At 64.6% G+C, this 230686-nt stretch carries 202 protein-coding genes, 2 tRNA genes and 1 pseudogene (1 of these 205 cut by a window edge); 91 read left to right on the top strand and 114 right to left on the bottom strand.

Translation table 11 applies throughout. From position 1 onward, the window contains the following. A protein-coding gene (locus J6500_RS01025) for a hypothetical protein (protein ID WP_225710806.1) crosses the window boundary here: on the top strand, nucleotides 1-821 show its 3' portion. Its footprint begins 76 nt before the window's first position; only the last 821 of its 897 coding nucleotides appear in the window; its start codon lies off the left edge, out of view; the stop codon is at nucleotides 819-821. Nucleotides 822-887: 66 nt separating this feature from the next. Further along, a complete protein-coding gene (surE, locus tag J6500_RS01020) occupies nucleotides 888-1655 on the top strand; it encodes a 5'/3'-nucleotidase SurE (protein WP_225710805.1) in 768 nt (255 codons plus the stop codon). A 110-nt stretch (nucleotides 1656-1765) separates the two neighbouring features. Here the strand turns inward: surE and J6500_RS01015 are convergent, their stop codons facing one another. Continuing rightward, nucleotides 1766-2143 (bottom strand): response regulator, encoded by a 378-nt coding sequence (locus J6500_RS01015; RefSeq protein WP_026192734.1) that lies wholly within the window; start codon nucleotides 2141-2143, stop codon nucleotides 1766-1768. A gap of 380 nt (nucleotides 2144-2523) precedes the next feature. On the opposite strand from J6500_RS01015, the gene J6500_RS01010 reads away from it, so the two are divergent. Together J6500_RS01010 and J6500_RS01005 are read left to right on the top strand one after the other, a co-directional pair. Then, nucleotides 2524-3180: a protein-L-isoaspartate(D-aspartate) O-methyltransferase gene (locus tag J6500_RS01010; protein ID WP_225710804.1), complete on the top strand. Its 657-nt coding sequence runs from the start codon at nucleotides 2524-2526 to the stop codon at nucleotides 3178-3180. A gap of 111 nt (nucleotides 3181-3291) precedes the next feature. After that, nucleotides 3292-4671 (top strand): peptidoglycan DD-metalloendopeptidase family protein, encoded by a 1380-nt coding sequence (locus J6500_RS01005; protein WP_225710803.1) that lies wholly within the window; start codon nucleotides 3292-3294, stop codon nucleotides 4669-4671. Between the two features lie 303 nt (nucleotides 4672-4974). Here the strand turns inward: J6500_RS01005 and J6500_RS01000 are convergent, their stop codons facing one another. Further along, complete coding sequence (locus tag J6500_RS01000; protein ID WP_225710802.1) at nucleotides 4975-5952, bottom strand: ATP-binding protein; 978 nt, start codon at nucleotides 5950-5952, stop codon at nucleotides 4975-4977. Between the two features lie 191 nt (nucleotides 5953-6143). Here J6500_RS01000 and yajC point away from each other — a divergent pair, with 191 nt between their 5' ends. From yajC to J6500_RS00975, 5 genes are read left to right on the top strand one after another with little or no spacing between them, the layout of a single operon-like run. Next, nucleotides 6144-6503: a preprotein translocase subunit YajC gene (gene yajC / locus J6500_RS00995; RefSeq protein ID WP_225710801.1), complete on the top strand. Its 360-nt coding sequence runs from the start codon at nucleotides 6144-6146 to the stop codon at nucleotides 6501-6503. A gap of 35 nt (nucleotides 6504-6538) precedes the next feature. Further along, a complete protein-coding gene (gene secD / locus J6500_RS00990) occupies nucleotides 6539-8140 on the top strand; it encodes a protein translocase subunit SecD (RefSeq protein WP_225710800.1) in 1602 nt (533 codons plus the stop codon). 10 nt (nucleotides 8141-8150) lie between these two features. Then, nucleotides 8151-9179: a protein translocase subunit SecF gene (gene secF, locus J6500_RS00985; protein ID WP_225710799.1), complete on the top strand. Its 1029-nt coding sequence runs from the start codon at nucleotides 8151-8153 to the stop codon at nucleotides 9177-9179. Nucleotides 9180-9185: 6 nt separating this feature from the next. Beyond that, nucleotides 9186-9569: an Mth938-like domain-containing protein gene (locus J6500_RS00980; RefSeq protein ID WP_225710798.1), complete on the top strand. Its 384-nt coding sequence runs from the start codon at nucleotides 9186-9188 to the stop codon at nucleotides 9567-9569. After that, nucleotides 9566-10429 (top strand): phytoene/squalene synthase family protein, encoded by an 864-nt coding sequence (locus J6500_RS00975; RefSeq protein WP_225710797.1) that lies wholly within the window; start codon nucleotides 9566-9568, stop codon nucleotides 10427-10429. The genes J6500_RS00980 and J6500_RS00975 overlap by 4 nt, the downstream gene beginning before the upstream one ends. Here J6500_RS00975 and J6500_RS00970 read toward each other — a convergent pair. The 6 genes and pseudogenes from J6500_RS00970 to J6500_RS00945 form a co-directional block, all read right to left on the bottom strand. Next, on the bottom strand, nucleotides 10426-10710 hold the full coding sequence (locus J6500_RS00970; protein WP_225710796.1) for a DUF1488 family protein: 285 nt from the start codon (nucleotides 10708-10710) through the stop codon (nucleotides 10426-10428). The genes J6500_RS00975 and J6500_RS00970 overlap by 4 nt on opposite strands. An 81-nt stretch (nucleotides 10711-10791) precedes the next feature. Beyond that, nucleotides 10792-11895 (bottom strand): serine/threonine protein kinase, encoded by a 1104-nt coding sequence (locus J6500_RS00965; RefSeq protein ID WP_225710795.1) that lies wholly within the window; start codon nucleotides 11893-11895, stop codon nucleotides 10792-10794. Between the two features lie 5 nt (nucleotides 11896-11900). Continuing rightward, nucleotides 11901-13334, bottom strand: coding sequence for a methylenetetrahydrofolate--tRNA-(uracil(54)-C(5))-methyltransferase (FADH(2)-oxidizing) TrmFO (gene trmFO, locus J6500_RS00960; protein ID WP_225710794.1), 1434 nt, complete (start codon nucleotides 13332-13334; stop codon nucleotides 11901-11903). Nucleotides 13335-13515: 181 nt separating this feature from the next. Further along, nucleotides 13516-13668, bottom strand: a complete 153-nt coding sequence (locus J6500_RS00955) for a DUF1127 domain-containing protein (RefSeq protein ID WP_016846063.1) — start codon at nucleotides 13666-13668, stop codon at nucleotides 13516-13518. Between the two features lie 902 nt (nucleotides 13669-14570). Then, nucleotides 14571-15383: pseudogene (locus J6500_RS00950) on the bottom strand (lytic murein transglycosylase); the annotation flags it as partial. Between the two features lie 238 nt (nucleotides 15384-15621). Beyond that, entirely contained in the window at nucleotides 15622-16533 is a 912-nt protein-coding gene (locus tag J6500_RS00945; RefSeq protein WP_225710793.1) for a DUF2189 domain-containing protein, read from the bottom strand. Between the two features lie 292 nt (nucleotides 16534-16825). Here J6500_RS00945 and J6500_RS00940 point away from each other — a divergent pair, with 292 nt between their 5' ends. Together J6500_RS00940 and J6500_RS00935 are read left to right on the top strand one after the other, a co-directional pair. Beyond that, nucleotides 16826-17236: a DUF3597 domain-containing protein gene (locus J6500_RS00940; RefSeq protein WP_225710792.1), complete on the top strand. Its 411-nt coding sequence runs from the start codon at nucleotides 16826-16828 to the stop codon at nucleotides 17234-17236. 106 nt (nucleotides 17237-17342) lie between these two features. Then, nucleotides 17343-18134, top strand: coding sequence for a fumarylacetoacetate hydrolase family protein (locus J6500_RS00935; protein ID WP_225710791.1), 792 nt, complete (start codon nucleotides 17343-17345; stop codon nucleotides 18132-18134). Between the two features lie 11 nt (nucleotides 18135-18145). Here the strand turns inward: J6500_RS00935 and J6500_RS00930 are convergent, their stop codons facing one another. Beyond that, on the bottom strand, nucleotides 18146-18418 hold the full coding sequence (locus tag J6500_RS00930; RefSeq protein WP_225710790.1) for a GNAT family N-acetyltransferase: 273 nt from the start codon (nucleotides 18416-18418) through the stop codon (nucleotides 18146-18148). Between the two features lie 100 nt (nucleotides 18419-18518). Here J6500_RS00930 and J6500_RS00925 point away from each other — a divergent pair, with 100 nt between their 5' ends. From J6500_RS00925 to J6500_RS00910, 4 genes are all read left to right on the top strand, one after another. After that, nucleotides 18519-19463: a tetratricopeptide repeat protein gene (locus tag J6500_RS00925; protein ID WP_225710789.1), complete on the top strand. Its 945-nt coding sequence runs from the start codon at nucleotides 18519-18521 to the stop codon at nucleotides 19461-19463. A gap of 170 nt (nucleotides 19464-19633) precedes the next feature. Continuing rightward, nucleotides 19634-20035: an SPW repeat protein gene (locus tag J6500_RS00920; RefSeq protein WP_225710788.1), complete on the top strand. Its 402-nt coding sequence runs from the start codon at nucleotides 19634-19636 to the stop codon at nucleotides 20033-20035. Between the two features lie 186 nt (nucleotides 20036-20221). Next, nucleotides 20222-21865 carry an acyl-CoA synthetase gene (locus J6500_RS00915; RefSeq protein WP_225710787.1) on the top strand — a complete coding sequence of 548 codons (1644 nt, stop codon included), beginning with the start codon at nucleotides 20222-20224 and terminating at the stop codon, nucleotides 21863-21865. A 4-nt stretch (nucleotides 21866-21869) separates the two neighbouring features. Further along, the gene (locus J6500_RS00910; RefSeq protein ID WP_225710786.1) at nucleotides 21870-22745 is read left to right on the top strand and encodes a PCC domain-containing protein; all 876 of its coding nucleotides are present in this window, start codon (nucleotides 21870-21872) and stop codon (nucleotides 22743-22745) included. A 612-nt stretch (nucleotides 22746-23357) separates the two neighbouring features. Here J6500_RS00910 and J6500_RS00905 read toward each other — a convergent pair. After that, nucleotides 23358-23678 carry a hypothetical protein gene (locus J6500_RS00905; RefSeq protein ID WP_225710785.1) on the bottom strand — a complete coding sequence of 107 codons (321 nt, stop codon included), beginning with the start codon at nucleotides 23676-23678 and terminating at the stop codon, nucleotides 23358-23360. Between the two features lie 154 nt (nucleotides 23679-23832). Here J6500_RS00905 and J6500_RS00900 point away from each other — a divergent pair, with 154 nt between their 5' ends. From J6500_RS00900 to J6500_RS00885, 4 genes are all read left to right on the top strand, one after another. Beyond that, nucleotides 23833-24597 carry an AAA family ATPase gene (locus J6500_RS00900; protein WP_225710784.1) on the top strand — a complete coding sequence of 255 codons (765 nt, stop codon included), beginning with the start codon at nucleotides 23833-23835 and terminating at the stop codon, nucleotides 24595-24597. A gap of 154 nt (nucleotides 24598-24751) precedes the next feature. After that, complete coding sequence (locus J6500_RS00895; RefSeq protein ID WP_225710783.1) at nucleotides 24752-25291, top strand: SRPBCC family protein; 540 nt, start codon at nucleotides 24752-24754, stop codon at nucleotides 25289-25291. 2 nt (nucleotides 25292-25293) lie between these two features. Further along, nucleotides 25294-26232, top strand: a complete 939-nt coding sequence (locus J6500_RS00890; protein ID WP_225710782.1) for a YVTN family beta-propeller repeat protein — start codon at nucleotides 25294-25296, stop codon at nucleotides 26230-26232. 180 nt (nucleotides 26233-26412) lie between these two features. Beyond that, nucleotides 26413-26745 carry a PRC-barrel domain-containing protein gene (locus J6500_RS00885; RefSeq protein ID WP_225710781.1) on the top strand — a complete coding sequence of 111 codons (333 nt, stop codon included), beginning with the start codon at nucleotides 26413-26415 and terminating at the stop codon, nucleotides 26743-26745. Nucleotides 26746-26867: 122 nt separating this feature from the next. On the opposite strand, the gene uvrA is transcribed toward J6500_RS00885, so the two are convergent. From uvrA to J6500_RS00850, 7 genes are all read right to left on the bottom strand, one after another. After that, nucleotides 26868-29861, bottom strand: a complete 2994-nt coding sequence (gene uvrA, locus J6500_RS00880) for an excinuclease ABC subunit UvrA (protein ID WP_225710780.1) — start codon at nucleotides 29859-29861, stop codon at nucleotides 26868-26870. A 258-nt stretch (nucleotides 29862-30119) separates the two neighbouring features. Further along, a complete protein-coding gene (locus J6500_RS00875) occupies nucleotides 30120-30782 on the bottom strand; it encodes an outer membrane protein (protein WP_225710779.1) in 663 nt (220 codons plus the stop codon). Nucleotides 30783-31025: 243 nt separating this feature from the next. Continuing rightward, the gene (locus tag J6500_RS00870; RefSeq protein WP_225710778.1) at nucleotides 31026-31787 is read right to left on the bottom strand and encodes an outer membrane protein; all 762 of its coding nucleotides are present in this window, start codon (nucleotides 31785-31787) and stop codon (nucleotides 31026-31028) included. Between the two features lie 262 nt (nucleotides 31788-32049). Beyond that, nucleotides 32050-33450: a hypothetical protein gene (locus tag J6500_RS00865; protein WP_225710777.1), complete on the bottom strand. Its 1401-nt coding sequence runs from the start codon at nucleotides 33448-33450 to the stop codon at nucleotides 32050-32052. A gap of 131 nt (nucleotides 33451-33581) precedes the next feature. Next, on the bottom strand, nucleotides 33582-34184 hold the full coding sequence (locus tag J6500_RS00860) for a cytochrome P460 family protein (protein WP_225710776.1): 603 nt from the start codon (nucleotides 34182-34184) through the stop codon (nucleotides 33582-33584). 322 nt (nucleotides 34185-34506) lie between these two features. After that, nucleotides 34507-35259, bottom strand: coding sequence for an outer membrane protein (locus tag J6500_RS00855; RefSeq protein ID WP_225710775.1), 753 nt, complete (start codon nucleotides 35257-35259; stop codon nucleotides 34507-34509). A 254-nt stretch (nucleotides 35260-35513) separates the two neighbouring features. After that, nucleotides 35514-36260: an outer membrane protein gene (locus tag J6500_RS00850; protein WP_225710774.1), complete on the bottom strand. Its 747-nt coding sequence runs from the start codon at nucleotides 36258-36260 to the stop codon at nucleotides 35514-35516. Between the two features lie 430 nt (nucleotides 36261-36690). Here J6500_RS00850 and J6500_RS00845 point away from each other — a divergent pair, with 430 nt between their 5' ends. From J6500_RS00845 to gyrA, 3 genes are all read left to right on the top strand, one after another. After that, nucleotides 36691-37179 carry a single-stranded DNA-binding protein gene (locus tag J6500_RS00845; protein WP_225710773.1) on the top strand — a complete coding sequence of 163 codons (489 nt, stop codon included), beginning with the start codon at nucleotides 36691-36693 and terminating at the stop codon, nucleotides 37177-37179. 261 nt (nucleotides 37180-37440) lie between these two features. Then, nucleotides 37441-37839 (top strand): DUF2306 domain-containing protein, encoded by a 399-nt coding sequence (locus J6500_RS00840; protein WP_225710772.1) that lies wholly within the window; start codon nucleotides 37441-37443, stop codon nucleotides 37837-37839. A 215-nt stretch (nucleotides 37840-38054) separates the two neighbouring features. Next, the gene (gene gyrA, locus J6500_RS00835) at nucleotides 38055-40781 is read left to right on the top strand and encodes a DNA gyrase subunit A (protein ID WP_225710771.1); all 2727 of its coding nucleotides are present in this window, start codon (nucleotides 38055-38057) and stop codon (nucleotides 40779-40781) included. A gap of 127 nt (nucleotides 40782-40908) precedes the next feature. On the opposite strand, the gene J6500_RS00830 is transcribed toward gyrA, so the two are convergent. Together J6500_RS00830 and J6500_RS00825 are read right to left on the bottom strand one after the other, a co-directional pair. Continuing rightward, nucleotides 40909-42825 (bottom strand): potassium transporter Kup, encoded by a 1917-nt coding sequence (locus J6500_RS00830; RefSeq protein ID WP_225710770.1) that lies wholly within the window; start codon nucleotides 42823-42825, stop codon nucleotides 40909-40911. Between the two features lie 140 nt (nucleotides 42826-42965). Continuing rightward, on the bottom strand, nucleotides 42966-43223 hold the full coding sequence (locus tag J6500_RS00825; RefSeq protein WP_225710769.1) for a hypothetical protein: 258 nt from the start codon (nucleotides 43221-43223) through the stop codon (nucleotides 42966-42968). Nucleotides 43224-43484: 261 nt separating this feature from the next. On the opposite strand from J6500_RS00825, the gene coaD reads away from it, so the two are divergent. The 5 genes from coaD to queA all read left to right on the top strand — a co-directional run bounded on the left by coaD (nucleotide 43485) and on the right by queA (nucleotide 46678). Next, nucleotides 43485-43982 (top strand): pantetheine-phosphate adenylyltransferase, encoded by a 498-nt coding sequence (gene coaD / locus J6500_RS00820; RefSeq protein ID WP_225710768.1) that lies wholly within the window; start codon nucleotides 43485-43487, stop codon nucleotides 43980-43982. Between the two features lie 46 nt (nucleotides 43983-44028). After that, a complete protein-coding gene (locus tag J6500_RS00815; RefSeq protein WP_225710767.1) occupies nucleotides 44029-44592 on the top strand; it encodes a peptidylprolyl isomerase in 564 nt (187 codons plus the stop codon). Nucleotides 44593-44595: 3 nt separating this feature from the next. Next, nucleotides 44596-45036, top strand: a complete 441-nt coding sequence (locus tag J6500_RS00810; RefSeq protein WP_225710766.1) for a UCP034077 family protein — start codon at nucleotides 44596-44598, stop codon at nucleotides 45034-45036. Continuing rightward, on the top strand, nucleotides 45012-45476 hold the full coding sequence (locus tag J6500_RS00805) for a peptidylprolyl isomerase (protein WP_225710765.1): 465 nt from the start codon (nucleotides 45012-45014) through the stop codon (nucleotides 45474-45476). Before J6500_RS00810 ends, J6500_RS00805 begins: the two co-directional genes overlap by 25 nt. Before the next feature lie 110 nt (nucleotides 45477-45586). Next, entirely contained in the window at nucleotides 45587-46678 is a 1092-nt protein-coding gene (queA, locus tag J6500_RS00800; RefSeq protein ID WP_225710764.1) for a tRNA preQ1(34) S-adenosylmethionine ribosyltransferase-isomerase QueA, read from the top strand. Nucleotides 46679-46962: 284 nt separating this feature from the next. Here the strand turns inward: queA and J6500_RS00795 are convergent, their stop codons facing one another. From J6500_RS00795 to J6500_RS00780, 4 genes are all read right to left on the bottom strand, one after another. Next, nucleotides 46963-48000: an aspartate-semialdehyde dehydrogenase gene (locus J6500_RS00795; RefSeq protein WP_225710763.1), complete on the bottom strand. Its 1038-nt coding sequence runs from the start codon at nucleotides 47998-48000 to the stop codon at nucleotides 46963-46965. Between the two features lie 272 nt (nucleotides 48001-48272). Continuing rightward, on the bottom strand, nucleotides 48273-48827 hold the full coding sequence (locus J6500_RS00790) for a PepSY domain-containing protein (protein WP_312018186.1): 555 nt from the start codon (nucleotides 48825-48827) through the stop codon (nucleotides 48273-48275). A gap of 386 nt (nucleotides 48828-49213) precedes the next feature. Further along, nucleotides 49214-49951, bottom strand: coding sequence for a TetR/AcrR family transcriptional regulator (locus J6500_RS00785; RefSeq protein ID WP_225710762.1), 738 nt, complete (start codon nucleotides 49949-49951; stop codon nucleotides 49214-49216). A 96-nt stretch (nucleotides 49952-50047) separates the two neighbouring features. After that, nucleotides 50048-51184, bottom strand: coding sequence for a patatin-like phospholipase family protein (locus tag J6500_RS00780; RefSeq protein WP_225710761.1), 1137 nt, complete (start codon nucleotides 51182-51184; stop codon nucleotides 50048-50050). A gap of 254 nt (nucleotides 51185-51438) precedes the next feature. Here J6500_RS00780 and tgt point away from each other — a divergent pair, with 254 nt between their 5' ends. After that, nucleotides 51439-52572 carry a tRNA guanosine(34) transglycosylase Tgt gene (gene tgt / locus J6500_RS00775; RefSeq protein WP_225710760.1) on the top strand — a complete coding sequence of 378 codons (1134 nt, stop codon included), beginning with the start codon at nucleotides 51439-51441 and terminating at the stop codon, nucleotides 52570-52572. An 11-nt stretch (nucleotides 52573-52583) separates the two neighbouring features. On the opposite strand, the gene J6500_RS00770 is transcribed toward tgt, so the two are convergent. Continuing rightward, nucleotides 52584-52799, bottom strand: coding sequence for a hypothetical protein (locus J6500_RS00770; protein ID WP_211986764.1), 216 nt, complete (start codon nucleotides 52797-52799; stop codon nucleotides 52584-52586). A gap of 228 nt (nucleotides 52800-53027) precedes the next feature. Between J6500_RS00770 and cysK the strand changes: the two genes are divergently transcribed. Continuing rightward, nucleotides 53028-54002, top strand: a complete 975-nt coding sequence (cysK, locus tag J6500_RS00765) for a cysteine synthase A (protein ID WP_283842873.1) — start codon at nucleotides 53028-53030, stop codon at nucleotides 54000-54002. Between the two features lie 3 nt (nucleotides 54003-54005). Further along, on the top strand, nucleotides 54006-54245 hold the full coding sequence (locus J6500_RS00760; protein WP_225710758.1) for a BrnA antitoxin family protein: 240 nt from the start codon (nucleotides 54006-54008) through the stop codon (nucleotides 54243-54245). Between the two features lie 18 nt (nucleotides 54246-54263). Here the strand turns inward: J6500_RS00760 and J6500_RS00755 are convergent, their stop codons facing one another. After that, complete coding sequence (locus J6500_RS00755; RefSeq protein ID WP_225711049.1) at nucleotides 54264-55142, bottom strand: DMT family transporter; 879 nt, start codon at nucleotides 55140-55142, stop codon at nucleotides 54264-54266. Nucleotides 55143-55326: 184 nt separating this feature from the next. Between J6500_RS00755 and J6500_RS00750 the strand changes: the two genes are divergently transcribed. After that, nucleotides 55327-55725 (top strand): RidA family protein, encoded by a 399-nt coding sequence (locus tag J6500_RS00750; protein ID WP_225710757.1) that lies wholly within the window; start codon nucleotides 55327-55329, stop codon nucleotides 55723-55725. Between the two features lie 76 nt (nucleotides 55726-55801). On the opposite strand, the gene J6500_RS00745 is transcribed toward J6500_RS00750, so the two are convergent. The 7 genes from J6500_RS00745 to J6500_RS31920 all read right to left on the bottom strand — a co-directional run bounded on the left by J6500_RS00745 (nucleotide 55802) and on the right by J6500_RS31920 (nucleotide 59918). Continuing rightward, the gene (locus tag J6500_RS00745) at nucleotides 55802-56179 is read right to left on the bottom strand and encodes a hypothetical protein (RefSeq protein WP_376707744.1); all 378 of its coding nucleotides are present in this window, start codon (nucleotides 56177-56179) and stop codon (nucleotides 55802-55804) included. A gap of 112 nt (nucleotides 56180-56291) precedes the next feature. Further along, nucleotides 56292-56648: a hypothetical protein gene (locus J6500_RS00740; protein WP_225710755.1), complete on the bottom strand. Its 357-nt coding sequence runs from the start codon at nucleotides 56646-56648 to the stop codon at nucleotides 56292-56294. 196 nt (nucleotides 56649-56844) lie between these two features. Then, entirely contained in the window at nucleotides 56845-57444 is a 600-nt protein-coding gene (locus tag J6500_RS00735) for a formyltransferase family protein (RefSeq protein ID WP_225710754.1), read from the bottom strand. A gap of 118 nt (nucleotides 57445-57562) precedes the next feature. Continuing rightward, nucleotides 57563-58852, bottom strand: coding sequence for a hemolysin family protein (locus tag J6500_RS00730; protein ID WP_225710753.1), 1290 nt, complete (start codon nucleotides 58850-58852; stop codon nucleotides 57563-57565). 164 nt (nucleotides 58853-59016) lie between these two features. After that, entirely contained in the window at nucleotides 59017-59265 is a 249-nt protein-coding gene (locus J6500_RS00725; protein WP_225710752.1) for a hypothetical protein, read from the bottom strand. A gap of 148 nt (nucleotides 59266-59413) precedes the next feature. After that, on the bottom strand, nucleotides 59414-59701 hold the full coding sequence (locus J6500_RS00720) for a hypothetical protein (protein ID WP_225710751.1): 288 nt from the start codon (nucleotides 59699-59701) through the stop codon (nucleotides 59414-59416). An 85-nt stretch (nucleotides 59702-59786) separates the two neighbouring features. Then, the gene (locus J6500_RS31920; protein WP_283842872.1) at nucleotides 59787-59918 is read right to left on the bottom strand and encodes a hypothetical protein; all 132 of its coding nucleotides are present in this window, start codon (nucleotides 59916-59918) and stop codon (nucleotides 59787-59789) included. Between the two features lie 671 nt (nucleotides 59919-60589). On the opposite strand from J6500_RS31920, the gene J6500_RS00715 reads away from it, so the two are divergent. The 7 genes from J6500_RS00715 (at nucleotide 60590) to J6500_RS31915 (ending at nucleotide 64746) form a co-directional block, all read left to right on the top strand. Beyond that, nucleotides 60590-60781, top strand: coding sequence for a hypothetical protein (locus tag J6500_RS00715; RefSeq protein ID WP_225710750.1), 192 nt, complete (start codon nucleotides 60590-60592; stop codon nucleotides 60779-60781). Nucleotides 60782-60907: 126 nt separating this feature from the next. After that, nucleotides 60908-61759 carry a 3-hydroxybutyryl-CoA dehydrogenase gene (locus J6500_RS00710; RefSeq protein ID WP_225710749.1) on the top strand — a complete coding sequence of 284 codons (852 nt, stop codon included), beginning with the start codon at nucleotides 60908-60910 and terminating at the stop codon, nucleotides 61757-61759. 452 nt (nucleotides 61760-62211) lie between these two features. Continuing rightward, the gene (locus J6500_RS00705; protein WP_225710748.1) at nucleotides 62212-62376 is read left to right on the top strand and encodes a hypothetical protein; all 165 of its coding nucleotides are present in this window, start codon (nucleotides 62212-62214) and stop codon (nucleotides 62374-62376) included. A gap of 81 nt (nucleotides 62377-62457) precedes the next feature. Further along, nucleotides 62458-62907: a hypothetical protein gene (locus tag J6500_RS00700; protein WP_225710747.1), complete on the top strand. Its 450-nt coding sequence runs from the start codon at nucleotides 62458-62460 to the stop codon at nucleotides 62905-62907. A 498-nt stretch (nucleotides 62908-63405) separates the two neighbouring features. Further along, nucleotides 63406-63615 (top strand): hypothetical protein, encoded by a 210-nt coding sequence (locus J6500_RS00695; RefSeq protein ID WP_211986785.1) that lies wholly within the window; start codon nucleotides 63406-63408, stop codon nucleotides 63613-63615. Nucleotides 63616-63717: 102 nt separating this feature from the next. Further along, complete coding sequence (locus J6500_RS00690; RefSeq protein WP_225710746.1) at nucleotides 63718-64059, top strand: hypothetical protein; 342 nt, start codon at nucleotides 63718-63720, stop codon at nucleotides 64057-64059. 564 nt (nucleotides 64060-64623) lie between these two features. After that, entirely contained in the window at nucleotides 64624-64746 is a 123-nt protein-coding gene (locus tag J6500_RS31915) for a hypothetical protein (protein ID WP_283842871.1), read from the top strand. Between the two features lie 439 nt (nucleotides 64747-65185). Here the strand turns inward: J6500_RS31915 and J6500_RS00685 are convergent. From J6500_RS00685 to J6500_RS00675, 3 genes are all read right to left on the bottom strand, one after another. Further along, a tRNA-Lys gene (locus J6500_RS00685) sits at nucleotides 65186-65261 on the bottom strand. Nucleotides 65262-65477: 216 nt separating this feature from the next. After that, the gene (locus J6500_RS00680) at nucleotides 65478-68369 is read right to left on the bottom strand and encodes a glycosyltransferase (RefSeq protein WP_225710745.1); all 2892 of its coding nucleotides are present in this window, start codon (nucleotides 68367-68369) and stop codon (nucleotides 65478-65480) included. Nucleotides 68370-68555: 186 nt separating this feature from the next. After that, a complete protein-coding gene (locus tag J6500_RS00675) occupies nucleotides 68556-69176 on the bottom strand; it encodes a beta-1-3, beta-1-6-glucan biosynthesis protein (RefSeq protein WP_225710744.1) in 621 nt (206 codons plus the stop codon). Nucleotides 69177-69424: 248 nt separating this feature from the next. On the opposite strand from J6500_RS00675, the gene J6500_RS00670 reads away from it, so the two are divergent. Further along, entirely contained in the window at nucleotides 69425-71050 is a 1626-nt protein-coding gene (locus J6500_RS00670; RefSeq protein ID WP_225710743.1) for a glycoside hydrolase family 17 protein, read from the top strand. Here the strand turns inward: J6500_RS00670 and J6500_RS00665 are convergent. Together J6500_RS00665 and J6500_RS00660 are read right to left on the bottom strand one after the other, a co-directional pair. Further along, complete coding sequence (locus J6500_RS00665) at nucleotides 71010-71390, bottom strand: hypothetical protein (protein ID WP_225710742.1); 381 nt, start codon at nucleotides 71388-71390, stop codon at nucleotides 71010-71012. The two genes, J6500_RS00670 and J6500_RS00665, sit on opposite strands and share 41 nt — an antisense overlap. Nucleotides 71391-71486: 96 nt before the next feature. Continuing rightward, nucleotides 71487-72743, bottom strand: a complete 1257-nt coding sequence (locus J6500_RS00660) for a hypothetical protein (RefSeq protein WP_225710741.1) — start codon at nucleotides 72741-72743, stop codon at nucleotides 71487-71489. A gap of 170 nt (nucleotides 72744-72913) precedes the next feature. Here J6500_RS00660 and glmU point away from each other — a divergent pair, with 170 nt between their 5' ends. Beyond that, nucleotides 72914-74272, top strand: a complete 1359-nt coding sequence (glmU, locus tag J6500_RS00655; protein ID WP_225710740.1) for a bifunctional UDP-N-acetylglucosamine diphosphorylase/glucosamine-1-phosphate N-acetyltransferase GlmU — start codon at nucleotides 72914-72916, stop codon at nucleotides 74270-74272. Nucleotides 74273-74498: 226 nt separating this feature from the next. Here glmU and J6500_RS00650 read toward each other — a convergent pair whose 3' ends face one another. The 6 genes from J6500_RS00650 to J6500_RS00625 are packed head-to-tail and all read right to left on the bottom strand — an operon-like array spanning nucleotide 74499 to nucleotide 76050. Further along, on the bottom strand, nucleotides 74499-74729 hold the full coding sequence (locus J6500_RS00650) for a hypothetical protein (RefSeq protein ID WP_225710739.1): 231 nt from the start codon (nucleotides 74727-74729) through the stop codon (nucleotides 74499-74501). A gap of 34 nt (nucleotides 74730-74763) precedes the next feature. Beyond that, a complete protein-coding gene (locus J6500_RS00645) occupies nucleotides 74764-75027 on the bottom strand; it encodes a hypothetical protein (protein WP_225710738.1) in 264 nt (87 codons plus the stop codon). 17 nt (nucleotides 75028-75044) lie between these two features. Further along, nucleotides 75045-75272 carry a hypothetical protein gene (locus J6500_RS00640; protein ID WP_225710737.1) on the bottom strand — a complete coding sequence of 76 codons (228 nt, stop codon included), beginning with the start codon at nucleotides 75270-75272 and terminating at the stop codon, nucleotides 75045-75047. A gap of 4 nt (nucleotides 75273-75276) precedes the next feature. Then, a complete protein-coding gene (locus tag J6500_RS00635; protein ID WP_225710736.1) occupies nucleotides 75277-75471 on the bottom strand; it encodes a hypothetical protein in 195 nt (64 codons plus the stop codon). A gap of 9 nt (nucleotides 75472-75480) precedes the next feature. Continuing rightward, nucleotides 75481-75663, bottom strand: coding sequence for a hypothetical protein (locus J6500_RS00630; protein WP_225710735.1), 183 nt, complete (start codon nucleotides 75661-75663; stop codon nucleotides 75481-75483). 45 nt (nucleotides 75664-75708) lie between these two features. Next, on the bottom strand, nucleotides 75709-76050 hold the full coding sequence (locus J6500_RS00625) for a DUF2267 domain-containing protein (protein ID WP_312018185.1): 342 nt from the start codon (nucleotides 76048-76050) through the stop codon (nucleotides 75709-75711). 253 nt (nucleotides 76051-76303) lie between these two features. Between J6500_RS00625 and J6500_RS00620 the strand changes: the two genes are divergently transcribed. Next, nucleotides 76304-76570: a hypothetical protein gene (locus J6500_RS00620; protein WP_225710734.1), complete on the top strand. Its 267-nt coding sequence runs from the start codon at nucleotides 76304-76306 to the stop codon at nucleotides 76568-76570. A gap of 92 nt (nucleotides 76571-76662) precedes the next feature. Here the strand turns inward: J6500_RS00620 and J6500_RS00615 are convergent, their stop codons facing one another. Beyond that, nucleotides 76663-77409 (bottom strand): hypothetical protein, encoded by a 747-nt coding sequence (locus tag J6500_RS00615; protein WP_225710733.1) that lies wholly within the window; start codon nucleotides 77407-77409, stop codon nucleotides 76663-76665. Between the two features lie 105 nt (nucleotides 77410-77514). Between J6500_RS00615 and J6500_RS00600 the strand changes: the two genes are divergently transcribed. The 3 genes from J6500_RS00600 to J6500_RS00590 all read left to right on the top strand — a co-directional run bounded on the left by J6500_RS00600 (nucleotide 77515) and on the right by J6500_RS00590 (nucleotide 85289). Beyond that, a complete protein-coding gene (locus tag J6500_RS00600) occupies nucleotides 77515-82332 on the top strand; it encodes an autotransporter-associated beta strand repeat-containing protein (protein ID WP_283842870.1) in 4818 nt (1605 codons plus the stop codon). 175 nt (nucleotides 82333-82507) lie between these two features. After that, nucleotides 82508-84334 (top strand): glutamine--fructose-6-phosphate transaminase (isomerizing), encoded by a 1827-nt coding sequence (gene glmS / locus J6500_RS00595; protein WP_225710732.1) that lies wholly within the window; start codon nucleotides 82508-82510, stop codon nucleotides 84332-84334. 178 nt (nucleotides 84335-84512) lie between these two features. Further along, a complete protein-coding gene (locus tag J6500_RS00590; RefSeq protein ID WP_225710731.1) occupies nucleotides 84513-85289 on the top strand; it encodes a DUF502 domain-containing protein in 777 nt (258 codons plus the stop codon). Between the two features lie 117 nt (nucleotides 85290-85406). Here J6500_RS00590 and recG read toward each other — a convergent pair whose 3' ends face one another. Then, nucleotides 85407-87515: an ATP-dependent DNA helicase RecG gene (gene recG / locus J6500_RS00585; RefSeq protein ID WP_225710730.1), complete on the bottom strand. Its 2109-nt coding sequence runs from the start codon at nucleotides 87513-87515 to the stop codon at nucleotides 85407-85409. Nucleotides 87516-87757: 242 nt separating this feature from the next. Here recG and J6500_RS00580 point away from each other — a divergent pair, with 242 nt between their 5' ends. Together J6500_RS00580 and mfd are read left to right on the top strand one after the other, a co-directional pair. Next, on the top strand, nucleotides 87758-88048 hold the full coding sequence (locus tag J6500_RS00580; protein WP_225710729.1) for an FAD assembly factor SdhE: 291 nt from the start codon (nucleotides 87758-87760) through the stop codon (nucleotides 88046-88048). Beyond that, a complete protein-coding gene (gene mfd / locus J6500_RS00575; protein ID WP_225710728.1) occupies nucleotides 88045-91563 on the top strand; it encodes a transcription-repair coupling factor in 3519 nt (1172 codons plus the stop codon). Before J6500_RS00580 ends, mfd begins: the two co-directional genes overlap by 4 nt. A 213-nt stretch (nucleotides 91564-91776) precedes the next feature. Here mfd and J6500_RS00570 read toward each other — a convergent pair whose 3' ends face one another. The 3 genes from J6500_RS00570 to J6500_RS00560 all read right to left on the bottom strand — a co-directional run bounded on the left by J6500_RS00570 (nucleotide 91777) and on the right by J6500_RS00560 (nucleotide 96409). Next, nucleotides 91777-93003, bottom strand: coding sequence for a GGDEF domain-containing protein (locus J6500_RS00570; RefSeq protein ID WP_225710727.1), 1227 nt, complete (start codon nucleotides 93001-93003; stop codon nucleotides 91777-91779). Between the two features lie 103 nt (nucleotides 93004-93106). Next, nucleotides 93107-94618, bottom strand: a complete 1512-nt coding sequence (locus J6500_RS00565) for an AMP-binding protein (protein ID WP_225710726.1) — start codon at nucleotides 94616-94618, stop codon at nucleotides 93107-93109. 54 nt (nucleotides 94619-94672) lie between these two features. Further along, entirely contained in the window at nucleotides 94673-96409 is a 1737-nt protein-coding gene (locus J6500_RS00560; RefSeq protein WP_225711047.1) for an extracellular solute-binding protein, read from the bottom strand. A 376-nt stretch (nucleotides 96410-96785) separates the two neighbouring features. Between J6500_RS00560 and J6500_RS00555 the strand changes: the two genes are divergently transcribed. Together J6500_RS00555 and J6500_RS00550 are read left to right on the top strand one after the other, a co-directional pair. Continuing rightward, the gene (locus J6500_RS00555; RefSeq protein WP_225710725.1) at nucleotides 96786-97616 is read left to right on the top strand and encodes an invasion associated locus B family protein; all 831 of its coding nucleotides are present in this window, start codon (nucleotides 96786-96788) and stop codon (nucleotides 97614-97616) included. A 372-nt stretch (nucleotides 97617-97988) separates the two neighbouring features. Continuing rightward, a complete protein-coding gene (locus tag J6500_RS00550; RefSeq protein ID WP_225710724.1) occupies nucleotides 97989-99263 on the top strand; it encodes an MFS transporter in 1275 nt (424 codons plus the stop codon). 29 nt (nucleotides 99264-99292) lie between these two features. Here J6500_RS00550 and hspQ read toward each other — a convergent pair whose 3' ends face one another. After that, the gene (gene hspQ / locus J6500_RS00545) at nucleotides 99293-99625 is read right to left on the bottom strand and encodes a heat shock protein HspQ (RefSeq protein WP_225710723.1); all 333 of its coding nucleotides are present in this window, start codon (nucleotides 99623-99625) and stop codon (nucleotides 99293-99295) included. Nucleotides 99626-99745: 120 nt separating this feature from the next. Here hspQ and J6500_RS00540 point away from each other — a divergent pair, with 120 nt between their 5' ends. Beyond that, nucleotides 99746-100699: an AEC family transporter gene (locus tag J6500_RS00540; protein ID WP_225710722.1), complete on the top strand. Its 954-nt coding sequence runs from the start codon at nucleotides 99746-99748 to the stop codon at nucleotides 100697-100699. A 65-nt stretch (nucleotides 100700-100764) separates the two neighbouring features. Here J6500_RS00540 and J6500_RS00535 read toward each other — a convergent pair whose 3' ends face one another. Then, nucleotides 100765-101949, bottom strand: a complete 1185-nt coding sequence (locus tag J6500_RS00535; protein WP_225710721.1) for a UbiH/UbiF family hydroxylase — start codon at nucleotides 101947-101949, stop codon at nucleotides 100765-100767. Nucleotides 101950-102082: 133 nt separating this feature from the next. On the opposite strand from J6500_RS00535, the gene pcsA reads away from it, so the two are divergent. The 3 genes from pcsA (at nucleotide 102083) to J6500_RS00520 (ending at nucleotide 104583) form a co-directional block, all read left to right on the top strand. Beyond that, on the top strand, nucleotides 102083-102811 hold the full coding sequence (pcsA, locus tag J6500_RS00530; RefSeq protein ID WP_225710720.1) for a phosphatidylcholine synthase: 729 nt from the start codon (nucleotides 102083-102085) through the stop codon (nucleotides 102809-102811). Beyond that, complete coding sequence (locus tag J6500_RS00525; protein ID WP_225710719.1) at nucleotides 102808-103530, top strand: TerC family protein; 723 nt, start codon at nucleotides 102808-102810, stop codon at nucleotides 103528-103530. The genes pcsA and J6500_RS00525 overlap by 4 nt, the downstream gene beginning before the upstream one ends. 78 nt (nucleotides 103531-103608) lie before the next feature. Continuing rightward, nucleotides 103609-104583 carry a quinone oxidoreductase family protein gene (locus J6500_RS00520; protein ID WP_225710718.1) on the top strand — a complete coding sequence of 325 codons (975 nt, stop codon included), beginning with the start codon at nucleotides 103609-103611 and terminating at the stop codon, nucleotides 104581-104583. Between the two features lie 78 nt (nucleotides 104584-104661). Here J6500_RS00520 and J6500_RS00515 read toward each other — a convergent pair whose 3' ends face one another. After that, the gene (locus J6500_RS00515; protein ID WP_225710717.1) at nucleotides 104662-105858 is read right to left on the bottom strand and encodes an acetylornithine transaminase; all 1197 of its coding nucleotides are present in this window, start codon (nucleotides 105856-105858) and stop codon (nucleotides 104662-104664) included. Between the two features lie 121 nt (nucleotides 105859-105979). Between J6500_RS00515 and J6500_RS00510 the strand changes: the two genes are divergently transcribed. Then, nucleotides 105980-107131: a hypothetical protein gene (locus tag J6500_RS00510; protein ID WP_225710716.1), complete on the top strand. Its 1152-nt coding sequence runs from the start codon at nucleotides 105980-105982 to the stop codon at nucleotides 107129-107131. A 26-nt stretch (nucleotides 107132-107157) separates the two neighbouring features. Here J6500_RS00510 and rimO read toward each other — a convergent pair whose 3' ends face one another. Both rimO and J6500_RS00500 read right to left on the bottom strand, forming a co-directional pair. Continuing rightward, nucleotides 107158-108477 carry a 30S ribosomal protein S12 methylthiotransferase RimO gene (gene rimO / locus J6500_RS00505; protein WP_225710715.1) on the bottom strand — a complete coding sequence of 440 codons (1320 nt, stop codon included), beginning with the start codon at nucleotides 108475-108477 and terminating at the stop codon, nucleotides 107158-107160. Between the two features lie 67 nt (nucleotides 108478-108544). Further along, nucleotides 108545-108790 (bottom strand): hypothetical protein, encoded by a 246-nt coding sequence (locus J6500_RS00500; RefSeq protein ID WP_225710714.1) that lies wholly within the window; start codon nucleotides 108788-108790, stop codon nucleotides 108545-108547. A 272-nt stretch (nucleotides 108791-109062) separates the two neighbouring features. Here J6500_RS00500 and J6500_RS00495 point away from each other — a divergent pair, with 272 nt between their 5' ends. From J6500_RS00495 to J6500_RS00485, 3 genes are all read left to right on the top strand, one after another. Beyond that, nucleotides 109063-109653, top strand: a complete 591-nt coding sequence (locus tag J6500_RS00495; RefSeq protein WP_225710713.1) for an ANTAR domain-containing response regulator — start codon at nucleotides 109063-109065, stop codon at nucleotides 109651-109653. Then, nucleotides 109650-110810: a CmpA/NrtA family ABC transporter substrate-binding protein gene (locus J6500_RS00490; RefSeq protein WP_225710712.1), complete on the top strand. Its 1161-nt coding sequence runs from the start codon at nucleotides 109650-109652 to the stop codon at nucleotides 110808-110810. Before J6500_RS00495 ends, J6500_RS00490 begins: the two co-directional genes overlap by 4 nt. Nucleotides 110811-110994: 184 nt before the next feature. Next, entirely contained in the window at nucleotides 110995-111147 is a 153-nt protein-coding gene (locus J6500_RS00485; RefSeq protein WP_225710711.1) for a hypothetical protein, read from the top strand. A 122-nt stretch (nucleotides 111148-111269) separates the two neighbouring features. On the opposite strand, the gene J6500_RS00480 is transcribed toward J6500_RS00485, so the two are convergent. The 4 genes from J6500_RS00480 to pxpB form a co-directional block, all read right to left on the bottom strand. Continuing rightward, the gene (locus tag J6500_RS00480) at nucleotides 111270-111695 is read right to left on the bottom strand and encodes a hypothetical protein (RefSeq protein ID WP_225710710.1); all 426 of its coding nucleotides are present in this window, start codon (nucleotides 111693-111695) and stop codon (nucleotides 111270-111272) included. 146 nt (nucleotides 111696-111841) lie between these two features. Beyond that, complete coding sequence (locus J6500_RS00475) at nucleotides 111842-112615, bottom strand: LamB/YcsF family protein (RefSeq protein ID WP_225710709.1); 774 nt, start codon at nucleotides 112613-112615, stop codon at nucleotides 111842-111844. 84 nt (nucleotides 112616-112699) lie between these two features. After that, nucleotides 112700-113734: a 5-oxoprolinase subunit C family protein gene (locus J6500_RS00470; RefSeq protein WP_225710708.1), complete on the bottom strand. Its 1035-nt coding sequence runs from the start codon at nucleotides 113732-113734 to the stop codon at nucleotides 112700-112702. After that, nucleotides 113731-114462: a 5-oxoprolinase subunit PxpB gene (pxpB, locus tag J6500_RS00465; RefSeq protein WP_225710707.1), complete on the bottom strand. Its 732-nt coding sequence runs from the start codon at nucleotides 114460-114462 to the stop codon at nucleotides 113731-113733. Before pxpB ends, J6500_RS00470 begins: the two co-directional genes overlap by 4 nt. Before the next feature lie 212 nt (nucleotides 114463-114674). Between pxpB and J6500_RS00460 the strand changes: the two genes are divergently transcribed. After that, complete coding sequence (locus tag J6500_RS00460; RefSeq protein WP_225710706.1) at nucleotides 114675-115373, top strand: ribonuclease activity regulator RraA; 699 nt, start codon at nucleotides 114675-114677, stop codon at nucleotides 115371-115373. A gap of 23 nt (nucleotides 115374-115396) precedes the next feature. Then, complete coding sequence (locus J6500_RS00455; RefSeq protein ID WP_225710705.1) at nucleotides 115397-115801, top strand: (R)-mandelonitrile lyase; 405 nt, start codon at nucleotides 115397-115399, stop codon at nucleotides 115799-115801. A gap of 268 nt (nucleotides 115802-116069) precedes the next feature. On the opposite strand, the gene J6500_RS00450 is transcribed toward J6500_RS00455, so the two are convergent. The 8 genes from J6500_RS00450 to J6500_RS00415 form a co-directional block, all read right to left on the bottom strand. Further along, nucleotides 116070-116843 (bottom strand): transporter substrate-binding domain-containing protein, encoded by a 774-nt coding sequence (locus J6500_RS00450; RefSeq protein ID WP_225710704.1) that lies wholly within the window; start codon nucleotides 116841-116843, stop codon nucleotides 116070-116072. A gap of 245 nt (nucleotides 116844-117088) precedes the next feature. After that, a complete protein-coding gene (locus J6500_RS00445) occupies nucleotides 117089-117652 on the bottom strand; it encodes a hypothetical protein (protein ID WP_225710703.1) in 564 nt (187 codons plus the stop codon). Between the two features lie 82 nt (nucleotides 117653-117734). Then, nucleotides 117735-119159, bottom strand: a complete 1425-nt coding sequence (locus J6500_RS00440; protein ID WP_225710702.1) for an amidase — start codon at nucleotides 119157-119159, stop codon at nucleotides 117735-117737. Nucleotides 119160-119229: 70 nt separating this feature from the next. Beyond that, nucleotides 119230-120219, bottom strand: a complete 990-nt coding sequence (locus J6500_RS00435; protein ID WP_225710701.1) for a hydroxyacid dehydrogenase — start codon at nucleotides 120217-120219, stop codon at nucleotides 119230-119232. Nucleotides 120220-120248: 29 nt separating this feature from the next. After that, nucleotides 120249-121349, bottom strand: a complete 1101-nt coding sequence (locus tag J6500_RS00430) for an ABC transporter ATP-binding protein (protein WP_225710700.1) — start codon at nucleotides 121347-121349, stop codon at nucleotides 120249-120251. Nucleotides 121350-121366: 17 nt separating this feature from the next. After that, nucleotides 121367-122278 (bottom strand): carbohydrate ABC transporter permease, encoded by a 912-nt coding sequence (locus J6500_RS00425; protein ID WP_225710699.1) that lies wholly within the window; start codon nucleotides 122276-122278, stop codon nucleotides 121367-121369. Then, complete coding sequence (locus tag J6500_RS00420) at nucleotides 122278-123216, bottom strand: carbohydrate ABC transporter permease (protein WP_225710698.1); 939 nt, start codon at nucleotides 123214-123216, stop codon at nucleotides 122278-122280. The genes J6500_RS00425 and J6500_RS00420 overlap by 1 nt, the downstream gene beginning before the upstream one ends. A 117-nt stretch (nucleotides 123217-123333) precedes the next feature. Then, complete coding sequence (locus tag J6500_RS00415; RefSeq protein WP_225710697.1) at nucleotides 123334-124674, bottom strand: ABC transporter substrate-binding protein; 1341 nt, start codon at nucleotides 124672-124674, stop codon at nucleotides 123334-123336. 440 nt (nucleotides 124675-125114) lie between these two features. On the opposite strand from J6500_RS00415, the gene J6500_RS00410 reads away from it, so the two are divergent. Then, nucleotides 125115-125864 carry a Spy/CpxP family protein refolding chaperone gene (locus J6500_RS00410; RefSeq protein WP_225711046.1) on the top strand — a complete coding sequence of 250 codons (750 nt, stop codon included), beginning with the start codon at nucleotides 125115-125117 and terminating at the stop codon, nucleotides 125862-125864. A gap of 242 nt (nucleotides 125865-126106) precedes the next feature. Here J6500_RS00410 and J6500_RS00405 read toward each other — a convergent pair whose 3' ends face one another. Genes J6500_RS00405 through J6500_RS00395 form a run of 3 tightly spaced genes read right to left on the bottom strand, consistent with a single transcriptional unit; the run spans nucleotide 126107 to nucleotide 129138 of the window. Next, nucleotides 126107-126508, bottom strand: a complete 402-nt coding sequence (locus tag J6500_RS00405) for a VOC family protein (RefSeq protein ID WP_225710696.1) — start codon at nucleotides 126506-126508, stop codon at nucleotides 126107-126109. Nucleotides 126509-126532: 24 nt separating this feature from the next. Next, entirely contained in the window at nucleotides 126533-127720 is a 1188-nt protein-coding gene (locus tag J6500_RS00400) for an acyl-CoA dehydrogenase family protein (protein WP_225710695.1), read from the bottom strand. An 11-nt stretch (nucleotides 127721-127731) separates the two neighbouring features. Further along, on the bottom strand, nucleotides 127732-129138 hold the full coding sequence (locus J6500_RS00395; protein ID WP_225710694.1) for an MFS transporter: 1407 nt from the start codon (nucleotides 129136-129138) through the stop codon (nucleotides 127732-127734). A gap of 229 nt (nucleotides 129139-129367) precedes the next feature. On the opposite strand from J6500_RS00395, the gene J6500_RS00390 reads away from it, so the two are divergent. Continuing rightward, on the top strand, nucleotides 129368-129649 hold the full coding sequence (locus J6500_RS00390) for a PilZ domain-containing protein (RefSeq protein WP_225710693.1): 282 nt from the start codon (nucleotides 129368-129370) through the stop codon (nucleotides 129647-129649). A 159-nt stretch (nucleotides 129650-129808) separates the two neighbouring features. Here the strand turns inward: J6500_RS00390 and J6500_RS00385 are convergent, their stop codons facing one another. After that, entirely contained in the window at nucleotides 129809-131878 is a 2070-nt protein-coding gene (locus J6500_RS00385; RefSeq protein ID WP_225710692.1) for an ATP-dependent helicase, read from the bottom strand. 111 nt (nucleotides 131879-131989) lie between these two features. On the opposite strand from J6500_RS00385, the gene J6500_RS00380 reads away from it, so the two are divergent. Further along, nucleotides 131990-132247 carry a hypothetical protein gene (locus J6500_RS00380; protein WP_225710691.1) on the top strand — a complete coding sequence of 86 codons (258 nt, stop codon included), beginning with the start codon at nucleotides 131990-131992 and terminating at the stop codon, nucleotides 132245-132247. Between the two features lie 180 nt (nucleotides 132248-132427). On the opposite strand, the gene J6500_RS00375 is transcribed toward J6500_RS00380, so the two are convergent. Together J6500_RS00375 and J6500_RS00370 are read right to left on the bottom strand one after the other, a co-directional pair. After that, complete coding sequence (locus tag J6500_RS00375) at nucleotides 132428-132682, bottom strand: hypothetical protein (protein ID WP_225710690.1); 255 nt, start codon at nucleotides 132680-132682, stop codon at nucleotides 132428-132430. 107 nt (nucleotides 132683-132789) lie between these two features. Further along, entirely contained in the window at nucleotides 132790-132984 is a 195-nt protein-coding gene (locus tag J6500_RS00370) for a DUF3072 domain-containing protein (RefSeq protein ID WP_225710689.1), read from the bottom strand. A gap of 67 nt (nucleotides 132985-133051) precedes the next feature. On the opposite strand from J6500_RS00370, the gene J6500_RS00365 reads away from it, so the two are divergent. Together J6500_RS00365 and J6500_RS00360 are read left to right on the top strand one after the other, a co-directional pair. After that, entirely contained in the window at nucleotides 133052-133387 is a 336-nt protein-coding gene (locus tag J6500_RS00365; protein WP_225711060.1) for a hypothetical protein, read from the top strand. A 170-nt stretch (nucleotides 133388-133557) separates the two neighbouring features. Continuing rightward, nucleotides 133558-133740 (top strand): hypothetical protein, encoded by a 183-nt coding sequence (locus J6500_RS00360; RefSeq protein ID WP_225710688.1) that lies wholly within the window; start codon nucleotides 133558-133560, stop codon nucleotides 133738-133740. A 94-nt stretch (nucleotides 133741-133834) separates the two neighbouring features. Here J6500_RS00360 and J6500_RS00355 read toward each other — a convergent pair whose 3' ends face one another. Continuing rightward, complete coding sequence (locus J6500_RS00355; RefSeq protein ID WP_225710687.1) at nucleotides 133835-135793, bottom strand: hybrid sensor histidine kinase/response regulator; 1959 nt, start codon at nucleotides 135791-135793, stop codon at nucleotides 133835-133837. 278 nt (nucleotides 135794-136071) lie between these two features. Between J6500_RS00355 and J6500_RS00350 the strand changes: the two genes are divergently transcribed. The 5 genes from J6500_RS00350 to J6500_RS00330 all read left to right on the top strand — a co-directional run bounded on the left by J6500_RS00350 (nucleotide 136072) and on the right by J6500_RS00330 (nucleotide 148167). Next, complete coding sequence (locus tag J6500_RS00350) at nucleotides 136072-142362, top strand: HAMP domain-containing protein (RefSeq protein WP_376707739.1); 6291 nt, start codon at nucleotides 136072-136074, stop codon at nucleotides 142360-142362. 16 nt (nucleotides 142363-142378) lie between these two features. After that, on the top strand, nucleotides 142379-143872 hold the full coding sequence (locus tag J6500_RS00345) for a sensor histidine kinase (RefSeq protein WP_225711044.1): 1494 nt from the start codon (nucleotides 142379-142381) through the stop codon (nucleotides 143870-143872). Nucleotides 143873-143954: 82 nt separating this feature from the next. Beyond that, the gene (locus J6500_RS00340; RefSeq protein WP_225710686.1) at nucleotides 143955-145112 is read left to right on the top strand and encodes an HlyD family secretion protein; all 1158 of its coding nucleotides are present in this window, start codon (nucleotides 143955-143957) and stop codon (nucleotides 145110-145112) included. Continuing rightward, on the top strand, nucleotides 145109-146722 hold the full coding sequence (locus tag J6500_RS00335; RefSeq protein WP_225710685.1) for a DHA2 family efflux MFS transporter permease subunit: 1614 nt from the start codon (nucleotides 145109-145111) through the stop codon (nucleotides 146720-146722). Before J6500_RS00340 ends, J6500_RS00335 begins: the two co-directional genes overlap by 4 nt. 131 nt (nucleotides 146723-146853) lie before the next feature. Continuing rightward, nucleotides 146854-148167 (top strand): PQQ-dependent sugar dehydrogenase, encoded by a 1314-nt coding sequence (locus tag J6500_RS00330; protein WP_376707742.1) that lies wholly within the window; start codon nucleotides 146854-146856, stop codon nucleotides 148165-148167. 69 nt (nucleotides 148168-148236) lie between these two features. Here J6500_RS00330 and J6500_RS00325 read toward each other — a convergent pair whose 3' ends face one another. Next, nucleotides 148237-148494, bottom strand: coding sequence for a hypothetical protein (locus J6500_RS00325; RefSeq protein ID WP_225710683.1), 258 nt, complete (start codon nucleotides 148492-148494; stop codon nucleotides 148237-148239). 178 nt (nucleotides 148495-148672) lie between these two features. Between J6500_RS00325 and J6500_RS00320 the strand changes: the two genes are divergently transcribed. Then, nucleotides 148673-149494, top strand: coding sequence for an aminoglycoside phosphotransferase family protein (locus J6500_RS00320; RefSeq protein WP_225710682.1), 822 nt, complete (start codon nucleotides 148673-148675; stop codon nucleotides 149492-149494). 12 nt (nucleotides 149495-149506) lie between these two features. Here J6500_RS00320 and J6500_RS00315 read toward each other — a convergent pair whose 3' ends face one another. Both J6500_RS00315 and J6500_RS00310 read right to left on the bottom strand, forming a co-directional pair. Next, nucleotides 149507-149674, bottom strand: a complete 168-nt coding sequence (locus J6500_RS00315) for a hypothetical protein (protein WP_225710681.1) — start codon at nucleotides 149672-149674, stop codon at nucleotides 149507-149509. A gap of 97 nt (nucleotides 149675-149771) precedes the next feature. Next, nucleotides 149772-150410, bottom strand: coding sequence for a class I SAM-dependent methyltransferase (locus J6500_RS00310; RefSeq protein ID WP_225710680.1), 639 nt, complete (start codon nucleotides 150408-150410; stop codon nucleotides 149772-149774). Nucleotides 150411-150554: 144 nt separating this feature from the next. On the opposite strand from J6500_RS00310, the gene J6500_RS00305 reads away from it, so the two are divergent. The 3 genes from J6500_RS00305 (at nucleotide 150555) to J6500_RS00295 (ending at nucleotide 152738) form a co-directional block, all read left to right on the top strand. Next, nucleotides 150555-150644, top strand: a tRNA-Ser gene (locus J6500_RS00305). 161 nt (nucleotides 150645-150805) lie between these two features. Beyond that, complete coding sequence (locus J6500_RS00300) at nucleotides 150806-151963, top strand: three-Cys-motif partner protein TcmP (RefSeq protein ID WP_225710679.1); 1158 nt, start codon at nucleotides 150806-150808, stop codon at nucleotides 151961-151963. 10 nt (nucleotides 151964-151973) lie between these two features. Continuing rightward, on the top strand, nucleotides 151974-152738 hold the full coding sequence (locus J6500_RS00295; protein WP_225710678.1) for a DUF5131 family protein: 765 nt from the start codon (nucleotides 151974-151976) through the stop codon (nucleotides 152736-152738). A 137-nt stretch (nucleotides 152739-152875) separates the two neighbouring features. Here the strand turns inward: J6500_RS00295 and J6500_RS00290 are convergent, their stop codons facing one another. The 11 genes from J6500_RS00290 to J6500_RS32045 all read right to left on the bottom strand — a co-directional run bounded on the left by J6500_RS00290 (nucleotide 152876) and on the right by J6500_RS32045 (nucleotide 162933). Then, the gene (locus tag J6500_RS00290; protein WP_225710677.1) at nucleotides 152876-153862 is read right to left on the bottom strand and encodes a hypothetical protein; all 987 of its coding nucleotides are present in this window, start codon (nucleotides 153860-153862) and stop codon (nucleotides 152876-152878) included. Between the two features lie 51 nt (nucleotides 153863-153913). Beyond that, entirely contained in the window at nucleotides 153914-154660 is a 747-nt protein-coding gene (locus J6500_RS00285; protein WP_225710676.1) for a hypothetical protein, read from the bottom strand. After that, a complete protein-coding gene (locus tag J6500_RS00280) occupies nucleotides 154651-155010 on the bottom strand; it encodes a hypothetical protein (RefSeq protein ID WP_225710675.1) in 360 nt (119 codons plus the stop codon). Before J6500_RS00280 ends, J6500_RS00285 begins: the two co-directional genes overlap by 10 nt. Nucleotides 155011-155532: 522 nt before the next feature. Then, nucleotides 155533-155697, bottom strand: a complete 165-nt coding sequence (locus J6500_RS00275; protein ID WP_225710674.1) for a hypothetical protein — start codon at nucleotides 155695-155697, stop codon at nucleotides 155533-155535. Nucleotides 155698-155754: 57 nt separating this feature from the next. Further along, complete coding sequence (locus tag J6500_RS00270; RefSeq protein WP_225710673.1) at nucleotides 155755-156213, bottom strand: hypothetical protein; 459 nt, start codon at nucleotides 156211-156213, stop codon at nucleotides 155755-155757. Further along, nucleotides 156204-156551, bottom strand: a complete 348-nt coding sequence (locus J6500_RS00265) for a hypothetical protein (protein ID WP_225710672.1) — start codon at nucleotides 156549-156551, stop codon at nucleotides 156204-156206. The genes J6500_RS00270 and J6500_RS00265 overlap by 10 nt, the downstream gene beginning before the upstream one ends. After that, nucleotides 156538-156972, bottom strand: a complete 435-nt coding sequence (locus J6500_RS00260) for a hypothetical protein (RefSeq protein WP_225710671.1) — start codon at nucleotides 156970-156972, stop codon at nucleotides 156538-156540. Before J6500_RS00260 ends, J6500_RS00265 begins: the two co-directional genes overlap by 14 nt. A gap of 239 nt (nucleotides 156973-157211) precedes the next feature. Next, nucleotides 157212-158126, bottom strand: coding sequence for a hypothetical protein (locus tag J6500_RS00255; protein WP_225710670.1), 915 nt, complete (start codon nucleotides 158124-158126; stop codon nucleotides 157212-157214). A 376-nt stretch (nucleotides 158127-158502) separates the two neighbouring features. Continuing rightward, nucleotides 158503-161031 carry a phage NrS-1 polymerase family protein gene (locus J6500_RS00250; protein ID WP_225710669.1) on the bottom strand — a complete coding sequence of 843 codons (2529 nt, stop codon included), beginning with the start codon at nucleotides 161029-161031 and terminating at the stop codon, nucleotides 158503-158505. A 140-nt stretch (nucleotides 161032-161171) separates the two neighbouring features. Next, nucleotides 161172-161384, bottom strand: a complete 213-nt coding sequence (locus J6500_RS00245) for a helix-turn-helix transcriptional regulator (protein ID WP_225710668.1) — start codon at nucleotides 161382-161384, stop codon at nucleotides 161172-161174. A gap of 205 nt (nucleotides 161385-161589) precedes the next feature. Then, a complete protein-coding gene (locus tag J6500_RS32045) occupies nucleotides 161590-162933 on the bottom strand; it encodes a tyrosine-type recombinase/integrase (protein WP_225710667.1) in 1344 nt (447 codons plus the stop codon). Between the two features lie 1056 nt (nucleotides 162934-163989). Between J6500_RS32045 and J6500_RS00235 the strand changes: the two genes are divergently transcribed. Further along, nucleotides 163990-164922 carry a septal ring lytic transglycosylase RlpA family protein gene (locus J6500_RS00235; protein WP_225710666.1) on the top strand — a complete coding sequence of 311 codons (933 nt, stop codon included), beginning with the start codon at nucleotides 163990-163992 and terminating at the stop codon, nucleotides 164920-164922. 18 nt (nucleotides 164923-164940) lie between these two features. On the opposite strand, the gene J6500_RS00230 is transcribed toward J6500_RS00235, so the two are convergent. Continuing rightward, entirely contained in the window at nucleotides 164941-165876 is a 936-nt protein-coding gene (locus J6500_RS00230; protein WP_225710665.1) for an alpha/beta fold hydrolase, read from the bottom strand. A 162-nt stretch (nucleotides 165877-166038) separates the two neighbouring features. On the opposite strand from J6500_RS00230, the gene J6500_RS00225 reads away from it, so the two are divergent. From J6500_RS00225 to J6500_RS00200, 6 genes are read left to right on the top strand one after another with little or no spacing between them, the layout of a single operon-like run. Continuing rightward, the gene (locus J6500_RS00225) at nucleotides 166039-167298 is read left to right on the top strand and encodes a D-alanyl-D-alanine carboxypeptidase family protein (protein WP_225710664.1); all 1260 of its coding nucleotides are present in this window, start codon (nucleotides 166039-166041) and stop codon (nucleotides 167296-167298) included. A gap of 1 nt (nucleotide 167299) precedes the next feature. After that, nucleotides 167300-167986 (top strand): dTMP kinase, encoded by a 687-nt coding sequence (tmk, locus tag J6500_RS00220; protein ID WP_225710663.1) that lies wholly within the window; start codon nucleotides 167300-167302, stop codon nucleotides 167984-167986. Continuing rightward, entirely contained in the window at nucleotides 167983-169023 is a 1041-nt protein-coding gene (locus tag J6500_RS00215; protein WP_225710662.1) for a DNA polymerase III subunit delta', read from the top strand. Before tmk ends, J6500_RS00215 begins: the two co-directional genes overlap by 4 nt. A 57-nt stretch (nucleotides 169024-169080) precedes the next feature. Continuing rightward, entirely contained in the window at nucleotides 169081-171012 is a 1932-nt protein-coding gene (metG, locus tag J6500_RS00210) for a methionine--tRNA ligase (RefSeq protein ID WP_225710661.1), read from the top strand. A 14-nt stretch (nucleotides 171013-171026) separates the two neighbouring features. Next, entirely contained in the window at nucleotides 171027-171818 is a 792-nt protein-coding gene (locus J6500_RS00205; protein ID WP_225711043.1) for a TatD family hydrolase, read from the top strand. Next, on the top strand, nucleotides 171815-172612 hold the full coding sequence (locus tag J6500_RS00200; RefSeq protein ID WP_225710660.1) for an MBL fold metallo-hydrolase: 798 nt from the start codon (nucleotides 171815-171817) through the stop codon (nucleotides 172610-172612). The genes J6500_RS00205 and J6500_RS00200 overlap by 4 nt, the downstream gene beginning before the upstream one ends. Before the next feature lie 56 nt (nucleotides 172613-172668). Here the strand turns inward: J6500_RS00200 and J6500_RS00195 are convergent, their stop codons facing one another. Genes J6500_RS00195 through J6500_RS00185 form a run of 3 tightly spaced genes read right to left on the bottom strand, consistent with a single transcriptional unit; the run spans nucleotide 172669 to nucleotide 177281 of the window. Further along, on the bottom strand, nucleotides 172669-174318 hold the full coding sequence (locus tag J6500_RS00195) for an acyl-CoA synthetase (RefSeq protein WP_225710659.1): 1650 nt from the start codon (nucleotides 174316-174318) through the stop codon (nucleotides 172669-172671). A 22-nt stretch (nucleotides 174319-174340) separates the two neighbouring features. Beyond that, a complete protein-coding gene (locus tag J6500_RS00190) occupies nucleotides 174341-176227 on the bottom strand; it encodes a TRAP transporter large permease (RefSeq protein ID WP_225710658.1) in 1887 nt (628 codons plus the stop codon). Between the two features lie 34 nt (nucleotides 176228-176261). Beyond that, a complete protein-coding gene (locus tag J6500_RS00185) occupies nucleotides 176262-177281 on the bottom strand; it encodes a TRAP transporter substrate-binding protein (RefSeq protein WP_225710657.1) in 1020 nt (339 codons plus the stop codon). Nucleotides 177282-177827: 546 nt separating this feature from the next. Here J6500_RS00185 and J6500_RS00180 point away from each other — a divergent pair. Continuing rightward, nucleotides 177828-179630, top strand: a complete 1803-nt coding sequence (locus tag J6500_RS00180; protein WP_225710656.1) for a helix-turn-helix transcriptional regulator — start codon at nucleotides 177828-177830, stop codon at nucleotides 179628-179630. A gap of 56 nt (nucleotides 179631-179686) precedes the next feature. On the opposite strand, the gene J6500_RS00175 is transcribed toward J6500_RS00180, so the two are convergent. The 4 genes from J6500_RS00175 to J6500_RS00160 all read right to left on the bottom strand — a co-directional run bounded on the left by J6500_RS00175 (nucleotide 179687) and on the right by J6500_RS00160 (nucleotide 183201). Further along, nucleotides 179687-180892 carry a radical SAM protein gene (locus tag J6500_RS00175; RefSeq protein WP_225710655.1) on the bottom strand — a complete coding sequence of 402 codons (1206 nt, stop codon included), beginning with the start codon at nucleotides 180890-180892 and terminating at the stop codon, nucleotides 179687-179689. A 90-nt stretch (nucleotides 180893-180982) separates the two neighbouring features. Further along, nucleotides 180983-181546 (bottom strand): hypothetical protein, encoded by a 564-nt coding sequence (locus tag J6500_RS00170; protein ID WP_225710654.1) that lies wholly within the window; start codon nucleotides 181544-181546, stop codon nucleotides 180983-180985. A 746-nt stretch (nucleotides 181547-182292) separates the two neighbouring features. Continuing rightward, nucleotides 182293-182901, bottom strand: coding sequence for a cysteine hydrolase family protein (locus J6500_RS00165; protein ID WP_225710653.1), 609 nt, complete (start codon nucleotides 182899-182901; stop codon nucleotides 182293-182295). Nucleotides 182902-182997: 96 nt separating this feature from the next. Next, entirely contained in the window at nucleotides 182998-183201 is a 204-nt protein-coding gene (locus tag J6500_RS00160; protein WP_016845939.1) for a CsbD family protein, read from the bottom strand. Nucleotides 183202-183458: 257 nt separating this feature from the next. On the opposite strand from J6500_RS00160, the gene J6500_RS00155 reads away from it, so the two are divergent. From J6500_RS00155 to J6500_RS00135, 5 genes are all read left to right on the top strand, one after another. Continuing rightward, nucleotides 183459-183947 (top strand): YciE/YciF ferroxidase family protein, encoded by a 489-nt coding sequence (locus J6500_RS00155; RefSeq protein WP_225710652.1) that lies wholly within the window; start codon nucleotides 183459-183461, stop codon nucleotides 183945-183947. Between the two features lie 11 nt (nucleotides 183948-183958). Beyond that, on the top strand, nucleotides 183959-184495 hold the full coding sequence (locus J6500_RS00150) for a DUF4142 domain-containing protein (RefSeq protein WP_225710651.1): 537 nt from the start codon (nucleotides 183959-183961) through the stop codon (nucleotides 184493-184495). An 84-nt stretch (nucleotides 184496-184579) separates the two neighbouring features. Beyond that, nucleotides 184580-185839 (top strand): DUF763 domain-containing protein, encoded by a 1260-nt coding sequence (locus tag J6500_RS00145; protein ID WP_225710650.1) that lies wholly within the window; start codon nucleotides 184580-184582, stop codon nucleotides 185837-185839. Nucleotides 185840-185860: 21 nt separating this feature from the next. Next, on the top strand, nucleotides 185861-186613 hold the full coding sequence (locus J6500_RS00140; protein ID WP_225710649.1) for a DUF72 domain-containing protein: 753 nt from the start codon (nucleotides 185861-185863) through the stop codon (nucleotides 186611-186613). 63 nt (nucleotides 186614-186676) lie between these two features. Continuing rightward, entirely contained in the window at nucleotides 186677-187108 is a 432-nt protein-coding gene (locus tag J6500_RS00135; protein ID WP_225710648.1) for a CBS domain-containing protein, read from the top strand. Between the two features lie 146 nt (nucleotides 187109-187254). Here the strand turns inward: J6500_RS00135 and J6500_RS00130 are convergent, their stop codons facing one another. The 14 genes from J6500_RS00130 to J6500_RS00065 form a co-directional block, all read right to left on the bottom strand. Beyond that, a complete protein-coding gene (locus J6500_RS00130; protein WP_225710647.1) occupies nucleotides 187255-187482 on the bottom strand; it encodes a hypothetical protein in 228 nt (75 codons plus the stop codon). Between the two features lie 36 nt (nucleotides 187483-187518). Further along, nucleotides 187519-187674, bottom strand: coding sequence for a hypothetical protein (locus J6500_RS00125; protein ID WP_225710646.1), 156 nt, complete (start codon nucleotides 187672-187674; stop codon nucleotides 187519-187521). A gap of 303 nt (nucleotides 187675-187977) precedes the next feature. After that, nucleotides 187978-188148 (bottom strand): hypothetical protein, encoded by a 171-nt coding sequence (locus tag J6500_RS00120; protein WP_225710645.1) that lies wholly within the window; start codon nucleotides 188146-188148, stop codon nucleotides 187978-187980. A gap of 408 nt (nucleotides 188149-188556) precedes the next feature. Beyond that, a complete protein-coding gene (locus J6500_RS00115) occupies nucleotides 188557-188886 on the bottom strand; it encodes a four-helix bundle copper-binding protein (protein ID WP_225710644.1) in 330 nt (109 codons plus the stop codon). Between the two features lie 207 nt (nucleotides 188887-189093). Further along, nucleotides 189094-190041 (bottom strand): UDP-glucuronic acid decarboxylase family protein, encoded by a 948-nt coding sequence (locus J6500_RS00110; protein ID WP_225710643.1) that lies wholly within the window; start codon nucleotides 190039-190041, stop codon nucleotides 189094-189096. Between the two features lies 1 nt (nucleotide 190042). Further along, nucleotides 190043-190498, bottom strand: a complete 456-nt coding sequence (locus tag J6500_RS00105) for a hypothetical protein (RefSeq protein ID WP_225710642.1) — start codon at nucleotides 190496-190498, stop codon at nucleotides 190043-190045. 113 nt (nucleotides 190499-190611) lie between these two features. Further along, the gene (gene gspM, locus J6500_RS00100; protein ID WP_225710641.1) at nucleotides 190612-191184 is read right to left on the bottom strand and encodes a type II secretion system protein GspM; all 573 of its coding nucleotides are present in this window, start codon (nucleotides 191182-191184) and stop codon (nucleotides 190612-190614) included. Beyond that, nucleotides 191185-192231, bottom strand: coding sequence for a PilN domain-containing protein (locus tag J6500_RS00095; RefSeq protein WP_225710640.1), 1047 nt, complete (start codon nucleotides 192229-192231; stop codon nucleotides 191185-191187). Continuing rightward, entirely contained in the window at nucleotides 192231-193139 is a 909-nt protein-coding gene (locus J6500_RS00090) for a type II secretion system minor pseudopilin (RefSeq protein ID WP_225710639.1), read from the bottom strand. The genes J6500_RS00095 and J6500_RS00090 overlap by 1 nt, the downstream gene beginning before the upstream one ends. Then, nucleotides 193136-193885: a PulJ/GspJ family protein gene (locus tag J6500_RS00085; RefSeq protein WP_225710638.1), complete on the bottom strand. Its 750-nt coding sequence runs from the start codon at nucleotides 193883-193885 to the stop codon at nucleotides 193136-193138. Before J6500_RS00085 ends, J6500_RS00090 begins: the two co-directional genes overlap by 4 nt. Beyond that, complete coding sequence (locus J6500_RS00080; RefSeq protein ID WP_225710637.1) at nucleotides 193882-194331, bottom strand: prepilin-type N-terminal cleavage/methylation domain-containing protein; 450 nt, start codon at nucleotides 194329-194331, stop codon at nucleotides 193882-193884. Before J6500_RS00080 ends, J6500_RS00085 begins: the two co-directional genes overlap by 4 nt. Further along, nucleotides 194321-194770, bottom strand: coding sequence for a prepilin-type N-terminal cleavage/methylation domain-containing protein (locus J6500_RS00075; protein ID WP_225710636.1), 450 nt, complete (start codon nucleotides 194768-194770; stop codon nucleotides 194321-194323). Before J6500_RS00075 ends, J6500_RS00080 begins: the two co-directional genes overlap by 11 nt. Nucleotides 194771-194776: 6 nt before the next feature. Beyond that, nucleotides 194777-195982 (bottom strand): type II secretion system F family protein, encoded by a 1206-nt coding sequence (locus J6500_RS00070; protein ID WP_225710635.1) that lies wholly within the window; start codon nucleotides 195980-195982, stop codon nucleotides 194777-194779. Between the two features lie 7 nt (nucleotides 195983-195989). Further along, nucleotides 195990-197708: a GspE/PulE family protein gene (locus J6500_RS00065; RefSeq protein WP_225710634.1), complete on the bottom strand. Its 1719-nt coding sequence runs from the start codon at nucleotides 197706-197708 to the stop codon at nucleotides 195990-195992. 65 nt (nucleotides 197709-197773) lie between these two features. On the opposite strand from J6500_RS00065, the gene J6500_RS00060 reads away from it, so the two are divergent. Then, entirely contained in the window at nucleotides 197774-198379 is a 606-nt protein-coding gene (locus J6500_RS00060) for a prepilin peptidase (RefSeq protein WP_225710633.1), read from the top strand. 102 nt (nucleotides 198380-198481) lie between these two features. On the opposite strand, the gene J6500_RS00055 is transcribed toward J6500_RS00060, so the two are convergent. The 3 genes from J6500_RS00055 to J6500_RS00045 form a co-directional block, all read right to left on the bottom strand. Next, on the bottom strand, nucleotides 198482-199114 hold the full coding sequence (locus J6500_RS00055) for an RNA polymerase sigma factor (RefSeq protein ID WP_225710632.1): 633 nt from the start codon (nucleotides 199112-199114) through the stop codon (nucleotides 198482-198484). A 275-nt stretch (nucleotides 199115-199389) separates the two neighbouring features. After that, nucleotides 199390-201843, bottom strand: a complete 2454-nt coding sequence (locus J6500_RS00050) for a tetratricopeptide repeat protein (protein ID WP_225710631.1) — start codon at nucleotides 201841-201843, stop codon at nucleotides 199390-199392. Between the two features lie 78 nt (nucleotides 201844-201921). Continuing rightward, a complete protein-coding gene (locus tag J6500_RS00045) occupies nucleotides 201922-204135 on the bottom strand; it encodes an O-linked N-acetylglucosamine transferase, SPINDLY family protein (protein WP_225710630.1) in 2214 nt (737 codons plus the stop codon). Nucleotides 204136-204469: 334 nt separating this feature from the next. Here J6500_RS00045 and J6500_RS00040 point away from each other — a divergent pair, with 334 nt between their 5' ends. From J6500_RS00040 to J6500_RS00030, 3 genes are all read left to right on the top strand, one after another. Further along, nucleotides 204470-206407: a substrate-binding domain-containing protein gene (locus J6500_RS00040; RefSeq protein WP_225710629.1), complete on the top strand. Its 1938-nt coding sequence runs from the start codon at nucleotides 204470-204472 to the stop codon at nucleotides 206405-206407. Between the two features lie 253 nt (nucleotides 206408-206660). Beyond that, nucleotides 206661-208547 (top strand): substrate-binding domain-containing protein, encoded by a 1887-nt coding sequence (locus J6500_RS00035; protein WP_225710628.1) that lies wholly within the window; start codon nucleotides 206661-206663, stop codon nucleotides 208545-208547. Between the two features lie 503 nt (nucleotides 208548-209050). Further along, nucleotides 209051-211036, top strand: a complete 1986-nt coding sequence (locus J6500_RS00030) for a substrate-binding domain-containing protein (protein WP_225710627.1) — start codon at nucleotides 209051-209053, stop codon at nucleotides 211034-211036. A gap of 303 nt (nucleotides 211037-211339) precedes the next feature. On the opposite strand, the gene J6500_RS00025 is transcribed toward J6500_RS00030, so the two are convergent. The 3 genes from J6500_RS00025 to J6500_RS00015 form a co-directional block, all read right to left on the bottom strand. Next, nucleotides 211340-212272 (bottom strand): FkbM family methyltransferase, encoded by a 933-nt coding sequence (locus J6500_RS00025; RefSeq protein ID WP_225710626.1) that lies wholly within the window; start codon nucleotides 212270-212272, stop codon nucleotides 211340-211342. A 9-nt stretch (nucleotides 212273-212281) separates the two neighbouring features. Then, nucleotides 212282-225451, bottom strand: coding sequence for a filamentous hemagglutinin family protein (locus tag J6500_RS00020; protein ID WP_225710625.1), 13170 nt, complete (start codon nucleotides 225449-225451; stop codon nucleotides 212282-212284). A gap of 368 nt (nucleotides 225452-225819) precedes the next feature. Continuing rightward, nucleotides 225820-226332: a hypothetical protein gene (locus J6500_RS00015; RefSeq protein WP_225710624.1), complete on the bottom strand. Its 513-nt coding sequence runs from the start codon at nucleotides 226330-226332 to the stop codon at nucleotides 225820-225822. Nucleotides 226333-226719: 387 nt separating this feature from the next. Between J6500_RS00015 and J6500_RS00010 the strand changes: the two genes are divergently transcribed. Both J6500_RS00010 and J6500_RS00005 read left to right on the top strand, forming a co-directional pair. Continuing rightward, on the top strand, nucleotides 226720-228828 hold the full coding sequence (locus J6500_RS00010; RefSeq protein ID WP_225710623.1) for a hypothetical protein: 2109 nt from the start codon (nucleotides 226720-226722) through the stop codon (nucleotides 228826-228828). Nucleotides 228829-228877: 49 nt separating this feature from the next. Further along, on the top strand, nucleotides 228878-230686 hold a 1809-nt coding region (locus J6500_RS00005; protein WP_225710622.1), incomplete at its 3' end, for a secretin N-terminal domain-containing protein.

Here is a 230686-nt window from a genome sequence, read left to right as displayed (position 1 = left end):
AGAAGCAGATGGGCTATTACGACATCGAGGTCGCGCGGCTCTGGGAGCCGGGCGTCATCGAGGCGATGCAATCCAAGGCGTGGATCAACCGGCCAGACTTCGACAAGGCCGTCGAGATCGCACGCGCCAGATTCGCCGGTCCGGGGCAGGTAGGTGCGCCGCCGCTCGCCGCGGCCGCAACGCTGTCACAGCCGCCTGACGTGCAGCCCCCCGCGCAGCCGTCTCCGGTCCGGCCGCCATCGGGACCGTCGCTCGAGGAGCTGCTGGCCAAGCTGAAGTCGAGGTCCACTGGCCCTGCGGCAGCGCCGGCGGCACCCGCCGGCGAGCCGCCCTTGGCTGCAGCGGCGAAGCCTGCGCCTCTCAAGCCTGAGGCCCCCAAATCCGAGCTTGCCAAATCGGAGCTTCCCAAATTCGAACCTCCGAAAGCCGAGCTTCCCAGGCTCAAACCTGTCAATTCCGAACCGCTCCAGCCTGATGCTTCGAAGTCCGAACTGCCCAGGCTCAAGGCGGTCAAATCCGAGTCTCTCCAGTCCCCACCTCCGCGGCCTGAATCTCTCGCGCCCGAATCCCCGAAGCCGGAACCTGCCAAACCCGAACCGCGCGCTGCCGTATTGGCAGAACCGGTAGCAATTCAGCCCGTCGCGCCGACGCCCGTGGTGCAGAGGATTCGGTCGGCGCGTCAGGCGGCAGTGGGAGGGCCGAAGCCGGAATGGCCGGTGTTCGAGCGCAAGATCGCCGGCAGCGCCAGATTCGTCCGGCCCTGGCGCGCCAGGCTGACGAGCTGGAAAGGGACCCTGCCGGGTTTGCCTCCGCCGCCCTAGCCGGTTAAGACGGCCTGCAAGTTCAAGAAATTCCGCGTCGAATCGGAACGAGAGGCAGTGAGACGGATGCGAATTCTCTGCACCAATGACGACGGCATCCACGCGCCGGGCCTGCAGGTGGTCGAGCAGATCGCGCGGGCGTTGTCCGATGACGTCTGGATCGTCGCCCCCGAACTCGACCAGTCCGGCGTCTCGCATTCGCTGTCGCTGAACGATCCGCTGCGCCTGCGCGAGGTCAGCCCGCGGCACTTTGCGGTGCGCGGCACGCCGACCGATTGCGTCATCATGGGCGCGCGCCACATCCTCGGCGAGAAGCTGCCAGATCTCGTGCTGAGCGGCGTCAACAAGGGCCGCAACGTCGCCGAGGACGTGGTCTATTCCGGCACCATCGCCGGCGCGCTCGAGGGCACCATTCTGGGCTTTCCGTCCTTTGCGCTGTCGCAGGAATTCTCCATCGAGACGCGCAACGCGCCGCTGTGGGACACGGCCCTGAAATTCGGACCCGACATCATCCGCAAGGTCATCAGCGCCGGCGTGCCCAGGAATACCGTGGTCAACGTCAACTTCCCGTCCTGCATGCCCGACGACGTGAAGGGCATCAAGATCACACGGCAGGGCAAGCGCAACCAGGGCTTTCTGAAGATCGACTGCCGTCACGACGGGCGCGGCAATCCCTATTTCTGGATCGGTTTCGAGCGCGCGGCGATGATGGACACGCCGGCTGAAGGCACCGATCTCGCGGCGCTTGCCGCACGCTACGTCTCGGTGACGCCGCTGCGCCTCGACCGCACCGATGAGGTATTCTCGGAAGCGCTGGTCGAGACGTTGAAGTGATTTTGTAGCCCGGATGGAGCGCAGCGCAATCCGGGGTTCTCTTCGCGGTTAAAGTAAAGCCGATCCCGGATTTCGCTTCGCTGCATCCGGGCTACGCAGCATTGTTCTGGTTAGACCGGAGCGCCCTTCATGGCGCTGCTGATCACCTGCGCCAGCGTTTCCAGCTGGAAGGGCTTTTGCAGCGCCGGGCGGTCGCGGTACTCTGGAGGCAGGCCGGACGAGCCGTAGCCGGTGGCGAAAATGAAGGGGCGGTTACGGGCGTTGATCAGCTCGGCGACCGGAGTGATCACCTTGCCGTTGACGTTGACGTCGAGGATCGCGAGGTCGAACTCGGTCGATTGCGCGAGTTTGACGGCTTCGCCGATTTCGCCGGCCTCGGCTGCAACGCTATGGCCGAGTTCCTCCAGCATATCGGCGACCATCATCCGGATCATGACCTCGTCTTCCACGAGGAAAACTGAACAGCCCGCCGGCCGTATCGCTGTCATGAATGGAATCCTTGCCCTTCCAAACCAAGCTCGCAAATAACCTCAGGAGGTGCAACGCAAACGTTTGGAATTTGCCGGATTTTGCAACGCGCAACCGTGAATGGGCCTGTCGCCCGCGCCCCCCTTCCTCTGCCTCTGCCGCCGCCGCTCCGGTGCGGCTCGTTCGGCGGTTGAATGTCGGGGCAGATTCACTCCTGGGCCTTTCACCGCGCCTCGTGGCCAATCATATGGAGGCGGTGGCCGCCGATGCCAAGCTGAAACCGGAGCCCGGTTCCGTTCCGGGAACGGAAAATGAAGGGAATTTTTCCTTAACGCGGCATTTTGATTCGAGTGGCATCAAGGGGTGTAAACCGACGCATCTTGCCGCCCAGAGACCGCTGATGAGCATGGCCGTGAACCCGAAGCCGCCCGAGAAAATGATGTTTCAGCTCACCCTGCGGCGGCGCGGAATCAGCGACCAGGCCGTGCTGCGGACCATGGAGGAGGTGCCGCGGGAGGTCTTTGTCGAGCCCCGCGACCGTGACGAGGCCTATCGCGACAGCGCGCTGGCGATCCCTTGCGGGCAGACCATCAGCCAGCCCTTCGTGGTGGCCTACATGACCGAGCGCCTGCAGTTGCAGAAGGACCACCGCGTGCTCGAGATCGGCACCGGATCGGGCTACCAGGCCGCGATCCTGTCCCGGCTCTGCAAGCATGTGCTGACCATCGAGCGCTACCGGACGCTGGCCGACAGCGCCCGCAAGCGCCTCGAAGAGCTCGGCTACTACAACGTCGAGGTACTGCTCGGCGACGGTTTTGACGTGCCGGCCGGCGCCGGTGATTTCGACCGCATCATCGTCACCGCGGCGATGGAGCAGATCCCGGACAAGCTCCTGGAGCGGCTCGAGCCCGGCGGCATTCTGATCGCCCCGGTCGGGCCGCATCAGGGCACCCAGACGCTGGTCCGCGTGGTGCGGACTGAAACCGGATTCGACCGCAAGGAACTGGTCGATGTGCGCTTCGTGCCGGCGCTGCCGGGCGTTGCGCGGGAGCTGTAAAAATTGCGGATTTGCGGCTTGCCGCCAACGCCTTATTCGCAGGGTTAAGCGGTTATTTACTCGGTACGTGTTTACTCAAAACAGTCTTTTGTTGCGTACGAGTGAGTAACCATGTCCGGGGTTGTTGAGTTGCTTCGCTCGCGTCGCGTGCCGCAGGTCGCGGTGCTGGCGCTGATGTCCATGGCTTTTGCCGGTTGCAGCGCCGACATGTCGTCGCGCTTCTCGCAAAACTCCTATTCGCAAAATCCCTTCGCCTTCGATCCGCAGCCGACCGGCGCGGTGCCGCAGCAGCAACCGCCGCGCGAGCTGCCGCAATATTCGAGGCCGCAGTCGCAGCCGCAATATTCGCAGTATCAGTCGCAGCCGCTGCCGCCGCCGGTCGCGACCGCGCCGCAGTCCTATCCGGTGTCGGGTGGCGGTGGTGGCATTGCCGGAGGAGGGCGCGGGCTTGCGTCCTACACGCCGCCCCCGGCACGTCCGCAGATCGAATCCACCGGCACCGTGCCGCGTTCGGTCGCCGCGGCACATTCCGGTCACGGCACCACGATCATCGTCGGCACCAGCGATACGCTGGATATCATCTCGAAGCGCTACAACGTCTCGAAGGCGGATATCCTGCGCGCCAACGGTTACAAGGGACCGCGCGCGCTGTCGCCCGGGCAGCAGTTGATCATCCCGCGTCCGACTGCGACGGCTGCGGCGCCCGCGATCGCTGCGCCGGCGGCCAAGCCGGCTGCAGTGGCCGCCGCTCCGGCCGGTCTCCACTACGTCAATCGCGGCGACACGCTGCACAGCATCGCCCGCCAGCACCACATTCCGGTGGCCGAGCTGGCGCGGGCCAATCATCTCGACCTGACGGCGCGGCTGAGCCCGGGCATGAAGCTCACGGTGCCCGGTGCCAAGACCGCGGCGGTCGCGCCGGCGGCTCCGGCCGCAGCGCCCGCGCCGGTCGCAGCGGCACCGATGCCTGCTGCGGCGGCTCCGAAGGTCGTTGCCACAGCGCTGCCGCAGCAGAGCGCCCGTTTGGCGCAGCCGACGGCCAATGTCGAACAGCCGGCCGCAGCGGCGGAGGCTCCCGTCGTCACCAAGTCGAGCGAAGCCACCGGCGCGCTGCCGACCTTCCGCTGGCCGGTGCGCGGCAAGGTCATCACGGCCTACGGCTCCAAGACCAACGGCAAGGTCAATGACGGCATCAACGTCGCAGTGCCCGAGGGCACGCCGGTGAAGGCCGCCGAAGATGGTGTCGTCGCCTATTCGGGCAACGAGCTGAAAGGCTACGGCAACCTCGTGCTGGTCCGCCACTCCAACGGTTACGTCACCGCCTACGCTCATGCGAGCGAGGTGCTGGTGAAGCGCGGCGACACCATCAAGCGCGGCCAGGTGATCGCGAAGTCCGGACAGTCCGGCGAGGTCGGCTCGCCCCAGCTGCACTTCGAGATCCGCAAGGGCTCATCGCCGGTCGATCCACTCCAGTTCCTCAACGGCGCGTAAGTCACGCGTCGCACTTCCAAATGCTCACAACAAAGACAACGGGGGAGGCGCGAGCCTCCCCCGTTTTGTTTTCGCATCATGCTTACTGTCGTCGCCCGCTTGACCGGGCGATCCGGTATTCCAGAGACGGTGGTGATTGATCGAGAGGCCGCGGCGTACTGGATCCCCCACTTTCGCGGAGGATGACAGCAGCGCACGCGGGGGCAGCTCGTACCCCGGATGGAGCGAAGCGCAATCCGTGGCCGCTTTGTCCGCGGATAATGTTGTCCCGGATTGCGCTGTGCTCCATGCGGGCGTGTGCCGCTACTTGCCGCTCAGCCGCACGCCCAAGCGGCCGGCCAGCTCCTGCACGAACTGCCAGGCGACACGGCCGGAGCGTGAGCCACGGGTGGTCGACCATTCCAGGGCCTCGCGTTCGAGCTCGTCGCCGGCGAGCTTGATGCCGTAATGGTCGCAATAGCCGTTCACCATCGCGAGGTACTCGTCCTGGCTGCAGCGGTGGAAGCCGAGCCAGAGCCCGAAGCGATCCGACAGCGACACCTTCTCCTCGACCGCTTCGCCCGGATTGATCGCGGTCGAGCGCTCGTTCTCGATCATCTCGCGCGCCAGCAGATGCCGCCGGTTCGAGGTCGCGTAGAGGATCACGTTGTCCGGGCGTCCCTCGATGCCGCCTTCCAGCACCGCCTTCAGCGACTTGTAGGAGGCATCGTTGCCGTCGAACGAGAGATCGTCGCAGAACACGATGAAGCGGAAGGATGAGCTGCGCAGCAGCTCCATCAGGCCGGGCAGGCTCTCGATGTCCTCGCGGTGGATCTCGATCAGCTTCAGCCGGTCGGCCGGCTTGCGGTTGACATTGATGCTGGCGTGAACGGCCTTCACCAGCGAGGACTTGCCCATGCCGCGCGCGCCCCACAGCAGCGCATTGTTGGCGGGGTAGCCGTTGGCGAAGCGCTCGGTGTTCTCCATCAGGATGTCGCGCATCCGGTCGACGCCCTTGAGCAGGCTGATCTCGACCCGGCTGACGCGCGGCACCGGGGTGAGGCGGCCATCGGGATGCCAGACGAAGGCGTCCGCGGCGGCGAACGACTCGGCCGCCTCCGGCTCTATGTCCGTGGCGGCCTCCGCGAGCAGGATGGCGATGCTCTCGAGAGCCGTGGCGATGCGCTCGGCGGTCATGCCATCGAAGGCTGCTTCCGGGCGTTTTGTCGCGGCTTTTGCGGCCGTCTTGGCGGCGGCTCTGGACGCGGGCTTGCTGGCTGTTTTGTTGGTTTTTTTCGGCATTTTTCCAGTTCCTGACGGCGCAGCCTTATCGGGCTGGCGCTCCGCCCGCAAGCGCCCTAAATGGACGGCCGTTAACGTTGCAATTGGGACCGCGGCCGCTATAGTCCGCGCGAATTTGTCCGGACCGCCATACCGCCCATGGGACAGGGCGCGCTGCCGGTTCTTTCCCGTCTTACCCGAGGATCGTCCGAATGCTGATTACTCCTGCGTTTGCCCAGGCTGCTGGAGCGGGCGGCGACGCCAACAGCATGTTGATGTCGCTGCTGCCGTTCGCGCTGATCTTCGTTATCATGTACTTCCTGATTCTGCGTCCGCAGCAGAAGAAGGTGCGCGATCACGCCGAACTCGTGAAGAACATCCGCCGCGGCGACACCATCGTGACCTCGGGCGGCCTGGTCGGCAAGGTGACCAAGGTGGTCGACGACGACCAGATCGAGTTCGAGATTTCGGACGGCGTCCGGGTCCGGCAGATGCGGCAGATGATCTCCGGCGTGCGCGCCAAGGGCGAGCCGGCGAAGGGCGACACCAAGGACGAGGCGCCCGCGAAGTGATCGCCGCGGCTTCTGGAATCTGACAGGTCAACTCCATGTTGTATTTCACGCGGTGGAAGGCGCTGGCGATCATTCTCACAGCGCTGGTGGTCTGCCTGTGCGCCGTGCCGAACTTCTTCCCCGAGCAGCAGGTCAAGTCCTGGCCGGCCTGGGCGCAGCGGCGCCTCGTCCTCGGCCTCGACCTGCAGGGCGGCTCCTATCTGCTGCTCGAGGTCGACGCCAACTACGTGAAGAAGGAGCGGCTGGACGCCGTTCGCGACGATGTGCGGCGCGTGCTGCGCGATGCCAAGATTGCCTATACCGGCCTTGCCGTCCGCAATGACGCCGTCGAGGTTCGCGTCACGCGCGACACCGAAGCCGCGACCGCGCTGTCCAAGCTGCGCGACCTCGCGCAGCCGATCGGCGGCCTGATGGGATCGGGCGGCCAGCGCGATCTCGAGGTAGCCGATGCCGGCGGCGGCGTGATCCGCCTGACGATCCCGCAGGCCGCGATGCTCGACCGCATGCGCAAGACCATCGAGCAGTCGATCCAGATCGTCGAGCGGCGCGTCAATGAGCTCGGCACCGTCGAGCCCGTGATCCAGCGCCAGGGTTCGGACCGCATCCTGGTGCAGGTGCCCGGTCTGCAGGACCCGACGCGGCTCAAGGAGCTGCTCGGCAAGACCGCCAAGATGGAATTCCGCATGGTCGACACCTCGGTGTCGCCCGACCAGGCCACGCAGGGCCGGGTGCCGCCCGACTCCGAACTGTTGATGAGCGCCTCGCCGCCACCGGTGCCGTACGTCGTCAAGAAGCAGGTGCTGGTCTCCGGCGGCGATCTGACCGACGCGCAGCCCGGCTTCGACCAGCGCACCGGCGAGCCGATCGTCAGCTTCAAGTTCAACACCTCGGGCGCCCGCAAATTCGCGCAGGCGACCTCGGAGAATGTCGGCCTGCCGTTTGCGATCGTGCTCGACAACAAGGTGATCTCGGCGCCGGTGATCCGCGAGCCGATCACCGGCGGGCAGGGCCAGATCTCGGGCAGCTTCACGGTGCAATCTGCCAACGATCTCGCCATCCTGCTGCGCGCCGGCGCGCTGCCGGCACCGCTCGCCGTGGTCGAGGAGCGCACCGTTGGTCCCGGCCTCGGCCAGGACTCGATCGAGAAGGGCGAGCTTGCGGCCTATGTCGGCTCGATCCTCGTCATCGTGTTCATGCTGGTGACCTACCGGCTGTTCGGCGTGTTCGCTAATATCGCCGTCGTCATCAACGTCGCGATGATCTTCGGCCTGTTGTCGCTGCTCAACGCCACGCTGACGCTGCCCGGCATCGCGGGCATCGTGCTCACCGTCGGCATCGCGGTCGACTCCAACGTGCTGATCTACGAGCGCATCCGCGAGGAACTGCGCGGCGGGCGCAACGCGATCTCGGCGATCGACGCCGGCTTCAAGCGGGCGCTCGCCACCATCCTCGACTCCAACATCACCACTTTCATTGCCGCTGCGGTGCTGTTCTATATCGGCACCGGACCGGTGCGCGGTTTTGCCGTGACGCTCGGCATCGGCATCATCACCACGGTGTTCACCGCCTTCACGATGACGCGCCTGATCGTCGCCGCGTGGGTGCGCTGGAAGCGGCCGCAAACCGTGCCGATCTGAGAGGCCTGTTGTGACTCATTACGTTCTCATCGGCCTTGGTATCCTGATCGCCGTCCTGACCGTGGTCGCGGCGCTCGGCCTCATGCCGTCGTTGCGCATCGTGCCCGACGATACGCATTTCGATTTCACCCGCTTCCGCCGCATCAGCTTCCCGGTGTCGGCGCTGCTCTCGATCCTCGCGATCACGCTGTTCTTCACCCACGGCCTGAACTTCGGCATCGACTTCAAGGGCGGCACGCTGCTGGAGGTGCGGGCGAAGTCCGGCACCGCCGACATCGCCGGCATGCGCACGACATTGAGCAGTCTCGGTCTCGGCGAAGTCCAGTTGCAGCAGTTCGGCGGCCCGGCCGAAGTCCTGATCCGCGTCGCCGAGCAGCCCGGCGGCGACAAGGCGCAGCAGGACGCGGTAACCAAGGTGCGCGGCGCGCTCGGCGATTCCGTCGATTACCGCCGCGTCGAGGTGGTGGGGCCGCGCGTCTCCGGCGAGCTGCTCGCTTACGGCATGCTCGGCCTAATGTTCGCGATCGTCGGCATCCTGATGTATCTCTGGTTCCGCTTCGAGTGGCAGTTCGCGCTCGGCGCCATGATCGCCAACGTCCACGATATCGTGCTGACCATCGGCTTCATGTCGATCACCCAGGTCGATTTCGACCTGACCAGCATCGCGGCGCTGCTGACCATTCTGGGCTATTCGCTGAACGACACCGTCGTCATCTACGACCGTATCCGCGAGATGCTGCGGCGCTACAAGAAGATGCCGATGCCGCAGCTGCTTAACGAATCGATCAATTCGACCCTGTCGCGCTCGATCATCACCCACGTCACGGTGACCCTGGCGCTGCTCGCATTGCTGCTGTTCGGCGGCACGGCGATCCACAGCTTCACCGCGGTGATGATGTTCGGCGTGGTGCTGGTCGGCACCTATACCTCGATCTTCATTGCGGCGCCGATCCTGATCTATCTCGGCGTTCACACCACGCGGGGCGAGTCGGCGGCGGAGGCGGCCGAGCAGAAGCCGGGCGCGGCAGCCAAGAAGTAGCTGGTCATGAGCAATCCCTCGGACGCTCCCCATCTTCCGAGGTCGGCGCCGATCGAAGCCTACGGCAAAGGTGGCTTCGCATTCGCCGATATGTCGCATCGTGGCTCGCTGCTGTGCCTGCCTGACTCGATGTGGGCGTGGCCGGTGACTGGGCCGCGGGAGATCGACGAATATTCGCTGCAAAAGGTATTTGCGGCAGCGAACGCGATCGACACGTTGATCGTCGGCACCGGCAATGAGGTCTGGGTCCCGCCAAAGCGCCTGCGCGAGGCCCTGCGTGCGGTGCATGTGGTGCTCGACGCCATGCAGACGGGTCCCGCGATCCGCACCTACAACGTCATGCTGGGCGAGCGGCGGCGCGTCGCGGCGGCGCTGATCGCGGTGCCATGACGGCGACCGACGCACCGAAGGACGGCGCGGCCATCTGCGCCGATCTGGTGCGGACCCATGATTTCGTGCGCTACGCATCGACCTTGTTCGTGCCTGCCCCCGAGCGCCGGGCGCTGCTGTCGATCTGGGCCTTCAACGTCGAGGTCACGCGGGTGCACGAGCTGGTCAGCCAGCCACTGCCAGGCGAGATGCGGCTGCAATGGTGGAGCGACATGCTGGCCGGCACGGAGCACGGCAGCATCGAGGGCAATCCGGTCGCGGCCGAGCTGCTGCAGACCATCCGCAAGCACCGCCTGCCGGTATCGGCGCTGTCGCGCCTGGTCGAGGAGCACCAGTTCGACCTCTACAACGATCCGATGCCGTCGCTGGCCGCGCTCGAGGGTTATCTCGAGGCCACTGCCTCGGCGCTGTTCTTGCTCGTCGCGCGCGTGATGGCGCGGCCGTCGGAGGCAATTGATCATCTGGCGCGCCATGCCGGCCTCGCGCAGGGCATGGCGCAGGTGATCGCGACGCTGGCGCGCGATGCGTCGCGGCAGCAGCTATTCCTGCCGCTGGAGATATTGCAGCAGCACGGCAGCAGCACGGCGGAGGTCTTTGCCGGCAAGCCGACGCCGGCAATCCGCGCATCCGTCGCTCAGCTCGCGGGCGAGGCGCAGCGTCATCTCGCGACCGCGCTCGACTTGCTCGCCGATGTGCCCTCCGAAGTCAGGCGCGTCTTCCTGCCGCTGGCGCAAGTCCGGCGCGAGCTCACGCTGATGGCGCGGGCCGACTACGATCCGTTCCTGCCCAAGCCGGCGTCGCGGCTGCGCGTGCTCTGGACCTTGTGGCGCGCCGCCCGCGGGCGGCAGTTCGGCGCTTAGCTTCGACCTTTTTCGATGTGCTTGGTGAACAGCCGGATCGTCGCGCCCTTGATTACCGGGCCGCTGTCATAGAGGTCGGATGCGATCTGCTCGATAGCATCGCGCAGGGCGATGAACTGGGCCTGGCGCGCCATGCTCGGCGTTCCCTTGGTGCCCGCCAGCTCGTCCATCGCAGCATCGCTGATCTGGCATTCGATTTCCTGATCGCCGTTCATCATGGTGAAACCGAACGCCAGGCGTTCGGAATCGTAGCCCCCGATACGGCCACGGGTCAGTGGCATGAAGTTTGTCCCTTGAGCGCGCTAGCCGCCTGCAAGAGTGCGGTTTCGCCACGCATTTGTCGAGGGCCGCAGCGCGCCTGTTCAGCGCGACGCGCGATCCATCTCGGCGACTTCGAAATTGAAGCGATCGCGCAGATTTTTCCGCTGCTCGAGAATGTCCTTGAGGAATTCGCGGTCGGCGTCGCTGCGCATCATCGGTTCGATGAGGTCGATCTGATTCATGGCGACGAGTTGCAGGATCTCGGTGCGCGGCTTGCCGGCGGCATCGCGCGGCAGCGCGTGCACGATCTGGATATGCTCGGGCGGCTTGACGCCTCTCGCCGCCGCAAGCTCGTTGCGCAGCGTCTTCTCCAGCGCGGACTGATCGGCTTCGACGAAGGCGTAGAGTCCGACGCCGACGCGCCGGTCGGCGAAGGCGACGATCGCGGTGTCGCGCACGTCAGGGTTCTTGCGAATCAGGTCGGCCAGTACGGGCGCATCGTTGACCAGCCGCCGGCCGCCGCCTTCGCGGTCGGTGAAGTTGAAGATGCCGCGCGTGATCGCTTGGTAGACTTTCTTGCCGGTCTTGAGCCAGATGCTGGCGAACGGGGATTTCCGTGCCAGCACCTTGCGTTCCTTCGGCGTCAGCGCCTCGGGCGCGTAGCTGCGCTTGTGCTTCAGGAGATGACGCAGATCCTCATAGGCCGCGATGCGGAACAGCCGGCTGCGGCTCTTGAAGCAGGCGGCGAGCTGGAAGTCGGTAACGTAGGCGCGGCCGTCGTGGCCGACCAGCCAGTTCTGCTCCTTGGCGAGATCGTTGTGGCAGATGCCGGCACGGTGCAGCCTGCGCAGCGCGGCCTTCGCCGAACGGAAATAGGCGACGTCGCCGCGCGGCTTGGCCAAGTGCAGCGCCACGCCGTCGATGAAGCCGCGCACCAGCGCGCGCCGCCCGGCCCACAGCAGTCGTGGTCCGACGTCGAGATCGCGCGCCAAGGTCAGCGCGCGGCGCTCGCGCCAGAACAGATGGAGCGCAAGTCCGAACGACCAGAACGGCACCTGGTCGAGCCGGCGCAGCACGCCCTCGACCTCCCCATCTTCAGCGCGGAAGCGGCCGCGCTCGACGGTGGAAAACACATCGCGCTTGAGCAGCACGCCCTGGCTCCATCGCGCCGACAGGGTGGCCGCGTCGTCTTTCGGCAGGCTCATGATGCTCAGGCCGCCACCGCGACGCGCAGGTGCTCTGCGATCCAGTGATCGAGATCGGCAAGCGCGCGAGCGCTCATCGCCTGCTTCTTGGCGACGGTCTTCTCGTTGCCGCGCAGCCGCGAGCCGTCCGGTTTCCTGGTCGGCGGATTGGCGAGCGGCGGGAACAGGCCGAAATTGATGTTCATCGGCTGGAACGAGCGCGGGCCGCTCTCGATCGTCTCGATATGGCCGCCGGTGATGTGGCCGAGCAGAGCGCCGAGCGCGGTCGTCGCAGGCGGCGGGGTCAGCGCGAGGCCCCGCGCGTCCGACGCGGCGCAAAGCCCTGCGACCAGCCCGACGCTGGCCGATTCCACGTAGCCCTCGCAGCCCGTCATCTGTCCTGCAAAGCGCAGCCGCGGCTGCGCGCGCAGGCGCAATTGCGCATCGAGCAGCTTTGGCGAGTTGAGGAAGGTGTTGCGATGCAGCCCGCCGAGGCGCGCGAACTCGGCCTTTTCGAGCCCCGGAATGGTCCGGAACACGCGCTGTTGCGCACCGTGCTTCAGCTTAGTCTGAAAACCGACGATGTTGTAGAGCGTGCCGAGCTTGTTGTCCTGCCGGAGCTGCACGATCGCATACGGCTTCACGGTCGGATTGTGCGGATTGGTGAGTCCCACCGGCTTCATCGGCCCGTGGCGCAGCGTTTCGTGGCCGCGCTCGGCCATCACCTCGACCGGCAGGCAGCCGTCGAAATAAGGCGTGTTGGTCTCCCACTCCTTGAAGTCGACCTTCTCACCTTCGAGCAACGCTGCAACAAAGGCGTCGTACTGCTCTCTGGTCATCGGGCAGTTGATGTAGTCGGCGCCGGTGCCGCCGGGCCCGACCTTGTCGTAGCGCGACTGGAACCAGGCCACCGACATGTCGATGGACTCCCGGTGCACGATCGGTGCGATCGCGTCGAAGAACGCCAGCGCATTCTCGTCCGTCAACTGCCCGATGGCATCGGCGAGCGGTGCCGAGGTGAGGGGGCCGGTTGCGACGATAACGTTGCTCCAGTCGGCCGGCGGCAGGCCCGCGACTTCCTCGCGGCTGATCTCGATCAGCGGGTGCTCGTGCAGCGCCCGCGTGACGGCGGCGGAGAAGCCGTCGCGATCGACCGCCAGTGCGCCGCCGGCGGGCACCTGGTTGGCGTCCGCCGACCGCATGATCAGCGAGCCCAGCCGCCGCATCTCGGCATGCAGCAGCCCGACGGCGTTGTTGGCGGCGTCGTCCGAGCGGAAGGAATTCGAGCAGACGAGTTCGGCGCAGCCGTCGGTGCGGTGTGCCTCGGTCATCCGCTGCGGGCGCATCTCGTGCAGGACGACGCGGACGCCCGAATTGGCGACCTGCCAGGCGGCTTCCGAGCCGGCGAGCCCCGCGCCGACGATGTGCACGGGTTGGAGAGAAGAGTGATGCGGTGTCATCGCGCAGCGTTAGCGCGTTTTGATCCCGTGCGCATCTGAAACCGAGCCATGGTCCTTCCAGCGACGTGGATACCGCCGCTCCCGTGTCCAATCGGAACGGAAGGCCCTGGAAACGACAACGCCCGCTGCAGGAGCGGGCGTTATCCGTCATTCAGATGGCTTGCAGATGGCTTGCCGGTGATTAGCCGTTGTAGGTACCGGCCGCAACGCGCGGAATGTCCGAGCGATCGAGGCCGATATCGGCCAGCTCGCGATCGCTGAGCTGGGACAGTTCGCTGACATTGCGCTGATAATCCCGGAAAGCCTGGATCATGCGGATGAGCGAGAGCAACATGGTAGTCTCCTAGTAGTTCGGATTCAGCCTTTCAGAGCCTCATCGTTGAAGTGAATATAGATGATATGGTGCAGCGCGGTAGTTCCGATGTTGCGATGCAGCTAGGCTAAAAACGCATGCCGATGGTAAGATTTGATTAAAACTTTCGGTCGCTTCTGATCCGTCCCCGAAAGGCGGTCTCAAGGGCCTTGGCGCTCCTGAAACAACTTGCATCGGATCAATGCGTTACGCAGGTTTTCGGTGTTGTCCCGAACGTTGAAGAGATGGTACTTCAGGACCGCTGGAGCAAGCGTTGGTTGTCTCAGCCGCTAGTTTGGTTTGGGCAGGTTCCATGCGCGATCCGCATGCACTAACCGGCATAATAGTGATTTTATATTCATTACATGGCGTCGAAACCTACACGAGATGGCCGGGCGTCAATCGGTCGCATTGACCTAAGAGGTATTTTCCTCAGGCCGGGCAGCAAAAGATCTCGGTCCAGAGCGGATGATCGCTCAGGGTGTATTGCCGAGTATCACAGCTGCGAACGATCGGATCGTTCGAACGAGATCGCGCCGCAGCAGATCTGATTGGGCCGCACTTCCTTACCGACATGTAATCAAAGCGCTATGCAACGCATGCGCGCTACGCGTGCAGCGCTCATCACATTTGCATCGCGCGGATTTCATTCTGAACGCTGGCGGGAACAGGCGAATAATCATTTCGCAGATTCCGCAATCACGCTGGTTTCTGCCTAAGAAAAAAGATGGATGATGCCCATGATCAGAACGTTGATCGGCGCAGCCGCAGTGGCTGCCGTTGCTTGCGCTGTCGTTCCCGCTCACGCCGCCAAGAGGGGTGGCGGCGTCGGATGCAGCGGTGACAATCTGACCAAGACCGAATCCGCGGTGGAAGCGATGGCCGGGCGCGCGGGCGAGCTGGGTGGCGAAGTATGCGATGGTCTTGGCGTAAACTTCGCTCTTATTCCACTGCTGGATCACCGCGAAGTTTTCACTGCCGGGCTCCCAATCCTTGCCCTTCTTCCAGCCGTAGCTTTTCAGGAAGTTTGCCGTTGAGGCGAGCACGTCGGGCACGTTGCGCAACAGGTCGCGCTTGCCGTTGTTGTCGAAGTCGACCGCGAACTTGATGTAGGACGACGGCATGAACTGGGTCTGGCCGAGCTCGCCGGCCCAGGCGCCGCGCATCTCCTGCGGCGTCAGATCGCCGCGATCGATGATGCGCAGCGCATCGAGCATCTCGGCCTTGAACATGTCGGAGCGGCGGCAATCATAGGCCAGCGTCGCCAGCGAGCGAATGGTGGAGAATTTGCCGATATTGACGCCGAAGTCGGTTTCCAGCCCCCAGATCGCGACGAGGATCTCCGGCGGCACGCCGTAAGCCTCCTCGATCCGCGACAGCACCGAGCCGTATTGCTTCAGCATGTTCGAGCCGCGGGTGAGGCGCGGCGGCACCATGCGGGCGGAGAACTGCTCGAAGGTCTGGTTGAACACCTGCTGGGAATGGTCGCGTGCCAGGATCGCCTTGTCCTGGGTGACGCCGGCGAGGCCGGCCTGGATCGCGTTTTGCGATATGCCTTTGGCCGCCGCCTCCTTCTTGAAGTCGTCGAGCCAGGCCTCGAATGTCCCGGTGCCGCAGGGAGCGGCCAGGGCCGGCGCGACCGATGTCACGAGCCAGGCGCCAAGGGCGATCGTGGAAAGGGAAAGACGGGAGGTCATAGGGCCGTTCACTCCGAAAGGCTGCGCAGTCATCGACATTGGTCGCGGAACCTGGCGCGCATGTTCGCAGCAACCGCGGCCAAAAAAAGGCCCGCATTCGATCCATGATCTCAGATAGCGCAGCAAGCTTCACATCCCGTTGACGGCTGCCCCAAGCCTTGTGCGACGAAAAACCGCCGGCCGAGAGTCGGCCGGCGGTGGATGTCGAACCCGGACCGCTCACGATCGGAGCAGATCGCTAGCCGCGATCGCTCCGGCGCCACGGGAACAGGTTGGCCGGGAAATCAGCCGCCGGCTTCCGCGCGCGTGCTTTCGGAATGACCGGCCGCGCATTCGGATCCTTGACAATGACCGCACGATACAGATGCCAGGTGGCGTGGCCCAGCAATGGGACCACGACGGCGAGGCCGAGGAAGAACGGGATCGTCCCCAGCACCAGCAGCACGGCGACGATCAGGCCCCAGGCCAGCATCGGCACCGGGTTCTGCGCGACGACACGCATCGACATCGTCATTGCTTCGCCGGCGCTTGCCTGGCGGTCGAGCATGATCGGGAACGCCACCACGCTGATGCAGAGCGCCACCAGCGCGAACAGGAAGCCGACGCCGCAGCCGACCACGATCAGCCACCAGCCTTGCTGGGTGGTCAGGACGCGCGCGGCAAAATCAGGAATGTTGGCCGCGGTCTCGTAGCCGAACACCGCCGTATAGATCGCCTGCGCAGTGGCGATCCAGGTCACGAACAGCGCGAACAGCAGCGTGCCGACCCCGAGCATCGCGCCGAACGAGGGCGAGCGGAACACCTCCATGGCATCCCAGGCGGAGGCTTCCTCGCCGTTCTCGCGGCGGCGGCTCATCTCGTAGAGGCCGATTGCGGCAAACGGACCGAGCAAGGCAAAGCCCGCGGCCAGCGGAAACAGCAGGGGCAGCACGGAATAGCCGTGCACCGTGCGCGCCAGCACGAGGCCGAGCACGGGATAGATCAGGCACAGGATGATGGCGTGTGTCGGGATCGCCTTGAAGTCTTCCCAGCCGAGCCGCAGCGCCTGATGCAGATCGGACAGGCCGATGGTACGGATCACTGGCGCAGAGGCGATGCTTTGCTCGCCCTGCGTCATCAATGGGACATTGCCTTGATATGACGTGGCCATGGTCGTTGTCTCCCTGGCGGCCGCATCTTGCGCCCGCACGCGGGCACAAGCGCGCCGCTCTCGAAGCGATCACGAGCAGAGCCAGACGCGAAAGACAAAGCAGGAACTGGCCATGTCGCGAACTGTGCAACGAAGGGTACACCCAAACCGGGCTGGGCCAAAGGGATTCACGCGCAAGTGAATGTCGCATTGGCAAGCTATGGATGGAGCGATACAGTTTAGCTGCGACCGCGGTCGGACGTCCCAGCGCCGTCCGACCTTCACACCATCTCAAGTCCAGTGGGAGCGAACGATGAGCATTTTCGGAAAAATCATGGGCGCGATCTTCGGAAGCAGCGCGAGCGCAGCGCCCGCCGGTGGAACGGCTGCGGGCGCAGCTCCCGCCGGTGGCCCCGCCGGCAGCGCATCGTCTCCCGCAGCAGCGCCGGCCGCGGCGCCCGGTCAGACCGTCGACGTGGCTCCCATCCTCGACAAGGCGGTTGCCGCGAAAGGGGAGAAGCTGGAATGGCGCACCTCGATCGTCGACCTGATGAAGGCGCTGGACATCGACTCCAGCCTGTCCGCCCGCAAGGAGCTCGCCAAGGAGCTCGGTTACACCGGCGACACCAACGATTCCGCCAGCATGAACATCTGGCTGCACAAGCAGGTGATGACCAAGCTCGCAGCCAATGGCGGCAAGCTGCCGGCAGACATCAAGCACTGACGGGATCATCATCGCGCACGTGAACCAGGGCCCGCCGCAGCGCGGGCCCTTTTTTGTCGAACGCCGAGCCTCTATAGATCGGCCAACAACAACAAGGAGAACGCCCATGACTGATCTCGACCGCCGCGCCGTGCTGACGACCGGCGCGCTGGCGCTGGCCGGCGCCGCCGTGCAATCCGCACCGGTACAGGCGCAGGCCGGACCGAAGGCGATGTTTCCGGTCCCGGCGGTGACGATCCCGATCGTCGGCGAGGCCGAGGTGTTCCAGGTCCGCCGCATCTATTGCATCGGCCGCAACTATGCGGCGCATGCGATCGAGCGCGGCTCCGATCCGACCCGCGAGCCGCCGTTCTTCTTTCAGAAGCCGACGGACGCGATCCAGAACGTTGCGGTCGGCATCGTCGCCGATCATCCCTATCCGTCGCTGACCAAGAACTATCACCACGAGGTCGAGCTGGTCGCCGCGCTGAAATCCGGCGGCACCAATATCCCGGCCGACAAGGCGCTCGATCACGTCTACGGCTACGCGCTCGGCCTCGACATGACGCGCCGCGATTTGCAGAATGGCATGGCCGCCGAGAAGAAGCCGTGGGAGATCGGCAAAAGCTTTGACCACGCCGCGGTGCTCGGACCGATCCACCCCGCGAGCAAGACCGGTCACTTCACGCAGGGCGCGATCTCGCTCGCGGTCAACGGCACGGTGCGGCAGAGCTCCGACCTGAAGAACATGATCTGGAGCGTCGCCGAGCAGATCGCAAAACTCTCGGAGGCCTTCGAGCTGAAGGCCGGCGACATCATCTATTCCGGCACGCCGGAAAATGTCGGCCCGGTCGTCAAGGGCGACGTGCTGCTGTGCAAGCTCGAGGGCCTGCCCGACATGTCGATCAAGATCGTCTGACGGGCAGGGCGCTAGCCCGCGATGTCTGCGTATTCCGGATGCTTGCGCAAGTAGTCCACCACGAAGCCGCAGCCGGCGATCACCTTGTGGCCATCGGCGCGGATCAACTCCAGCGTCCCTTTGACCAGCTCCGATGCGATGCCGCGGCCGCGCAGCGCCCGCGGCGTCTCGGTGTGGGTGATGATGACGGCCGACGGCGTCCGCCGGTAATTCGCAAAAGCGAGGCCGCCTTCGGTGTCGAGCTCGAAGCGGTTTTCGGCCCTGTTGTCTCGGACGGCAGCCATCGCAAAATGCCGGTTGATTCACTCTGCCTGATCTAAGCGTGTGAACCCGAACCTGGGAAGCTGCGACCAACCCGCAAATTGGCATTTGTGGATTGTCGATATGCGCATTCTGGCTGGCCTGACCATCGTTTTGCTCGGGACCCTCGTGATCATCTCGAGCGCATCTCAAGCATCCGCGGGCGACGATCCGAGCTGGCAGGCCTGTGTCGGTGCGGCGACGCCGCTGGGCGACCGCGTGGCGGCCTGCAACGCAGTGATCGAGGGTCGGACCGAGACCGGCAGGCGGCTGGCGGCAGCCTACTGCAACCGTGGCCACGGTCTGACCGAGAAGCGCGAGCTCGATGCGGCGCTCGCCGACCTCAACGAGGCGATCAAGCTCGATCCGGCCTATGCCTGCGCCTATACCAATCGCGGCCGCGTCTATGCCTTCAAGAAGGACCTCGATCACGCCATCGCCGACTATGACGAGGCGATCCGCATCGATCCCAGCTTCGCGCTGGCCTATAACAATCGCGGCGATGCCTGGTTCAATAAGGGCGATCTCGATCGCGCGCTGGCCGACTTCGACCTCGCGATCAAGTACAACCCGAAGCTGGCTACCGCTTACGGCAATCGCGGCTTTCTCTACTACCGCAAGCGCGATGCCGCGCACGCGATCGCCGACTTCAGCACCGAGATCAAGCTCGAGCCCAACGTGCTCGCCTACATCAATCGCGGCAACGTCTATCGCGATACCGAGCAGCTCGACCGCGCCGCCGCCGACTATGGCGAGGCGGCGAAGATCGCGCCGACCGATGCGCGCGGCTGGCGCAACCGCGGCATGATCCGCCTGTTCCAGGGCGACAACAAGGGTGGGATCGCGGACTACGACAAGGCGCTGCAATACGATCCGGACGACGCCTACTCCTGGAATAACCGCGGGCAGGCCAAGCTGCGGCTGGGCAACAAGCAGGGCGCAGCGGCCGATTTGCGCAAGGCGCTGGAGTTGCGCCCGGACTTGAAGACCGCGCAGGAGGCGCTGGCACGCCTCCGCGCGACACGATGACGCTCGGCCGCCGTTGCCGCATCGCACACTGCGCCTCAGGCCTTGCGAGCCAATAGGTTTCCATTACGTTTGATGCCAGACATACGCCCCCGCTGCGGCCGGATGGTCGTCTGATACGGAGTGGGTTTTGCCGGCCGCCGACGTATGCCCCTTTTCGGAGGAGGTTCGTCATGTCGGACATGCGTTTCTTCAGAATACACCGTCCCTGGGAAGACTGGGCTGGCATGCTGCTCGGCGTGCTGATCATGGTCTCGCCCTGGTTTCCGCTTCAAGCGCGCGACATCGTCGATGTCGAACGCAGCCACCTGATCCTCAACTGCTTCGTGGTCGGCATGCTGGTGCTGGGCCTTGCCCAGCTCGAATATGTCGCGCTGCAACGCTGGGAGGAGGTGGCGAGCATCGTGATCGGGCTCTGGCTGATGGCGTCGCCCTTCGTGCTCGGCTATGCCGGCGACCAGGCGCTGCAGCTCTGGCACATCGTGCTCGGCGCGCTGGTCGTGGTGCTCGGCGCCTTGCAGCTCTGGCAGGACTGGAACCTGAGCGATCAGGAGCTGGCCAAGCATCCGCAATAGGCAGACGGGCTTTCGGTCGGGACGGCGGGCGTCGCGCGGGCCTTGCGGGAGGCTGCGGCTTGGCGATAAACCGGGTCGCATGATCCCCCTTGCGGCGCTTGAAGACGCCCGGTCCCGACCGAGGAAACAGCTGATGACCGTCCTGACCTTGCCCATTGTGTTGCACGTATCGGCGGGCCGGCGGCGATGAGCGGAGCAGCCTCGACCGCGCCGCGCGGCGGCATCGCGCGGGTGTCGCGGCGGGTGATGAACCTCGCCTACATCCTGACCCAGAACGCCCGCCGCCACGTCGACCGGCCCGGCTTCATCTGGAACGAGAAGGCCTGGTCGTGGCGCCATATCGACCAGAATGTCTCGGCGCTGGCGGCGGCGCTCGCCGCGCGCGGCATCGTCAAGGGCGACCGCATTCTGGTCCATTCCAAGAACTGCGACGAGATGTTCTGGTCGATGTTCGCGGCCTTCAGGCTCGGCGCGGTCTGGGTGCCGACCAATTTCCGCCTGATGCCTGATGAGGTCGCCTATCTCGCCGCGGCTTCCGGCGCCAAGGCGTTCCTGTGCCATGCCGACTTTCCTGAGCACGCCGGGGCGGCGGCCAATCCTGCGCTCGAATTCACCTGGCGGATCGGCGAGGAGGGCAGCAGCTTCGGTGAAGCGACGGTCGGCGACGTCATCGCCAGACACGCCGGCGCCGAGGTCGAGAACACCCCGGTCGAGTACGACGATCCTTGCTGGTTCTTCTTCACCTCCGGCACCACCGGCCGTTCCAAGGCCGCGGTGCTGACCCATGGCCAGATGGCCTTCGTCATCACCAATCATCTCGCCGACCTGATGCCCGGCACCACCGAGCGGGACGCCTCGCTGGTGGTGGCGCCGCTGTCGCACGGCGCCGGCGTGCATCAGCTGGTGCAGAGTGCGCGCGGCGTGCCGACCATCCTGCTGCCGTCGGAGAAATTCGACATCGCGGAGGCGTACCGGCTGATCGCAAAACACCGCGTCAGCAACATGTTCACGGTGCCGACCATCCTGAAGATGATGGTCGAGCATCCCGCGGCCGACCAGCACGACCATTCCTCGCTGCGCTACATCATCTATGCCGGCGCGCCGATGTATCGCGAGGACCAGAAAGCGGCGCTGGCAAAGCTCGGCGGCGTGCTGGTGCAGTACTTTGGGCTCGGCGAGGTCACCGGCAACATCACCGTGCTGCCGCCCGCGTTGCACGATCCGGAGGATGGTCCGCATGCACGGATCGGCACCTGCGGCTTCGAGCGCACCGGGATGCAGGTCTCTATCCAAGGCGATGACGGGCGCGAGTTGAAGCCGTTCGAGACCGGAGAGATTTGTGTGATCGGGCCCGGCGTGTTCGCCGGCTATTACGACAACCCCGAGGCCAATGCGAAGGCGTTTCGCGACGGCTGGTTCCGCACCGGCGATCTCGGCCACATCGACGCGGAAGGTTTCGTCTACATCACCGGCCGTGCCTCCGACATGTACATTTCTGGCGGCTCCAACATCTATCCGCGCGAGATCGAGGAGAAGATCCTGACCCATCCCGCGGTCGGCGAGGTCGCCGTGCTCGGCGTGCCCGACCCGTTCTGGGGCGAGGTCGGCGTCGCCGTCTGCGTCGCACGGGAGGGCGCCGAGGCCGTCAGCGAGGCGGAGCTAGCGGCGTATCTCGCGCCAAAGGTGCCGCGCTACAAGATGCCGAAGCGCTTCTTCTTCTGGGAGGCGCTGCCGAAGTCCGGCTACGGCAAGGTGCCGAAGCGGCTGATCCGTGACGAGCTCGAGTCGCGCGGGCTGCTCGAGGTGATCGCCAAATCGACGGGCGCCTGAGCCGATGCGCAGCATCGCCCAGCCCGGCGCACCGCTCGCCGAGCGCATCCAGTGGGTCGCGGCGCGCGGCCGGGCCTTTTCGTTCACGCTCGAGGCCGGCATTCCCTTGCTCGAGGCTGTCAGGCGCGGCTTCGCCGCGGAGGGCTTTTGCAGCGGCGTGCTCAGCGCGAAGGGCGGGGCGCTCGGACCATTCGCCTATGTGATGCCGGCGCTGTCGAAGGACGGCGCCAACGCCGCTTTCTACAGCGAGACCTTTCGTCCCGCCGGCGTCACGCGGCTGAAGCTCGCGGCGCTGACGTTCGGTATCCGCGACGGTGCGCCGTTCTTTCACTGCCATGGGCTGTGGACCGAAGCCGACGGCCGATTCAACGGCGGGCACATGCTGCCTGAGGAGACGGTGGTCGCCGAGCCGTTCGAGGTCAGCGCCTTCGGCATCGACGGCGCGATGTTCCTGGCCGAGCCCGACAGCGAGACCAATTTCAAGCTGTTCGGTCCCGTTGCGGCTGCGCCGACCGGCGCGAAGACGAATAGCCGCGCCTTCGCACTGCGGCTGCGGCCGAACCAGGATGTCGCCTGCGCGCTGCAGGGCTTTTGCCGCGAGCACGGCATCCTGCGCGCGCGGCTGCATGGCGGCGTCGGCTCGACGATCGGCGCCGTCTTCAGCGACGGCAGCAGCGTGGTGCCGTTCGCGACCGAGCTCGCGGTGATCGCGGGTGCGATCGCGCCCGACGCCAACCGCCGCCTGCGCGCCAGCCTCGACGTCGCGCTGGTCGACTATCTCGGCGGCATCGCCGAGGGCCGCCTGGTGCGCGGCGACAATCCGGTGCTGATGACGATGGAGCTCGTGCTCGAAGTGCTGGAGGAGGCGGAGCGCCCGTAGAGGGGCGGCCTCGTCGCGCAGCAATTGATACTTGGGGTAATGGGGCCTGGCTTTCGCCAGGACGACACTGAACATGTTGCACGGCCGCTGAGTCATACATTCGCGTTCTCGCGACATTTTTTGTCCGAGCTTTGCTTGTCGCTTCGCCGCCCTGAGAGCAGAGGGCGCAGGGAAAGCCGGGTGCCGATCGCACCCATGGGCCCCGAGCAATGGGTAGAAAGCTCGGGGGTAGGACCACAGGTGTAACCGGAAACAACCCGGCTTCCCCTGCGCGATGGGTTACGGCTTATACGTGCTTACCCCGGCGAGACTGGGCTTGTTTGTCACCGCTTCCGCAAAGACGCTTGCGCGTCTTGCGATAGGACACCTGCCGCTAGGGCGTCCGGCCTGCACGATTTCACCGTCCGCCTCGCGTGCTGTCGTCACTGACACGCGCGGCGTCCACCGCATCTCACCGCAACACCGTGACGATGCGCAGCGCCCCTCGATCGCGTGAGACGGCGCGCATTAAATCCGCGAGTTGGGGTGTTTGTCAAGAGCTAATTCGGAAAATACGAACGATGGTGCGGCAAAACAGAAATGAGGGCCGCCGGCAAATCCGCGATCGCGACACTACCGCCGCTTCCGCACATGAATGTTGATGTCGAGGTCGATCTCGCTGACGCAGGTCTGCTCGCTGCGATGCGAGCCGCCCTCGTGCCAGCGGCCCTTGCGCAGGCTGATGTCGCTGACATTGGCGAGCCGCAGGCAGCGCCATTGCGGCAGCCTGCCGGAACTAGCGCCGGCGAACTGCCAGGCCAGAACGACCTCTTCGCCGCTTCTGTTGTGGCCGATGATGTGCGGGCAGAGCTCGCGCGGGCGGCCGTCATAGTTGCAGACGACTTGCTGCTCGGTGAGGATCGCCTTGCGGAAGAGGGCGTAGGCGCTGGGCATGGTCGGCTCGTCTCCGATCGTCGATGTCTCCAGCATTGAACGGCGGAAAACCCGGCGCGATCCCCTGCGGTACAATGTTCCTGTTATGTTCTTGACGTGGGCAACCCGATCTGCGATTGTGCAGCAGCAATTGCGTAACTATCAGGGTGGGCGAGTGGCGCGGCGAAATCGCACGATCAATATGCCGGCGCCGTACTTGAAGCGCGTCTGGCTCGATCCCGCGCGGATCACTAATCGCAAGGTCTATCCGTTCGTGCTGCCGCTGCTGCGCGGCGATTTCGAGCTCGCCTTCGACAAGGCGATCACCATCATCGTCGGCGAGAACGGCACCGGCAAGTCGACGCTGCTGGAGGGCATTGCGGTGCTTGCGGGTTTCGACGATGCCGGTGGTGGTAAGGGTTACCGGCCGGTCGATCATTCAAGGGCGCTGGAGGAAACGGGCGGCTCGCTTGCTACCGCGCTTCGCGCGAGCTGGCTGCCGAAAATCACCAATGGCTGGTTCTTCCGGGCCGAGAGCTTTTTTTCGGTCGCCAGATATCTGGACGAGGCGGCGATGGACGTCGGAGCGCTGCCGCCCGACTTCCTGTCCTATTCACATGGCGAAGGCTTCCTGCGCTTCTTCGACGAACGCTGTGACAGGCAGGGCATCTTCATCTTCGACGAGCCGGAATCGGCGCTGTCGCCGTCACGCCAGATCGAGTTTCTGAAGCTGCTGCGACGGATGGATCAATCGGGCTATTGCCAGGTCATCATGGCCACCCACGCGCCGCTGCTGATGGCCTATCCCAACGCGACGCTGCTGCGGTTGTCGAAATACGGGCTCGAGCCGGTCGACGTGGAGCAGACCGATCACTACCGGGTCATGCGCGAGTTCTGCGCCGACCCGCGTGGATTTGTCGAGGCGGCGATCGAGGAGTGAATGCCTGGTACGCGCGGCTTGCCTGTCGGGGAAGCCGACGGCCGCGACTTCGCTCTGGTGCAAGCATCCGGTTTCCGTCCGGTCCAAAATGACCGGATCAAAAAACTCGGTCGGCGCTGGGCGGCGCGGGCCGAACACATATCGAGGAGACGGGATGAGGAGGACGATCGCGAAGGCTGCCGTCGTGGGGGCGGCGCTGGCTGTGCTGGGAGCCGCGTGGGCGCACGGGCCGACCCGCCAGAAGGTGCGGGAATCGATCGAGATCGACGCGCCGCAGGCCAAGGTTTGGGCGGTGATCGGCAATTTCCAGGACATGAGCTGGCTCGCCGGCGTCACCAGCACCGAGGGCCAGAAGGGCAACGAGATCGGCGCGACGCGGCGCCTGACGCTCGGGCCCGGCGCCACCGTCGACGAGGAGCTCTACAAATACGAGCCGGACATGTTGAGCTATTCCTATCGGATCACGGCCGTCGACGTGAGGGTGCTGCCGGTTACCAATTATTCCTCGACCCTGACGGTGTCGCCGGCGCCGGACGGCAAGGCCAAGGTGGAATGGGCCGGTGCGTTCTACCGCGGCTTCCCGAACAACGACCCGCCGCCCGAGCTGAGCGACGAGGCTGCGGTGAAGGCGGTGAGCGGGCTGTACAAGGCGGGGCTTCAAGGGCTGAAAAAGAAGATCGAGAGCGGCAGCTGAACGTGCGGCCGGTCATCATCGGATTGTTGCTCGCTTGCGCTGGCGCCGCGCAAGCCGAGGAGGCCTTCGTCACCAATCAGCTCAGCGATGACCTCACGGTCGTCGATCTCGCGACATCAAGACCGGTCGCGACGATCGCGATCGGCGGCAAGCCGGCTGGTGTCGCCGTCACGGCGGACGGCCGTTTTGCCTATGTGACCAGCCCCGACGCCAAGGCGGTGACCGTGGTCGACGCGTCAGCGCGTAAAGTCGTCGGCCGGGTCGATGTCGGCGGCGGCCCGCTCGGCATCGCGGTCGCGCCCGACGGCGCGACGGTCTACGTTGCCGACTGGTACGCCGCCGCGGTGCGGGTCATCGATGCCAGGGTACAACGGGTCGCGGCCAGCATCGCGGTCGGCGCCTCGCCATCCGGCCTCGCCGTGACGCCGGACGGGCACCTGCTGCTCTCCGCGGACCGCGACGACGACAGCGTGTCGATCATCGACACCGCCTCGCGCGAGCGGCGCGGGATCGTGAAGGTCGGCACCCGGCCATTCGGCATCACTATCGACGCCGAAGGCAAGCGCGCCTATACCGCCAATGTCGGCAGCAATGACGTCTCGGTGGTCGACATCGCCGCCGCGCGCGAGACCGGCCGCGTCCACGTCGGCCTGCGCCCCTACGCCGTGGCGCTGGCGCAGGGGCGCGGGTTTGTGACCGATCAATATGACGGTACCGTCAGCGTGTTCGATCTCGCGACCTTGCAGCCGATGAAGCGGATCACCGTCGGCGATTATCCCGAAGGCATCGAAGCGACGGCGGACGGCAAGCGCATCGTGGTCGCGAACTGGGAGAGCAACACGCTCAGCGTGATCGACGCCGCCGAGCTTAAGGTGATCGGCGAGATCAAGGTCGGCGACGGCCCGCGCGCGTTCGGGGCGTTCTTGAGAAGAACGGAGTAGGGCCGTAGCCCGCACGAGCGAAGCGACATGCGGGACAAGCGGCCCCCGGATGTCGCGTCGCTCATCCGGGCTACGCACCGCGGTCGTTGCAAGGGCGGCGGGTTACGCCTCGCCAATCCGCCCTATGCCCGCCATTTGTGCTATAGTCTCGCCGGAACGAACCAAAACTGGGAGGACGCCATGCATCATACCTTGGTGCCCAGTGACCACGTTGAGCACGTCAACGTCTACGGCCGCAATGGCACAAAACTCGGATCGATCGAACGGCTGATGCTCGACAAGCTGACCGGCACGGTCGCCTATGCCGTGATCAGGACCGGCGGATTGCTGAGCACGCACCGCCACTATCCCATCAGGTGGAGCGCGCTCAGATACGATCGCGAGCGCCTGGCCTACGAGGCCGACGCAACACTGGAAGAGCTGCAGGCCGGCCCCTGCGAACTCGACGGCGATGAATTCGACTGGGGCGACCGCTCAAGGGCGTACATGCATCCGAACTATTGGGCGGTATAACGGCGAGGGCGAATCGACGCTTGTAGCCCGCATGAGCGAAGCGCCATGCGGGACCGGTCGCTGTCGATGATCCGCGACCCCCGGATATCGCTTTGCTCATCCGGGCTACGTGGCGGCTTGCGCTACTCCGCCGCCTCGCTCGCCGTGCCGCTCTTCCTCGGCTTGCTGTTCGCCTTCTTCAGCACCGGAGCCAAAAACTTTCCCGTATAGCTCCGCGGCGCCTTGACGATATCCTCGGGCGGGCCCCAGGCGACGATTTCGCCGCCGCCGTCGCCGCCTTCGGGGCCGAGGTCGATCACCCAGTCGGCGGTCTTGATGACTTCGAGGTTGTGCTCGATCACCACCACAGTGTTGCCCTGGGCGACCAACTCATGCAGCACTTCGAGCAGCTTGGCGACGTCGTGAAAGTGCAGGCCGGTGGTCGGCTCGTCCAGAATGTAGAGCGTGCGGCCGGTGGCGCGTTTCGACAGCTCTTTCGCAAGCTTGACACGCTGGGCTTCGCCGCCGGACAGCGTGGTGGCCTGCTGGCCGACATGGATGTAGTCGAGGCCGACGCGGTGCAGGGTCTGGAACGTCTCGCGGACGCGCGGCACCGCCTTGAAGAATTCGGCGGCTTCCTCGACGGTCATGTCGAGCACGTCGGCGATGCTCTTGCCCTTGAACAGCACCTCGAGCGTCTCGCGGTTGTAGCGCTTGCCCTTGCAGGTGTCGCAGGTGACATAGACGTCCGGCAAAAAGTGCATCTCGATCTTGATGACGCCGTCGCCCTGGCAGGCCTCGCAGCGGCCGCCCTTGACGTTGAAGGAGAACCTGCCCGGCTCGTAGCCGCGCGCCTTGGCTTCCGGCAGGCCGGCGAACCATTCGCGGATCGGCGTGAAGGCGCCGGTATAGGTCGCGGGGTTGGAGCGCGGGGTGCGGCCGATCGGCGACTGGTCGATGTCGATGATCTTGTCGATATGTTCGAGGCCCTCGATGCGGTCGTGCGGTGCCGCGCCCTCGCTGGCGTTATTCAGCTTGCGGGCGATGGCGCGGTACAGCGTGTCGATCAAGAGCGTCGACTTGCCGCCGCCGGAGACTCCGGTCACGCAGGTGAACAGGCCGAGCGGAATCTCCGCCGAGACGTTCTTCAGATTGTTGCCGCGGGCGTTGACGACCTTGATGGTGCGGCGATGGTTCGGCGGCCGCCGCTCGGGCACGGGCACCGAGAGCTCGCCGGTAAGATATTTGCCGGTCAGCGACTTCGGATTGCGCATGATCTGGTCGGGCGTGCCTTCGGCGACGATGTTGCCGCCGTGCATGCCGGCGCCGGGGCCGATGTCGAGCACGTAGTCGGCGAGGCGGATGGCGTCCTCGTCATGCTCGACCACGACCACGGTATTGCCGAGGTCGCGCAGCCGCTTCAGGGTATCGAGCAGGCGGGCGTTGTCGCGCTGGTGCAGGCCGATCGACGGCTCGTCCAGCACGTAGAGCACGCCTGTCAGCCCCGAACCGATCTGCGAGGCGAGGCGGATGCGCTGGCTCTCGCCGCCCGACAGCGTGCCGGACGAGCGCGACAGCGTCAGGTAGTTCAGGCCGACATCGAGCAAAAAGGTGAGGCGCTCGCGGATCTCCTTGAGGATGCGCGTCGCGATCTCGTTCTGCTGCGCGTTCAGCACCGAGGGCACCGTTTCGAACCATTCGCCGGCGCGCTTGACCGACAGCTCGGAGATCTCGCCGATATGCTTGCCGCCGATCTTGACGCACAGCGCTTCCGGCTTCAGCCGGTGGCCGTTGCAGCCGGCGCAGGGCACGTCGGAAAAGTACTTGCCGAGCTCCTCGCGGGCCCACTCGCTCTCGGTCTCGCGATAGCGGCGGTTGATGTTGGTGATGACGCCCTCGAACGGCTTCTTGGTGTCGTAGGAGCGTACCCCGTCCTCGTAGGAGAACTTGATCTCGTCGTCGCCGGAGCCGTGCAGCAGCGCTTGCTGCACCTTCTTGGGCAGGTCCTTCCACTTGGTGTTCAGCGTGAACTTGTAGTGCTTGCCGAGCGCGGTCAGGGTCTGGATGTAATAGGGCGAGGACGACTTCGCCCAGGGCGCGATCGCGCCTTTGCCCAGTGGCAGCTCCTTGTCGGGGATGACGAGGTCCTCGTCGATATGCTGCTCGACGCCGAGGCCGCCGCAGGCCGGGCAGGCGCCATAGGGATTGTTGAACGAGAACAGGCGCGGCTCGATCTCAGGGATGGTGAAGCCGGACACCGGGCAGGCGAATTTCTCCGAGAACAGGATGCGCTCGGGGCCGCTCTTGTCGTGGATCTTTGCCGTTTTCTTCTTGTCGCCTTTCGTCTCGTCCGCCGTAGCGGCCGCTGCCGGCGCGTCGGCGTATTCGATCACGGCGAGGCCGTCGGCGAGCTTCAGCGCGGTCTCAAAGCTTTCGGCGAGGCGCTGGGCGAGGTCGGAACGTACCACGATGCGGTCGACCACGACGTCGATGTCGTGCGGGAACTTCTTGTCGAGCGTGGGCGCCTCCGACAGCTCGTAGAAAGTGCCGTCGATCTTGACGCGCTGAAAGCCCTTCTTGAGGTACTCGGCGAGCTCCTTCTTGTATTCGCCCTTGCGGCCGCGCACGACCGGCGCCAGCAGATAGAGGCGGGTGCCCTCGGGCAAACCAAGCACGCGGTCGACCATCTGCGAGACGATCTGGCTCTCGATCGGCAGGCCGGTGGCCGGCGAATAGGGCACGCCGACGCGGGCCCAGAGCAGGCGCATATAGTCGTAGATCTCGGTGACGGTGCCGACGGTGGAGCGCGGGTTCTTCGAGGTCGTCTTCTGCTCGATCGAGATCGCCGGCGAGAGGCCGTCGATCTGGTCGACGTCCGGCTTCTGCATCATCTCCAGAAATTGGCGCGCATAGGCCGACAGCGATTCGACGTAGCGGCGCTGGCCCTCGGCATAGATGGTGTCGAACGCCAGCGAGGATTTTCCGGAGCCGGACAGGCCCGTAAACACGACCAACTTGTCGCGCGGGATCTCGACGTCGATGTTCTTCAGATTGTGTTCGCGCGCGCCACGGATCGTGATGGCACGCGATGAGGAGCCGGCGGTCTGTTGGCGCTTCGCCTTGAGCACTTCATCCATAGCGACAGTTCCGGGCGCCGGAGTGAGCGCCTTTTTGGGCGCGCATCACCGGTGATGCCGGGATCATGCGCCGATGGGTGTGAAGACTGGAACGTAGGAAGAACGGCGGCGAATTTCCAGTGCCATATTGAGTCCATCAACGGATAGTTCGCTCGATGGCAGCAGGCGTCAGCAGCGGGTGTTCCGGGCTAGGAAACCGGCAAAGAAAAAAGGCCGGCGCGAGGCCAGCCCTTCTATCGTCCGCCCGCAGACGAGCGATCAGTATTTGGCGACGATCGGGCCGCCGAAGTGATAGTTCACACCGACCTGGACGCTGTGCAACTCGGCCGTTCCGGTGGGAACGCCGAAATAGTTCTCGCTGTCCAGGCTCCGGAACAGATACTCGCCCTTGACCGACCACTGCGGAGCGAAGAAGGCCTCGATGCCCGCGCCGACGGTCCAGCCGGAGTGAAAATGGCTTTCCCTGGCGGTCACGCCGAGCGCAGAGAGGCTGATCTCGTTGTTGACCCAGGCATAGCCGCCGGTGGCATAGAACAGCACCTTGTCGGCCGCGATGCCGAGCCGGCCGCGCACGGTGCCGAGCGAGTCGATGCGGCTCTTGGCGGTGATGCCGAGGGCCGTGATCGACGCGTCGACGTCGGCCCAGCCGCCGTCGGCCTCGATGCCGAACACGATGTTGCTGGTCTGCCAGTTGTAGCCGATCGTGCCGCCGGCAAAACCGCCGCTCAGCTTCGGATCGACGTCCGAATTCTCGGTGGCATAGCCGCCGAAGCCGCCGATGTAGAAGCCGGTCCAGTTGTAGATCGCGACAGGCGGAGGAGCCTTGACGTAGGGCGCACGGGCCGCCATGTCGGCGGCGCGGGCCGGTGCGAAAGCGCTCAGTACGAGCAAGCCGGCCGATGCCAGCAGAAAAGTCCTCATTTTCAAACTTCCCAGTCCCGTTTTCTTGTTGGTCCCCTTCAAGCCTTTGAAGGGGGCGTCGGCGTGTTGCCGGACGTTGCCCCGTGTCTACACGGATAAAGCCGGAAGTTGTGTAACCGGCAAACAACAATGGGCGGAAAACGCACAACCTCAGGTGTGCGGCCGCAGGTGGTCCACTGTTTTTCGAGGCAACAAAAAAGGCCGGCGCGAGGCCGGCCTTTTCGCTGAAGATATCGGGCGCGATCAGTATTTCGCGACCACCGGGCCGGTCCAGTTGAAGTGGTAGTTGATGCCGACCTTGACGGTGTGGAAGGTGTCCTTCCACTCCGAACGATTGGCTGCGATCAGCGGATCGAACTGCAGCGTGCTCTTGCCGAGGTCGATGTAGTTGTACTCGACCTTGCCCGACCAGTTCGGTGCGAACATGTATTCGACGCCGGCGCCGACCGTCCAACCCCAGCGGGTGTCGCTGGTCGCCGACGAGTTGGCCGCGCCGCCGTTCAGCGCGGCATCGTAGCGGTGCTGAATGTCGCCGACGGCAGCACCGCCGCTGACGAACCACAGCGCAGGACCTGCGGCGTAGCCGAGGCGGCCCTTGATGTCGCCGAAGCTGCGCAGCTTGGTGTTGTAGGTGTCGAGCAGGCCCGTATTCACCTCGGCCGAGCGGCCGTTGATGTCAGACCAGTGATAGTCGCCCTCGAGGCCGAGCACGGTGTTGCCGAACTGCCAATTGTAGCCGACCACGCCGCCAGCGAAGCCGCCGTCGGTGTCGTAATTCTGGGTACCGAGGAAGCCCGGAGCGTTGGGCGCGCCGAAGAAGGTCTCCTTGCTGCGGCCCCAGGCGCCGCCGCCCTGGATACCAAGATAGAAGCCATTCCAAGTCAGCACAGGCGCAACCACCGGCGGCGGCGCCTTGGTGTAGGGCCGCGCGGCAAGGTCGGCGGCCGATGCGGACGACACGCCGAGCGCGGCGAGGCCAGCGGCTGCAATCAGGAATTTCATCATGGGTGTCCCCCCTTGGCGATTCCGCTATCGTCAACAACTATCACGCGAGGCTTGGGGCGACTGTCGCTTCGGGGCAACAGCCATTCACTGAGTGACATGGAACCGCCCGGGTTGGGCCCAAAGTTTGGCAGATGCCGACCCGGCGAGCCAGTTGCGGGCCGGCACGGATGCCGCCTGATGCGATTGACCTTCCGAGCGCTGTCCGTATCGGCATTCCCCGCACAGCGCGCATAGGCGGCCATCGCCCACCCTGTCCGGGCATTCAGTGGGCCGATTGTGGAATGGCCCAGACAAAATCAGTCTTGGTGGCGCCGCCGAAGATGTTGGGGTCTGCCAGATCCACGAAACCGTTCGGCAGGTAGGTCTGCGGATACGGACTCGCGGCGGCCGTAAGCGGAAGGCGCGCCATGGCGTGGCACGACATGCAGTTCGAGTTCAGGCCGTCGGTCTGGTTGGTCTCGAGATAGGGATTGAAGCAGACGACCGGTTTTCCCTTGGGATCGGTCGCCGGCACCACCATGGAGTCGCTGATGCACATGGCGTAGTTGCGCCAGGGCCCCTTGACCTTCGACGCATCCGGCATGTCAGCGACGCTGCCGGGGAAATCGTTGGGCGGATTCCTTCCGTTCTGCCACCAGAATGTCGCCCAGGTCCAGTTCGCGATTTCCTTGGTGGTCACGTGCATTGCGACCAGAACCTGGAATTCTCCCGCCTGAACTGCCGCTGCCCCGGCGAGCTTCGACAGCGAATTGATGGTCGCTGCTTCCGCTGCATCGATCTGCACGGAATAAAATGCGTTCAACGGGACGATCTCCGCCTGGACCTGACGACCGTTGCAGCTGATCGCTGCCGTTCCCGTTTGGCTGTTGGTCGGATCGACGGCGACGCATGTCTTCCATGAATCCGGCGTCGGTTGCGCAGGATCGCTGCTATCGGCGGCGCCGTTCCAGATCGGAATCGCAGAGAGACCTGTGGGCTTGACGGGCAGAAACACCATCTTCAGGTCGGTGCCGGCCGCCGGGAAATCGATGATCTTGCGATCCTTGACGGCGGTGTTGTGCTGGTCGAACGCCGCATTCAGCTGCGCAAGGTCCGAGGCGCTGACGTAGCTATAGGACTGACCGGATTTTGCAGGCGTCTCGTGCGAAGCTGCGAGAAAGCTCGCAGCTTCCGGGCTCATCTTCACGAAAGCCAGCAGCCTTTGCCTCGGAGACGTGCCGGCCGCCAGTGCCCTTGCCAGTGTGGACGCGCCATGTTGGAACTGACGGGGAGGCGCGAACGGGCGGAGAATTCTGGGCCGCGGCGCCGCGGCTGCCGCCACCAGTTGATTGACGGGAGAAAATGCCTCCTCCTCCGACAACCAGGTTTCCCAGACCGGCAAGACCCGGCCGTTGAAGCTTTGACTTGAATCGGCGGTCAGCCCCGACCAGAGCAGCCAGGAATGCTTGCGAAGCGCGACGGCATCGTTGCGCGCGATCAGCGCCTCGAGGTCGGCGCTTGGCGTCGGGAATTCGGACGGCGGCAGGGGCATCGGCTCGGGCTTGATGTTCTGCGCAAGGGCGGGTGCGCCAAACTCGATAGGGCCACCCGAGGCGACGCCTCCGATCAGGACCAGTGCGTACAGGACTTTGGAGAAGGGCCGCGTCTTTGCAATTCCGGTCATGAAGCACCTGTCAATTCGAGGAGCAGAACTCGATTCATGGAAAATTCAGCGCCGAGTATCCTTGCTGGTTGCGTCGAAAAATGCCGTTGCCGAATCCGGAAACCCGCGCGGTCATGACGTGCTCCCTCGACCTATTTCCTGTCTCTCAGCGTCGGATAGAATTGCACCCACACGTTATCCAGGTTCGCATGCGCACGATGGCAGCTTTCACAGGCCTCGTCGGGAAAGGCGTTTGCCACCGGCCGCGTCTTTGTCGGGTCGGACGGATCAGTGAAGTCGTAATAGGCCCACGGCGTCGTCTTGCCGTCGGGGCGGTGCAGATTCTTCACCGCGATCTCCACGCCGGTTCGCGGTCCGTTGAAGACACCGTTCGACAGGATGTTCTTGGGCTCGGCGCCGTTGGCCGCAAAGACTTCCATCACCAGGATGGTCCTGTCCGGAAAACTGCCGTTCGCCAGGAAGTGGGAGTAAGCGCTCCTTGCGATGTACACGTTGTGAAATTGCTGCGGATCGGCGCGCGCGGCTTCCCGCGCTGTCGTCGCGGCCAAGTCGTGCTTGTAGGACAATCCAAGGTTCGAGCCGACGAACACCCAGGTCTCGAAGCCTGTGGGGAGCATGAGGTTTCCGTCCGACGTGTACTGCGGTCCGTCGCCGGGTAAATCCTGAGCCTGCATGTTACAGGGCAGCGTCGACAAAATCATGGAGGCGCTGAGAAGTGCGGTGAGGGTCGGCAAGCGCCTGCTGGATAGGGAGGCCAAAACACGCTCCTTCCAATCAGCCAACAAAATCGAAACCAGGACGCGGCTGCCCCGGATGGGAGAAATTCATTTCGACAACGCGGACATCATACATCAACTATTTTAGATTGCAATCCAGCATAGAAGTACGCTTCAATTGAGTGACCGCCATTGCAGCGACTTCACAGCCTCAGGGGGAAGCGAGGGGACCAGTGCTTGTGCAGCCGTTGCTCTGAATACAGCTGCGCCGGCCGAGACTTTCTTGTCCGAGCCTGAAGGCGATCGGCTGCACACCGGTCGCCATCGGTTTCAGTCGACCTCAGTATTTTGCGACCACTGGGCCGCTCCAATTGAAATGGTAGTTGAGGCCGACTTTGACGGTGTGGAACGTGTCCCTCCATTCCGAGCGGTCGGTCGGATCGGCGGTGTACTGGATCGGAGCGGCCTTGCCGAGGTCGATGTAATTGTACTCCGCCTTCGCCGACCAGTTCGGTGCGAACATGTATTCGACGCCGGCGCCGGCGGTCCAACCCCAGCGCATCTGACTGGCGGCGAAGGACGGCGGCGCCAAGCCGGCGCTGTAACGGTGCTGGATATCGCCGACGGCGGCGCCGCCGCTGACGAACCAGAGCGCGGGACCGTCGGCGTAGCCGAGCCGGCCCTTGATGTCGCCGAAGCTGCGCAGCGCGGTGTAGTAGGTGTCGAGCACGTTCGGCGGGCCGACGTTGATGATGGCGGAGCGGCCGTTGATGTCGGACCAGTGATAATCGCCCTCGAGGCCGAACACGGCCGGGCCGGCCTGCCAGTTGTAGCCGACCACGCCGCCGACGAAGCCGCCGCTGGTGGTGTAGCTCTGCGTGCCGATGAAGGCCGGATCATTCGGTGCGCCGAGATAGGTCTCCTTGCTCCGTCCCCAACCGCCGCCGCCCTGGGCGCCGAGATAGAACCCCTCCCAGGTCATTGCAGGAGTGACGACCGGCACCTTCGCGGGACGCACAGCGAGGTCCGCTGCGGTCGCTGAGGAAACGCCGAGAGCAGCCAGACCTGCTGCTGCAACAAGAAGCTGTTTCATGGGATGCAACCCCGCTTCGAATCGATGGATTGCAGTCAGGCTACCATCTGAGGTTGCGAGTCGCCGTCACCCGCGTGCAACATATGTAACTTTTTGATTTTGCTGAACTATTTACAGTTAATTAAGAATTGATCGATCTCGATTCGTCTCGCGCAGGTGGCGCGCCTGCGGCTGTCGCGGGGCCAAACAAAAAGGCCGGCACAAGGCCGGCCTCTTCGTTGGCATATATCTGATCGCGCGATCAGTACCTTGGATCAGTACTTGGCAACGACCGGGCCACCCCATTTGTAGTTCACGCGGACCGTGACGAGGTCGACGTCCTGGCGCTCGCGGATCGTGCTGAACAGCGCACCGGCCGGGGTCCTCAAAGTGTAGTCGTGGTCTTCCATGAACAGATGGTTGTACTCGATGCCGGCGGTCCAGTTCGGCGCGAAGCCGACTTCGATGCCGGCGCCGACCGAGCCACCCCAGCGGGTGTCGTCGGCGCTGCCAGCGAGCACGCCGGTCGGCGCGAAGTAGGTGCGGTAGCGATTGTCGGTCAGCGCCGCGCCACCCTTGACGTAGAGCAGCACGTTGTTGACGGCGTAGCCGATCTGGCCGGTGAACAGGCCGAACGCGTCGATCTTGGTCTGGTTGGTGAAGATGCCAGGGAACAGCGCCGCGCTGTTGCTGCCTTTGAAGTCAGCCCAGTTGCCCTGCGCCTCGAGGCCGAACACCCAGGTGCCGGCCTGCCAGCGATAGCCGATTTGGCCACCGGCGGTGCCTCCGGTCGCATCATGGCAACCGTCCGATCCAATGAACACGCTACCCGGGGTCTGATTCCAGCAATTGTGGCTCGAACCCCAGCCGCCGTTCACGCCGATGTAGAAGCCGGTCCAGTCATAGACCGGTGCGAGCACCGGCGCCGGCGCCTTGGTGTAAGGGCGGGCGGCAAGGTCGGCAGCAGCAGCCGGAGCGGCAAAAGCCAGCAAAGCGACCGTGCTCAGCAAAAACTTCTTCATGATCAATCTCCCAGCTCCCGATCGGCTTCGCAATTGTCCCTGAAGCAACGATCCCAGACGCGAGCGCCCGCGCCATTGATCGTAGCTATACGCTGATTCAACCGAAAAGACCGTCTCCCAAATGCAACAGTTGCGGAAGAAGTGCGGTGGGCATAAGCCGCTGTTTCTTCTGTGTTTTTTTGGGAAGCCTGTCGATCTGGGGCGAGACCTGCCGCAGCTCCGCGGCCGACTCGTCGCTATGGCCGGTTGTAGTGAACAAAACTGGAACAACGTCGGCTGCGATGCTATATGTGGATAACGCGGAATAGACGCGCGACGGCGAAGGCGGCGAGCCGGGCATCGGCGTATAGGGTCGTTCGCGACGCCTGCAGTAAGTGGCGAAGGTTGAGAGTGGCCGATGTCCGGCGGTCCAGTGAGTGGAGATGAAGCGATGGCGGGAAGCGTGAACAAGGTGATTTTGGTCGGAAATCTCGGCAAGGATCCGGAGATCCGGCGGACGCAGGACGGGCGTCCGATCGCAAACCTCTCCATCGCGACATCTGAGACGTGGCGCGACAAGGGCACCGGCGAGCGCAAGGAAAAGACCGAGTGGCACCGCGTCGTGATCTTCAACGAGGGTCTCTGCAAGGTCGCCGAGCAGTACCTGAAGAAGGGCGCCAAGGTGTACATCGAGGGCCAGCTGCAGACCCGCAAATGGACCGACCAGAGCGGCGTCGACAAGTACTCGACCGAGGTCGTGCTGCAGGGCTTCAACTCGAACCTCACCATGCTCGACGGACGCGGCGGTGGCGGCGCCAGCTTCTCGGATGATGGCGGCAGCGATTTCGGGTCCGCAGGTCCCGTCAGCTCGGCGCCACGCCGTCCGGTCGCCGCCGCCGGCGGGCGCAACGGCGACATGGACGACGACATCCCGTTCTGACGGGAAGGTCGCGCTTTTCAACATCCCATCGGCCAGCTTGCTCCGTGACGTTTCATCTCACGGAGCAGGGCGGTGAGGCGTGCTGCCAAATCCTTCATGTGGACAATGAGGATAACTCCATAACGCCGGAGCATACCTGCCGATTCTCGTGGAACCATGCTTGAGTTCCGCGAACTTTGACACAGGCTGATGTTAATGATATTTACATCAGCTCGCGCCGGCGGCGTTGCCGTGGCGCGATCGAAGATCGAGGGTTGCCCCATGAGCCTCGCGCCTCTGCTCGACGCCGCGCCTGCGATCCCGCTTCACGCCTTTGCCGCGATGGCAGCCTTCGTGCTCGGTTCGATTCAGCTCGCGGCGCCGAAGGGGACGCTGCCGCACCGGACGCTGGGCTGGATCTGGGTGATCCTGATGCTGGTCGTGGCGCTGAGCTCATTCTGGATCCACGAGATCCGCCTGCTTGGACCCTGGAGCCCGATCCATCTGCTCTCGATCTTCTCGTTGACGATGCTGGCGCTCGGCGTGATGGCCGCGCGGTCGCACGACGTGCGCCGCCACAAGTTCACGATGATCGGGATATTCTTCGGCGCGCTCGTCATCGCGGGCCTCTTCACCTTCATGCCCGGGCGCATCATGCACGCGGCGGTTTTCGGACACTGAATGCGTTGGCGACAGGCGCGTCGCGGGCCGGGATTCGATCGCCGCTTGCCGCTTCCCGTTCGGACCGCAGGCTTGCCCTCGAGGAACCCTGCAAGGGTGACCGTAAGTACATGAAAAAACGAAGGGAAAAACGGCTTGCCTTGTCCCCGCGAGGGTGGTTTTCAGGGCTCCGATGCGCTATATGATTCCCGAGTAAAACTGACCGGATTTCCCCTTTGTCCGATAGCGAAGACGACAAGCCCGGCGAGCAGCCGGCGCCCTCCGATATTCGTCCCGTTTCCATTCTCGACGAGATGAAGAAGTCCTACCTCGATTACGCGATGAGCGTGATCGTGTCGCGCGCGCTGCCCGACGCGCGCGACGGACTGAAGCCGGTGCACCGGCGGATCCTCTATTCGATGCACGAGCAGGGGCACACGCCGGACAAGAAATACGTCAAGTCCGCGCGCGTCGTCGGCGACGTGATCGGTAAGTATCATCCGCACGGCGACCAGTCGATCTACGACGCGATGGTCCGCATGGCGCAGGATTTCTCGCTGCGCGTGCCACTGATCGACGGGCAGGGCAATTTCGGCTCGGTCGACGGCGATCCGCCCGCGGCCTACCGATATACCGAAGCGAGGCTGACCAGGGCGGCGCTGGCCGTGCTCGCCGACATCGACATGGACACTGTCGATTTCCAGCCCAACTACGACAATTCCGAGCAGGAGCCGTCGGTCCTGCCGGCGAGATTCCCGAACCTGCTGGTCAACGGCGCCGGCGGCATCGCCGTCGGCATGGCGACCAACATCCCGCCGCACAATCTCGGCGAGGTCGTCGATGCCTGCGTGGCGCTGATCGACAACCCGGCGCTTACGATCGACGAGTTGATCAACATCATTCCGGGACCGGATTTCCCGACCGGCGGCGTCATCCTCGGACGCCAGGGCATCCGCTCGGCCTATCATCTCGGCCGCGGCTCGATCGTGATGCGTGGCAAGGTCACGATCGACACCATCCGCGGCGGACGCGAAGCGATCATCATCACCGAGATTCCGTATCAGGTGAACAAGGCCTCGATGGTCGAGCGCATCGGCGAGCTGGCCCGCGAGAAGAAGATCGAGGGCATCGGTGAGATGCGCGACGAGTCCGACCGCGAGGGCTACCGCGTCGTGATCGAATTGAAGCGCGATGCGGTGCCGGACGTGGTGCTGAACCAGCTCTACAAGTTCACGCCGCTGCAGACGAGCTTCCCGGCCAACATGCTGGCGCTGGATTCCGGCCGGCCGCAGACGATGACTCTGAAGGACCTGCTGACCATCTTCGTCGCGTTCCGCGAACAGGTGGTGACGCGCCGGACCAAGTTCCTGCTCGGCAAGGCCCGCGACCGCGCCCATATCCTGGTCGGCCTCGCCATCGCGGTCGCCAATATCGACGAAATGATCCGTGTGATCCGCACCTCGCCCGATCCGAACACCGCCCGCGACACCCTGATGTCGCGCGACTGGCCGGCGCGGGATGTCGAAGCGATGATCACGCTGATCGACGATCCCAGGCATCGCATCAACGACGACGGCACCATCCGGCTGTCGTTGGAACAGGCCAGGGCGATCCTCGACCTGCGGCTGCAGCGGCTTACCGCGCTCGGCCGGGAGGAAATCTCCGAAGAGCTCGACAAGCTTGCCGCCGAGATCAAGGACTATCTCGACATCCTGCGCTCGCGGGCACGGGTGCAGGGGATCGTCAAGGACGAGCTCGCCGAGGTGAAGGCGCAGTTCGCCACCCCGCGCAAGACCGTGATCGTCGAGCAGGAAGGCGAGGTCGAGGACGAGGACCTGATCCAGCGCGAGGACATGGTGGTGACGGTGTCGCACGCCGGCTACGTCAAGCGCGTGCCGCTCTCGGCCTACCGGGCGCAGCGCCGCGGCGGCAAGGGCCGCGCCGGCATGCAGACCCGCGACGAGGATTTCGTCTCGCGCCTGTTCGTGGCCTCCACCCACACGCCGGTGCTGTTCTTCTCCTCGCGTGGCCAGGTCTACAAGGAGAAGGTCTGGCGGCTGCCGATGGCGGCGCCGAACGCGCGTGGCAAGGCGTTGATCAACATCCTGCCGCTGGAGCAGGGCGAGCGCATCACCACGATCATGCCGCTGCCGGAGGATGAATCCTCGTGGGGCAATCTCGACGTGATGTTCGCGACCACCGGCGGCACTGTCCGCCGCAACAAGCTGTCGGACTTCGTCGACGTCCGCCGCTCCGGCATCATCGCGATGAAGCTCGGCGAGGGCGAGGCGATCGTCGACGTGCAGATCTGCACCGAGCATGACGACGTGCTGCTGACCGCCGATGGCGGCCAGTGCATCCGTTTCCCCGTCACCGATGTACGCGTGTTCACCGGCCGCACCTCGATGGGTGTACGCGGCATCGCGCTCGCGGAAGGCGACAAGCTGATCTCGCTGGCGATCCTGCGCCATGTCGAGACCACGTCGGACGAGCGCTCGGCTTACTTGAAGATGCGCCGTGCGGTGACCGGCGAGGCGGTGGCCGAGGAGCCGGCGGATGCCGAGGGCGAGGAGCCGACCGGCGCGATCCAGCTCTCCCAGGAGCGCTATGCCGAGATGTCGGCCAAGGAGCAGGTGGTGCTGACCGTCTCGGTCAATGGCTACGGCAAGCGGACCTCGTCCTACGAGTACCGCACCACCGGCCGCGGCGGCAAAGGCATCGTCGCGATGAGCGTCAACAACCGCAACGGCAAGCTGGTCGCCTCGTTCCCGGTCGAGGACGCCGACCAGATCATGCTGGTGACCGACAACGGGCAGCTGATCCGCTGCCCGGTCGCCGACATCCGCGTCGCCGGCCGCTCCACCCAGGGCGTGATCGTGTTCGACACCGCCGAGGACGAGCACGTGGTCTCGGTCGAGCACATCCCGGAAGAGGAAAACGGCGAGAACGGCAACGGCGGCTAGCGCCGCCGGCGCCCGGGTAGTACGTGGCCCGGAACGAGATCCGTAGCCCGGATGGAGCGAAGCGAAATCCGGGGCGGACTGTCCGCGGAGAGACTTCCCCGGATTGCGCTTCGCTCCATCCGGGCTACTAGATTTCGATCTCGGTGCCGAACTCCACCACCTGGCCGCTCGGCACGCCGAAGAACGCCGCCGAGCGTTCGGCGTTGCGTTGCAGGAAGGCGAACAGCGATTCCCGCCAGACCCACATGCCCGGCACATCCTCGCGCGGAATGATGGTCTCGCGGCCGATGTAATAGGTTACGTCCGAGAGATCGATGCCGGGCAGCTTGCCCTGCCGGCAGGCGAGCTTCAGCCCCTCATAGATCGTCGGATACTGCATGAAGCCGTAATGCAGGATGATGCGGGTGATGCCCGTGCTGATCTCGACCACTTCGGCGCGGTCCTCATCGGAGATCCGCGGCCGCTCCTCGATCTGCACGGTGACCAGCAGGATGCGTTCATGCAGCACGTGATTGTGCTTGACGAATTGCGTCAGCGCGAGCGGTACGCCCTTGGGCGCCGAGGCCAGGAACACGGCGGTGCCGGGCAGGCGGGCCTTGCACTTGTTGACCGCGGTCTCGATCAGGTCCTCTTCCGGCTGGCGCAGCTTGCTGCGCGCCTTCTCGACCAGCTTCACCCCGCTGCGCCAGGTCAGCATCAGGAACGCCACGGCGCCGGCGAGCAGCAGCGGGAACCAGCCGCCCTCGAACAGCTTGATCGAGTTCGCCGCGAAGAAGATCGCGTCGATTGCAAAGAAGAAGCCGTTCACTGCGGCCACCAGGATCGGCGAGTAGCCCCACTGGATCGCGACCAAGGCCGCCAGCAGCGTGGTGATCGCCATCAGCAGCGACACTGCGATGCCGTAGGCGCCGGCCAGCGCGTCCGAGGTGCCGAAGCCGATCACCGCGCCGAGCGTCGCGGCCGCAAGCAGCCAGTTCACCAGCGGCACGTAGATCTGGCCGATCGCGTCGCTGGTGGTGTGCTCGATATGCATGCGCGGCAGGAAGCCGAGCTGGATCGCCTGCTGGGTCAGCGAGAACACGCCGGAGATGATCGCCTGCGACGCGATCACGGTGGCGACCGCCGCCAGCGCGACCAGCGGATAATGCGCCCAGTCCGGTGCCAGCTGGAAGAACGGGTTGTCGATCGAGTTGGGATCGGTGATCAGCTCGCCGGCCTGGCCGAAATAATTCAGCACCAGCGCCGGCAGGCAGATCGCGAACCAGGCGAGCCGGATCGGAAAGCGGCCGAAATGCCCCATGTCGGCGTACATCGCCTCGCCACCGGTCACCGCGAGGAAAGCGGCACCGAGGATCGCGAAGCTGACATGGAAGTTCTGGTGGATCAGGAAATCGAACGCATACCACGGGCTGAGCGCGACCAGCACGCCGGGTGCCTTGACGATGCCGTGGATGCCGAGCGCGGCGAGCACGAAGAACCAGCCGAGCATCACCGGGCCGAAGATCCGGCCGATGAAGCCGGTGCCTTTCTTCTGCATGATGAACAGGCCGATCAGGATGACGCAGGTGATCGGCACGACGATGGGCGACAGCGACGGCGCGTCGACCTTGAGGCCCTCGATCGCCGACAGCACCGAAATGGCCGGCGTGATGGCGCCATCGCCGTAAAGCAGCGCGGCGCCGATCAGGCCGACGACCAACAGATGCGCGCGCCAGGTGCCGGGCGCCGCGTTGCGCGCCGAGAGCAGCGCCAGCAGCGCGACGATGCCGCCTTCGCCGCGGTTGTCCGCGCGCAGGATCAGCATGGCGTATTTGAGCGAGATGATAAGGATCAGCGCCCACAGGATCAGCGAGACCACGCCGAGCACGGCGCTTTCGGTGAGCAGCCCGCCATGGGTGGCAGCCTTGGCGGCTTCCTTCAGGGCATAGAGCGGACTGGTGCCGATATCGCCATAGACGACGCCAAGCGCGCCGAGCGTGACCGCAACCGGGAGCGGGCTGCTGGGAGGGTGGCCGGAGGAGACGATGGCAGGCGTACTGGTCACGGCAATCCCCCGATGGATCGCGCCCGCCGGCTTCATTCCGGGCGGGCGCCTCAGGCGATAGTCTGCGACGAGACGTCGCGAAATACCATTGGGATTTGCGTGACGATTTTGAGCGAAGGCCTCTGCCAGGCCCTGGCTGACTACGGGGTCCGGTCGGCGGTGACGAGGCGGGCCTCGCGAACCACCGACTTGTTGCCAGCGTTGCGCAAGCAGGACGCTTCGAAATTCGGCCAGGCCTGCTGCGAGCAGCCCTTGCCGACCGAATGGATGTCGAGGCGGTCGGCCTTGGCCAGCGGCTGCGGAGTCGAGGCTTCGACCGTCGGAGCGAAACCGGGAAGAACGGTCAGCGCGGCGGCGATGAAGGCGGCAACAGCGATGGCGGAAAGTGCCTTGATCATTGACGGCCCCCTATGCTCGGGCCCCCGGGCCCGTCGCTTCGTTGTCCAAGCTGTACCGGCCGCAAGTTTCCTGGTGTCTTCGCCACCGCCGAAAATGGTTTCGTCCCGGGCCGGTTTTGTTTCGTCCGCCCCCGGGCGACGAAACACTTCGCCCCCGCTGGCATCCCAGGGCTCGTTCATTGGACCAAGTGAAAATCGTCGCCGGCCTCTCATGGAACCAGGGGCGCTTGCCGGAGCGCGCGGGGCGGGTTAGGAGGGGACATGCCCCGTATTGCGCTCTATCCCGGCTCCTTCGATCCCGTCACCAATGGCCATCTCGACGTGGTCCGGCAGGCCGCGGCCCTGTGCGACCGCCTGGTCGTGGCGGTCGCCGTGCATCCCGGCAAGAAATCGCTGTTCACGACCGAGGAGCGGCTGGAGATGCTGCGCCAGGTCTGCGGCCCGGTGGTTCAGCAGGCCGGATGCGTGCTGGAATGCGCCACCTATGATAATCTGACGGTCACGGCCGCCCGCAAGCTGGGCGCGACCATCATGATTCGCGGTCTGCGCGACGGCACCGACCTTGACTACGAAATGCAGCTTGCCGGCATGAACGAGGCAATGGCGCCCGAGGTGCATACCGTGTTCGTCCCGGCCTCGCCGGCTGTCCGCCCGATCACCGCCACACTGGTGCGCCAAATCGCCCAGATGGGCGGCGACTTCTCTGCATTCGTGCCGTCATCGGTCGCCGCTAGTCTGAAGGCCAAGTTCGCCGGCTGACGCCGGCGGCCCGCCATATCCAGAACGTCACAGATCCGGAGTTTCCATGATCCGCATTCTCGCATTCGTTGCCGCGCTGTTCTGCGTCGTGCCCGCGGTGGCGCAGCCGCTGCCCGCCAATCTCGACAAGGCCAATGCGATCGTGATCGACACCACCAAGGGCCGCATCGTCATCAAGCTGCGCACCGACATTGCCCCGCAGCACGCCGAGCGCATCAAGCAGCTCGCGCGCGAGGGCTTCTACAACAATGTGCCGTTCCACCGCGTGATGGACGGCTTCATGGCGCAGACCGGCGACGGCCAGAACTTCAACGGCACCGGCGGATCGAAATATCCGAACCTGAAGCAGGAGTTCTCCAACGTGCCGTTCAAGCGCGGCATAGTCGGCATGGCCCGCCGCGGCGACAGCGTCGACAGCGCCAACTCGCAGTTCTTCATCATGTTCGCCGACGGCTCGAGCCTCAATGGTCAGTACACGGTGGTCGGCGAGGTGGTGTCCGGCATGGACGTGGTCGACAAGCTGAAGAAGGCGTCTGCAGGCTCGCCCGGCGGCGCCGTCACCGATCCCGACAAGATGGTGAAGGTGCAAGTCGCATCCGACATCAAGTGATCCATGGCGGCGGCGCGCAGCAGGCGACTGTCCCTTGCTGCCGCGCCGCTCGTGTGGCTCGCGCTGACCGCGAATGCGGCGGCCGAGTCCGAGCGGCTCGACAGCATCAAGGATATCGTGCTGGCGATCCACCGCTGCTGGCGGCCGCCGCCGGCCGACAAGGCCGGCCCGATCGACATCACCGTGATCGTCAGCTTCAACCGCGCCGGCGCGATCCTCGGCCATCCCAGGATCAGCTATGAGACGCAGGGCGCGACCGACAACGACCGACTGCAATACCGCCTCGCCGTGATGGAGACGTTGCAACGCTGCACGCCGTTGCCATTTACCGAGAGCCTGGGAGGTGCGGTCGCCGGCCGCCCGTTTGCGATCCCGTTCAGGAACAAGAAATATCCACCCCGAAGCCAGGAGAGACGAGCATGGCTGCTACCGAAAATACTCTGATCCTCGAAACCACGCAGGGCCCGGTCACTATCGAGATGCGTCCCGATCTCGCGCCCGGCCACGTCGCGCGGATCAAGGAGCTGGTGCGCGAAGGCTTCTACGACGGCATCGTGTTTCACCGCGTGATCGACGGCTTCATGGCGCAGACCGGCTGTCCGCAGGGCACCGGCATGGGCGGCTCCGGCAAGAAGCTGAAGGCCGAGTTCAACAAGGAGCCGCATGTCCGCGGCACCGCCTCGATGGCCCGCGCCGCCAATCCGGATTCCGGCGACAGCCAGTTCTTCATCTGCTTCGACGATGCCTCGTTCCTCGACGGCCAGTACACGGTTTGGGGCAAGGTCACCGAGGGGATGGAGAACGTCGACAAGATCAAGCGCGGCGAGCCGGTGCAGAACCCCGACAAGATCGTCAAGGCGCGGATGGCTGCTGACGCGGCCTAAACATTGAAATCGTCATGCCCGGGCTTGACCCGGGCATCCATCGAGCTTTGAAGAACTCCGTTCCTGGATGATGGATTGCCGGGTCAAGCCCGGCAATGACACCTTGCACCATGCGCACCGACCTCTTCGATTTCGAACTTCCGCCCGACAGCATCGCACTTCGCCCTGCGAGCCCGCGCGATTCCGCGCGGATGCTGGTCGTGCATCCCGACGGCGTGTTGCGCGATGCCACCATCGCCGACCTGCCGCATTGGCTCGAGGCTGGCGACCAGATCGTCGTCAACGACACCAAGGTGATCGCGGCGCAGCTCAAGGGCCGCCGCATCGGACGCGAGACCGAGCCGAAGATCGAGGCGACGCTCATCAAGCGGCTCGACGGCTCGCGCTGGCAGGCGCTGGTCAAGCCGGCCAAGAAGCTTGCCGAAGGCGACACCATCCGCTTCGGCAATGAGGGCAGGGTCTGCCTGCTCGGCCATCTCGACGCGCAGGTCGAGGCCAAGGGGGAGGAGGGCGAGGTGACGCTGTCGTTCTCGTTCCACGGCCCGACGCTCGACCAGGCGATCGCGGATGTCGGCGTCACGCCGCTGCCGCCCTATATTGCCTCGAAGCGCACGCCGGACGAGCAGGACGCCAGCGATTACCAGACCATGTTCGCGGCCAATGAAGGCGCGGTCGCCGCGCCGACCGCGGGGCTGCATTTCACGCCGGCGCTGGAGGCCGCCCTGCAGAGCCGCGGCGTCGGCTTGCACCGGCTGACGCTGCATGTCGGCGCAGGGACGTTCCTGCCGGTAAAGACCGAGGAGACCACCGAGCACAGGATGCACGCCGAATGGGGTTGCATCACCGCCGCGACCGCGTCCGCTCTCAATGCCGCCCGCGCGAAGGGCGGCCGCATCGTCGCGATCGGCACCACCTCGCTGCGGCTGCTGGAAAGTGCGACGACATCAGACGGCACCGTGCAGCCGTTCTCGGCGGAGACCTCGATCTTCATCACGCCGGGCTATCGCTTCCGCGCGGTCGATATCCTGCTGACAAATTTCCATCTGCCGCGCTCGACGCTGTTCATGCTGGTCTCGGCCTTCTCGGGCCTCGAGACGATGCAGCGCGCCTACGCGCACGCGATCAAGGACGGCTACCGGTTCTATTCGTACGGCGATGCGTGCCTGCTGTTCCGGGCGCACGAACCGCACCACGATTTGTAGAGCCGCAAGGTGGGCACGCTCGCGCTTTGCCCAGCCTACGATCGCGACCACTCCGGAACCGTCACGCTGAGAGGATGACGGGTTGGATTTGCTCAACATGCTCGCTGTCATCGCCCGGACCGGGCGATCCAGTACGCCGCGGCCTATCGGTTCGATAACGGCTGCCTCTGGAATACCGGATCGCCCGGTCGATGTGCGCAATTGCGCACAGGCCGGGCGATGACAGCGGTGAGGACAAGCTTCACACCCTCTCACGATCTGACACTCGATCGCACAAAACTGCCTCACGCCATCGCGCGCTCGGGCAGCAGCTCGGCGATCTGCACCGCGTTGAGTGCGGCGCCCTTGAGCAACTGATCGGCGGCGACGAACATCGAGATCGAATGTCCCGAGGGATCGCTGAGATCCTTGCGGATGCGGCCGGCCAGCACGTCGTCCTGGCCGGAGGCGTCGATCGGCATCGGGAAATAGTTCTTCGCGCGGTCGTCGACCAGCTTGACGCCGGGCGCCGCCGCGAGGATCGCGCGCACCTGGTCCTCGGTGATCGGCCTCTCGCATTCGAAGGTGATCGCCTCGCAGTGGGCGCGCAGCACCGGCACGCGTACGCAGGTGACGCCGACGGCGATCTTCTCGTCCTCGAAGATCTTGCGGGTCTCCTTGATGACCTTGGTCTCCTCGTCGTTGTAGCCGGTCTCGGGATCGACAGCGGTATTGTGATTGAACAAATTGAACGCGTAGGGATGCGGCATCACCTTCGGCGTGAACACCTGGCCGTTGAGATGGGCGCGGGTGGATTCCACCAATTCGTCCATCGCGGCGGCGCCGGCGCCGCTGGCGGCCTGGTAGGTCGAAATGATCACGCGCTTGATGCGGTTCTTCTGATGGATCGGCCACAGCGGCACCAGCGCGGTGATCGCGGCGCAGTTCGGATTGGCGATGATGCCCTTGTGGTCGCGGATGCGATGAGCATTGATCTCCGGGATCACCAGCGGCACGTTCGGATCCATCCGGAACGCCGAGGAATTGTCGACCACCACGGCGCCCGACTTCACGGCGATCGGCGCGTACTTCTTCGAGATGCTGCTGCCGGCCGAGAACAGCGCGATATCGACGCCCTCGAAGGCGCGCTCGGTGAGCTCCTCGATCACGACTGGCTCGCCACGGAAGGCAACGGTCTTGCCGGCCGAGCGGGCGCTCGCCAGCGCCTTCAGCTTGCCGACGCGCAAGCCGCGCTTGTCCATGGTGGCGATGAACTCGGCACCGACGGCGCCAGTGACGCCGACAATCGCGACGACGGGATCGTTACTCACTGTGTCCTCCATTTGAGTCTCGGTTGAGCATGATCTGATCGGAAAACCGGTTCCCACTTTTCCGGATCATGCTGTGTGCTGCAGGCAACAAAAAAGCCCCGGACCTTCATCAGGCGGGGCTTCGGGTGAAGATGATGCGATACGACCGACTACGCGCGCACGCCTCCCGAGGCCCCGGAGGGCTTGGTGGTTTTGGTCGTGCGTTTGGTCGCGTTAATCATGGTGCGACTTATGCGGGAGGTATCGGCGCCCGTCAACGGCTTTTGGGCAAAAATCCTGGCCGATCAGCGCAAGCGGGCGCCCGGCGGCTCTAGGATCACCTGTTTCAGGTCACTGCCGGCGACCACGACAATCACGAAGTTGAGCCTGCCGCGCTCGCGCATCAGGCCGCCGCTGATCGCCTTGCCCGAGGTTGCGCGCTCGGCGACGCTGACCGCATCCGCGAGGCGATGCCGGAGCGCCCTCAGCACGACGAGGTTGCCGCGGTCCTCGGTATCGAGCTCCGTGAGCGGCAAGGCGGCCTCGGCATCGATGACCCGGCCTGTCGCGGCATTGATGGTTTGCCGCCAAACGCGATCGCGCTGCACTGTCTTGACCCGGAACACCGCCGGCTCCGATCCGCCGTCGAAGCTGATATCCGCGGTGGTCGAGCCGGCATGCAGCCGCTCGGCGATCGTCATGGCCTGACGCAGCGAGATCTGTGCTGCCTGGAAGTTGTCGAGCTCGCGGCGAACCGCCCGCGCATCGAACTGCTCGCTATCGTCGTTCTGCGGCGCAGTCGTCGCAGCATCCGTGGTCGCGAGCGCATGGACCGACGAAGTGAAGGGCAGGGCCGCCAAGGCAATTGCCAGCAAGGGGGCACCGAATGTCCAACGCCTTTGCTTGCGCATTCCAGTCGTCATCGTCGAACTCATGCGCATCTCTTGCGTTTCGAACTCTACGCGTCTCGCGTCGCCGCCCTCGCGCGTCGAAGAGCCGTCTCGAACCCGAGAAAGCGCGGCCGACCTTTTAGGTGGGAGGTCGGCCGCCGAACGTCCAGACAGAGCGACGGTTTTAGCTCCGCTGCGGCGATCGAAGTTTGTCAGGCGACGCGGAATCCTTTGGGGGGCTTGTTGCAGCGGATCCCGCGTCTCTTTATAAATAAAACCATACGGTGTCGTTTTGTTTCGGTCAAGAACCGAATTGTCGCAATCCTCAGTTGGAACCAGAACGCGCGAGGGAACCCTCAGCGGGCCGGCCGGCGCCGGGTCTTGGCTGTGCCGCGGAGCCGGTCCGGCGGCCCGACGGCACCGGCGAGGAACAGCCGGATCGAGACCTCCATTCGCTTTTCGGCGCTCGCCATGTCGATCGGGATGCCGAACGTCGCCATTCGATGGGTATGGCCGACCACCATGTTGAGGAACGTTTCGGCCGCGATCGTGGTGTCCTCGAGGTCGAGGGCGCCGCATGCAGCCAGATGGTCGAAAAAATCGGCCGTCGTCGAGACGGCTTTCGACCAGCCTTCGTCGACGGCAAGCTTGGCCACGTCGGGGAAATTGATCGCCTGCGCGGTCAGGATGCGGCTGAAGGCAATGGAATCCGCGCTGCAATTCAGCGTCAGCAACTGGCGTCCGAGATCGATCAGCCGCTCCTCGACCGAACAGTCCGCGGGATGGTCGAGATGCATCTCGGTCGCCGCGGCGGCGAGCGGCGCCAGCCAGCGCGCGATCTCGCGCCTCAGCACCGCGGTGAACAGGCCGCGCTTGTCGCCGTACTGCGCGTAGACGGTGGGCTTGCTGACGCGCGCGGTCTCGGCCACCGCATCGATCGAGGTTGCATCGAAGCCGCGCTCAAGGAAAAGGCGCGTCGCGACCTCGATCAGCCGCTGGTCGCGCTCGATCGCGGCGTCGCGGGTGGGCCGCCCGCCGCGCGATTTCGCAACGCCGCGCCTGGCGGCCTTGGCCTTGGTTGCCGTCAATCCCATTGCCCATTCACTTGGTTGCACGCCGGACGGGTCTGGCCGGTCTATAACCCGCGGCGCGCGGATTCGTCCAATTCGGGCGGTGCATGGCCCCGCCGCTCACGGCGGTGTCGAGGCCCAGGCGCGGCCGGACGCGGCCTTCTCGTATCCATATTGGTAGAGCGCGCGCATATAGGCGGTGTCAAATCCCGGCGTTTCCGGCGCGGGATAGTCGCGCTCGATATAGGACAGATGGAAGCCGAGCCGGTTGCGCCTGGCGAAATCGTAGGTCGAGAGGATGACCGAGCGGGTTTGCGCCTGCGTGATCGCGGAAATGCTGCGGGAGGCGACATCGATGGTCGAGTTCGACACCAGCTCGAAGTTTCCTTCGAGCTTCTTGTTGACCAGGATGTAGATGTTGAGCCGCCCGTTGGCGGGCCAGCCGCGCTCTCGGAACAGCAGCGCATCCGGCAGCGTCAGCACCGGGGCGGTCACGCCGCCGTCGACATGCATTTCCTGGAAGCGGCGGCCCTGGCCCTCGGCGTCGATCATGATCGGCGGAAACACCAGCGGAATGCTGGCGGAGGCAGCCATCACGTCGCGAAACAGCTGCAATGCCTCGGGCGTGCCGACGGCGGCAATGCGTCCCATGTCCCAGATCACCGTGCGCTGGGTGTCCAGATCGGTGGTGACGATCAGCAGCTTGCGGCCCTTGGCGTGCTCGCGCGCCACGGCGCTGAGGATGTCCGGCCCGACATAGCGGGCGACCAGTTCGCGCAGCCGCTTGTTGCCGAACAGGCCGGAACCGAACAGCACCCGCATGATGCTGGGATCCTGCAGCAGGCTTTCCGCGATGCCTGACGTGTAGACCTCCTTCAGCGTCTCGTCATAGGCCGGTCCAAGGAAGGCGAACGGCGCGATCAGGCCGCCGGTGCTGACGCCCGACACGACGGAGAAGGTCGGGCGCGTGCCGGCTGCCGTCCAGCCGTTGAGGACGCCGACGCCGTAGGCGCCGTCGGCGCCCCCGCCGGAGAGCGCCAGATAGGTCTTGATCTCCCGCGTCGGGATTTCCTTCTCGATGCGGAATTTCGCCGCCGGCTCGTCCGCAAAGCGCCGCAGCCCATCGAGATCGAGCACGCGGGAATTGGCCGCATCGGCCGCCGTATACGGCGTGCGTGGCAGCGAACTGCAGGCGGCCAAGGCGAAGACGAGGCCGCACAGAAGGACGGCTCGGCGGATCGCGCGGGCTACCGTCATCCGATGGCCGGGGCGGGCGGGCGCCATGACCCGCAAGGAGGAGAACATCGGAGGTTGGCTGTCCTTTGCGAGCGTGGCAGTGCGGCGCGATGTTTCGCCGCCTCAATCCCGACATAAAACGATACTGTTTCGTTTTGTTTAATGGAGTAGCCAGCCCAGTGCAAGCCTGCGTCGGGCGGCCGGCGTTCACGAAGCCGCGTGACCTTCGCGTCCCCGGGTTGATCGGACACGGCCGGCACGCAATAAGCAGCCGCATGAGTCTCCCTAATCATTTCGAGTTGCTCGCTAGCGACGGCAGTGCGCGGACCGGGCGCCTATCCACGCCGCACGGGCTGGTGCGGACGCCGGCGTTCATGCCGGTCGGCACCGCCGGTGCGATGAAGGGCATGCATTGGCGCGAGGTCCGCGAGGCCGGCGCCGACATCGTGCTCGGCAACACCTATCATCTGATGCTGCGGCCGGGCGCCGAGCGCATCGCAGGCCTCGGCGGGCTGCAACGGTTCACGGGCTGGGGTGGACCGATGCTGACGGATTCCGGCGGCTTCCAGGTGATGTCGCTGTCGGAGCTGCGCAAGGTGACGGAGAAGGCCGTGACCTTCCGCTCCCATATCGACGGCACCAAGGTGGAGCTGTCGCCGGAGCGCTCGATCGAGGTGCAGCGGCTGCTCGGCTCGGACATCGCGATGCAGATGGACGAATGCGTCCGCCTGCCGGCCGGGCACGCCGATATCGAGCGGGCGATGCAGCTGTCGCTGCGCTGGGCCGAGCGTTCCAAGCGCGCATTCGAGGCTGCGCCCGAGGGCTACATGCTGTTCGGCATCGTCCAGGGCGGCGACGTGCCGGCGCTGCGGCATGTCAGCGCGCGGGAGCTCGTCAGCATCGGTTTTCACGGCTATGCGATCGGCGGGCTCGCGGTGGGCGAGCCGCAGGCGGTGATGCTGGCGATGATCGAGGAGACCGCGCCGGCGCTGCCGGTCGACCGGCCGCGCTATCTGATGGGCGTCGGCACGCCCGAGGACATTCTCGAGGCGGTGGCGCGCGGCATCGATATGTTCGATTGCGTGATGCCGACGCGGAACGGACGCCACGGCATGGCGTTCACACGGTTCGGGCAGATCAACCTGCGCAACGCCCGGCATGTCGATGATCCGCGGCCGCTGGACGAGGAAAGTCCCTGGCCGTCGACACGCAGCTATGCGCGCGCCTATCTGCATCACCTGGTGCGATCAGGTGAGACGCTTGGGGCAATGCTGCTGTCCGAAATCAACGTCGCCTACTATCAAGAGCTGATGCAGGGCATCCGTGACGCAATCGCAAGCGGTACATTCGAAGAGTTCAAAATGAGGACGCGCGCCGGATGGGCGCGCGGTGACATTGCTCCGATGTGAGCTCTGTGTGATCAGTTGCAGACGATCGGTTTCACCGAATGCTTGGTGACGAAGCCGTATCCGCAGGTGTCGCAGGTCCAGAGATAGCTGATCAAATTCTCGTAGAGGTACGCGGACGCTTCTGCCGCGACCATGGAATCCGCGCACACCGGGCAGGTCGGCAGGTCACTGCCACGTGGATCGGGCTTAGACGCGACGGTCGACAAGATTTCAGCAAGCGCTGGCATCGTGACCTCCTCTGCGTTCTGAGCTGCACTGGTCCGAGTATATAGCCCAATTTGTTTGACCTTGTCGCAACACAAATGCGTAGGTTTTACGTTATTTGCGTAGATTCTGATTTTGCATTGCAACGAATTCCCGATCCGCTGGTTTCTCGCTTGCGCGTCGTTGCCGCACTGCGTCTAATGAAGAAAATCCGCATCACCCCTGCACATTCTGGCCAGAGGAGCCGCTTGATGGACGCGTCGATGACAACGAGTGCATTGCAACCTGGACGCGGCCGCGTCTTCGATTCCATTGTCGATGCGATCGGCAACACGCCGATCGTGCGTCTACGCAGATTGCCGCAGGCAAATGGAGTCAACGCGACGATCCTCGCCAAGCTGGAATACTTCAATCCGGCCGCCAGCGTGAAGGACCGCATCGGCGCCGCGATGATCGTGGCGATGGAGAAGGCCGGGATCATCAACGCGGACACCGTGCTGATCGAACCAACCTCGGGCAATACCGGGATCGCGCTCGCCTATGTCGCGGCGTCGCGCGGCTACCGGCTGAAGCTGGTGATGCCGGAATCGATGTCGATCGAGCGGCGGCGGATGCTGGCCTTTCTCGGCGCCGAGATCGTGCTGACGCCGGCTGCGCAGGGCATGAAGGGCTCGATCGCGACCGCCGAGGAGCTGGTGCGCACGACACCCAATTCAGTGATGCCGCAGCAGTTCAAGAATCTCGCCAACCCGGAGATTCATCGTCGCACCACCGCCGAGGAGATATGGAACGATACTGGCGGCAATATCGATTACTTCGTCGCCGGCGTCGGCACCGGCGGCACGATCACCGGCGTCGGGCAGGTGCTCAAGCCGCGCAAACCGTCGCTGAAGATCGTGGCCGTCGAGCCGGAGGAAAGCCCTGTGCTGTCGGGCGGCCAGCACACGCCGCACAAGATTCAGGGTATCGGCGCGGGCTTCGTGCCCGACATTCTCGACCGCTCGGTGATCGACGAGATCGTTAAGATCAACAGCTCGACTGCCGTCGAGATGGCGCGGGCGCTGGCGCGCAACGAGGGCATTCCTGGCGGCATTTCATCGGGCGCTGCGATCGCCGCGGCGATGCAGATCGGCAAGCGGCCAGAGGCGGCCGGCAAGACCATCCTGGCGATTGTGCCGTCATTCTCGGAGCGCTATCTGTCGACGGTGCTCTTCGAAGGAATCTGACAGATGGCCGATCAGCCCAGGCGACCGCGAACCCTGAACGACGCCCGCAGCGAAGCGGAGGCGGCGTTCAAGCGCGCCACCACCAAGGTCGCGGCCGCGCCGCCGAAGACGGTCGCTGTCCCCGGCGTCCGCGAGCAGGTCACGCTGCGGATCGATCAGGACGTGCTGGAATACTTCCAGGAGGGCGGTCCCGGCTGGCAGGATCGCATCAACGAAGCGCTGCGCAAGGCGGCCGGGAAGTAGGCTCGGCGGAGGCCAGGCTCACGTCCCGGTGCGGACCGGGACTGAGCTGCTCGGCCTCAGGTTCAGAAAATTGCCGGCCAGGATCAGTGCCGCGCCGAGCAGCGTGAGCGCATCGAGCCGCTCCGAATAGATCAGCCAGCCCATGATCGCGGTCAGCGGCACGCGCAGGAAATCCATCGGGATCACCACGGTCGCGTCGGCATGCAGCATGGCGCGCGCCATGCAGTAATGCGAGTACGTGCCGCAGAACGCGATCACCGCCAGCCAGCCCCAGGTCTGCAGCGGCGGCCAGGTCCAGACGTAGAGCGCGGGAAGCAGGCTTACGACCGATTGCACCATCAGCAGCCAGAAGATGATCGCTACTGCCTGCTCGGTGCGTGTCAGCGACTTCACGATCACGATCGAGACGCCGAAGCCGACCGCCGCAGCGAGCGCGATCAGCTGTCCCGGATTGATCTCGCCGGCAGCCGGCCGCACGATCACGACCACGCCGACGACCCCAAGCACGATCGCGATGACCTTCCAGGACGTCATCCGCTCGCCGAGGAAACCTGCCGCGAGGATCGCGGTCCAGATCGGCATGGTAAACTCGATCGCAACCACTTGGCCGATCGGGATCAAGGTCAGCGCGTAGAACCAGCCGAACTGCGCGCAGAAATGGATCAGGTTGCGCACAATGTGCACGTGCACCCGCGCCGTCTTCAAGATCGCGAAGCCGCCGTTGATGCGGATCATCGGATAGAGCATCGCGAAGCCGAGCACGCCGCGAACCAGCATCAGCTGGAATACGTTCACCGCTTCCGTCGCCTCGCGGCCGGCCACGGTCACGATCAGCATCAGCGCGAGCCAGCCGGACATCCACAGCGCGGCGCGGGTCTTTGAAGGCGTGCGATCCATGACGGGAACGAGGTGGAAGGGATCGCCGGTATCGGCGAGTTGTGATGAATTTGCAACGCGCAATTCTGCCGGCGCGGATGCGCCGTCCATGCGATCGATGCTAAGCAGCACGCAACCAACGGGTTCGTTCGAGGCTGGCCGTTCGAGTCGCCCGGAATGACGATGTCAGCAAGAGGAGCTGCCCATGCGTGTCTTGCAACCGGCCGAATGGTCGAAACCCCGTGGCTTCTCGCACGGCGTCGCCTTCGACGCCCCGGGCCGCTGGATCGTGCTGGCCGGCCAGACCGGCGGCGACGAGAAGGGCGAGTATGCGCCCGACATGGCCGCGCAGATCGGCACCGCGCTGAAGCGGATCGTCAGGCTGCTGGGCGAAGCTGGGGCGGGGCCCGAGCACATCGTCCGCCTGACCTGGTATCTGACCAGCCGCAGCGAATACGAGGCCGCAGGGCCCGGCATCGGGGCGGCGTGGAAGGAGACGCTCGGTCGCAATTTCCCGCCCTCGACGCTGCTCTATATCGACGGGCTGGTCGATCAGCGCGCGAAGGTCGAGATCGAGGTCACTGCGTTCGTGCCCGCGGCATAGCGCTCGCGGTCGAAGCAACGGACAGCAAAAAGCCCTCGGGACGGACCCCGAGGGCTTTTTTCGTCGGTGCAATCGATTACTTCGTCAGCGAGATGTTGGCGCCGCGGAACTGGCTGTCGGCCCGGATCGTCACCGACTGCTTGTTGCCGCGGGTCTGCAGCGAGATGTTGGCGTTGAAGCCGGGCCCGCTGGCGAGGACCTGGAAGTTGCCGCCGCCGCCGCGGCCTTCGATCGAGCCGCTGACATTGCGGCTGGACTCGCTCCAGGAGCCGCTGACCGCGTTGCCTTCGGCCTGCACGTCAGCCGCCAGGTTGAACTTGTAGGAGTCGCTGGCGCAGGTGAGGCTCATGGTCATCCGCGGGCCGGCGACATGGTAGGTCGCGCGGCAGCGGATGCGCTCGCTGGAGCCGTCATCGAGCATGACCGAGCCGCCGCCGGACCAGGTGCCGGCCATGCCGGCGAACGGACCGGACTGAGCGTGGCCGGCGGTAGTTGCGAGTGCAGTCACGAAAAACGCGACGGCTGCGAGTGCAGGCCATCGCGCCGAGAAAAATGCGCTGCCGATCTTACTGACGGGACGCTTCCCATCGACCGCTGCACGGTACGCCAGCTGATGCCCCATTCCACTTCCCCGATCCGGATTTGCCACTGAGTTGTCCGTTCGCATATGCACCATTGATCGAGACTCGCACAAGTCCCCCGCTGCCGACGGTTCCGGAGATCGCCGCGCCCTGGGCCGAGATCTTTCCTTCGCTGACGGTCACGGTCGAGCTGGTCGACGGCTCGCAGCTGCCGGTCTTGGTCACGACAGTCACCTGCCAAAGGCCGTCATAGGGCTGCTGGGCGGATGCGGGAGCGGCGGCGAGGGTGGCGGAGGCGGCCAACGAGGCCAAAAGCAGGTCGCGGATGCGGATCAAACGCATTGAATCAAATCCCTGTCATTTCGTGTGATGGGAGGGCTTATCGTGTCACATTGTGTTCAAAATTTGTGCGGCGCAGGAACCGGCGAAAGTTCCTGTGGACTTAAACACATCAACGTGAATCCGGGCCCGGGTCCGGAACGGTAAATCACGTTGCTATACATTGCGAGCCGGTAATTAGAGACCGGTTCTGCCGTGACTAGTGCTTGCCGTCCGTCAAACTGGGTGCCTTGGTGGCGAATTCCTCGTCCTGCGGCTCGGCGGGCAGGGTCTTGTGGGTCTTGGCATGGTCGATGACTTGGGCGAGCAGGCGCAGCCCGAGCGGCGCCAGCGCCCGCTCCCACAATTCACGAGCGGTCTCGCCCTTCTTGACGAACACCCAGTCCTGGGCGGCGATGGCACCGGCGTCCATACGGTCGGCGAGATGGTAGATGGTGCCACCGGCGATCGGATCGCGCTCCTTGATGGTCCATTCCACGGCGGCGATGCCGCGGTGCCGCGGCAGCAGCGACGGATGGTAGCCGATGCCGCCGAGCCGGCTCGCCGCCAGGGCTTCCCTGCTGACACGGGCATGGCTGTGGGCGGTCACGATCAGTTCGGTGCCTGGCGCGATCTCGGACGCCGCCACGATCTTTGGATCGGCCTGCACCACGACATCGAGGCCGGCCGCTCTGGCGGCCGCGGCCAGCCGGTCCTCGCCGTCATGGACCACGACCCTGGCGATCTCGATGCCATGGTCGCGCAGCATGTTCAGGGTCGTCACGCCGAAATGACGGGAACCGACGAGGGTAATGCGCATGGGATTCATTCCGTGAGGGTTCGCCAGGACGGCTCGAGGGACTGCTATGCCGATAGCACAGTGCGACGGACTGTTTCGTCGCGGTGCCGGTTATCAACAAGGCGGCCGGCTGGCAATGTCAGTCCGCCACAAGGCGGCTCACCAGCACCTTGTCGATGCGCCGTCCGTCGAGGTCGACGATCTCGAACTCCCAGCCTTGCGCCGAGGTCTTGGCGCCGACATCGGGGATCGCGCCGAACTCGTGCAGCAGGAAGCCCGCCGCGGTCTGGTAGGGGCGCGGCGAGGGCAGTGCGATGCCGAGCAGTTCGCTGAACTCGAGCGCCGGCATCCAGCCCGAGATGAGATAGGAGCCGTCGTCGCGTCGGACATAGGCGGGCTCGGCCGGCCCTTGTTCGGTGTGGAACGCGCCGACGATGGCCTCGAGGATGTCGGCGCTGGTGACGACGCCTTGGAAGGTGCCGTATTCGTCATGGACGAGGCCGATATGGACCGCGGAGTCGCGCAGGATCGCGACCACATCGCGGGCATCCACGGTCTCCGGGATGATCGGCGCATCGCGCGTCAGCGCGCGGATGTCGGGGCTCTGTCCGGCGAGGTAGACGTCGAGCACGTCCTTGGCCTGTACGATGCCGAGCGCGTGGTCGCGGTTGCCCTCGAACACTACGCAGCGCGAGTGGCTGCTCTTCTGCAGCGTCGACAGGATCTCGGCTGCAGGGGCGGCGAGGTCGATCAGGCTGACCTCGTGGCGCGGCGTCATCACGGCGCCGACGGGAAGGTCGCCGAGCCGCATCACCCCGGCGATCATCTCCTTCTCGCCGGGCTCCAGCACGCCGGCATTTTCGGCCTCCACCACCAGCGTCTTGATCTCGTCCTCGCTGACGCGGTCCTGGGCGTCCTCGCGATGGCCGAGCAGCCACAGCAGCAGCTTGCCGGAACGGTCGAGCAGCCAGACCAGCGGCAGCGACAGTTTCGCCATCAGCGTCATCGCCGGCGCGACCTTCACCGCGATCGACTCGGGATCGCGCAGCGCGATCTGCTTCGGCACCAGTTCGCCGACGATCAGCGAGGCATAGGTGATCAGGCCGACGACGAGGCCGACGCCGACCGCGTCCGCAACGCTCGGCGACAGCCCGAGCTCGAACAGCCATTGCGACAGGCGCCCGCCCAGCGTTGCGCCCGAGAACGCGCCGGACAGCACGCCGATCAGCGTGATGCCGATCTGCACGGTAGAGAGGAATTTTCCGGGATCGGAGGCCAGCACCAGCGCGCGGCGCGAGCCGCTGACGCCTTTCTCGACCAGCCCGGCCAGCCGCGCCGGGCGTGAGGAGACGATGGCGAGCTCCGACATCGACAAGAGACCGTTGACGACGATCAACACCGCCACGATCGCAAGTTCCAGATATAACACGAGGGTCCCTTAAGCCTTCGACGGCGTTCGCCGCGCACGATGCCCCTATATAGACGGACCGGCGTGGTTTTGCTGTGCATTGTGGGCCGCTGCGGCGGCGGCGCTACGCATGATGCGCGCCCGCAGGTCATCGCGGCATTCTGACGCGCGGATCGCCGGCGCGGCTAGCTCCAGGCCAGCAGGCGCAGTTCGGGCTTGGCGAACTGCTTTGAGGGCGCGGCCGACGGCTCCGGCGGACGCTCGGATGCCGCCTGGAGATACGCGCGCAGGTCGGCGCCGTGCTGCTTCATCTGGTTGCGCAGTTCGCGGCGGGAGAAGGCGGTCAGGGCGGGATCAGCGAGCTGGATCCACGCGTTGCGCATCCACTCCTGCAGCTCGCGGATATTCCGATCCAAGACTTCGGACTGGGTCATGCCGAAAATCTCAAGTTGTGATCTGTGACGCAGTAACGCCGATTCGCGCGGTTTCACCTAGCGCGATGTTGCGCGACAGAATGCGCGGCGAAGCTTATGAGAAGCTTATGAGCTGGCTCTCCAGCGCCGTGTTGCCCACGTCGCGGATCTATTCCGCGCAGACATAGGTCGGCGGGACGACGCGATTGGCCGTGTAGCGGTAGTAGGGACGATAGGCGAAGCCGTGGTAGATCGCCGGCGGCGCGTCGTAGAGCGCGCCGTGATAGGCGTTGGTCACCGGACCGGTGCTGCAGCGATAGGGGATCGCGGGCGGCGGCAGCGGCCAGAGCGTGACCAGTTCCGGCGGAATGGTCGGCCGGAGTTCGCCGGCTTGCGCCTGCAGCGCCATGACGGCCGAAACGGTGAGGGCGGCGGCAACCGCCAAAGCGGGTTTCATCTCCTCACCTCACCGGACTGGTCGGGGCAGTCCGAGAAGGCTGCCAGCATTCCTGCAGCCGGTCAATTGCGCTCAGGACTTGTGCTCAGGACTTGGCCTTGCGCGGCAGGCTGACCGGGATGTGGGGCGACGTGCTGACCACGCGCTGGCCACCGTCGGGATAGTTTTGGCTCTTGAGCAAAGTCTCGAGATACAGAAAGAATTTTTCGGCAAGCATGGGCGTAGCCCTCGTGATCTGTTTCCTTTCGTCGCTGCGCTCACGCGCAAAATTCAATCAACTAAATGCGAGTCGCGCCGGCATCTCGATGCTGCAGCGCGAGCGCATTCCAGTTCAATCCGTTGGATTACTGCTCGTGCCGCCGCGGCCGATGGCGCCTTGCCGCCTCAGCTGGCGTGCGGTGTCGAAGAGACCGGGTGCCGTGACGTGGCGGCGGGGGGTGCGGATGCCGCGCTTCGCGACATTCCCTCAAAGCGCCACAGCGTCACCGCTGAAGTCACGCCGCATGATTCGCAACGCAATGGCGCGCCGCCGACCAGGTATCGCCCACGCCGCACCACCTGAGGCGAGGCCATTTCCCGGCAATTCGGGCAAGCCAGAGGCAATTTGCTGGTTTTCCACCAGTTGACCAATTGAAACATCGCAACCCCGCTTCAGAGCGGCAACAATTCTCAACAATTAGCAATGTGGCGGCTCGCGTGGAAGCAGCAGAAAGCCGCATCGCCACGGAAGAAGTGTGGGCGTGGCCAAAATGTCGAAAAACAACCCCATGCAAAGGAGCCGGGCGGCCGGTCCGGCCCAAGATTGGTTAGCGAACCGCTAAGCAGGAGCCGCCCAGCGCGTGATCACGTCACACTGTTCCTTCAAGGATCGGCGCTAGGCAAGGCGCCATGGACGGGAACAACGACCACGACGAGGGGATTGTGCCGGCGCTGCGCCGCAGCTATGGGCGGCTGGCCTGGTGGATCGTCCGCCTCAACCGGGTGCTCGAGCCGTCCCGCGCCGCCGAGCCGCCGCGGACCCATGCTCCGCCGCGCACCCTCACGCCGCCAAGGCGGCCATCGCCGCCGCGTCCCGAATAGCATTACTAAAATACCGACGCTCAGGGTTGACCGGGCTGCTATGCATGGCCCATCGGCGGGCGACAGGCCCGCATGGCTTGGCGAGAGCGGCCGCGGGGCGGCACAACGCGACGGAAGGACGAACGCATGATTGAGACGGTTGGCATCATCGGCGCCGGGACCATGGGCAACGGCATCGCCCAGGTGTGTGCAGCGGCCGGGCTCGGCGTCACCATGGTCGATATCTCCGACGCCGCGGTGCAGCGCGGCCTGAAGACGGTGGGGGCAAGCCTGGAGCGCCTGGTCAGCAAGGAGAAGATGACCGCGGCCGATCGCGACGCGACGCTCGGGCGGATCACGGCGACCACCGACAAGGGCAAGCTCGCCGCCTGCGATCTCGTGATCGAAGCGGCGACCGAGAACGAAGAGCTGAAGGTCAAGATCCTGAAGGATCTCTGCGCGACGCTGCAGCCGGGCGCGCTGCTCGCGACCAACACCTCGTCGATCTCGATCACCAGGCTTGCCGCCGCGACCGACCGCCCCGACCGCTTCATCGGCATGCACTTCTTCAACCCGGTGCCGGTGATGGCGCTGCTCGAACTCATCCGCGGCTTGCAGACCTCCGACGACACCGTCGCCAAGGCCGAAGCCTTCGCCAAGCGCGTCGGCAAGGTCGCGATCACGGCGAAGAACAGCCCGGGCTTCGCCGTCAACCGCATCCTGTGCCCGATGATCAACGAGGCGATCTTCGCGTTGCAGGAAGGCATCGCGACCGCGGAAGAGATCGATGCCGGCATGAAGCTCGGCTGCAACCATCCGATCGGACCGCTGGCGCTCGCCGATCTGATCGGGCTCGACACCATGCTGTCGGTCATGGAGGTGTTTTACACCGGCTTCAATGATCCGAAGTATCGGCCGGCGCCGCTGCTGAAGGAGATGGTCGATGCCGGTCATCTCGGCCGCAAGACCGGGCAGGGCTTCTACAGCTATAGCAAGTGAAACAGCTCGCGCGCGGGCGTGGCAGTTCGTCATCCGTAGTCGTCCGGAATGGATCGCGACGGCGGAGTGACGTAACACGCAGCCCGCGATCCGCCACGTGAGGCGGGGGACGCTAGACACGAGGCCCGGTCTCCTAGGCACACCGGGCCTCGTGTTTTTCAATTGCGGCCTTGCGCCGACCGGCGTCGCATTGCCGAATGACCGAAACGCGCGGATTCAGCCGCACCCCGTCACCTCTCTCGCCGGGACAAAAACAAGCCCCATTTGCGCAGCCGCGCCATCCGGCCCGCAGCCTCACGGCTAGGTGAGGCGGGCCGCCCGAAACCTCGCGGGCACGCGCTCCGCATCCTAGATCGAGAGCCGGATACCGACGCGGCAAGCGGGGTTCCACCTGCCATCCGGCACAATCATTGCACCGCCTGCCGCATTGATCGTCTCGATTGGAGCAACACATGGGCCAGGTCATCAGGTTCATCTCGAAGTCCGAACTCGAGCGCGCGCGCCTGATCCGCGAGGCCCGCGCCAATTACGAGCGCGTCTTTCCATCGGCGGATTCCGGCGACCAGCAGGACGGCCACCCGGACCGTGACGGCGCGCAGGTGTCGTCCGAGCCGTAGAGCCGCCCGCCGGCATTGAACCGGTCGCGCGCCGCCCCATCTGGTTGGCTGCTGCCTGCGCACGCGCGGTGAGGGCGGGCGATGTGGAAACGGCTTTGGCTGAGATGGACGATCGACAAGCCGGCGGCGTTCGGTGACCTGTTGTGGCAGGTCTTCGTCGTGGACTTCGCGGCGTTCCTCGACCGGCTGACCTTGCGGCGGATCATCGCGCTGATCCCGCTGGTCCTCGTGGTTGCTGCCTATGCCCACCGCATTCCGATCCCGCCCGAGCTGATGCTGGTCGGCGATCTCCTCGCCTATATCGATATCTTCTCGGTGATCTTCCTGGTCGGCTTGTTCACGCGGCTGTCGACCATCGTGGTGGTGGTCAGGCAGGCCGCCGATCGCGCGCGCAGGATCCTGCCGGCGGCGTTGCGCAGGCTCGATCTCCGTCACCGCCGCGCCAGCGACAGCACTCGCCGCAAGCGGGCGACGCGCGCGACAGATGACGCGGATGATGCTGCCGTCGCGCCTGGCTTGGCCTTCGCATAGTCCGCCGGAAAGGTGTTGCCGGCTTTCCCGTGCCAACGCCTATTGCGGACGGCCCGACTGCCGATCGACATCCGTGTTGACGGCGGCGGGCGCATCCGGCGCCGGGGCCGGCTCGCTACGCCGATGCGAACTGCTGAGGTCGGTCGCGCTGTGCGTTCGGTGAAACGCGATCCCCATCCGGACGCTCCAGACGCCGAACACGAGTGAGCCCGCGACGCAAAGCGCCACGAAGGCCCAATCCCGCTTTCGCATCTGGTTGAACAAAGCCAAAGCTGCCGTCCTGTCCGCAACCCTTCGGGCGAGGCGCTCGAAGGGCACCAAATCTACGTCTCGCGATTCCAACGCATCATCTTGATCTCAGGACTAGGCGATTGATTTTCTGTCTGCAAGGGCGGCCCCCGAGCCGATCAGCTCATTAAGAAATGGCAACGTTGCGTCGCACGCTTGTGAGTGGCAGGCGGAGTCCGCCCGGCTATTCTGCTGATGCGGAGGGCAGCGATGAAATACAGCTCCGAACTGATCCAGACGATGCGCGACGCACTGGAAGCGGTGATGACCACCGTGCCACGCGATCAGGTCGTGTTCGGCCTCAAGGCCGCGCTTGCCGAATACATCCTGCAAGCGGCCGCGCACGGACAGACGTCATTCGACGGGCTCGTGGCGTCGGCGTCGGATCAGGTACAGACGATCATCTCGATGCTGACGTAAGCCCGAACATCGCTGGTCGGCGGTGTCGATCGCGATGAAACCTTGACCGGCCATCGGCGTTCTTCACGGCAAGGGGGTCCTTGTGAGCTGAGGAACCGGCGGATGCGCGTAAACCCGGACGAGTTTGTCGAGCTTTCGAACCATGGTCTGATGAAACTGCGGTCCGCAGTGGCTCGCGCGATGGTGATGCTTCCGAGCGAACGCAGCAAGGCGACGATCGTCCGGCTGGATGAACCGTCGGTTCTCAAATTCAAGGCCATCAAGGATCTGTCCCAGATGTTTTCGGGCCAAGCGTTCTCGGGCACGCCGAGCGGTTCGAAGTCGCCGACCTCGCCGCGTTCGCCCCGGCGCAAGACACAAGCCGCATCTCCCCGTCGGCGGGCAACGCCTGCGCGGCCGAAGCCGAAGGCCACGCGCCGGACCAAGTCGCAGAACAGGCATTAGGAGAGCCGGCGCCAGACGACACGCCCGGCGGCATGTCCTTCCTGAACCGGGACGTTGAAATCCCGAGCGCTGCGATGTCTGCCGCCAGGGAGTAATCCCTCTGCGCCCCTTGCGCACGGAAGCTCCGAGGAACGCGCGGCCGATATCGGGCGTATTCTGTTTCGCTCCCGGCAATCAGCCCCCCAACCCCGCCGGGAGCGGGAATGACGGCCTCGGTGTGCCGACCGCACCGGGGCCGTTCTGTTGGTTGATCGTGTTGTTACCCCGAGCGATGTGCGTCGTGGAATGTGCATGACCCTGCATGCTGGCCGATCTTGGCACGTATCCGAATCGGTGAGTGAGGCGATCTGAAGGCCTAGAAGTACCAGGCGCGGGTTGGACTGCCTGTTGATAACTCAGGACTGTGAGACACTTAACCCATTGAGAACTCTGGCCTCGTCGTTAACTGAAAATACGTTTCGAGTAGGAAACGCATTTGGACTCTTGCGCAGGAGTCACGCCGTAGGTCACATATCTCAATTCCTCCGAAGGGCAGCTCTTAGGGTTTTAATGGAGAGCTGTGTCATGTCCGACCACGAACTTCGCTTCAAAGGGCCGTTCTTCGATTTCAACGCCAAGGGATGGATGGCGATCATTGCCGCCATCGTTATCGTGGGGCTCATGGTCGTGCCGCGATTTCTGCATTGAGGCACCATGAAGGGTGAGCCCAAGGCCGTCAAGGTGAAGTACGCGCAGCTCCTGAAGGTGCCGCTGGCGAGCTTTCCCGAAGCCAGGGATAGGTTGGATGTACCGGACCTTCACGGCGTTTACGTGATTTATTCTCCGAAGGGACGAGTAGCCCACGTCGGTAGGACAATCAGAGGCAAGCACGGGCTGCGCCAGCGACTAAAAAATCACCTTCACAGTTCGTCGTCGTTTACGGAGAAGTCGCTGCGGGGCAAGGGAAGCGTTTTGAGGCGAGACTATAAGTAACGCTTCATCGCGATAGATGATAGCCGTCTACGAGCACTCGTAGAGGCGTATGCGGTGGGGCAGCGTGTCCCGAAAGTCTCAGGAGGACGAAGAGTTCGCTATCCTGCAAGACAGGTTACGAGACTTTGATCAGCCTGGAGGTCTGCCGGAATTTTGGTGAGCGCGGAGGGACTCGAACCCTCGACCCCATGATTAAAAGTCACGTGCTCTACCGCCTGAGCTACGCGCTCACTCACCTGAACTATGCGTCCGGGATGCCGGAGGTGGGGGCATCGTCCGGATCATGCTCCAGCCCGCGCTGTGTAGGGGGCGGGGCCCATCGGGTCAATAGCCGACGCGCCGCAATCGCATGTCGATACCGGCCGGATTTGCCTTGAGGGGACTGGCGGTTAGGGCTGCTTCTTGAAGTTGGCCGACCCCGCCATCCACGGGCTTCAGGCCGCCGCTCAGCCGTCGCGGCGCATTTCGGAGCCGGCGGGCTGGCTGGGGGCGGCGACCGAGGGCAGGCTGACCGGGCGCAGGCCAATCAGTTCCGCGGTGCGGATCGCGCTGTTGCGCCAGAAGGCGAACTCGTTGATCCGCGAATTCTCCAGGATCGCGATCGACACCGCGGCGAGGAACGGCAGGCTCTGCAGCACCAGCACGCCGGCGAAGATGTAGATCTCGCGGACCTGCTTGAAGCCGTTGGTGGCGACCAGCACGGCGGCGCCGACCAAAAGCAGCACGCCGATCACGGCCTCCCAGAACGCCTGGAATTCGATCGACATCCGCGACAGCCCGCCCTTGGAGGTGCGGGCGAAGGCGAGGTGCTCGGTGATCAGGCCTTGCGCGACCGCGCGCGACACCGTCCACTGCACGCTCATCGCGGCGATCATCGCGCCCAGCATCTGGCCGGCCTTGATGTTCACCCTGAGCCGGTACAGCGCCACGAAGTGCACCAGCGAGACGATGAAGGAGGCGATGATCGGCAGCGTGAGGATCTTGTCGGGGATCGCGATGTCGGCGAAGGCGACGATCGGCACCCAGATCAGGTTGAGGATGGCGACCACGACGCCGAGGCTTTCGGCGCCCAGCCAGTTGAGCCAGCCGAGCGAGAACTCGCGGCGCTGATCCGGCGTCAGGCGGCTGGCGCCCGGCAGGAAACGCCGCCAGTGCTTCTTGACGATCTGGAAGCCGCCATAGGCCCAGCGGTGGCGCTGCTTCTTGAAGGCTTCATAGGTGTCGGGCAGCAGGCCCTCGCCGTAGCGCACATTGGTGTAGTGCGTCAGCCAGCCCTGCTGCTGGATGGTGAGGCCGAGATCGGTGTCCTCGCAGATGGTGTCGCTTGACCAGCCGCCGGCCTTGTCCATCGCGGCGCGGCGGATCAGGCACATCGTGCCGTGCACGATGATGGCGTTGAACTCGTTGCGCTGGACCATGCCGATGTCGAAGAACCCGGCATATTCGCCATTCATGATGTAGTGCATCAGCGAGCGGTCGCCGTCGCGATGCTCCTGCGGCGCCTGCACGAGGCCGACGCGCGGATCGGCGAACGCCGGCACGAGGTCCTTCAGCCAGTCCGGATGCACGACATAATCGGCGTCGATGATGCCGATGATCTCGGCGTCCGCCGCGGTGCGCTCCATCGCGATGCGCAGCGCGCCGGCTTTAAAACCCTGCACCTTCTCGGCGTTGATGAACTTGAAGCGCTCGCCGAGCTGACGGCAGTGATCCTGGATCGGCCGCCAGAAATCAGGATCGGGCGTGTTGTTGATGATGCAGACGCATTCGAAGTTGGGATAGTCGAGGCGCGACACCGCATCGAGCGTCGCCTTCAGCATCTCGACCGGCTCGAAATAAGCGGGGATGTGGATCGAGACCTTCGGGAATGCGACGTTCTCGCCGATCGTGGCGGGGGCGAGCGGGGCGGTCTTTGCGATCAGGCGGTGCGGGCCGCGGCCGAACGCGACCGCCGCGATCTCCTCGATCCGCGCCATCGCGATCAGGACCAATGGCACAAGCAGGATCAGGCCGAGGGTGAGCGCGAAGGCCGAGCCCCAGACGAAGTAATGCGTGGTCCAGTAGGCGAACACGGTGGCGACCCAGGCGCCGACGCCGTTGGCCGCGGCCGAGAGCACCAGCGCCTGCATCACCGTCGGCGAATCCAGCCGCAGGATCGGCAGCGACATGAACAGGCCGACCAGCACGGCGACCAGCGCGAGCTTCCAGTAGTTCAGGTCGGTGACCGGTCCGGTCCAGGCGAACTTCGCCTCGCGGTCGGCGTTGAGGATGCCCCAATACGGACCGACGCCGCCTTCGAAGAACTTCCAGGGCTGATCGATCGCCTCGACGATGTTGTAATCCATGCCGATCGCCTCGGCACGGGAGACGAAGTTGCGCAGCACGGTGGCCTGCTGGAACGGGCCGGGGTCGGCATTGCGCAGATTGTAGCCCTGGCTCGGCCAGCCGAACTCGGCGATCTGGATGCGCTTGCCGGGGAAGGAGTCGCGCAGCAGGTTGTAACGGTCGACCGCCTGGTCCACCGCCTGCTTGTCGGTGAAGTTTTCCCAATAGGGCAGCACGTGGGCGGCGATGAAGTCAGTCGAATTGGCGAGCTGCGGATGGTCGCGCCAGATGTTCCAGATTTCGCCTGTGGTCACGGGAACGTTGACCGACTTCTTGACGCTTTGCACCACCTTGATCAGGCGGTGCACGTTGTTTTCGGCGATCGCCCATTTCATCGCCTCGGACCGCTTGTCCTCGGGCTGCAGTTCGGCATCGTGCAGCCGCGCGTCCTCCTCACGCAGGATGCGCGGGGCGTCGTCGCGCATGAAGCGGGCGAATTCCTCGCGGAAGCGCTCGACCTCTTCCGGGCTGGGTTCGGCCTTGGGATCGGCCTTCGGGTCGGTCCGGGGCAACGGTCCGAGATTCTCGATCGGCACCTGCTCGCCGCGATACACGGTTTCGTTGCCGACGATGATGCCGATGACGTTGCTGTTGCGCTTGGCGAGATTGATGGCAGCCAGGAGCTCGCGGCTGTTGCGGTCGCCGTTCTTGTCGATCCATGCGCCGACCGTGACCTTCATGCCGAACTCGGCGGCGATCGGCGGCACCAGCTCGTTGCCCTCGGTCGACGAATAGAGACGGACCGCCTTGGTGAGTGTGGACAGTTTCCGCAGGTCGGCGCGCACCTTCTCGGCGTCGCTGTCGACGGTGATGTGGCCGGGCTCGAACGGGGCGTAGGACAGGCTCGGCAGCGTGCCACGGTAATCGGGCGCCGACTGCTTCTCCTGGAACAGGCCCCACAGAGCGGCGTGAGCGGCGGTGACAAGCAACAGGACGGCGACGACGGCGCGCATCGTGGGTTAAACCATACGGGGCCTGATATTGAGGACTAAGCGAACCCGTCCCCTGGGTTCGGCCGGACCAACGGCGGATGCAAGGATATCTCCGCCAGACGATTTAACAACTGGTATGCCGCGGTGGCGTTTGTAGGGCGCAAGCCGCTCCGCCGGCGAAAAAATCCATCGCCGGCGCGGCCTTTGTTATTTCGCCGGCGGGGCCGGTGAGGCCGATGGCGTCGGCGCAGGTGTCGGTGCGGCGGCCGGAGCCGGCGTGGCGTTGCCCGCGGTCGCCGGCGTGGGCGAAGGGGACGGCGCAGAAGCTGCCGCCGCGGCCTGCGGCTGGGCACCGGGATTGATCCAGCAGGCGTGGATGCGGCCGTCGAGGCTGCCCCGCACCTTGTCGTCGATCTGGGCCCCGAACCGGGTCAGGCAGCGGAACGCCGCCTGGACGTGGCCGCCGGGGCAGCCGAACCGATCATAGAGGTCGAGATGGCGGAATGCGGTGTCGAGGTCGTCGTTCCACATCAGCCGCACCACGCGGCGGCCGAGCCAGACGCATTCCGGGTTGCCGCCCGGGCCGTTGATGGCCTGTTGGGCCTCGGTGAATTCCTCGACCTTGCGCTGGTTGGCTTCCCGCGCGGCATTGGCATTGGCGTCGGCCGGATTGCCAGGCTGCTGCTTGGCCTGATCCTGCGGATTGGGCGAGCCGCTCTGGGCGAGGGCACCGCCGGCTCCAATGAACAGCGCAACGGCCGTGACGAGGCCCGCTGCGGCAAGGTGGCGCAAACCAGTGTTCTTCAACTCAAGCAGCCGTCGACGCATGTATTCCCCGAATATGTTCCTGCCCCCGCGGGATCATCATCCTAACGGCTCGCGTGATGCCGTCCAAATAGGTCTCCAGTGCGGCGGAGACTCCCGCGGAATCCCATGACTGGAATTTCAAATTTTGTCCAGCAAACTCACAACTTTATCGCAGCAGCGCAAAACTGTCGCAGGACAACCATGGTATTGACCGAATCCCGCTATTGGCAGACGGGCCGTGACCGGTTAAGTCGACGGTCCCCCGGAGGATGGAACCGATTTCGCTTCGTACGCCGCTGGCGCTTCTCCTGATCTCACTCGCCGTGATCGCATCCGTGTGGTGGTGGCTCGCCACACCGATTACGCTTGCGCGCGCGCCGATCGATCCCAACGCAAAGCTGCAATGCGTCTCCTACACGCCGTTCCGCGGCGCGCAGACGCCGCTCGATCCGACCACGCAGATCCCGGTCGAGCAGATCGAGGAGGACCTCGCCGGCCTCGTCAAGGTCACCGATTGCGTGCGCACCTATTCGATCGAGAACGGCCTCGACCAGGTCCCCGCCGTCGCGGCCAAGGTCGGGCTGAAGGTGATGCAGGGCATCTGGCTCGGCAGCAACCGCTTCAAGAACCTGCAGCAGATCGCGATCGCGGTGCGGCTGTCCAAGGAATATCCCACCGTCATCACCTCGCTGATCGTCGGCAACGAGGTGCTGCTGCGCGGCGAGATGACGACCGCCGACCTCGCCGCCAATATCCGCGCGGTGAAGGCGCAGGCCAACGTGCCCGTGACCTATGCCGATGTCTGGGAATACTGGCTGAAGAACCGCGAGATCTACGACGCGGTCGATTTCGTCACCATTCACATCCTGCCGTATTGGGAGGACATCCCGATCAAGGCCAAGTTCGCCGCCGCGCATGTCGATGACATCCGCAAGCGGATGGCGGGGGCGTTTCCCGGCAAGGAGATCCTGATCGGCGAGACTGGCTGGCCGAGCGCCGGGCGGATGCGGGAGGGCGCGCTGCCCTCGCGCACCAACCAGGCGCGCGTCGTTTCCGAAATCCTCGATCTCGCCAGGCGCGAGGGATTTCGCGTCAACCTGATCGAGGCCTATGACCAGCCCTGGAAGCGCATGCTGGAGGGCACGGTTGGCGGCTATTGGGGCCTGTTCGATTCGGTGCACCGGCAGGTGAAGTATCCGCCGGGCGTGGCGATCAGCAATTTCCCGGCCTGGAAGCTGTACATGGGCTGCGGCATGGCGCTCAGCGCCGCGACCTTCCTGGTGGCGTGGCTGACGTTGCGGCGCCGGCCCTGGACGCCGCGGCCGTCGGCCTGGCTCGCGGTCGCGATCTCCGCCACGACGGCGGGGACGCTGGTCGGGATCGCCGCCGACAAGATGACTTATGAGAGCTACGGCGTCGGCGGCTGGCTGCACTGGGGCGCGCTGCTGGCGGCGGCGATCGCCGCACCGCTCTTGTCGGCGCATGCGCTGATCGCCGGGCGCTCGCTGCCGACCTTCCTCGAGCTGGTCGGGCCGCGCGATTATCGCAGCAAGGGCGCGCTGATGGCGCTGCTGGCGATCGTGCTTGCCGTGACCACGGTGATCGCGGCCGAGACCGCGCTCGGCTTCACCTTCGATCCGCGCTACCGCGATTTCCCCTATGCCTCGCTGACCATGGCGGTGGTGCCGTTCGCGCTGCTGACCATGCTCAACCGCCCGAAGGAGGGCGTCCGGCCGATCGCCGAGTCCGTGTTCGCCGGCCTGCTCGCGATCGGCACGCTCTACATCCTGTACAACGAGGGCACGATCAACTGGCAGTCCGACTGGACCTGCGCGATGTACCTTCTGCTCGCCGCTACGCTGTGGCGGGCGCGGGCCGCGCAAAACCCAGGATGAACAGGCCGATCGCCAGCCCCGACAGCACGATGTTGTAGAGCACGATCCCGAGCCCCGCGGCGATCAGGCCGCCGGTCAGCAGCACGATCGACGGCCGCATCAGATTCAGCACCGCAATCACCAGCGCGGTGATCCCGAACACCGAGTTCTTGAACAGCACGGTCGAGAGCGCGCGCGCCTTGCAGATCATGCTCTGCGCGCCGGCGTCGCAGGCCAGCGCCACGGTGGAGAATTCGATGCCCAGATAGCGCAGGTAAAGCGCGTAGCCGACGGTGAGGAAGCCGACGACCAGCAGGAACTGGACCTGATATGGGGAGATGCGGAACGGAGGTTTCTTCATCGCGGCACTATGGTCGGGAAAGCGACGCAGGACAAGCTCACGCCTTAAGCAGCGAAACCGGTTGAAAGTGTGGCCGCAACGCTTTGCTGCGCCTGATCATTGGCTGTTCCGCCGGAACATCGAGGAGAATGTCGCGGGCTCCGGCTTCTTCTCCTCGGCGACCGGCGGTGGCGGCGGCGCGACGGCACGCCGCGGCGCGGCCCGCCGGTGCGCCGGCCGGCTCGGAGCAGGCGGATCGTCGGCCTTCAAGGAGAGCCGCTGGCCGTCGTAGATCGCGGTCTCGCAGGTCCGCTGGTTGAGGCTGAGGCCGGCGCAGATCTTGGCCGCGGTCCCGGCATCGTTCAGCGGCCCGGCCACCAGGCGGAGCTGCATGCCGAGCCCGTTGGTGTTTTCCTTGATCACGATGATCGGGCGCAGCGCCGCCAGCGGCGCGTTGGCCTTCGACTTGAGCAGCCCGCGCCACAGCGCCCGCAGCCCATTGACCGAGTTCGCGGTACCGAGATCGATGCCGAACTCGGTACGCTGGATCGCTTTCGGCGGGACGGCATCGTCCTCGAGTTCGGAATCCGGGTCGGGGGCGACCACCAGCGGTGCGATGGGTGCGGCGGATACATCGCGCGCGGTCGGCGGCTTGACCGGCTCAAGCGGCTTGCTGGCCGCGGGCTCAGCCATCGCGATCATCGGTCTGTCGGCGACCGGCACAGCCGGCGGCGCCGGCGCGGCAGCCTTGGCCTCGTCGGCGGCCGGGCTCGCACTTGGCGCGGCGGATTTCTTTTCGGCGGCCGTCTCAGCTGGTCCGGATGGCTTGCTGTCGGCGGATGCTTTATCGGGCGGCGCAGGCTTGTCCGGTGCCCCGGGCGGCGCCGTGGCCGCTACCGGGACGGGGGCGGGCGCCTGGACGACGGGCGGCGCGCTGGCGGGGGCCGCCGACAAGGCAGGTGCCGCGGCCATGGTCGTTGCTGCCGGCAGAGGCGCCCGGTCCTGCTTGGCGATCGTGCCGGTCACGAAATCGAGGCCTTGCTCCAGCGTGGTGACGCGCGAGTAGAGCCGGTCGCGGTCGCCGTTCAGCGTATCGATCGCCGCGGCGAGCCGGCGCGTCTCATTGTGGCTTTCTTTCGCCAGCGTCTGCAACTGCTGGGCCTGGCGCGCGATGTCGGCGGCCGCGACCTGGTCGCGCTTCAACGTCAATGCCGACTGGTTTGCCATCACGGCGATCGTCACGGCGCCGACCGCGCCGAGGCCCCACGAGCCGAGCCGCCACAGCAGGCGGCGGTCGAACGCCTCCTCCTCGGCCAGCAGGCCGCCGCCTTCAGCGTCGATATCCGCCGCAAGCTTGTCGGTATCCTTGGCCAACGCGCGCTTGGCCCTCCTCAAGGCCCGCCGAATCACAGGGTAAAGATTAACAGGAAATCGACCGGGAACTTGAATCCGGGCCGTCACCGAGGCGAATCGGTTTCTTCTCCCGGGGAAAACAATTAAGACGGCCCGGCGCAGAATGCTGCGCGAGATTTTGAGGATTGCGAATGACTGCACGATCGAGCCTGACGGTGGTGCTTGCGGCCGGCGAGGGCACGCGCATGCGCTCGGCGCTGCCGAAGGTGCTGCACCAGGTCGCGGGACAGTCGCTGCTCGCGCACGTGCTGGGCGCCGCGGCGGCCGGCGAGGGATCGCAGCTCGCGGTGGTGATCGGTCCGGATCATGAGGCCGTCGCCAACGAGGCGCGCCGGGTGCGTTCCGATGCGCAGATCTTCGTGCAGCGCGAGCGGCTCGGCACCGCCCATGCGGTGCTTGCCGCGCGCGAGGCGATCGCCCGCGGCGCCGACGATCTCCTGGTCGCATTCGGCGACACGCCGCTGATCTCGGCCGAGACCTTTGCGCGGATGCGCGCGCCACTCCGGCAGGGCGCGGCGCTTGCGGTGCTCGGCTTCCATGCCGCCGACCCGACCGGCTATGGCCGGCTGGTGGTTGAGAATGGCAGATTGATTGCGATCCGCGAGCAGGTCGACGCCAGCGCGGAAGAGCGCAGGATCACGCTGTGCAATGCCGGCGTGATGGCGTTCGACGGCAAGACGGCGCTATCGATCATCGAGAAGATCGGCAACGCCAATGCCAAGGGTGAATATTATCTGACCGACGCCGTCGGCATCGTCAGGGATCTCGGACTGGAGGCTGTCGTGATCGAAACCAGCGAAGACGAAGTGCGCGGCATCAACACCAAAGCGCAGCTCGCGGAGGCCGAGGCCGTGATGCAGGCGCGCCTGCGCAAGGCCGCGCTCGAGGCCGGCGTGACGCTGATTGCGCCCGACACCGTCTATCTCGCGGCCGACACCAGGTTCGGCAAGGACGTCACCATTGAGCCGTTCGTGGTGATCGGCCCCGGTGTCTCGATCGACGACGGCGCCGTGATCCATTCCTTCTCGCACATCGTCGAGGCCAGCATCGGCAAGAAGGTCTCGGTCGGTCCCTATGCGCGGCTGCGGCCCGGCACATCGCTCGGCGACGGCGCGCGGATCGGCAATTTCGTCGAGACCAAGGCGGCGACGCTCGAGGCCGGCGTCAAGGTGAACCACCTGTCGTATGTCGGCGACGCCCATGTCGGCGCCAATTCCAATCTCGGCGCCGGCACCATCACCTGCAACTATGACGGCTTCCTGAAACACAAGACCCTGATCGGCGAGGGCGCCTTCGTCGGCACCAACTCGTCGCTGGTGGCACCGGTCAAGATCGGCAAGGGCGCCTATATCGGTTCGGGCTCTGTCATCACCAAGGACGTGCCCGACGACGCGCTGTCGGTGGAGCGCGCTCAGCAGATGATCCGCGAAGGCGGCGCCGCGCGCTACCGCGAGGTGAAGCTGAAGGCGAAGGCCGCCAAGGCGAAGTGAAGACGCGTTCGCGTTCTCCTCGTCCCGAGGTGCCCGCGCAGCGGATCGAGGCCCAACAGCCGAAAGCCGAACCGATTCCTTGGAGGCGCGCACAAGGGGCGCGCTCCCCAGAATGCCGGGTGTTATTGATCTGCTTCAAGGGATGAAGGCTACAGGCTCGCGACCGAGGCCAGCGGCCCCAAACGGAGCGCCGGACAAGGACTGTCTCCCGTGTCACGCCGTCCTGTTATTCGTCATCCTCCACGAGCCGGTTCGCCGCGTGATCCTGGTACTGGTCGGTCTGGATGGACTTGCCGTCCTTGCCGCGGCTGTCCGAATGCTGGCCCTTGTCGCGGTTCGACAGCACCATGTTGTCGCCGATCTTGTCCTTCGGAATATCGGTGCGAGCGCCGCTACCGTCGCCCTTGGCGTGCATCCCGGATCGAAATTGCGTCTTGCTGCCATGTCCGCCTGGCATGATGTAACCTCCCTCGCTCGCGAGCCTTGCCCGCTCAATGCTTCTGCTGTGCCGCCGAAGGCTTGATCGGCGCATGGCCGCGCTGCCCGGCGTCGTTGTGCTTGTTGTGGTCGCTTTCCTGGTTGAGGCCGCGCCGGCTTACCGGAAATTCGCTCTGTCGCGCCTCTCGCCGCGGCACGTGGACCGCATGGTCCTCTGGATTGCGGCCCGAGGCTTGTTCGACCTCGCGCGCATCCGGGACGTCGGCCTTGCGCTCGAACCTGCGTTGCTGCTGTTCATGTGTCTTCCTGCCTGGCATGACGCTTCTCCATTTCGTCAGCGGTGCGGCCGATGCGTGCCGCTCCTTGCGACCGCCTTATCGATGCCGCCGGCTGCGTTCACGTCGTTATCGAGATCGCCCTCGAGTGTGTTCGCGCCGCGCAATTCGTCGATGTCCTCGTTCGATGCGCCGGCCATGGTCGCGCCTTTCGACGCGCCGATCAGCGGATTGTCGCGAAAATCCTTGGCGCTCGGGCGCTTCGGCTTGGGCTGCTTGTTGCTCATGGCGCTAGTTGCCTTTCTGGTCGGGATCGTGCGTGTGATGGCGATCGCGCTCTCCGCCGCCGCCGGAAACGCGGCTGTGCTTGCGGTGCGGGTCATCGGCCGGCGGCTTCTTGATCTCCAGAGGAGCCTGGGCGTTCTCGTGCGAGGCACCCGGACCTCCCTGGCGAATGGTTTTCGGCGTCTTGGTGGATGTCGACATGACGGTCCCTCAACGATCCTGCTGATAGCCTTGGTTGGTGGTGTTCTGCTTGATGTTGGCTTGCTGTCCCTGCTGATCGGGATTTTCAGCGTGGGGCCCGCCTGGCGTACCCACGCCAGGCTTCGGCTGCTTGTCGTCTCCCGTTCCCTTGTGGCTCTGGTTGGCCGGCGGAACTGGCGGCATCTTGGTCATGAGGCTTCTCCTCGTTTTCCTCGTTTAGGCAGGCCTCTAGTTCGGTCAGGCGCGCCCAACAGGAGGAGGTTTCTGATCCCACGAGGCCCGGACCTCCTCAGGCAGTGCGTCCCTGACATTGCCGACCTCGCCAGCCGTTAGGTGCCGTGACAGTACGTGGAACACGGTGCGCAGCGCGTCCTCCACATTTACCGGCCGCGAGAAGTGTAGCTCCTGCTCGATCGTCTCGAGAAACTCGTCCCGGGAACGCGTCCGCTTCGGCAATTCGGAGGGACGGAACTGATCATAGTAGGCGCCGCGGACCAGCAGCGGCAGCTGCGAGCCGAGATGCGCGGCGAGGCCGACCGGGAGCCGATCACGGATGGCATGCAGTGCTGCGGACAGCACACGCCACGATAGCTGGTCGTCCGTTCCGAGCTCTTCGCCGACCTCGTTCAGCCAGACGTGCGTGAGTCCGGTCGAAGACCGGAACGGCGCTGGAACTCATGAGCATTCTCCTGCGCGTCTCATATCGACCCACAACAGAAGCCGCGCGTCGCCGTTCCTAACGCCGACACAGAGTGATCTGTCGCTGAAACCACAATTGCGACGACCAACTTCTCGCATAGGAACGCTGTGCGCGGATCCAGCCTTGCCAATCATGACGCACATCATCTTCAGCGACTTCCGTGAACCGGCGGCCAGCGAAGCCTACGAGATCGCGTACGATTATCTCTTGCGTACGGGTGCGATCCGCGATGAATTCGAGATCTGCGTGTTTCTCGCGCAGCATCTGGCCGCGATGGTCGAGCAGGGCCAGACCAACAAGATCCGCATGGCGAACCGCGCCATCGGGGAGTATGAGCGATACATCAGCGAATGCGAGACCCTGAACGGTCAAGGGATCTGTGGGTACGAGAACGCGTGAGGTTCGGGCCGTACCGCAGTTGCTCCGAACGCAAGGCTTCGCTGGTCGCCCGGGGACTGACATCTGGGGCTTGCGAACTGTTCCTGCTTCGTTCACATTCGGTCATGACTGATATGACCGCGGGTGGCGAGATGGATACCGACAACGCCGAGATAGATCGAAGCATCATCCGTCTCTGGAACCAGCTTCGCCGTCTGCAGCGCGAAGGGCAGCCGACGGCGGCAATCGTGCAGAGGATAGAGGCCGCACTGGCCGAGCGCGAGCGCCGTGCAGCCTGATCGGACTCGTGCGAAGCAACCTCGATCCGGTCGTCGGCCTTCGCCGTGATTCGGGCAGGCGCGTGACAGCGCATCGGCTGATATTGCCAGCTTGAACTGTTCGGGAATGCCTGCTGTCGACGTCACCTCGAGCGTCGCGCTGTCGCGCGACAGGCCGCGCACGGTGCAGCTGAGCGTTGAGTGGCCGGCGCTGAAGCTGATCGCGCCGGCCTTGAACACGCCGTGCGGTTGGCGCAATCGACGGCGCCGGGTCGACCCAGGCCAGCGCCTGATTGCGGGAGGCCTGCTTGGCGCCGTACATCGCCAATCCGCGTTGCGCAGCATGTTGTCGAAGCATTGGCCGGGCGAGACCCATTGCCGGTGCCCGTCGATGAAGGTCAGCGTCGACATCGGCACGCGGAAGGTCTTGCGGCAGAGCGAGGTCAGACGATCAAAGGCCAGCTCGCGCGGCGTGTCGAGGACGTCGAGTTGCGCAGCTTGCATCGGCCATCGCCGAGCGCGGGAAGGCTCGCCGAAACGGGTTATGGGTGGGTTGACGTCCGGTTGTTGCCTGGCGATCACACCACTGCCCAAATCGACGGGCGACGAGCATGCCTAGCGATGGTCTCCATGTTTTCGGGCGTATAGTTATCGCCAGATTGGAATTGTTTGAAATTGGATTTTGCAATGCCTAGGCCGAACCGCGCGCGCGATTCCGTGACCATCGCGGCGCTGCTCGCCGGTACGTCGCTCTTCCTCAGCACCCCAGCTTCGGCGGAGGCGGTCGGCGGCACCGGGGGCGCCGCCGCGGCATCGACCGGCGGTGCGGGCGGCACAGGTACCAGCCCGGCTGCGAACGGAACCGGCAGCAGCGGCGGCGGAGGCGGTGCAGCCAGCGTGATAACCGGCGCAGGCGGCGCGGGGGGCCTCGGTGGGCCGGGAGGCACCGGAGGAACCGGTGGCAATGGCGGCAACGGCGGCAGCTACGGCTTGGTCAATCCGGTCGGCGGCGTGATCGGAAACGCTACGGGCGGTGGTGGTACAGGCGGCCAGGACGGGACGAGCGGCCCGATCTCGTTTGGTGGCGGTGGCGGTGGAGGTGGTGCGGGTGGCGGAGGCGTGCTCTCTGCTGGCGGCAGCTTCACCGTCAACTCTGGAACAACCGTGCTGGCCGGATCTGGCAGCAATGGTGGTGGTGGCGGCGGCGCATTTCCCGTGGGCTCGACCGGCGGTGATGGCGGGGGCGGTGGCGGCGGCGGCGACGGCATCGACTTCACTGGAGGCGCCACTCTCGTCAATAACGGCAACGTCATTGGTGGCGTCGGTGGTGCGGGTGGCGCAGGCGGTGGTGGTCCGCTCTTCGGCGGCGCGGGCGGTGATGGCGGCACTGGCGGCGTCGGTGTCAGCTTTGCGGCTGGTGGCAACCTCACCAACACCGGCGTCATCGAAGGCGGCTCGGGTGGGGCCAAGGGTGCGGCCGGCTCCAATGGCGCGGACGGCAATGCTGGTGCAGGTGGCGCCGGCGTCATCGGCGCCAACCTCAATATCGTCAACAGCGGTTCAATCTTCGGCGGCATCAGCGGCGATGGCGTCACCCGTGCCGACGCGGTCACCTTCACCGGCGGTGTCAACTCGCTGCGGTTTGGTGGCGCGACCTCCGGCCTGATCGGCAATGTCGCGGTGACCGGCGTGCTGGACCTCAGCACCACGGTTGCGAATACAAGCGTTGGAAACACCATCACCGGGAACGGGTCGGTTTCCAAGAGTGGCGCGGGCACCGTCACGCTGTCAGGCGTCAACACCTATTCCGGTGGAACCAGCATCAATGCGGGCACGCTGGAAGTCGCACACGCCACCGCCCAGAATGTCGACGCGCTGGGCAGCGGGGCGGTCAGCTTCAACGGAGGGACGCTGGTCAACGCCACGGGCTTCAATTCGGTTTTGACTAATTCGGTACAACTCAACGCGCCAGGCGGCACCGTGAAGGACGGTGGGACCGGTTTCATCTTGACTGGAAACATCACCGGCGCCGGCGGGCTTACGGTCGCGGCAACACAGTTTGTCTCACTTGGCGGCAACAATGATTATTTCGGGGCAACGCAGGTTACCAGCGGTACGCTCTACGCAATTTCGAACACTGGCTTGTCAGCGAACTCGGCCTTTCGTGTCGCAAGCGGCGCGACGCTCAACCTCGATACCTCGGCAGCCACGATAGGCTCGTTGGCGGATGCCATGCCGGGTTCGGGTGGAACGGTCACCGCAAGCCGGAACGCAACGCTCACGACGGGGCAGGATGGTTCGTCGACTACATTCTCCGGCCAGATCACGCAGTCTCCCATTGCCGAGCTGGCGCTGACCAAGGTCGGCGCTGGTACCCTCACCCTGGCGGGGGCCAACAACTACACCGGTGCCACGCATGTTGTGGCCGGCACGCTGATGGCCGGCGCGGCCGGCACGTTCAGCAGGTTCAGCGCGACCGCGGTCGATGCCGGCGGCACGCTCAATCTCGGTGGCTTCGCGCAGACTATCAACAATGTGGCGCTCACTGGTGGCACGCTGGGCAACGGCACGCTGGCAGGTGCGGTCACGTCAGGCGGCGGGTTCATCGTCGACGTCAGCGGCAGCATGAGCTTGAGCGCCAACGGCGGCACGACCTTGCTGTCCGGCACGAACGGCTATACCGGCGCGACCACGGTCAACAATGGCGCAACCCTGCGGGCCGCCAACGCCAACGCGTTCAGCGCCGCCAGCGCGACGACCGTCAATGGCGGCGGCATGCTTGATCTCGGTGGATTCAATCAGGCGATAGGTTCGCTGGCCGGCAGCGGCAACATCGGCCTCGGCAACGCCATCCTGACGGTTGGAGGCAACAACACTTCGACCACCTATTCCGGCGTCATGTTCGGCACCGGCGGTTTTGCCAAGGGCGGCACCGGCACCATGACCCTCTCGGGTGCAAACACCTACACGGGTGTTTCGTCGGTCACGGCTGGCACATTGATCATCGCCGCAGGTGGCGGGATTACATCCAACATTCTGGTTTCGCCCGGGGCAGAACTGGATAATTCCGGCAGCATAGCGGGCAGCGCTGGCACGCTGGCGGCAGGTAACGTCGCCAACAGCGGGACGTTCAGGAATTCGTCGGGCGGAATCGTATCCGGAATCCTGCAGAATTCAGGCAGTGCAACGAACAATGGTGTGCTCAACGGCGCCGTGTTCAATGGTCTGCGCGCCATCATGACCACGAGCGGAACCGTTGCCGGCGGCCTGATTAATGACTCCGGCACGTACACCCAGACGGCCGGTTCGACCAGCGGCGGAACGACGAACAGCGGAACGATCAATGCGAACGGCGGAGCGTTCAACGGTGCCGTGAATAACAACGGCGGCGCCTTCGTCGTCGGTGGTGCCGTAACCAGCGACAACACATTCACCAATTCCGCGGCGACGTCGCTCCTGCACGTGTTGAATGGTGCCATCTACACCGTGACGGGTCAGCTTGCGAACTCCGGCACCCGGGCGGGGGGCGGCGGCATCGTCGTCGATGCCGGCGGCTTTCTGAATGCCGGCGGCGGCCTTCTCAATCGCGCCGGCGCAGTCATCGTCAATAACGGCCGCATCGATGATGCGCTCGACAATGCGGGCAACGTCACCAACAATCTGATCTACAATGCCGACGTCTCCAGCAACCACGGCGCCGGCGTCATCTTCAATGCGGCTGGCGCCACCTGGACGGGCAATGTGCTCGACAACGGCGCGACGATCCGCAACGCAGGAACCTGGACCGGTTCGATCACGAACGCAGGCGCGTTCGCCAACGATGCCGGCGCGACGGTGTCCGGACTGATCACGTCCAGCGGCGGCACGGTGGTCAACGACGGCGCGTTCAACGGCGGCGCTGTCATCAACGGCGGCGTGCTGACCGGTACCGGTTCGATCGCCGGCCTTGCCGTCAATGGCGGCACCTTCGCACCTGGCAACGGCACGCCGGGCGCGTCGACGACGGTGACGGGCAATCTCGTCTTCCAGTCGGCGGCGCAGTATCTGGTGATGCTCAATCCAGTGGCCTCATCGCTCACCAATGTCACCGGTACGGCGACGCTCGGCGGCGCAGCGGTGACTGCGGCGTTCGCGCCGGGCAGCTATGTGGAGAAGCGATACACCATCGTCAGCGCCGGCAGTGTGATCGGCACGTTCTCCTCGCTGGTCAATACCAACCTGCCGTCGGGCTTCACGCCGAGCCTGAGCTACGATGCGAGCAACGCCTATCTCAATCTGACGCTGAGCTTCACGCCGCCGTGTTTCGGCAGCGGTCTCAACCTCAACCAGCAGGCGGTCGCCAATACGCTGGTCAATTTCTTCAACAGCACCGGCGGCATCCCGATGGTCTACGGCACCCTGACGCCGGCCGGCCTCACCGAGGCGTCGGGCGAGGGCGCGACCGCCGCGCAGCAGACCACGTTCAAGGCGATGGACCTGTTCCTGGGCTTGATCACCGATCCGTTCGTGGCGGGGCGCGGCGATCCGGTCGGGGCGGGCAGCAACCCGAGTGCGTTCACCGACGAGGATGTGCTGGCCTATGCCGCGCGCGGCGGTTCGCGGAGCGAGCGCGATGCCCGTGCCGCGATGTACCGCAAGGCACCGTCGCTCGCGCCGTCCTTCGACCAGCGCTGGAGCGTGTGGGCGGCCGGCTACGGCGGCTCGCAGCAGACCGGCGGCAATACCGTGGCCGGATCGACCAACACGACGAGCAGCATCTATGGCACCGCCGTCGGCGCCGACTACCGCTTGTCGCCACGCACGCTGGCCGGCTTTGCCATCGCCGGTGGCGGCACCAATTTCAGTGTCAACAATCTCGGCGGTGGCCGCTCCGACCTGTTCCAGGCCGGCGCCTTCATCCGGCACAATGTCGGCGCGACCTACCTCTCAGGCGCGCTGGCCTATGGTTGGCAGGACATCACCACCGACCGCACCGTGACGGTCGCCGGCCCCGACCGGCTGCGCGCCGAGTTCAAGGCCAATGCGTGGTCCGGCCGGCTCGAGGGGGGCTACCGGTTCGCTGCGCCGTGGATCGGCCTGACGCCTTACGCCGCCGCTCAATTCACGACGTTCGATCTGCCGAGCTACGCCGAGACGGTCATCTCCGGGGGCGGCGCGTTTGCGCTCGGCTACGCCGCCAGGAGCGTGACCGACAGCCGCAGCGAGCTCGGCCTGCGCACCGACAAGTCGTTCGCGATGCCGGACGCCATTCTGACGCTGCGCGGCCGCGCCGCCTGGGCGCACGACTTCAATCCCGATCGCAATATCGCCGCGACGTTCCAGGCGCTGCCGGGCGCCAGTTTCGTGGTGAACGGTGCGGCACAGGCATCGGACTCCGCGCTCGTCACCGGCGCGGCCGAGATGAAATGGCTGAACGGCTGGGCGGCGGCAGCGACTTTCGAGGGTGAGTTCTCCAACGTGACGCGCTCCTATGCCGGCAAGGGCGTCGTGCGCTACGCGTGGTGAGGAGCGCCTACGCGACCATGGTTAGCCCGAATTAACCAGCCTTTCGCATCGATCTCGCCGCTTAAGACTGTCGCAATCCGCAATAATTATTGAGTATCGTGCGGCCGGCGATTCCCGTTAAGGGACCGTGTCGCCGCCTTGGCAAATTTTCGGCGATTTGGGGACATTGAACCGCATGTGCGGCATCGTCGGCATTCTTGGACGCGCTCCGGTCGCGGAGCAATTGGTGGATTCGCTCAAGCGGCTCGAATACCGCGGCTATGATTCCGCCGGAGTAGCCACGCTCGAGAACGGCTCCCTGGCGCGGCGCCGCGCCGAGGGCAAGCTGAAGAATCTTGAGGCCCGGCTCGAGGCCAAGCCGCTCGGCGGCCATACCGGCATCGGCCACACCCGCTGGGCCACCCACGGCCGGCCGACCGAGAACAATGCGCATCCGCATGCCACCGAGCGCGTCGCCGTGGTGCATAACGGCATCATCGAGAATTTCCGCGAGCTGCGCGAGGAACTCGAGGCCAAGGGCACGGTGTTCTCAACCGAGACCGACACCGAGGTCGTGGTGCACCTCGTCGACAACCTGCTGAAGGGCGGCGTTGCGCCGGTCGAGGCGGTGAGGGCCGTGCTGTCGCGGCTGCGCGGCGCCTTCGCGCTCGGCTTCATCTTCGAGGGCGAGGACGATCTGATGATCGGCGCCCGCAACGGCCCGCCGCTTGCGATCGGGCATGGCGACGGCGAGATGTATCTCGGCTCGGATGCGATCGCGCTCGGGCCGTTCACCGACACGATCAGCTATCTCGAGGACGGCGACTGGGTGGTGCTGAACCGCAAGGGCGCCACCATCTTCGACAAGGACAACGCCATCGTCCATCGCGAGGCGATCAAGCACCTGACGGCGACGGCGCTGGTCGACAAGGCCAACTATCGCCACTTCATGGCCAAGGAAATCCACGAGCAGCCGGAGGTGGTCGGGCATACGCTCGCGCGTTATGTCGACATGGCGACCGAACGCGTCACCATGCCGGTCAAGCTGCCGTTCGACTTCAAGGATATCCAGCGCGTCTCGATCACCGCCTGCGGCACCGCGAGCTATGCCGGCTTCGTCGCAAAATACTGGCTGGAGCGGCTGGCGCGGCTGCCGGTCGAGCTCGATGTCGCCTCCGAATTCCGCTACCGCGAGGCGCCGCTGCGCAAGGGCGACCTTGCCATCTTCATCTCGCAGTCCGGCGAGACCGCCGACACGCTGGCGGCGCTGCGCTATGCCAAGGCGCAGGGCGCGCACACGCTCTCGGTCGTCAACGTGCCGACCTCGACGATCGCGCGCGAGAGCGAGACCGTGCTGCAGACGCTGGCCGGCCCCGAGATCGGCGTCGCCTCGACCAAGGCGTTCACCTGCCAGCTGATGGTGCTGGCCTCGCTCGCGGTCGCCGCCGGCAAGGCGCGCGGCGAGCTGTCCGCCGAGGACGAGAGCAAGCTGGTGCACTCGCTGGTCGAGATTCCGCGACTGATGTCGGAAGCGCTAACCACCGAAGTCCATATCGAGAAGCTGGCACGCGAGATCTCGAAATCGCGCGACGTGCTCTATCTCGGCCGCGGCACCTCCTATCCGCTGGCGCTCGAAGGCGCGCTGAAGCTGAAGGAAATCTCCTACATCCATGCCGAGGGCTACGCCGCCGGCGAGCTCAAGCACGGCCCGATCGCGCTGATCGACGAGCACATGCCGGTCGTGGTGATCGCGCCCTACGACAAGGTGTTCGAGAAGACCGTCTCCAACATGCAGGAGGTCGCCGCCCGTGGCGGCAAGATCATCCTGATGACCGACGCCAAGGGCGCGGCGGAGGCGACCATCCAGTCGCTGGTGACGATCGTGATGCCCGACATGGGGGCGACCTTCGCGCCGATCGTCTATGCCGTGCCGGTGCAACTGCTCGCCTATCATACCGCCGTCGTCATGGGCACCGACGTCGATCAGCCGCGGAATCTGGCGAAATCCGTCACGGTCGAATAGTCGCAAGTGACGACATCACGCAGCTCTTCAAAAAGCTGCTAGGATGGCATAGCTGTCTGGGGCGCGATCAGAAGCGCGCTTTAGTCTGTTGTTTGCGCATGATCTTTTCCGGAAGCCGCTGAATACTTTACCGGGGCATGCGCAGGAATTACGCCCGCTGGGACGACCTGGAACCGCAATGACGTCCACTCAAGTGCCTCCCGTGACGCCAGGTGATCTGCCCCCGGATGCCCCCCGCGGGCTGATGGCGCGCTTTCGCAATTATTTCCTGACCGGCCTCGTGGTGGCCGGACCGGTCGCGATCACGCTGTATCTGACCTGGTGGTTCGTGAACTGGGTCGACAATCTGGTCCGGCCGTTCGTGCCGACCGCCTATCGGCCGGAGACGTACCTGCCGTTCGGACTGCCCGGTTCCGGCCTGATCGTCGCCGTGATCGCGCTGACGCTGCTCGGTTTCCTCACCGCCAACCTGATCGGGCGAACCCTGGTCGATCTGGGCGAACGGCTGCTCGGCCGGATTCCGGCGGTGCGCGCGATCTATCGCGGCCTCAAGCAGGTGTTCGAGACGCTGTTCTCCGGCAACGGCTCGAGCTTCCGCCGCGTCGGCCTCGTCGAATTTCCCTCGCCGGGGATGTGGTCGATCGTGCTGATCTCGCAAGCCCCGAACGCCGAACTCGCCACCAGCCTGCCCGGCGCCGAGGAGCACATCTCGGTATTCCTGCCGTGCGCGCCGAACCCGACCACCGGCTTCTTCTTCTACGTGCCGAAGAGCAAGGTCATTGAGATCGAGATGAGCACCGAGGACGCCGCGACGCTGATCATGTCGTGCGGCGTGGTGCAGCCCGGCGGCTCCGACCAGAAGCGCGCCGCAGCGCTCGCCGGCATGGCCAACGCCGCCCGCATCGCCAACCAGGCCGCCTCGCTGCAGCCGGCCGCCCCGGCGAAGGTGGAGTAGGGCACGGCGCTCTATCCCCGTCATTGCGAGGAGCGATAGCGACGAAGTAATCCATCGTTCCACATATGCGGTGCTATGGATTGCTTCGCTTCGCTTGCAATGACGGCGGCTCCAGCGCTACCCCGCCCCGATCAGCGGCACGGCTTCGTCGCGCTCGTAGAGATAGAGCAGGCAACGCAGCGCGTCGCCGCGCTCGCCATTCAGCTTGGGGTTGTCCTTCATGATGCGCAGCGCCTCGTCGCGGGCCTGCGTGATCAGTTGGGCGTGGACGTCGGAGCGGGCGATGCGGTAGCCGGGCAGGCCGCTCTGGCGGATGCCGAGCACGTCGCCTTCGCCGCGCAGTTTCAAATCTTCCTCGGCGATGCGAAAACCGTCCGTGCTCTCGCGGATCACTTTCAGCCGCGCCTTCGACATCTCGCCGAGCGGCTCCTTGTAGAGCAGGAGACACGTCGAGGCTTCCGAGCCGCGGCCGATGCGGCCACGCAGCTGATGCAGCTGTGCGAGGCCGAAGCGTTCCGCGTTCTCGATCACCATGATGGTCGCGGCCGGCACGTCGACGCCGACCTCGACCACCGTGGTCGCGACCAGGAGCTGGATCTCGTGCGCGGCGAACTGCGCCATCACGCGATCCTTCTCGGCGCCCTTCATCTGGCCGTGGACCAGGCCGACCTGATCGCCGAACCGCTTTTGCAAGGACTCGAAGCGCTCGGTCGCATTGGTGAGATGCTCGGTTCCCTCGGCCTCGGACTCGTCGACCAGCGGGCAGATCCAGTAGACCAGCTTGCCGGCGCCGAGCGCGCGGCCGACGCCGTCGATCACGTCCTCGATCCGGCTCATCGGCACCGCGCGGGTGTCGATCGGCTGGCGGCCGGCAGGCTTTTCGCGCAGCTCCGAGACGTCCATGTCGCCGAAATAGGTCAGCACCAGCGTGCGCGGGATCGGGGTCGCGCTCAGCACCAGCACGTCGACGGCCGCGCCCTTGGTGGTCAGTGCGAGGCGCTCGCGCACGCCGAAACGGTGCTGCTCGTCGACCACGGCGAGCGCGAGGTCCTTGTAGATCACGTCGTCCTGGATCAGCGCGTGGGTGCCGACCAACAGATCGATCTCGCCGGCCTCGAGCCGCGCCAGCAATTCGCGGCGCTCCTTGCCTTTCTCGCGGCCGGTGAGGATCGCAACCTGCATCCCGGCGCGCTCGGCGAGCGGAGCGATGGTCTTGATGTGCTGGCGCGCCAGGATCTCGGTCGGCGCCATCAGCGCGGCCTGCTTGCCGGCTTCCGCGACCGCCGCGGCGGCGAGCAGCGCGACCACCGTCTTGCCGGAGCCGACGTCGCCCTGCACCAGCCGCAGCATCCGCACCGGCTGGCGCAGATCCTCGGTGATGGCGGCAACCGCGTCGCGCTGCGACTTTGTGAGCGCGTAAGGAAGGGCGTCGATGATCCTGCCGCGCAGATGGCCGTCGCCGGCATTGCGGACGCCGGCGGGCCGCCGCAACGTGGCGCGGATCAGCGCCAGCGCGAGTTGGCCGGCGAGCAGCTCGTCGAACGCCAGCCGCGACCAGAACGGGCCGTCGGGCAGGATGTCGGTCAGCTCGACCGGCACATGCACCCGCGTCAGCGCCTCCCGGATCGGCGGAAATTTGCAGCGCCGCAGCACCTCGGGGCTGATCCATTCCGGCAAGTCAGGCAATTTGGTCAGCGCCTGCGCGATGGCGCGGCGGAGCGAGCCGATGGCAAGGCCCTCCGTCAGCGGATAGACCGGATCGATGCCGGAGAGCTTTGCAAAGCCGGCCTCGTCGACGACGCGGTCGGGATGCACGATCTGCGGGATGCCGTCATACATCGCAAGCGTGCCGGAGACGTAGCGCTTCTCGCCGACCGGCAGCAGTTTTTCGACAAAGCCGGGCGGGCTGCGGAAGTAGGTCAGCACGACGTTGCCGGTGTCGTCGCTGGCATAGACGAGGTACGGCGCGCGCGAATTGCGCGGCGGCGGGGGACGGTGGCGATCGACGGTGACCTCCAGCGTCACCATGGTTCCGACCGCGGCGTCGCGGATCTTCGGCCGCGCCCGGCGGTCGATCACGCTGGCCGGCAGATGCAGCAGCAGATCGACCAGCCGCGGCGTCTCGCTGCGGTCGAGCAGATAGCGCAGCAGCTTGTCCTGCTTCGGGCCGACGCCGGAGAGCGTCGTGACCGGGGCAAACAGCGGATTGAGCAGGCTGGGGCGCATGGGGAGAATCTTAAGTCCGTTCCACTCCGTCGTGCCCGGCCTTGTGCCGAGCATCCACGTCTTTTTTAGAGCGAGCGTGCAGCGCCGGGTCCCGCCTCGCCAAAGCGTCGGCGGGCGGGCAAGCCCGGCAACGACGGCATGGCTCGCAGTCGGCAGATGAGGGCTGACATCGGCCATTGCCGTCGCTATATCAAGCCCCGCCCGGCACGTCCGGGCTTTTGGCGTTGTATGGATTTTGCGACATGACGGGATCGACACGGTCGAGCAGCGGGCTCGATGACCGCCGCAAGCGGCTTTTGTTTCGCTGCTGGCATCGGGGCACCCGGGAGATGGATCTGATCCTCGGCCGATTTGCAGACGCGACCATCGCCGATCTCAGCGAGCAGGAACTCGGCGAACTCGAGCACCTGATCGAGGTGCCGGACCCGGACCTTTATGCCGCGCTGACCGGCGACAAGGTGCTGCCGGCCGAATATGCCACCGCACTCTATGCCCGCATCAAGGCGTTCCGGGTCGCGGATCACGGCGCATGAAACAGCCTGCCAAATCGCCCGCCGCGATGCTCGCGCCCGGCCGCGTACTGACCATCGCCAATGTCGCCGAGGGCGCCGAAGGGCTCGTCGTATCAGACCTCGCGCGGGCGATCGCAGCCAGGCCGAAGCGCGCCGCGGTGAGCCTCGCCGTGGTCTGCCGCGACGGCGCACGCATGCAGCAGCTCGCCCGCGCGCTGGAGTTCTTCGCGCCCGATATCGCGGTGATGCAGATCCCGGCCTGGGACTGCCAGCCCTATGACCGCGTCTCGCCGCATGCCGGCATTCTGGCGCAGCGCCTGACCACATTGGCAAAACTGTCGCGCCTCGCCGGCAGCGACAAGCCGCTGATCGTGCTGACCACCGTGAACGCGGCCGTGCAGCGGGTGCCGGCGCGCGAGCTGGTGGCGGCGCAGGCGCTGTCGGTCGCGCCGGGCAACGTGGTGCCGATGGATTCGGTCGTGGCTTGGCTCGAGCACAACGGCTATACGCGCTCGTCGACGGTGCGCGAGGCGGGCGAATACGCGGTGCGCGGCGGCATCCTCGATCTGTTTCCGGCCGGGCTCGAGCAGCCGGTGCGGTTCGACTTCTTCGGCGATAGCCTGGAGTCGATCCGCACCTTCGACGCCGAGACGCAGCGCACGCTGCTCGACATGCGCGGGCTCGATCTGGTGCCGGTGTCGGAATTCCAGCTCACCACCGAAACCATCCGCCGCTTCAGGATGGGCTATGTCGCAGCGTTCGGCGCGCCGGAGCGCGACGACCAATTGTATGAAGCGGTTTCCGAGGGCCGCCGCCATCCCGGCATGGAGCACTGGCTGCCGCTATTCCAGGAGCGAATGGACACCCTGTTCGATTATCTCGACGGCGCCACCGTCGCGATCGAGCCGCAGGCCGAGGACGCCGCGCGCGAGCGCTTCACGCAGATCGCTGACTACTACGAGGCGCGGCGCGAGGCGCTGGAGCATCCGGGCAGCGGCGCGATCTACAAGCCGTTGCCGCCGGACAGGCTGTACCTGACCGAGGCCGAATGGACCAAGCTGCTCGGCGAGGCGGCGGTGGCGCGGCTGACGCCGTTCGCGGTGCCGGAAGGCTCGACCGAGGTGTTCGATGCCGGCGCGCGGGCCGGCCGCAATTTCGCGCCCGAGCGCGCCGACAGCAATGTCAACGTGTTCGAGGCCGTGGTCGGCCATGTCGGCGCATTGCAGAGCCAGCGCAAGAAGGTGGTGATCGCGCTGTGGAGCGAGGGCTCGCGCGACCGCATGGGCGCGATGCTGCGCGACCACAAGCTGCTCAACACCACCAGCGTCAACACCTGGCGGATGGTGCAGGCGACGCCGCGCAACGAAACCATGCTGGCCGTGCTCGGCATGGAGTCCGGCTTCGAGACCGACGAATTCGCCGTCATCAGCGAGCAGGACATTCTCGGCGACCGCCTGGTGCGGCCGCGCAAGGCGAGCCGCAAGCTCGACAACTTCATCTCGGAGGTGACGAGCCTTGCGACCGGCGATCTCGTGGTCCATGTCGAGCACGGCATCGGCCGCTTCGTCGGCCTGCAGACGCTGGAAGTGTCGGGCGCGCCGCATGACTGTCTCGAGCTGCATTACGCCGCCGAGACCAAGCTGTTCCTGCCGGTCGAAAACATCGAGCTGCTGTCGCGCTACGGCTCCGACAGCGCCAATGTCGAGCTCGACCGGCTCGGTGGCGGCGGGTGGCAGGCGCGCAAGGCCAAGCTCAAGAACCGCATCCGCGAGATCGCGGGCGAGCTGATCAAGATCGCCGCCGAACGGCAGCTGCACGAGGCGCCGAAATTCCCGCTGCAGCCGCATGTCTACGACGAATTCTGCGCGCGCTTCCCGTATGAGGAGACCGAGGACCAGCTCGGCGCCATCACCTCGACCCTGAAGGACCTCGAAATCGGCCGCCCGATGGACCGCCTGATCTGCGGCGACGTCGGCTTCGGCAAGACCGAGGTGGCGCTGCGCGCGGCGTTTGCCGTGGCACTGGAGGGCCGGCAGGTTGCGGTCGTGGTGCCGACCACGCTGTTGGCGCGGCAGCATTCCAGGACGTTCACCGAACGGTTCAAAGGCTTCCCGGTCAATGTCGCGCAGGCCTCGCGGCTGGTCTCGACCAAGGAATTGAACCAGGTCAAGAAGGGGCTCGCCGACGGCAGCGTCGACATCGTGGTCGGCACCCATGCGCTGCTCGGCAAGGCGATCAAGTTCAAGGACCTCGGCCTTCTGATCGTCGACGAAGAGCAGCATTTCGGCGTCAGCCACAAGGAGCGGCTGAAGCAGCTCCGCGCCCAGGTCCACGTGCTGACATTGTCGGCAACCCCGATCCCGCGCACGCTGCAATTGGCATTGACCGGCGTCCGCGAGCTCTCGATCATCGCCTCGCCACCGGTCGATCGCCTCGCGGTTCGTACCTTCGTCGCGCCGCATGATCCGCTGATGATCCGCGAGGCGCTGCTGCGCGAGCGCTATCGCGGCGGGCAGGCGTTCTACGTCGTGCCGCGGATCGAGGACCTCGCCAGCGTCAAGGATTTCCTCGACAAGAACGTGCCGGAGATGAAGGTCGCGGTCGCCCACGGCCAGATGCCGCCGACCGTGATCGAGGACATCATGTCCGCGTTCTACGACGGCAAATACGACATCCTGCTGTCGACCACGATCGTCGAATCCGGCCTCGACATCCCGAACGCCAACACGCTGATCGTGCACCGCGCCGACATGTTCGGCCTCGCGCAGCTCTACCAGCTGCGCGGCCGCGTCGGCCGCTCCAAGCTGCGCGCCTATGCGCTGTTCACATTGCCGGCGCAGCAGAAGATCACCGCGCAGGCGGAGCGGCGGCTGAAAGTGCTGCAATCGCTGGAGACACTGGGGGCCGGCTTCCAGCTCGCCTCGCACGACCTCGACATCCGCGGCGCCGGCAATCTCTTGGGCGAGGAGCAGTCCGGCCACATCAAGGAAGTCGGCTTCGAGCTGTACCAGTCGATGCTGGAGGAGGCGATCGTCAACCTCAAGGCTGGCGTTGCCGAGCCCGCCGCCGACCGCTGGTCGCCGCAGATCACCATCGGCATGCCGGTCTTGATCCCCGAGGATTACGTCAACGACCTCAGCGTGCGGCTGTCGCTGTATCGGCGGCTCGCCGATCTCGACACCGACGAGGAGATCGACAGTTTTGCTGCCGAGATGCGCGACCGCTTCGGCGTGCTGCCGGACGAGGTCCGCTATCTGTTCAAGGTTGCGGCGATCAAGGCCTATTGCCGCAGAGCCAATGTCGAGAAGGTCGACGCCGGCCCGAAGGGCGCGGTGATCGCATTCCGCGACAACAGTTTTGCCCATCCGGAACGGCTGGTGACCTTCATCCGTCAGCACGGCCAGGCCGCCAAGGTGCGGCCGGACATGAAGGTGGTGTTCTTCCAGGAGTGGGACACGCCGGAAGAGCGGCTCGCCGGCACGACGGAGATCTTGCGGCAGCTCGCGAACCTTGCGGAGAGCAAGAAGGCGGCGTGAGCATGCATTGAGCCATCCACGTCATTGCGAGCCAACGGGTCGCGCGAATCCGCGCCCGATGACAGGCTCCGCGAAGCAATCCATTGCACCGCATATGCGGAGCGATGGATTGCTCGTCGCTCCGCACCTCGCAATGACGGGGAGAGGGGAGAGCAAGGATGGCGAGCATGTCTCTGCGTGCCCTCTCATCCTACGCGATCTGCATGATCTCGGTTACGACGCCGCGCGCTCCGGCATCTCGAACAGACGCGCCAGCAGCGACGTCGCGGAATCGCCGGGCAGCAATGACGTCACGCTGACCGCGGGCTCGCTGCGGGTGTCGCGGCGGCCGTGGCTGGTGTGGCGCATCACGCTCGCCAGCCGTCGGGTGATCGCTTGGGCATTGCGCTGGTCGGTGCCGGTGAGCACCACGACGATCGATTTGTCGTCATGCACGGCGCCGAAATCGGCCTGGCGCATCAGGCGGCTGATGATCCGCGCGCCGTCGAACTGTGCGCGCGGCGTGGTGGTGTCGAAGGTGAACCGCGCCACCGAGAGGCTGCCGCCGCGCTCCGCGGTCTGGTAAACGGCGGTGGCGAAGTCGCGGTCGAATGCGGCCTTGGTGAGCAGGCCGGTGCGGGCATCGATCAGCCCCTTGGCGTCGATCGCGCGCAGCATGCGGCTGAGCCGCGCCTCGAAGGCGTGCTGCCGGATGAAGGGCAGCGCGATGTCGGCGATCCGCGCCGGCCCGGCGGCGATAATCTCGAGATTGGGCAGGTCGTAGCGCGGCGCGAGCTCGTTCGAGACGACGATCACCGGCAGCGGCCGGAAGCGGACGTCCTCGGTCAGCACCGTCAGGAACGCGTCCATCACCCGCGGCGTGAAGCCTTCGGCCAGCATGATGCCGTCGATGTCGCGGCTGGAGAGATGCTTGGCCGCCGCCTCAATGCTGAGCGCGCCGACCACGCCGGCGCGCTCGCCGAGTGCGACCGACAGCGCCGGATAGGCACCGCCGCGGCCGATCAGCAGCGTGGTCGCTTCGCCCACCGGATCGACATCCGAGAGTGCGATCGGGGCCGGCGGCACCAGGCGCCGCATCACGGTCGCGTGCAGGGCGCGCACGCGCAAGGACGCGTTGAGCCGCGCGATCAGCCGGTCGGGCATGCCGCGCTTCTGGAAGAACGCGATCGCGGTATCCGGCAACGTGGTCACGGGATCGACCGCGATCAGCGGCAGATAGGGCGCGCGGGCGGCGGCGCGCTTGGCGAGCGTTGCAAGCGCCGGAAAATCGATGCTCTCGGCTGCGGCGATGATCGCCGCCGGTTTCACCTGCTCGATGGCCCGCCCGGCTTCGTTCCAGTCGGTGACCAGCACCGGAAACAGTTTCGTCTCATCGAGAACATCGGCAAAGGACGGCCTTGCCGCCGCCGAGACGATGAGGACCGGACCCTGTTGAGACATGCGAAAGCTCGGAACCAATGCGCTGGAAGCAATGGCCGCGATGCTAGTTGGCATCGCTTAATGCAGCGTCAACGCAATGCTAAGACTAATGCATTGATAAGATTCAACCCGCCGCGACGCCGCCGCGGTCGCGAAAAGCCTCGACCATCAAGGGGTTGAGCCCAAGTTCCGTGAGCGCGTCGCGGGCTCGGGCATTGTCTTGCGCCCGCCCGGCCAGGCGATGGCCGCTGAGGCGGTCGGGCAACGCCGTCAACAGCGCGCCCTGGCCGAGGCGGCGCGACCATTCCTGCAAGTCCTGGGCGAGGAAGCGGTAGCCGCCAACCGTCATTACGCCGGCCGGCGGCGCGGTGATGTTGATGGCGCCGTTCACGCGATCGATCCGCGCAGCGTATTCGGTGTCGACGTAGTCGCGCTGCGGCGGGGCGATCAGACCGTCGCCCGCGGGCGGCGGCGGTGCGTAGGCGGCGACCGGCACCATGGGGCCGCGCAGCGCCAGCGTGCCCTTCGGCGTCAACAGGATCTCGCCGGCGATCGAGGCCCCCGGAGCTTCGCGCGGCGCGCTGTGCGGGCCCGGCTTGATCGGGGCGGGCGCGCCGTCAGCGGCAGTGCGGCGGGCGCTGAACAGTCCGGCTTCGCCGAACAGATAAACGTCGGTCATGATGGCGCGCTTTGCGGCCCAGTGCGCGCTGGAGGCGACTTGTTCCGGCATCCGCCAGAGGCCGAGGACGTTGCGCAGGCTCGGCAGCCGTTCCGTCAATCCCCGTTCGTCGAGCCGCAGAGCGAGCGGCGCAGGCGCGATCAGCGTGTCGCAGGCATGGTCGTTGCATTGGGTCTGCAGCACGTCCTCGTCGAAGGGATGATGTAGCACCAGCGTTCCGCCGGACAGCAGCCAGGTGACCAGCGAGGCGCACAACCCGGCAAACGACATCGGCGCGAAGGCCGACATGATGGTGGCGCCTTGCGCGAGATCGCTCTCCAGCGACATCGCAAGCCCGCCGGCGATCAGGCTGTAATGCGCGCGCGGCACCGGGCGAAATCCCTCGCTGGTGACGTCGAAGGAGATCAGCGCCGCCTTGCGGCCGTCCTGCAGCACGGCCCGTGCCGGCCGCAGGTCCTGCAGGATCGCCTCGTCGAGCGAGGCCATACCTTCCGGCAGATCGCTGCCGAAGCCGCAGACATGGCGGATCGAGAACGCCTCCGCGGCAGCGTTCATCGCGATGTCGGCATAGGAGATGCCGTCGATCTTGCTACAGGTGACGATTGCCCGCGCCGCGGTGCGGTTGAGCACCGACGTCAGTTCGGCCTGCCGCCACAAGAGCGGCAGCGGCACCACGACCAGTCCGGCGCGATGCGCGGCCAGCACGGTCAGCGCGAATTCGACCGTCGAGGGCAATTGCACCGCGATGACGGCGTTGGCCGGCAGGCCGCTCTCGATGAAGTGGGCCGCGATCGCGGTGATCGCGCGGTCGGCCTGGGCGTAGGTCAGGCGCTTGCGCGTCTGCCCGGTGATGCGCTGCTTGTTGAGCGGATCGACCAGCGCCAGCGCGTCGGGCTGCCGCGCCAAGGTGCGCCTGAACAGGGTATCGAGCGTCGGCGAACTGATCTGCTGGTTCACAGGGTCAACGTCGGTTGCATCGCTTGGATCGGATCGTATCGCTTCAGGACGCATTCACTTCGGCTGCGCGCCGGCCTTCTGCCACCAGGTCTCCGGCAGGTAGCCCGTCAACGCCATCGTCGATGGCCGTTCTATCCGATTCCAGCGCGCGATCCATTGCTCCCGCATGTTAAAGAGGGGGATAGCGTAGAAGCCGGACATCAGCGCCCGGTCCAGCGCCCGCACCGCGGAGACGAAGGCCGGCTGCTCCCGCGCCGCCAGCAGCGCGGTGATCATGGCATCGATCGCCGGATCCTTCGCGCCCATGTAATTGCGGGTGCCCTGGACATCGGCGCCCTGGCTGCCCCAGTAGAACCACTGCTCATTGCCCGGCGACAGCGATTGGTCCCAGCGGTTCGGGATCATGTCGAAGTCGTAGGCGAGCCGGCGCTGCTCGAACTGCACCGCGTCGACCACCCGCACGGCAGCGTCGATCCCGGCGCGCTTGAGGTCGCGCTGGTAGGCGAGGGCGATGCGCTCGTGCTCGCGGGTCGTGACCAGGATTTCGATCCGGAACGGCGTCCCGGTCGACTTCTGCTTCAGCACCGTACCGTCGAGCGCGTAGCCGGCTTCGGACAGCAGCGCCAGCGCGTTGCGCAGCGTGGTGCGGTCGCGCCCCGAACCGTCGGTGACGGGAAGCCGGTAACGGCCCTCGAGAATGTCGGGTGGAATATGCGACAGCCAGGGCTTGAGCAGCTCGCGCTCGCGCGGATCGGCAGGGCGGCCATACGCCGACAATTCCGACCCCGCAAAATAGCCGCCGGAGCGTGCGTAGAGTCCGAAATAATAATTGCGGTTGATCCATTCGAAATCGAACAGCATCGCCAGTGCCTGGCGCACCCTGATATCGGCGAATTTCGGCCGCCGGCTGTTGAACACCAGAAATTCCGACGGCTGCGGCGTGCCGATCTTGATGCTGTCGCGGATCACCTCGCCGCTCTTTACCGCCGGGAAGTCGTAGCCGTCGTGCCAGCGCAGCGGCTCGGGCTCGGTCCTGAAGTCATAGAGGCCGCGCTTGAAAGCCTCGAACTGGCCGTTGGCGTCGCGGTAATAGTCGAGCCTGATCTCGTCGAAATTCCACAGCCCGCGGTTCACCGGCAGATCGCGGCCCCAGTATTCGGGGTTGCGGGTGAAGGTCACGCTGGCGCCGGGGCGCACCGCCGTCACGCGGTAGGGGCCGGAGCCGATCGGCGGCGCCAGCGTCGTCTGCTCGAAGGTCGCAGGATCGGTCGCGTGGCGTGGCAGGATCGGCATCAGGCCGAGGATCAGCGGCAGTTCGCGGTCGGCGACGCCGCCGAAATCGAACCGTACCGTCAGCGGGTCGAGCGCCTCCGCCTTTGCCACTTTCGAATAATACTGGTGATGCGCAGGCCGGCCGTGGTCGCGCAGCAACGCAAGCGAGAACAGCACGTCGTCGGCCGTGACCGGCTCACCGTCGGAGAAGCGGGCGCGCGGATCGATGTGGAACGTGACGTAGCTCCTGGCGTCGTCGGTCTCGACGCTGCGGGCCAGCAGGCCGTAGAGCGTGAACGGCTCGTCGTTGTTCCGCACCATCAGGCTTTCGTAGACAAAGCCGCGCTCGTAGGAGTAGCCGCGGACCTGCTGCACGGCGAGCCCCCTGACGATCAGGGGATTGAGGCTGTCGAAGGTGCCTTCCCGGGGACTCTGCACCAGGCGTCCGCCCTTCGGCGCGTCGGGATTGGCGTAGGGCAGGTGGGAAAAATCCCGCGGCAGGGCCGGCGCGCCATGCATCGCGATGGCATAGCTCTCGGCCGCTTCGGCCGGGGTGGGGGCCGTCGTCAGAAGTGCGAATGCGAGCGACAAACAGAGCGATGCGCCGGCCAGCGCGGAGCGCCCGGGAACGCACGCGCGAGGCACCGGATTTGATTCGCGAGACGTCACGTTGGAGCTTTATCACAGGCGGCCCGAACTCGCCGTAACGTGCGTGCAAATCTGCTTGTCACCATTGATCTTTCCGCTCGCCGCTGTATTGAAAGCGTGCAACTGACCGGGCGGCGACGCCTGTCACGTATCCGCCTCAATTCACTAGGAGACAGCCGCCCAAACGGCTATGTGTCGGCGCCTGCAGCGGTTTCGGGCGCTGCCCGTTCAGAAAGGGTTTTCCGCAATGAATTTCCGTATCTTGGCCGCCCCGGTCCGGTCGCGGGGGCGAATTGTCGCCCTGATGACGGCGACGGCCCTGTCTGCAGCGTTCCTGGTTCCTGCCGCACAGGCCCAGCAGCCCGCAGCGCCGGCGCCCGCGGCCCCTCCTAAGGCTGCGCCCAAGGCGGCACCCAAGGCTGCTCCGAAAGCACCGGCCCCGGCGGCCCAGGCCCCGGCAGCTGGACAGCCGCCCGCTGCGGCGGCCGGCCAGCCGCCGGCCCAGGATCAGCAGATCCAGCTGATCTACGCGCCCTGGACCAAGTTCTGCCTGAAGGGCCAGGACGCCAACGCCAAGCAGGTCTGCTTCACCGGCAAGGACGGTCGCATCGAGTCCGGCCAGCCCGTGATCGCCGCCGTCATCATCGAGCCGGAAGGCGAGCCGAAGAAGATCCTGCGCGTGACGCTGCCGCTCGGCATGCAGCTCGTGCACGGCACCCGCATCATCGTCGACAACAACCCGCCGCAGCAGTCGCCCTACGTGATCTGCTTCCAGAACGGCTGCATGTCGGACTATGAGGCGACGCCTGAGCTGATCAACAACATGAAGAAGGGCCAGAACCTGGTGGTCCAGGCGATCAACGCCAACGGCGCGCCGCTGACGCTGCCGCTGCCGCTCAACCAGGAATTCGCCAAGGCGTTCGACGGTCCGCCGACCGATCCGAAGGTGTTCGAGGAGAACTCGAAGAAGCTCCAGGAAGAGTTGCAGAAGCGCGCCGAAGAGCAGCGCAAGAAGCTCGAAGGCGCCGGCCAGGGCGCCGCCCAGGCGCCGGCTCCGGCCAACCCGGCGTCCAAGTAAGCCTCCGGGCAAGCACGAGACATCGCAATCAAGGCGCCCGCAAGGGCGCCTTTTCGATTCGGCCATGCGATTGGGTCTGGCTGATAGTGGTTTGCCGGGCTGGTGATGGCGCGCCTCGCATGCGAGGGTCTGAACCAGGGACACGTCTCGAGCGCATCCACCTCGCGCGTCGTCGTGATCCCGTCCGGGCGACTCCGGCGCATCAAAGCACAATCAAGAACCGGCACGGGAGGCCAGACGAAAGCGCGAATCCGCGCCTTCGCGACGCAGGCACGCGCATGCGTGCTGCGAACCTGGCCGGCCGTGCAGGAACGTGATGGCGCTATGCGACCGGGGCTGCACGGAGCGTGTCGCAGTCATGGAATTGGATTGATGTCCCAGCGTCTCAGCACACAGCGGCGGCAGCCGCCATCCCCGTCGCCGAAACCGCTGATCCGCGAGGTGTCGCCGGGGATCGATGTCCGCGTGACGCAGGACAACGCGGCTGGGGCGATCCATCCCGGCATCGTTCATCTCGCGCTGGCGATGGGCGGTTTCGCGATCGGCATTGCCGAATTCGCCACCATGAGCCTGCTGCCGTTCTTCGCGCATGATCTGCATGTCAGCGAGCCCGCGGCCGGCCATGCGATCAGCGCCTATGCGCTCGGCGTCGTCGTAGGCGCGCCGGTCATCGCCGTGCTGTCGGCGCGGATGGCGCGGCGGACCCTGCTGATCGCGCTGATGGGATTCTTCGCGCTGATGAACGGGCTCTCGGGCCTTGCGCCCGACTATCACACCATGCTGGTGCTGCGCTTCCTCGCCGGGCTGCCGCACGGCGCCTATTTCGGAATCGCGATGCTGGTCGCCGCATCGCTGGTGCCGACGGACAAGCGCACCGCCGCCGTCGGGCGGGTGCTGCTCGGCCTGACCGTGGCGACCACGATCGGCGTGCCCTTGGCCAATTCGGTGGGGCAGGCGATCGGCTGGCGCTGGGCATTCGCGATCGTCGCCGGCCTCGCGCTGCTGACCGCGCTGCTGGTCCTGATCTTCGCGCCGCGCGACACCGTGACGACCGGCGCGAGCCCGTTGCGCGAGCTCTCGGCGCTCGGCCGCAAGCATGTCTGGCTGACGCTGGCGATCGGCGCCGTGGGGTTTGGTGGGCTGTTCTCGGTCTACACCTACTTGGCCTCGACCATGCTGGCGGTGACGCATACGTCGCCGGCCCTGGTACCAGTCGCGCTCTGTGTGTTCGGTGCGGGCCTGACCGCGGGCAACATCATCGTGCCGCGCTTCGCCGACCGCGCGCTGATGGCGACCGCCGGAGGCCTCCTGCTGTGGTCGGCGGCGACGCTGGCGCTGTACCCGCTGGCGGCTGTTAACTTCTGGACGCTGAGCGCCGACGTGTTCCTGATCGGGCTCGGCGGTGCGCTCGCCACCGTGCTGCAGACCCGCCTGATGGACGTGGCCGGCGAAGCGCAGAGCCTCGCTGCGGCGCTCAACCATTCCGCCTTCAACATCGCCAACGCGCTGGGGCCGTGGGTCGGCGGCATGGCGGTTGCGGCCGGCTATGGCTGGACGTCGACCGGCCTGGTCGGCGCGGGACTGGCGCTGTCCGGTTTTGCGGTGTGGGCGATCGCTGCGGCGCTGGCTGCGCGCGAGGGCGTATGAGCAGCCGGGCCTTCGTCAGGCGCGGGTCGTCAGTTCAGCGAAGGATTGCGGGGGCGGTAGCCGCCCGACTTGTCCTTGATGAAGATCTCGGCGACCTGCGAATGCCGGATCGGCTCGCCGGACTCGTCCGGCAGCAGGTTCTGCTCGGAGACGTAGGCGACGTACTCGGTCTCGGCGTTCTCCGCGAGCAGGTGATAGAACGGCTGATCCTTGTGCGGCCGGACGTTCTCGGGGATCGAGAGCCACCACTCCTCGGTGTTGTTGAACTCCGGATCGATGTCAAAGATCACGCCCCGGAACGAGAACACCCGGTGCCGGACGATCTGGCCGATCTGGAATTTGGCGGTGCGCGATTTGATCATGCTTCGTCGATAGACCAACATCGTGGCCGATGCTAGGGGCATGGACGCGAATTAACCCTCAGTTTACCCATTCCAGCGGGCCTGCCGGCCCCCGAATCCGGCCGAGAAATCACTTTCAGAATGCTCGATATCCTCAATCTGGCGCTGCCGTATTTTGGCCTGATCTTTGTCGGCTATGCGTGCGGCAAGGCCAAGGGCCTGCCCGAGAGCGGGCTCGCCTGGATGAATTTCTTCCTGCTCTACGTTTCGCTACCGGCGCTGCTGTTCGAGATCATGTCGAAGACGCCGTTCTCGGAGCTGAACAACCCGCCATTCCTCATCGCCACCACGCTCGGAACCGTGCTCGCGTTCTTCCTGGCGATGCTGATCGGCAAGCTGATGGGCCGCCTCACGCTGCGCGAGGCGACGCTGGCGGGGCTCTCCGGCGCCTACGGCAATATCGGCTATATGGGGCCGGGGCTGGCGCTCGCCGTGCTCGGCACCAAGGCGGCGGCGCCGACCGCGCTGATCTTCTGCTGCGACAGCATCTTCCTGTTCTCGATCGTGCCGCTCTTGATCGAGCTCAGCGACCGCGACCATCCCTCGCTGCTGCATGCGCTCGGCGTGGTGGCGCGGCAGATCGTGCAGAACCCGCTGATCATGTCGGCCGTGCTCGGCGCGCTGGTGGCGGCGCTGCATATTCCGCTGCCGGTCGCGCTCGACCGCACCATCCAGTTCCTGCAGAACGCGGCGGCGCCGACCGCGCTGTTCGTGCTCGGCGTCACGGTGGCGCTGCGGCCGTTCGAGCGGGTGCCGTGGGAAGTGCCCGGCGTGATCGCGGCCAAGCTGCTGATCCATCCCTTGATCGCGTTCGGCCTGATGCTGCTGTTCGGCCCCTTCGCGCAGCCCTGGGCGGCGACCGCGGTGCTGATGGCCTCGCTGCCGCCGGCGCTCAACGTGTTCGTGATCGCGCGGCAGAACGACACCTGGATCGAGCCGGCGTCGGTCGCCGTGCTGATCGGCACGTTCGCGTCGGTCGTCACGCTGACCAGCGTGATGTGGCTGCTGCAGTCCGGCCGGCTGGTGTTTCCTTAGGCCCCTTTTTATTGACGCGTTTTCTTCACGCGAACCGGTGCCCACTTCGCTCGAAAAACGCTTTGCTAACGCCGCCATGACGGCGCGAGACCCTCGCGCATTGCGAGCCGCCGCAGCGGGCCGATCGATCCGATCAAATGCAGCCCCGCGGCGCGCATGGTTTGCATGCCGACGAAGTCGCTGAGCAGCGACCGGTTGGCGAGATCGATCGCCCAGGTCCGGCTGGTGACATCGGGGCGCCGCGCCGCCTGATAACGCGACAGCACAGAAGAGCCGCCTGGATCCTCGCCCCGTGCGAGCGCCTGGCCGGCGACCTTCGCGATATCGGCCGCATCGCGCAGCCCCATGTTGAGGCCCTGGGCGCCGATCGGCGGCAGCACATGCGCGGCCTCGCCGACCAGGGCGATGCGGTTTTTCGCAAACTGCCGCGGCCGCTCGATCGCCAGCGGAAACACGTGACGTCCCGGCACAACCTCGACGCGGCCGAGGATCGAATGCGATTGCTTCTCCGTCGCATCAGACAATTCGGCGTCGTCGAGCGCCATCAGCCGCTCGGCCTGCTTGGGCGCGGAGACCCAGACCACGCTGCTCCGGTTGCCGCTGAGCGGCACGAACACGCAGGGGCCGTGCTCGGTGTGAAACTCGGTCGAGATATTCCGGTGCGGCCGTGAATGCGTGATGTTGAAGGTGAGGGCGGACTGGCCGAGCTCGCGGCTCGTGACCTCGATGCCGGCGGCCTCGCGGCACAGTGAGTTGCGGCCATCGGCGCCGACCACCAGCCGCCCTGTCAGCGACTGGCCCTGCCGTGTGGTGACAGCGACCGCGGCCCCATCCGGCTGGATCGCCGCGGCCTCGTCGTCGAACCGGGTCAACATCGCCAGTTCGGCGGCGCGCGCCTCGAGCGCATTAACCAGCGAGCGGTTGTCGATGTTGAAGCCGAACTGCTCGCGGCCGATCTCCTCGGCCGAGAAGCGCACCTCCGGCGCGCGGATCAGGCGGCCGGTGTCGTCGACGAGGCGCATGGTTTTCAGCGGTGCGGCCTGCGCGCTACAGCGCCGCCAGGCGTCCAACCGTTCCAGCAGATCGGTGGAGGCGCCGAGCAGCGCGGTGGTCCGGTTGTCGGCATAGGGCAGCCGGCGCGCCACCAGCGCAGTCCGCGCGCCGGCATCGGTGAGCGCGATCGCGGCCGTCAGCCCGGCCGGACCGCCGCCGATAATGATAACGTCATAAACCTGCTGGGTGTCGGTCATATCAGGACATTTGACATTGTTGGCGGCATTTTCAAGCCATCGGTAACCTTCGAAAGTTTCCGGCAGCTTGCGCGGCGGAACGCCGCAAGAGTGCATATGCAAACCGGGGTGATTCCTGATAGCACTCTGCCAAATGGAGAATGCCACCCCGCCGGACGCGTTGCCCGAACGGATGCGGACCGCCGCATTCTCCGTGCATATCTTCACGGCGCTCGGGGCGGGGGTCGCGCTGCTGGCGATGCTAGAAGCGGTGCGCGAGCACTGGGCCAACATGTTCGGCTGGCTCGGCGTCGCGCTCATCATCGACGGCATCGACGGCCCGCTGGCGCGCCGGCTCGACGTAGTGCGGCGGGCGCCGAACTGGTCCGGCGAGGTGCTCGACCTCGTGGTCGATTTCGTCACCTATGTGTTCGTGCCGGCCTATGCCATCACCGCGAGCGGGATGCTGCTGCCGCTGGCGGCGCCGATCCTCGGCATCGGCATCGTGGTCTCCAGCGCGCTGTATTTCGCCGACCGCCGCATGAAGGCCGATGACAACCACTTCCGCGGCTTCCCGGCGCTGTGGAACGCGGCGGCGTTCTACCTGTTCCTGCTGCACCTGTCGCCGGTGCTCTCAACACTGATCGTGGCGCTGCTGATCGCGCTGACCTTTGCCCCGTTCCATGTGCTGCACCCGTTCCGCGTGGTGCGGCTGCGCTGGCTGACACTGTGGCTGCTCGCGGCCTGGGCGGCGCTCGGCATGTACACGCTGGCGAACGACTTCGTGGTCGGCGGGCCCATTACCTTCGGACTCTGCGCCATCGCCGCCTACATCGTCGGCAGCGATACCGTGATCCGCCGGATGAAGGCACTCAAGTCATGATGGAATTGATCACCAGCCCGGAAGCTTGGGCTGCGCTATTGACCCTGACCGCGCTGGAGATCGTGCTCGGCATCGACAATGTGATCTTCCTGTCGGTGCTGGTGTCGCGGATTCCTCCTGCGCAGGCCAACCGCGCCCGGCAGATCGGCCTGCTGCTGGCGCTGCTGTTCCGCATCCTGCTGCTCTCGATCCTGGTCTGGCTGATCGGCCTGACTCAGCCCGTGTTCACCATCAAGACCATCGCACTGTCATGGCGCGACATCATTCTGATCGGCGGCGGCCTGTTCCTGATCGCCAAGGCGACTCACGAGATCCACGGCGAGGTCGAGGCGCGCGAGGGTGGGGCGAGCGACAAGCCGAGCCCCAACGCGTTCTTCTGGGTGATCGTGCAGATCATCGTCATCGACCTGGTGTTCTCGCTGGATTCGATCATCACCGCGATCGGCATGGCGCAGGACATCGAGATCATGATCGCGGCGGTCGTGATTGCCTGCATCATCATGTACATCTCGTCGGGGCCGGTGGCGCGGTTCGTCGCCGAGCATCCGACCACCAAGATGCTGGCGCTGGCGTTCCTGGTGCTGATCGGCGTCGCGCTGGTGGCCGACGGATTCCAATTCCACATTCCGCGCGGCTACATCTATTTCGCCATCGCGTTCTCGGCCGCGGTCGAGATGTTCAACGTGATGGCCCGGCGTAACCGCCGAAAAGCGCGCTAGCCGGTTCCGGCCGCTCGGTTGACAAGGCGGCGCCGATGGCATTCGCTCGCGTCACGCGATTTTTGAGGGGAGCACGACATGACCAAGGCTGTGCGGGTGCACAAGGTGGGCGGACCGGAGGTCCTGACCTATGAGGACGTCGAGGTCGGCGCCCCCGGCGCCGGCGAGGTGCGGATTCGCCAGCACGCGGTCGGGCTCAACTTCATCGACGTCTATTTCCGCACCGGCCTCTACAAGGCGCCCGCCCTGCCGTTCATCGCCGGCAACGAGGCTGCGGGGGAGGTGCTGGCGGTCGGTCCCGGCGTGACCAATTTCCACCCCGGCGACCGCGTCGCCTATTACTACAACCTCGGCGGCTATGCGTCGGAACGCGTCATCCCGGCCGACAAGCTCGTGAAACTGCCCGACCACATCACCTACGAGCAGGGCGCGGTGCTGATGCTCAAGGGGCTGACGGTCTGGTACCTGCTGCACAAGACCTTCAAGGTCGAGCACGGCCATCGCGTGCTGATCCACGCCGCGGCCGGCGGCATCGGGCTGCTCGCCTGCCAGTGGGCGCGGGCGCTCGGTGCGCATGTCATCGGCACGGTCGGCTCGAAGGCCAAGGCCGACCTCGCGCTCGCCAATGGCTGCGACCACGTCATCCTCTACAACGAGGAAAACTTCGTCGAGCGCGTCAAGCAGATCAGCCGCGGCGAGCTCTGCGACGTCGTCTATGACGGCGTCGGCAAGACAACGTTCCCGGGATCGCTGTCCTGCCTGAAGCCGCGCGGTCTGTTCGTCTCGTTCGGCAACGCCTCAGGCCCAGTGCCACCGTTCCCGCTTGCTGAGCTCAACAACCACGGCTCGCTGTTCGCGACCCGGCCGAAGCTTAACGACTATGTCGGCACCCGCAAGGAGCTGCTCGAAGGCGCCGACACGCTGTTTGCGGCCGTGATCAACGGCAAGCTGCACGTGCCGATCAACCACGCCTACGCGCTGAAGGACGCCGCGAAAGCGCATAGCGATCTGGAAAGCCGGGCGACCACGGGCGCGGCGATCCTGCGGCCGTAGTTTTTGCCGTCATTGCGAGCGAAGTGAAGCAATCCATCATCCGCATCTGCGAGTAGATGGATTGCTTCGTCGCTTCGGCTACGCAACCCGCCGTGCAGCCCCGACCTTCGTCAGCACCGTATCCAGGCAGTCGGTCATCGCGAGGATCTCCTCGCGCGTGACGTTGAGCGCCGGCATGAAGCGCAGCGTATCCGGCTGCGGCGAGTTGATCAGCACCCCGGCGGCGAAGGCCTCGGCGACGACGGCGGCGCCGATCGGCATCTTGAGGTCGAGCGCGAGCAGGAGGCCGCGGCCTCTGATGGTGCCGAGCCCGTGCCGCGCCGACAGCCGCTGCAACTCGCTCTCCAGGAACAGGCCGGTATCGACCACCGACTTCAGAAAGCCCGGCTGGCCGACCTGGTCGAGCACGGCGAGGCCCGCGGCGCACATCAACGGATTGCCGTTGAAGGTGCCGCCCTGGTCGCCGTGATCGAAGCAGGAGGCATGCTCGGTCGCCAGCAGGGCCGCGAGCGGCACGCCGCCGCCGATGCCCTTGCCGAGCGTCATGATGTCGGGTTCGATCCCGGCGTGCTGATAGCCGAACAGTTTGCCGGTCCGGCCGATGCCGGTCTGGATCTCGTCGACGATCAGGAGCAGGCCGCGCTGCTGGGTCAGCGCCCGCAACTCCTGCAGGAACGCATCGCTCGCCGGCCATACGCCGGCTTCACCCTGGATCGGCTCAAGCATCACCGCGACGGTCGCCGGCGTGATCAGCCGCCGCACCGACTCGATGTCGTTGAGCCGCGCCTTGCGGAAGCCCGGGACCTTCGGCTCGAACAGCGGCTCGAACGCCTTCTTGCCCGAGGCCGACATGGTCGCGAGCGTGCGGCCGTGGAAGCCGCCTTCGAAGGTGATGATCTCATGCGCGCCGTTCTTGTACTTGGCGCCGAATTTGCGCGCGAGCTTGATTGCGCCTTCGTTGGCCTCCGCGCCCGAATTGGCAAAGAACACCTGGTCGAAGCAGCTCTGCGCGACCAGCGCTTTCGCGAGCTGCAGGCTCGGTCCATTGTAGAACGCCGGGCTCGGCGTCAGCAGCCGCTTCGCTTGTGCGGCCAGCGCCTCGGCGACCGCGACCGGCGCATGGCCGAGCGGATTGACGGCCCAGCCCTGCACGAAATCGAGATAGCGGTTGCGGTTGTCGTCCCACAGGTACGAGCCGGCGCCGCGCACGAACACGACCTCGGGGCGGGCGGTGATGTCCATCAGCGCGTCGAACGGATGGGTAGCGTTGGTCATGTCGATCTCCTCTGGGGTCAGGTGGGGGATAAGGGCAGGCCGAAAAGCGAGAAGGCCGCGCTTGGGGCGCGGCCTTCTCGAAAACCTGGGCTGATCTAGTTAATCAGCGCTGGCGTCGGACATGGCGCGGCCCATCATCGTCGCGGATGCGACGGCGGTTGATGGTGCGGCGGTTGGTCCGGTTCAGCTTCATGGCGCGTGCCCATACAGCCGAACGGGCGGTGGTGTCAAGGACGAGTGTTCGACAGGATTAGATGCGCCCTGGTTTGCAGGTGACGGTCAATCCGGTATTCCGGGACAAACAGCATCATGGAGTGGGCCTTTGGCGGCACCGATCCAATTCCAGGAGATCTGCGCGATCCCGACCCTGCCAGGCTTTTCCATCGTCAGGAATGCCGTAGCGCACGACGGTTCGCTGCTGTTCCTGTTTGCCGAGATGTCTGCTGCCAAGTCTCTCTTTGAGACTTACGAGGAAGGCATCGGCGTGTTTCCACGAACGCGTGCGGCAGCCGCGGCGCGACTTTGTCTCGTGAGGGTGACGCCGGCGGCATCGCACACGATCGAGCTTCCAGAGCTCGATTTGACCTTTCCCGAGGTTGACGTCTTTCCTGACGGGCGAGTTCTTGTCGCGGGACCGCGATGTGAATGGCGAAGCGACAGTGATTTCGATCTCAATGGCGCGGTCGTCCAACCCGCCACCGGACAGGTCGCCCGAATACTGCTGGGGGACGGCATCAGCGCCGTTCAGATCGACGACCTTGGCCGCATCTGGGTCGGCTACCTGGACGAAGGCGTGTTCGGCAATTTTGGTTGGGGGTCTGGGAGCAGGCCGACACCGGTTGGCGCAGCCGGGCTTGTTTGCTTCTCCGACGCCGGCGAAAAGCTTTGGGAATTTCCGAATAACCACTCCTACTCGATTGCGGATTGTTATGCACTGAACGTGTCTGGAACCAACGCGATAGCTTTCTTCTACACGAAGTTTCCGATATGTCGGATCGATCGGGATTTCGAGGTCAGTTTTCGTACGACAAATCTAGCCGGGTGCCACACGTTTGCGGTATCTGACACAGAGGCCCTTTTCTCCGGTCAATACGGTGATCCGCCGGACGCCGCCTATCTTGGCAGGCTGTCTCCGGGGCGGCTATCGGATGTCAGGCGGTTGCGGATGTTGATGCCGGACGGATCAGCACGATCCGGTGGGCGCCTGGTGGCTCGCGGGAAGGCGCTCTATCATTTTGACGCGGAGAGAGTTTGTCGCTTCAGCTTAGACTAAGCCGTTGGCAGGATGGGGTGAGCGCGTCAGAACCCGGCGACGCTGCCGTGCAGATCGTATTCGTCGGAGCGTTCGATCTTCGCGGTGACGATCTCGCCGACCTTGAGTGGACGGCGGCTGGAGAGATAGACGGCGCCGTCGATCTCCGGCGCGTCGGCCTTTGACCGACCTTTTGCAACCGTCGGGCCGACTTCGTCGACGATCACCTGCTGGCGGGTGCCGACCTTGCGCTTCAGGCGCCGCGCCGAAATCTTCTGCTGCCGCGCCATCAGCGCGTTCCAGCGCTCCTGCTTGACCTCGTCCGGCACGGCATCGGGAATCGCGTTCGACGCGGCGCCGGCGACCGGCTCGTATTTGAAACAGCCGAGCCGGTCGATCTGGGCTTCCTCGAGCCAGTCGAGCAGGTAGGCGAAATCGGCATCCGTCTCGCCGGGGAAGCCGACGATGAAAGTCGAGCGCAAGGTCAGATCCGGGCACTGCTCGCGCCACTTCTGGATTCGCCGCAGCGTCTTCTCCTGCGCCGCGGGGCGCTTCATCGCGCGCAGCACGTCCGGGCTCGCATGCTGGAACGGGATGTCGAGATAGGGCAGCACCTTGCCCTCGGTCATCAGGCCGATGACCTCGTCGACATGCGGGTAGGGGTAGACGTATTGCAGCCGCACCCAGGCGCCGAGTTCGCCGAGCTCCTTCGCTAGGTCGAAGAATTTTGCGCGTACGCTGCGGTCTTGCCAGGGGCTCTCGGCATATTTCAGGTCGACGCCATAGGCCGAGGTGTCCTGCGAGATAACCAGCAATTCCTTGACGCCGGCCTTCACCAGCCGCTCGGCCTCGCGCAACACGTCGTCGGCCGGGCGCGACACCAGGTCGCCGCGCAGTTTCGGGATGATGCAGAAGCTGCAGCGGTTGTTGCAGCCCTCGGAAATCTTCAGATAAGCGTAGTGCCGCGGCGTCAGCTTGACGCCTTGCGGCGGCACCAGATCGAGATGCGGATTGTGCGCCGGCGGCAGCGCGCGGTGCACGGCCTCCAGCACGCTCTCATATTGCTGCGGACCAGTGATCGACAGCACGCCGGGGTAGGCCGATGCGATCTGCTCCGGCTCGGCGCCCATGCAGCCGGTGACGATGACCTTGCCGTTCTCGGCCATGGCCTCGCCGATCGCCGACAGCGATTCCTGCTTGGCGCTGTCGAGGAAGCCGCAGGTGTTGACGATGACGATGTCGGCGCCGTCATGCTTGCGCGCGAGCTCATAGCCCTCCGCGCGCAGCCGGGTGATGATGCGCTCGGAATCGACCAGCGCCTTGGGGCAACCGAGTGATGTGAATGAAATACGCGGCGCTCTTTCCATGTAGTCAACTCGTGGATATGTCTGGGTTGTTGAGACCAGCGGTCGTCAGGCGTCGATCTGCCGCAGGCTAAGCGGTCCTCTGCAGGTGCTCGACGGTCTCAATCAGTCGCTGTCTCATAGCAATCGTATCGAACAGAAACTGCCCACCCTCAGGCCGATACATCGCGAGCATTTCAACAGTCTGTTGCACATAGTCATCGTCTGGAAAACCATCGTCTAAGGCGACCTCGATCTTGTTCGCGGCACCGATGGAGCAGTCCGTGCCGGACACAAATCGCTGGATCAGCCGTTCAATTTCTGAGTTCATCGCCATTTTCAGAACTCATAACCTGTGTCATTTCTTCTTGGGAAGTGAGTGGGTGGCTCTTCTTGGGAAGTGAGTGGGTGGCCCAAAAAGTTTACATTCGTTGTCTCAGGAGCACCCCAAGGACACAAAGCTCACTTTCGGCGCGGCGGCCTCTTGCATATCTCTGAATCTGCCTGATTGATGGGCAGGAGCTAGTCCCAATTGCCGAGAATTACAACCCTTTCCGCACCGCCTCGGCATGATATGGATGAGTCTTGCCGGGTTCCTAAGAGTGGTCGATGAGCGCTGAATCGTCTCCCAAGATCGTCATAGTCGACGAGAGCCCGATCCGCGCGGCGATCCTCGAGGAGGGATTGCGGGAGGCCGGATTTACCGAAGTGGTTCATATCAGCGAGATGCAGAGCCTGCTCTCGCGGATCTACGCGGTCGATCCCGACATCATCGTGATCGACCTCGAGAACCCCAGCCGCGACGTGCTGGAACAGATGTTCCAAGTCAGCCGCGCCGTGCGCCGGCCGATCGCGATGTTCGTCGACCAGAGCGATGCCGCCTCGATCCAGGCCTCGGTCGAGGCGGGGGTTTCGGCCTACATCGTCGACGGCCTGAAGAAGGAGCGCATCAAGCCGATCCTCGACCTCTGCGTCTCTCGTTTCAACGCGTTCTCCAAGCTGCAGGACGAGCTCGACCGCACCAAGCATGCGCTGGAAGAGCGCAAGGTGATCGACCGCGCCAAGGGCATCCTGATGAAGCTGAAAGGACTGACCGAGGAGGAGGCCTACGTGCTGATGCGCTCGACCGCGATGCGCGAGAAGAAGAAAATCGGCGAGATCGCGCAATCGATCCTGACGGCGTCGGAGCTGCTGAAATGACCACACCCTTGCGCATCGGCTTCATTCCGCTGGTCGACGCCGCCGCGCTGATTGTCGCCGTCGACAAAGGCTTTGCGGCGGCCGAAGGCCTCGACATCACCCTGGTGCGGGAAGTGTCGTGGTCCAACGTTCGCGACAAGCTCAATATCGGCCTGTTCGGCGCCGCGCATCTGCTGGCGCCGGTCGCGATCGCCTCGAGCCTCGGGCTCGGCCATGTCAAGGTGCCGATCGCAGCGCCCTTCAATCTCGGGCTCAACGGCAACGCGATCACCGTGTCGCCGGCGCTGCATGCCGCGCTGATGGAGGAGATCGACGGCGACCGGTTCGATCCGATGGCGACCTCGCGCGCGCTCGCCCGCGTGGTGGCGAAGCGGAGGAAGGAGGGGACGGAGCCGCTGACCTTCGGCATGACTTTCCCGTTCTCGACCCACAATTACCAGCTGCGGTTCTGGATGGCCGCCGGCGGCGTCGATCCCGACGAGGACGTCCAGCTCGTGGTGCTGCCGCCGCCCTACATGGTGGACAGTCTCGCCAGCGGCCATGTCGACGGGTTCTGCGTCGGCGCGCCCTGGAATTCGATCGCGGTCGATCTCGGCGTCGGCCACATCCTGCATTTCGTCGCGGACATCCTGCCCAGCGCCGTCGAAAAGGTGCTGGCGGTGCGGCAAGACTGGTCGGAGAAGCATCCCGACGTGGTGACGTCGCTGGTGCGAGCGCATCTGCGGGCCGCTGATTTCATCGAGCAGCCGGAGAACCGGTCCGAGGTGGCACGCCTGCTTGCGCAGCCCGAGCGCATCGGCGTCGACGCCGAGGTGATCCAGCGCACGCTCGACGGCCGGCTCAAGATCTCGCCCGACGGCACCATGCGCGAAAGCAGCCGTTATCTGCTGGTCGGGCGCGAGGCGGCGGCGCGGCCGGATCCCGCGCAAGCGGCGTGGCTCTACGCCCAGATGGTCCGTTGGGGACAGACGCCATTCCGCGCGGACGCGCTGAGGACCGTGATGGCCGTGTTCAGGCCCGATCTGTACGATGCCGCCACAGGGACGGCGCCCGCCGATGGTGTCAGGACAATCAGCGCCTTCGCGGGGCCGCCATTCGATCCGAACGATGTCGCCGGCCATCTTGCGGCGTTCAGGATCGGGCGCTGGACCCCGTGAGGGTCCGGGCGGGTTCCCGACGCGTCAAATCCGACCGAATAGAATTCTCGGCCCTCGCAGCCGGGAGGAATATTCCTCTCGGAACCGAGTTCCCGGAGGGGCGGACCGCTATTTTTGCCGCCCGCTTGAAACCGCGCGTGAACGATATTCCATATGGCTTCAAATGGGGCGTTGGAGATCGACCATGCGCGAACTATCGGCGGAGGCCCGCCTGCACCTTTACGCGCGAAACATTTCACGGAAGACCGGCACTGGCGTTCATACCGCGGCGCTCTATAGCGCGTTCGCGGTGATTGCGGCCATCGTGTTCGGGACGTTGTCCGTCCATCCGTTCTGAGGCGTCAAGAAACCAGGAAGCCGCCGTCTGATGGCCTCAGACGGCGGCTTTCGTTTGTGAAAACGTAAATCGACTTCGCAGGGCGGGCGAAGCGGAGCGTGCCCTACGCAATGTCCTCGCGATCAGTAGCCGCGATAGCCGTAACCGTATCCATAGCCGTAGCCGTATCCGCCGCCGCAGGTGCTGCAGGTCTGCTGCACCGGCGCGTAGTAGGAATAGCCCGGCGAGACCATCTGCACGCGTTCCTGCGTGGCGTATTGCGGCGGGATGCGCTCATAGGCGATGCCTTCGGGCGCGACCATCACGGTCTTCGGCACCATCACGGTGCGATACTGTGCCGGCGTGCGATGCGTGACGACGCGGCCCGGCGCCACCATTACGGTTTCCTGCACCGTGCGATACTGCGGCGGCACGGTCTGCACCTGATAGCAGGTCGTGCAGGGCTGGGGCGGCGGCGTGTAGCAGCTGTAGCAGCCGGCGGAGGCCGCGTTGGTGAACGCGGCCGTGGCAACCGCGGCGATGGCAATCGAGAAGGTGGTGCGGAACATGCTTCGTACCCAATGTTCTGAGAGGAACGTGAAGGCTCGGAAGCTGCACCTATCAATCAAACGGCAAGTTTGGGTTTAAGAAGACTCTTAACGGAATCTAAAGGGCCGGCGCCGCCGCCGGCCCGTTCGCTTTGCGCGCACGCAACTCAATGCGCGGTCTTGAACGGCGCCACCGTGATGCCCGCGCTCTTCAGCGCCTCGCGCACGCCGCGTGCGATCTCGACGGCACCCGGCGTGTCGCCATGGATGCAGACGGTGTCGGTCTGCATCTTGATCACTTTGCCGGTGACCGAGACCACCGCGCCGTCTTGCACCATCCGCACCACGCGCTCGGCGATCGCCTTGGGATCGTGCAGCACCGCGCCGGGCTTCTTGCGCGACACCAGATTGCCGTTGTCCTCATAGGCGCGGTCGGCGAACACTTCGTGCGCCATGCGCAGATTGGCGGCTTCTCCGGCGCGCACCAGTTTCGAATTGGCGAGCACGACGAAGACGAGATTCGAGTCGACCGCCTTGATCGCATTGGCGATCGCCCTGGCCGTCATGTCATCCTCGCAGGCGACGTTGGAGATCGCGCCATGCGCCTTGACGTGGGTGACCTTGTGGCCGGCCGCGGTCGCGATCGCCTGCAAGGCGCCGATCTGGTAGGCGATTAGGTTCTCGATTTCCGACGAGGTCAGCCCCGGCATCGGGCGGCGGCCAAAACCGTGCAGGTCGCGATAGCCGGGGTGGGCGCCGACGCTGACGCCGCGCGCCTTTGCCAGCTCGACCGTCTTGCGCATGATGTCGGCGTCTCCGGCGTGATAGCCGCAGGCGACGTTGACCGAGGTCGCAAGCTCGATCATCGCAGCGTCATTGCCCATTTCCCAGGGGCCGAAGCTTTCGCCGAGATCGCAATTGAGGTCGATGGTTGAGGTCATGACGATCGATCCTTTTGTTGTTGAACGTTCTTGTTTGCGCATGATCTCATCGGAAAACCGCTTCACACGTTTCCGGATCGCGCGCTAGGGGACGGCTACCTGCCAGGTCGCGGCGTCGACGGCGCTGACCGCCTGGCCGGCGACGTTAGCATCTCTCAGCGCCTCGATGTTGAGGCTGAAATCCTCAATGGCGCGAAGGCGGTCGGGCAGGGAGTTCAGCAATTGCCGGAACCTGATCGCCTCGGCCTGCGCCTCCGCCATGGTCACCGCCTTGAAGCGGAACGGACGGCCGGCGGAGATCTGCGCGAAGCGGCCGAAATCGGCCGAGATCACCGTCGCGATCTTCGGATAGCCGCCGCTGGTGCCACGGTCCGGCATCAGCACGATCGGCTGACCGTTGCCGGGCACCTGGATGCTGCCGTTCACGGTGCCGTCGGAGACAATGTTGTGGCCATCGAGGTGCTTGATCACAGGACCTTCGAGCCGGTAGCCCATGCGGTCGCTCGTGGCCGAGATCTTCCACTCGCTGTCGAGGAAGAGCTGCTTTGCATCCTCGGCAAACTCGTCGTCCTGCGGACCGAACAACACACGGATCGGCGCGTCGGTGGCAGGTGGCAGTTCGATCCGGCGTTCGGCGGTGCCGCTCGCAGGCTGCGTCGTCAGCTCGTCGCCGCTCTGCAGCGGCCGCGTATAGGGGCTGCCGAGCCCGGCACGCGCATTGACCGAAAGGCTGCCGAACATCGGCTCGCCCGCAATGCCGTGCTCGATCGCGAGGTAGCTGAACGAGCCACCGCGGGCAAAGCCGAGGTTGAGGGTCTCACCATCGGCCAGTGTCGCCGAACTGTGCGATGCGACCGGCCGCCCGCCGATGTCGGCGTTGCGCGCCGCGCCGGCGAGGGCGATGCGCACGGCACCGCCGCGCGCGGTGAAGGCGGCGCCGAACGGGCCGATCTCGACCGCGGCGGCGAACAGCTCGTTGCCGACCAAGGTGTTGGCGGCGGCCAGCGCCAGCCGGTCCATCGCGCCGCTCGGCACCAGGCCGTAGCGCTGCGAGCCGGGGCGTCCGGCGTCCTGCACCGAGCTGGCCGGGCCGATCGAGGTGACGACGAGCTTGCTCATGGCGCGACCTGCTCGGCGATCAGCTCCCCGGCCTCGGCGGCGCGGTCCTGCTCGGCAAACGTCTTGGCGTCCACCGCCGTGAAGGTGATGGCGTCGCCCGGCTCGAGCAGGAAGATCGGATCGCGGTGCAGCTGGTAGGTTCTGACCGCGGTGCGGCCGAGCAGATGCCAGCCGCTGGGCCCCGCGAGGCATTGCACGCCGGTTTGGATGCCGCCGATCGAGATGGTGCCGGCCGGGGTCAGCAGCCGGGGATCCTTGCGGCGGGGCATATGGAGGGATTTTTCCAGCCCGCTGAGATAGGACCAGCCCGGCGTGAAGCCAATCATGGCGACGCGGTAGTCGCCGGCGACGTGGCGCGCGACGATATCGTCCGGCGTCGTGTTCAGGGCCTTCGCCACGTCCTCGAGATCGATGCCGTTCTCGCCGCCATAGGCGACCGGGATGCGCCAGCGCCGCGTTCCGGCCGCGGTCGGCAGCGCCTTGGCGGCCCGCGCCAGCAGTTGCTCGCCGAGTGCGTCGAAGCCGATCTCGACCGGATCGTAGTGCACCAGCAGCGAGCGATAGGTCGGCACGGTCTCCGTGGTGCCGGCGATCGGCTCGGCCGCGATGATGCGGTCGAGCGCCAGCACGCGCCGGTTGGCGGCATCGTCGATGGTGCGGCTGAACTCCACCGTGATGGCGGCATCGCCACTCGGCAGAAGGCGGGGAGGGCTCAGGGTTTCAGGCATCGGATCAAGCGGACTCGTTGGCCATCAAGCTAGCGTGTTTCGATGCCGGAAGGAATTCGCCTCGTGCAAAATGGTGCAGCAACTTCAATAAATTAATCGGCATGCAGGCGATAAGTTTGGATGATCGCAAGATTTTCCTCGAGCCCTTGACGCGAGGGCCTTGCCCGGCAACATGCGCCCGTCATTTCCTCCCATCGGAGCACTCTTTCCAGATGTCCCTGTCCGCCGAAGCGATCGCGACGCTGTCGCACGTGTCCACCGCCACCATCACCACGGTCCTGCTCAAGAAGGGACTGCGCAACATCTGGATGCGCGGCACCAAGCCGCTGAAGCCGGGGCAGAAGCGGCTGGTCGGACCCGCCTTCACGCTGCGCTTCGTGCCGGCCCGCGAAGATCTGGCGACGCCGGAGTCCTGGTCGTCGCCGATCTCGACCCGCACCGCGATCGAGGCGATGCCGCAAGGCTGCATCGCCGTGGTCGACGCCATGGGCATCACCGACGCCGGCATCTTCGGCGACATCCTCTGCGCGCGCATGGTCAAGCGCGGCGTGGCCGCGCTGATCACCGACGGCGTGGTGCGTGACGTCGAAGGCGTGCTCGGCACCGGCTTGCCGGTGTGGTGCGACGGCTACGCCGCGCCGCCATCGGTGGCCGGCCTGACCTTCGTCGGCTGGGGCGAGCCGATCGGCTGCGGCGGCGTCGCGGTGTTCCCGAACGACGTCGTGGTCGCCGACCAGGACGGCGCGGTGCTGATCCCGCAGGCCTTCCTCGATCACGTGCTGGCCGAAGGGCCGGAGCAGGAACGGATGGAGGCCTGGATCGTCAACGAGGTGAACAATGGCGCCCAGTTGCCGGGCCTTTATCCGATGAATGCCGAGACCAAGGCGCGCTACGCCGCCAGCAAGAAATAACTTCAAGAGAGCGAGGTAACCTCATGGATATCCACGTTGCCGGCACGCGGCCGACCCGTCGCGCGCCGAGCGAGAACTTCACCGGCACGGTCCTCCAGGACCCGATCAACATGGCGCCTGCGCCGGCGCGGCTGAACGCCTCGCGGGTGTCGTTCGAGCCCGGCGCGCGCACCGCCTGGCACACCCATCCGCTCGGGCAAACGCTCTATGTGATCTCCGGCATCGGCCGCGTGCAGGCCAAGGGCGGTCCGATCAGGGAAATCCGCCCCGGCGACGTGGTCTGGATCCCGCCGAACGAGAAGCACTGGCACGGTGCCTCGCCCGGCAACAGCATGACCCATATCGCCATGCAGGAGGCGCTCGACGGCGTCTATTCGACCTGGATGGAGCACGTCACCGACGAGGAATACAACGGCAAGGTCGGGTGAAGGCAAGCCCGGATGGAGCGCAGCGAAATCCGGGCTACGGCAAAGCTCAATTCACCCGCGTTCAGGTCTGGCGCCGCAGAACATCGGATGCAGGGACCCCGGGCTCGAACCTATGCGAACCGGCGCATCTCGGAACGTGATCCAAATCACTTCAAGGACGTAAGTCGTGGTGCAGCGGGCCCCGGTTCGATGGCCGGATCGGAGCCTGTTTTCAGTTGCACGGCAGCGGCAATTGTTCGCAGCGCGAGGCACCGCGCTCGTCGCGCGGCTATTCGAACCACGCCGCGTAGATCTTCTTGTACGTGCCGTCCTCGCGCACGATGTGCAGCCACTGGTCGACGAATGCCTTGAGCGCGAAGTCGCGCTGCATCCAATAGGCCTTCTCGGAGAAGTCGAACGGCTTGTCGGGATGCACCGCGCAGAGCACGCCAGGATGCAGCTTCTGCTGATAGCGCGTCTCCGACGCGTCGGTCATCATCAGGTCGGCATCGCCCTTGGCGATCTCGTCGAAGATTTTGGTGTTGTCGTCGAACATGCGGATGTCGGCGCTCTTCACATGGGCGCGAGCGAAGCGCTCATTGGTGCCGCCGGGATTGACGATGACGCGGGTGCCGGGCTTGTCGATCTCGGCGAGCGTCTCGTACTTGGCCTGATCGGCGCAGCGCGCGATCGGCGTCTTGCCCTCGCGCATGATCGCGGTCGAGAACAGGCCCTTCTTCTGCCGGTCGAAGGTGATGGAGACACCGCCCATCGCGATGTCGAAATTGTCGGCCTCGAAGTCCTTCATCATCTGTGGCCATGAGGTCGGCACGAACTCGACCTTGACGCCGAGCGCCTTGCCGAGCGCCTGCGCCATGTCGACGTCGAAGCCGCGGAACGCCTTGGTCTCCTTGTCGAGCGAGGTGAAGGGCAGGTAGTCGCCGGTCATGCCGACGCGCAGCGTGCCGCGCTTGACGATATCATCGAGCCGGGAGGGAGCCTGCTGCGCCTGGGCGGTGGATACCAGCAAAGCCAGAGCGAGGGCGGTCAGCGCGCGAAGCATCAATTTCTCCGTCAATTCCGATGACATGTCGTCGCCGAGCATTTAGACCGGCCCAACCATGGTGTCATCACCCGGCTTGAACCGAGTGATCCAGTATCCCAGGGGCGGCAGTGTGAGTGGGGACCCATTGCATCCGCGGGCCCCCGAGTATTAGTGGCGCTGCGTCGATCTGGCGGGCAAATATCGGCCAGCAGCGTGAAGCTGCACATCGGGACGGTAGAAGAGAAAAAATAGTTGGAGCTAGACTAGTCCTGGCCGCCGTTCTCCCGCTCCGGCGTGAGAGCGGCAGGCGCCGTTCGGCTGATCATCTCCTGCTTGAAATGCTCGAAGCGCTGGCGCGCCGCGGCCTCGCGGTCGTCGACGAACCTGATCGCGGCGTCGCGGTCCATCGGACCGTTGACGTGCGGGGATGAGCCTTCGCCGAAGGTCTCGTCGACGTAGTAGCGGCCGGCGTCCTCGCGCACCGTCCAGCGGAAGCGCAGCGCGGCAATCGGACCGGGGCCGACCTTGGAATAGCCATTGGCCTCGACCGGCCGGACCGGTTCGGGCTCGGGTTGCGATTCAGGCGCCGGCGGCTCGGGTTCTCCCTGCGCGGATGCTGACGCCGGCTCGGGCCGTGCCTCCGGTGCGATGGAGTCGGGAAGGGGCGGCGGCATCGCGACCGCCGGCGGCTCCTCAGCGGCAGCGGGTGCAGCGGGCGCACTCTCGGCAGGCTTGTCGAGTGCCTTGTCCGCCGTTTTGGGCGGGGCAGTGGTCTGATCGAGAATGCTTGCGATCGCGGCAAGCGCATTGTCGGTCGGATCATTCACGGTTCAGTCTCCCAGCACAGGGCCGCCGGCCGAGTCGCGCCGACGCTGTTCCTATCTACCTGATCTGACTGCGCTTTGTAAGCTAGGCGCAGACCGGCGGGCGCTTGTCCTTCCAGGGGCGGACCTGCTCGAGCTGGCCGGCGAGGCGGAACAGGAGGCCCTCCTCGCCGAGCTTGGCGGCGAACATCACGCCGAGCGGCAGTCCGGCCTTGTTCCAGGCCAACGGCACCGACATCGCCGGCTGGCCGGACATGTTGAACATCGAGGTGCCCGGAATGTAGCGGCGCAGCAGCGGCGCGACATGGCTGAGGTCCTCGGACATCGTGTTCAATTCGCCGATCCGGACCGGTGGCAGGCACAGGGTCGGGCTGAGGAAGATGTCGCAGCCCTCGAAGAAGGTCGCCAGGGCGCGCGAGATCTGGAACGCGGCGAGCTGTGCGGCGACATAGTCGACCGGCGTCAGCTTGAGCGAGTTCTGCGCCATCGCGAGCGTCAGGTATTCGACGTCATCATTCGTCAGGGTGCGGTTCATGCGCTGCTCGAGCAGGCGGAGCGTCAGCGCGGTGTTGCTGCCGACGATGGTGGTGATCGCGGCGGCAGGGTCGGCGGCGAGCGGCGGGGCGCGCTCCTCGACGTGATGGCCGAGCCCCGCCAGCAGTTTTGCAACATCGCGGATCGCTTCCGCGATCTCCGGGTCGATTGCATCGCCATAGGGAGATTTGTCGGTGAAGCAGATGCGCAGGCGGCCGGGATCGCGGCCGACTTCCTGTGAGAACGGCCGCTCCGGCGGCGGCGCGACATAGGGGCTCGACGGCTCGGGACCGTGGACCGCGTCCATCATCACCGCGCTGTCGCGGACGCTGATGCTGACGACATGGCCGACCGCGAAGCCGCCCCAGCCTTCGCCGCGATCGGGGCCGACCGGATTGCGCCCCCGCGTCGGCTTCATGCCGAATACGCCGGAGGCGGCGGCTGGGATACGGATCGAGCCGCCGCCGTCGCTGGCATGCGCCACCGGCAAGATACGCGCTGCGACCGCGGCAGCGGCGCCGCCGGACGAGCCGCCCGAAGAATGGTCGAGATTCCAAGGATTGCGGGTCGGGCCGAACAAGCGGGATTCCGTGGTCGGCATCAGGCCGAATTCCGGGCTCGCGCTCTTGCCGAAGATCGCAAGGCCAGCATCGAGGAAGCGCTGGGCCAGCGTGGAATTGTGATCGGCGACGAAGTCCTTCAACAGGGTTGCGCCCCACGTCGTGCGGGTGCCATCGAGCGGATCGAGGTCCTTCAGCAGGAACGGCACGCCGGTGAAGGGACCGTCGGGCAGGCCGCGTGCGATCTGACGCTCGGCGTAGTCGTAATGTTTGACGACGACGGCGTTGATCTGCGGATCGACCTTCGCGGTGCGGGCGATGGCCTCGTCGAGCAGTTCCTTAGGCGTCACGTCTTTCTTGCGGACGAGCTCGGCCAGACCGACCGCGTCATAGTTACCGAATTCCTTGAAGCTCATGGGCATGCTCCGCGGCGCCGGGCCGATCTGCTGCGCATCGGTCCCGGCGTGAACGAGGATGGCTGACAACTCAGCCGAGGACGTCCTGATTGATCACGTTCTGGCGCAGCGGAGCGCCGTCCAGCACACTCAGGATATTGCGCGCGGTCTGCTCGCTCATGCGCTCGACCGCCTCGACCGTGACACCGGCGACGTGCGGCGCCATGATCACGTTGGGCAGCGCATGCAGCGGCTGGCCGACCGGCGGCGGCTCGACCTCGAACACGTCGAGACCGGCGCCCGCGAGCTTGCCAGACACCAGCGCGTCGTACAGCGCCCGCTCATCGACGATGCCGCCGCGCGCGGTGTTGATGAGATAGGCGGTCGGCTTCATGTGGCGCAGCCGCGCCGCGTTGAACATGCCGACGGTCTCCGGCGTCTTCGGGCAATGGATGGTGACGAAGTCGGCGCGCGACAGCGCGGCGTCGAGATTCGGTACCGCCTCGCAGCCGGCTGTCGTGATCTCGCTGGCGGGCTTGTAGGGATCGTAGACCAGGACGTTCATCTCCATCGCCAGGCAGCGCTTCGCGGTGCGGGTGCCGATGCGGCCGAAGCCGACGATCAGCACCGTCTTGCCATAGAGATCGAACGGCAGCACGCCGAGCCGGTTCGCCCAGGTGCCTTCCTTGACCATCCCATGCATCTCCTGCGCACGCTTGGCGAGCGTCAGCATCATGAACAGCGCCTGCTCGGCGACCGAGGGAGAATTGGCGGTGCCCGCGACCATCAGCGGCACCTTGCGGCGGGACAGCGCCGGCACGTCGACCGCGTCGAAGCCGACGCCGATCCGCGTCACCACCAGCATGCCGCTCGAGGACTCGAGCTCAGCCTCGCCGAATGGAGTAGCGCCGAGCGCCACGCCATGGACCGGCGCATGCTGGGCCAGCATGGCCTGGAAATCCTTCGACGAGATCAGGTTGGGAAACTCGATGACCTCGAGGTCGTCCCGTTCGTTGAGAAGCGCCCGGGCTCCCGCGGAGAAAGTCTGGGTGATGAAGATCTTCTTCTTGTTGGTGGCCATTTCCTGCCCATGAGGTTTCTTGTGCGCCGTCACAGCACGGCGCCGGTCACCTCGTTTAGCAAATGCATATTGTTGAGGTCCACAGCCAATCGGAGTGGGCCGCCATCCTGCGCCCCGGCATTGGGATTGACCCGGCCGCAGACCTGGGTGCCTTCGAGCGTGAAATAGACCAGGGTCTCCATGCCCATCGGCTCGGTGACGTCGAGCACCGCATCGAACGGCTCGATGCCGGGCTCGGCATGCGGCCGCGCCTCGGTGATGTGCTCGGGCCGGATGCCAAGCAGCAGCTTGTCGGTTCGCGGCACCGCTTGATAGCGCGCGGCGCGGGCCGGCGGCAGTGGGAAGGCGAGGCGGTCGGTCAGCCGCACATGCAGCTTGCCACCGACATCCTCAAGCCGACACGGCACGAAGTTCATCGCGGGCGAGCCGATGAAGCTCGCGACGAACTTGGTCGCCGGCTTGTGATAGAGTTCGTTGGGCGTGCCGATCTGCTCGATCCTGCCGTGGTTCATCACCACGACGCGGTCGGCCAGCGTCATCGCCTCGACCTGGTCGTGGGTGACGTAGACCGTCGTGGTACGGACCTTCTGGTGCACCTTCTTGATCTCGATCCGCATCTGCACGCGCAGCTTGGCGTCGAGGTTGGACAGCGGCTCGTCGAACAGGAACACCTTCGGATTGCGCACGATGGCGCGGCCCATCGCCACGCGCTGGCGCTGGCCACCTGAGAGCTGCTTCGGCTTGCGGTCGATCAGGTCGGTGATGTCGAGCATGCGGGCGGCTTCGGTGACCCGGCTCTTGATCTCGGCCTTTGGGTAGTTCTTCAGCCGCAGCCCGAACGACATGTTCTCGGCCACCGTCATGTGCGGGTACAGCGCATAGTTCTGGAATACCATTGCGATGTCGCGGTCCTTCGGCGGCACGTCGTTGACGACGTCGCCGCCGATCATGATGTCGCCGTCGGAGATGTCCTCGAGGCCGGCGATCATCCGCAAGGTCGTCGACTTGCCGCAGCCCGACGGGCCGACCAGCACCACGAACTCATGGTCGGCGATGTCGAGATCGATGCCGCGCACCGCCTCGACGTCGTCATAACGCTTCACCACCTTGCGCAACGTCACGTCAGCCATGAATCCTTACCTCGTGTTCAACCCTTTGTCGCACCGGCGGTCAGGCCGGCAATGTAGTAGTCCATCAGGAAGGCGTAGATGATCAGCGGCGGCGCGGCGCCGAGCAGGGCGCCGGTCATGATCTGTCCCCAGTTGAAGACGTCGCCCTTGATCAGGGTGGTGATGATGCCGACCGGCAGCACCAGCTGGTCGGTCGAGGTGGTGAACACCAGCGGATAGAGGAACTGGGCCCAGGACACCGTGAAGGCGAAGATCGTCGCCGCGATCAGGCCGGGCAGCGCGACCGGGATGAAAATCCGCGTCAGCGTCTGGAACCAGCTCGCGCCGTCGATGATCGCGGCCTCATCGAGCTCCTTCGGGATCGAGGCAAAATAGCCGATCATGATCCAGGTGCAGAACGGCACCGTCAGCGTCGGATAGATCAGCAGCAGCACGTACCAGCGATTGATCAGCTGGATGCCCGTCCAGTCGCCGAACACCGCGAACATCTTGAACAGCGGAATGAACAGCAGGGTGTCCGGAATGAGGTACGTCAGGAACACGCCGGTGGCGAGCGTCGCCGAGCCCCAGAACTTCATCCGCGCCAGCGCGAACGCCGCCGGTACGCTGATCAGCATCGTGATGGTCACGACGATGATCGAGACCCAGGCCGAATTCCAGAAGAAGCGCAGGAACTGGTTCGACGTCAGAAGCCCGATATAGTTCTCCAGCGTCGGGTGGTAGACCCACCACGGATTGGTCGCCGCCGAGATCTCGGCGCTGCTCTTCAGCGACGTGACCAGCATGTAGAGTGGCGGCGTCAGCGAGAAGATCGCGAACAGCACCAGGAAGAAATACGACCAGCGCAGCGCCCAGGCGCGGTCGCGGCTCATGCTGCCGTACTTCACCTTGCGGGTCGGTCCGGACTTGTCGATCGTCATCGTGCTCATCAGGCTTCATTCCCGCGTTTGGAGATATCGCGCAGGATGAAGATCGCCGCGACTGCCAGGATCGGCACCATGAACAGCGACACGCTGGCGCCGAGCGGCACGTCGCTGCCCTCGATGCCGACGCGGAACGCCCAGGTCGCGAAGATGTGGGTGTGGTCGAGCGGCCCGCCGGCGGTCAGGATGCGCACGATGTCGAAATTGGCGAAGGTCACGATCAAGGAGAACAGCGTCGTGATCGCGATGATGTTGCGCATCATCGGCAAGGTCACGTACCAGATGCGCTGCCACCAATTGGCGCCGTCGATCGCCGCCGCCTCATAGAGCTGCTCGGGCACCGATTTCAGCGCTGCCAGATACATGATCATGAAGAACGGCGCGCCATACCAGACGTTGACCAGGATGACGGAGAAGCGTGCCCACATCGCATCGCCGGTCCACGGGATCGGTCCGATGCCGAAGAAGGACAGCGTGTAGTTGAAGGCGCTGTAGGACGGGTCGAACAGCCACAGCCAGGCCAGCGTCGACATCGCCGGCGGGATCACCCACGGCACCAGCAGCATGCCGCGCCATTTGCGCTGCTTCTTGGCGGGCACGTTGTGGACGAAATGCGCGACGATGAAGCCGATCAGCGCTTTGAAGACCACCGCCGAGATTGCGAAGATGCAGGACTGCTTGACGACCAGCCAGAAGGTGTCGCGCTTGAACAGGAACTCGAAATTGCCGAAGCCGACGAACTTCGCCATCGACTTGTTCAGCGTCGCCAGATGCAGGGAATAGAAGGCCGGGTAGACCACGAGGATCAGGATCAGGAGGATCAGCGGCAGCGTCATCACGAACGCCACCGTCGATTTGCGCCGCAGCGCGTTGCGCAAGCCGCCGCGCTTGCGCGTCGCCTGGGCGCCCGCGACACGGTTAGGCTGGAATGTCACATCAACCATGACACAGGTTCCTCGCGTGGGTTGGTCGAACAGGCCCTCGGCCCGGTCGGCGAACATTTCGGGACGGCGCAGCGCGTGCGGCCGCCGCGCCGGCAGCCGCACGCAGGCTTGCGTCCGTCAGCTCCGCATGAAGCCTTCGCACTCGCCCTCGGCCCAGGCGAGCGTCTTCTCCATCGCCTCGCCCTGGTGATATCTCAGGCACATCTTGGTGAGCGTGGCCTGGAAGTAGATCTGCTGCGCCACCTTGGGCGGTGCCGGCGAGGCTGCGATCGACAGGGTCTGGTGCTTGTAAGGGTTCGGGTAGTGAAAGAGCGTGCCCTTCGGCGGCCCTTCTTCCTGCCAGACCTTCAACGTCGTGAGCTTCTCGTAGGCCGGCAGGTCGTAGCCGCCGCTCGCCACGCACATCTTCTCGATCGAGGCGGGCTTCGACAGATGCACCAGCAGGCTCTTCGCCGCCTCCTTGTTCTTGGAGAAGTTCCAGATGCTCCAGAAGTAGGGCAGATACGGCGCGAATCGTCCCTTCGGGCCGGCCGGGAAGCCGTGGGTCCAGCATTGCTCGGCAACCTGTGGCGCATCGCGCTTGGCAACTGCCCAGGCGCTCGGCGGATTCATGATCAGCGCGCCCTTGCCGGAGACCAGCCATTTGTTGTTCGACGCGTCGTCCCATGCCGAGACATCCGGCGGCAGGAAGCCGATCAGCTTCTTGTAAAATTCCAGCGCCTGGCGCACCGCGTCGGTCTTGACGGTGAGGTTGCCCTTGGCGTCGACGAGGTGTGCGCCGAACGACTGGAAGATCGCGCCGGCGGTATCGACATTGTCACTGGTCTCCCCGAGCCCGATGCCGAACGGGAAGCCGGCCTTGTGGCAGGCTTCGGCCGCCTTGAGGAAGGTGTCGAACGTCCAGTTGTCCGCCTTCGGCGGGCTGCCGGCCGGATACATCTCCTGCACGTCGATGCCCGCATGCTTCTTCATCAGGTCGATGCGCGAGCAGGGGCCCTTGATCTGGCTGCCGACGGAGGCGGGAACGCCGAGCCATTTGCCGTCGAGCTGACCGAGATACTGCACCGTGCCGTTGACCGCGCCATTCTCGGCGATGATCGGGCCCATGATGTCGTCGACGCGCTCAAGCTGTTCGGAATTGGAGTGGCACCACCAGGTCGGCATCGCGAAGATGTCGTGACCGGATTTCGCCTGCGCCTCGGCGGCGATGGTCAGGATGTTCTTGTTGCCCTGGCTGGGCACGTAGTCGATCGTGACTTCGACCTTCTCCTTCTCGGCCCATGCCTTGACGAGCTCCTCGGACGCCTTGTTGGCGCCGGGCACCCAGTGATCCCAAAAGGCCATCGAGAGTTTGCCGGCAGCATACGCGCCACGCACGTAAGGAGCAGTTATCAGCGCGGCCGATGATAGCGCTGTCGCAGCAACGAATTGTCGTCGTGAAAGCTTCTTCCGTGACATGGCGTTCCCTCCCTGGTGAGCCGACGGACAAAGACTTTGGAAATCTCGGTTGTTTTATTTTTTTATGCGCCGCGTTCGCGGCGTCTCGAGACCTCGTTGTTGTAATCAGAACAGAATTGCCGCCGTCTGTCGAGAAAGCAGATGCTCGTGCGCGTAGAACTAATGTTGTGGTCAAAACGCAGGCAGCGCGTCTTGCAGGACTGCAATTGCAGGCCGTTTGTGATGTCTCGCGTTTCATGCTGCGCCGCACGCAAACGACAGCGCAATCATCGGGTAGGCACGGTGCGCGGTTGAGCCGCAGGCCGCACCGGTCGGAGCGCGGTCGTCATCGCACCGCCGACGGCGCGGGCGATAGACTTGATGGAGTCCGGGACGATAACATCCGGATTCGTCGACGTCCCACCCTGAGCCGTTCCACCATCGATCATGGAGATCCGATCATGCCCATCCCGGTAGCGAAACTGCGCATGCGATGGCAACTGTGCGTCGCGCTCGGGGCCGCCGCCGTCGCGCTTGGCGCCACGCCTGATATCGCCGAGGCGCAAATCGTGCAGGGCGTCGAAAAGGGCGCACGCGAGGGCAGCAAGGCGGCCGGACCGGTCGGCGGCGTTCTCGGCGGGGCCATCGGCGGCGTCGTCGGGGTGGTGACCGGCGTCACCGGCGTGTTCACCGGCAACAATGGCAACACGCCAAGCAGCAATGCTGCCAATGGCAAGAACGCGCCGGCAACCGGCGACAAACAGGGTGCCAAAGGCAGCAAATCCGCCAAGGCCGGCAAGGACAAGGGCGCCAAGCCGCAACCGACCGTGCTGACCCAGCCTGGGGCGCCGCAGCTCACGGCCGAGCAGATCGTGGCCAACAGCGACGCCAACATCGAGCGGATCAAGAAGGAGCTCAACCTGACGCCGGAGCAGGAGGAGCACTGGGCCGGATTCAACAGCGCGATGCATTATCTCGGCCACAACGGCGCCGACCGGCTCAACTTGCGGATCGCGCGCGCGCAGCGCGATCCGCCTGATGACATTATCGAGCAGATGCGCAACGAGGCCCAGTTCCTCAACGACCGGGCGGTCGATCAGCGTAACGTCGCCGATGCCGCCGAGCCGCTGTATGCGAGCCTCGACGACAAGCAGAAGCAGGTGTTCATCACGGAAATGGTTCGCCTCAGCCACGAGCGCGGGCTGGATTGATTGCCGAGGCAAGTGGGGACGAATAGCCGGGCCACCAGGCCCTGGGGTAGGGGTTGAAAGGCGCGGCACCCGGCTATTCTGCCGCAGCGGCGCGGCGCGGTTACATCGTCATTCAATGTTGAAGAAAAGCCGACCGGATCGCGCCCGAGTGATGGCCGAGTCGCGGCGTTGTCGGGAACCGGTTGTGCAACTGCAATCGGCCGGTGAGTAGCCGGCCGATCACTGAGATTCCGGACGGCGATTCAGGCCTTTGGGAAGTTCAGCTCGACGCCGATGCCGTCGGGGTCGTAGAGGAAGATCTGGGTGTCGCCGGTGCGCGGCACGATCTGCTCGCGGAACGCGACGTTCCTCGCCGTGAGGCGCTTGCGCACGCCGTCGAGATCGGTGGCGGCGAAGGCGATGTGGTCGAGGCGGCCGGTGTCTTCATACTTCTTCTCGGTGCCGCGGACCACAATGCCCTCGCGGGGCTTCCGGGTGCCCATCAGATGGACGGTGGCTTGGCCGCCGGAATAGAGCCAGTAGCCGGGGAAATCGAGCGGCGGCCGATCACCGTTCTCGAGCCCGAGCACATCGCAATAGAAGTCCTTGGTGCGCTCAAGATCCTGCGGTTCGATGGTGTAATGCTGTAGTCCGCCCAATGGCATGGTTCGTCTCCTTGAGAAACCGGATCACACGAAGCTGAGGTCGGCCTCGGCGCCCAGCATCCAGGCGCCGACGGTCTCGAAATGGCTGAGCCGGCCCTGCAATTGCTGGGTCACAGTATGGATGTCGCGGAAGCGCCTTTCCAGCGGATGACCATCGAAGATCGCGGTGGCGCCAGCGGCATTGTAGGCGAAGTCAACCGCCTCGCGCGCCTTGTGGATCGCGTGCGTCGCCGCCATCCGAATGGTGATGCGTTGGGCGACCGTGATGCTGTTGCCGGCAACCAGGTCCTTCCAGATGTCGGCCATCGATTGCAGCAGGAAGGCGCGGGCGGCGCGCAGGTTGACCTCGGCCTGGGCGAGGCCGGACTGCACCACCGCGTTGTCGCGAAGCGTCTTCTTCATGCCGCGCGGCACCTTGTTGCGGGCGACGTCGACGAATTGATCCAGCGCGCTGCGGGCGATGCCGCAGGCGACCCCGGCGAAGCCGACCTGATAGCAGGTGTGGTTGCTCATCCGGTACAGCGGGCCGGTCTCGCGGCACTCGCGGTCGAATTCACGGGTGATGGAATGATCCGACCGCACGAAGAAATCGTTCAGAGCGAACTGGTCGCTGGCAGTGCCGCGCAGGCCGACCGTGTTCCAGATGTCGGTCCATGCGACGTCCTCGGTGCGCACCAGCATGGTGCGCTCGAGCTGCTCGCCATTGGAGTCACGGCGCGGCGTGCCGTCCGCGGCATAGATCGGGCAGTGCGCGCCGAGCCAGGTGGCGTGCCGTCCGCCCGAGGCGAACGCCCAGACGCCGGTGACGCGGTAGCCGCCCTCGCACTCGATCGCCTTGACCTTCGGACCGGGCCCCCAGGCCAGCACCGCGCGCGGGTCGGCGAAGATCTCCTGTGCCACCGGCAGGTCGAGATAGGCGGCCGACATCGCACAGCCGCCGGCCTGGCTGAGGCACCACGCCGTCGAGGCATCGGCCTTCGCGATCGCCTCGATGACGTGGAAGAAGGTGACGGGATCGGTCTCGATCCCGTCGGTCGAGCGCGGCAGCAGCAGGCGGAACAGCCGTGCCTTATGCAGCCGGTCCAGCAGGTCGGGCGGCAGGCGCCGGGTCGTCTCGATATCGTCGGAGGCCGCCGCAACGGCATCCTGGATCGCCTCGGCTCGGGCGATCACGTCCTGATCGCCCGCAAGATCGGCGGAGGTAGTGTTCATGGCTGCCACCGTCACGCCTGGCGGATCTTCGCGGCAGCCGCGACGTCGGCCGTGGCGTTCAATTCCCGGTCGATCTGCTCGATCGACTTGCCGCGCGTCTCCATGCCGAGGAAGAAATAAACGGCGCCCGCCATCAGGAACCAGCAGCCGAGATAGACGAAGGCGGTCGGGATCTGCGTCATCGGCACATCCGGCTTGAGGTAGTTGTTCGAACCGACGATCAGGGCAAGGCCGACTGGTCCGATGATCTTGCCGATGCCGCCGAAGCCATAGGCCGAGCCCATGCCGGTGGTGCGCAGGTGCGACGGCCAGACCTCAGCTGCGTAGGGCCCGACGATGGCAAAGCCGCCGTCGGCGAAGAAGAACGCGGCGGCCAGCACCAGCCAGAATGCCGATAGACCGAACAGCGTCGAATCGTAGTGATAGCCGGCGATGATGGTCAGCGCGCCGGCGCCGAAGCCGAGCAGGCCGCCGGCGATGCGCCGGCCCATCAACTCGGAGAAATAGGAGAAGGAGACGCGGCCGATGAAACCGGTGGCGCTGAGCAGGATCATCATCTTGGCGGCCTCCTGCGGCGTGACCTTGAGCAGCAGCACGAACAGCGCCGGGGCCCACAGCGTGATGCCGTAAACGCCGGTCTGCGCGCCGGCATTGCCGAACCAGGAGACGATCAGGCTGCGCGGGTATTTGAACAGGTCGAACCAGTTGGTCCTGACGATCGGGCCGGCGTCGGCCGCGCTCGGCAGCGGCAGCTCCGACGGCGGCACCTGCAGCGCCCACGCCAGCGACTTGCGGGCTTCCTCATAACGACCTTGCCGGCACAGCCAGCGCGGCGACTCCGGAACCCAGATCCGGACCAGCAGCACCATCAGCGAGGGCAGTACGCCGATCGCGAACAGCAGCCGCCACTGGTCGGAGCCCATGACGGCGCCGAGCACGGCCCCGAGCCCGACTCCAAGCGGGATCACGCAGGTGACGAGCCCGCCGACCCAGCCGCGCTTGTGCGAAGGCATGAACTCCTGAACCAGCGGCAAGTCGACACAATACAGGCCGCCGACGCCGGTGCCGACGAAGAAGCGCAGGATTGCCAGATAGATCCAGCCATTGTCGGGCGTGAAATAGAGCAGGCCGGTCGCGATCGAGAAGTTCAGCACGGTGCCGATGAAGACGATGCGGCGTCCGACCCGGTCAGCCAGCCAACCCCAGACATAGGCGCCGAGGATGGCGCCGATGCCGGAGCTCATCAGCACGACGGCCGACTGGCCGAAGGTGAGTTTCCATGGGCCGATCAGGAAGGCGAGCACGAAGCCGATCAGGAAGTAGTCGAAGAACTCGAGCGCATCACCGATGATGGCTGCCGCAAGGATCTTGATCTGGTTGCCGGTCAGAGTCGTCCGGCGATCGAGAATCTCGAACATGGCGTCTCCCCATGGCGCCTGTTCATTGTTCTTGACCGGGGCGTCGCGCCAGCGCTCCACGGATGAGGCGAGGCTATCGTTGCCGGCCTGCGAACGACAAGCCCGCTCCGGCGCGGGGCTCATCTGCATTGAAGCGATACGCGAGGCGCTTACTGCTGCGCACAAATCGCGGTGCAAAAGGCGGATGATCGGGCCAGGAGTTGACTCAGTCGGGATCAATCGCCAAGCCTTGGCGCAGACGCTCACGGGCCAAAGCCGGATGGATGAGAAGCGCAAACATCCGCGTGCCGAGGTCAACGAACCCGCCTACATTTCGTCGGGTGGTTCGGTGATGCCTTGCGTCGTCGTGAATATCTCCCCCGAAGGGGCCGCCATCGAGGTCGACAACCCGGCCTATGTCCCGCATCGCTTTCGCCTGGTGATGGCTGATGACGCTTCGGTCATCTATGAGTGCCAGGTGATCTGGACCAAGAAAACCCGGGTCGGACTGAGTTTCGTGGCGACCGCCTGACGATCAGAAAAGGGTGCATTGCAAAAGACGACCTCGGCGCGTCCTTGTCGATCGCGCGCCGAAGCCGTCAGGGATGTCGTTTGCCGATTACGAACGCCAAATGAACGCAACGAGGGGCGGCTTCGTTCCGGCGGCCGCCACGATTTTCGCGCGGCCGCGTCAGCGCCACATGCCGCGCATCCTGGCGTGGATGTCGATTGGCGGAGCGCGGCGTGCCGAGCCAGGCTCCGCCGCAGCCACGCGCGGCCAGACGGTTCGCTCGAACGCCGGCAGCAGCTTCTCCGGAATGAAGCGGGTGCGCGAGGCGTACATGTGGCGATCGCCCTTGGCAGCCTGCCCGTGGACGAAGAAGCGTTGCGGCACCATCAGGTGCAGATCGTCCTTGGCGCGGGTCATCGCGACGTAGAGCAGGCGGCGCTCCTCTTCGAGTTCGGCCGAGGTGCCGGCGCCGAGGTCGGACGGCATACAGCCGTCGACCACGTTGAGCACATAGACCGACTTCCACTCCTGGCCCTTGGCGGAATGGATCGTCGACAGGATCAGATAGTCCTCGTCCAGCAGCGGCACGCCGGCCTGGTCGCTGGTGGCATCCGGCGGATCGAGCGTCAGCTCGGTGAGGAAACGCTCGCGCGACGGGTAGCCGGCCGCGATCTGCTCGAGCTGGATCAGGTCGGCGCGGCGGACCTCGCTGTCCTCATGGATGCGGTCGAGATGCGGCTCGTACCACAGCCGCGCCCGTTCGAGGTCGACTGGCCATTCCGAGTGGCGCAGGTTCTCCATGGTCTCGACGAACAGCCGCCAATCGGCGCCAGCACGAGGCGGCGAGGGCAGTGCGACGAGCGCCGCGATCGGATCGGCAGCCTCTGCGAGGCGGTCGAGCACCCGTTGCGCCGAGGCCGGTCCGACGCCCGGCAACAAATGCAGGATCCGAAAGCCGGCGACGCGATCGCGCGGATTGGCGGCGAAGCGCAGCAGCGCCAGCATGTCCTTGACATGGGCGGCGTCGAGGAATTTCAGGCCGCCGAATTTCACGAATGGGATGTTGCGCCGGGTCAGCTCGATTTCCAGCGGTCCGGAATGCGAGGAGGTGCGGAACAGCACGGCCTGGTGCTTGAGCAGCACACCTTCCTCGCGGCTCGCCAGCACCTGCTCGACGATGTAGCGGGCCTGATCGGCCTCGTCGCGGATCGTGACCAGCAGCGGCTTGCGCGTCGAGACGCGGTCGGTCCACAGGTTCTTGGTGAAGCGCTCTTTGGCGAGCGAGATCACGCCGTTGGCAGCCGAAAGGATCGGCTGCGTCGAGCGATAGTTGCGGTCGAGCGTGACGATCTCGGCCGCAGGGCTGAACTGGCCCGGGAAGTCCAGGATGTTGCGCACGGTCGCGGCGCGGAACGAATAAATCGACTGCGCGTCGTCACCGACCACGGTCAGGCCGCGCCCCTTGGGCTTGAGCGCCAGCAGGATCGAGGATTGCAGGCGGTTGGTGTCCTGATATTCGTCGACCATCACGTGATCGAAGCGGCCGCCGATCTCGTCGGCCAGCGCGGAATCGGTCACCATCTGCGCCCAGTAGAGCAGGAGGTCATCGTAATCGAGCACGTTCTGCTGCTGCTTGGTCTCGACATAGGCCGCGAACAGCCGCTTCAGTTCGCTGGCCCAGCCTGCGCACCAGGGGAAGTACTGGCCGAGCACCGCCTCGATCGGCAGCTCCGCGTTGACGCAGCGCGAATAGATCGCAAGGCAGGTGCCCTTGGTCGGAAAGCGGCTTTCGGTCCTGGACAGGCCGAGGTCGTGGCGGACCAGGTTCATCAAGTCGGCGGAGTCCTCGCGGTCGTGGATCGAAAAGGCGGGATCGAGCGCGATGTATTCGGAGAATTCGCGCAGCAGGCGTGCGCCGATGCCGTGGAACGTACCGGCCCAGCTCAGCGCATCGGTCATGACGCCGGCGCGCTCGCCGAGCACCCGGCGTGCGATGCGCTCGACACGCGCCGCCATTTCGCCGGCCGCGCGCCGCGAGAATGTCATCAGCAAGATGCGGCGCGGATCGGCGCCGGCGACGATCAGATGCGCGACGCGATGCGCCAGCGTGTTGGTCTTGCCGGAGCCGGCGCCCGCGATCACGATCAGCGGAGCGCCGATGGTTCCCTGTGGCCCGATGCCGTGCTCGACCGCGCGGCGCTGCTCGGGATTGAGCGCATCGAGATAGGTTGCGTTGGCAGGATCAGGCACGAATCACCCCCATCAGACGCTAACAGACATCGCCATGATTGGGGCCGGCGCAGCGGCGGGGCCGCAAAGAAATTCGATTGACATTGTCGCGCCGCAGAGCACAACCGCGGCATGGCTGACGTATCCAAATCCGACACGCCGTTGAAGGCGACGTTCAAGGTGCGGCTGAACGGCGAGACGGTGACGCTCGCGACCGTCGGCCAAGCCTACCGCTTCATCACCAATCTCAGCTCCGTCGAATGGATGGAGTTCCGCTCGCTGCATGATGACGCCGTCGTCGCGCTGGAGCGAGCCGCCGGCAACGCGATGCTGAGCATTCCCGCGACCAACGCGCTGCGTGCCCTGTTCGTCCGTTCCAAGATGCTTTGATCCGCTCGGGCGTCTCACCAAAGAAATGGGCCGCCTTGGCCCTCCCAGGCGGCCCCAGAGTCCGGCCGGAGCGCGATCAGCGCGCGGCCGTGGTGTGTACCGCCGTTACCTTGTTTGCGGCCATACGGAAACCGCCTGTACGCAAGCGCGGCCGATTCGGCTGTAGCGGCGGCACCACAATTAGGCGCCGGCATCGTCAACGAGGCGGTCATACACAAGAGCCGAACGGATATTGATGGTCGCAATCCGCAGATAGCGCGGCTCGCGCATCGCGTTGTTGAACATCAGGATCGCCGTCTTCCAGTAGGAGCGCTCGCGCTGGTCCACATTCAGCCTGGACAGATAGTCGGCGGCATCGCCGACGGTTGCGAGCGTCCGCCCGTCCTTCATGATGATCGGGAAGGCGAGCGCCGATCGCTTCTCCAGTTCCTGCACGTGAACACCCCCGAGGCAAAACGGCTACCACGGGAACAGACCTAGCTGCGCAGGCTATATCAAGTGTTAAGGGGACGTGGCGGCCCGTAGTCCCAGGCGAGGCCGCTTCAGAACGAGTCCGCCAGCGCGATCTCCGCCCGGAGCGCACTGATGCGCCGTTCCGCTTCCTCGAACGTCAGGTCGCGCGCGAACTGGTTGGGCTGATACGCCTCCTCGGCCAGGCTCCTCAGCCGGGCGGCCTGGGCGCGGGTCATCTGCGCATCGATGCGCTCGGCAACCCCGCCAAATTTCACTGCTGCCATGCTCATATTCCGCCTCGCTCGCCAACTCGTAACTTGACAATGTGTTCTATTTTTGTTCTAGCAAGCCATGGACAACAAAATCAACGAAATTCGCCGAAGGATCAGCGCTTTGCGCGCCGAAATGACGTTGGTCGAGGCTGCTGTCCGAGACCAGATCAATCGTGACGTCGATTGCACTGAGGCGTCATTGCGGCTGATGGCGATGCGGGCTGAAGTGGCTGAGCTGATCGGTCGCTGGAAAGCGGCCGGCGGCAGCGACCGCCTGCCGACGGTTCGCGAACGCTTGAGCCGAACCTATACGGATCGCATCTCCGCAGATCGCTCCTCCGCGGATCGCCCGATCGACAAGGCGAAGCCGGGCAAGGGCAAACCCGGCGCCACCCGGGGCAACGCGCGGGTCTGAACCGGTCCCGGGCGGCTGCCTGCGCCATGCCGCAGGGTTGAAACGGCGTAAGCGGGGTTTCGCGGCTGGAACCAAGCCGCGGGGATCGGCATTTTCTCGTCGTGTGGTCCGACTCCATGGCATCGTCAAATGCAATGATCGCCGATCCGACCGTGCGACCACGGGCATCAATGAATGACGACCGCAGTCCGCTGCTGACGCTGATCTCCTGCATCAGCTGCAACAGGACAATGCGGCTCGAGACCAGCTATCCCGGCACCGAAGGCAAGGACATCATTCAGTACCGATGCATGCAGTGCGGCCGCATCGAGCAGGTGCAACTGGTGCGGCGCCGCTGGCCTGCCGAGCCTTAAGGTGCCGCCGACCGCGATGGGTTGGCGTGAATTCCGGCACCTTGTTCAGACAGAATGCTCGCGGAGAGGGGACGTTGCGCCATCCGGACTGCGCTTAGCACCCGGCCTTGGCTTTCGCCCGCGGGGCATCTTCCTGACCCGCGGTTGCATCGTCCGCGGTCTCAGACGGGCTGCCAGTCAGCTTTGACAGTTCACGGCTGAGCTCGTGAATGTGAAACGGCTTACGCAAGACGGGAAAATCGGATTTCACCTGGCGCGCGCTGTTGCTGTAACCGGTGGTCAGCAGGATCGGCAATTCGGGCTTCTTGTCCCTGATCGTGCGCGCCAACTTCAAGCCATCCATCTTGCCCGGCATGACGATGTCGCTGAACACGACGTCAATCCCGTTGCTCTCGAGTTCCTGCAAGGCGCTTTCGGCACTCGACGCCCAGCGCACGGTGTAGCCGAGTTGTTCAAGCAAGCCCGTGCTCGCGTCAGCCACCGCGGGATTATCCTCGACGAGCAGGATCGTGGCGGGCTTATGCACCGGACGGTCCTCGATTTCGGGATGATCCACAATAGTCCCCCGCGGCAGATAGATGCTGACGGTAGTGCCTTCGCCAAGCGCACTCGCGATCTCGACCTTGCCGCCGGTCTGGTGGGCGAAACCGTGGACCTGGGACAGGCCGAGGCCGGTCCCTTTGCCGACAGGTTTGGTCGTGAAGAACGGATCGAAGACCCGGCCCAGCACGTCACTCGGGATGCCTTGGCCGCAATCCTTGACGCTCACGACCACCTGATCGGCGTCGGGCACGTTGCGGGCCGAGACCGTCAGCATGCCGCCTTCCGGCATCGCGTCCCTTGCATTGACCACGAGATTGATCAGCGCGGTTTCCAGTTCGCCCGGATCCACGAAGATCGGCCAGACATCCGCCTCGATTTCGACGCTCAACTGGATCTTGCTGCCAAGCGCGCTGCTCAGGACTTCGCGCACTGACGCGATCCTTTCCGCGACATCGATGGTCTGCGGATTGAGGCTTTGCCGCCGTGCGAAGGTGAGAAGCTGGTTCGTCAGCGACGCAGCCCGCTGGGAGGCGGTTTCGATCGCGCCAAGTGCCAGCCGGCCACGCTCGCTCGTCACCTCGCGCTTGATCCGGTGCAGATTGCCCAAGATGATCATCAGCAGGTTGTTGAAGTCGTGCGCGACGCCGCCGGTCAACTGGCCCAGCGCATCCATCTTCTGCGATTCCGCGAGCTGACGCTGAACCTGCTCCAGCTTCTGTTGCGCCTCGAGGCGCTCGGAGATGTCGCGGGTGATCTTGGCGAAGCCGACCAGCGTGCCATCCGCTTCGCGGATCGGATGGATCACGACGCTTGCCCAGAAGAACGAACCATCCTTGCGGACCCGCCAGCCTTCTTCCACGTAATGCCCGGTCTCTTCCGCGATCCTGAGCGCGCGCGCCGGCTTCCCGGAGGCCTGGTCGGCCGGCGTATAGAACCGCGCGAAGCTTTGGCCGATGATCTCCTCGGGCGCATAGCCCTTGATGCGCTGACCGCCGGCATTCCAGTTGGCGACGATACCGGCCGGCGTCAGCATGTAGAGCGCATAGTCGGTGACGTTGCTCACCAGCAGGCGAAACTGGTTCTCGCTGGCCTCGAGATCGGCCGCCGCCCGACGCCGCTCGGTGGTGTCGCGGATCACCATGGCGTAACCCACGTGGCGACGGTTCTCATAAATCGGATCGATCACGGCGGACACGTAGAACTTCGATCCGTCCTTGCGGACTCGCCAACCCTCGGTCGCGAAATGCTTGGTCTTGCGGGCGCTCTGCAGGTCTTTTTCGGGAGCGCCGGAAGCGCGGTCCTCAGGCAGGTAGAACAGCGAAAAATGCTTGCCGAGAATGCCCCTGGTCTTGTGCCCCGTAATACGTTGGGCGCCCTTGTTCCAGTTGATGACATGCCCGTCCAGATCGAGCATGCAGATCGCATAGTCGACGACCCCTCCAGCCAGCAGCCGGAAATTGCGCTCACTTTCGAAAATGCCGCGTTCGAGGCGTCCCGACTTTTTAACCATTATGAATCCTGCCAGCCGCCTCGCAACGCGCCCGGCATCGGCTTTGTTCCAAAAGGACAACGACTTCGACGCAATACCAAAGGCTTACTCCGACGCCGCAAAAAGTTCCAGCCCAACCGGAACTTTTGGTTCCATCGGCGATTAACTCGCTCGGCTTGCGTCGTAAATCGCGGTTAAACTGTTTTCTAGCTTGAATTGATTACGGGCAGTCACTCTTATGGTCTTGCTGGCTTTTCCGAGTCTGTGGACTTGCCGTCAGCGCGCGTAGGGAAAATTCCATGACCGATCTCGGTTCGCCGCCTCGTCCCCGCAGTGAGGCCCGCCGCGCCAATCCGCCCAACGGAAATCTCGACTCCTCTCATGATCTGCTGCAATCGCTACAGGCGATGCGCGGTGGCGATTTTTCGGTCCGCATGCGCGGCGACTATCTCGGCATCGACGGGAAGATCGCCGACGCCTTCAACGAGATCGCCGCCGCCAACGAACGGATGGCACAGCAGCTGGCGCGCGTCGGGCAGGTGGTCGGCCGCGAGGGCCAGACCCGCCAGCGCGTCAATTTCGGACTTGCCAGCGGCGCCTGGGCCGACATGGAAAGTTCGGTCAACACCCTGATCGACGACCTGCTATGGCCGACCCGCGAGGTGACGCGCGCGGTGGCGGCGGTGGCGCAGGGCGATTTGCTGCAAACCGTGCAGCTCGACGTCGAGGGAAGGCCCCTGCGCGGCGAATTTCTGCAGTCGGCGAACATCGTCAACACGATGATCAAGCAGCTCTCGGTGTTCACGTCGGAAGTGACGCGCGTGGCGCGCGAGGTCGGCACCGAGGGCAAGCTCGGCGGCCAGGCCCAGGTGCCGGAGGTGACCGGCGTCTGGAAGGACCTGACCGAGAGCGTCAACTCGATGGCCAACAATTTGACCGGCCAGGTCCGCAACATCGCCGAGGTGACGATTGCGGTCGCCAACGGCGACCTGTCGAAGAAGATCACGGTCGACGTCCGCGGCGAGATTCTGCAGCTCAAGGAAGCCATCAACACGATGGTCGATCAGCTGCGCTCGTTCGCCTCCGAAGTGACGCGCGTGGCGCGCGAGGTCGGCACCGACGGCAAGCTCGGCGGCCAGGCGATCGTGCCCGGCGTCGCGGGCACCTGGAAGGATCTGACCGACTCCGTCAACGCGATGTGCGGCAACCTGACCGCGCAGGTCCGCAACATCGCCAACGTCACCACGGCGGTGGCGCGCGGCGACCTGTCGCGCAAGATCACGGTCAACGTCAGCGGCGAGATTCTCGAGCTGAAGGACACCATCAACACCATGGTGGACCAGCTCAACGCCTTCGCCTCGGAAGTGACGCGCGTGGCGCGCGAGGTCGGCACCGAGGGCAAGCTCGGCGGCCAGGCCCAGGTGCCCGGCGTCGCCGGCACCTGGAAGGACCTCACCGACAACGTCAACTTCATGGCGTCGAACCTGACCGCGCAGGTCCGCAACATCGCCGACGTCGCGACCGCGATCGCCGGCGGCGACCTGTCGAAGAAGATCACGGTGAACGTGTCAGGCGAAATCCTTCAGCTGAAGGAAACGCTCAACACGATGGTCGACCAGCTCAACGCTTTCGCGTCCGAAGTGACGCGCGTGGCGCGCGAGGTCGGCACCGAGGGCAAGCTCGGCGGCCAGGCCAACGTGCTCGGCGTTGCCGGCACATGGAAGGACTTGACGGAAAGCGTCAACTCGATGGCGTCGAACCTGACGGCGCAGGTCCGCAACATCGCCGCGGTGACGACTGCGGTCGCCGGCGGCGACCTCTCCAAGAAGATCACGGTAGACGTGCGCGGCGAGATCTTAGAGCTCAAGGACACCATCAACACGATGGTCGACCAGCTCAACGCCTTCGCCGGCGAGGTGACGCGCGTGGCGCGCGAGGTCGGCACCGAAGGCAAGCTCGGCGGCCAGGCCAATGTGCGCGGCGTTGCCGGTACCTGGAAGGACTTGACCGAAAGCGTCAACTCGATGGCCTCGAACCTGACGGCGCAGGTCCGCAACATCGCCGAAGTCGCGACCGCCGTCGCCAAGGGCGACCTGTCGAAGAAGATCACGGTGAACGTGTCGGGCGAGATCCTTCAGCTCAAGGAAACCCTCAACACGATGGTCGACCAGCTCAACGCCTTCGCCGGCGAGGTGACGCGCGTGGCGCGCGAGGTCGGCACCGACGGCAAGCTCGGCGGCCAGGCCGAAGTGCCCGGCGTCGCCGGCACCTGGAAGGACCTCACCGACTCCGTCAATTCGATGGCCGGCAATTTGACCGGCCAGGTCCGCAACATTGCCGAGGTCGCGAGCGCCATTGCCGGCGGCGATCTATCGCGCAAGATCACCGTGAACGTGTCGGGCGAAATCCTTCAGCTGAAGGAAACCCTCAACACGATGGTCGACCAGCTCAACCGTTTCGCGGGAGAGGTGACGCGCGTGGCGCGCGAGGTCGGCACTGAAGGCCGGCTGGGCGGCCAGGCCCAGGTGCCCGGCGTCGCCGGCACCTGGAAGGACCTCACCGACAACGTCAACTCGATGGCCGGCAACCTGACCGCCCAGGTTCGCAACATCGCCGAGGTGACGACCGCCGTGGCGCGCGGCGACCTGTCGCGCAAGATCACGGTCGACGTGAAGGGCGAAATCCTCGAGCTGAAGAACACCATCAACACGATGGTCGACCAGCTCAACGGCTTTGCCGGCGAGGTGACGCGCGTGGCGCGCGAGGTCGGCACCGAGGGCAAGCTCGGCGGCCAGGCCGAAGTGCCCGGCGTCGCCGGCACCTGGAAGGACCTCACCGACAACGTCAACTTCATGGCGTCGAACCTGACGGCGCAGGTCCGCAACATCGCCGAGGTCGCGACCGCGATCGCCGGCGGCGACCTGTCGAAGAAGATCACGGTGGACGTCCGCGGCGAGATCCTGCTGCTCAAGGACACCCTGAACACGATGGTCGAGCAGCTGCGCTCGTTCGCGGCCGAAGTGACGCGCGTGGCGCGCGAGGTCGGCACCGAGGGACGGCTCGGCGGCCAGGCCGTGGTGCCCGGCGTCGGCGGCACCTGGAAGGATCTGACCGACAACGTCAATCTGCTGGCCGCGAACCTGACCACGCAGGTCCGCAACATCGCCGAAGTGACCACGGCCGTGGCGCGCGGCGACCTGTCACGCAAGATCACGGTCGACGTGAAGGGCGAGATCCTCGAGCTGAAGAATACCATCAACACGATGGTCGACCAGCTCAACGCGTTCGCCGGCGAGGTGACGCGCGTGGCGCGCGAGGTCGGCACCGAGGGCAAGCTCGGCGGCCAGGCCGAAGTGCCCGGCGTTGCCGGCACCTGGAAGGATCTCACCGATACCGTCAACGTCATGGCGGCGAACCTGACCGAGCAGGTGCGCGGCATCGTCAAGGTGGTGACCGCTGTTGCCGATGGTGACTTGAAGCAAAATCTCACCGTGAAATCGAAGGGCGAGGTGGCGGCGCTCGCCGACACCATCAACAACATGACCGAGACGCTGGCGACCTTCGCCGATCAGGTGACCAGCGTGGCGCGCGAAGTCGGCGTCGAGGGACGGCTCGGCGGTCAGGCCAACGTGCCCGGCGCGGCCGGCACGTGGAAGGACCTGACCGGCAACGTCAACCTGCTCGCCGCCAACCTGACCTCGCAGGTGCGCGCGATCGCGGAGGTGGCGACCGCCGTGACGAAGGGCGACCTGACGCGCTCGATCCAGGTCGACGTCCGCGGCGAGGTGGCGGAGCTGAAGGACAACATCAACACCATGATCGGCAACCTCCGTCTCACCACGGAGCGCAATACCGAGCAGGACTGGCTGAAGACCAATCTGGCGCGCTTCACCAACATGCTGCAGGGCCAGCGCGACCTCGCGACCGTCGGCCGCTTGCTGCTGACCGAGCTGGCGCCGCTGATCAACGCCCATATGGGCGTGATCTACCAGGTCGACAATCCCGAGAACCCGCAGCTCCGCCTGCTCGCGGCCTATGCCAACGACAGCAGCAATCCGCATCCGCAGATCGTCCAATTCGGCGAGGGACTGATCGGCCAATGCGCGCTCGACAAGCGTCAGCGCCTGGTCTCGGACATTCCCGGCGACGCCGTACCGATCAATTCGGCCCTGATGCGGATCATGCCGAAGAACCTCGTCGTGTTCCCGGTGCTGTTCGAGAACCAGGTCAAGGCCGTGATCGAGCTGTCCTCGATCTCATCCTTCACGACGTCGCAGATCACCTTCCTCGAACAGCTGACCGACAGCATCGGCATCGTGCTCAACAGCATCGAGGCGACGATGCAGACCGAGGCGCTGCTCAAGCAGTCGCAACAGCTCGCAGGCGAGCTGCAAACCCAGCAGAAGGAGCTGCAGCAGACCAACGACCAGCTCGAGCAGAAGGCGCAGCAGCTCGCCGAGCGCAACGTCGACGTCGAGCGCAAGAACCAGGAGATCGAGCAAGCCCGCCGCGCGCTGGAGGAGAAGGCGACCGAGCTGTCGCTGACCTCGAAGTACAAGTCCGAATTCCTCGCCAATATGTCGCACGAGCTGCGCACGCCGCTGAACTCGATCCTGATCCTGGGCCAGCAGCTCTCCGAAAATCCCGACGGCAACCTGACCAGCAAGCAGGTCGAATTCGCGCGCACCATTCACGGTGCCGGCACCGATCTCTTGAACCTGATCAGCGACATCCTCGATCTCTCCAAGATCGAGTCCGGTACGGTGACGGTCGACGCCGAGGAGATCCTGACATCGAGCCTGCTGGAGACCGTCGGCCGGCCGTTCCGCCACGAGGCGGAAAATCGCCATCTGTCCTTCAGCATCGATATCGACGCCAATCTCGCCCGCAGCATGGTGACCGATTCCAAACGGTTGCAGCAGGTGCTGAAGAACCTGCTCTCGAACGCGTTCAAGTTCACCGCGGAAGGCGGCGTCAGCCTGACCGTGTCGGCCGCGGTCGGCGGCTGGAGCGCGGAGCATCCGATCCTCAACACCGCGCCGGCCGTCGTCGCGTTCGAGGTGTCGGATACCGGCATCGGCATTCCGCAGGACAAGCAGAAGCTGATCTTCGAGGCGTTCCAGCAGGCGGACGCCGGCACCAGCCGCAAATATGGCGGTACCGGTCTTGGCCTTGCCATCAGCCGCGAGCTCGCGAGCCTGCTCGGCGGCGAGATCCATCTGCGCAGCGCGCCCGGCAAGGGCTCGAGCTTCACGCTCTATTTGCCGCTGAAATACGCCGGACCGTCGGTGGCGCTTCGCTCACAGGTTCAGCCTGTGCCAATACCGCACACCGCAGCACCGTCGCTGCAGACGTCGTCCGGGCAGGAGCGGGCGCTTGAGCAACTTGCCGACGACCGGCTCGATCTCGAGGCCGGCGACACCATCCTGCTGATCGTCGAGGACGATCCGCACTATGCGCGGGTCCTGATCGACCTCGCCCGCGACAAGGGCTTCAAGGTGCTGGTCGCGACCCGGGGCGCGGAGGCGCTGGACCTCGCCAAGCAATTCCAGCCGACTGCAGTGTCGCTCGACGTGTTCCTGCCGGACATGCTGGGCTGGACGGTGCTGAGCCAGCTCAAGCACAATCCGCTGACGCGGCACATCCCGGTGCAGATCATCACGCTCGACGAGGACCGGCAGCATGCGCTCGCGCGCGGCGCGTTCTCCTTCGTCAACAAGCCGACTACGACCGAAGGCGTCAGCGCGGCGCTGGCGCAGATCAAGGAATACGCCAAGCCACGCCGGAAGCGCCTCTTGATCGTCGAGGACAACGCCGCCGAGCAGCTCAGCATCAGGGAGCTGCTCGGTCACGAGGACATCGAGATCGTCACCACCGATACCGGCGCCGGGGCGCTTGCGACGTTGCGTGAAAGTCCCTGCGATTGCGTGGTGCTCGATCTGCGGCTGCCCGACATGAGCGGCTTCGACGTGCTTGACCAGATCCGCAAGGACGATGCGCTCTCCAATATTCCCGTGGTGGTATTCACGGGCCGGGAACTTTCCGCCGAGGAGGATGCGGAACTCCACACGATGGCGCGCAGCATCGTCGTCAAGGGCGTGGAATCGCCGGAGCGGCTGCTCGACGAAACGTCACTGTTCCTGCACCGTGTGATCACGGAATTGCCCCTCGAAAAACAGAGGATGCTGGAGAAGCTCAACAGCTCCGACGAGGACCTGATTGGCAAGACCGCGCTCCTGGTCGACGACGACGCCCGCAACATCTTCGCGCTGTCGAGCGTGCTCGAGCGGCGCGGTATGAAGGTGCTGACTGCGACAACGGGTCATGAAGCAATCTCGCTGGTGGAGTCCAATCCGAAGATCGCGATCGTGCTGATGGACATCATGATGCCGCAGATGGACGGTTACCAGACCATCGGTGCGATCAGGCAAAATCCCGCGTTCGCGCGGCTGCCGATCATCGCGCTGACGGCGAAGGCGATGAAGGGCGACCGCGAGAAATGCCTGGAAGCAGGCGCATCGGATTACCTGGCAAAACCCGTCAATACCGAACAGCTGCTGCTTGCGATCCGCATGTGGCTGCACCGCTGATCGGCGATCGAACATGATGGATAACGAAAAGGTCAACATCCTTCTGGTCGATGACCAACCGGCGAAGCTCCTGGCCTATGAGGTCATCCTCAAGGAGCTCGGCGAGAGTCTGGTGGCCGTCTCGTCGGGCCGCGAGGCGCTGGAATTCCTGCTCAAGAACGAGGTCGCGGTCATCCTGGTCGACGTCTGCATGCCCGAGCTCGACGGTTTCGAGCTTGCGGCGATGATCCGCGAGCATCCGCGCTTCCAGAAGACGGCGATGATCTTCATCTCGGCGATCCAGGTCAGCGATATCGACCGGTTGCGCGGCTATGAGATGGGCGCGGTCGACTACGTGCCGGTTCCCGTGGTGCCCGAAGTATTGCGTGCGAAGATCCGCGTGTTCGCCGAGCTCTACCGCAAGACCCGGCAGCTCGAGCGGCTCAATTCCGAGCTCGAAGACCGCGTGCGGGCGCGCACCGCCGAGCTCGAGCAGTCGACCGCGCGGCTGGTGCAGAGCGAACAGCGCCGCAGCATGGCGATCGCCGCAGGCAAGATGGGGTCGTGGGACTGGGACTGGGTCAACGGCGACTGGATGTGGGACGAAGGGCAGTACAAGATCTTCGGCGTCGACCCGAAATCTTTCGAGCTGACCTCCGAGAATATCCAGCGGCTATTCCATCCCGACGACGTCGAGGACCTTCGGCAAGCTTGGGCCGGCTTCGGCAATGGGCAGACCTCGTATGAAGCCGAATTCCGTGTGATGCGGCCCGATGGCGAGGTGCGCTGGTGCGTCGGCACCGCGGCTGCGACCAGCGATCACAACGGCAAGGTGGTGCGGGTGAGCGGCGTCACTGTCGACATCACCGACCGCAAGAAGGCCGAGGAGCGCCAGAACCTGTTGACGCGCGAGGTCGATCACCGCGCCAAGAATGCGCTGGCGCTGGCGCAATCAATCGTGCGGCTGACGCGCGCGCAGAACATGAACGCCTATGTCCGCGCCGTCGAGGGCCGCATCACCGCGCTGGCGCGGGTCCACACCGTGCTGTCGCTGTCGAGCTGGCAGGGCGCCGAGATCAGGCGGCTGGTGACCGAGGAGATCGCACCTTACTCCGAGGCCGGACAGATCCAGATCGACGGTGCCGAGGTGCAGTTGCAGCCCGCGACCGCACAAACGCTGGCACTGGCGCTGCATGAGCTCGTCACCAACTCGGCGAAATACGGCAGCCTGTCGGTGTTGTCGGGCCGACTTGCGATCACCTGGGACGTGCAGGACCAGATGCTGATCCTGGCCTGGGTGGAATCCGGCGGCCCCAAGGTGACCAAGCCGAAGCAAAAGGGATTTGGCACGCGAAGCGTGATCGCCAGCATCGAGACCCAGCTCGGCGGACGCGCCGATTTCGACTGGCGCAGCGAAGGCCTGATCTGCCGCCTCAGCGTTCCGCTCAAGGCCGGCGTCGCCGAGGGCGCGACCTATCGCGATATGGCGACGCCCGAGCGGCAGCCTGTGCTCAGTTCCAGGGCCGTCTAGCCACCCACTCAGCAGGAACCAAGCGTCCGACCTTCCGGTTAACGAGGTCGATCGCCGCCGTTCATGAGTTTGAGGTGCTGCCTTGGATACCCAAGCCCGAGAGCGCGGGCCGTCCGTGGAGAAGCCGCGGCTGCCGGAGCACACTTCGGAACAGAAATCCCCGCCGGACAAGGGTTCGAAACCGACGCAGGCCGCGGACGACAAGCCCTCGCTGCGCGCGCGGCTACGCGAGCATTGGATCTTGGCCGTCGCGGGTGCGGGCCTGCTGCTGATCGCGCTGATCGGCGGCGTGGCCTGGTGGCTGAACATCCGCCACTATGAATCAACCGACGATGCGTTCGTGGCAGCGCGCAGCTTCGCGGTGGCGTCAAAGGTCGGCGGCTATGTCGTCGACGTCCCCGTCACCGACAACCAGCATGTCAATACCGGCGACCTGCTGGCGCAGATCGACGAACGCGATTACAGGATCGCAATCGATCAGGCCAGCGCGCAGCTGGCGGCCGCCGAGGCCAACATCGCCAATGTCGAGGCGCAGATCGACAGCCAGCAGGAGCAGATCAAGCAGGCGAGGGCGCAGGCGCAGCAGGCCGCGGCCCAGTTGAAGTTTGCCCAGGAGGAGGCGGAGCGCGCGCAGAACCTGGTCGAGAAGGGCGCCGGTACGGTGCAGCGGCAACAGCAGACGCGCTCCGATCTCGATGCGCAGCAAGCCAACAGTATCCGTGCCAAGACCGCCGTGACCGCGGCCGAGCTCGGCGTCAGGACGCTGGAGGCGCAGCGCAAGAGCAGTCAGGCATCGCGCGAGCAGGCGAAGGCGCAGCTCGATCAGGCCAAGTTGAACCTGCAATACACCCGCGTGGTCGCCGCGCAATCCGGTCGCGTCGTCAAACTGAGCGGCGCGGTCGGCACCTACGTCGCGCCGGCCCAGAGCCTGATGATGTTCGTTCCCGACGAGGTCTGGATCACGGCCAACTACAAGGAGACGCAGCTCACGGATATGCGTCCGGGCCAGCCGGTCGAGATCAGGATCGACGCCTATCCGGCACGCAAGCTCACCGGTCATGTCGCCTCTGTCCAGCCGGGCTCCGGCACCGCGTTCAGCCTGTTGCCCGCGGAGAATGCGACCGGCAATTTCGTCAAGGTGGTGCAGCGCGTGCCGGTCAAGATCGTGGTCGACAACTGGCCGGACGACGTGCCGGTCGGACCGGGCATGTCGGTCGTGCCCTGGACCAGGGTGCGATGAGCGATGCCGCTGAGGGCGCGGGCGCGTCGTGGTCGGCGGAGCGTTCGGCCGCCGGCGGACACAATCCCTATCTGATCGCCTTCGTGGTCTCGATCGCGACCTTCATGGAGGTGCTCGACACCACGATCGCCAATGTTGCCTTGCGCCACATCGCCGGCGGGCTCGCCGTCGGCATCGACGAGAGCACTTACATCATCACGAGCTATCTGGTCGCCAATGCCGTCGTGCTGTCGATCTCGGGCTGGCTTTCGACCGTGATCGGCCGCAAGCGCTTCTACATGATCTGCGTCGCCACCTTTGCAGCGGCCTCGCTGCTGTGCGGATTTGCCTGGAGCCTGGAGGCCCTGGTCCTGTTCCGGATCATCCAGGGTCTCGGCGGCGGCGGCATGGCAACCAGCGAGCAGGCGATCTTGGCCGATTCCTTTCCGCCCGCGAAGCGCGGCCAGGCCTTTGCGATCTATGGCGTCGCGGTGGTGGTCGCGCCCGTGATCGGTCCGACACTGGGCGGCTGGATCACCGACACCTATACCTGGCACTGGATATTCCTGATCAACGTGCCGATGGGATTGCTCTCGCTGTTCCTGGTCGGCACGCTGGTGAAGGAGCCATCCGGCGCCGAAGCGGAGCGCAAGGAGCTGCTGAGCAACGGCCTGCGTGTCGACTACGTCGGGTTCGTGCTGGTTGCGGTCGGACTCGGCTCGCTCGAATTCGTGCTCGACGAGGGCCAGCGCAAGGACTGGTTCGGCTCCAACATGATCCTCGGCTTTGCATTGGCCGCCGCGTTCTGTCTGATCGCGCTGATCCCGTGGGAGCTGACGCGCAAGGACCCGATCGTCGACATCCGCCTTTTGGGACGCCGCCAGTTCGGATCGTGCTTCCTGGTGATGCTGTGCACCGGCGCCGTGCTGATCTCGTCGACGCAGCTGTTGCCGCAACTGCTGCAGACCGAACTGAACTACACCGCGCTGCTCGCGGGGCTCGCGCTATCGCCCGGCGGCATCGTCACGCTGGTGCTGATGCCGGTGGTCGGCATACTCGTCGGCCGGGTGCAGCCCAAATATCTGATTGCGATCGGCGGCGTCATCGTCGCCTATGCGATGTGGCATCTGACCGGGCTGACCGGTGACATCACCTATGGCTACGCCGCGACGGCTCGGATCTTCCTGTCCGCGGGACTTCCGTTCCTGTTCCTGCCGGTCACGACCGCGTCCTATGACGGCGTGCCGCCGGACAGGACCAACCAGGCGTCGGCGCTGATCAACGTCGCCCGCAACATCGGCGGATCGATCGGTGTTGCGCTGGCCCAGACCGCGCTCGCCCAGCGCCAGCAATTCCATCAAAGCCGGCTGGTCGAGCACGCCGCGCCCTCAGACCTCGGCTATCAGCAAACCATCGACACCATGACGCGCTACTTCCAGGCCCAGGGCTCGAACGCGTCGGATGCCGCGTCGCAGGCGATCGCCTGGGTCGGACAGACCCTGCAGCGGCAGGTCGATCTGCTCGCCTATATCGACGTATTCTGGATGCTCTCGCTGATCGGTCTTGCGATGATTCCGCTGGCTTTGATCATCAGGCCGATCGACCTGACGGCACCGCCGAAAGGACACTGAATGCCACGTTGAAGCAGACGACATTGTGACGCAAGCTTGCTACCGATTTACGATACGCTATTGACGCAGGGACCATCGCCGAAAATCGCGCGAGGAGAACGATGCCCAAAGCCAGTGTTGTCGGCGCGAGCATGTCCGTCGCGATCGCGATTGCAATGAGCAGCACGCGATCCGGCGCCGAGCCGGTGCTGAAAGGCGCGGATGCCTTCGGCGACTGGCGGCGCGACAAGCCCGGCACCGTCAGGCTGATCACGCCGCAGGATCTGCCGAAACCCGGCGCGACACCGTCCAGCAGCAATGCGTCGCGCGTCGTGACTAGGCCCGCATCGGCCGTTCCGCAGGTGCCGCCGGGATTCAAGATCGAGCTGTTTGCCGAAGGTCTGCGCGGGCCGAGGATCATCCGGGCCGCGCCGAACGGCGATATCTTTGTCGCCGAGACAAGCGGTGGCCGCATCCGCGTGCTGCGCAGTGCGGCGGGCGCCACCACGCCTGCAACGAACGAGGTCTATGCAACGGGCCTGAGCCGGCCCTTCGGGATTGCGTTCTTCCCGAACGGCGACAATCCACAATGGCTCTATATCGCCAATGCCGACAGCGTGGTGCGCTTCGCCTATCGGAACGGCGATCTCAAGGCCGCGGGCAAGCCGGAAACGGTAGTCGCCCGGCTTCCGGGCAGCTACGGTCATTCCACCCGCGACATCGTGTTCACGCCCGACGACAAGCGGATGCTGGTGTCGGTCGGATCTGCGGGCAATGCGGGCGAGGGGCTTGGCCGGCCGCCGGAGGGCATCGAGGCGTGGAGCCGCGACCGCGCGCTCGGCGCCGCCTGGGGGTCTGAAACCGACCGCGCCGCGGTGCTGGCCTTCGACCCCGACGGCAAGAACCAGAAGATGTTCGCCACCGGCATCCGCAACTGCGTCGGCCTGGCGATCCAGCCTGCAACGGAGACGCCATGGTGCTCGACCAACGAGCGCGATGGCCGCGGCGACAATCTGGTGCCGGACTATGTGACGCGAATTCGCGAAGGCGCGTTCTATGGCTGGCCGTGGTTCTACATCGGCGCCAACGAAGACCCGGCCCATGTCGGCGTGCGCCCCGACCTGAAGGACAAGGTAACGGTCCCGGACGTGCTGCTGCAGGCCCATTCAGCCTCGCTCGGCCTGACCTTCTACACCGGCAGCAACTTTCCGCCGGAGTATCGCGGCGACGGCTTCGCGGCCGAGCACGGCTCGTGGAATCGCGCCAGGCGGACCGGCTACAAGGTCGTGCGGATCAGGCTGAAGGACGACGTCCCGACCGGCGAGTACGAGGACTTCGTCACCGGCTTTGTCATTAGCGACAATGAGGTCTGGGGCCGTCCGGTCGGCGTCACCGTGGCGCGCGACGGCGCACTGCTGGTCTCGGAAGACGGCAACGGCACGATCTGGCGCATCAGCCACGAGTAGCCAATCTCCCGCCGCAGGCGCGCGCGGCCAAAATACCGAAAAACAACCCCATGCAAAGGAGCCGGCGGGCTACCCCAGCCCGTCCTTGAGGCCGTATTCCTCGTAGATGATCAGGGGATCGTGGTCGGGGAACAACCTGCATTTGGCCTGCGCAAGATGCAGAGTCACGGCACCGGCCTCACATCTGGAGGTCAGGATTTTGCGGACGTCTTCCATATGCGCGCGCGGCTGATGCTTCGACGGAAGCTGCTCGAGCGCGACCAGCGCCGTGGCCAGCGCCTCGGTGACCACCCAGTCGTCGTGTCCGGTAATTCCCTTTCTCGGCATCACCACACCTCCGTACCACCGGCGCGGCATTCTAACGCCAGATGGGTGGGGGCTGTCATCAGCCAACATCATCGCGAGGCGAGGGAATTGTTCGTTGCAGATGCGCCGAGATCGCGCATGGTGCGATGCGCAGACAACGACTAGATCAGCCGGACACCCCGCGAGCTCGCCGCGCCAGATGTTCGAGCCTTTTCTCTCTGCCTGGAGCCTCGTCCCCGACGGCACGCCGATCGTGACGCACGCCGCGCGGCTGTTGCCGGTCCGACGCCACGGCGAAGCGGCGATGCTGAAAGTGTCCACCGAGGAAGACGAGCGCCTCGGTGGCATCGTGATGGCATGGTGGGACGGCGAGGGGGCGGCCCGCGTTTTGGCCCGCGACGGCGCCGCACTGCTGCTGGAGCGTGCCACAGGGCGCGCCTCCCTCAGCGAGATGGCGCGGACAGGGCGGGATGACGAGGCCTGCAGGATCCTGTGCGCGACGGCCGCCCGCCTTCATGCCCCCAGGGCAACGCCACGGCCGGACCTGACGCCGCTCAAGCTGTGGTTTCGCGAGCTCTGGCCTGCTGCCAGATCCCATGGTGGCATCCTGCGCCGCTCGGCTGAAATCGCGGAAGCCCTGCTTGGCGACCAGCGCGAGATCGTGGTCCTGCACGGCGATCTGCACCACGACAACGTGCTCGACTTCGGCGCCCGCGGCTGGCTCGCGATCGATCCAAAGCACCTCGTGGGCGAGCGCAGCTTCGACTTTGCCAATATCTTCACCAATCCCGACCTTGCCGACCCGACACGTCCGGTCGCGACTGAACCGGGCCGCTTTGCACGCCGTCTCGATGTCGTCGTAGAGGCTTCGCAGCTCGACCGCAGGCGCCTGCTGTCATGGATCGTCGCGTGGACCGGGCTGTCGGCGACGTGGTTTCTCGGCGACGGCGATCCGCTGGCCGAGATCGACCTTGCGATCGCAAAACTAGCGGCTGCCGAGCTCGACCTGATGGGGGGCTGAGACGGGCCGCGATTACGCCGCCACCGCGTTGGCCCCGGTCAGTGACACGCTGAGGATCCGCCACTTCGACGTGTCGAAGAAGTAGGTCGCCTTGATGTGCGCGGAAGCGGAATCCGGCGCCTGAATCACCGTGTGGAATTTCCGCGTCCCATCGCTCAGCGAAATCCGGAATGTCTGCATCGTCGAATCCTCCCAGCCGCCGCATGCTGCGGCAGCGAGCGTTAAGCTTTGGTTGCTTGCGGGCGAGCGATCGGCTGGACGGCAGGGTGCGTTGCCGTCAGCCCTTGCGGGCCACGATGTAGAGGCGGTTGTCGTTGCCTTTCGTTGCGTGGCATTCCGTGGCGACAATATCGAAGCCTGCGGCTGACAGAAGCTGGCTGAGCTCCGCTGCGCGAAACACACCGGCATAGGGCGCCTTCCCGATCGCACGCATTGCCGGGAGCACGGCAAGCCGGATCAGAGGGTTCATATCCCCGACACAGGGCGTCTTGGAAATGAACAGCCCCTGCGGTGCAAGGAGGGCGTGGACGCAACGCAGCGTGCCGGGCAGATCGCGGACCAGATGGAGATAGTTGAAACCGAGAACAGCACTGAACGGCGCGGCACCCGGCGGGAATGCTTCGGCCGTCGCGGCGCGGAAGACGAGGCCGGCGACAGGGCCGGCGGCATGCTTCTCCTCGGCGATCGCGATCATGGCCGCGGAGATGTCCGTCGCGAGATAACTCTGGACACTGCCCGCCAGCCGAAGTGCGGTCGTTCCTGTGCCGCAGCCCAGCTCCAGCACCTTGTCGCTCGGCTTCAGAAGCGCGTGGGTCCGCTCGAGCGTGCGCTCATATTCGGCTTGATCTGCAACCGGACGTGCCGCGTATCTCCGCGCCGACCTGTCCCAGAAACGAGCGTCGTTCTCCATGGTCATGACGGGCTGTTGCTCCTCGGATGCGCTTGTTGTGTCGTTCGGCACCAAGAACCGTCGGCGGCGAGACCCACTTCCGCGGGGCGGATCAGTCCCCGCATTGCGTTCCATGCCGGCCTACGGTAAGCGACGGGCATACGTGAAGTCGGAAGGGTGGCCGAGTGGTTTAAGGCACCGGTCTTGAAAACCGGCGTGCCCGCAAGGGTACCGTGGGTTCGAATCCCACCCCTTCCGCCAGTCAAGGCCAAAAAACCAATATTTTCAATATCGTGTGGTTTCTACTCACCAAAAGCTACTAACCAACACCGTAGCTTGCGCTTGGGGAGCCAAGGTCTAACTACCTAGACGGAACAAATAGCGAACGATATAGTGCGTGTCGAATCTGCGGAGTAACGTGCATGCTGGCAACGAATCCACTCGAAGCTGTGCAAGGAAATACTCCATTGGCAGGTGCAAAATTTTTTGATGAACGAACCGATCAATCGGAAACCAAAGCGAGGATCATCCAGAAATACTTCTACGCGTGGGCAAAAGTAATTATTCCCACGACGAAGCAACACGGCGGAAAGATCGCTTACATCGACCTCTATGCTGGACCGGGCCGATACAAAGATGGCGCAGCCTCGACACCGCTGTTGGTTTTAGAACACGCCATCAATGACAAGGATATGTGTTCGATGCTGGTGACGTTGTTCAACGACGCCAGTAAGGACCACTCCTCAAATCTTCAGCAGGAAATCAACGCGCTGCCGGGCATTGAGAAGCTGAAATTCAAACCGGACGTTCAGTGCAACGAAGTCGGAGCGGACGCAGAGAAATTCTTTGCCGAACGGAACATAATTCCGTCGTTCACCTTTGTTGATCCGTTTGGTTACAAGGGCCTTTCGCTGAAGATTGTGAATGGCGTTATCAAGGATTGGGGATGCGACTGCGTATTTTTCTTCAATTATGGACGCATCAATGCCGGGCTATCGAACGATAAAGTGAAACAACATATGGATGCGCTGTTCGGTGTGGAACGTGCAGACAATTTGCGAAAGAAGATCGAAGGAAAATCGCCGGATGCGCGTGAGACGCTAATCCTTGAAGAGCTATCACAGGCGATCAAAGGCATGGGCGGAAAATTCGTGCTTCCGTTTCGTTTCAAGCGTGGCGCGCGAACGTCGCATAGTTTGATCTTCGTATCGAAGGCCTTCAAAGGCTATGAAATCATGAAGGGGATTATGGCGGGCGAAAGCTCGACTGAGGATCAGGGCGTTGCTTCTTTCGCCTACTCCCCGGCAGACGCTTCCACACCTCTGTTGTTCTCGCTATTGCAACCGTTCGACAAGCTACTAGCGGATTTGCCCAAGGTGTTTTCAGGCAAGACTTTAACGATGCGCCAGATTTACGAAAATCATTCCGTTGATACCCCGTACACCGACAAGAATTACAAAGAGGCTCTTCGACAACTTGAGGCAGCAGGAGTGATCACAGCTGATCCACCAGCAGCGAAGCGACCCAAACGGGCGGGCTCGGTCACCTTCGCAGACCACGTAAAGGTTACGTTCAAGTAGGAATGCTGCGATGGCCACCAACTCACCAATCGAATGGACAGAAGCGACATGGAATCCGGTGGCAGGGTGCACGATCCTGTCACCGGGTTGCACCAATTGCTATGCGATGCGACTTGCTAGGCGATTGGAGGCCATGGGACAACCAAAGTACGCGGGCACAACGCGCGTTTCTGGTGGACGCGCCAAATGGAACGGCAAGATCGTTCTAGACGACGCTGCCTTGAACATACCGCTGAAATGGAAGACCCCCAAAGTTATCTTCGTCAATTCGATGTCGGACTTGTTCCACGAGAACGTGCCGCTGGAGTTCATCGGCAAAGTTTTCGATGTGATGCAACGTGCTCGACACCACACGTTTCAAATTTTGACCAAACGTGCAGAACGGCTCGCTAGCGTTGCGAAGCAGCTGCCCTGGCCGAATAACGTCTGGATGGGCGTAAGCGTTGAAAACGGCGAGTATACCGATCGAATTGACCATCTGCGTTCGACACCGGCATTCATTAAGTTCCTGAGCCTCGAACCGTTGCTTGGTCCGCTTGAGAACCTCGATCTTGAAGGCATCGACTGGGCTATTGCGGGTGGCGAAAGCGGGCCAGCCGCGCGCCCGATGAACCCGGATTGGGTGCGATCGATTCGGGATCAATGCGTAGACGCGGGCGTCGCCTTCCATTTTAAGCAGTGGGGTGGAGTGCAAAAGAAGCAAACCGGTCGGGTGTTGGACGGGCGAACGTGGGATCAACTTCCAACCGCGAAGGCATCCGCGACTTTGGCTTGAGCTAAGTTTTCACGCCAAATGGTCAGTAGTGCTGGTGAGCGGTGAAAAATCTCGAATGGTTGCAATTCAGATTGCGGATGATGTTTCCGCCTTCCGAAACGTAGCGGATTGAGCCCAATGTCCATGCTCAGTCCGGCTCAACCCGTGGGCTCGGTGTAGTAGGTGCTCGCGTCAAATTTGAATTTGGCATCGATCATTTCGAGATAGGCAGGCGCTATTTCTTTGCCGATCGCGCCCAATCCCTCGACCATCCAGTGGAAATGATCGTCGAGTAACTTCCAATTCTTGTCCCACGTCTCGTTTTTCGGTGTGTCTTTGCGGCGCATGAACGGGACGAGCCGGTGGATCATCCAGTTCGTTTCCGTCGCACGGTTCACAAACATGGGGTCGCTGTTCTTATTCGGGCCAGATACCAAGCTCACATCCAATTTGTGCTCCACGAGCAGCTTATGAGATTCGCTAAACAGCGTAAAAAGGCCCCTGTGGGCCTCCGTATTGAACATCCCATCCACTTTGACCAGAAGTTTGATTGTCTCGTTTTTTAGGCCGGATTTTGATCCGATGATCTTTTCACGGATTTGGTTCTCGATCGTTCGGCGGTTCTTGATCGCCGTCTTATTGTCCTCGTCCGTCCAAGGCTTATCATCTGGCAAACCCTTCCATCCGAACAGGGTTGCGAAATCTGCCATATTGTTCGCAGCGGCACAGAGGATGAACGTCTGATCTTTGATGCTACGCTGAATGATATAGCCCTGCAACGGGTAGGCGTTACTGGCGCAAACATCCGAAGCGCGCACGCTCCGGAAAATGGTTAGGTACATCAGCACGCACGTCGCGTAATTCGCTTCGGCCTGCGGCCAACCCTTCTCGTTATTCAGCTCGATTTGCTCCAACAGCGTCTGGCCGAAAAAGTCCAGAAAGCAGTCCGTCAGGATGCGGGAGCCACGATAAGTGCTGTTGAATACCGCTCCGATTTCTTCTTCTTTATCGACAACGGGCGCGAAATACTTGCCGCCGTACACGCCTTCATGGCCAAACGCCTCGAACAGCATCGTCTGCCGACGCTTTATTTCCTCGACCTTGACGGCTTCCGCTTTGGCTACTTCTACCATTTCCCAGCGCATCCCGCTTCATTGCCCATTCAGATGCCATGTTATAGTCGTCCTACCCTTGGCCTAACCCAACGGCGTGGCTGCGACAGTTCGGAGCAAGGCGTCCTTCAGGCTATCCCTTAGATCTGGCGTGTTTTGCCACCTTAAAATCCGCCGCGTCTGCACATCAAACGGCACGGCATCTAACGATCGCGAAATGAGAATAGTCTGCTTTCCTAATGCGTGGGCAATTCCGAGTTCGTAGAAGACGTTCGGATTTCGCGTTTCCACGTTCGCGATCACGATCCTAGCCTTAACCATGAGACGAACGATGTGGCCGAGAATGTCACCGGTGGCATTATCTTCGTCGCCTCGAAGGCACCGAAATCCGGCATTAGTGCAAACATCCTTGATGGTATCGAAAGCATCTCGCTCTTCTTCTGCAAACGGCGTCAAGACGAATATCAACGTGTCGTCCATGACAAGGTCCCGTGTGCCCAAATTGAATGAGCGGAGAAACTCGTTCGGCGGCTGCAACCGCTCAGCGGAATCCTGGGACTTTGCATTCTGCGCAGCAATCAGCAGATGGTTTGCATCGCGCCATCGCTCGGGCGTCGCCGTCATTTCTCTATTCAGCTTCGCAATTTGAGGCTCGTAGGACTCTCTCATTGAGGAGAGTACCGCTCGCTGATACTCAGCCGCGTACCGTGACTCCTTATTTTTAGATACTATCCAAGTCATAGCGGCGAGTATTAAGACCATGATCAGCATGAAAAGCGCCGAACCGATCAACATAAACCAGAACTGGTTGTTCGTGACAGTCAAGTCCACTGGATGGCTCCAACGTTCAGCGCGCCCCAGACGGCAACGATCGAAACGACATAGGCAAGAATTACCAACAGGAACATCATAGCGAACTTATTCAGCGTGAAAGCCATATCTGATTTTTTGGCTAGAACGGTGCAGAGCATAAGGACCATGATCGAGAGCAGTAGAACGACGAACATTTCCCTGACGGTTCCAGTGTGAATCGTTGACGGAGGCTTTGCGTAGAGGATGGCAGCTCCGAAAGAGAAAGATAGGAAAGCGATATCGATAGGGAACGCCAATATTGCCTTAGCAACATCTACAGGCTTTACTTGCTGTTCGATAAAAAGCTTGAATAGAAGCTTCAGCACCATGACAGTCCCCGGAAACGCCAAATCCCACATTTACTCCCCCCGGCCAAGCACCCGCAAAAGTACAATTCCTGCGCTATCTATCGTAAATGTTCGATTTGAACAAACGCCACTTTCAGCTAACGACGTCTCGGGGCCGAGCGGTGCCCGATCCTTCTATCACCAGCATCGATCTGATTGCCTGCGATTAAGATAACGGCGATCATCTGAGCGCCCTTCAGCACGAGCGGGCCAAATCACGTCATTGCTCTCAATCGTTCTCGTGGGCGACTTCAATTCCTGCCCCATTCCGAGCCAAAACTGGGACGAGGTGTCCGCCCCTCGTCGAGGCTCCAAGCGCTATCCCGATGGCCTGCATGGCTAATCAATTTGGTGAGTGGACGAATTTCATGAGCGGCGGCAACGCTCCGGGAGGAGGGCGCGTCCGCTATTCAAGACAAACCCCGGGGCGCGCTGTGTACATCCGACAGCGCGCCCCGGGCATGAACCGGCAATGGAGAAGCGACCAAACCTTTGCCGGGCCATTCAACGTTTGTCGGGAGACGCGAACGCGAGCAGGGATCGCATGTGGCCGGCATGCAGATCGATTTTGGCTTCGTCGCCGTGCTTCGACAGCAGTTCGCGCATGTATTCGAGATGCGATTTACCGGCTTCCCGGTCGTCATTGTGGCTAAGCAGTTTCGTTGCCATGGGTAAGTTGCCTTCTGTTGTTCGGACGATGAAACACGGCCTGTCCGATTGGCCGATCTATTTGCGCCGGTGATGGCACTTGTCCGGAAAGCGCGTCACTAGTTGATCAACATAGCTATTGAACACTCGCTCAGCGTTGTTGAGCGAGTTGGTGTGTTTCTCGAAGAACAGCAGCAAGTCCTTCGGCGCTTCAAACGAGTGATCCGGCGTGGTCAACACGCGCTGATTTATGATGCGCAGCAGCGTTTCGCCGTTAATCGAGAGATCGGGTTGTTCACTCGCGGCAAACCACTGCACTTCAAGTGCCGGTTCGCGCTGGTGTTCGTCCAAATGAAGCGCGTCGCATTTCCTGATGACGCGGTTGTTGTTGGACGCGTATTTGCCTTCCTTGCGATCGTATTCCGTCGCACTCGCAAAATGTATCAAGCCGTCGCGATTGAACGAGTAGATCATCGGTGCGGGGTGAAAAACTTTATAGAGGCGCACATCGCGAAGCGCTGAACTGTCTATGTGCATTGCAATTGATCCATCCACTTTCGGGCAGCGGTTTCTTCCGTGTCGCTCAATAGTATCTTTGGTGTTTCGTCGAAAAGTGCGGCTTCTACGTCGCGGTGTAATCGCGGTGACGTATCGTGTTCAAGCATGCGAGCATATGGACGTGCATCAACTTCGATTTCGTCGTCGTGCTGCGCTTTGCACCACTCAATCCATCGCTCATAACGTGCTTCCCATGTAGCGTAGTAAGCGCGTTGTTCATCGGTTATCGCGTCCAGTCGTGCAGCAAGCGAATTGGCAGGCTTCACGATCGCAACAAGTGCGGCTAGCCTGTTGCGATCGCGATCACTTACCGGCATTGAGCAGTTGCTCCAATTCGCTCAAGCGATTGCGTAGGTCGTCGATGTCTGCAACTGATTTCAGTTTCTCGATTGCGGTTGCGATCGCTTTCATTTCATCCGCTGAAATGTCGCCCGCAATGAACGCTTCCTTGATGTCTTCCGGGTCCGCGCCATGCATTTCCTGCGTGCGCGCGCTCGGGAGGCAATAGCGAAGCACCAAGGTTGTTGCCCACTGCTCTTTAGCGTCCAAAGCATCGGATAGGTTGGCAGCAGCGCGATTGCCCATCGCGCGAACGATTTTCATCAACTCAGCGGATTGCTTGTTTCGAGAACCAACCGGCCTCCCGGTGTTGGCTGGGCCGGATACGAAGCGGCCCCGTTCGTCTTTCGCGACCGTTGATTTACCGTGAATAACGGAGAGGTTGGGCGGTGTGGTCATCAAATCCACCGTGTCGGCACATTGAATTTATGAAGCCACGCGGCAACCGCCGCGCGATCGGTTAGTGTGGTGCGGCCATGCTGCATCGTAGCTTTTGGAAAGCCATAACGTTCCGACCAATGCCAGAGCACTGAGCGCGAGCATCGCAGTGCTTGGCGCAATTCTCCGGCTTCTATGTAGTGCCCCGTCCGTAGCGTTACGGACGATGGCAATGTTGGTCCTAGCCTTCGCATCGTGGATTAGTTGCCAGTGAGCAAAGCGAACGCGTCGTTGGTGTTCACGCTGCAAGCCACGCTGACGGCCGTGATGACATCGCGCAACAGTTGCGAACCGTTGGCGAAATGACGTGAACGCGCCTTTAGATTATCGAGGCCCGTTTGTGCATCGGCAAGCACGGCTGCTTCGTCCACGCCGAATTGTGCGGGGTTGTCGGCTGTAGGTTTCAAGGGATGATCGGCGGCCATTCCGGTCTTGGCGGCGTGATTGAAAAGCATGTACCGGTCTTTCCCGAGAGCAACGAGGTCATCGGGGAGGGGGTTGGCCGTGCCTGGGATGTTGTCGAAACATCCTGCTTCGACGAGGCCCGCAAGCTGCTGGAAAGATGCCTCCATGAGCATTCTCGCCTTGTCGGGCATGTTGGCGTTGTCGAAGGCTAGCACAGCGCGATTTCGGATCGGCTGGTTCGAAGCGTTCGCGGGGGTGACGCTCATAGCCTCAATCTGTGCCTTGGCTGTCACCTGTCCATAGGTGATTAGAGCCGCCTGCGTTGCTCCAAACGGCGCACGGAGCGTATTCACCACGGCCACTCGATTGTGCTGATCCACCACAGTTGGAAGCAACGTGTTCGCGTTGTTGTTCACGATGCCGTTGAAGCCCTCGTTGGCGGCCATCAACGTCGCGATGGGCTTGGAAAGCTCCGGTGGAAAGTCGTTCCGATAGAACGCCCGCGCGGAAGCTCCAGTTTCGGTGCTTACGACCACGGACATGCGACCGTGCGGTGTGTCCTGCATGTTGGCTTGGAGAGGCATCGGTGATCCTTTGACGCGTTGATCCGGGCCGGTGATCGGCTCAGTGATCGTTTGACGTGTAGGTGCTTCGCGCAAATCGTTCAACGCGATAATCATCGCTATATTACTGTATTTACTTGTATTCACAGGATTATCATCGCTTTACCAGTGACGCGACTAGTATTGCGCCGAACACGGCAAGTAATGCTGCGCGATCATCACTTGACCATCGCGACGATGAACGCAATCACCGTCGCGATGCGCGTTGAGCAGGCGCGACCGGTGAATGAAACTGGTTAGTCAGCGATACGCGCGCCGATGTTCGCAGCAATTTCAACGAAGACTGGCGGAGGGTTTCTCCGCCCATGCCGATTCTGGACAGCTTGGGCAGGTCTCCTATTCCCCTACGCCGTAAAACATGTCTGATGTATTTATTTGTAGGGGAGTAGAGAGGCTGCCCAAGCTGTCCAGAAAGAGGGAAGGCGAAAATTATGGACGCCGCCACTGTGACCGGGCTTGGTGACTATTCAGATGGTGGGTTGAAAAAGGTTGCTGCTGCATTGTGAGTTGCGAGCGCCAGCCAGCGGGCCGGGTTGTCGTAAACATCGGCGGGTTTCAGGTCGCGAACGATGACCATGCGCCTTTTGTCATTGCCGGTGCCAATGCGTTTATCGAGATAGATCATATCAAGCTTCATCAAGTTGCGTCGGATCGCGGCTCTATTGAGTTGTTCACCGGGTGCGCGTTGCCTGAGAAAGTTTTCGATAGCGATGTAATCGACCACTTGCGCGCTGCATTGGTCTTTGAATTCCTTTAGCGCCTGTTCAAGGTCGGTCGAAACGCTGTTGAGCATCCTTTCACGCGCGGCATTGCTTATCGAGCGGTCGCCGACGTTGAAGCCTGCGAGTGATCGTGTAGACAAATGCGCCCATACCGCCGCAATGAATTCATCGCGCCGCACTAGGTCATAGATATCCTTGTAATATGCGGTTGATTGCGGTTTCGTCGGATTTTCGACAATGTTCCATCGTCGGTCGTCGCGCTCAATTGGAAGCGCGTCCCAATTGTTCGAAAACACAAGCCAACGCATCGCGTTGTGTTCCACCCATTCCAATCCATGTTTCTCGTTGATCTCGCGAAAGTCAGGATTGACCATCGTCTTCAGCTTTTCGGACAGCGCCCATGTGTTTGGGCCGCGCATTCCCGCTTTGGCTTCATCCACGATCATCAGCAGCTTGCGCGACATTCGACCGTTAAAGTTGCCGTCTAGAACAACGTCTAAGATCGCATTGTTCAGCACGTAGCCGCGCACCACCCGCGAGAGAACGCTACCAAGCCAATTGCGACCAATGCCGGTCATGTTAGCAACGAAGCACCATGCGGTTTCGACTTTCTCGCCGGGGTGCTGCAAAATGTGCGCAAGCCAGCGCTCAAACAGGTCCCGTTCGGTTTCGATCGGGACAAGATAGGCGAGGTGTTCTCGCCATTTGGTCAACCATCTTTCGCGCAGTTGATCGTCGTTGATGAAATGATCATGCCACGTTGGTTTGATCAGTCCGCGCCACGTGTTGAATCCGCTTAGACCAACCTTTTCCGGAACGTCGCAAATCGGGCCGCCCTCCGGCTTCCATGTAACGCTATCGACGCGCTTCCGCTTTTCGTGCGGTAGCCACTGCTCAAACGCAGGAACGAGTTTCGTTTTCGTTTCGCCTGTTCGCTTGTCCGTGTATTCAACCGGATGCTTTGATGGCGCGTATTCGTTGCGCGCAACCGCAACAGATAGAACGTTCAGCGTCTTTGCGTTCGCCACGCCGCCCGACGCACCGACGCCGCTAACGAAATAGAAATCATTGATCATTTCATCGAGCGTGATCAGCCTTGTCGTGATGTCGAATTCAAGTTGTTCGCCGATGCGTTCGTTTTCTTTGCGTTGCTTGTCGCGTCGCTCCTGATTGGTGCCGCGATATACGTCGCGACATGCCACGTTGCTGCTGCTAGCTGTTCTGTTGCGATAGTATGCCCGATTGCACCATTTGTCGCGTTTCCCCAATGCGGACATGCTGAAAAGCCGGAGCATTCGCACATGATCTTTGCCGGTCCAGAACGCCAACTTGTTCATCAGCGCTAAATCCGCTGCGCTGTGGTCGAATGGCTTTCCTGCCGACGATGGATAGAACTGGTTTAGTGTCGTTGCATCGCCGCTCCATAGCGCGGCAAACGGAACGCGGCGGCTTAAGATGTCGAATTGGGCTTTCGCGACAAAGTTGCTCGGATCACGCATGATCGCGTCGTTCAACTCGGCAATCCGCTCGGATGAAAGTTTATCATCGGATGCAAACATGCGGGCCAATAATTCCTGATCATCTTCCGGTCCGGACCATCGTGGGTCGCGGATGGACTCGATTTCCTGATTGTCGCGGTCGTGTTCGCGAACGGGCAGAAAGGTTTGCAGTGATGCTGTCTGCTCTAAGTCGGAGTTGCCAACCCATTCGTTGCCGGCAATCGCGACGAACCGGTTGTTCTGATAAAATTCAAATCGGCCCCCCCATTTGTTGCGACGATTGCCGAATTGCGTCTTGTCGCCTCTCATGATCAGGTGCAGACCAGTGCCTGATTGGCTAACCTCTGCCGCTACGCCCGGAAATAGGCGTGTGCAAATATGCGTTGCTTCATCGTTGTATTCTCCGGTGTCCGGATCGCGGCAGCCATCTAAGTCAACAAAAATATACGGATCATTCAAGGTGAAGACGAAACCGATGCGGAATTCCGGATTGATGGTTGCGATCGCTGTTGCGGTTTCGAAACTCGCCCATGTGGTCGGATTGGTCGTGTCGGCGCGTTGAAGCGTCTTCGGATCGTATGGGATTTTGCGCGGTTTCGGTTCACCATCGTATTGCTCAAGTCGCCACAGCACCCATTGCGGAAGGGCTTTCAGCCCCGCGAGAGGGTCGGCGAGGTGAGGGGATGGCGTCCCACTATCGAACGCGCGCAGGGCAATACGGTGTAGCGGCGCGCAACAGTTGAGATGCGACGCGGGTTCGTGTATGATCATACTGCTTTCCTAGAAGCGAAGTTAGCTAGAGGTCCCGCCAAGGTCGCAACTTGCCGGGACCTATTTCTCTGTGCGGCGGATGAACGTTCCGCCCTGTGCTTTGATACAGTTCACAAAACTGTCGCCACTAACCGGAACGACTAACCGCCCGTTGTGGCGAGGGCCGCTTTGCGTCGGTTCGCGATATAGTTCTCGATGTCGCTGGCGAGATAGCCAACACGGCGCGGGCCTAAGGGTATTTTGGGAGGAAAGCCGTGGCCCGCCTTGGCGTAGCGGCGCAGCGTTGGCGCAGAGATCGTAAGGCGCTGGCAAACCTGATCGGTGGTCAGAATAGTCGTGCTGTCCTGGGACATATGGCGCGGTCCTGCTTTGAAATGATGGGCATTGCAGGGCATCCACCCAGTACGCTGCGTCTTTACCGCAACTCAGGCCATCCGACCCTTACGCCGCTGTCATCCGACTGCGCGACCAGCCAAGCACTCTCATATTCGCGCACGACGCGTCAAAAAGAAAAAGCCCGCGAACGGGCTTCTTCCGGGCATTATACACAATCAGCTTTCAGGCGATCAGCTTTTCCCATTTCGCTTTGTACGTTGACGCGTCCATTAGGAGATAATCGCACCATTGTTGCATTAGATCGCGACGACGGTCGAATGCATTGCCCCGCCGATAGGCCCGCTTGGTCTTGTTCTTGATGGTGTGCGCGAGTGCCATGTCGGTGATCACGTCCGGATGCACAGTTGTATCTTCCGCCCAATCTTGGAACGATGATCTAAAGCCGTGTACTGTGAAGCCTTCGCGCATTCCGCGTAGCATCTCCAACATGCTCATATCGCTAAGCGGCTTGCCACGCTTCATACCGGGAAACACGTAGGGGTTTTCATCGACCGTTGGCAGCGTCCGCAATAGCAGAACAGTGGCGTCCGACAAAGGGACGCGATGTTCAACGCCTGCTTTCATACGTTCCGCAGGAATGATCCAGATCGCATTGTCTAGATCGAATTCGGTCCATCGGGAGTTTAGCGTTTCGTTTGTGCGAGTTGCGCAGAGAATTGTCAGCATTAATGCTTTTGCGCTGTAGTCGGTTTTCTCGCGCAATTCGGTCATGAATGCGGGAACGTCTTTCCAGTCCATCGCGGTGAAATGTCCTCTCGATTGCTTTCCGTTTAGCCAATGTTCAAGATGATCCTTCCATTGCGCCGGGTTGTGATGGTTGATCCAAATTTCGCGCGTGTCGGGGTTGGTTATCCCTTTCGCCTTCGCTGCGCCGATCACGGTTTCAATTCTCATACGGACGCGCGATGCTGTTTCGCGTGCGCCTATCCAAAGCGTGCCTTTCTTTCGAGCGCGCTCGTGATCCTGTCGCAAGACCTTCAACACGTCTTCGGTCGTGATCTCGTGCGGGAGTAACTTGCCGATGATCGGGTATGCATAAGTTTCCAGCGTATTTTCCCATTGCTGGAGGTGTTTGGCATTTTTCCAACCATCCTTGTGTTGAGCGATGTAGTCGCGCGCTACTTCTTCGAATGTATCAACGGCTGGTCGACTGACCGTCGTGGCCGCCGTAGCGGTCACGGCGTTGTCCGCGTCTCGTTCGGCCAACGGATCGCGTCCTGCCTTGATCAGCTTGCGTAGTTCCGCAGCCTGCCATTCGAGGGCCTTCAGTCCGGCTGCATCGATCGGTTCGTATTGCTGTAAAGTCATCAGCCGCCGCCGACCGGCTGCCGTGGAATAGCGGAGCGCCCAGAAGGCCGAACCGCTCTTGGCGACCGCAAGGCACAGCCCCCGTTCGTGCGCCCACATGCCCGGCTGGGCGGCTTGGACAAGGGCTTGAATCGTTTTAAGGGTGAGACCTTTTCTAGGGCTTGCTGGCTGGGCTCTATGGGGATTTGGTGCGTGCACTGCTGGCGACCTCGCTGGTTAATCGCCACGCTAGACATTCACCTTTCCGAGTTCACCACTGCTCTTTACGCCTGTTTCCTCATGATCGCTCATGATCGTCTAAACTTGGGGATAGTGAAACACGCTCAAAGATTTAAGTGCGCTCGTGATCGCTAGTGACGTCGCGTGACGGCACAAAGCTACGGTCACCCCTTCCGCCAATTGCCCACGGTTGCGCCGATGTAAGCTGCGCGACATCTTCGCTCCTGAATCAGACGTGCGGATGCGCACACGCGATCGCGTTTGCCGGCCAATGCTCACGACGGCCAATCAGGCGCGTTCACGCCGGGTATGTCGGGGAGCCGTAACAGGAGGCATCGAAGCCTCGCGGCCGGGCGCTGGTCCGGCGCGGACGTTCAGCCGAACGCGAAAGCCAGCAGGCTGGAGCACAGCAGCACGAGGCTTGCTGCGGTCAGTGTGAGAAACCCGTCGGAGACCAAATCGTGACTACGCATGATACACCTGCCTGTGAATCCGATGCTCGTCCGAATTTATTAAAGCTTTCCGAACAGTCGCTCTTTCGAAAGTCGCCCTTTGAAGTCACTTCTGGAAAGAGGTGACGCGTCTTTCCAGTTCGACGGGCCCTCAGGCCCGGGACAGATAGCCTTCCACGGCGTGAGCCAAGAAGATGGCTGCACTCACCAGGCCCATAACCGCCGTAACCGTCTCGATCATCGCAAACTTCCTTTGCGCCCCACACGCGAGAGAGAACGATTGCAGGCTTGCACAGTCAAAAAGATTCAATTGTTGGAATCCAAGATCGGGCAGCACTGATGATTTGCTGCAACAGTGTGTCTGATTGCGGGACAGTTGAGGGGCGGGCAGTCCGTAGATCAACGTAGGGACGCACAACCGATGATTCACCAAAGGGTCACCGGCCGAGGGCTCTCCCCATTTCCGCCGTGTTCCGGTTGCGATATCGTCACCATCAGGTGCGGAGGTGGGCCGTATCGCGTGGGGATGTGACCGTGACGCCTCGGAGTAGGCGCGGGTCCGACAGAATGGTACTTGGGGCAGATGGGGAATAAACGGCCAGATTCGATGATCCGGACGGCGCGCGGCGCCGTTGCGGTGGCCACGTGCCTCCTCCTTGCCAACTGCGCCTCGTCGAACAAGTTCGCCAGCCGCGTCGATCCCAAATACGGGGTGTCCTCGAGCCCGCGCGTGGTGGCGTTTGGCGACCCCGTGCCGAAGGGCGGCGGCACCTACCGGATCGGCAAGCCCTACGTCGTCGCCGGCCGCACCTATGTGCCGGAGGAGGACGTCAACTATCGCGCCGAAGGCGTGGCGTCCTGGTATGGCAACGATTTCCACGGCCGCCTGACCGCCAATGGCGAGGTGTTCGACATGGGGGCGCTCACCGCCGCCCATCCAACCCTGCCGATGCCGAGCTACGCGCGGGTCACCAATCTGAGCAACGGCAAGTCGCTGGTGGTCCGCGTCAATGACCGCGGGCCGTACCACGGCAATCGCCTCATAGACGTGTCGAACAAGGCCGCCGAACTGCTTGAATTCAAAGGCAATGGCGTCGCCCGCGTCCGGGTCGAATATGTCGGCCGGGCGCCCCTCGAAGGATCCGACGATCGCCAGCTGCTGGCGACCCTGCGCACCGGCACGCCGGCGCCGTCGCCCTCGATGGTCCGGGTCGCCTCGGCGCGCTCGTTCGTGCCCGAGATGCCATCCTCCGCCGGCCGGATTCGCGGCGATGTCCCGCTGCCGGAGGGACGGCCCTACAGCCTCGGAAACACCTCGGCGGACTATGCCTCGATCAACGCCACCTCCGAGATGTCGGCCTCAGGCCGGTCCCGCGGTCGCGCGCTGAACAATCGGCGGGAAGTGTCCTATGAGAATGACGAGCGCTATGCCGCCAACCCGGCGCCCGCCGCGGCCTATGTGCCGATCGATGCACGGGGGCCGGCCGAAGTCCTGAGCGGGCGCGGCCTTTACTGAATCAGCGACTTCGCCTGATTATTTGAGAAACGCGATCAGCGCCGCGTTGACCTCGTCGGGGCGCTCCTGCTGGATCCAGTGGCCGGCGCCTTCAATGATCAGCTTCTGCTTGAGGTTGGGCAGGACGCGTTCCATGTCGGCGACCCGCTTGGCGCCGATCAGCCCGGTGATCACCGAATCTTTAGACCCGGCGATGAATAGCGAGGGCTGCCGGATCTGGGCATCCTGCCAGGGTGCGGTGAGCTCCCAGTTGCGGTCGAGATTGCGGTACCAGTTCAAGCCGCCGCGAAAGCCGGATCGCTGGTAGTTCTCGGCGAATTCGGCAATGTCGGCTTCCGTCAGCCAGGCCGGCAGCGGCTTTCCGCCAGACAGTTTGCCGAGAAAACCCTTGGCCTCGTCGACGAACATCGAGCTTGGATCGGACACGCCACGCCCGAGCACCAGGCGCATGGTGTTGGCGATATCGCGCTCGAATTCCGCCTCCGCCACGCCCGGCGGCTGGAAGTATTGCCAGTAGAAGTTGGTGATGCCGCTCTCGCGCAGCGTCTCGAGCGGACGGCCGCGGCCGCGGAACGGCGGCGGTACGCTGAGGCCGGCGACCCTGGTGAAGATGTCCGGCCGGAACAGCGCCGCGTGCCAGGCCACCGGCGCGCCCCAGTCGTGCCCGACGATCACCGCCTGCTTTTCGCCGAGCGCGGCCACCAGCGCGACCATGTCGCCGACGGTATCGAAGATCGTATAGGCGCCGACGTCCGCCGGCGCGCTGGTCCGGCCGAAACCGCGCATGTCGGGAGCGACGACGTGGAAGCCGGCCGCAGCGAGCGCGGTGATCTGATGGCGCCACGAATAGGACAGTTCCGGCCAGCCGTGGCAGAGCACCACCAGCGGGCCTTGTCCGGCCTCCCGGACGAACATGTCGATGCCGTTGGCGGAGATCATGCGGGAGGAGGACATCGCGTTTCCGCCTTGTTTGCCGGTTCTGTTGCACTCGTCTTGGCTCGGAGATTACGGGCGTTTGCCGCATCCAGCAATCGCGGCGCTCGTGGACAAGCGCAAAAACCTCAGTTGTTTGCGGTACTTCCACCTGATAGAACGCAGCCTTTCAGGACATCGCCGATGGCAACAGAGACCGCACTTCCCCGCACGTTCGCCGCTCGCGCCGGGCGGAACTGGCGCGGCCTGATTGCGGCCGTCGTCGTGCTGGCAATCGGCTGCGGCGGGGCGGTCTACGCCGCCAACAACAGCGTCCAGGGCGCCAAGAAAGAAGAGGGCGGTTTCGACGGCGACGCCCCGACCGCGATCCTGGTCGAGGCGTCCAGCGGCAGCGTGCTGTTCGAGAAGAATGCCGACGAGCTGCGCGCGCCGTCCAGCATGATGAAGCTGATGACGGCCGAGGTGGTGTTCAACGCCATCAAGAAAGGCGACATCAAGCTCACCGACGAGTACCGGATCAGCGAGAACGCCTGGCGCCGCGGCGGCGCGCCGTCCGGCACCTCGACGATGTTCGCGGCGATCCACAGCAAGGTCTCGGTCGACGATCTCCTGCATGGCGCGATCATCCCGAGCGGCAACGACGCCTGCATTGCGCTGGCCGAGGGCATCGCCGGCAACGAGTACACCTTCGCAACCGATTTCATGACCAAGCGCGCCCGCGAGCTCGGCCTGACCAAATCGACCTTCGGCAATTCCAACGGTCTGCCCGATCCCCGCAACAAGATGACGGTGCGGGAACTGGCGGTGCTCGCCCGCCACATCATCCTGACCTATCCGGACATGTACCAGCTGTTCGGCGAGAAGGAATTCACCTGGAACAAGATCCGCCAGCAGAATCGCAATCCCTTGCTCAATGCATTGCCGGGCGCCGACGGGCTGAAGACCGGCTACACCAAGGAGGGCGGCTACGGCATGGTCGGCTCGGCCGTGCAGAACGACACGCGGCTGATCGTTGTGATCAACGGGCTCGAGGATTCCGAGGACCGCGCCACCGAAGCCAAGAAGATGCTGGAATGGGGCTTCCGCAGCTTCGAGACGCGAACCTTGCTCGCGGCCAACCAGCCGATCGGCTACGCCCGGGTGTTCGGCGGCGACAGCGGTTCGGTCGCGCTGGTCAGTCCCGATCCGATCAAGGTCATGGTGTCGAAGAGCGGTAACGACAAGCTGCTCGCGCGCATCGTCTATAGCGGCCCGGTCAAGGCGCCGATCACCGCTGGGCAGAAGATCGGCGTGGTCAGGGTCTGGCGCGGCGGCAACGTCGCGATGGAATCGCCGGTGTACGCGGCCGAGTCCGTCGGCACCGGATCGACCATGCGCCGCGCATTCGATGGCGTCCGCGAGCTCGTCGTCGCCTTGTTCCGCGCCGGCGTCGCGAAGCTCTGACATGGCGGAAGCAGCAGTCAAACCGCCGAGCTTGCGCGGTCGCTTCATCACCTTCGAGGGCGGTGAGGGGTCGGGAAAGTCGACCCAGATCCGCAAGCTCGCCGAGCGGCTCGATGCGGTCAAGCTGCGCGCGATTGTGACCCGCGAGCCCGGCGGCTCGCCGGGCGCGGAGATCATCCGCCATCTCGTGCTGTCGGGCATGGGCAAGCTGCTCGGCCCTGACGCCGAGACGCTGCTGTTCGCCGCGGCGCGCGACGACCATGTCCGGACCGTGATCCTGCCGGCACTCAATCAGGGTATCTGGGTGCTGTGCGACCGCTTCTTCGATTCCACGCGCGCCTATCAGGGTCAGCTCGGGCAGGTGCTGCCTGGCCTCGTCAACGCCATGCAGCGGGTGACGATCGGCGATCTCAAGCCGGACCTGACGTTCATTCTCGACGTGCCGGTCGAGGTCGGCCTGCAGCGCGCCGCCGCGCGCCGCGGCAACGCTGTTGCCGACCGCTTCGAGGCGGAGGACGTCAAGTTCCACCAGGATCTGCGCGAGGCCTATCGGCAGATCGCAGCCGAAGACCCGCAGCGCTGCGTCCTGATCGATGCCACCGCCGACCAGGAGACGGTCGCGGACGCGATATGGACCGCGCTGCGCGAGCATCTGCGCACGTCGATGACGACGGCGAGCCCCGCATGAGCGCGCGCAAGGTCGAACAGGAGATCGCGATCCGGCATCCGCGCGAGGCGGCCGAATTGTTCGGGCATCGCGAGGCGGAAGCTACGCTGCTCGATGCCTATCGCAGCGGGCGGATTCCGCATGCCTGGCTGATCGGCGGTGCGCAGGGCATCGGCAAGGCGACGCTGGCCTATCGCATGGCCCGCTTCGTGCTGGCGTTCCGCAATCCGCTTGCCTCGCAGGTCCAGCAGGCGCCGACGCTGCGCGTCGACCCGAACGATCCGGTGGCGCGGCAGATCACGGCCGGTGCGCATGGCGGGCTATTGGTGTTGGAGCGCGGCCTCAACGATCGCGGCGTGATGCGCACCGTGATCACGGTCGACGAGACGCGCGAGACGATCTCGTTCTTCGGCTCGACCGCGGCGGTCGACGGCTGGCGCGTCTGCATCGTCGACACTGTCGACGAGCTCAATCCCAATGCCGCCAATGCGCTGCTGAAGATCCTCGAGGAGCCACCGCAGCAATCCCTGTTCCTGCTGGTCAGCCACGCGCCGTCACGGGTGCTGCCGACCATCCTGTCCCGCTGCCGCAAATTGCTGCTGCGCCCGCTCGATACGGCTGATGTGGTGCGTGCCGCCACGGCTGCGACAGATATCGACGCCGCCGATCCCGCTTTGATTGAGGCCGCGACAGCATCGGAAGGCAGCGTGGGCAGGGCGCTGTCACTGCTTGGCGGTGATGCATTGAAACTCCAGCAGCGTACCGCGGCGCTGCTCGCGACCCTGCCCAACGTCGACCCGCGCGAGCTGCATGCGCTGGGCGACGCGCTCGGCACCAGCGACCGCGTCGCGCTCGCCGCCTTCATCGACGGTATCGATCGCTGGATAAGCGAGCGCCTGCGCACGGGCGATGCCAATGCCAATTTGCCGCGCCTTGCACGGCTGGCGGAGGTATGGGAAAAGATCGTCCGCGCCGCGCGCGATACCGAAGCCTACAATCTGGAGCGTAAGCCGCTGGTTTTCTCGGTGTTCTCGATGCTTGCGGACGCAACCCGATAGACGCTCCATCTGACGACACTCCCGACAATCTCGTTTCGATCTGCAAAGGATTCCGTGGTGGCGACCGCAAAGACAAAATCGTCGAAGAAGAAAACGAAGAAGACGAAGGCGCCGCCCGCCCGTGCGAGCAAGAAGGCCGCGGCGAAGTCGCGCGCGGCCAAGGCGAGCAAGTCCGGCGTCAAGAAAGCGAAGAGGGCTGCCAAGAAGGCCGTCAAGACATCGGCTGCGAAAAAGACTGCCAAGAAAGCTGTGAAGAAGGCTGCTAAGAAGGCCGCCAAGTCTGCGTCCAAGCCTGCAGCTGCAAAGGCCGCTGCGCCGGCGTCACCGGCGCCGGTTGCACCGAAGGCTCCGGCAGCGAGCGAGCCCCCGAAGCCGGCCCGCGCGCGGAAGCAGCCCAAGCCCGCCGCAGTTGCGCCGGCTGCGGCGCCGACATCCGCGCCGGCCGCAGATCGCGGCAACGTCTTCTACATCACCACCGCGATCGCCTATCCGAACGGCCAGCCGCATATCGGCCACGCCTATGAGGCGATCGCGACCGATGCGCTGGCGCGCTTCCAGCGGCTCGACGGCAAGGACGTCTTCTTCCTGACCGGCACCGACGAGCACGGCCAGAAGATGATCCAGACCGCGCAGGGCGAGGGCATGACGCCGGAAGCCTTGGCGACCCGCAACGCCGCGCGCTTCAGGGAAATGGACGAGCGGCTCAACGTCTCGTTCGACCGCTTCATCCGCACCTCGGAGCCCGCGCACCACAAGTCGGTGCAGTCGATCTGGAATCGGATGCAGCAGAATGGCGATATCTATATCGACACCTATGCCGGCTGGTATTCGGTGCGCGACGAGGCCTATTATGCCGAGGAGGAAACCGTCGTCGGCGAGGACAATGTCCGCCGCGGCCCGCAGGGCACGCCGGTCGAATGGGTCGAGGAAAAGAGCTACTTCTTCAGGCTGTCGGCCTATCAGGACAGGCTGCTGCATCTCTATGAGAGCCAGCCCGATTTCATCGGCCCGGACTCGCGCCGCAACGAGGTGATGAGCTTCGTGCGCGGCGGGCTGAAGGACCTCTCGATCTCGCGCACCACCTTCGACTGGGGCGTCAAGGTCCCGAATGACCCCGAGCATGTGATGTATGTCTGGGTCGATGCGCTGACCAACTACATCACCGGCGTCGGCTATCCCGACGAGAGTGATGCGAACTGGCGCTACTGGCCGGCGGATGTGCACATCATCGGCAAGGACATCATCCGCTTCCACGCGGTGTACTGGCCGGCGTTCCTGATGTCGGCCGGCATTCCGGTGCAAAAGCGCGTGTACGCCCACGGCTTCCTGTTCAACAGGGGCGAGAAGATGTCGAAGTCGGTCGGCAACGTGGTCGATCCCTTCAATCTCGCCGAGCAGTACGGTGTCGATCAGGTGCGCTACTTCTTCCTGCGCGAGGTGCCGTTCGGCCAGGACGGCAACTATAACCACGAGGCCATCGTCGCGCGCATCAATGCCGACCTCGCCAATGATTTCGGCAACCTGGCGCAGCGCTCGCTGTCGATGATCGCCAAGCAGCTCGGCGGCGTGCTGCCGGAGCCCGGCGAGTTCAGCGACAACGACAAGGCGATCCTGGCGCAGGCCGACGCCATGCTCGAGACGTCGCGGACCGCGATGGCGACCCAGCAGATCCATCAATGGCTCAACACGGTGTGGGCCGTGGTCGCCGAGGCCAACCGCTACTTTGCCGGCGAGGCGCCGTGGGCGCTGGCGAAGACTGATCCTATCAGACAGAAGACGGTGCTCTATGTCACCGCCGAAGTCGTGCGCCAGATCGCGATCATGGCGCAGGCGGTGATGCCGGAGTCCTGCGGCAAGATGCTCGACAGCCTCGGCATCGCCGCGGGTGCCCGCAGCTTTGCGGCGCTCGCCGAGCGGATCAAGCCGGGTACGGTGCTGCCGGCGCCCACAGGCGTGTTCCCGCGCTATGTGGAACCGAAGACGGAGTGAGCGGTTCGGACATCATGCTGGTCGACAGTCACTGCCATCTCGATTTCCCCGACTTTGCCGACGATCTCGACGGCATCGTCGCGCGCGCCGAAGCGGCCGGTATCGGCCGCATTGTCACGATCTCGACCCGGGTGAAGCGGCTCGGCGGCCTGCTGGCGATCACCGAGCGCTTTGCCGGCGTCTACTGCTCCGTCGGCACCCATCCGCATCATGCCGATGAAGAGGATGGCATCCCCGCCAGCGAGCTGATCGAATTGACCAGGCACCCGAAAGTCGTCGCGCTCGGGGAGGCCGGGCTCGACTATTTCTATGAGCACGGCTCGCGCGAAGCGCAGGAGCGCGGCTTTCGTGCCCATATCGCTGCCGCGCGTGAGACCGGTCTGCCGCTGGTCATCCACACCCGCGAAGCGGACGAGGATTGCGGCCGCATCCTCGAGGACGAGGTGGCAAAGGGCCCGTTCAAGGCGGTTCTGCACTGCTACACCGGCGGACGCGAGCTTGCGATGAAGGCGATCTCGCTGGGGCTGTCGATCTCGTTCACGGGCATCCTGACCTTCAAGAAGTCCGAGGCGCTGCGGGAGCTCGCTGCCGAATTGCCGGCGGACCGGATCATGGTCGAGACCGACGCGCCCTATCTGGCGCCCGGCAAATTCCGCGGCAAGCGCAACGAGCCGGCCTATGTCGTCGAGGTCGCCAAGGTGCTGGCCGAGACGCGCGGTGTCTCGCCTGAGGAGATCTCGCGGCAGACCACCGAAAACTTCTTCCGGCTGTTTTCCAAAGTGCCGGCGCCAAAGGTTGCCGCATGACGCTGACCCTGACAATTCTGGGCTGCGGTTCTTCCGCCGGCGTGCCGCGCCCGGCGCTCGGCTGGGGCGCCTGCGATCCCAGCAATCCAAAAAACCGGCGGCGCCGCTGCTCGATCATGGCTGACCGCACCGGCGCTCACGGCACCACGCGGGTCGTGATCGACACCTCGCCCGACCTGCGCGAGCAGTTGATCGATGCCGATGTCGAGCACATCGACGCAGTGTTCCTGACCCACGAGCATGCCGACCAGACCCACGGCATCGATGATCTGCGCTCGGTCGTGTTGCACCAGCGGCGCCGCATCCCGGTCTACTTCAACCAGTCGACCGCCAAGGATATCATGGCGCGGTTCTCCTATTGCTTCATCTCCCCGGAGGGCAGCGATTATCCGCCGATCCTGACGCGGCATTCGATCGAGGCCGGCGAGAGCCATACCACCGAAGGGAAGGGCGGTCCGCTGAAGCTGGCGGCCTTCCTGGTGCAGCACGGCAAGATCCCGGCGCTCGGCTACCGTATTGGCAATGCGGCCTATACGCCCGATCTGCACGACATTCCCGAGGCGAGCTGGCCTGCGCTCGAAGGCCTCGACCTCTGGATCGTCGATGCCTTGCGCTATGCGCCGCATCCCAGCCATTTCAGCGTTGCCGACGCGCTGTCGTGGATCGAGCGCTTCAAGCCGAAGCAAGCGGTCCTCACCAACCTGCACTCCGACCTCGACTATGAAGTGCTGCGGCAATCGCTACCGGCTAACGTCATTCCGGCCTATGACGGCATGCGGCTGGAGCTCGGGTAAAACCGTTTGAGCATGATCTTTCCGGATAAGCGCTGCGCACCTTTCCGGATCATGCTTCACGCCGAAATCGCCTTCGCCGAGCCGACCTCGTTGCGCAGCAGGAATTTCTGGATCTTGCCCGTCGACGTCTTCGGGATCACCCCAAACACCACCGACTTCGGAGTCTTGAAGCCCGACATGTGCTCGCGGCAATAGGCGATGATTTCCGCCTCGGTCGCTTTCGCGCCGTCCTTCAGTTCGACGAAAGCGCAGGGCACCTCGCCCCATTTCGGGTCGGGCTTGGCCACTACCGCCGCGAACAGCACCGCCGGGTGCTTGTAGAGGATGTCCTCGATCTCGACCGAGGAGACGTTCTCGCCGCCGGAAATGATGATGTCCTTGGAGCGGTCCTTGATGATGACGTAGCCGTGCTCGTCGAGCACGCCGAGATCGCCGGTGTGAAACCAGCCGCCGGCGAAAGCTTCCTGGGTCGCCTTCTGGTTCTTCAGATAGCCCTTCATCACGATGTTGCCGCGGAACATGACCTCGCCGATGGTCTCGCCGTCGCGCGGCACCTCGCGCATGGTCTCGGGATCGAGCACGGTGACGCGCTCCTGCAGCGGATAGGACACGCCCTGGCGCCGTTTCAATTGCGCGCGCTGGTCGGCCGACAGATCGTCCCAGCCCGGCTGCTCGGCGCAGACGGAGGCGGGGCCATAGACCTCGGTCAGGCCGTAGACGTGGGTCAGCTTGATGCCGATGCGCTCGGCGCCTTCGAGCACGGCGACCGGCGGCGCCGCGCCCGCGATCAGCCCGATCACAGGCTTCGCCTTGCCGCCCTGCGGCGCATCAGGCGCATTGATCAGCGTGTTGTAGACGATCGGCGCGCCGCACATGTGGGTGACGCCGTGTTTTCCGATCAGCTCAAAGATCTTTGCCGGATCGACTTTGCGCAGGCAGACATTGACGCCCGCGGCCGCCGCGATGGTCCACGGGAAGCACCAGCCGTTGCAGTGGAACATCGGCAGCGTCCACAGATAGACCGGATGCTGGCCGAGATTGCCGGCGAGGATGTTGCTGACGGCGTTGAGGTAGGCGCCGCGGTGATGCGTCACCACGCCCTTCGGATTGCCCGTCGTGCCGGATGTGTAGCTGAGCGCGATCGCATCCCATTCGTCGGCGGGCGGCCGCTCGGTGAAGGCAGGATCGCCCGCCGCGACCGCCGTCTCATACTCGATCTCGCCGATCCGCTTGCCGCCGGTGAACGTCGCATCGTCGACGTCGATCACGAACGGCCTTGTGCCTTTCATCAGGCTCAAGGCTTCCGCGATCACGTGGGCAAACTCGGGATCGACGAGGATGATCTTCGCCCCGCCATGGTCGAGCTGGAATGCGATCGATGGCGCATCGAGGCGGATATTGAGCGCGTTCAGCACCGCGCCGGTCATCGGCACGGCGAAGTGCAACTCGTTCATCGCCGGAATGTTCGGCAGCATCGCCGCGACGGTGTCGCCGTGGCCGATGCCGCGGCCGGCGAGATACGACGCAAGGCGCTTGCAGCGCTCGTAGGTCTGCTTCCAGGTGAAGCTGCGGCCCTCATAGACCGTGCTGAGATGGTCGGGATAGACCGCGGCCGAACGTGCGAGGAAGCTCAGCGGCGTCAGCGGCACGTAATTGGCCGGCGTCTTGTCCAGTCCGACTGAGTACTGATTTTGAGCTGCACTCATGGCTCGATCTCATCTCAAAAATCTACAGGAAGCCGATCGATATCCAGGGAAAGATGGCGACGATGATCAGGCCGATCAACAGCGCCAACATGTAACCCAGGATCGGCCGGATACCCTCGGCCGGATCGACGCGCCCAATGGCGCAGGCGGCATAATAGCCGACCCCGAACGGCGGCGCGAACAATCCGATGCCCATCGCCAGGATGACGATCATGGCGTAGTGCACCTCGTGGACGCCGACCGCCTTGGCGATCGGGAACAGCAACGGCCCGAACAGCACGATGGCCGGAATGCCTTCGAGCACGCTGCCGAGCACCACGAAGGCCAGGATCGAGACCGCGATGAAGGTCGCCGAGCCGCCTGGCAGCCCGGTCATCGCCGCCGCCAGCGCGCGCGAGAAGCCGGACTGGGTCAGGCCCCAGGCCATCCCGGTCGCGGTGCCGATGATGAACAGGATCGCGCCCGACAGGCATGCCGTCTCGATCAGCATCGGCAACAGCCGACGCCAATCGAACTGGCGGTAGATCAGGAGGCCGATGATGAAGGCGTAGACGATGCCGATGGTCGAGACCTCGGTGGCGGTGGCGATGCCTTCGACCACCGCGTAGCGGATCACAAAGGGCAGGGCCAATGCGGGCAGGGCGAACACCAGCGCCTTGCCGATCTCGCTGCCGGTGGCGCGCTGGACGTGGCTGAGGTCCTCGCCGCGGTAGCGCCACCACACCAGCGCCGACAGCGTGATTGCCAGCACCACGCCCGGCAGCAGGCCGCCGGTGAACAGCGCCGAAATCGAGACGCCGGTGACCGAGCCGATCGTGATCAGCACGAGGCTCGGCGGAATGGTTTCGGTCTGCGCGCCGGTGGCCGCCAGCAGGGCGACGAGGTCACCCGGCTTGGCGCCGCGCTGCTTCATCTCCGGGAACAACACCGGCGCGACGGCGGCCATGTCGGCGGCCTTCGAGCCCGAGATGCCCGAGACCAGGTACATGGCGCCGACCAGCACGTAATGCAGGCCGCCGCGGACATGCCCGAGCAGGCTCGCCAGGAACGCGACCATGGCGCGAGCCATGCCGGTCATCTCGATCAAGAGGCCGAGAAACACGAACAGCGGCACCGCGAGCAGGATCAGATGGCTCATGCCCTCGTCCATCCGGCCGATCAGCACCATCAGCGGCGTCCGCGTGGTCAGCGCCAGATAGCCGAACACCGCCAGGCCGAAGGCAAAGCCGATCGGCACGCCGGCGAATACGCAGAAGCCGACCACCCCGACGAAGAAGACGACGAGGTTGAGGTTACCGAGCGGCCGCAGCACCGGCTGCGCCAGCCAGAGCAGGCCGATCAGGGCCACGACCGTGATCGCGGCCAGCAATAACATCTTGAGGTCGCCGGCCCGGGCCAGCCGCAGCAGCGCGAACAGCGCCATCAGGCCGGTGCCTATCGGCAGCGCGGCAGCGCGCCAGGTATTGGAGATCTGTAGCGCCGGCGTCGTGATGAAGCTTTCCTCGTAGGCGTATTCATAGGCCGGATGCACGATCAGGATCAGGAACGCCAGCGCCGCACAGGTCGCGACGACGTCGAGATAGGCGCGCAGCGACGGTCCGGCGCTCGCCACCATCGCGGTCATGCGCATGTGCTCGCCGCGGCGGAACGCCACCGCCGAGCCGAGCATCGCGAGCCACAGGAACAAGATCGAGGCCAACTCGTCGGACCAGATCAGCGGCGTGTGCAGCACGTAGCGCGCCACCACGCCGGCGAACAGGATGACGATCTCGGCGACGACCAGAATCGCCGCCGGAATCTCGACCAGAAGCCCAAGCGCCGCGTCGATCGAACCGAGCACGGAGCGGCGGCGAGGGGACTTCGCTGCCGCCTCGCCGGCCACGGCCGGCGTCATGTCGACATGAGCCATAGTAAGTCTCCCGGCATGCCTCCTGACTGGCCGATCAGGACAGTTTGCCGACCGACTTTTCCAGGAGATCCCAGGCCTTCTCGCCGTACTTGCCCTTCCATTCGGCATAGAAGCCGGCGGCGCGCAGCTTGTCGCGGAACGGCCCGACCTCGGGCTGGTTGAACACGAGGCCCTTGCTGGCAAGCTCCTGCTTGACGGTCGCATTGAGCTTCTCGGTGTCCTCGCGCTCCTTGACCGCCGCCGCGTTGACGTTCTTGGCGACGATGGTCTTGATGTCGGCCGGCAGTGCCGCCCAGGCGCGGCGGTTCATCAGGAACCAGAAACCGTCCCACATATGGTTGGTCAGCGAGCAGTACTTCTGCACCTCGTACAGCTTGGCCGCCGAGATCAGCGCCAACGGGTTCTCCTGGCCCTCGACGATCTTGGTCTGCAGCGCCGAATAGACCTCGCTGAAATTGATCGAGGCGGGCGAGGCATCGAACGCCTTGAACATCGAGGTCCACAGCGGCGAGACCGGCACCCGGATCTTGAAGCCCTTGAGATCGTCCGGCCCGGTGATCGGCTTGGTCGACGACGTGGTCTGGCGGAAACCGTTGTCCCAGATCTTGTCCATGACCTCGAGGCCGGCCTTGTTGATCTCGCCGCGCACATAGGCGCCGAGGTCGCCGTCCATGGCCTTCCAGACCGTGGGATAGTCAGGGAATGCGAAACCGATGCCGTTGATCGAGGCCGCCGGCACCAGGGTCGCCAGGATCAGGCCGGACAGCGTGAAGAACTCGACGCCGCCGGAGCGCACCTGGCTCAGCATGTCGGTATCGGAACCGAGCTGGCTGTTCGGGAACACCTGTAGGTCAAACCGGCCGTTGGTCTCGGTCTTTATCGCCGCGGCCATCTCCCGGGCGCGCGCCACGAACGGGTGCGACTCAGGCAGGTTGTTGGCGAATTTGTAGGTGAACTCGGCGTTCTGGGCGCGCGCGACATAAGGTGCGCCGACCCCGCCCAGAACGGCGGAAGCAGCGGTGGCCTTCAGCAGCGTGCGTCGTGAAAAGCTCATTGGTGTCTCCCTAGAGAGGCTTGTTGTTGTTCTGAGATGCCAATCCTATACGGACCTGATGCCGTGGGGTCACCAGCGATCTCTGCGTAAACGCCCCGCGCTTATTGCAGCGTCGGCACGTCGCGGCAATATCGGCTTTCAGATGAGAACGTGGGCGTCGGGCCGGCGGGTCGCGGACCCAATCGAAAGGCGCGCGCGCCGGTCCGTCCAGAGTGCGCAGCTCTAGGCAAGCGCGAGGAAATCCCTCTAAATATCTGATCCATTTGCAGATATAAATATTCCATAATATACCTTATGCGAATTTGGCTTTGCTATAGCTGGGCACTTGAGCCGTTGCTCGTCGGCTGCCATTCAGCCTCGACTTGGGGCTTGCCCCTCCTGTAACCGGCCGTTTGAAGCAGTTGGATTGTGGGGCGATTCACCCCGCCTCGACCTTGCTGCCATTTGTCGCTGAGACCGCCCAGCGTGGGCGTATCCAGTGTGGCCCGTGTCACGAGCCGATGATAGGTTGAATCGTCGTTTTGATGAACTTTGTCGCCAGGCCTTATGAGATACTCCATTTCTCACGAGACCCTTTCAACGACGATCGGTCGCATATATGAGGCGGCCTACAATCCATCAGCATGGCTCGATGCCGTTCGCCAGTTGCAGGACGCTTTTCACGGTTCCAAAGCCTGTCTCGCGGGCATGGATTGGACCGATACCGAGAACAGTCTTTGCGTCTCACCGAGCCGCGACGCCTATTTCGACCGGCTCTTTCTCGACCGCTTCGCGGGCAACGAACTCTTCGCCCCGCGCGTCGCGATGCCGGTCGGGCAAGTTTTCGGCGACATCTTCCTGATCGGCCGGCGCCGGGTGGAAAGCACCGCGGTCTGGAACGAGTGGATGTTGCCGCAGGATATGTATGGCGGCATGTTCTGCAATCTGCACATTTCGGAAAAGAGCTACTGGTTTTTCGACGTGCAGCGCGGCCGGAAGCAGCCGGCGTTTGACGTCGACGATCACGCCATGCTGGCTCTGGTTACGCCGCATCTGCAACGCGCCGTCGATCTCGGCCAGCACTTCAAGGGCCGAACCGGGTCGCAATCGCTATTTGGTCATTTGCCCTTCCCCGGCATCGCGGTCGATGCGCGAACGCGCATCCTTGACATGAACGACGCCGCGCAACGGCTTTTGACGCGGCCGATTTCCCTACTAACGGCGCGTGCTGGACATCTGGCGACCGCCGAACCCGCGCAGACCCATGCGTTGCAACAGGTGGTCGCGCGAATTTGTCGGGTGCATGAAGGCTCGTTTCCGGGTTCGGGCGCCGATCTGATCGTCAAGTCGCAGCGCGGCGGCCAGGCGGTGTTGTCAATTGGATTGTTGCCCGCAGGCGAGATGTTCGGCCTGTCAGCGGAGCCTTGCGCGGTCGTGCTGGTGCGCGAATCAAGGGATGCTTTTTCGCCACCGATTCGTGCTCAACTGCGTAAGACTTTCGGATTGACGGGAAAAGAGACTTCGATTGCACTCGCGCTGGTCGGCGGATTGTCCCTGAAGGAAATTGCGATCTGCGAGAACATCAGCTTCAGCGTCGCGCAACTTCATCTCGATCGCATTTTTCGCAAGACCGATGCGCGCCTGCAGAGTCAGCTCGTTGCGCGATTGAGTTCGATTGGGGTGTTGCAGGACTGTCTCGCAGACAACGTTGCGCCGGAGCACCTTGCCCCTCTCGATCGGACGCGGCCGAACATGGCACAGCGCGGTCTCGTGGCCGCGAGCGTGGGCCTGAAGCGCGCGAGGAACACGGTCGAGGCCATGGCCGTGATCGGGCTGCCCGCGGCGGTTCTTTCGGCGAACGGCTCCGTCAAGGCAACGAACCCTCTGTTCGATCGCGAGACAACGCTTTTCGTGGCGACCGTATCCGGTGGTGTCGCCATCGCCGAGCCTGAAAGCAACCGCCTGTTCCAAATGGCCTTGCAGGCCGGCGGTGGTGAGGCCGTCTTGCGGTCCATCCCCCTACACAATGCGCTGCCTTCGCCTGTCGTGGTGCACGTCCTGCCGCTCAAACGAGACGCGCATGAACCCTTGGAACGCAGCGACCTGCTCATTGTCGCCACCGTGATCGGCGCCAGCACGCTGGTGCCCTCGCCGACCATACTGACTGCCCTGTTCGATCTCACGCGGGCCGAAGTGCAGCTCGCCACCGCGCTGGCGCAGGGTCTCAACCTGAAGGATGCCGCAGCTGAGGCCGGTCTGAAATTCTCGACCGTGCGCACCTATCTCAATCGCATCTTCCGCAAAACCGGAACCAACCAGCAAAGTCAGCTTGTCGCCCTGCTGAAGTCGGCACATTCCTTCCAGCGGTGAAATACCGGAGAAACATCCGGCCTGCGGATGAGACCGGTTTGCCGTCGAGGCCGCCGCTATTCGCGCGCGGGCGCTGTGGACATTCGCGGTCCGCCGTATTCGATCGTCAACGTCGGCGAGATCCGCCTCCACACATGCTCGAAAATGCGCTTCCAACTGTCGCAATAAACGCTTGGATTATCGAATCTGCGTTCGTTCGACCAGCGATGCGCGACGTGCCCGCCACCGCATGAGTCGAGAAACTCGCACGATTTGCACGTTTCACATAGATGGAGGCTGGCCTGGAACGCCTCGCTCCAGCGCGGGTCGTCTTGTACGTCCTGTATCGCGTTCTTGAAAACCGACATGTTGGTCTTGGTACTGCCATGTCCTGCAATTCGCAGGACATCCAAGGGCTCCAAAGCGCCGTCGGGCATCAGCGTGACAGTGTCGGTCGGACCGAGACCGATGGTGTCGGACACCGAGAAGTTTCCAACGAGACCGTGGATCATCGCATCCAATGTCCGGATGCGAACGCCTTTCGACGCGTATCGGTCGTACCAAACATCGAAGAGTCTAATGAAATAATCGGCAATCGGAGGCGGATTGTCCGCGTGCGTGGCGTCCGGCGGCAGGATGTCGAACCGACCGATACCAAGTTTCTCCACCGCATAGGCCAGGACCTGCTCGGGATCGGTCGCGGGATTGCAGACAGAGATAAGTCCCGGTTCAATGCCCTCCTCCCGGAGGTTTTCGAGTCCCCGCAACGTATCGGCGATCGTGCCGTTGCCCTTGAAGTCGACCCGATGCCTGTCGTGGATCTCGGGCGGCCCATCGATGCTGACGCTAACGCCAACGTCATAGCGCTTCAGGAGACGCGCCCATTCCTGATCGACGAGAATTGCGTTGGTGCAGACTGCACGGTCGATCCGGCAACCTGTTCGTTCTTCTATGCCGAGCAATTTCTCCTGCAAAGCCACGAAACGACGCTTCGGGAACAGGAGAGGCTCACCACCGTGAAAGATCAGCAGGAAGCGATTGAGACCAAACTCACCGATGTGTTGCTCCAGCCGACGGCAGAATGCGTCCTCGGCCTCGAGGGTCAGCAGAGAGGGCCGGTTGTAGACATCCGCGTCGCGAAACCAGTAGCAATATGTGCAGTTGATATTGCAGCGAGATGCAAGCTTCACCAGCACGAACCCAATGGGAGGCTTCTGGTTCGGCTCCGTCTCGAACCGGCCTTGCGTTCGCTCCATCGCCTCGAGCGTATCGACGTTCGCCATGACTGCTCGCCTGCTACCGGGCCTGCCCAGTCCGGCCGCGCTTCGCCGGCGCGACCGAAGCTATCGTCAGCTCGACCTATTGGTCGACGCTCACCGCGTGCCGCTGCCACCGTAGCCGCCGCCACCGCCGCCTCCCCAGCCGCCGCTACCACCACCGTAGCCGCCACCTCCTCCACCCCCGTAACGGCTGTAGGAGCGCGCGTAGCGTGCGTAGGTCCGGTCATAACGCGTGTAGGCCCGGTCGTAGCGCGTGTAGCGAGCGTACCGCTCATAGGCTGCGCGGCTGTAGCCTCGGCTATACCCGCCACCGCGGCCATAGTCGTTGCCGGTATAGCCACCGCCGCTGGATCCGCCGCCCCAACCGGTGCCTGGCTGTCCGGGTGTACCGCCATACTGCGCAACGTCTTGATATGCTTCCTGGTCCGGCTGACCTTCTTCTATGATCTTGCTCAACGCGGGGTCGGTCGATTGAACGCTCACCGACTGATCCATCACGTTGTGCGCGTCGGCATTCCTGAGACCCAGCACCGAAGCCGCACCGAAGCTCACGCCGAGAACCGCCAGCCGGTCCAGGAAAGCTCGTCTCGACAAGCCGGTTTGGCTAAGTTCGCGCTGAAGCGCATTTGCCTGTTGCTTCCTATCGCTGTCGTTCATTATCTTTCACCCTGGGCTCAATGGATTCAGATATATCGATTCAGGCTTCGTAGCGGCCATCAGCGCAAATGCCTGCGCCGGTGCAGGTCTTGGTCGTCCGCGCACTTAGTCGTCCGGGCAATCGGAGCTGGAGCGGTCTTGTCGCTATCTCCTGATTTTGCTTAGACACTTCTGGATGCATGCCTCCTGTTTCGACGAACCGCTTGGGAAGGGGCAGTTCTGCTCGCAAATCCAGCGATTGTTCGAGGGCGGCGGGGCCTGAGTTTTTTTCGGCCCTCTCCTCTTCCTCGCATCGCTATAGGGCGAATGAGGGCCGTCGCTCGTGGTGCTGCCCATGCGCTCTGCCATCCGGGTTCCGACCGGTCGGACAGAGGCACCTTCATGAAAAGCGCTTGCTGAGAAAGACTGGTAGGCCAGCACTTCGGCCGTCGGGGCCGCCCAAAACGCCACTGCTGCGAAGAGCCCGGCGACAGTCCATCTGACAAAACTCAGGCCTGACATACCGCATTCCATCTGCATTCGGCACCGCTAACGCGGCGCGCCTGCATCGAGCGACGTCTCGGGACAGAATTCAGCGTCCAGAGCGCCTCCCGGCCGGCAGGGCGGCATCGATCCAAAGTCGATGCCCCCGGAACATTGCTGTGAAAAGCCGAGGTCGCCTAGTCATCATATGATGCTAAAATGGCATCGAGCGTGGCTAGGCGAGCCAGTTCCGCACCGCCGGGCCGAATGGGTCTTCTAGAAGTTCAGTCGTCAACGCTCCAGATGCGCAGGATGTCGGCGGTCGACGCCACCTCGATCTGGATGCTGAAGCGCTCGCCGTAAAGCTGGAGCAAAGCGTCATGGCTTTGATCCGACGAGCTGCAGAGCGCGTCCTCGGCGATGATGATCCGGTAGCCGATGTCGATCGCCCCCAGCACAGTGGCCAGCACACATACGTCGGTCTCCCCGCCCGAGACGATCACCGTATCGACCTTGTGCGCGGTCAGATGAGCTTGCAGGCGGCCGTTGCCGAAGGCGTTGTAGGTCACCCGGTCGATGACGGCCGCCGGCGGCGCGTGCACGGCGAGCTCGGGCACCAGTTCGAGCAGCGCAGGATCTATCCGGTCCCGGGTGACGCACTCCCATTTTTCGTAATAGAGCCGCCAGGTGCCCCGTGCGTCCAGCTTGGAACGTGGCGGCACAAAGCGTGTGAAAACGGTCCGCTCAGGTGCGCGCCGTGTCAGCTCGACGATGCGCGGCAGGACGCGCGGCATCCATGGCGTTGCCCATGGCGAACCCGGCGCAAACAGACGTTGCATATCGATGCAGAGGTGCACCGCCTGGGGACCGGGTGCACTGAGGAGTTGTCCCATGGTCTCAGAGCGGCCCGCGCGCCGCCTTCAAGGCGGAGCGGCCGCGTGATGGCCGCCCCGCGAAAGGGGGTTGCAGGTGTAGACCCACCGACCGGGTCACCACTTCTGGCGACCGTACCAGTCATTGACCTCCTTGGCGGCCTGGTCCTTGGCATAACCGTAGCGCTGCTGCAGCCGGCCTTCGAGCTGGTCCTGCTTGCCGGCGATCACATCGAGGTCGTCGTCGGTGAGCTTACCCCACTGCTCCTTGACCTTGCCCTTGACCTGCTTCCAGTTGCCTTCGACGCGATTCCAATCCATGGCAATCCTCCGTTGATGATGCCGATCAACGGAATCGCCGACGCTTTCGTTCCGCAACGAGCTTGCGTCAAGATTTCGCAATGCCGTCGAAGCGCAACAGTTACAAAGTGAACATACCGCGCGGCCGCAGCCACGGCGTGTCCGGACCGCCGGCCGGAGCCATCGTGACAAGCATCAAAGATAGGAACTTGGCTCACGGGTGCAGGTTGGAACAGTTGAACCAACCTGCCCAACTCGCGAAATGAATGGAGCGAACGATGCCGGAGAAAGACCTCAGCGCCCTCTTCCTCGATACCCTCAAGGACATCTACTACGCTGAAAAGCAGATCTACAAGGCGCTACCGCGCATGGCCAAGGCCGCCGAGTCCGACGCGTTGCGCGCAGCCTTCGAGAAGCATCACGACGAGACCGAAGCGCAAATCGAACGGCTCGAGCAGATCTTCGAGCTGATGGGCAAGCCGGCACGCGGCAAGAAGTGTGATGCGATCGAAGGAATTATCGACGAGGGCAAGGAGATCATGGAAGAGTATGCCGACACGCCGGCGCTCGATCCGGGCCTGCTCGCCGCGGCGCAGGCCGTCGAACACTACGAAATTTCCCGATACGGCACGCTGAAGGCCTGGGCGGCCAAGCTCAGCATGAAGGACGCCGTCAAGCTCATCGACCAGACGCTGGCCGAGGAGAAGAAGACGGATGAGGCACTGAGCAAGCTCGCCCTCACCGCCATCAACGCCGAAGCCGCCTAAGGAAACCAGCCATGAAACGCGTCATTCTGGCTATTGCCGTCGCCGGCGCACTGACCTCCAGCGCGCTGGCCCAATCCGTGGGTGAGAAGACCGGCGTCAACTCCGTCCTCGGCGTCGCGCCGAAGACGGAGGATTTCATCAAGGAAGCCGCGATGAGCGACATGCTGGAGATCGAGGCGGCGAAGATTGCCCAGCAGAAGGGCAATGCGACCGAGAAGAAATTCGCCGAGCAGATGACCACCGATCACACCAAGACGAGTTCGGAGCTGAAGCAAATGGTCAGCGGCGAGATGAGCTCGGCGCTTCCGACCAGGCTCGATGACAGCTCCGAGAAGAAGCTCGAACGTCTGCGCAACGCCAAACCAGACAGCTTCGCCAGCGAGTACGATCCGATGCAGGTCAGCGCGCACAAGGACGCGGTCTCGCTGTTCGAGCGCTACGCCAAGGGCGGCGACCATCCGAAGCTGAAGGATTGGGCCGGCAAGACCCTGCCCGCGCTTCAGCATCATCTCGAGATGGCGCAGGAGATGGACAAGAATCGGAAGTAATTGCGCCGGGCAGGCCCCTGGGGCGGTGGGCGCGTCAGCGCTTTGCTGGTAGGCTGCCCGTCGATTCAGTGTCCGGAAAGGCTGATGGCCCGACGCAGCGGCAGCGCCGATCTCCCGCTCCATGGCGGACGCGTTCCGCCATGGCTGGCGGAGCGCATGACGACGCTCGGCGCCGTCATCACGCAGGCCATCGTCCACCACTACGGCCGCGACGCGTTCCTGCAACGGCTGTCGCATCCGTTCTGGTTCCAGTCGTTCGGTGCCGTGATGGGCATGGATTGGCATTCATCCGGCATCACGACGAGCGTGATCGGCGCGCTGAAACGCGGGCTCGCGCCGCTTCAGGACGAACTGGGCATCTATGTTTGCGGCGGACGCGGCAAGCATTCACGCCGCACGCCGGACGAATTAACTGCTCTCGGCGACCGCACCGGCTTCGACGGATCGGCCCTCACCCGCGCCAGCCGGCTGGTCGCAAAGGTGGACAGCGCCGCGGTGCAGGACGGTTTCGAACTCTACCTTCACGGCTTCTTCGTCACCGAAGACGGCACGTGGACCGTGGTCCAGCAGGGCATGAACGGCGACAAGCGGCAGGCGCGGCGCTATCACTGGCACTCCGAGGGCTTGCGGAGCTTCGTCGACGAGCCGCACAGCGCGATCGATGGTCCGACACAGGGCGAGATCATCAACCTCACCGACCACCGCGCCGAGGGCGCGCGAAAGGCGCAGCTCGACCTGCTCGCCGAACTCGGGCCCGACGGCGTCACGCATGAACTTGCCGACCTGACGCAGCAAACTGCGGCGCAGCCGGATTTGCTGCACCTGATCATGCCCGCGCACCACGACGTGCGTTCGAGCGATGTGTTCATCCGCCGCCTGCACGGCACGCTCGCGGCCGCCGCCGAACGCGGGCCACTGGATTTTCCCGAACTGCTGCTTACGCCCGGCGTCGGCGCCCGCACCGTGGAGTCGCTGGCGATGGTCGCCGAAGTCGTCCACGGCACGCCGTATCGCTTCCGCGACCCGGCGCGCTTCTCGCTCGCCCATGGCGGCAAGGATCGCCATCCCTTCCCGGTTCCGATCAAGGTCTATGACGAGACCATCCGGGTGCTGAAGTCGGCCGTGCAGCAGGCCAAGCTCGGCCGCGACGAGGAGATGCAGGCGCTGAAGCGGCTCGATGATCAGGCGCGCCGGCTGGAGCGGACGGCGAGGGGCCCGTCGTTCGACGCGTTCGTGGCCGACGAGCGCGCCCGGTCCCCTGCCCTCGATGGCCGCTCCGTGTTCGGCTGGGAAGCCGACCTTGTCGCCCCCAGCGGGATCACCAAATCCGGCAGGAACTCCTGATCGATCGCCCGGTTCATCAGCATGGCGCGCGTCCTGATTGGCACATCCGGCTGGCACTATCCGTCCTGGCGCGGCCCGTTCTTCCCCGAGGGCCTGCCGCTCAACCGCCAGCTTGACTACTACGCCAGCCAATTCCGCACGACTGAACTGAACGGGGTCTTCTACCGCACGCCGACCGAACAGGCGGTGGCGGGCTGGCGCGATGCGACGGCCAAGGATTTCATTTTCGCGTGGAAGGCGTCGAAGTTCATCACGCACTGGAAGCGGCTGTCCAGCAACTCGGTCAACAGCCTGGAACTGCTGGAAGACCGCCTTTCCCTGCTGCGCGACAAGGCAGGGCCCGTCCTGTTTCAGCTCCCGCCGAATTTCGAGGCGGACGCCGACCGGCTCGAATCGTTCCTCAAGCTCCTGAAGCGGCGCCGGCGATACGCCTTCGAATTCCGTCATCCCAGCTGGTACCAGCCACGCATCATGAAGCTCCTCGCTGCGCGCAACATTGCACTCTGCATTTCCGATCATCACGACGCACCGTCGCCCTGGAGGCGCACCGCCGATTTCGTCTATTTGCGCGGCCATGGTCCTGGCGGGCGATACCGCGGACACTACGGTTCTGCCCGGCTTGCCGACTGGGCGAAGCGCATCCGCGGCTGGCAGCGACAGGGGTGCGACGTTTATGTCTACTTCGACAATGATCAGAAGAGCGCCGCGCCGGCTGACGCGAAGAAACTCTGCACCCTGCTGGATTCAAGCCGGGGACGACGGCGTCGGGATTAGTTAGGAACGCGCCGTCGTCGTCACCGTTGGCGGTTGAAGCAACCAGCCAATGGAGAGGCTATCATGAAGGTTTGCGACGTGATGACACCGGACGTCCAGCTCTGCACCCCTGACGACACGCTGCGCGATGCCGCAGAAGCGATGGCCGCGCTCGGCGTCGGTCTGCTGCCGGTTGCCGACAACGAGCGACTGGTCGGGATGATCACGGATCGCGACATTGCCCTTCGCGGCGTCGGCATGGGCCGCGGCCCGGACGCGCGGGTCGGCGACGTCATGACCGCCGAGGTGAAGTATTGCTTCGAGGACCAGGAGCTCGAGGACATCGCCCAGAACATGGGCTCGATCCAGGTACGCCGCTTGCCTGTGCTCAACCGGGACAAGCGCCTCGTCGGCATCATCGCGCTTGGCGACATCGCCCTGGTGCAGGCGAATGACGGCACCGGCATGGCACTCAGCCAGATCTCACGGCCCAGCACCCAGCACGCGCAGCCCTAAAGGTTCGCGCTCCGCTCCGCGGCTGCTGCCGGCGGAGCGGAGCGTGCGTCAAGGTGTGCCAATGGCCGACTATATTCCGTGGATTTTGATTGCCGCCGGGATCGCCGCGCTGGTCGTCACCGCACTGCTTTGGCGCGCCCACTACGTCAGCTCGGATTAGATCGATCCGCCCGCCTGGTCAGGGCTGCCTCGCCCTCCTCACGCCCGGGCACACTGACATGGACCTCGTGGCCCATTCGGATCGCCAGCGTGGCGGCGGCGGCGGCCGACTCGAATGCGGCCTCCTTAGTTGCGTATCCGCCGTTCAGATTGCCGTCGTGCAGAACGCCCCATTCGTCGCCGGCCGCAATCACGGCATATTGAGCCAGTCCCATGGTCTCCTCCTTAGCCAGGATGGCGCTCAATCGCCATCACGTCTCGTTCCGCTCGTATCGCTCGCGGACGACTTCGTCGCCGACCTGCACCGCTCGCCTGTTGCGGAAATAATGCTGCAACACCGCAAAGATCAGGGCGGTCAGAAGCACGAGCGCTCCGATGCCGTAAATGATTTCCAGACCCATATCCATCGATCTCTCCAGAGCCCGCCTGTCATTTGGCGGGATGTCACTCGCCGCACTCGCCATAAGCAATCATGCGCGGCGAATTTGCGCATCACTGCGTGTTCGATTCATGCCATCGTTCCAGATCAGGCTTCTCGTCTCCGGAGCGCTGCTCCTTTTCGGGATTACCCTTCCAGGGCTTGTCGGTTTGCGTATGCGGACCCCAGTCGCTCGGCCGGCCTGGGTCCTGAGTTACGGGTTTCCTGTTCATTACGATCTCCTCCTGAACAGAAGCGCCGCCATTGCAATGCGTTCCTAAGCCGGCCGTCCTCACGGCCCGCCAGCCACCGAACCGGCAATCACCATCACCAGGGCGTCGAGATCGATCCTGCCGTCAATCGACAGTTCCCCCGCATCATGCACGCGCAGCAGGTCCGGCCGGTTGGCGGCTTGCCGCTTCAATTCGCCGATGACCGCTTCACGCAGCTTCTGTTCGAGCATGTTTGACACTGCCAGTCTCCATGATCGAGGTTCGTCGCGCCTCAATCCGGATTGACCGAATGCGTAACAACGGTCCCGGCTTCGTGCATTGGCGCACCCCGAATGAGGTCTCAACGGCATGTCCCGAAGTGGGTTCCTAGCAGCGTTCGCCGTGCCGACACGGATTAGGAACCAACCTGGATCAGTGGCGTCGGAATTGAGTTGTCATGAGCAGGACACCAACCATGGTCCGTGAAGGTCCCGCTGAACCAGCTCCGCCGAGCGCCACAGAGATCAGGCAAGCAAGGCAAAACCGTCCCTATGGTATGATGATCACGTCGGCAATGATCGCGCTGGTGATCATCAGCGTCGTCTACGTTCTGATGAGATAGGCCGCCTGCCGCGATCGCGGCAAAACCGCACCGTCAGTCAGGCTGCCATCTTCCGGCAGGATTCCGCGCAGGCGCGGCACATCGCGACGCATTCATCCATGCCGCCGATGCGCTCGCAATCCTCGGCGCACTCGGCACAAATCTCGGCGCATTCGCGGCACGTGTGCTTGTGATGCGGCGTGTTGATCAGCATGAAGTGCGCCGCCGTACGGCACATCTCGGCGCAGGCCATCATCAGCCGGAAATGTGCCGGCTCGACGTGCTTGCCGCCGGTAACGAGGCAATGGTTCATGGCCGTGCCGAGACAAGTCCTGTAACAGGACAGGCAGGTCTCGATGCATCGGTTCATGTCCGGCGAAAATGCCATGATCACACCTCAAGCTCGAGAGAGCGCGCTTGAGACCTGGTTTGCGATGCGCGGGCTTTTTCCTTCACGCGCTCGATCGGTCCTTGCAGCACGCTGATCGTGGCATAAGCCTGCGTCATGCCGTAGGTTCCTATTCGCCGATGAGTGCGCGCCGTTCCGGGAGAGGCGTGCTCCCGTGACGCGCGACGGTCATGCTGAGTGAACCTGTTACTCCGCGGCCGCTCTCAGTTGGCTACGGAAGTAGCTGATCGTCCGCTCGAGCCCGTCCCTGAGATCGATGGTCGGCTCCCAGCCGAGCACTGCGCGGGCCAGCGAGATGTCCGGCTGGCGCTGTCGCGGATCATCCGACGGCAGCGGCGCAAACACCAGCTTGCTGCGTGACCTCGTCATCGCGACCACCTGTTCGGCCAATTCGCGGATGGTGAACTCGCGCGGATTGCCGATGTTGATCGGCCCGGTGAAATCGTTCGGCGTGTTCATCGTCCGGATCATCGCCTCGATCAGATCGTCGACATAGCAGAAGCTGCGGGTCTGGCTGCCGTCGCCATACAATGTGATATCGTTGCCGCCGAGCGCCTGAACGATGAAGTTGGACACGACGCGGCCGTCATTGGGGTGCATCCGGGGTCCGTAGGTGTTGAAGATCCGAACGACCTTGATCTTCAAGCCATGCTGCCGCCAATAGTCGAAGAACAGCGTCTCGGCGCAGCGTTTGCCTTCATCATAGCACGAGCGCAGCCCGACCGGATTGACGTGCCCCCAATAGGATTCGACCTGCGGGTGGATTTCCGGATCGCCGTACACCTCCGACGTCGAGGCCTGGAGGATCTTTGCCTTCACGCGCTTGGCGAGCCCGAGCATGTTGATGGCGCCGTGAACGCTGGTCTTGGTGGTCTGGACCGGGTCGAACTGGTAGTGGATCGGCGACGCCGGGCACGCCAGATTGTAGATCTGGTCCACTTCGACATAGAGCGGGAACGTGACGTCGTGGCGCATCATCTCGAACCGGGGATTGCCGATCAGATGGGCGATGTTGGCCCTGCTCCCGGTGAAATAGTTGTCGACGCACAGCACGTCATGCCCCTGCCCGACCAGCCGCTCGCACAAATGCGAACCAAGAAATCCGGCGCCGCCGGTCACCAACACCTTTGCCACGTCACTCTCTCTTCATGTCCGAGCTTGCTGCCGGTTGCCAGGTCCACGGCTGCCGACCGGCGGGAACGTAACCTGCTACATGCGAGCAATCGCCGCTCTGCGAACCGAACACGGTCCACTGGGTCACTTTCCAGACTGCGTGGCGGCGCAGCGCAGCGCCGGCGATGACGCAGTTGTTCCAGGGCGCCACGACGAACTGGATATCGTAGCAGCCTGGCGTGATGTTGGAGACGGTAAAGCCTCGCGACGGCGGCAACGTCCCCGCCAGCTGGTTCGGGCCCCATTGCCCTGCCCCGCATGGCGACACGTAAAGTTGCTGCAGCGGCACGTTCGACCCATTGACGATGGTGAACTCGGCAGCATTCGCGGCCGAACAGGACACCGCGGTCAATGCGGTCAAGATGAGCTGCCGATACCGTGTCTGATGCATGACGGATGATGCGCTGCGTGCTTTCATTGCAGTCTTCTGCCGCCAAAACAGCATAGCATCCACATCTTGCAGATTTGTGGCATTGCTCGTTGTAATTGTCGCTGGCGCGGGGCTGTTGGCGGATGGCTGCACGGTGAGCCTCATGCTGTCTTGCGACGCCAGAACGCATGCACTGTCAGATTGACCTTCAGCATTGGATCGGCGGCGGCTCGTTCGCCGGATCCGCCCGGCTGCATCAGCAATGCGTCGACGAAGACATAGGGTGTTCCGCTTTCGAGGCGGTAGAGCAATGCTTGCAGCGCCGACAGCGTGGCGTTCAGGGAGATCTGAAGCTTGATCGCGTCGCTCTTGTCGTCGCGATCGGCCGGAACCCCCGATGAGACCAGCACCGCGTGCTGACCCGCGACGAGGTCGGACAGATAGGCCTGGAATTGCGCCGTGGCGAGGCCGCTGGTCGGCGCGTCGAGGAATGCGATCGCCGGAGCTGGCAAATTCCTGATCTGTGCGCGCCGATTGGTGGCTGCCGGCCGCGACCGCGTCTCCAGGGCTGCAAGCTGATCGCGCAGCTCGGCGAGATGCTGCAAGGCGCCCGACCGTGCCTGCAATGCTCCCGCTACCGTGACCGCGGCGATCATCAGCAGCGCGCATAGCGCGCCTACCGCGAAGACCTGATCCCGATCGATATTCAAGTTGGGCTTCAGCTTGAACACCATTCACTCCCCATCGATCCGGACGTGCGGTTCCACCCGGGCCTCGATGTGGAACACGAAGCGGCCGCCATCGGCATTGCGCGTCGTCGGAGCGAAGAAATGCACTTCCTTGAAGTGCCCGGAGCGCTCCAGCGGCGCGATCAGCGACGGCGCATCGTCGGCAAGACCCACGATGCGCAGCGTCGGCCCATCCAGGTTCAATTCGGTCAGGTAGGACGTCTCCGGCAGCACGCGCGCCAGCGCCTCGATGACGACCACCGCAACCGGCGACGTCTCCTTTAGGGCGCGCGCCCGTTCAGCCGGGGCTAGCGCTGCAATCGGGCCGCGCGATGTGCTGCCCTTGATCTGACGCTGCAGCGTCGTGAGGCGCGCCTCGACAGCCTCGCTTTCGGTGTCCGCCGATGCCGCCGCCATGAAAGCCCAGATAGTCACGGCCAGTGTCAGGCAGATCGCCCCGCCGATCATGCCTCCGATCATGCCGCGCGTCCGCGCGAGACGGGTGTCGGTCGCGTCGGCAAGGCGGGACCACAGGGTTATCGCGGGCGCAGCGTCGCCGCGGCCGGCCCCCGCGACGACGCGATCGATCCGAAGCCCCAGCGCGCCGAGCTCGTTGCAGACTTCGTCGAGCGTGGCGCGCGAGGTGGCGAGGACCTGCACATTGAGAACGCCTGGATCCGCGCCAGCCACGACATTGAAGCCGTAGACGGCCTGGCTCGCCCGCCAGGGAAACAGCCGCTCGATCTGATTGCGCACGATACCGGCCAGCAGGTCTTTTGCCTGCGCGGGAACGCTCACCGCGCGCGAGACGATATCGGACGCTGTCAGCTCGAGGATGACGAAGGATTTTTGCGCGGCGCGGACGACCTCATCGGGCAGAGCGGCTCCGGCCGCAGAGCCTGTCCTGACCGTTCTCCGTGCGTCTGCAACAACCCACTCGCCGCCGTCTCTGCTGACCTTCAGCCACTGCCGGGCGCGGCGCCGCTCCTGCCAGCTAAGCAAGAGGCGGGCCAAGATATCGAACCAGCGCCGCACGATCGCATCGATGCCCATCAGCGCCCCTCCAGCGATGCCACGGAGCCCGTCCTCACGAACGGCGACACCGGAGTCCATGCCAAAACCCGGTACGGCTGCTTGTCGTCCGGAAGCACGACGATGAACGCTTTGGCCGCGGCGGTGTAGCCGTCGGTGGTGCCGGCGACGAGATCGACCGCAACGACATGCCTCGGCCCGACCTTCAGGTACTTTTGCGCAGCCCCGAGCACGAACGCGAGCCGCTCAGGATCGGCAAACGGCTTGCTGCGCATCTCGAGGAACGTCTCGAGCCGGTCCGCATCGAGCGACGGCAACGCCCGCAGCACCGCAACGGGGGCGGTGAGCGGATTGACGGTTTCGCTGCCGAACACGGTGACCAGCGGCGCGATCGCGGCGATCCATTCCGGCTGCACGCCGGCAACACCCGCAAGCTGTCCGATGTCGGTGAACGGTGAGGCGGCGGCCGGCTGGTCGGGCTTGGCCGCCGGCGGCTTCGCCCCATCGTTTGGCGGTGCCTGCGCGTCCGTCGCGCGAAGCGCCACGATCCGCTGCGCCACGGCGCCGGCATCGCCTTCGTCTGCACCGGCATAGCGCAGCAACGACGCCAGCAATTCGGCGGGAGCCTTTCCGATGTCGATGCGGCCGCCTTCGTCGCTCACGGTGATGCGCACCGATCCGGTCGCGAAAGTCAGCGTTGTGCCGCGTTCGGTCAGCTGCGTGTCTTTCAGGGCATTGACGATGCCGGCGGCAGCCTCGAGCCCGGCCGTGAGCAGCCCGTCGGCCTGCACGCGATCGCGGTCGATGCGGATGATACCGACGAGGCTGCGAAACGTCGTCGACGTCGCCATGGCGAGCGCCGAGCACAGTGCAATGGCCCACAGCACCGCGAGCAGGATCATGCCGCGCTGGCCGTGACGGCTGCTCATCCGCGTTCTCCGGCTGGCGCATCCTTGGCCGCAGTCGGCTCCTTGGCCGGCTCCGACTTGCCTCCGGCTACGCATTTGGCGCTGGCCCCCGGCTGGGCGCAGTCGTTCGGCGCGTCGGCGCGAACGACGAACTGAAGGCCAGGCACGAGATCGGCGCCGCTGGCGCGGTCGCGGATCGTCAGCCGCACCAACCGCGGCAGCAATGGTTGTCCGCTCCATGTCCGGCGCCAGGTCAGCGCGCCATCCGGATCCGGGCTGGCAAAGGCAAAACTGATGTCGACCTGCCCTTCAATCAAACGCACCGGGTCTTGCAGCGCGGCGCTCGCGAATGGCGTTTGCGGCCCGCGCCAGCGGGCGCGGCGACGAACCAGATAGCTGACGCCTTCGGCCTGCTCGACGTGCAGGCTGACAATCTCTTCGCTGCGGACCCCGGCGACCGATGCGCCGGCCGAGACAAACTTCACCTCGGAGGCGTCGCCGTCGAACGCGGCCGCCGCGTCGCCGCCATCCCCAGCCTGTTGCACCTGGCGAGCCGCCCCCAAGTCCGCCGCGAGGCGGTCGACGGCGAGCAGCAGCTGGTCCGCTCGTCCGACCACGCCCGTCCTGCGGTCGAAATTCAGCGCGACGTTGTTGATCAGCGCCGCCGTCGCGATGATCACCGCCGAGCCGATGGCCAGCGCCGCAAGCACCTCGATCAGCGTGAAGCCGTGCGCGGCACGCCAGCGCCGGCGGGCGGTTGCAGTCATTCCTCAGCTCCCAATCCGAGCCGCAGGGTATCGGCGCGGACCACCTGCCCCGGTCCCCACGACACTGACGCAACGAGATGGAACGCGATCCAGTTCACAGGCTTGTCGCCTGGCCGCTCCTTCTTGTCCGCCGCGATCGGCGCCGCCACCTCGCGCTTGGCGACCATTGCGTCAATGAACATCGGCTCGGCCGTCACCGACCAGCGCAAGCCGCCGGTCTCGCCGTCACGCGTCCCATTTGCGAGAACAGCGCGATCCAGCGGTGCGTCGAGAATGGTGCGCAACAGGGTCTGTGCGGCGATGCGGCCGTCGAGCCTGTCTGCAATGCGGCGCGCATAAAACAGATGCGGACCGAGCACGGACACGAACGCCAGCAGCAGCGCCAATGCCACCAGCGCCTCGATCAGGGTGAACCCGGCCCGTGCCGCGCGAGCTTCAGGGCACATCGACCGCAACCCGGCCGTTGTACCAGTTGACGTTGACCTCATAGCGCACATTCTCCCAGGAGAATTTCAACACCGCGCCGGTGGAGGCGCCGTCCGGCTCGAACCGGACGACCGCTCGCCGTCCCGACCAACGCTCGTCCACGCCGGTCACGTCGACCATGACGTCGCGGGGAATCTCGATTGCTCCGCTCTGTCCGACCAGCGTCCGCGCAGGTCCGTCGAGCGATATGAACCGGCTCTGTCCGGTCAGGACCGCAGCAAGCCGCTCGCGCCGCAGCAGCGCGGCGGTCTCGAGCGTCAAGGCCTTCAACTTGCCGCGCCCGGTGCCCGGAACCATCGCCACCACGAGCGACGCCATCATCGAGATGATCAGCATCACCGCCATCATCTCGATCAGGGTGAAGCCGGCACAGGATCCGGTGGTCGTGGTTCGCGTCATCGGTCCCTACATCGCGAGCTCGGTGATGCTGAGAAGCGCGCTCATGATCGACACGATCAGCGTCCCGATGCCGATGCTGACGACGATGATGGTGATCGGCCCGATCGCCCCCATCAGCCGGTCGAGCCCGATGGCGAGCCGCTGCTCGTAGAGCTCCGCCGCATGCTGCGCGATCGCCGACAGGTCGCCGGTCTCGTCGCCGACCCTGAGCATGCGAACCGCAAGCGGCGGCACCAGGTCGCTCTCGGCCAGCGCCTCGATGAAACGCCGGCCGTTGCGCACCTGCTCGTGCACCTGCTCGACTGCTGCCGCGTAGCGCGGCTCGGTCATGATATCGCGCAGGATCTTCAGCGCGGTCGGCAACGCGACGCCGTTCTCGACCAGGAGGCCCAGTGTGCCGATGAAGCGCGCGGTGCGGCGGTCGTGCATCGGCCCGGACACGCCGGGGATGGCGCTGAGCACGCTCATCAGCCAGGCCCGCGCCGCCGGCTGGCGCAGGATCAGCCAGCCGAGCAGCAACACCGCTCCGCAGCTCCCCAAAAAGGTTTCGAGATTGGCGCGCAGCCAGGTCGACATCGAGAGCGCGAAGGCGGCACCCGAATTGAGTTTTCCGCGCAGCTCGGTGAACACGGACTCGAACTGCGGCACCACGTAGAGCAGAAAGAAGAACAGAATGACCAGCGCCGATCCGACCAGGAACATGGGATAGCGGATCGCGGCCGAGATCCGCTGCGACAGCTGCTCGCGCCGCGTCCGGTCCTCGACGATTGCCCGCAACACCACTTCCAGCTTGCCGGAGGCTTCTCCGGCGCGCACCATCGCGATGTAGATCGGCTCGATGATGTGGTTGTGGCGGTCCAGCGCCTCGGCGAAGCCGTCGCCGCCCGAGACCGCCGAGCGCAACCCGCCGGCAAAGCGGGACACCGCCTTGTTGGTGTCCTCCTCCAGCGTCTGCAGCGCCGCCTCCAGTGTCAATCCGGAGCGGAGCAGCAGCGCCAGCAGGCGCAGGAACGTCGTCAGTTCGCGCTGTCGGGGCAGGGCCCCACTTGAGATAGCCCCTTGCAGCGCCTTGCGGCCTGCAATCTCGGCCTCGACCGGCAGGTGGCCGAGATACTCGATCCGCCGCAGCACCTCCTCGCGCGTCGGCGCGTCGACGTCACCGAGGATGATCTCCCCGGCCTTGGTCAACGCGCGATAGCGGTAGTGCGGCATGATTGCCCTATAGGCTCATGGTCAGGCGGAAGATTTCGTCAAGCGTGGTCTGCCCGGCACGCAGTTTCCCGACACCGTCCTCGGTCATGGAGGTCATGCCCGCGCGCCGCGCCGCAGCCTCAAGGTCGGAGGCGTCGGTTTTCGGGCCGATCGAGCGTCGCAGCGCAGGGCCGATCTCCATGATCTCGAACACGCCCTTGCGTCCGCGGAAGCCGGTCGAGCCGCACCAGTCGCACCCCTTGGGCCGGCAGACCACCTCGCCCGCCTCGATGCCGAGCGCGGTGTAGCGCTCGTCCGCGGCGATATCGGCCGCCGACAACGCGTAGCTTTCCTTGCAATGGTCGCACAGGATCCGCACCAGCCGCTGCGCCACGATCACGCGCGCGCTGGATGCCAGCAGGAAGCTCTCGATCCCCATGTCGATCATGCGGGTGATGGCACCCGCCGCGGTATTGGTGTGCAGCGTCGTCAGCACCAGATGGCCCGTCAGCGCGGCGTGGACGCCGATATGAGCCGTCTCTGAATCGCGCATCTCGCCGACCATGATGACATCGGGATCGAGCCGCATGAACGAGCGGAGCGCCGACGCGAATGTCAGCCCGATGCCGGGATGCACCTGGGTCTGGGTGATGCCCGGAATCTGATACTCGACCGGATCCTCGATGGTCAGGATCTTGCGGGTGGGCTCGTTGATGACAGCGAGTGACGCCGCAAGCGTGGTGGTCTTGCCGGATCCCGTCGGCCCGGTGACGATGACCATGCCGTAGGGCGCCAGCAACGCCTTGCGCAACACCGCCTCGTCGTGCGTGCTGAGACCGATCTGGTCAAGCGTCACCAGGCCGGCCCCCTTGCGCAACAGGCGGATGACGGCGCACTCGCCGTACATCGTCGGCATGGTCGCGACGCGCAGATCGATCTCGCTGCCGCCGACCACGATGTGCGCCCGACCGTCCTGCGCCAGGCGGCGCTCGGTGATGTTGAGGCCCGCCATGATCTTGAGGCGCGACAGGATGCCCTTGGCCATGCTGATCGGCGGTGCCGGCACGTTCTTGAGCATGCCATCGACGCGCAGCCGAACCTGCAGCGCGTTTCCGGCCGGCTCGATGTGCAGATCGGTCGCGCGCTGCTCGACAGCGAGACGCAGCAGATCGTCGAGCGCCCGTACCACCGGTGCACCGCGTGCGAGGTCGCGCAGATTATCGAGATCGTCCTCACCCGCAGCCGCACTGGCCTGCGGCGCGGCGTCATTCGCCCGGTCAGGCTCCAGACGCAGCGAAAGCGCGGCCTCCAGGTCGTCGGCCGTCGCCACCGCAAGCGCGATCGATCGGCGCAGCGCAAGCGCAACCGCCCGCAACGTCTCATCATCGACGGGGGCGGCGACCGCAACTCGCAGGGTCCCGCCGGCGCCCTCGTAAGGGAAGAGACGCTCCTCCCGCAGAAATCGCGTCGACATCTCACCGCCGGCGAACCGCCCATCTACAAGGTCGTCGCGGCGGACCCGATCGCAGCAATAGAAGCTGGCCAGTTCGTCGGCCAGCGCCGAGGGCGTGAGCTTCGTGATCGCGCCCCAGTCGACACTACCGGCCGGCCCGTCGGCGGTCCGGGCCCGGCCGACGCTGTCCTCCTTCTGGCCTTCGCGTAACGCTCCCCTGCCCGCAAGATACGTCATGAAATCGATCGGCGGCACCGCTGGTGTCGCAGGCGCATTGCTTTCAGGCGCTAGCATCGCACAGCTCCATCGGGCCTGAGCCAACCGCCGCTCTGCGCCGGCGCACGAAGCGACATGAGACGATGATGATCGACGGCCACGCCAACGGGGATGTAGCAGCCGGGACTCTGCTTCCCAACCGCACGGTATTCGTCTGCGGCCTTGCGGCCGTGGCGCTGCTGACCGCGGCAACGCTGCCTTGGCCCGACGCGCTGGCCTCGACCATTCTCGGCGCGCTCATGGTTGCCGGCGCCGATGTGGACGCTCGCAGCTTGCTGCTTCCCGACCTCGTCACCGGGGGTGCTCTGGCGGCCGGGCTCGTCGCCGCCGCGGCATTCGATCCGCTCGATCGCCGGAGCGCGCTGATGGCGGCTATCGGCGGCGCCATCCTGGTCGGCACCGCGCTCTGGCTGATGCGCGCAATCTACCAGTGGCTGCGGCAGCGCGAAGGTATCGGCCTCGGCGACGTCAAGCTCGCGGCCGCCGTGGGAGCGTGGCTGCCGCTCGATGCGGTGCCGTTGTGCTTCGCATTGGCGAGCTGTGCCGCCCTGGTCGCCGTGCTGCTGGCTCGGTTGCGTACCGGTTCCATTGTAAGCACGGCCACACTTCCGTTCGGCGCCTTCCTGTGCCCTGCCCTCTGGCTGGTCGACTACGCCTTGCGAATGCTCGCGGCTTCGCCCCTGATCTGAACGTGTCCGATGCGAGCGGTGAAAACCGCGCGCGTCAAGCGCGGCGCGAGGCGTGACCGTCTCGGCGCATCTGAGGATGCAGGCTGACCTTCCCATGGCACGTCACCTGCCCTCACCCAGCGGCCATCGCCGCGCGAGCGCCGTATTATCGTCGACCGAGGGCACGCGCAGCGCACGATCCCTCCGGCCGAACGGGCTCCGGCGCCGCAAGGCGTCGCCGCGCATCCGCGCGTTGCGATCGAGACAGACCGCGCAGTGTGCCAGCGCCTGCTTGAGTTCGACCTGCACCGTACGCACGCTGACGCCGAAGCGCTCCGCCACATGCTGCAACGGCGTCTCGTCAACGCATATCGCCATGAATATCTCCCGACGACGGGCCGGCAGTTCCTGGATCGAACGTTTGAGCGCGTCGATCTCTGACCGCGCCTCGATGATCCTGTCCGGCCCGGGTGCCTCGTCCGGCAAATCGAACAGCGGATCGACCTCCCGCACCGTGCGGCGACGCCGTTCCGCGACGCGCCGGTTGCTGATGGCGCTCATCGCGACGCGAAACAGATATGCCTGCAGATCGCGAACGGGACCGATGCCATCCGCATTGCTCAATCGCAGGAACGTATCCTGCAGGGCTTCGTTGGCGAGATCGGCAGATCCAGTCCGCCGCGTCAGACGCTGTTTGAGATCGTCGTAAGTTGCGACGAGGAGCGTGAGCAACGCCGCTCGAGTGGTGTCGCTCATTGCAGGGACCCGATCCCCAACCGCAGCATCTGGTACGCTTCCATTCGGTCGCGCCGCTTCTAGCCGCAGTTAATGACATGGCAATGAAACCACAGCGAGCACTTGCATGATGACACACCTCGCTACAACCGGCGACACGCATTCGATCGATTCTGGCCCATGCAAGTTGCGACAAAGCCGGGCGCGTATCGACGGCGGGCACATATCTGCCCGCTCGATCGGCACCGCGATGTTCCGCACATGCGTGACTGCGCTGGTTCACAACGAGGCGCATGTCACGACACACCGTTGATGACCGCGATCCGGCTGGATGCTTGTGCGCGTTCCATTCCGCGCACGGCCTCAGCACTTTCCGCGTCGATGATCAGCGCTCCGCGGAAGCTGCTCGCGGCATCGTCGGCGCGATTGAGCACGAGATAGAGCTCGCCAAGCGCGCAATGCGCGGACAGGCGCTTGGGGTCGAGCGCAACCGCGTGTTTCAGGCTGATTTCCGCGCCCTGCGCATTGCCGCGCGCGGCGCAGGTGCGGCCCAGCGCCTCATAGAATTCCGACGACTGCCGCTGATTGATCCTGGTCGCCGCCAGGAAATGGTTCATGGCGTCATCGAGATCGCCGAGCTGACACAGAGCTAGTGCATATTGGGAATGCAGCGCATCGCTGCGTGGCGCGAGTTCCAGCGCCCTCCCGTAGTGCTCACGAATGAGCCGGTTCCTCATGCCCGCGTCCAGGCCCGCCTGACCGTGATCGCCGAGCTTGCTCAATGCCATCGCGTAGGCCGCATGCACGTCGGCATTCTCCGGTGCGAGTGCAATTGCCCGGGTGTACTCGGCGAACGCCTGTTCGGTTCTGCCGGCCGCCATCAATGCCTCGGCTAGCCCGATCCTTACCGGCACGAGGCCGGGAGCAAGGTCCGCGGCGATCCGCAAGCGCTTGAGCGCAAGCGTGCCCTGGCCTGAATCGATCTCGAGCGCAGCGAGATTGCACAACGTGTTGACGTGCCGGGGATCGAAGACGAGAACTTGCTCAAACAGCTTCCTTGCACGATCGAGATTGCCAGCTCTCTGGTGTCGGCAAGCCTCGACGAACAGCGCGTCGCAGAGCACCGGATCATCCGGCACGCGCCGCGGCGCCACCATCCGCAACGCCGATGCGAGAACCGGATCGTTGGTCTGCTCCTCGGACCGAGGCGCTGCAGCGTCGACGAACGACCACAGCGCCTTGCACAGCCGTCCGATCACCTCGCCCCAGTCGCCCGAATTGATCTGCCGGAACAGACGTGCCTGCGGATACCACGGCGTATCGTCGCAGCCCCTGGACCAGCGCCAGTCGCTGCCCTTGGCGAGCAGGATCCAGACCGGCTTGCCCATCGCGCCGGCGAGATGCGCGATCGCGCTGTCGACCGTGATCACGAGATCGAGATTGGCGACAATCGCGGCGGCGTCGGCGAAGGAGCTGGGGTCGATCTGCGCGCCGGCATCGACGATGGCATCGTCGAATTCAGTCAGCTGGTTTTGTCCGGGTCCGACCTGCAGGCTGACGAAGCGTGCGTTCGGGCAGTCGAGCAACGGCCGCAGTCGATCGAACGGCAGCGAACGATGCGAGTCATGGACGTGAGCCGGATTGCCTTGCCAAACCAGGCCGACGGATGAGCCTGAGTAGGCTCCCAGCCGCTCGTGCCACCGCAGGACCAGGTCCGGATCAGCCGCGACATAAGGAACCGTTGCCGGAACTGTATCGCTCTGCGTTGCGAAGATGAATGGTAGCGACATCAGAGGGATGTGCACGTCGAATGCCGGCGCGTCCTCGTCCGCATCAAGGACGTCATCGACGCCGGCGACGGTTCGCAGCAACGGCAGCAAGGCCCTTTGCGCGCGCAGGATCACGCGGCCGCCACGCGCCTTGACCATCGGCGCGTAGCGCACGAACTGCAGGGTGTCGCCGAAACCTTGCTCGAATTGCAGCAGGATCGCCTTGCCGGCGAGATCTTCGCCCTTCCACAGCGGACAATCGGTCGCCAGCAGATGCTTGCTGAGCTGCGGCTCCTTCAGGCGCCATTCGAACTCCGCCCACGCCGCCGGCCAGTCGCCGCGCGCGAACAAGCAGATGGCCAGCATGGTGTGCAGGTCGGCGCGCTCCGGATGCCGCGCAAGCGCATCGCGCAGTAACGCCATCGCCTCATCGCTGCGGTCGATGTCATTCAGCAGAGAGGCAAAATCGACCACAGGCCTGATATCTTCCGGCGCGACTGCCCGCATCTCGCTGAAGGCGTCGCAGGCGAAATCCGTCAAGTGCACGGCGACCAACGCACGGGCGATGCCAAGCAGCGCCGTGGCATTGCTCGGCTGCAGTGTCAAAGCGGCCGCATAGGCGGCGAGCGCTTGCGGATACTGGCGCGCCTTGAGCAGGAGGGCACCGAGATTGGCATGCGCCTCGCCGTCTGCGGGATCCAGCCTGATTGCCTCGTCGAGCAGGTCCAGCGCCTGCTCATCTTCCCCGCGCTGCAACGCGATCAAGCCGCGCAGATGCAGCAGACGCTGCCGCACCAGAGGTTCCTGCGCGATGGTTTCGAGCAGCACTTCGGCGCTGTCGAGCTGCCCTTCGCGCAACAGCGCCCCTGCACGATTGGCGATGGTCTGGATGAACTCCAGGCGTCGTTCGGACGGAGCCTGATTCAGCATGGAAAGGCCGGCGCGCAACGCCTGCGCCTCGCTGATCGCTGCCTCTGACATCGGTGCGGTCCTATCCCTCGCTTGTCCGCATGATCCTGGCCGTTCGGCTGTCGCAGCGCTGGTCGGACTTATCCCCTGCTACGCCGCATCGCGTGCGATGCGCGCCGCGCACCAATCAGTCCACAGCCGCATCAATTCGCGCGACAGGTTGCCGGCGAAGCGCGGTGCGTCGCATAACGGCGAGGCGGCGACGCGGTCACGCAGGCCACGACGCAACTCGTCGAGTTCTTCGCGCCGCCGCGTCCAGCCGACCGCCTTCGCGACATAGTCGTCGATGCTGTGGGCACAGAAGTTGCCGAGCCCCGCCGCGGTCAAATGGGCGGCCGAGTGGCGGCCGGCAAAGGTATCCCCGACGAAGGTCACCGTCGGAACACCCATCCACATCGCTTCGAGCGTGGTCACGCCTGCCGAATAAGGGAACGGGTCGAGCGCGAGATCAACCTCGCCATAGGCCTGCAGCAACTTCGGCTGCTCGGCCTCGCCCACCAGTTCGACGCGCTCGGGCGGCACCCCGCCCTCGCCCAGCACGCGGTAGATGGCCTCGCGCGTGCTCGTCTCACCGAGACCGCCATAGACCATCAGGATACGCGAGTCTGGCACCTGCTCGAGAATGCGCGCCCAGGCCCTGCCGACTTCGCTGTTGAGCTTGGCGGGACGATTGAAGCAGCCGAAGGTGAAGCGGCCGCCACTCAAGCTTGGCAATGGCGCTACATCGGGGGCCGTCTCGGGCGGGTGGTAGCAGACGTAGCAGTCCGGCAAGCGGATCGGCCGCTCGACATAGGTCGCGTCATGCTCCGGCGGAATTTCCACGGGATCGGCGATCAGGCCGTCATAGGTATCGAGCCCGACGGTTCCGACATAGCCGGCCCAGCCGAGCTGGATCGGCGCCGCACGCGCGGCGAACAAGGAGAGACGGCTGCCGGCGGTGTGGCCGGCGAGATCGAACAGCACATCGATGCGATCGTCGCGGATCTGCTGGCCCAGCGTCGCCTCATCCATTCCGGACACATCGCGCCACGAGACAGAGATTTCCTTGTAGCGCTCGCTGAAATCATCATCCATCCGCTTGCTGTCGGTCTTGTAGCAGCAGATCTCGTAGCCGAGCGCCGCCAGCGCTTCGAACGCGCGCAACACCAGGAACGACACGGCATGGCGATGCAGGTCGGCCGACACCAGCCCAAGCCGCGGCTTTCGCATCGAGTCCGGCGAGTTCGGAAAGGCGAGACGATCCATCGGCGCCTGCGGGCGATAAAGCGCCGCCCAGCGCTTGTGCTCGCGCAACAACTCCTCACGGGTGACGCCGGGCTTGTGCTGGAGCGCGAACAGCAGGGTGCCGGCGACCGCCGCGTTTGCAGGATCGAGCTCGCCGGCGCGCCGATAGGCGGCGACGGCTTCCTCGACCCGGCCCTGCCCGAGCACGCCAAAACCCTTGGCCACATGATGTTCGGCGCGCAGCGGATCGATGTCGAGCGCGCGGTCGATGTAGCCGAGCCCGCGCTCGAACTGGCGATGGTTGATCAGGAAGTGGCCGAACAGGTACTGCGGCAAGGCGACATTCGGCGCGCCGTCGGCGGCAAGCTCGAACAACCGTCCCGCCTGCTGTTCGCGTGCGGCGGCTCCGAAGTTCATGCCGAGTTCGAGGATCGCCTTGTAGTTCTGGCTGTCGAGCGTCGAAGCCGCGCGAAGATCGTCGACCGCCTTGTCGAACTTGCCGTCCATCACATGGGCGAGGCCGCGGGTGCGATAGGCCTCGACGTAACCGGCATCGAGCGCGATCGCCTTGTCGAGCGCCTCGATCGCCTCGCCGCGCCGGCTTTCCGTGAGGAACGCGAGGCCGAGGCTGTATTGCGCGAGCGGCATGTTCGGCATCAGCCGCAGGCCCTCCTGCAGATAGGGGATGCCGTCGCGCGTGCGTCCGGTGCGCGCCAGGCAGGTGCCGATTTCGGCGAGTGCCGGGGCGTGACTGGGTGTCACCCTGAGTTCGGCCATGAATGCCTCGCGCGCATCGTCGAAGCGATCGAAGCGGCACAGCGCGACGCCCTTGCAGTAGTTGAAACCGGCTTGCTCGGGCGCCAGCCGCGCCGCCTCGTTGAATGCGCGCAGCGCCTGGCGCCAGCGATCCTGTCGTGCATGCGCGACGCCCTGCTGATGCAGATCCTGCGCGCGCCGAAGGTTGGATGAGGGAAGTTCACGTGGCGTATTTGTGAAGGTTTGAAGCACAGGTCGCGCCAGAATCGCATGGCCGCCATGCTCCACGTGAATCGCAAGTCGCCCGCTCGAATTGTCTTCCATGTGGGAGGCCCCGCTTGAGAGATCGCGCGAAGGTCGTGCCGTAGACCGGGAGTCCATAGATCAACTTGCGGCGCATTGCCAAGAATTATTTCAGTCAAAGATTGAAAATAATCTCTGCGCATAGCCAAAGATTGAGTTGTCTATCAGGTGTGAAGACAATCATCGGCGACTAGGGCATCACGTCGACGTTCGAGATACCTATTTCTTCTTTGAATCAAGCAAGGATTCACGAAGAAAGTAGCAAACAACTTCAACTAATCTGAAGATTACTTTGCGATCTCGTAACGGCGGGATGACGACGCGCGTCCGGTGACCAACCCACAGGATGAGTGAAATGAAACTGCAATCCAAAGCCCTGCTCGGCACCGCCTCGGTGCTCGCGCTGTTCGCTTCGGCGGCCAGCACCACACCTGCCAATGCCCAAGCTTCCGCAGCCACCCGTCCGATCTACTTCGGCGGCAGCACGCTCGCCTCGGAAGCGTTCCGGCAGATCTTCGACTGCTACTCGCACGGCATTGTCGGTTCCGGCACCGCCTACAGCGACGGCTTCCAGTTCGGGACCGCTGCGACGCCGGGCATCATCCCGACCACCTGCAACACCATCGCGACCACCCAGGTGAACGGCCTGTATGCCGGCGTCGGCTCCGGCAACGGCGTTCGCGGCTTCATCGCCAACAATCCGCAGCAGTGGTACGGCGGCACGATCACTCCGCCCGGGTCGGGCACCGCGACCGTCACCGCGTACCTGCCGGCCCTGCAGCCGTCGCTGATCGACCTTGCCAACAAGGGCACGCCGACGACGGTGTTCGGCTCCTATCCGTATCCGCGCGTTGACGCCGGCCTCTCCGACTCGCCGCTGGCGATCGCCTCCGGAGCCACGACGCTGACGACGGTGTCGATCGGCCTCACCCCGACGCAGGGCTGGATGGTTCCGTCGACCAGCCCGACCACCTATGTCACGCTGGCCAACCTCACGGTTTCCTCGGCCACGTCGACGGTCAGCTACAACCCGACCGCCTTCGGCCCCGTCATTCAGATCCCGGCCTTCGAGGTCAACGTCGCGATCGCGGTCAACACCGGCGGTCTCGACCAGAACCATTCGGCCGTCGCCCGCACCGGCACCACCCTGCCAGGCACTCAGAACGACCAAGGCGCCGCCATCCAGCTCACCGCGGGGCAGCTCTGCGCCATCTACTCCGGCTTGGTGACCGACTGGAACGACACCACCGCCAACAAGGTGCCCTACCTCACCCGTGGTCACGATCCCGCTCAGGCCGGTGACGGCCAGCCCGCGCTCGGTGCGTTCAGCGACGCCAATGGCAAGCCGACCGGCTCCGGAACGGATGCTTACTCGTCCACGTCCAAGGCCATCACGATCGTCTATCGCTCGGACGGCAGCGGCACGAGCTTCATCCTGACCAACTATCTCAAGAGCGTCTGCCCGCTGCTCGATCCGAACGACAACAACAAGTACGTGTCGATCTTCGGTGCAGCGAACCTGCCAAGCAACAACTTCAGCGCCCTGATCTCCAACGTCAACGCCTTCCGCACCAACGGCTCGACCATCACGTCGACCTGGATCGGCGCGAACGGCAGCGGCGGCGTGGCATCTGCGGTCAGCGCCAACGACGCAGCGAAGGGGGGCCGGGTCGGCTACGTCAGCGCCGACTTCACCTTCCCCTACACCACGACGGTTGCTGGCGTCACCGCGCCGCTCTCGGCGGCGCTGCAAAACGAACAGCTGCGCATCGCCGGCACCACAGTTCCGGACAACACCACGCCCACCACGCTCGAGTTCATCGCCCCGACGCCGGGCGGCGCCCTCGCGGCGTGGAGCGACACCAGGCTCCGGGCCACCGCTACGACCTGGACCTGGGCCGACTTCAACATCTACAACAACACCTTCACCGCCACGACCACGCAGGGCGGCCTGGTGCTGTTCGGCCAGTCAGTGCTGCCGCTCAACAACGTTGCGGGTGGCTATCCGCTCAGCGGCACCACCTTCCTCGACCTCTATAGCTGCTACAGCACCACGGCGGGCGTCGCGCCGGATAGCAACCGCGTTACCAGCCTGGTCAACTTCCTGAGCTGGTACTACGGCACGTCGGATACGCGGCCCACGACCGTGATGCAGCGCGCTGGCTTCAACCCGGTCCCGGCCGGTTACTCGTCGCTGATCAGGAGCAAGTATCTGAACAGCCTCGCCAGCACCCGCATCGCCGCGGGCGGCACGGCGGGCACTGGCTGCGCCAGCGCCAGCGGCGCGCTGTAAGCCAACGCATCACATCCAACGACAACGACCGGGCGCCTCGATCGAGGCGCTCGTTTTTTTTGGCCGAAGCAATGGCTGAAACCATGCGGTCGGGGCCGCCCGATCTCCGTTGCGCAGCGGAAGGCAGACACGGGCACGAAACCGGAGAGACACCTGCGCATCACGCCGCGTGAGATTGTCTTGAAGGTGCAAGCAGTGCGTGTGGGGCGCGACAAATCCCGCGCCTGCCTGACCAACAACCGGGAGCATGACAATGAAGATGCAATCGTTGGCGACGCACCTCCGTGATACAACCTCCGTGCTGGCGCTGTCGGTGACGGCGCTGTTCGCCTCGTCGAGCACGCCCGTGCACGCCCAGGCTACGTTGGCCACACGGCCGATCTATTTCGGCGGCAGCACGCTCGCCTCGCTGGCGTTCCGCCAGATCTTCGACTGCTACGCACACGGCATCGTCGGCTACGGCACCCCGTACAGCGACGGCTTCTCGCTGCCAACCTTCTGCAACACCATCACGACGACGCAGGTGAACGGCCTCTATGCCGGCGTCGGCGCCGGTAACGGCATGCGCGGCTTCATCGCCAACAACCCGCAGCAGTGGTACGGCGGCACGATCACGCCGCCGCCATCGGGCACTGCGTCGATCAACTCGTTCCTGCCTGCAACTCAGCCGTCGATGATCGATTTCGCCCATACTGGATCGCCGGCCACTGTGTTCGGCAGCTATCCGTATCCGCGCGTCGATGCCGGACTCTCGGAAGCACCGCTGGCTATCTCTCCCGGAGCGACCACGCTGACGGCCGTGTCGATCAGCCTCAGCCCGACGCAAGGCTGGCTCACCCCGGCCGGCGCACTATCAGTCTTGACCGTCAGCAGCAGCACAGCAGTCGTCAGCTATAACCTGGCCGCCTTCGGTCCGATGATCCAGGTCCCGGCGTTCGAGGTCAACGTCGCGATCGCGGTCAACACGGGCGGACTCGACCAATTGCACTCCTCCGTTCCCCGCACTGGCACCACGCTGCCGGGTACCCAGGCCGACCAGGGCGCCGCCATTCAGCTCACGGCGGCACAGCTCTGTGCGATCTACTCCGGCCTCGTGACCGATTGGAGTGACACGACGGCCAACAAAGTCCCCTACCTCACTGCTGGCAATCTTGCTCCCCCTAACAACGGCGTGCCCGCGCTCGGCGCCTTCAGCGACGCCAATAGGAACGCGGCAGGCTCGGGAACAGATCCTTACTCGTCCGCGCCCAAGACCATCGTTGTGGTCTTTAACACTGATGCAAGTGGCGAGAGCTATATCCTGACCAACTACCTCAAGATGGTATGCCCGCTGCTCGATCCAAACGACAATATTAAGTACAGGTCGATCTTCGGGGCAGCGAATCTCCCAAGCTCCAGGTTTTCCAACCTGATCGCCAACATCAATGCCTTCCGCGGAAGTGGCTCGACCATTACGGCGACCTGGATCGGCGCAGTCGGAAGCAGCGGCGTTGCGTCCGCGGTCAGCGCCAACGATGCCGCCAAGGGTGGCCGGGTCGGCTATGTCGGCGCCAACTTTACCTATCCCTACACAACCATTGTTGCCGGGGTCACGGCCCCGCTTTCGGCGGCGTTGCAGAACGAGAACCTCCGTATCAGTGGCACCACTGTTCCGGACAACACCACGCCCAACACGCTCGAATTCATCGCTCCGACCCCGGGCGCGGCTCAAGCCGCCTGGAGCGACACGAGGCTCCGAACTCCGACCTCGGATTCGTTCGACTTCAACATCTACAATCACACCTTCAGCACCACGACCACGCAGGGCGGCCTGGTGCTGTTTGGCCAATCGGTGCTGCCGCTCAACAACGTTGCGGGTGGCTATCCGCTCAGCGGCACCACCTTCCTCGACCTCTACAGCTGCTACAGCACCACGGCGGACCCCAACCGCGTCACCAGCCTCGTGAACTTCCTGAACTGGTTCTATAGCGCCACCGACACCCGCCCAATGACGCTGATACGGTCTGCCGGGTACAACCCCGTGCCGGCCAGCTATGCTTCTCTCATCAGAAGCAAGTATCTGGTACCCCTGAGCGCCAATCGGATCGCGGCGGCGGGGACGGTTGCAACAGGATGCGTCACCGCCACCGGCGCGCTGTAAGCCACTTGCTGACGACCTAGAACACCACCACGGCTGGGCGCCGATTGAGGCGCCCAGCCCCACGTCGGGAATGAGATTCTCGCACGCTCGAATTCCTCTCCATCCGGCAAGACCAGCGATCCAGTCAACATCGAAGTCGGCAGGCAAGCCGAACAGTGACGCGCGCGACTAAAGCTCGCCGTATGCTATGCATCGATCATCAGCGGCCAAGGAGCAGCTGTTTGCGCGCGCCAGGCACACTGATCCTCGCGGCAAAAATTAGACGAGCGCCGCTGCGCTTCGCATCGATTCAAATTGTCTAAGAGGTGTGAGCACTGCACTGGCGTCGTCGATACGGCGCGGAGGGTTCTGCCCTGCGCGTCTTGCTGCACCATGTTTTAGGGACTTCCGCGAAGGTCTTCATCGTCAATCAATTCATCACGTCGAGCACGATCTTCAAATCCCGAGACCGTGAGACAGGTCGCGCGGCGCTGCATCACATCGTCAAACAGGGAGTTAAGAACATGAAGACGACATCCTTCGCCGGGCGCCTGCTGGGCACGACCTCGCTGGTCGTGCTGTCGGCGGCGGCCATCCTCGGCGCGCAGCACCCCGCTGCGGCGCAGACCACGATCTCGAACGGCATCTACGGCGGCGGCAGCACGCTGTCGTCGCTGGCGCTGCGGCAGCTGTTCGACTGCTATGCCGGCACCACGGTCGCGGGCGACGGCCAGAGCTTCTCGCCGGCCTTCACCATCGCGCCGCCGAGCCCGAACCTGCTGCCGACGAGTTGCACGCAGTTCTCCACCCCGGTCGAAGGCATGTTCGCCGCGGTCGGCGCCGGCAACGGCCAGCGCGCCTACATCGCCAATGATCCGCACCAGCTGTTCCGTGGCAGCCCGGACTCGGCGCCGGCGCTGGTGCGCAAGCCGTCGGCCAAGCCACCGTTCCGCGACACCGCCAATCCGAACTTCAAGAGCTATCCCTACCCGCGGCTCGACTTCGCCACCAGCGACCTGCCGCTCGCCAGCTCGGTCTCGAGCCTGACCACGATCTCGTTCAGCAACTTCCTGCCATCGACCAACTGGCAGAACACGCTGTTGATCGCGGCGCTGAGCAAGTCGACCGCAAGCTTCAACACCGCGTCGGTCGGTGCGCCGATCCAGGTCCCCGCCATGGAGGTCCCGGTCGCGATCGCGGTCAACACCTCGAACTCGGCCTCGGGCGTGACCTGGACCAACCAGTCGGCGCTGTCGCCGAACACCCAGGCCGGCGGCGCGATCCAGCTCTCCACCGCGCAGCTCTGCGCGATCTTCTCGGCGACCGTGACCGACTGGCACGACACCTCGACCATGATCCCCTATCTCGACGCCAACGGCACGCAGCAGTTCCAGCATTTCTATGACGACAACACCAACGGCACGCTGACGCCGGTCGCCTACACCAGCGGCCGCCTGCCGATCAAGGTGGTCTACCGTGCCGACGATGCCGGCACGAGCTACATCCTCACCAACTATCTCGCCAACCTCTGCCCGCTGCTCGATCCGACCGGCACCTACAACTACAAGAAGATATTCACCGGCGTCGGCATCGACGGCAGCACCATGGCGAACCTGCCCTCGAGCAAGTTCTCGCGCCTGCTCAACAACATCAAGGCGGTGAAGGCGTCCGACAACAGCGACCCCTATGATGTGGACGACGATCAGGAGCGGCCGGATCCGCGCTGGATCAGCGCCTCGGGCAGCAACCATGAAGCGCTGAAGATCGGAACGGATCCGCGCTTCGCCGGGCGGATCGGCTATCTCAGCGCCGACTTCACCCAGCCCTATGCGCAGACCGCGACCGAGGAGATCGCCGGCACCACGATCTCCGCTGCGGCTCCGCTGTCGGCCAGCATCCAGAACGAGGCGCTGCGCATCTTCGGCGTCTATCATCCGGGCCAGACCGACGTCACCGGGACCGCGCAGAACTTCGTCGCGCCGACCCCGGACAACGTCGCGCAGGCCTTCAGCGGCCTCGCGGCTCCGTCGCTCGGCGGCAGCTACAATGCCTGGAACATCTATGCGCAGCGTTATGCCGTCGGGACCGTGCTGGGCGGCGTCGACTACAGCAACCTGTCGGTGATCGGCATCCCGCTGGTGTCGACCAGCGACTATGCGCTCACCGGCGCAAGCTACGTCAACGTCTACAGCTGCTATGCCGATGCCAGCGGCACGCGGGTGCCGACCCTGAAGAACTGGCTGGCCTGGTTCTACGGCGGATCCGTCTCGGCGCTGCCGGCCTACAACCCGGCGACGTCGAATGCGAGCAATCCCGGCTACGATCCGAACGTCGCGCAGCTGATCCGCAACAACGGCTTCCACGAGCTCGACCCGACTTGGGCCACCAACGTTCTCGGCGTCTACCTGCGCACGAGCACCACGGGCGGCACGCAAGGCTCGATCGCGGCGTATAACCCGTCGGGTGCGCAGACCGACGGCTGCCAGGGCGTTAGCGGCGGCGCCAAATAAGCGCGCATGAGATCGTGAGCCGAGCTAATCGGCTCGGATCAAGACTACGGCGGCCGGCCTCGTTCGAGACCGGCCGTCTTTTTTCCGGCGCCATGATTTGGCGAGAGCGCCCGCGCCTCACCCTCGCGCGGCCGCCACAGGGGCCGCGCTCCGTCAAAATGGCGAAAACAACCCCATGCAAAGGAGCCGGCGACGGCCGGCGCTCAAGAAGCCGCTGTCCGCTCAAGAGAAGCCGCTTGACATGTCGGGCAACTCAGGGGTAATCTTCCAATATTCCGAAATCACGCAAACACCGCGCGGCACTCAGGCCGTCGGCGGCACCGCATTGCGGAGCTCAGTGCCGGCGCGCGTGGCACGGACCAGATCGAAGTAACGGCTGCCCGCGTCGCGGGCGACCGCCTTGCGATTGACCAGGTGCTGGATGCAGATCGCCGCGAGGTCGTGCGATCCATAGCAGTGATGGGCCACCAGCGCGAGGTGCTTGAGCGGCTCGGTGCCGATGCTGTCGGCCTGGGTGAAGTCACGCACATAGACGGCATCGGCCTCGATCAGCTGATGGAGCGCCGCGAACATGTCGGCGCCGACCATCGGCCAGATCATCCGCCGGTCGATCGAGGTCAGGGCGTGGGGAATGAATCCCTGGCTGCGCAGCTCCAGGTCGATCTCGCCGAACACCGGCTGCTTTTTGTACAGCGGCAGGAACGAGACCTCTGTCTGGATCGCGACGGCGTCTGCGAGGCGGCCGCGGCCGTTCTGGAAGATCGCGAGCTCGGAGCCCTGCACGTCGATCTTCAGGTACTCCATCGCGTCGATCTCGCCGATATCGTCGAGCCTGCGCGTGTCGATCTTGCTGTCGGCAACGACACGGCTCCAATCGAGGAAACCCGGAAAGTGCTTCAGCACGTTGCGGTCGGGCTCCAGCAGGCTCGTCATGCCCGGTGAAGCGCATTCACGCAGACGAGCCCGCTCGCCGTTGCCGACAACATAGGGAAGATAGGTCTCGAGCTCGCTCTTGCGGGCGTTCAACTCGGCCAATGCCGCACGTTGCGGCTCGAAGCCGAACAGGCGACACAGCCGCTTCTCGAGCATGGGCTTGTAGGGTGGATCCCCGCCGATCGGATTTGCGCCGATATCAACGACGGCGGTGAGACGTTGCGGCGCCAGCAACGTCCACAGCCGATCGTTTTCTGCCGATGGTGCGGGTGCCGCAACCGCGGTCGATTGGCCTAGTGTCACCACGGAAACCTACTGCTGCTGTTGCTTGCGCCGGCGCTCGTCGTCGCCGCTATCCGGCGCAGCTTCGTCGCCGCCACTGCCGCCGTAACCCAACACCTCGACGATGACGATGGAAGGCTGATCGTTGCTCTTGCTCTGCGTCGGCTGCCCGGCCTGCTGCGTAGCGGCGGTCGCGTTGTTGTTGACCGTGGCGAGCGCCGTGTTGGGCGGCTGCGTGAAGGCGAGCCCCGTCACCGTCCCGGTCGACTGGATGTTGAAGGCGTTGAGCACGACCAGCGCCACGAGCGTGATGTCGTTGCCGCGGATGCCCGCCGAGCCGAGATCGATGGTGCCGCGCGGCGCGACCAGGGTGACGTTGCTCTTGGTCGGATCCTGGCCCGGCAGCGTGACGAGGCCCGCGATGCCGGCGCCGGTCACCAGCCCTTGCGGATTGGTGTAGCAATAGCCACCCGTGGTGCAGATCTCGCTGATCGAGGGGCTGGAGACGTAGGTCTTCGGCCCCGAGCCGGCGTTGATGTCGCCATTGGCGACGAACAGGCCGATGTCGCCGCCCTGCTGGGTCATGATGCGACTCTGGTTGACCAGGATCGAGTCGTCGGTGAAGGCGCGGATGCTGCCGCCGGCCAGCGTCAGGATGCCCTCCTGGTTCGGCGCCAGCTTGTCGAGCGAGGTGTGCCCGACAGTGATGCCGCCGCCCGGCCCGATGATGTTGATGTCGCCGCCCATCTGGGTCTCGAGCACGGAGGCTGCGATGTTGAGCTTGCCGGTCGCGATCTTCGGCGCGGCCTTACCGTCGACGCTCAGACTGTTGTCGGTGTAGCCGAGGCCCGCCGGGAACAACGTGGAGATCGCGGTATAGGCGCGCGCATACTGCCCGAAGTAAGGGCTTGCCGAGTTCTTGTAGTCCTTGCCGACCTGGATCAAGAAATCGAGGAAGGCGCGGTTGACGAGGAGTTGCTGCCGCGCCGGCGACAGACCCTGGAAGGTGGCCCAGGCCTGATCGCGCGGCTGGCCGAGGATCGCGGCGATGTCGGTGAGGAAATCGATGCCGCCGGTGCCGGCGTGCGCCGGATTGACGTAGTGCGCAATCGCGGCCGCATAGTCAATGCCCGGCTTGACGCCGTACAGCAGGTCGATCTCGGCGCCCTGCGCCGGCAGATAGGGCTTGGCAGGCAGGAAGCCGAATGTGCTGCCGACCGCGCTACCGTTGCCGAGCGTGGCCACGCCGGAGGTTGTGCTCGTCCGCGGCGCCGGGTTGGCCGGTGACTCCGCAAACGGCCCAAGGTCGTGCCCAGACTGCAGCACGAAGGTGCCGGGACCATAGAGGGCATACGAGCCGCCGACCAGATCGTTGCCGGCGACGATGCTGGTGATGTCGGAGGCGTTGTTGTTCTGACCGACGAATATCGTACCCATAGTGATGTTGTTGCCGGCCTCGATCTGCGCCGGCTTGATCAGTGTGAGGCTGGTAAGGGCGATATCCTTGCCGGCCGCGATGATGACCGGATTGGCATCGTTCGCGTGCAGCGCGATGGTCAGGTTGGAAGGTGGCATCCCGAGCGGACTGATGTAGTTGTTCAATGAGGGCGCGCCGCCGACATATTGATCGATACCTCCACCTTCGGGCATCGTCAGGCCGCCACTGAAACCGATGGAGCCGGCGGCGATCACGGTAAAGGTCCCGGTATCGTCGCCGCTCTGGGTCGGATACGACATCAGATTGGCGTTTGCGCCGCCTCTGAAGGCAATGTCGCCGCTGAGCGCCACCAGATCGAGCGTAGCGGGCAGCATTCGCCCAATACTGTTGCTCTGCACGTTGCTGGTCGGGTTCTTGATCGCAAAGAGGCCGGCGCTCGATGCCGAAGAAGAAGCGGTCAAAGCCGACACATCGCCCGTAAGGCTGGTCAGGGAAACGCCGCTATCCGGACCATAGCTGGTGAACAGATTGCTCCAGATCGAACCGCTTCCACCGGGCAGAGACTCCACCGGTGTCTGCGCCGCGGCGCTGAGCGGCAATGATGCAGGATCGTAGACGTTGCCGAGCGTCACCGCGCCGCGCGCGGTCAGCGTGACGAAGCTGTCCTGCACCGCCAGCAGCAGCGGCAGCGCGTACGAGCCGGTGACGTTTCCAAGTAGATCAACCGTGATGCCCTTGGTCGGCTTCCCCTGGTTGAGCGGATTGCTCGTGGTCGCCTCGACCGCCCCGCCGACCCGGATCAGGCCGGTGCCGCGGCCGACCAGGAAATTGCTGCTCTGGAGATTGCCGCCGGCGGTCACGCTGAGATTGCCGCCGCCGTACCAGGTCGCCTTCGCCGGATCGGCCGCGCTGAAACCGCCGCCGACCGCCAGGGTCTCCGGCAGCGATGCGCCGACGTCGACAATATCGGCGCCCGCCGACAGCATGATGTTGCCGCCGCCGAGTGCGCCAAAACCCTGGAAGAAGGTCGCGTAGTTGATCCAGGCTGCGGTCTGGCAGGCGACCGAGCCGGCAGCCGCGCAGTCCGCGAACGGCGTCGCGCTGCCGTTCGACTTGCCGGAATGGATGTACCAGGCGCTCCACATCTGCCCGGTCGGACCGCCGACGATGCCGGTCTGGCTGCCGTCGGTATCGGTCGGCATCTCGATGCCGATGATCGAGCCGCCGGCCGTCACCGTTACCGCGCCGCCGCCGGTGGTCCAGACCGGAGCGCTGAGCAGGCCGTTCGGATTGTTCGTGTAGGCCGCCGGCAGCGTCGGCGCGTTGAAATCCGCCGGCGTGGCCGCGACGGCCCCGGCCGTGTAGACCGCGCCCGGCGCCACCTGGTCGAGCAGTTCGACATTGCCGGCAGCCGCGATGGTGATGGAGCCGGTGCCGGTGCGCACCAGGGTCGGGATGTTGATGACCGTCGGAAGCCCATTGATGGGCGTGGCCTGACTGTTCGCGTACGATGTATGCCCGTCGATAGTGACGTTGCCTGTGACTGTTGGGGAGAGCGACGACCTCGGGATCACGGCGTTGGGATCGACAGTTGGCGTGTTGTCCGGGCGGAAGGCAGCACCGGCGACGAAACTGTAGGAGAAAGAGCCCTTGCTTCCGCCAAGACCTGCCGTCATCAGCGGCGTCGCCGCGGTGGTGTTACCGACACCCACCGCCGGATTGTTGGCGATCTGGTTGGCCGGCGGCGCCGTTGACGGCGACGGGGGGGCTGGTGGCGTATACGTATCCTGAAACAGAGTCTGATATGCGAGTGGCGCAGACGGCGGCGTGACCGCGAAACACGGCGCGCAATACTGAGCGTCGATCCCGGCGGCGTTGGCAAGAGTGGGCGTCCGACCACCCAACGCCGTTGCCAAGTCTGCGGGACCGCCTAGACCGGTATTGTCTTGTATGTTCGCGTCGATGACACCGAAGAAGTAACTCTGCCATTGCGTGACGTAGTCGGTCGGGGCGCCAGGTTTTCCCGAGATATTGTAGTAGAGATAGGGGTTTGTCGCACTTGGGGCCGCCACGGGCGTCGGCGGAGCGATGAAAAGACCGCCTCTCCCAAGAAGAATGTTCGTTGCGTCAGCATAAGTGTAGTACCCGCCAAAGCCCGGCCCGACCACAGTGGAAGCTGCATTCGTGTTGCCCTGTACGATCTCGACCATGTAGGCGTGATACATGTTCACGTACTGAACGTAGAACTGGTTGTACTGATCGATAACCCGGGGGTCGCTACTCGTGATAGCGATCGGCGCCTGCAGATGGAATTGCAACGAATTGAATAAAGCGAGATTCTCGGGTGTGCCGTCGAGGCCAAAGAACGCCGCGTTCACCACCGGCGATTGGTCGACACCAATGCTGATGATTTGATCGATCGATGCGCTGTAATGCAGCACGTCGCCTTGGAACAAACTCTCGTAAAGGCTGTAGATTCCGGTGGGGTCCTGCCCAGTTTCGTTGGCATACGCCTCAGCCGCCGTGACACCCGGCGGCGGCTGATTGTTCGGCAGATAGAATCCGTCGCTGATGGTGGCATTGATCTGCACGTTGTTGAGCGCGCGCAGCAGCAGCGTGCCCGCCTCGCCGGCGGCGCTGGTGCGGTAGTAGAGCTTGGTGGTGCCGCCGACGGTGGCGCCGGAGCCGAAATTCCAGTTGCTGGCGACCGTGATGTTGCCGTTGTTGATGGTCGTGCTGGGATTGACGGGGTCGATCTCCGGCCGCAGATGCAGCATCGATGACGGCAGCGCCGTCGCGACTGCGCTGCCGACCTTGAGCTTTGCGCCAGCGAAGTTCGCCGTCACGGCCGCCGTGTCGAACGGCGTGTTGACGAAGCCCTGCAAGACGCTCTGGTAGAAATTGACATGCGGCATGTAGGCCCCGGTCGCCGGCTTGTCGGGGGTCGAGACCGGATAGAGGCCGTTGCTGTCGGCAAGGATGATCTGGCTCGGCTTGCCGCCCGTCAGCGTCGCATCGAAGAAGCCGGCCGGATCGATCACGCCGTCGAAGTGACGATCGAGCTGCGCCTGCTGGTCCGGCGTCAGCGCGTTGTAGGCGGCAACGGTGGTGACCGCGCCGCAACCGCCCGCGAGCAGCGTGCAGCCGTCGGTCGTGCTCCACACCGCATAGGCATTGAGCACAACGCCGGCGCCGCTGGCATTACCGGCCGCGTCGGCGTTGGTGATGACGGTGCCGCGGAAGCTGGCATTGACGTTGCCGCTGGTCAGGATCGGCGCGCGGAGGATCACCGAGCCGCCGGTGTTGTCGATATTGGTGCCCCCGGGACCACCGCTGACATTGAACACGGCGCCATCGACAACGTTGATCGCGCCTGAGGTCACCACGTTCTGGTAGCCATAGGTGGCGTTGAGCGTGCCATCAGGCGTGCCGGTGGTGCCGAGCGTGATGATGCCGCCCTTCTGCACCAGCGCCGACGTACCGTTGCCGTAGAGCGGATCGCCCGGATTGTAGGGCTTCCAGGACACATCGAGCACGGCGCTACCGTTGATCGTGACGCCGGTCCCGCCATAGAGCGCGATCTGGCCGCTGCCGCCGCTGGCATCGATGGTGCCATTCACGGTGACCTTGCCGGTGTCGGCGACCAGGAGAACCTGGTTGGAGGCCAGCGCGCCGTCGATGGTGATGTCGCCGGTCGCGCGCCGCACCGTGAAGCTGCCGGCGAAGGCGCCGAGCGGCAAGGTGCTGGACGGATCGATCGAGCCGGCTTGCAGCGTGAAATCGCCGCCCACGCTCTTGAACGCGGCGCGGCCGTCGAGCGTACCGTTGAGCACCGCATTGTTCGCGGCCAGGATCGACAGCGATCCGGCAAAGCCGTTGCCGGCCGCCGCGACGCTGACGCTGGCGCCGGGATTGATGACCACGTTGCCGGCAGTCGACATCAGCCGCACATTGCCGCCGGGCGCGTCCTGCACCAGATCGAGGATCTGGATGCGCGAGCCGGACGCGTCGATCACGGCCCCTGCCCCGAGCACGACGTCGCCGGCGAATGCCGCCAGGTTGACCGTACCTGACAGCGCGCGGATCGTCGCGTTGTCGCTGATCGACGCGGCGGTGACGGCGAGCGCGCCGCCGATATTGGAGGGATTGCTCACCGGCGCGGTACCGGCCCCGGTGACGAGGCCGACCTGGCCCCGCGTCGAGAGCGACTGCGATGCGCCACTGTTGACCATGATCACGGGTGCGGACAGCGTCATGTTCGCGGCGCCACCGCCGCCGCCGGAGAACGTCACGGTCGGCATGCTGGAGTAGCCGGTGCCGCCCTTGGTGAGCGTAATCCCGGTGACGACGCCGCCCGACGCCGTGGCGACCGCGGTGCTGGCGGACCCGCCACCGCCGCTGATGGTCACCGTCGGCGAGCCGAGATAGCCATCGCCGGGATTGGTCAGCGTGATGCCGGTCACGGCGGCAAGCCCCTGCGCGATGGCGCCGCTGCCGCCTCCGCCGGTGAACGAGAACGTCGGAATGCTGGTGTAGCCCGCGCCAGCATTGGTGACGGACACGCCGACGACGCCGAGCGAGGCGGTCAGCGTCGCCCCGGAGCCCGTGGCACTGGTGACATCGACCGAGGTGATCGGACCGGTGAAGCCGGAGCCGGCCGCGCTGATCTTGACGCCGGTGATCGCGCCGCTCGCGTCGACGATGGCGGTGCCGGTGAAGCCGGTGCCATCAGCATTGATGGTGACCGGATCGCCGTTGCTGTAGCCGGTGCCGCCCGCGCTCACCGCGATGCTGACGACACCGAGCGAGGCCGTGGCCTGCGCGCCGGACCCGCCGGTGCCGTTGACCGTAACGGTCGGAACGCTGGTGTAACCGCTGCCGCCGTTCACCAGCGTGACGCCGCTGACGTTGAAGAGCAGCGACGCCGCGCCGACCGGCCCGGAATCCAGGCTGCCATTGCCGCTGAACGCGATCGCCTGGCCGGCATTGAAGTTGACCTGGCTGAAGCCGCCGACGCTCTTGGTGCCGAGGTCTTCGGTGATCGTCGATGACGCATTCAGCGTCAGCGTACCGCCGGCCCCGGCGATGCCTGTACCAGCGACGCCATGGCTGTTGGCGAGATTGATATTGGTGGCATTTACCGAGGTATTGCCGCCCTGCCCGTACAGCCCGGCACTGTCGAAGGTCAGCGTGCCGATCGGATGCGCGGCATTGCCGATCTGGAGACCTGCGGCGTCGTAGAGATTGATCACGGAGCCGCTGCGCAGCCGCACCGACACGGCGTCATTGAAGTTCGCCAGCACGGTCGGGCTCAGCACCACGCCGGACGAGCCGCCTCCGATATTGATGACGGAGCCGGCGATATCATAGTTCCTGGCGTTCAAGATGGCGCTCGAGGCAAGCGTACCCTTGCCGCTGGTGTCGAGCGTCAGCACGTTGCCGCCGTCGAGGACCGCGCCGGCGCCGACCGAGAACGCGCCCCTCGCCGTGCCGCTCGGCGGCGTACCGGGACCGTTGTACTGCCCGGCCACGAAATTCCGCGTCACGTTCACGACGCTGCCGTTGGAGACGCGCAACAGTGCGCCGTCGCCGGTGACCCCGGCAGTGTATCCGGTGATGTTGCCGTTGTTCAGTATTGCAACCGGATTGATCCCGAAGACGATGTCGCGATCGGTGCCGGACGGCACCGATCCGACAGCGCGGATCACGCTGCCGTCATCGATCACCACGCCGCGGCCGCTGCCGCCGAGCGAGACCAGCAGCAGCTCCGGTCCGGTCAGCGGATGGTCCGCGTCGGTCTTCACTTCGAGGTCGAGCGCGGTGGCCGAAATCTGCTGCTTGCCGTCGACCACACTGGCCGTGCCGCCGATCAGCACCGAGGCGGCGCCGAGATTGGAGATCTGGTCGGGGTCGAGCACGAGATAGCCCGCAGGAGCGGACTGTCCGGAATTCAGATGCGAGATTAGGATCTGGCTGCCGCCGATCTGGACCTGGCCGCCGCCGCCGACCAGGCCCGGCGCGAGATCGCTGGTGCCCGGCCCAAACAAATTGGTGCCGGCGAGCCTGAGCGAGTTGACGGCGCCGAGCACCAGCACGCCGCCGTCGATTGGCAGCGGCGGCGGATTCTGGTTCGCGGCCGCCGCCTCCTTGCCGAAGAAGCTGGTCCCCGAGGTGATATCGATGCGCGAATATTGCGACCACACCGCCTGCGACTGCAGCTGGAATACCGCGGTCTGCGACGACCGCGCGCCGGTCAGCGAATTGCCGAGCGTGCCCAGCACATATTGCGAGCCGTCGGGGCTGGTCGTACTCTTCGCCGTGCCGGGATTGACATTGCTCGCCACCTGCACGACGCGGTACGCTTCGGGCAATGTCGCATACATGCCGGGCAGCAGCGTGTAGGTGCCGGCGGGAATGCCGCTGCCGGCGCCGATCGTCACGGTCTGGCCCGGTGCGATCCCATTGGGGAACGTCCCGTTGGCCGACGCACTCACGCCGGAGAAATTCGGCGCATAGGCGAAGTTGGGATCGTAGGCCGCAACCGGTGCCTGATAACTCGGGACCAACGCATAGACCTGCCGCCCGTCGGCAAAGGTCGGCGTGACGGCACCGGTCGCAGGGTCCTGCTGGTAGGTCGTCAGCACATTGCGGGTGCCGCCGGTACCCGCCACGAATTCGGTGGCATAGATGTCGCCGCCGCCGCTGAGGTCGAGCGTTGCTCCGGCGCTGGTGGTCACCTTGTTGCCGAACAGGCTGATCGACTTGGCCGGCGGCGCGGTGAGAACCGGCGGTATCACCTTGGTTGGGGTCGATCCGTTTGGGGCACCCTCGTACCAGGTAGCGCCATCGACCGTGTAGCCGTCTGGAATGACGAGGCCCGCCGCCGAGACCGAAGTCAGGCTGCCTGCATTCAGCGTCACGCTCTGGGTCGGCGTGAATGCCCCTGCGGTCAGGACGCTGCCGATACCGAGCAGCGCAGCGGTAATGTCGGTCGGGACATCGCTGCTGGTCCGCACGCCCAAGATAATACTGCCGAGCGGGGCCCAGAGCGTGCCGCCTTGCTCGATGCTCCGCGCGCTGAGCACCATGCTGCCGCCAGCCGAAAGCGGTGCGGTCGGCACACCGTTCTGTACGATGGTGATTGTGCTGGCGGCAGGAAGCGTGCCGGTCGACATCAAGAGGAAGTCGGTGTTGCTGACCGGATAGACTTCGGCTGCCTGCAGCGTCAGGTTACCTGGCGCAAGCAGCGCTCCGGCGAAGCTGGCCAGCCCACTGCCCCCGCTCGTGACAAAACCGAAGTCGTCCGGCAGCAGCCGAATGGCGGATGTGCTGGTAAAGATGGCGGCGGCAACGTTGTCGAGTGCAATCGTGCGCTGCAAATCGATCCATTGCGCCGAGATGTTCAATGTGCCGTCGGCGAGGACTGGAAGCCCAGCCCCGAAGCGCGGGTCGGCTCCAACAAGGCGAATGTAGCCGGCGCTCAGGTTCACGGTGGTGCCGCCGATGCCGGGAATACAATCAGCTCCGCAACCGGACGCAAAGGTCGCCGGATCGTTGAATTTGATGCCCGCGGGCATCAGCCCGCTACGCGCCGGCAGCAATACGAAGTTTCCGGCGTCCGCACGCAAGATCAACGCGCCGGGGATCGCCACGTCAACCGAACCGGCGAAAGCGACGGCGAGGTTGGCGTTCAGGGTGACGGAATCGAATCCACTGTTGCTGAGGGTATCGGCGCCGATGAACGCACCCGATACAGGAGACGCGCCGGCCGCAGGCAGGTTCGCCGCGACGCGGCCGCCCGGCTCGATCACGATTGCTTGGGGCAGGTTGTCGAACGAATTCAACGGCACAATGCTTGCGATCGCGCTCGGGACGGCCACATCGCCGATGGTCAGGGTGCCGCCGGTCGCGAGCGGCGCTCCCCCGGCTGCATCGACGCTGCCCGCAAAGTAGACGCTGGTACCAACGAGCTGCAGATTGCCGCCGTTGCTCCACGCCGCCTGCCCGACCGGGGTTGGCGTCAAACCGGACTGCCGCACCTGGATCAGGTTGCTGTCCGCCGTGACGGCCGCGCCCTGCAGATCGAACTGCGCGCCGGGCTGCGCCACGACGGTGCGGCCGCCGAGCGTGATGGTGCCGCCGCCGAGCACCGAGCCGGTGGAGAAACCGACGACCGTCGGATCGGGCACGAACGTACCGCTGACATCAAGGAGCGCATTGGAGCCGATCGAGACGGTATTGCCGAACAGGTTGATGACGCCCGCCGGCGCGACGACGCTGCCGAGCAGGGTGACGTCGCCCAGCACGCGCGTGACATTGGTGTCCCCAACCGTGACGGCGTTCCCGGCGACCAGCGTGACGGTGGCTTGCGGATCGGTCACGATGGCCGCACCACGGTCGATGAGTACGCTGGTGCCGTCCAGCATCAGGCTGACCGGCTTGCGCAGGCCGTCGGGCAGTAATGCTGTGCTGGCGAAGTCGCGCACCGCGGCGCCGGTCGGAATCTGGCCGGCCCCAACGTTGGTCAGTACCGCGGTCGGCTGCTGCAGCACCAGCTGCGTGCCGGCGGTGACTGTGGTGCCGCCATAAATGTCGTTCAGGGCGTATTTCGAGAATCCGCCGCTGGTGAACAACGATGCCGGCAGAACCAGCTGGCCGGCCTTCGCGTCCGACACGGCGAGGCCCGTGGGCGCTCCGCCAATTTGAGCTGTGATCGCGTCCGCCTTGGCGGTCGGGACATAGGAAACGACATCCGCCGCGGCGCCATCGATCACGATCGTCGGCGCTTGCAGCGTCAGCGTGCCGCCGCCGTCAAAGCTTCCCGCATAGATCGTTCCGCCCAGCAGCACATTGGCCTGATCGGGATGGTTGGTCCCCGTCGGAATGACGTTGTAGACGACTCTCACGCTGCCGGCATCAACCTGCCTGATCGTCCATCGATTGCCCTGAGCATCCGGCATGTAGGTCTGCAGCGCGAGGCTGCCGCCCTTGCCGACCGGCAGGCCGTCGGAGCCGGTCTTCAACTTGCCGGTCGTATCGACATAGCCGCCGCCGGACACGTCGACCACGCTGCCCGGCGACAGCACGATGCTCTGGGTGGCGTCGACAAAGCTCCCGTCGCCGCTGTCCGACGCCGCGCCGGCGGCGAGCGTCGAGATGCTCACGCTGCCCCCGTTGACGAAGGCCTGGCCCTCGAGCCGATCCGGCAACAGGCCGGTGTCGTTGACCCAGCGGCCGCGCACGTCGAGCACGGCGTTCGACCCGATCACCACGGCGGGCGTCGACGGCCGCTGCGGCGTGCCGCTGGCATAGGTGAATCCGGTCAGGCTGATCCTGCCGGCAGGCGCGCTGAGCGTGCCGTCGATGGTGCCGACCCCATCCAGCGTGATGCTGCCGCCGGGGCGCACCGACAGGGTGGCATTGCTTGCCATGTCGAGCTGAAGTGCGCCCTTGATGGAGACGGCACCGAGCGATGCGTTCGAGAGCACGTCGGTGAAGATCGGGAACACGCCGTTCGAAAGCACCGGCGTCCAGGTGGACGCATTGGCGAAGCTCAAACCGGCAAGACCATACGGATCGGACCCGACATCCGCCTGCGGCAGCAGCACCACCTTGTTCTGGTTGGCCGTGTTGGGCGACGGACTCGTGAAGTTGATGTTCAGCGACGCGCCGGAAGGCATCTTGTCGGCGGCGGCGAGATTCGACGATCCCGCCAGCGCGCGCTGGCGTTCGCCGGTCACCAGATTGCCGATGATGTCGGAGATGATCGGATTGACGGCCGATACGGTCACGCTGCCGGCATTGGCGCCGGCGACGTAGCCCGGCTCGAAACGGCCGCCGCCGCGCCTCAGCGGGTTGACGTAAACTTCGGTCAGGCGGTCGTCGACGACGCCGTTGATCTTGTGCAGGACGGTGAAGCCGCCGCCGACGCTGACATAGGCGATGTTGGGGTTGGCGCTGCCGATGTCGTAGCTGCGCCCGTCGGCACCGACCAGGCGCGAGGTGGTGATGACGCCTCCGGTGTACTGGACATAACCGGCGGAGACGTCGATCACCGCGCCGGGCTGCTGCACCACGTTGAGGCCCGATGTCGTGAGGCTGCCGCCGGCGGTCAGGAGCTGGTCGATGCTCTGGGGGATCAGCCCGGTGTAGCCGCTGACATTAAGGATCGGCGAACCGACCCGCGCATCGATGGTGACGGTCTTGCCGACCAGGCTCTTGGAGAGCGGGTTGTCGGCGACCTCGGCCGTCGTGACGAGGATGCTGATCTCGTTGATCGACATCGGCAGCGTCACGCCGGCGATGCCGGACAGATCGATGGTGCTGCCCTTCTCGAGCAGAACCGTGCCGGTGTCGCCGGCGGCGATCGTCAGCGCGGCGCTCGGCGCCTTGATCAGCGCGCCATCGCCGCCGGCGCCGCTGCCCTGCACGTCGACGCTCCCCCGCGCCCGGATATTGATCGTCGGTTGCAGCACGGCGTTGAAGTACGCCGCCGCGCTGTTGGCACCGTTGACCGTCACCGTCGAGTTGGCCGTTGCGGTCGGCAGCGTGCCGCTGGTCTCGTCCGGCAGAACCGCGGTGAGGCTCGCCGCCCCCAGCACGATGTTGCCGTCGGCGCCGACTGCGCAGGTGCCTTGCGGACACTGCGTGTTGAGGCTGATCGATCCGGTCCGGGTGGTGCTGGTGGTGGCGACGATGCCGCCGAGCTGGTTGATCCCGCCGCCGGCGAGCGTCACGGCGCCGTCATTCGCGACAAGCAGGCCGCCAGCCTCGTTGCTCACGAGGCCGCCGCCGGCCACCACCTGGATCGCGGTCTTGGTCCCGACATAATTCGACAGCGGCGTGACCAGATAGACAGAGCTGTCCGAGGCGAGGATGATCTGCCCGTTCTGGGTTGTAATGCTGCCGGCATTGCTGACGCCGCCGTCGGCAAGCAGCGCCACGTAACCTCCGTCGCCGGTCGAGGTGATCTTGCTGCTGGTATCGATGATGGCGCCAGGCTGAACGACGACCTTGCCTTTGTTGCCCTGGTTGAAGATCGCCGCGCCCGAACCGCTGACGCCAGCCGCTGTCGGCACGTCGCTGAGCAGCGAGAACAACCCGCTCTGGACGAAGCCCTGATAGTTGTTGGCGCTGAGTTTCGACGACAGATCCAGCGTCGAGGCGATCAGGGTGTGGACGTTGATCTGGCTAGTGCCGCCGAAGATGATGCCGCTCTGGTTGATGACGTAGACCGCGCCGTCGGCCTTGATCGCGCCCAGGATCTGGCTCGGCGCCATGTTCGCCGTGACCCGGTTGAGCGCCGCCCAGCTTGCGTTGCCTTGCTGGTTGAAATTGACCGTGGTGTCCTTGCCGACGCTGAACGATTGCCAGTTCAGCACGGCCTGCGACTGCGTTTGGTCGATATTGACCGTGGTGCGGCCGCCGCTCGTGGTCTGGGTCGGTGTATTGGCGCCGACCCACGTGGTCACCGGATTGGCGATGCCGGGCGCTTTCAGGCCGCTGTCGGGCACCAGACCGCCGGCATTGAGGCCGTTGGGAACCGAGCTCGGCGTGCTCGCTGCGATGCCGCGCGCCGCGCTCTGCGCCGCCCGCAGCGCCTGGATCGCCTGCGCCGCTCGCGTCATCGACGTCTGCGTGTTCTGCGCCGCCTGTTGCGCCTGCTGTGCCGCGGACTGCGCCGCAGTCATCGCCGCCTGCGTCGCCGCGGTATTCCCGCCGCCCCAAGTGCCGAACGGACGGGCGTCAGCCGACGAGCTCATCGCCATCGCGATCGAACTTACACCTGCAAGCAACAGGGCGCGGCGCGACGTCGAACGAGAGCCGGGAAGCGATTGCATGCGAGGCCTTCCAATGCACCAGGTGATGCCAAACGAACATGACACGACGATGCACCGGCCAGGCTGAAACCAGTCTGGATCGGCGCCGACAGGTCAACGAAAGGCGCACGGCATCGCCGCGCGATCGCCTGTTACAGGCGGGCACGCCCGACAATCCGGGACACCTCTCCTACTAAGACTGTTTGAGGCGGGCTGACGCGCAGCGATCGCGCAAAAAAAATTTAAGCTGCACCTAAGATTTCGGACGCCGTCGGCGGCGTCAGCATAATTGGTTGAAGGACAACGAGATTTCAGTCGGGTGTGACGACCTTGAGCCGCGGGATGCGGCGTTCGGCGGATTTGGTGGGCTTTGTTGGCTTCGCGCCGCCGCCGAACATCGCAAGATCGACCGATCGTTCGCCCTGGGTCAGGACCAGCCGGCGCGGCTCGATGCGCTCGACCTTCCAGCCGTCGACATCGTCGCCCGTGCGCACGCGCACCACCTTGTCGCTCGTGCCCGCGGTGCGGATCGCCGCGCGTCCGCCGCCATTCTCGCTGACGATACCGAGCACCACAACACTCGGCGGCGGCGCAGGTGGTGGTGGCGGTTCCTGCCGTGCCACCGGCGCGACCGGCTTCGGCGGCGGACGCCGCGTCGGCGAGAACAGCGGCTTGTCCTTGGTCGCACTCAACTGCTGCAACGGCTGCAGCTCCACCGGATTGTTGGCGAGGGCGTCGTCGCGTTCCGATGTCTCCGCGGCGCGCGCCAACGGAACACAGAGACAAAGCGCAACGACCATCAGCACTTGCAACGCGATCGACATGCGATCCCAGCCCAGGTGTCTCTTGCATCGATTTGCACCAGCGTCGACCGATCGTCATCGGCGCGTGCGACGATCAACCTGTGCCGGGTGCGCGCGCGTTGCAAGCCCGCTGATGATGCGTGATGCAAAAATACCGCGCAGCGCAACGTGTATGCGTCAACTCTGTGAAGACGAATCACAACCACACATTGTCGCCATGCGCCACGCCGCGGCTGCTGTTACGACGACGTCATCGAAGCCGCACACAGTCCGCGCGCTGCGGCATACGGCATCCTTGGCGGCTCCGCAGCCTGAATCGATCCCGAAGACCACCGAGACGAAACACATCGATATCGACGACGTGGCGTCATGCGTTCGAGTTGCATCCCTGCCGGCCTCGTGCCGCTGTTGCGCGGCGCCCTGTTCCTGGTTCTGGATTGCATCTTGGCGTGCAGCACAGGATCCGGTCAGGCGCTGGCCGCGTGCGAGCTGCGTTCACGCGGCGGTGCAATTGCACGTGTGGTGCAGATCCAGCTCGACAACGTCCACCTGCGCCGCGACAGTCCCGACGTTCCGTCCGATCTCGAGCTGATGCCGCATCTGCGCGAGTTCCTCATGCGCGACGGGATCATCGGCAGCAATCATCAGATCTCGCCCTTGGCGCAGACGGCGACTGACGCCCTCACCGTCCTGACCGGCCTGTTTGGCGACCGCATGGGCGTGCCAATCGACGGCAACGCCACGTTCCGCAGCGATGGCAGTGTCGGTTTCGCCAGCGCGTTCGCGTACTGGACCGCCATCAGTGCCGACGGCAAGCCGTTGATGCTGGCCGACACCGGCCGGATCGTCCCGGCCCCCTGGGTGCCGTTCACCGTCGCGGGCTGCGATGTCGGGGCCTACGCAATGACGGGCCTGACGCTGCAGCATGGCCTGGATGTCGCAAGCACCCTCGGCGCCTCCGAGGCGCGCAGCGCGGCCAGCGATCCGCTGAAGGCGCGCGCCGATTGGTTTGGCGCCGCCATCCATTGCGCGCGCGGCAGCACGCTGTGCAGCAACGCCAATGCGCGCCCCGACCTGTTGCCGGACGAGCCCGGCGGTTATGCCGGCTACAATGCACTGTTCGGCAATCGCAATATCCAACCGGCGATCTCGCCGGCTGGGCCGCTGAAGGACCTCGGCGGCCGCATCATCGCCGATGACACCGGACGCCCCGGCTTTCCCGGTGCCGCGGCGACGACGGCAAGCCAGTCGCTGGGCTACGCGGCGGCGATGCTGGAAGCCGGCGTCCCCGTGGTCTATGTCGGGATCGGCAACGCGCATCTTCCAGCCACTGCGGCCGCACGCCGCCGCGCATACGGCCCCGGCGAGCGCGACCATGTCGCGCGGCTCGCCGCCGACGACGCGGCGTTCAAGGTTTTCATCGACCGGCTCGCCGCGAGCGGGATCACCACGCGTAACACGCTGTTCATTGTCGTGCCCACGGGCGCCGACCGCTTTGTCGGGGGCCAGCCGAACCCGGCCGCGTGCGACGGGCTTGCGGTGCCCTGCAGCTACGGGCCCGCCGGCGCGATCGACGTCGCCATCGATCGGCTGCTCGCAACCGAACGCCGCAACGTCACCGCGTTCGACGTGCAATCCGGCAACGCGCCGCCCTTCTACATCCAGGGCAATCCGCAGCCGACCGATCCGCTGACCCGCATCCTGGCGCAGGACATCGGCAAGCTCACCGCCCTCAACCCCGTGACCGGCAAAACCGACCGTCTGACATCGATGCTCGCGGACCGCGCACAGATGCAGCTGATGCATCTGGTCACGGCCAGCCCCGCACGCACTCCACATATCATCATGTTTGCCGATCCCGATTATCTCAATCGGACAACGGCGAGCCGGGCCGACTGCGCCGCGCCACCGGCATGCATCGCGATCAATCGCGACGTGACATGGATGCGCGGCGACATCCGGCAGAGCCTCGGCGGCAGCTGGTTCGGCATGGTTGGCCCGGGCGTTCGCCGCCGCGGCGAGACGGCCGACATCGTTTCCAATCACGCGGACCTGCGCCCTACCTTGCTGGCGCTGCTGGGGCTGACCGACCGCTACGTCCATGACGGCGCCGTGCTGGTGGACGCGCTTGAGCCCGCGGCATTGCCGGCCGCAATCGCGGGCGACCCCGATACCTATGCCGCGCTGACGCGCGCCGCCAAGACGCTCAACGACCCGCTCGGTCAGCTCGCCCGCAACAGCCTTGCCCTCGCGACGCAAGCCATCAGGGGCGACGACGGCGGCTATCAACGCTATCTCGACACCATCGGCACGATCACCGCACGGAGAAACGCGCTGGCGCGCGAGATCAACGCGCAGCTCAACGGCGCGGCGTTCGCGCGCCGGCCGATCAGCGCGGCCTATGCCCACGCCTTGATCGGCCGCGCCCAGGCGCTGGTCCGCGAGGTCGAGAATCTGGCCGGCAGCAGCCTTGCGCCCGCCGATCGTCGCTGGAAGGCCGCGAACGATGCGCGGTGACAGCGGAGCTGGCGGCGGCGCGTGCCCGCGATGCGAAGGGAGAACAGTCGTGCAGCGTCCCGAACATCACAATTTCCCGCGCACCGTAAGGCTCGGCACCGCGGCCGGTGCATGGCTTGTCCTCGGCAGCCTGCTTGGCGGGTGCATGATGGACAAGGGCATCGACCTGCCCGGCCGCGACCAGGTCACCGATCCGATCCGTGATGCGGATCTGCGCGCGCGCTGGACCGGACCGGTCGGCGGCACGTCCGGTGCAACGGCATCTGCCCGCGCAGCGCAGCCCATGGTGTTTCCCGGCGTCGACCAGGCTCCACTTCCGGAACCGGCGTCGCGCACCGCCGGCTCGGGCGCAATGACGCGTCTGGCGACCGCCGTGGACGGCGATGTGGCCGGTGAAGACGGCGTCGAATTGAATTTCGACAACGCCGACCTGCCGACCGTGGTGAAATCCGTGCTCGGCGACGGGCTCGGACTGAACTACGTGATCGATCCGCGCGTCCAGGGCACGATCACCTTGGCCTCGGCGCAGCGGATCTCGCGCAAGGACGTGTTGCCGATCTTCGAAAACGTGCTGCGGATATTGAATGCGGCGGTTCTGCGCGAGGACAATCTGGTCCGCATCGTGCCGCTGCCGGAAGCCGCAGGCGCCGGTGCCTCGGCCATCGGTGCTGGGCAGCCCGGCTACGGCGTGTCGATCGTTCCGCTGCGCTACGTGTCCGCCGCGGCGATCGCCAAGACGGCGGAGAACTTCTTGTCGCGGCCCGGCGCCGTGCGCGTCGACCAGGCCCGCAACGTGCTGCTGATCCAGGGCACCGCTTCGGAGCGTCAGGCCGCGCTGGGCGTCATCGGCACGCTCGACGTCGAGTGGCTGCGCAACCAGTCGGTCGCGCTCTATCCGCTGAAATCGACCGCGCCGGAGACCATGATCCGCGAACTCGAGAAGGTGTTCGATACCGCCGAGGGCGGACAGGGACAGGGCGTGATCAAGTTTCAGCCCGTGTCGCGGATGAACGCGGTGCTGGCGGTGAGCAAGAACAGCAAGGTGCTGGAGCGCGCCACCCAATGGGTGCGGCGGCTGGACCGCTCCGATCCGACCGGAACGACGGTGCGGGTCTACAGCCTGCGCTTCGGCAACGCCCGCAGCATCGCCCGGATCCTCAACGAGATGTTCGTCGGCCGCTCCTCGCAGTCGGCGCAGGATAACCAGACCGGCCCGACCGCGCCCGGACAAACCGGGGCGACGTCGCGACTCGACTCGCTCGGCAGCGGCACCCTCACCAGCAGCAGTGGCAGCAACAACAACGCTTCGGGCACGACCACCCAGGGCGGCACCGACAACTCAGGCAATGCCAGTAGCGGCAAGACCCAGGTCGGATTTGCCGACCGCAAGGACGACGACCAAGACACCGCAAGCGCGGGCGGAACCAGTCTGGGGAGCCTTCCGCGCGGCGTCTTCCAGAATGTCCGCATCACCGCCGACAAGTCGACCAATTCGGTGATGGTCTACTCCAACCAGGAAGACTATCTCGTGATCGAGCGCGCGCTGGAACAGCTCGACCGCCCGCGGCTGCAGGTCGCCGTCGACGCCATGGTCGCCGAGGTCACGCTGACGGATCAGTTGCAGTATGGCGTGCAGGCCTATCTGACCAGCGCCAATGCCGGCGCCGGCCAGGATAAGGGATCGGTCGGCCTGTTCAGCGCCGCGCAGTCGACGGCGCAGACCGCCCTGCTCGCGCGCGTGCTGCCCGGCTTCAACCTGCTGCTCGGCGCCGAGGCCAATCCCAAGCTGGTGCTGAACGCGCTCTCCACCCTGACCAGCGTCAAGGTGCTCTCGGCTCCGTCGCTCGTGGTCGCCGAC

Origin of the sequence: Bradyrhizobium semiaridum, assembly GCF_020329505.1 — a bacterium.
Classification (GTDB): Bacteria; Pseudomonadota; Alphaproteobacteria; order Rhizobiales; family Xanthobacteraceae; genus Bradyrhizobium; species Bradyrhizobium semiaridum.
The sequence above is the reverse complement of the archived record's forward strand: the minus strand, read 5'-3'. Positions and strand labels throughout refer to the sequence as shown.

Coding starts and splice junctions, on each gene's coding strand:
- surE (WP_225710805.1), top strand. CDS start 888: ATGCGAATTCTCTGCACCAATGACGACGGCATCCACGCGCCGGGCCTG.
- J6500_RS01015 (WP_026192734.1), bottom strand. CDS start 2,143: ATGACAGCGATACGGCCGGCGGGCTGTTCAGTTTTCCTCGTGGAAGAC.
- J6500_RS01010 (WP_225710804.1), top strand. CDS start 2,524: ATGAGCATGGCCGTGAACCCGAAGCCGCCCGAGAAAATGATGTTTCAG.
- J6500_RS01005 (WP_225710803.1), top strand. CDS start 3,292: ATGTCCGGGGTTGTTGAGTTGCTTCGCTCGCGTCGCGTGCCGCAGGTC.
- J6500_RS01000 (WP_225710802.1), bottom strand. CDS start 5,952: ATGCCGAAAAAAACCAACAAAACAGCCAGCAAGCCCGCGTCCAGAGCC.
- yajC (WP_225710801.1), top strand. CDS start 6,144: ATGCTGATTACTCCTGCGTTTGCCCAGGCTGCTGGAGCGGGCGGCGAC.
- secD (WP_225710800.1), top strand. CDS start 6,539: ATGTTGTATTTCACGCGGTGGAAGGCGCTGGCGATCATTCTCACAGCG.
- J6500_RS00980 (WP_225710798.1), top strand. CDS start 9,186: ATGAGCAATCCCTCGGACGCTCCCCATCTTCCGAGGTCGGCGCCGATC.
- J6500_RS00975 (WP_225710797.1), top strand. CDS start 9,566: ATGACGGCGACCGACGCACCGAAGGACGGCGCGGCCATCTGCGCCGAT.
- J6500_RS00970 (WP_225710796.1), bottom strand. CDS start 10,710: ATGCCACTGACCCGTGGCCGTATCGGGGGCTACGATTCCGAACGCCTG.
- J6500_RS00965 (WP_225710795.1), bottom strand. CDS start 11,895: ATGAGCCTGCCGAAAGACGACGCGGCCACCCTGTCGGCGCGATGGAGC.
- trmFO (WP_225710794.1), bottom strand. CDS start 13,334: ATGACACCGCATCACTCTTCTCTCCAACCCGTGCACATCGTCGGCGCG.
- J6500_RS00955 (WP_016846063.1), bottom strand. CDS start 13,668: ATGTTGCTCTCGCTCATCCGCATGATCCAGGCTTTCCGGGATTATCAG.
- J6500_RS00945 (WP_225710793.1), bottom strand. CDS start 16,533: ATGGCCACGTCATATCAAGGCAATGTCCCATTGATGACGCAGGGCGAG.
- J6500_RS00940 (WP_225710792.1), top strand. CDS start 16,826: ATGAGCATTTTCGGAAAAATCATGGGCGCGATCTTCGGAAGCAGCGCG.
- J6500_RS00935 (WP_225710791.1), top strand. CDS start 17,343: ATGACTGATCTCGACCGCCGCGCCGTGCTGACGACCGGCGCGCTGGCG.
- J6500_RS00930 (WP_225710790.1), bottom strand. CDS start 18,418: ATGGCTGCCGTCCGAGACAACAGGGCCGAAAACCGCTTCGAGCTCGAC.
- J6500_RS00925 (WP_225710789.1), top strand. CDS start 18,519: ATGCGCATTCTGGCTGGCCTGACCATCGTTTTGCTCGGGACCCTCGTG.
- J6500_RS00920 (WP_225710788.1), top strand. CDS start 19,634: ATGTCGGACATGCGTTTCTTCAGAATACACCGTCCCTGGGAAGACTGG.
- J6500_RS00915 (WP_225710787.1), top strand. CDS start 20,222: ATGAGCGGAGCAGCCTCGACCGCGCCGCGCGGCGGCATCGCGCGGGTG.
- J6500_RS00910 (WP_225710786.1), top strand. CDS start 21,870: ATGCGCAGCATCGCCCAGCCCGGCGCACCGCTCGCCGAGCGCATCCAG.
- J6500_RS00905 (WP_225710785.1), bottom strand. CDS start 23,678: ATGCCCAGCGCCTACGCCCTCTTCCGCAAGGCGATCCTCACCGAGCAG.
- J6500_RS00895 (WP_225710783.1), top strand. CDS start 24,752: ATGAGGAGGACGATCGCGAAGGCTGCCGTCGTGGGGGCGGCGCTGGCT.
- J6500_RS00885 (WP_225710781.1), top strand. CDS start 26,413: ATGCATCATACCTTGGTGCCCAGTGACCACGTTGAGCACGTCAACGTC.
- uvrA (WP_225710780.1), bottom strand. CDS start 29,861: ATGGATGAAGTGCTCAAGGCGAAGCGCCAACAGACCGCCGGCTCCTCA.
- J6500_RS00875 (WP_225710779.1), bottom strand. CDS start 30,782: ATGAGGACTTTTCTGCTGGCATCGGCCGGCTTGCTCGTACTGAGCGCT.
- J6500_RS00870 (WP_225710778.1), bottom strand. CDS start 31,787: ATGATGAAATTCCTGATTGCAGCCGCTGGCCTCGCCGCGCTCGGCGTG.
- J6500_RS00865 (WP_225710777.1), bottom strand. CDS start 33,450: ATGACCGGAATTGCAAAGACGCGGCCCTTCTCCAAAGTCCTGTACGCA.
- J6500_RS00855 (WP_225710775.1), bottom strand. CDS start 35,259: ATGAAACAGCTTCTTGTTGCAGCAGCAGGTCTGGCTGCTCTCGGCGTT.
- J6500_RS00850 (WP_225710774.1), bottom strand. CDS start 36,260: ATGAAGAAGTTTTTGCTGAGCACGGTCGCTTTGCTGGCTTTTGCCGCT.
- J6500_RS00845 (WP_225710773.1), top strand. CDS start 36,691: ATGGCGGGAAGCGTGAACAAGGTGATTTTGGTCGGAAATCTCGGCAAG.
- J6500_RS00840 (WP_225710772.1), top strand. CDS start 37,441: ATGAGCCTCGCGCCTCTGCTCGACGCCGCGCCTGCGATCCCGCTTCAC.
- J6500_RS00825 (WP_225710769.1), bottom strand. CDS start 43,223: ATGATCAAGGCACTTTCCGCCATCGCTGTTGCCGCCTTCATCGCCGCC.
- coaD (WP_225710768.1), top strand. CDS start 43,485: ATGCCCCGTATTGCGCTCTATCCCGGCTCCTTCGATCCCGTCACCAAT.
- J6500_RS00815 (WP_225710767.1), top strand. CDS start 44,029: ATGATCCGCATTCTCGCATTCGTTGCCGCGCTGTTCTGCGTCGTGCCC.
- J6500_RS00810 (WP_225710766.1), top strand. CDS start 44,596: ATGGCGGCGGCGCGCAGCAGGCGACTGTCCCTTGCTGCCGCGCCGCTC.
- J6500_RS00805 (WP_225710765.1), top strand. CDS start 45,012: ATGGCTGCTACCGAAAATACTCTGATCCTCGAAACCACGCAGGGCCCG.
- queA (WP_225710764.1), top strand. CDS start 45,587: ATGCGCACCGACCTCTTCGATTTCGAACTTCCGCCCGACAGCATCGCA.
- J6500_RS00795 (WP_225710763.1), bottom strand. CDS start 48,000: ATGGAGGACACAGTGAGTAACGATCCCGTCGTCGCGATTGTCGGCGTC.
- J6500_RS00785 (WP_225710762.1), bottom strand. CDS start 49,951: ATGGGATTGACGGCAACCAAGGCCAAGGCCGCCAGGCGCGGCGTTGCG.
- J6500_RS00780 (WP_225710761.1), bottom strand. CDS start 51,184: ATGACGGTAGCCCGCGCGATCCGCCGAGCCGTCCTTCTGTGCGGCCTC.
- tgt (WP_225710760.1), top strand. CDS start 51,439: ATGAGTCTCCCTAATCATTTCGAGTTGCTCGCTAGCGACGGCAGTGCG.
- J6500_RS00770 (WP_211986764.1), bottom strand. CDS start 52,799: ATGCCAGCGCTTGCTGAAATCTTGTCGACCGTCGCGTCTAAGCCCGAT.
- cysK (WP_283842873.1), top strand. CDS start 53,028: ATGGACGCGTCGATGACAACGAGTGCATTGCAACCTGGACGCGGCCGC.
- J6500_RS00760 (WP_225710758.1), top strand. CDS start 54,006: ATGGCCGATCAGCCCAGGCGACCGCGAACCCTGAACGACGCCCGCAGC.
- J6500_RS00755 (WP_225711049.1), bottom strand. CDS start 55,142: ATGGATCGCACGCCTTCAAAGACCCGCGCCGCGCTGTGGATGTCCGGC.
- J6500_RS00750 (WP_225710757.1), top strand. CDS start 55,327: ATGCGTGTCTTGCAACCGGCCGAATGGTCGAAACCCCGTGGCTTCTCG.
- J6500_RS00745 (WP_376707744.1), bottom strand. CDS start 56,179: ATGGCCGGCACCTGGTCCGGCGGCGGCTCGGTCATGCTCGATGACGGC.
- J6500_RS00740 (WP_225710755.1), bottom strand. CDS start 56,648: ATGCGTTTGATCCGCATCCGCGACCTGCTTTTGGCCTCGTTGGCCGCC.
- J6500_RS00735 (WP_225710754.1), bottom strand. CDS start 57,444: ATGCGCATTACCCTCGTCGGTTCCCGTCATTTCGGCGTGACGACCCTG.
- J6500_RS00725 (WP_225710752.1), bottom strand. CDS start 59,265: ATGACCCAGTCCGAAGTCTTGGATCGGAATATCCGCGAGCTGCAGGAG.
- J6500_RS00720 (WP_225710751.1), bottom strand. CDS start 59,701: ATGAAACCCGCTTTGGCGGTTGCCGCCGCCCTCACCGTTTCGGCCGTC.
- J6500_RS31920 (WP_283842872.1), bottom strand. CDS start 59,918: ATGCTTGCCGAAAAATTCTTTCTGTATCTCGAGACTTTGCTCAAGAGC.
- J6500_RS00715 (WP_225710750.1), top strand. CDS start 60,590: ATGGACGGGAACAACGACCACGACGAGGGGATTGTGCCGGCGCTGCGC.
- J6500_RS00710 (WP_225710749.1), top strand. CDS start 60,908: ATGATTGAGACGGTTGGCATCATCGGCGCCGGGACCATGGGCAACGGC.
- J6500_RS00705 (WP_225710748.1), top strand. CDS start 62,212: ATGGGCCAGGTCATCAGGTTCATCTCGAAGTCCGAACTCGAGCGCGCG.
- J6500_RS00700 (WP_225710747.1), top strand. CDS start 62,458: ATGTGGAAACGGCTTTGGCTGAGATGGACGATCGACAAGCCGGCGGCG.
- J6500_RS00695 (WP_211986785.1), top strand. CDS start 63,406: ATGAAATACAGCTCCGAACTGATCCAGACGATGCGCGACGCACTGGAA.
- J6500_RS00690 (WP_225710746.1), top strand. CDS start 63,718: ATGCGCGTAAACCCGGACGAGTTTGTCGAGCTTTCGAACCATGGTCTG.
- J6500_RS31915 (WP_283842871.1), top strand. CDS start 64,624: ATGTCCGACCACGAACTTCGCTTCAAAGGGCCGTTCTTCGATTTCAAC.
- J6500_RS00680 (WP_225710745.1), bottom strand. CDS start 68,369: ATGCGCGCCGTCGTCGCCGTCCTGTTGCTTGTCACCGCCGCTCACGCC.
- J6500_RS00675 (WP_225710744.1), bottom strand. CDS start 69,176: ATGCGTCGACGGCTGCTTGAGTTGAAGAACACTGGTTTGCGCCACCTT.
- J6500_RS00670 (WP_225710743.1), top strand. CDS start 69,425: ATGGAACCGATTTCGCTTCGTACGCCGCTGGCGCTTCTCCTGATCTCA.
- J6500_RS00665 (WP_225710742.1), bottom strand. CDS start 71,390: ATGAAGAAACCTCCGTTCCGCATCTCCCCATATCAGGTCCAGTTCCTG.
- glmU (WP_225710740.1), top strand. CDS start 72,914: ATGACTGCACGATCGAGCCTGACGGTGGTGCTTGCGGCCGGCGAGGGC.
- J6500_RS00650 (WP_225710739.1), bottom strand. CDS start 74,729: ATGCCAGGCGGACATGGCAGCAAGACGCAATTTCGATCCGGGATGCAC.
- J6500_RS00645 (WP_225710738.1), bottom strand. CDS start 75,027: ATGCCAGGCAGGAAGACACATGAACAGCAGCAACGCAGGTTCGAGCGC.
- J6500_RS00640 (WP_225710737.1), bottom strand. CDS start 75,272: ATGAGCAACAAGCAGCCCAAGCCGAAGCGCCCGAGCGCCAAGGATTTT.
- J6500_RS00635 (WP_225710736.1), bottom strand. CDS start 75,471: ATGTCGACATCCACCAAGACGCCGAAAACCATTCGCCAGGGAGGTCCG.
- J6500_RS00630 (WP_225710735.1), bottom strand. CDS start 75,663: ATGACCAAGATGCCGCCAGTTCCGCCGGCCAACCAGAGCCACAAGGGA.
- J6500_RS00620 (WP_225710734.1), top strand. CDS start 76,304: ATGACGCACATCATCTTCAGCGACTTCCGTGAACCGGCGGCCAGCGAA.
- J6500_RS00600 (WP_283842870.1), top strand. CDS start 77,515: ATGCCTAGGCCGAACCGCGCGCGCGATTCCGTGACCATCGCGGCGCTG.
- glmS (WP_225710732.1), top strand. CDS start 82,508: ATGTGCGGCATCGTCGGCATTCTTGGACGCGCTCCGGTCGCGGAGCAA.
- J6500_RS00590 (WP_225710731.1), top strand. CDS start 84,513: ATGACGTCCACTCAAGTGCCTCCCGTGACGCCAGGTGATCTGCCCCCG.
- recG (WP_225710730.1), bottom strand. CDS start 87,515: ATGCGCCCCAGCCTGCTCAATCCGCTGTTTGCCCCGGTCACGACGCTC.
- J6500_RS00580 (WP_225710729.1), top strand. CDS start 87,758: ATGACGGGATCGACACGGTCGAGCAGCGGGCTCGATGACCGCCGCAAG.
- mfd (WP_225710728.1), top strand. CDS start 88,045: ATGAAACAGCCTGCCAAATCGCCCGCCGCGATGCTCGCGCCCGGCCGC.
- J6500_RS00570 (WP_225710727.1), bottom strand. CDS start 93,003: ATGTCTCAACAGGGTCCGGTCCTCATCGTCTCGGCGGCGGCAAGGCCG.
- J6500_RS00560 (WP_225711047.1), bottom strand. CDS start 96,409: ATGCATGGCGCGCCGGCCCTGCCGCGGGATTTTTCCCACCTGCCCTAC.
- J6500_RS00555 (WP_225710725.1), top strand. CDS start 96,786: ATGAATTTCCGTATCTTGGCCGCCCCGGTCCGGTCGCGGGGGCGAATT.
- J6500_RS00550 (WP_225710724.1), top strand. CDS start 97,989: ATGTCCCAGCGTCTCAGCACACAGCGGCGGCAGCCGCCATCCCCGTCG.
- hspQ (WP_225710723.1), bottom strand. CDS start 99,625: ATGATCAAATCGCGCACCGCCAAATTCCAGATCGGCCAGATCGTCCGG.
- J6500_RS00540 (WP_225710722.1), top strand. CDS start 99,746: ATGCTCGATATCCTCAATCTGGCGCTGCCGTATTTTGGCCTGATCTTT.
- J6500_RS00535 (WP_225710721.1), bottom strand. CDS start 101,949: ATGACCGACACCCAGCAGGTTTATGACGTTATCATTATCGGCGGCGGT.
- pcsA (WP_225710720.1), top strand. CDS start 102,083: ATGGAGAATGCCACCCCGCCGGACGCGTTGCCCGAACGGATGCGGACC.
- J6500_RS00525 (WP_225710719.1), top strand. CDS start 102,808: ATGATGGAATTGATCACCAGCCCGGAAGCTTGGGCTGCGCTATTGACC.
- J6500_RS00520 (WP_225710718.1), top strand. CDS start 103,609: ATGACCAAGGCTGTGCGGGTGCACAAGGTGGGCGGACCGGAGGTCCTG.
- J6500_RS00515 (WP_225710717.1), bottom strand. CDS start 105,858: ATGACCAACGCTACCCATCCGTTCGACGCGCTGATGGACATCACCGCC.
- J6500_RS00510 (WP_225710716.1), top strand. CDS start 105,980: ATGGCGCGGCCCATCATCGTCGCGGATGCGACGGCGGTTGATGGTGCG.
- rimO (WP_225710715.1), bottom strand. CDS start 108,477: ATGGAAAGAGCGCCGCGTATTTCATTCACATCACTCGGTTGCCCCAAG.
- J6500_RS00500 (WP_225710714.1), bottom strand. CDS start 108,790: ATGGCGATGAACTCAGAAATTGAACGGCTGATCCAGCGATTTGTGTCC.
- J6500_RS00495 (WP_225710713.1), top strand. CDS start 109,063: ATGAGCGCTGAATCGTCTCCCAAGATCGTCATAGTCGACGAGAGCCCG.
- J6500_RS00490 (WP_225710712.1), top strand. CDS start 109,650: ATGACCACACCCTTGCGCATCGGCTTCATTCCGCTGGTCGACGCCGCC.
- J6500_RS00485 (WP_225710711.1), top strand. CDS start 110,995: ATGCGCGAACTATCGGCGGAGGCCCGCCTGCACCTTTACGCGCGAAAC.
- J6500_RS00480 (WP_225710710.1), bottom strand. CDS start 111,695: ATGTTCCGCACCACCTTCTCGATTGCCATCGCCGCGGTTGCCACGGCC.
- J6500_RS00475 (WP_225710709.1), bottom strand. CDS start 112,615: ATGACCTCAACCATCGACCTCAATTGCGATCTCGGCGAAAGCTTCGGC.
- J6500_RS00470 (WP_225710708.1), bottom strand. CDS start 113,734: ATGAGCAAGCTCGTCGTCACCTCGATCGGCCCGGCCAGCTCGGTGCAG.
- pxpB (WP_225710707.1), bottom strand. CDS start 114,462: ATGCCTGAAACCCTGAGCCCTCCCCGCCTTCTGCCGAGTGGCGATGCC.
- J6500_RS00460 (WP_225710706.1), top strand. CDS start 114,675: ATGTCCCTGTCCGCCGAAGCGATCGCGACGCTGTCGCACGTGTCCACC.
- J6500_RS00455 (WP_225710705.1), top strand. CDS start 115,397: ATGGATATCCACGTTGCCGGCACGCGGCCGACCCGTCGCGCGCCGAGC.
- J6500_RS00450 (WP_225710704.1), bottom strand. CDS start 116,843: ATGCTTCGCGCGCTGACCGCCCTCGCTCTGGCTTTGCTGGTATCCACC.
- J6500_RS00440 (WP_225710702.1), bottom strand. CDS start 119,159: ATGAGCTTCAAGGAATTCGGTAACTATGACGCGGTCGGTCTGGCCGAG.
- J6500_RS00435 (WP_225710701.1), bottom strand. CDS start 120,219: ATGGCCACCAACAAGAAGAAGATCTTCATCACCCAGACTTTCTCCGCG.
- J6500_RS00430 (WP_225710700.1), bottom strand. CDS start 121,349: ATGGCTGACGTGACGTTGCGCAAGGTGGTGAAGCGTTATGACGACGTC.
- J6500_RS00425 (WP_225710699.1), bottom strand. CDS start 122,278: ATGAGCACGATGACGATCGACAAGTCCGGACCGACCCGCAAGGTGAAG.
- J6500_RS00420 (WP_225710698.1), bottom strand. CDS start 123,216: ATGGTTGATGTGACATTCCAGCCTAACCGTGTCGCGGGCGCCCAGGCG.
- J6500_RS00415 (WP_225710697.1), bottom strand. CDS start 124,674: ATGTCACGGAAGAAGCTTTCACGACGACAATTCGTTGCTGCGACAGCG.
- J6500_RS00410 (WP_225711046.1), top strand. CDS start 125,115: ATGCCCATCCCGGTAGCGAAACTGCGCATGCGATGGCAACTGTGCGTC.
- J6500_RS00405 (WP_225710696.1), bottom strand. CDS start 126,508: ATGCCATTGGGCGGACTACAGCATTACACCATCGAACCGCAGGATCTT.
- J6500_RS00400 (WP_225710695.1), bottom strand. CDS start 127,720: ATGAACACTACCTCCGCCGATCTTGCGGGCGATCAGGACGTGATCGCC.
- J6500_RS00395 (WP_225710694.1), bottom strand. CDS start 129,138: ATGTTCGAGATTCTCGATCGCCGGACGACTCTGACCGGCAACCAGATC.
- J6500_RS00380 (WP_225710691.1), top strand. CDS start 131,990: ATGGCTGACGTATCCAAATCCGACACGCCGTTGAAGGCGACGTTCAAG.
- J6500_RS00370 (WP_225710689.1), bottom strand. CDS start 132,984: ATGGCAGCAGTGAAATTTGGCGGGGTTGCCGAGCGCATCGATGCGCAG.
- J6500_RS00365 (WP_225711060.1), top strand. CDS start 133,052: ATGGACAACAAAATCAACGAAATTCGCCGAAGGATCAGCGCTTTGCGC.
- J6500_RS00360 (WP_225710688.1), top strand. CDS start 133,558: ATGAATGACGACCGCAGTCCGCTGCTGACGCTGATCTCCTGCATCAGC.
- J6500_RS00355 (WP_225710687.1), bottom strand. CDS start 135,793: ATGGTTAAAAAGTCGGGACGCCTCGAACGCGGCATTTTCGAAAGTGAG.
- J6500_RS00350 (WP_376707739.1), top strand. CDS start 136,072: ATGACCGATCTCGGTTCGCCGCCTCGTCCCCGCAGTGAGGCCCGCCGC.
- J6500_RS00345 (WP_225711044.1), top strand. CDS start 142,379: ATGGATAACGAAAAGGTCAACATCCTTCTGGTCGATGACCAACCGGCG.
- J6500_RS00335 (WP_225710685.1), top strand. CDS start 145,109: ATGAGCGATGCCGCTGAGGGCGCGGGCGCGTCGTGGTCGGCGGAGCGT.
- J6500_RS00330 (WP_376707742.1), top strand. CDS start 146,854: ATGTCCGTCGCGATCGCGATTGCAATGAGCAGCACGCGATCCGGCGCC.
- J6500_RS00325 (WP_225710683.1), bottom strand. CDS start 148,494: ATGCCGAGAAAGGGAATTACCGGACACGACGACTGGGTGGTCACCGAG.
- J6500_RS00320 (WP_225710682.1), top strand. CDS start 148,673: ATGTTCGAGCCTTTTCTCTCTGCCTGGAGCCTCGTCCCCGACGGCACG.
- J6500_RS00315 (WP_225710681.1), bottom strand. CDS start 149,674: ATGCAGACATTCCGGATTTCGCTGAGCGATGGGACGCGGAAATTCCAC.
- J6500_RS00310 (WP_225710680.1), bottom strand. CDS start 150,410: ATGACCATGGAGAACGACGCTCGTTTCTGGGACAGGTCGGCGCGGAGA.
- J6500_RS00300 (WP_225710679.1), top strand. CDS start 150,806: ATGCTGGCAACGAATCCACTCGAAGCTGTGCAAGGAAATACTCCATTG.
- J6500_RS00295 (WP_225710678.1), top strand. CDS start 151,974: ATGGCCACCAACTCACCAATCGAATGGACAGAAGCGACATGGAATCCG.
- J6500_RS00290 (WP_225710677.1), bottom strand. CDS start 153,862: ATGCGCTGGGAAATGGTAGAAGTAGCCAAAGCGGAAGCCGTCAAGGTC.
- J6500_RS00280 (WP_225710675.1), bottom strand. CDS start 155,010: ATGGTGCTGAAGCTTCTATTCAAGCTTTTTATCGAACAGCAAGTAAAG.
- J6500_RS00275 (WP_225710674.1), bottom strand. CDS start 155,697: ATGGCAACGAAACTGCTTAGCCACAATGACGACCGGGAAGCCGGTAAA.
- J6500_RS00270 (WP_225710673.1), bottom strand. CDS start 156,213: ATGCACATAGACAGTTCAGCGCTTCGCGATGTGCGCCTCTATAAAGTT.
- J6500_RS00265 (WP_225710672.1), bottom strand. CDS start 156,551: ATGCCGGTAAGTGATCGCGATCGCAACAGGCTAGCCGCACTTGTTGCG.
- J6500_RS00260 (WP_225710671.1), bottom strand. CDS start 156,972: ATGACCACACCGCCCAACCTCTCCGTTATTCACGGTAAATCAACGGTC.
- J6500_RS00250 (WP_225710669.1), bottom strand. CDS start 161,031: ATGATCATACACGAACCCGCGTCGCATCTCAACTGTTGCGCGCCGCTA.
- J6500_RS00245 (WP_225710668.1), bottom strand. CDS start 161,384: ATGTCCCAGGACAGCACGACTATTCTGACCACCGATCAGGTTTGCCAG.
- J6500_RS00235 (WP_225710666.1), top strand. CDS start 163,990: ATGGGGAATAAACGGCCAGATTCGATGATCCGGACGGCGCGCGGCGCC.
- J6500_RS00230 (WP_225710665.1), bottom strand. CDS start 165,876: ATGTCCTCCTCCCGCATGATCTCCGCCAACGGCATCGACATGTTCGTC.
- J6500_RS00225 (WP_225710664.1), top strand. CDS start 166,039: ATGGCAACAGAGACCGCACTTCCCCGCACGTTCGCCGCTCGCGCCGGG.
- tmk (WP_225710663.1), top strand. CDS start 167,300: ATGGCGGAAGCAGCAGTCAAACCGCCGAGCTTGCGCGGTCGCTTCATC.
- J6500_RS00215 (WP_225710662.1), top strand. CDS start 167,983: ATGAGCGCGCGCAAGGTCGAACAGGAGATCGCGATCCGGCATCCGCGC.
- J6500_RS00205 (WP_225711043.1), top strand. CDS start 171,027: ATGCTGGTCGACAGTCACTGCCATCTCGATTTCCCCGACTTTGCCGAC.
- J6500_RS00200 (WP_225710660.1), top strand. CDS start 171,815: ATGACGCTGACCCTGACAATTCTGGGCTGCGGTTCTTCCGCCGGCGTG.
- J6500_RS00195 (WP_225710659.1), bottom strand. CDS start 174,318: ATGAGTGCAGCTCAAAATCAGTACTCAGTCGGACTGGACAAGACGCCG.
- J6500_RS00190 (WP_225710658.1), bottom strand. CDS start 176,227: ATGGCTCATGTCGACATGACGCCGGCCGTGGCCGGCGAGGCGGCAGCG.
- J6500_RS00185 (WP_225710657.1), bottom strand. CDS start 177,281: ATGAGCTTTTCACGACGCACGCTGCTGAAGGCCACCGCTGCTTCCGCC.
- J6500_RS00180 (WP_225710656.1), top strand. CDS start 177,828: ATGAGATACTCCATTTCTCACGAGACCCTTTCAACGACGATCGGTCGC.
- J6500_RS00175 (WP_225710655.1), bottom strand. CDS start 180,892: ATGGCGAACGTCGATACGCTCGAGGCGATGGAGCGAACGCAAGGCCGG.
- J6500_RS00170 (WP_225710654.1), bottom strand. CDS start 181,546: ATGAACGACAGCGATAGGAAGCAACAGGCAAATGCGCTTCAGCGCGAA.
- J6500_RS00165 (WP_225710653.1), bottom strand. CDS start 182,901: ATGGGACAACTCCTCAGTGCACCCGGTCCCCAGGCGGTGCACCTCTGC.
- J6500_RS00160 (WP_016845939.1), bottom strand. CDS start 183,201: ATGGATTGGAATCGCGTCGAAGGCAACTGGAAGCAGGTCAAGGGCAAG.
- J6500_RS00155 (WP_225710652.1), top strand. CDS start 183,459: ATGCCGGAGAAAGACCTCAGCGCCCTCTTCCTCGATACCCTCAAGGAC.
- J6500_RS00150 (WP_225710651.1), top strand. CDS start 183,959: ATGAAACGCGTCATTCTGGCTATTGCCGTCGCCGGCGCACTGACCTCC.
- J6500_RS00145 (WP_225710650.1), top strand. CDS start 184,580: ATGGCCCGACGCAGCGGCAGCGCCGATCTCCCGCTCCATGGCGGACGC.
- J6500_RS00140 (WP_225710649.1), top strand. CDS start 185,861: ATGGCGCGCGTCCTGATTGGCACATCCGGCTGGCACTATCCGTCCTGG.
- J6500_RS00135 (WP_225710648.1), top strand. CDS start 186,677: ATGAAGGTTTGCGACGTGATGACACCGGACGTCCAGCTCTGCACCCCT.
- J6500_RS00130 (WP_225710647.1), bottom strand. CDS start 187,482: ATGGGACTGGCTCAATATGCCGTGATTGCGGCCGGCGACGAATGGGGC.
- J6500_RS00125 (WP_225710646.1), bottom strand. CDS start 187,674: ATGGATATGGGTCTGGAAATCATTTACGGCATCGGAGCGCTCGTGCTT.
- J6500_RS00120 (WP_225710645.1), bottom strand. CDS start 188,148: ATGCTCGAACAGAAGCTGCGTGAAGCGGTCATCGGCGAATTGAAGCGG.
- J6500_RS00115 (WP_225710644.1), bottom strand. CDS start 188,886: ATGGCATTTTCGCCGGACATGAACCGATGCATCGAGACCTGCCTGTCC.
- J6500_RS00105 (WP_225710642.1), bottom strand. CDS start 190,498: ATGAAAGCACGCAGCGCATCATCCGTCATGCATCAGACACGGTATCGG.
- gspM (WP_225710641.1), bottom strand. CDS start 191,184: ATGGTGTTCAAGCTGAAGCCCAACTTGAATATCGATCGGGATCAGGTC.
- J6500_RS00095 (WP_225710640.1), bottom strand. CDS start 192,231: ATGGGCATCGATGCGATCGTGCGGCGCTGGTTCGATATCTTGGCCCGC.
- J6500_RS00090 (WP_225710639.1), bottom strand. CDS start 193,139: ATGAGCAGCCGTCACGGCCAGCGCGGCATGATCCTGCTCGCGGTGCTG.
- J6500_RS00085 (WP_225710638.1), bottom strand. CDS start 193,885: ATGACTGCAACCGCCCGCCGGCGCTGGCGTGCCGCGCACGGCTTCACG.
- J6500_RS00080 (WP_225710637.1), bottom strand. CDS start 194,331: ATGTGCCCTGAAGCTCGCGCGGCACGGGCCGGGTTCACCCTGATCGAG.
- J6500_RS00075 (WP_225710636.1), bottom strand. CDS start 194,770: ATGACGCGAACCACGACCACCGGATCCTGTGCCGGCTTCACCCTGATC.
- J6500_RS00070 (WP_225710635.1), bottom strand. CDS start 195,982: ATGCCGCACTACCGCTATCGCGCGTTGACCAAGGCCGGGGAGATCATC.
- J6500_RS00065 (WP_225710634.1), bottom strand. CDS start 197,708: ATGCTAGCGCCTGAAAGCAATGCGCCTGCGACACCAGCGGTGCCGCCG.
- J6500_RS00060 (WP_225710633.1), top strand. CDS start 197,774: ATGATGATCGACGGCCACGCCAACGGGGATGTAGCAGCCGGGACTCTG.
- J6500_RS00055 (WP_225710632.1), bottom strand. CDS start 199,114: ATGAGCGACACCACTCGAGCGGCGTTGCTCACGCTCCTCGTCGCAACT.
- J6500_RS00050 (WP_225710631.1), bottom strand. CDS start 201,843: ATGTCAGAGGCAGCGATCAGCGAGGCGCAGGCGTTGCGCGCCGGCCTT.
- J6500_RS00045 (WP_225710630.1), bottom strand. CDS start 204,135: ATGGAAGACAATTCGAGCGGGCGACTTGCGATTCACGTGGAGCATGGC.
- J6500_RS00040 (WP_225710629.1), top strand. CDS start 204,470: ATGAAACTGCAATCCAAAGCCCTGCTCGGCACCGCCTCGGTGCTCGCG.
- J6500_RS00035 (WP_225710628.1), top strand. CDS start 206,661: ATGAAGATGCAATCGTTGGCGACGCACCTCCGTGATACAACCTCCGTG.
- J6500_RS00030 (WP_225710627.1), top strand. CDS start 209,051: ATGAAGACGACATCCTTCGCCGGGCGCCTGCTGGGCACGACCTCGCTG.
- J6500_RS00020 (WP_225710625.1), bottom strand. CDS start 225,451: ATGAGCTCGTCGGCTGACGCCCGTCCGTTCGGCACTTGGGGCGGCGGG.
- J6500_RS00015 (WP_225710624.1), bottom strand. CDS start 226,332: ATGTCGATCGCGTTGCAAGTGCTGATGGTCGTTGCGCTTTGTCTCTGT.